This window comes from Dysgonomonas sp. GY617 (genome assembly GCF_015233815.1).
Taxonomy (GTDB): domain Bacteria; phylum Bacteroidota; class Bacteroidia; order Bacteroidales; family Dysgonomonadaceae; genus Dysgonomonas_A.
In genome coordinates, this window is the sequence record NZ_JADCLR010000007.1 from 57,672 (window position 1) to 288,357 (window position 230,686).

The 230,686-nt window shown below is 35.0% G+C and carries 184 protein-coding genes, 2 tRNA genes, 2 pseudogenes and 1 riboswitch (1 of these 189 running past the window's edge); of the genes and pseudogenes, 66 read left to right on the plus strand and 122 right to left on the minus strand.

Annotation, left to right across the window (positions count from 1 at the left end; translation table 11 throughout):
* Positions 1 to 450: the 3' portion of a 30S ribosomal protein S16 gene (locus tag IR022_RS07380; protein WP_050708962.1), read on the plus strand. Its footprint begins 99 nt before the window's first position; the window shows 450 of its 549 coding nt (coding positions 100-549); its start codon lies off the left edge, out of view; the stop codon is at positions 448 to 450.
* Positions 451 to 539: 89 nt separating this feature from the next.
* Here the strand turns inward: IR022_RS07380 and IR022_RS07385 are convergent, their stop codons facing one another.
* Complete coding sequence (locus IR022_RS07385; protein ID WP_194203231.1) at positions 540 to 1,607, minus strand: NADH:flavin oxidoreductase/NADH oxidase; 1,068 nt, start codon at positions 1,605 to 1,607, stop codon at positions 540 to 542.
* 209 nt (positions 1,608 to 1,816) lie between these two features.
* Between IR022_RS07385 and IR022_RS07390 the strand changes: the two genes are divergently transcribed.
* The 3 genes from IR022_RS07390 to IR022_RS07400 all read left to right on the plus strand — a co-directional run bounded on the left by IR022_RS07390 (position 1,817) and on the right by IR022_RS07400 (position 4,441).
* Positions 1,817 to 2,404 (plus strand): thymidine kinase, encoded by a 588-nt coding sequence (locus IR022_RS07390; RefSeq protein ID WP_050709000.1) that lies wholly within the window; start codon positions 1,817 to 1,819, stop codon positions 2,402 to 2,404.
* A 70-nt stretch (positions 2,405 to 2,474) separates the two neighbouring features.
* The gene (gene mgtE, locus IR022_RS07395; protein ID WP_194203232.1) at positions 2,475 to 3,863 is read left to right on the plus strand and encodes a magnesium transporter; all 1,389 of its coding nucleotides are present in this window, start codon (positions 2,475 to 2,477) and stop codon (positions 3,861 to 3,863) included.
* Positions 3,864 to 3,904: 41 nt separating this feature from the next.
* Positions 3,905 to 4,441 (plus strand): DUF3806 domain-containing protein, encoded by a 537-nt coding sequence (locus tag IR022_RS07400; protein ID WP_194203233.1) that lies wholly within the window; start codon positions 3,905 to 3,907, stop codon positions 4,439 to 4,441.
* 80 nt (positions 4,442 to 4,521) lie between these two features.
* Here the strand turns inward: IR022_RS07400 and IR022_RS07405 are convergent, their stop codons facing one another.
* The 4 genes from IR022_RS07405 to IR022_RS07420 all read right to left on the minus strand — a co-directional run bounded on the left by IR022_RS07405 (position 4,522) and on the right by IR022_RS07420 (position 9,363).
* The gene (locus IR022_RS07405) at positions 4,522 to 5,715 is read right to left on the minus strand and encodes a pyridoxal phosphate-dependent aminotransferase (protein ID WP_194203234.1); all 1,194 of its coding nucleotides are present in this window, start codon (positions 5,713 to 5,715) and stop codon (positions 4,522 to 4,524) included.
* A gap of 126 nt (positions 5,716 to 5,841) precedes the next feature.
* Positions 5,842 to 7,059 carry a bifunctional 3,4-dihydroxy-2-butanone-4-phosphate synthase/GTP cyclohydrolase II gene (locus IR022_RS07410; RefSeq protein ID WP_194203235.1) on the minus strand — a complete coding sequence of 406 codons (1,218 nt, stop codon included), beginning with the start codon at positions 7,057 to 7,059 and terminating at the stop codon, positions 5,842 to 5,844.
* A 6-nt stretch (positions 7,060 to 7,065) separates the two neighbouring features.
* The gene (locus IR022_RS07415; RefSeq protein ID WP_194203236.1) at positions 7,066 to 8,892 is read right to left on the minus strand and encodes an LptF/LptG family permease; all 1,827 of its coding nucleotides are present in this window, start codon (positions 8,890 to 8,892) and stop codon (positions 7,066 to 7,068) included.
* A gap of 111 nt (positions 8,893 to 9,003) precedes the next feature.
* Positions 9,004 to 9,363 carry an RNA recognition motif domain-containing protein gene (locus IR022_RS07420; RefSeq protein ID WP_194203237.1) on the minus strand — a complete coding sequence of 120 codons (360 nt, stop codon included), beginning with the start codon at positions 9,361 to 9,363 and terminating at the stop codon, positions 9,004 to 9,006.
* Positions 9,364 to 9,664: 301 nt separating this feature from the next.
* Between IR022_RS07420 and ybaK the strand changes: the two genes are divergently transcribed.
* Positions 9,665 to 10,150, plus strand: coding sequence for a Cys-tRNA(Pro) deacylase (ybaK, locus tag IR022_RS07425; RefSeq protein WP_194203238.1), 486 nt, complete (start codon positions 9,665 to 9,667; stop codon positions 10,148 to 10,150).
* A 2-nt stretch (positions 10,151 to 10,152) separates the two neighbouring features.
* On the opposite strand, the gene IR022_RS07430 is transcribed toward ybaK, so the two are convergent.
* The 5 genes from IR022_RS07430 to IR022_RS07450 form a co-directional block, all read right to left on the minus strand.
* Positions 10,153 to 11,418, minus strand: coding sequence for a cation:proton antiporter (locus tag IR022_RS07430; protein WP_194203239.1), 1,266 nt, complete (start codon positions 11,416 to 11,418; stop codon positions 10,153 to 10,155).
* 149 nt (positions 11,419 to 11,567) lie between these two features.
* A complete protein-coding gene (locus IR022_RS07435) occupies positions 11,568 to 12,428 on the minus strand; it encodes an RNA polymerase sigma factor RpoD/SigA (protein WP_050708991.1) in 861 nt (286 codons plus the stop codon).
* A 197-nt stretch (positions 12,429 to 12,625) separates the two neighbouring features.
* Positions 12,626 to 14,155, minus strand: a complete 1,530-nt coding sequence (locus IR022_RS07440) for a Do family serine endopeptidase (RefSeq protein WP_194203240.1) — start codon at positions 14,153 to 14,155, stop codon at positions 12,626 to 12,628.
* 573 nt (positions 14,156 to 14,728) lie between these two features.
* Entirely contained in the window at positions 14,729 to 15,604 is an 876-nt protein-coding gene (locus tag IR022_RS07445) for an urea transporter (protein ID WP_194203241.1), read from the minus strand.
* A gap of 172 nt (positions 15,605 to 15,776) precedes the next feature.
* Positions 15,777 to 17,411 carry a dipeptidase gene (locus IR022_RS07450; RefSeq protein WP_194203370.1) on the minus strand — a complete coding sequence of 545 codons (1,635 nt, stop codon included), beginning with the start codon at positions 17,409 to 17,411 and terminating at the stop codon, positions 15,777 to 15,779.
* Between the two features lie 487 nt (positions 17,412 to 17,898).
* On the opposite strand from IR022_RS07450, the gene IR022_RS07455 reads away from it, so the two are divergent.
* The gene (locus IR022_RS07455; protein WP_194203242.1) at positions 17,899 to 18,705 is read left to right on the plus strand and encodes a hypothetical protein; all 807 of its coding nucleotides are present in this window, start codon (positions 17,899 to 17,901) and stop codon (positions 18,703 to 18,705) included.
* A 43-nt stretch (positions 18,706 to 18,748) separates the two neighbouring features.
* On the opposite strand, the gene IR022_RS07460 is transcribed toward IR022_RS07455, so the two are convergent.
* Together IR022_RS07460 and IR022_RS07465 are read right to left on the minus strand one after the other, a co-directional pair.
* Positions 18,749 to 20,968 carry a tetratricopeptide repeat protein gene (locus tag IR022_RS07460; protein WP_194203243.1) on the minus strand — a complete coding sequence of 740 codons (2,220 nt, stop codon included), beginning with the start codon at positions 20,966 to 20,968 and terminating at the stop codon, positions 18,749 to 18,751.
* 42 nt (positions 20,969 to 21,010) lie between these two features.
* The gene (locus tag IR022_RS07465) at positions 21,011 to 23,287 is read right to left on the minus strand and encodes a cation:proton antiporter (protein ID WP_194203244.1); all 2,277 of its coding nucleotides are present in this window, start codon (positions 23,285 to 23,287) and stop codon (positions 21,011 to 21,013) included.
* Positions 23,288 to 23,529: 242 nt separating this feature from the next.
* On the opposite strand from IR022_RS07465, the gene IR022_RS07470 reads away from it, so the two are divergent.
* The 15 genes from IR022_RS07470 to pyrF all read left to right on the plus strand — a co-directional run bounded on the left by IR022_RS07470 (position 23,530) and on the right by pyrF (position 36,573).
* A complete protein-coding gene (locus IR022_RS07470; RefSeq protein WP_194203245.1) occupies positions 23,530 to 24,084 on the plus strand; it encodes a helix-turn-helix domain-containing protein in 555 nt (184 codons plus the stop codon).
* 132 nt (positions 24,085 to 24,216) lie between these two features.
* A complete protein-coding gene (locus IR022_RS07475) occupies positions 24,217 to 25,866 on the plus strand; it encodes an AMP-binding protein (protein WP_050708983.1) in 1,650 nt (549 codons plus the stop codon).
* 195 nt (positions 25,867 to 26,061) lie between these two features.
* On the plus strand, positions 26,062 to 27,159 hold the full coding sequence (proB, locus tag IR022_RS07480) for a glutamate 5-kinase (protein WP_050708982.1): 1,098 nt from the start codon (positions 26,062 to 26,064) through the stop codon (positions 27,157 to 27,159).
* Positions 27,160 to 27,164: 5 nt separating this feature from the next.
* The gene (locus tag IR022_RS07485; protein ID WP_194203246.1) at positions 27,165 to 28,418 is read left to right on the plus strand and encodes a glutamate-5-semialdehyde dehydrogenase; all 1,254 of its coding nucleotides are present in this window, start codon (positions 27,165 to 27,167) and stop codon (positions 28,416 to 28,418) included.
* A 90-nt stretch (positions 28,419 to 28,508) separates the two neighbouring features.
* Complete coding sequence (locus IR022_RS07490; protein ID WP_050708980.1) at positions 28,509 to 28,694, plus strand: hypothetical protein; 186 nt, start codon at positions 28,509 to 28,511, stop codon at positions 28,692 to 28,694.
* A complete protein-coding gene (locus tag IR022_RS07495) occupies positions 28,684 to 29,661 on the plus strand; it encodes an acyltransferase (RefSeq protein WP_194203247.1) in 978 nt (325 codons plus the stop codon). The genes IR022_RS07490 and IR022_RS07495 overlap by 11 nt, the downstream gene beginning before the upstream one ends.
* Positions 29,662 to 29,669: 8 nt before the next feature.
* The gene (gene epsC, locus IR022_RS07500) at positions 29,670 to 30,488 is read left to right on the plus strand and encodes a serine O-acetyltransferase EpsC (RefSeq protein WP_194203248.1); all 819 of its coding nucleotides are present in this window, start codon (positions 29,670 to 29,672) and stop codon (positions 30,486 to 30,488) included.
* Positions 30,489 to 30,724: 236 nt separating this feature from the next.
* Complete coding sequence (gene efp, locus IR022_RS07505; protein WP_050708977.1) at positions 30,725 to 31,288, plus strand: elongation factor P; 564 nt, start codon at positions 30,725 to 30,727, stop codon at positions 31,286 to 31,288.
* Positions 31,289 to 31,362: 74 nt separating this feature from the next.
* The gene (radC, locus tag IR022_RS07510; protein ID WP_194203249.1) at positions 31,363 to 32,064 is read left to right on the plus strand and encodes a RadC family protein; all 702 of its coding nucleotides are present in this window, start codon (positions 31,363 to 31,365) and stop codon (positions 32,062 to 32,064) included.
* Positions 32,065 to 32,180: 116 nt separating this feature from the next.
* Positions 32,181 to 32,498 (plus strand): metal-sulfur cluster assembly factor, encoded by a 318-nt coding sequence (locus tag IR022_RS07515; protein WP_050708975.1) that lies wholly within the window; start codon positions 32,181 to 32,183, stop codon positions 32,496 to 32,498.
* A gap of 4 nt (positions 32,499 to 32,502) precedes the next feature.
* Positions 32,503 to 33,324 carry a UDP-2,3-diacylglucosamine diphosphatase gene (locus IR022_RS07520; protein ID WP_194203250.1) on the plus strand — a complete coding sequence of 274 codons (822 nt, stop codon included), beginning with the start codon at positions 32,503 to 32,505 and terminating at the stop codon, positions 33,322 to 33,324.
* Positions 33,325 to 33,505: 181 nt separating this feature from the next.
* On the plus strand, positions 33,506 to 33,850 hold the full coding sequence (locus IR022_RS07525) for a CidA/LrgA family protein (protein WP_050709002.1): 345 nt from the start codon (positions 33,506 to 33,508) through the stop codon (positions 33,848 to 33,850).
* A complete protein-coding gene (locus IR022_RS07530; protein ID WP_194203251.1) occupies positions 33,847 to 34,539 on the plus strand; it encodes an LrgB family protein in 693 nt (230 codons plus the stop codon). Before IR022_RS07525 ends, IR022_RS07530 begins: the two co-directional genes overlap by 4 nt.
* Before the next feature lie 107 nt (positions 34,540 to 34,646).
* Complete coding sequence (gene prfA / locus IR022_RS07535) at positions 34,647 to 35,732, plus strand: peptide chain release factor 1 (protein WP_194203252.1); 1,086 nt, start codon at positions 34,647 to 34,649, stop codon at positions 35,730 to 35,732.
* Between the two features lie 16 nt (positions 35,733 to 35,748).
* A complete protein-coding gene (gene pyrF / locus IR022_RS07540) occupies positions 35,749 to 36,573 on the plus strand; it encodes an orotidine-5'-phosphate decarboxylase (RefSeq protein ID WP_194203253.1) in 825 nt (274 codons plus the stop codon).
* A gap of 94 nt (positions 36,574 to 36,667) precedes the next feature.
* Here pyrF and IR022_RS07545 read toward each other — a convergent pair whose 3' ends face one another.
* The 6 genes from IR022_RS07545 to IR022_RS07570 all read right to left on the minus strand — a co-directional run bounded on the left by IR022_RS07545 (position 36,668) and on the right by IR022_RS07570 (position 46,487).
* Positions 36,668 to 37,003, minus strand: a complete 336-nt coding sequence (locus IR022_RS07545; RefSeq protein ID WP_194203254.1) for a DUF2149 domain-containing protein — start codon at positions 37,001 to 37,003, stop codon at positions 36,668 to 36,670.
* A 5-nt stretch (positions 37,004 to 37,008) separates the two neighbouring features.
* A complete protein-coding gene (locus IR022_RS07550; protein WP_050708970.1) occupies positions 37,009 to 37,602 on the minus strand; it encodes a MotA/TolQ/ExbB proton channel family protein in 594 nt (197 codons plus the stop codon).
* Positions 37,603 to 37,654: 52 nt separating this feature from the next.
* Positions 37,655 to 38,356 (minus strand): hypothetical protein, encoded by a 702-nt coding sequence (locus tag IR022_RS07555; RefSeq protein WP_194203255.1) that lies wholly within the window; start codon positions 38,354 to 38,356, stop codon positions 37,655 to 37,657.
* 64 nt (positions 38,357 to 38,420) lie between these two features.
* Complete coding sequence (locus tag IR022_RS07560) at positions 38,421 to 42,716, minus strand: cobaltochelatase subunit CobN (RefSeq protein ID WP_194203256.1); 4,296 nt, start codon at positions 42,714 to 42,716, stop codon at positions 38,421 to 38,423.
* 94 nt (positions 42,717 to 42,810) lie between these two features.
* The gene (locus IR022_RS07565; RefSeq protein WP_194203257.1) at positions 42,811 to 44,154 is read right to left on the minus strand and encodes an HmuY family protein; all 1,344 of its coding nucleotides are present in this window, start codon (positions 44,152 to 44,154) and stop codon (positions 42,811 to 42,813) included.
* 50 nt (positions 44,155 to 44,204) lie between these two features.
* Positions 44,205 to 46,487, minus strand: coding sequence for a TonB-dependent receptor (locus IR022_RS07570; protein ID WP_194203258.1), 2,283 nt, complete (start codon positions 46,485 to 46,487; stop codon positions 44,205 to 44,207).
* A gap of 400 nt (positions 46,488 to 46,887) precedes the next feature.
* On the opposite strand from IR022_RS07570, the gene IR022_RS07575 reads away from it, so the two are divergent.
* From IR022_RS07575 to IR022_RS07610, 8 genes are all read left to right on the plus strand, one after another.
* Positions 46,888 to 47,955 carry a hypothetical protein gene (locus IR022_RS07575; protein WP_194203259.1) on the plus strand — a complete coding sequence of 356 codons (1,068 nt, stop codon included), beginning with the start codon at positions 46,888 to 46,890 and terminating at the stop codon, positions 47,953 to 47,955.
* Positions 47,956 to 48,196: 241 nt separating this feature from the next.
* On the plus strand, positions 48,197 to 48,358 hold the full coding sequence (locus IR022_RS07580) for a hypothetical protein (protein ID WP_185099947.1): 162 nt from the start codon (positions 48,197 to 48,199) through the stop codon (positions 48,356 to 48,358).
* A 498-nt stretch (positions 48,359 to 48,856) separates the two neighbouring features.
* Positions 48,857 to 49,606, plus strand: coding sequence for a hypothetical protein (locus tag IR022_RS07585; RefSeq protein ID WP_194203260.1), 750 nt, complete (start codon positions 48,857 to 48,859; stop codon positions 49,604 to 49,606).
* Positions 49,607 to 49,694: 88 nt separating this feature from the next.
* Positions 49,695 to 50,228 (plus strand): hypothetical protein, encoded by a 534-nt coding sequence (locus IR022_RS07590; protein ID WP_194203261.1) that lies wholly within the window; start codon positions 49,695 to 49,697, stop codon positions 50,226 to 50,228.
* 240 nt (positions 50,229 to 50,468) lie between these two features.
* Positions 50,469 to 50,981 (plus strand): hypothetical protein, encoded by a 513-nt coding sequence (locus tag IR022_RS07595; RefSeq protein ID WP_194203262.1) that lies wholly within the window; start codon positions 50,469 to 50,471, stop codon positions 50,979 to 50,981.
* Between the two features lie 239 nt (positions 50,982 to 51,220).
* Positions 51,221 to 51,736: a hypothetical protein gene (locus tag IR022_RS07600; protein WP_050708618.1), complete on the plus strand. Its 516-nt coding sequence runs from the start codon at positions 51,221 to 51,223 to the stop codon at positions 51,734 to 51,736.
* 5 nt (positions 51,737 to 51,741) lie between these two features.
* Positions 51,742 to 53,178, plus strand: a complete 1,437-nt coding sequence (locus IR022_RS07605; protein ID WP_194203263.1) for an ankyrin repeat domain-containing protein — start codon at positions 51,742 to 51,744, stop codon at positions 53,176 to 53,178.
* Positions 53,179 to 53,203: 25 nt separating this feature from the next.
* On the plus strand, positions 53,204 to 54,178 hold the full coding sequence (locus IR022_RS07610) for an ankyrin repeat domain-containing protein (RefSeq protein WP_194203264.1): 975 nt from the start codon (positions 53,204 to 53,206) through the stop codon (positions 54,176 to 54,178).
* 82 nt (positions 54,179 to 54,260) lie between these two features.
* Here IR022_RS07610 and IR022_RS07615 read toward each other — a convergent pair whose 3' ends face one another.
* The 6 genes from IR022_RS07615 to IR022_RS07640 form a co-directional block, all read right to left on the minus strand.
* The gene (locus tag IR022_RS07615; protein ID WP_194203265.1) at positions 54,261 to 55,424 is read right to left on the minus strand and encodes a cytochrome d ubiquinol oxidase subunit II; all 1,164 of its coding nucleotides are present in this window, start codon (positions 55,422 to 55,424) and stop codon (positions 54,261 to 54,263) included.
* A gap of 35 nt (positions 55,425 to 55,459) precedes the next feature.
* Positions 55,460 to 57,007, minus strand: coding sequence for a cytochrome ubiquinol oxidase subunit I (locus IR022_RS07620; protein ID WP_194203266.1), 1,548 nt, complete (start codon positions 57,005 to 57,007; stop codon positions 55,460 to 55,462).
* Positions 57,008 to 57,254: 247 nt separating this feature from the next.
* Positions 57,255 to 57,557 (minus strand): DUF3467 domain-containing protein, encoded by a 303-nt coding sequence (locus tag IR022_RS07625; protein ID WP_050708613.1) that lies wholly within the window; start codon positions 57,555 to 57,557, stop codon positions 57,255 to 57,257.
* 121 nt (positions 57,558 to 57,678) lie between these two features.
* A complete protein-coding gene (locus IR022_RS07630; RefSeq protein WP_194203267.1) occupies positions 57,679 to 58,119 on the minus strand; it encodes a YbaN family protein in 441 nt (146 codons plus the stop codon).
* 248 nt (positions 58,120 to 58,367) lie between these two features.
* Positions 58,368 to 59,774, minus strand: coding sequence for a peptide MFS transporter (locus tag IR022_RS07635; RefSeq protein WP_194203268.1), 1,407 nt, complete (start codon positions 59,772 to 59,774; stop codon positions 58,368 to 58,370).
* Between the two features lie 35 nt (positions 59,775 to 59,809).
* On the minus strand, positions 59,810 to 61,357 hold the full coding sequence (locus tag IR022_RS07640; protein WP_194203269.1) for a peptide MFS transporter: 1,548 nt from the start codon (positions 61,355 to 61,357) through the stop codon (positions 59,810 to 59,812).
* A gap of 363 nt (positions 61,358 to 61,720) precedes the next feature.
* Here IR022_RS07640 and IR022_RS07645 point away from each other — a divergent pair, with 363 nt between their 5' ends.
* The 4 genes from IR022_RS07645 to yidC all read left to right on the plus strand — a co-directional run bounded on the left by IR022_RS07645 (position 61,721) and on the right by yidC (position 68,892).
* The gene (locus tag IR022_RS07645; protein WP_050709299.1) at positions 61,721 to 64,258 is read left to right on the plus strand and encodes an ATP-dependent Clp protease ATP-binding subunit; all 2,538 of its coding nucleotides are present in this window, start codon (positions 61,721 to 61,723) and stop codon (positions 64,256 to 64,258) included.
* 229 nt (positions 64,259 to 64,487) lie between these two features.
* Positions 64,488 to 65,042, plus strand: coding sequence for a hypothetical protein (locus IR022_RS07650; protein WP_194203270.1), 555 nt, complete (start codon positions 64,488 to 64,490; stop codon positions 65,040 to 65,042).
* 140 nt (positions 65,043 to 65,182) lie between these two features.
* The gene (locus IR022_RS07655; RefSeq protein WP_194203271.1) at positions 65,183 to 66,793 is read left to right on the plus strand and encodes a CTP synthase; all 1,611 of its coding nucleotides are present in this window, start codon (positions 65,183 to 65,185) and stop codon (positions 66,791 to 66,793) included.
* 137 nt (positions 66,794 to 66,930) lie between these two features.
* Positions 66,931 to 68,892 (plus strand): membrane protein insertase YidC, encoded by a 1,962-nt coding sequence (yidC, locus tag IR022_RS07660; protein ID WP_194203272.1) that lies wholly within the window; start codon positions 66,931 to 66,933, stop codon positions 68,890 to 68,892.
* Positions 68,893 to 69,064: 172 nt separating this feature from the next.
* Here yidC and IR022_RS07665 read toward each other — a convergent pair whose 3' ends face one another.
* From IR022_RS07665 to mdh, 7 genes are all read right to left on the minus strand, one after another.
* Entirely contained in the window at positions 69,065 to 69,487 is a 423-nt protein-coding gene (locus IR022_RS07665) for an RNA-binding S4 domain-containing protein (RefSeq protein ID WP_194203273.1), read from the minus strand.
* Positions 69,488 to 69,557: 70 nt separating this feature from the next.
* Positions 69,558 to 70,121: an aminoacyl-tRNA hydrolase gene (gene pth / locus IR022_RS07670; protein ID WP_194203274.1), complete on the minus strand. Its 564-nt coding sequence runs from the start codon at positions 70,119 to 70,121 to the stop codon at positions 69,558 to 69,560.
* Positions 70,122 to 70,137: 16 nt separating this feature from the next.
* A complete protein-coding gene (locus tag IR022_RS07675; RefSeq protein ID WP_050709377.1) occupies positions 70,138 to 70,719 on the minus strand; it encodes a 50S ribosomal protein L25/general stress protein Ctc in 582 nt (193 codons plus the stop codon).
* A gap of 216 nt (positions 70,720 to 70,935) precedes the next feature.
* The gene (locus tag IR022_RS07680; RefSeq protein WP_050709378.1) at positions 70,936 to 71,706 is read right to left on the minus strand and encodes a 3'-5' exonuclease; all 771 of its coding nucleotides are present in this window, start codon (positions 71,704 to 71,706) and stop codon (positions 70,936 to 70,938) included.
* Positions 71,707 to 71,925: 219 nt separating this feature from the next.
* On the minus strand, positions 71,926 to 73,050 hold the full coding sequence (dnaN, locus tag IR022_RS07685) for a DNA polymerase III subunit beta (protein WP_050709379.1): 1,125 nt from the start codon (positions 73,048 to 73,050) through the stop codon (positions 71,926 to 71,928).
* Between the two features lie 266 nt (positions 73,051 to 73,316).
* Positions 73,317 to 75,674, minus strand: coding sequence for a family 20 glycosylhydrolase (locus tag IR022_RS07690; protein WP_050709380.1), 2,358 nt, complete (start codon positions 75,672 to 75,674; stop codon positions 73,317 to 73,319).
* A gap of 245 nt (positions 75,675 to 75,919) precedes the next feature.
* Positions 75,920 to 76,861, minus strand: coding sequence for a malate dehydrogenase (gene mdh / locus IR022_RS07695; RefSeq protein ID WP_194203275.1), 942 nt, complete (start codon positions 76,859 to 76,861; stop codon positions 75,920 to 75,922).
* 433 nt (positions 76,862 to 77,294) lie between these two features.
* Here mdh and IR022_RS07700 point away from each other — a divergent pair, with 433 nt between their 5' ends.
* The 3 genes from IR022_RS07700 to IR022_RS07710 are packed head-to-tail and all read left to right on the plus strand — an operon-like array spanning position 77,295 to position 80,168.
* On the plus strand, positions 77,295 to 78,194 hold the full coding sequence (locus tag IR022_RS07700; protein ID WP_050709382.1) for a hypothetical protein: 900 nt from the start codon (positions 77,295 to 77,297) through the stop codon (positions 78,192 to 78,194).
* A 39-nt stretch (positions 78,195 to 78,233) separates the two neighbouring features.
* Entirely contained in the window at positions 78,234 to 79,400 is a 1,167-nt protein-coding gene (locus tag IR022_RS07705) for an AAA family ATPase (protein WP_194203276.1), read from the plus strand.
* A 9-nt stretch (positions 79,401 to 79,409) separates the two neighbouring features.
* On the plus strand, positions 79,410 to 80,168 hold the full coding sequence (locus tag IR022_RS07710; protein WP_194203277.1) for a DUF4276 family protein: 759 nt from the start codon (positions 79,410 to 79,412) through the stop codon (positions 80,166 to 80,168).
* Positions 80,169 to 80,203: 35 nt separating this feature from the next.
* On the opposite strand, the gene rpmA is transcribed toward IR022_RS07710, so the two are convergent.
* Positions 80,204 to 80,473 carry a 50S ribosomal protein L27 gene (gene rpmA, locus IR022_RS07715; RefSeq protein WP_050709385.1) on the minus strand — a complete coding sequence of 90 codons (270 nt, stop codon included), beginning with the start codon at positions 80,471 to 80,473 and terminating at the stop codon, positions 80,204 to 80,206.
* 20 nt (positions 80,474 to 80,493) lie between these two features.
* Positions 80,494 to 80,805 carry a 50S ribosomal protein L21 gene (gene rplU, locus IR022_RS07720; RefSeq protein WP_050709386.1) on the minus strand — a complete coding sequence of 104 codons (312 nt, stop codon included), beginning with the start codon at positions 80,803 to 80,805 and terminating at the stop codon, positions 80,494 to 80,496.
* Positions 80,806 to 81,397: 592 nt separating this feature from the next.
* Here rplU and IR022_RS07725 point away from each other — a divergent pair.
* The 6 genes from IR022_RS07725 (at position 81,398) to IR022_RS07750 (ending at position 87,760) form a co-directional block, all read left to right on the plus strand.
* Complete coding sequence (locus IR022_RS07725) at positions 81,398 to 82,324, plus strand: fimbrillin family protein (RefSeq protein ID WP_050709387.1); 927 nt, start codon at positions 81,398 to 81,400, stop codon at positions 82,322 to 82,324.
* 84 nt (positions 82,325 to 82,408) lie between these two features.
* A complete protein-coding gene (locus IR022_RS07730; RefSeq protein WP_050709388.1) occupies positions 82,409 to 83,341 on the plus strand; it encodes a fimbrillin family protein in 933 nt (310 codons plus the stop codon).
* 42 nt (positions 83,342 to 83,383) lie between these two features.
* Complete coding sequence (locus tag IR022_RS07735; RefSeq protein ID WP_194203278.1) at positions 83,384 to 85,327, plus strand: fimbrillin family protein; 1,944 nt, start codon at positions 83,384 to 83,386, stop codon at positions 85,325 to 85,327.
* A gap of 212 nt (positions 85,328 to 85,539) precedes the next feature.
* Positions 85,540 to 86,133, plus strand: coding sequence for a TetR/AcrR family transcriptional regulator (locus IR022_RS07740; protein ID WP_050709390.1), 594 nt, complete (start codon positions 85,540 to 85,542; stop codon positions 86,131 to 86,133).
* A gap of 41 nt (positions 86,134 to 86,174) precedes the next feature.
* Positions 86,175 to 86,921 carry a 3-oxoacyl-[acyl-carrier-protein] reductase gene (fabG, locus tag IR022_RS07745; protein ID WP_050709391.1) on the plus strand — a complete coding sequence of 249 codons (747 nt, stop codon included), beginning with the start codon at positions 86,175 to 86,177 and terminating at the stop codon, positions 86,919 to 86,921.
* 158 nt (positions 86,922 to 87,079) lie between these two features.
* Complete coding sequence (locus IR022_RS07750) at positions 87,080 to 87,760, plus strand: RluA family pseudouridine synthase (protein ID WP_194203279.1); 681 nt, start codon at positions 87,080 to 87,082, stop codon at positions 87,758 to 87,760.
* Here the strand turns inward: IR022_RS07750 and radA are convergent.
* The 23 genes from radA to IR022_RS07865 all read right to left on the minus strand — a co-directional run bounded on the left by radA (position 87,749) and on the right by IR022_RS07865 (position 110,978).
* On the minus strand, positions 87,749 to 89,113 hold the full coding sequence (radA, locus tag IR022_RS07755) for a DNA repair protein RadA (protein ID WP_050709393.1): 1,365 nt from the start codon (positions 89,111 to 89,113) through the stop codon (positions 87,749 to 87,751). The genes IR022_RS07750 and radA overlap by 12 nt on opposite strands.
* Before the next feature lie 85 nt (positions 89,114 to 89,198).
* Positions 89,199 to 90,914, minus strand: coding sequence for a T9SS type A sorting domain-containing protein (locus tag IR022_RS07760; protein WP_194203280.1), 1,716 nt, complete (start codon positions 90,912 to 90,914; stop codon positions 89,199 to 89,201).
* 28 nt (positions 90,915 to 90,942) lie between these two features.
* Positions 90,943 to 91,482 (minus strand): shikimate kinase, encoded by a 540-nt coding sequence (locus IR022_RS07765; RefSeq protein ID WP_194203281.1) that lies wholly within the window; start codon positions 91,480 to 91,482, stop codon positions 90,943 to 90,945.
* A 201-nt stretch (positions 91,483 to 91,683) separates the two neighbouring features.
* Complete coding sequence (locus tag IR022_RS07770; RefSeq protein WP_194203282.1) at positions 91,684 to 92,502, minus strand: glycosyltransferase family 2 protein; 819 nt, start codon at positions 92,500 to 92,502, stop codon at positions 91,684 to 91,686.
* Positions 92,499 to 93,380 (minus strand): glycosyltransferase family 2 protein, encoded by an 882-nt coding sequence (locus IR022_RS07775; RefSeq protein WP_194203283.1) that lies wholly within the window; start codon positions 93,378 to 93,380, stop codon positions 92,499 to 92,501. The genes IR022_RS07770 and IR022_RS07775 overlap by 4 nt, the downstream gene beginning before the upstream one ends.
* 3 nt (positions 93,381 to 93,383) lie before the next feature.
* A complete protein-coding gene (locus IR022_RS07780; RefSeq protein WP_194203284.1) occupies positions 93,384 to 94,184 on the minus strand; it encodes a glycosyltransferase family 2 protein in 801 nt (266 codons plus the stop codon).
* Entirely contained in the window at positions 94,181 to 95,335 is a 1,155-nt protein-coding gene (locus tag IR022_RS07785; RefSeq protein WP_194203285.1) for a glycosyltransferase family 4 protein, read from the minus strand. Before IR022_RS07785 ends, IR022_RS07780 begins: the two co-directional genes overlap by 4 nt.
* Positions 95,336 to 95,430: 95 nt before the next feature.
* Positions 95,431 to 96,273 (minus strand): class I SAM-dependent methyltransferase, encoded by an 843-nt coding sequence (locus IR022_RS07790; RefSeq protein WP_194203286.1) that lies wholly within the window; start codon positions 96,271 to 96,273, stop codon positions 95,431 to 95,433.
* Positions 96,266 to 97,537 (minus strand): glycosyltransferase, encoded by a 1,272-nt coding sequence (locus IR022_RS07795; RefSeq protein WP_194203287.1) that lies wholly within the window; start codon positions 97,535 to 97,537, stop codon positions 96,266 to 96,268. The genes IR022_RS07790 and IR022_RS07795 overlap by 8 nt, the downstream gene beginning before the upstream one ends.
* Before the next feature lie 2 nt (positions 97,538 to 97,539).
* Entirely contained in the window at positions 97,540 to 98,454 is a 915-nt protein-coding gene (locus IR022_RS07800; protein ID WP_050709402.1) for an alpha-1,2-fucosyltransferase, read from the minus strand.
* The gene (locus IR022_RS07805) at positions 98,451 to 99,281 is read right to left on the minus strand and encodes a glycosyltransferase family 2 protein (RefSeq protein ID WP_194203288.1); all 831 of its coding nucleotides are present in this window, start codon (positions 99,279 to 99,281) and stop codon (positions 98,451 to 98,453) included. The genes IR022_RS07800 and IR022_RS07805 overlap by 4 nt, the downstream gene beginning before the upstream one ends.
* A 5-nt stretch (positions 99,282 to 99,286) precedes the next feature.
* Positions 99,287 to 100,267: a glycosyltransferase family 2 protein gene (locus tag IR022_RS07810; RefSeq protein WP_194203289.1), complete on the minus strand. Its 981-nt coding sequence runs from the start codon at positions 100,265 to 100,267 to the stop codon at positions 99,287 to 99,289.
* Positions 100,268 to 100,273: 6 nt separating this feature from the next.
* Positions 100,274 to 101,338 (minus strand): glycosyltransferase family 2 protein, encoded by a 1,065-nt coding sequence (locus IR022_RS07815; RefSeq protein WP_194203290.1) that lies wholly within the window; start codon positions 101,336 to 101,338, stop codon positions 100,274 to 100,276.
* A 29-nt stretch (positions 101,339 to 101,367) separates the two neighbouring features.
* The gene (locus tag IR022_RS07820; RefSeq protein WP_194203291.1) at positions 101,368 to 101,991 is read right to left on the minus strand and encodes a NeuD/PglB/VioB family sugar acetyltransferase; all 624 of its coding nucleotides are present in this window, start codon (positions 101,989 to 101,991) and stop codon (positions 101,368 to 101,370) included.
* Entirely contained in the window at positions 101,988 to 102,989 is a 1,002-nt protein-coding gene (locus IR022_RS07825; RefSeq protein ID WP_194203292.1) for a 3-oxoacyl-ACP synthase III family protein, read from the minus strand. Before IR022_RS07825 ends, IR022_RS07820 begins: the two co-directional genes overlap by 4 nt.
* Positions 102,986 to 103,738 (minus strand): SDR family NAD(P)-dependent oxidoreductase, encoded by a 753-nt coding sequence (locus IR022_RS07830; protein ID WP_199330286.1) that lies wholly within the window; start codon positions 103,736 to 103,738, stop codon positions 102,986 to 102,988. Before IR022_RS07830 ends, IR022_RS07825 begins: the two co-directional genes overlap by 4 nt.
* Positions 103,739 to 103,743: 5 nt before the next feature.
* The gene (locus IR022_RS07835) at positions 103,744 to 104,796 is read right to left on the minus strand and encodes a ketoacyl-ACP synthase III (protein ID WP_194203293.1); all 1,053 of its coding nucleotides are present in this window, start codon (positions 104,794 to 104,796) and stop codon (positions 103,744 to 103,746) included.
* A 6-nt stretch (positions 104,797 to 104,802) separates the two neighbouring features.
* Positions 104,803 to 105,033, minus strand: a complete 231-nt coding sequence (locus tag IR022_RS07840; protein WP_194203294.1) for an acyl carrier protein — start codon at positions 105,031 to 105,033, stop codon at positions 104,803 to 104,805.
* Positions 105,034 to 105,039: 6 nt separating this feature from the next.
* Complete coding sequence (locus tag IR022_RS07845; RefSeq protein ID WP_194203295.1) at positions 105,040 to 106,146, minus strand: DegT/DnrJ/EryC1/StrS family aminotransferase; 1,107 nt, start codon at positions 106,144 to 106,146, stop codon at positions 105,040 to 105,042.
* Positions 106,147 to 106,178: 32 nt separating this feature from the next.
* Positions 106,179 to 107,045 (minus strand): alpha-1,2-fucosyltransferase, encoded by an 867-nt coding sequence (locus IR022_RS07850; RefSeq protein ID WP_194203296.1) that lies wholly within the window; start codon positions 107,043 to 107,045, stop codon positions 106,179 to 106,181.
* A complete protein-coding gene (locus tag IR022_RS07855) occupies positions 107,030 to 108,286 on the minus strand; it encodes an ABC transporter ATP-binding protein (RefSeq protein ID WP_050709410.1) in 1,257 nt (418 codons plus the stop codon). Before IR022_RS07855 ends, IR022_RS07850 begins: the two co-directional genes overlap by 16 nt.
* A 24-nt stretch (positions 108,287 to 108,310) precedes the next feature.
* On the minus strand, positions 108,311 to 109,174 hold the full coding sequence (locus IR022_RS07860; protein ID WP_050709411.1) for an ABC transporter permease: 864 nt from the start codon (positions 109,172 to 109,174) through the stop codon (positions 108,311 to 108,313).
* Positions 109,175 to 109,319: 145 nt separating this feature from the next.
* Positions 109,320 to 110,978 (minus strand): AMP-binding protein, encoded by a 1,659-nt coding sequence (locus IR022_RS07865; RefSeq protein WP_194203297.1) that lies wholly within the window; start codon positions 110,976 to 110,978, stop codon positions 109,320 to 109,322.
* 174 nt (positions 110,979 to 111,152) lie between these two features.
* Between IR022_RS07865 and mtaB the strand changes: the two genes are divergently transcribed.
* From mtaB to IR022_RS07880, 3 genes are read left to right on the plus strand one after another with little or no spacing between them, the layout of a single operon-like run.
* Positions 111,153 to 112,463 (plus strand): tRNA (N(6)-L-threonylcarbamoyladenosine(37)-C(2))-methylthiotransferase MtaB, encoded by a 1,311-nt coding sequence (mtaB, locus tag IR022_RS07870; RefSeq protein WP_194203298.1) that lies wholly within the window; start codon positions 111,153 to 111,155, stop codon positions 112,461 to 112,463.
* A gap of 9 nt (positions 112,464 to 112,472) precedes the next feature.
* Positions 112,473 to 113,366, plus strand: coding sequence for a lysophospholipid acyltransferase family protein (locus IR022_RS07875; RefSeq protein WP_194203299.1), 894 nt, complete (start codon positions 112,473 to 112,475; stop codon positions 113,364 to 113,366).
* Entirely contained in the window at positions 113,363 to 114,397 is a 1,035-nt protein-coding gene (locus IR022_RS07880; protein WP_194203300.1) for a glycosyltransferase family 2 protein, read from the plus strand. Before IR022_RS07875 ends, IR022_RS07880 begins: the two co-directional genes overlap by 4 nt.
* 843 nt (positions 114,398 to 115,240) lie before the next feature.
* Here IR022_RS07880 and miaA read toward each other — a convergent pair.
* The 3 genes from miaA to IR022_RS07895 all read right to left on the minus strand — a co-directional run bounded on the left by miaA (position 115,241) and on the right by IR022_RS07895 (position 117,577).
* A complete protein-coding gene (gene miaA, locus IR022_RS07885) occupies positions 115,241 to 116,146 on the minus strand; it encodes a tRNA (adenosine(37)-N6)-dimethylallyltransferase MiaA (protein WP_194203301.1) in 906 nt (301 codons plus the stop codon).
* The gene (locus tag IR022_RS07890) at positions 116,146 to 116,700 is read right to left on the minus strand and encodes an IS1096 element passenger TnpR family protein (protein WP_110310672.1); all 555 of its coding nucleotides are present in this window, start codon (positions 116,698 to 116,700) and stop codon (positions 116,146 to 116,148) included. Before IR022_RS07890 ends, miaA begins: the two co-directional genes overlap by 1 nt.
* 160 nt (positions 116,701 to 116,860) lie before the next feature.
* On the minus strand, positions 116,861 to 117,577 hold the full coding sequence (locus tag IR022_RS07895; RefSeq protein WP_194203302.1) for a 2-phosphosulfolactate phosphatase: 717 nt from the start codon (positions 117,575 to 117,577) through the stop codon (positions 116,861 to 116,863).
* Positions 117,578 to 117,865: 288 nt separating this feature from the next.
* Between IR022_RS07895 and IR022_RS07900 the strand changes: the two genes are divergently transcribed.
* Positions 117,866 to 118,459: a DUF3109 family protein gene (locus tag IR022_RS07900; RefSeq protein ID WP_194203303.1), complete on the plus strand. Its 594-nt coding sequence runs from the start codon at positions 117,866 to 117,868 to the stop codon at positions 118,457 to 118,459.
* 25 nt (positions 118,460 to 118,484) lie between these two features.
* On the opposite strand, the gene IR022_RS07905 is transcribed toward IR022_RS07900, so the two are convergent.
* The gene (locus IR022_RS07905; RefSeq protein ID WP_157258280.1) at positions 118,485 to 118,856 is read right to left on the minus strand and encodes a 2-amino-4-hydroxy-6-hydroxymethyldihydropteridine diphosphokinase; all 372 of its coding nucleotides are present in this window, start codon (positions 118,854 to 118,856) and stop codon (positions 118,485 to 118,487) included.
* Between the two features lie 184 nt (positions 118,857 to 119,040).
* Here IR022_RS07905 and IR022_RS07910 point away from each other — a divergent pair, with 184 nt between their 5' ends.
* From IR022_RS07910 to IR022_RS07925, 4 genes are all read left to right on the plus strand, one after another.
* Positions 119,041 to 120,429, plus strand: a complete 1,389-nt coding sequence (locus tag IR022_RS07910; protein ID WP_194203304.1) for an NfeD family protein — start codon at positions 119,041 to 119,043, stop codon at positions 120,427 to 120,429.
* 73 nt (positions 120,430 to 120,502) lie between these two features.
* Positions 120,503 to 121,249, plus strand: coding sequence for a 3-deoxy-manno-octulosonate cytidylyltransferase (kdsB, locus tag IR022_RS07915; protein WP_194203305.1), 747 nt, complete (start codon positions 120,503 to 120,505; stop codon positions 121,247 to 121,249).
* 143 nt (positions 121,250 to 121,392) lie between these two features.
* Positions 121,393 to 122,022 (plus strand): TetR/AcrR family transcriptional regulator, encoded by a 630-nt coding sequence (locus tag IR022_RS07920; RefSeq protein ID WP_050710547.1) that lies wholly within the window; start codon positions 121,393 to 121,395, stop codon positions 122,020 to 122,022.
* 13 nt (positions 122,023 to 122,035) lie between these two features.
* On the plus strand, positions 122,036 to 126,283 hold the full coding sequence (locus IR022_RS07925; RefSeq protein WP_194203306.1) for an acyl-CoA dehydratase activase-related protein: 4,248 nt from the start codon (positions 122,036 to 122,038) through the stop codon (positions 126,281 to 126,283).
* Between the two features lie 99 nt (positions 126,284 to 126,382).
* Here IR022_RS07925 and IR022_RS07930 read toward each other — a convergent pair whose 3' ends face one another.
* A complete protein-coding gene (locus IR022_RS07930) occupies positions 126,383 to 128,752 on the minus strand; it encodes a family 20 glycosylhydrolase (RefSeq protein WP_194203307.1) in 2,370 nt (789 codons plus the stop codon).
* 188 nt (positions 128,753 to 128,940) lie between these two features.
* Between IR022_RS07930 and IR022_RS07935 the strand changes: the two genes are divergently transcribed.
* Positions 128,941 to 130,452: a catalase gene (locus tag IR022_RS07935; RefSeq protein ID WP_194203308.1), complete on the plus strand. Its 1,512-nt coding sequence runs from the start codon at positions 128,941 to 128,943 to the stop codon at positions 130,450 to 130,452.
* Positions 130,453 to 130,530: 78 nt separating this feature from the next.
* Here the strand turns inward: IR022_RS07935 and IR022_RS07940 are convergent, their stop codons facing one another.
* From IR022_RS07940 to IR022_RS07960, 5 genes are all read right to left on the minus strand, one after another.
* Positions 130,531 to 131,610, minus strand: a complete 1,080-nt coding sequence (locus IR022_RS07940) for an RnfABCDGE type electron transport complex subunit D (protein WP_194203309.1) — start codon at positions 131,608 to 131,610, stop codon at positions 130,531 to 130,533.
* Positions 131,600 to 132,892 carry an electron transport complex subunit RsxC gene (gene rsxC / locus IR022_RS07945; protein ID WP_194203310.1) on the minus strand — a complete coding sequence of 431 codons (1,293 nt, stop codon included), beginning with the start codon at positions 132,890 to 132,892 and terminating at the stop codon, positions 131,600 to 131,602. Before rsxC ends, IR022_RS07940 begins: the two co-directional genes overlap by 11 nt.
* A gap of 60 nt (positions 132,893 to 132,952) precedes the next feature.
* Positions 132,953 to 133,882 (minus strand): FAD:protein FMN transferase, encoded by a 930-nt coding sequence (locus IR022_RS07950; RefSeq protein ID WP_194203311.1) that lies wholly within the window; start codon positions 133,880 to 133,882, stop codon positions 132,953 to 132,955.
* Entirely contained in the window at positions 133,875 to 134,291 is a 417-nt protein-coding gene (locus tag IR022_RS07955) for a hypothetical protein (RefSeq protein WP_194203312.1), read from the minus strand. The genes IR022_RS07950 and IR022_RS07955 overlap by 8 nt, the downstream gene beginning before the upstream one ends.
* Before the next feature lie 137 nt (positions 134,292 to 134,428).
* Positions 134,429 to 135,148 (minus strand): YebC/PmpR family DNA-binding transcriptional regulator, encoded by a 720-nt coding sequence (locus tag IR022_RS07960; RefSeq protein ID WP_050710541.1) that lies wholly within the window; start codon positions 135,146 to 135,148, stop codon positions 134,429 to 134,431.
* Between the two features lie 282 nt (positions 135,149 to 135,430).
* Between IR022_RS07960 and IR022_RS07965 the strand changes: the two genes are divergently transcribed.
* Positions 135,431 to 137,791, plus strand: coding sequence for a TonB-dependent receptor (locus tag IR022_RS07965; protein ID WP_194203313.1), 2,361 nt, complete (start codon positions 135,431 to 135,433; stop codon positions 137,789 to 137,791).
* A gap of 59 nt (positions 137,792 to 137,850) precedes the next feature.
* Positions 137,851 to 139,005, plus strand: coding sequence for a PepSY-associated TM helix domain-containing protein (locus IR022_RS07970; RefSeq protein WP_194203314.1), 1,155 nt, complete (start codon positions 137,851 to 137,853; stop codon positions 139,003 to 139,005).
* A gap of 73 nt (positions 139,006 to 139,078) precedes the next feature.
* On the opposite strand, the gene pheT is transcribed toward IR022_RS07970, so the two are convergent.
* The gene (pheT, locus tag IR022_RS07975; protein ID WP_194203315.1) at positions 139,079 to 141,538 is read right to left on the minus strand and encodes a phenylalanine--tRNA ligase subunit beta; all 2,460 of its coding nucleotides are present in this window, start codon (positions 141,536 to 141,538) and stop codon (positions 139,079 to 139,081) included.
* A gap of 494 nt (positions 141,539 to 142,032) precedes the next feature.
* On the opposite strand from pheT, the gene IR022_RS07980 reads away from it, so the two are divergent.
* Entirely contained in the window at positions 142,033 to 142,539 is a 507-nt protein-coding gene (locus tag IR022_RS07980) for a TlpA family protein disulfide reductase (protein WP_050710537.1), read from the plus strand.
* 39 nt (positions 142,540 to 142,578) lie between these two features.
* Here the strand turns inward: IR022_RS07980 and IR022_RS07985 are convergent, their stop codons facing one another.
* Positions 142,579 to 144,216 (minus strand): beta-N-acetylhexosaminidase, encoded by a 1,638-nt coding sequence (locus IR022_RS07985; RefSeq protein WP_194203316.1) that lies wholly within the window; start codon positions 144,214 to 144,216, stop codon positions 142,579 to 142,581.
* Between the two features lie 222 nt (positions 144,217 to 144,438).
* Between IR022_RS07985 and IR022_RS07990 the strand changes: the two genes are divergently transcribed.
* Entirely contained in the window at positions 144,439 to 145,350 is a 912-nt protein-coding gene (locus IR022_RS07990) for a GNAT family N-acetyltransferase (RefSeq protein WP_194203317.1), read from the plus strand.
* 69 nt (positions 145,351 to 145,419) lie between these two features.
* Here IR022_RS07990 and IR022_RS07995 read toward each other — a convergent pair whose 3' ends face one another.
* The 8 genes from IR022_RS07995 to IR022_RS08030 form a co-directional block, all read right to left on the minus strand.
* Positions 145,420 to 146,220, minus strand: a complete 801-nt coding sequence (locus IR022_RS07995; protein ID WP_050710534.1) for a hypothetical protein — start codon at positions 146,218 to 146,220, stop codon at positions 145,420 to 145,422.
* Positions 146,221 to 146,293: 73 nt separating this feature from the next.
* Entirely contained in the window at positions 146,294 to 147,892 is a 1,599-nt protein-coding gene (locus IR022_RS08000; protein WP_194203318.1) for an MFS transporter, read from the minus strand.
* A 93-nt stretch (positions 147,893 to 147,985) separates the two neighbouring features.
* Positions 147,986 to 149,086 carry an HlyD family secretion protein gene (locus IR022_RS08005; RefSeq protein ID WP_194203319.1) on the minus strand — a complete coding sequence of 367 codons (1,101 nt, stop codon included), beginning with the start codon at positions 149,084 to 149,086 and terminating at the stop codon, positions 147,986 to 147,988.
* Positions 149,087 to 149,138: 52 nt separating this feature from the next.
* Positions 149,139 to 150,461: a TolC family protein gene (locus IR022_RS08010; RefSeq protein WP_194203320.1), complete on the minus strand. Its 1,323-nt coding sequence runs from the start codon at positions 150,459 to 150,461 to the stop codon at positions 149,139 to 149,141.
* Positions 150,454 to 150,876, minus strand: a complete 423-nt coding sequence (locus tag IR022_RS08015) for a MarR family winged helix-turn-helix transcriptional regulator (RefSeq protein ID WP_194203321.1) — start codon at positions 150,874 to 150,876, stop codon at positions 150,454 to 150,456. The genes IR022_RS08010 and IR022_RS08015 overlap by 8 nt, the downstream gene beginning before the upstream one ends.
* Before the next feature lie 174 nt (positions 150,877 to 151,050).
* Entirely contained in the window at positions 151,051 to 151,347 is a 297-nt protein-coding gene (gene glpE, locus IR022_RS08020; RefSeq protein WP_194203322.1) for a thiosulfate sulfurtransferase GlpE, read from the minus strand.
* A gap of 70 nt (positions 151,348 to 151,417) precedes the next feature.
* Positions 151,418 to 152,278: a GNAT family N-acetyltransferase gene (locus IR022_RS08025; protein WP_194203323.1), complete on the minus strand. Its 861-nt coding sequence runs from the start codon at positions 152,276 to 152,278 to the stop codon at positions 151,418 to 151,420.
* 109 nt (positions 152,279 to 152,387) lie between these two features.
* Positions 152,388 to 152,669 (minus strand): lipoprotein, encoded by a 282-nt coding sequence (locus IR022_RS08030; RefSeq protein WP_194203324.1) that lies wholly within the window; start codon positions 152,667 to 152,669, stop codon positions 152,388 to 152,390.
* Positions 152,670 to 152,836: 167 nt separating this feature from the next.
* Between IR022_RS08030 and IR022_RS08035 the strand changes: the two genes are divergently transcribed.
* Together IR022_RS08035 and IR022_RS08040 are read left to right on the plus strand one after the other, a co-directional pair.
* On the plus strand, positions 152,837 to 153,547 hold the full coding sequence (locus IR022_RS08035; protein ID WP_194203325.1) for a hypothetical protein: 711 nt from the start codon (positions 152,837 to 152,839) through the stop codon (positions 153,545 to 153,547).
* Between the two features lie 116 nt (positions 153,548 to 153,663).
* Positions 153,664 to 153,927 carry a DUF4884 domain-containing protein gene (locus IR022_RS08040; RefSeq protein WP_194203326.1) on the plus strand — a complete coding sequence of 88 codons (264 nt, stop codon included), beginning with the start codon at positions 153,664 to 153,666 and terminating at the stop codon, positions 153,925 to 153,927.
* Between the two features lie 123 nt (positions 153,928 to 154,050).
* Here the strand turns inward: IR022_RS08040 and IR022_RS08045 are convergent, their stop codons facing one another.
* The 4 genes from IR022_RS08045 to IR022_RS08060 form a co-directional block, all read right to left on the minus strand.
* Positions 154,051 to 155,736 carry a hypothetical protein gene (locus IR022_RS08045; protein WP_194203327.1) on the minus strand — a complete coding sequence of 562 codons (1,686 nt, stop codon included), beginning with the start codon at positions 155,734 to 155,736 and terminating at the stop codon, positions 154,051 to 154,053.
* A gap of 252 nt (positions 155,737 to 155,988) precedes the next feature.
* Positions 155,989 to 156,061 (minus strand) — tRNA-Met (locus IR022_RS08050).
* Positions 156,062 to 156,177: 116 nt separating this feature from the next.
* Positions 156,178 to 157,614 (minus strand): DUF3078 domain-containing protein, encoded by a 1,437-nt coding sequence (locus IR022_RS08055; RefSeq protein WP_194203328.1) that lies wholly within the window; start codon positions 157,612 to 157,614, stop codon positions 156,178 to 156,180.
* A gap of 273 nt (positions 157,615 to 157,887) precedes the next feature.
* Positions 157,888 to 159,057, minus strand: coding sequence for a lactonase family protein (locus IR022_RS08060; RefSeq protein WP_199330287.1), 1,170 nt, complete (start codon positions 159,055 to 159,057; stop codon positions 157,888 to 157,890).
* Positions 159,058 to 159,291: 234 nt separating this feature from the next.
* Between IR022_RS08060 and IR022_RS08065 the strand changes: the two genes are divergently transcribed.
* Positions 159,292 to 159,552, plus strand: coding sequence for a type B 50S ribosomal protein L31 (locus IR022_RS08065; protein ID WP_050708627.1), 261 nt, complete (start codon positions 159,292 to 159,294; stop codon positions 159,550 to 159,552).
* Positions 159,553 to 159,851: 299 nt separating this feature from the next.
* Here the strand turns inward: IR022_RS08065 and IR022_RS08070 are convergent, their stop codons facing one another.
* The 12 genes from IR022_RS08070 to IR022_RS08125 form a co-directional block, all read right to left on the minus strand.
* Positions 159,852 to 160,856, minus strand: a complete 1,005-nt coding sequence (locus IR022_RS08070) for an ABC transporter ATP-binding protein (protein WP_194203329.1) — start codon at positions 160,854 to 160,856, stop codon at positions 159,852 to 159,854.
* A gap of 126 nt (positions 160,857 to 160,982) precedes the next feature.
* Positions 160,983 to 162,020, minus strand: coding sequence for an iron ABC transporter permease (locus IR022_RS08075; RefSeq protein ID WP_194203330.1), 1,038 nt, complete (start codon positions 162,018 to 162,020; stop codon positions 160,983 to 160,985).
* Positions 162,021 to 162,188: 168 nt separating this feature from the next.
* Positions 162,189 to 163,319 (minus strand): ABC transporter substrate-binding protein, encoded by a 1,131-nt coding sequence (locus tag IR022_RS08080; protein ID WP_194203331.1) that lies wholly within the window; start codon positions 163,317 to 163,319, stop codon positions 162,189 to 162,191.
* Between the two features lie 66 nt (positions 163,320 to 163,385).
* Positions 163,386 to 164,477: a YncE family protein gene (locus tag IR022_RS08085; protein WP_194203332.1), complete on the minus strand. Its 1,092-nt coding sequence runs from the start codon at positions 164,475 to 164,477 to the stop codon at positions 163,386 to 163,388.
* 41 nt (positions 164,478 to 164,518) lie between these two features.
* Complete coding sequence (locus tag IR022_RS08090) at positions 164,519 to 166,495, minus strand: TonB-dependent receptor plug domain-containing protein (protein ID WP_194203333.1); 1,977 nt, start codon at positions 166,493 to 166,495, stop codon at positions 164,519 to 164,521.
* Positions 166,496 to 166,631: 136 nt separating this feature from the next.
* Positions 166,632 to 166,789, minus strand: a riboswitch (cobalamin riboswitch).
* Between the two features lie 34 nt (positions 166,790 to 166,823).
* The gene (locus tag IR022_RS08095) at positions 166,824 to 168,128 is read right to left on the minus strand and encodes an MBOAT family O-acyltransferase (RefSeq protein WP_410492805.1); all 1,305 of its coding nucleotides are present in this window, start codon (positions 168,126 to 168,128) and stop codon (positions 166,824 to 166,826) included.
* A 197-nt stretch (positions 168,129 to 168,325) separates the two neighbouring features.
* Positions 168,326 to 169,744, minus strand: a complete 1,419-nt coding sequence (locus IR022_RS08100) for a LysM peptidoglycan-binding domain-containing protein (protein ID WP_194203335.1) — start codon at positions 169,742 to 169,744, stop codon at positions 168,326 to 168,328.
* Between the two features lie 34 nt (positions 169,745 to 169,778).
* Positions 169,779 to 171,188, minus strand: coding sequence for a GDSL-type esterase/lipase family protein (locus IR022_RS08105; RefSeq protein ID WP_194203336.1), 1,410 nt, complete (start codon positions 171,186 to 171,188; stop codon positions 169,779 to 169,781).
* A 259-nt stretch (positions 171,189 to 171,447) separates the two neighbouring features.
* Positions 171,448 to 172,857, minus strand: a complete 1,410-nt coding sequence (locus tag IR022_RS08110; protein WP_194203337.1) for an OmpP1/FadL family transporter — start codon at positions 172,855 to 172,857, stop codon at positions 171,448 to 171,450.
* A 112-nt stretch (positions 172,858 to 172,969) separates the two neighbouring features.
* Positions 172,970 to 174,907 (minus strand): NAD(+) synthase, encoded by a 1,938-nt coding sequence (locus IR022_RS08115; protein WP_194203373.1) that lies wholly within the window; start codon positions 174,905 to 174,907, stop codon positions 172,970 to 172,972.
* Between the two features lie 248 nt (positions 174,908 to 175,155).
* Positions 175,156 to 175,791 (minus strand): peroxiredoxin, encoded by a 636-nt coding sequence (locus tag IR022_RS08120; protein WP_050708635.1) that lies wholly within the window; start codon positions 175,789 to 175,791, stop codon positions 175,156 to 175,158.
* Between the two features lie 127 nt (positions 175,792 to 175,918).
* Entirely contained in the window at positions 175,919 to 176,668 is a 750-nt protein-coding gene (locus IR022_RS08125) for an endonuclease/exonuclease/phosphatase family protein (protein WP_194203338.1), read from the minus strand.
* Positions 176,669 to 176,924: 256 nt separating this feature from the next.
* Here IR022_RS08125 and IR022_RS08130 point away from each other — a divergent pair, with 256 nt between their 5' ends.
* A complete protein-coding gene (locus IR022_RS08130) occupies positions 176,925 to 177,320 on the plus strand; it encodes an iron chaperone (protein WP_194203339.1) in 396 nt (131 codons plus the stop codon).
* A 32-nt stretch (positions 177,321 to 177,352) separates the two neighbouring features.
* Here the strand turns inward: IR022_RS08130 and IR022_RS08135 are convergent, their stop codons facing one another.
* From IR022_RS08135 to recN, 8 genes are all read right to left on the minus strand, one after another.
* Positions 177,353 to 177,991, minus strand: a complete 639-nt coding sequence (locus IR022_RS08135; protein ID WP_050708638.1) for a trimeric intracellular cation channel family protein — start codon at positions 177,989 to 177,991, stop codon at positions 177,353 to 177,355.
* Between the two features lie 97 nt (positions 177,992 to 178,088).
* Complete coding sequence (mnmA, locus tag IR022_RS08140) at positions 178,089 to 179,168, minus strand: tRNA 2-thiouridine(34) synthase MnmA (protein ID WP_050708639.1); 1,080 nt, start codon at positions 179,166 to 179,168, stop codon at positions 178,089 to 178,091.
* 129 nt (positions 179,169 to 179,297) lie between these two features.
* Positions 179,298 to 179,801, minus strand: a complete 504-nt coding sequence (locus IR022_RS08145) for a hypothetical protein (protein WP_194203340.1) — start codon at positions 179,799 to 179,801, stop codon at positions 179,298 to 179,300.
* Positions 179,802 to 180,023: 222 nt separating this feature from the next.
* The gene (locus IR022_RS08150; protein WP_050708641.1) at positions 180,024 to 180,401 is read right to left on the minus strand and encodes a YccF domain-containing protein; all 378 of its coding nucleotides are present in this window, start codon (positions 180,399 to 180,401) and stop codon (positions 180,024 to 180,026) included.
* A gap of 87 nt (positions 180,402 to 180,488) precedes the next feature.
* Complete coding sequence (locus IR022_RS08155; RefSeq protein WP_194203341.1) at positions 180,489 to 180,866, minus strand: RidA family protein; 378 nt, start codon at positions 180,864 to 180,866, stop codon at positions 180,489 to 180,491.
* 28 nt (positions 180,867 to 180,894) lie between these two features.
* Complete coding sequence (rlmB, locus tag IR022_RS08160; protein WP_050708643.1) at positions 180,895 to 181,638, minus strand: 23S rRNA (guanosine(2251)-2'-O)-methyltransferase RlmB; 744 nt, start codon at positions 181,636 to 181,638, stop codon at positions 180,895 to 180,897.
* Positions 181,639 to 181,729: 91 nt separating this feature from the next.
* Complete coding sequence (locus tag IR022_RS08165; protein WP_050708644.1) at positions 181,730 to 182,440, minus strand: SMI1/KNR4 family protein; 711 nt, start codon at positions 182,438 to 182,440, stop codon at positions 181,730 to 181,732.
* Positions 182,437 to 184,098, minus strand: a complete 1,662-nt coding sequence (gene recN / locus IR022_RS08170; protein WP_194203342.1) for a DNA repair protein RecN — start codon at positions 184,096 to 184,098, stop codon at positions 182,437 to 182,439. The genes IR022_RS08165 and recN overlap by 4 nt, the downstream gene beginning before the upstream one ends.
* A gap of 289 nt (positions 184,099 to 184,387) precedes the next feature.
* Between recN and IR022_RS08175 the strand changes: the two genes are divergently transcribed.
* Positions 184,388 to 185,005, plus strand: a complete 618-nt coding sequence (locus IR022_RS08175; protein WP_194203343.1) for a hypothetical protein — start codon at positions 184,388 to 184,390, stop codon at positions 185,003 to 185,005.
* A 61-nt stretch (positions 185,006 to 185,066) separates the two neighbouring features.
* Here the strand turns inward: IR022_RS08175 and IR022_RS08180 are convergent, their stop codons facing one another.
* Complete coding sequence (locus IR022_RS08180) at positions 185,067 to 186,194, minus strand: acyltransferase family protein (RefSeq protein WP_050708647.1); 1,128 nt, start codon at positions 186,192 to 186,194, stop codon at positions 185,067 to 185,069.
* A 207-nt stretch (positions 186,195 to 186,401) separates the two neighbouring features.
* On the opposite strand from IR022_RS08180, the gene IR022_RS08185 reads away from it, so the two are divergent.
* Complete coding sequence (locus IR022_RS08185; RefSeq protein ID WP_194203344.1) at positions 186,402 to 187,256, plus strand: AraC family transcriptional regulator; 855 nt, start codon at positions 186,402 to 186,404, stop codon at positions 187,254 to 187,256.
* An 86-nt stretch (positions 187,257 to 187,342) separates the two neighbouring features.
* Here the strand turns inward: IR022_RS08185 and IR022_RS08190 are convergent, their stop codons facing one another.
* The 5 genes from IR022_RS08190 to aspS all read right to left on the minus strand — a co-directional run bounded on the left by IR022_RS08190 (position 187,343) and on the right by aspS (position 195,570).
* Positions 187,343 to 188,737: an efflux transporter outer membrane subunit gene (locus tag IR022_RS08190; protein WP_050708649.1), complete on the minus strand. Its 1,395-nt coding sequence runs from the start codon at positions 188,735 to 188,737 to the stop codon at positions 187,343 to 187,345.
* 13 nt (positions 188,738 to 188,750) lie between these two features.
* Complete coding sequence (locus IR022_RS08195; RefSeq protein WP_194203345.1) at positions 188,751 to 191,918, minus strand: efflux RND transporter permease subunit; 3,168 nt, start codon at positions 191,916 to 191,918, stop codon at positions 188,751 to 188,753.
* Between the two features lie 115 nt (positions 191,919 to 192,033).
* The gene (locus tag IR022_RS08200; RefSeq protein ID WP_050708651.1) at positions 192,034 to 193,137 is read right to left on the minus strand and encodes an efflux RND transporter periplasmic adaptor subunit; all 1,104 of its coding nucleotides are present in this window, start codon (positions 193,135 to 193,137) and stop codon (positions 192,034 to 192,036) included.
* A 12-nt stretch (positions 193,138 to 193,149) separates the two neighbouring features.
* Positions 193,150 to 193,605, minus strand: a complete 456-nt coding sequence (locus IR022_RS08205; protein WP_194203346.1) for a MarR family winged helix-turn-helix transcriptional regulator — start codon at positions 193,603 to 193,605, stop codon at positions 193,150 to 193,152.
* A 210-nt stretch (positions 193,606 to 193,815) separates the two neighbouring features.
* Positions 193,816 to 195,570, minus strand: a complete 1,755-nt coding sequence (aspS, locus tag IR022_RS08210; protein ID WP_050708653.1) for an aspartate--tRNA ligase — start codon at positions 195,568 to 195,570, stop codon at positions 193,816 to 193,818.
* Positions 195,571 to 195,722: 152 nt separating this feature from the next.
* Here aspS and IR022_RS08215 point away from each other — a divergent pair.
* The 4 genes from IR022_RS08215 to IR022_RS08230 all read left to right on the plus strand — a co-directional run bounded on the left by IR022_RS08215 (position 195,723) and on the right by IR022_RS08230 (position 198,391).
* Positions 195,723 to 195,797 (plus strand) — tRNA-Pro (locus IR022_RS08215).
* Between the two features lie 306 nt (positions 195,798 to 196,103).
* Complete coding sequence (locus IR022_RS08220; RefSeq protein ID WP_194203347.1) at positions 196,104 to 196,757, plus strand: carbonic anhydrase; 654 nt, start codon at positions 196,104 to 196,106, stop codon at positions 196,755 to 196,757.
* Between the two features lie 187 nt (positions 196,758 to 196,944).
* Positions 196,945 to 197,265 carry a hypothetical protein gene (locus IR022_RS08225; RefSeq protein ID WP_194203348.1) on the plus strand — a complete coding sequence of 107 codons (321 nt, stop codon included), beginning with the start codon at positions 196,945 to 196,947 and terminating at the stop codon, positions 197,263 to 197,265.
* 94 nt (positions 197,266 to 197,359) lie between these two features.
* Positions 197,360 to 198,391 (plus strand): TQO small subunit DoxD, encoded by a 1,032-nt coding sequence (locus IR022_RS08230; RefSeq protein WP_050710614.1) that lies wholly within the window; start codon positions 197,360 to 197,362, stop codon positions 198,389 to 198,391.
* Between the two features lie 67 nt (positions 198,392 to 198,458).
* On the opposite strand, the gene IR022_RS08235 is transcribed toward IR022_RS08230, so the two are convergent.
* The 11 genes and pseudogenes from IR022_RS08235 to IR022_RS08280 form a co-directional block, all read right to left on the minus strand.
* Positions 198,459 to 199,364: a sugar phosphate nucleotidyltransferase gene (locus IR022_RS08235; RefSeq protein WP_194203349.1), complete on the minus strand. Its 906-nt coding sequence runs from the start codon at positions 199,362 to 199,364 to the stop codon at positions 198,459 to 198,461.
* 11 nt (positions 199,365 to 199,375) lie between these two features.
* Positions 199,376 to 201,874: a sugar-binding domain-containing protein gene (locus IR022_RS08240; protein ID WP_194203350.1), complete on the minus strand. Its 2,499-nt coding sequence runs from the start codon at positions 201,872 to 201,874 to the stop codon at positions 199,376 to 199,378.
* Between the two features lie 122 nt (positions 201,875 to 201,996).
* Positions 201,997 to 203,142 (minus strand): aldose epimerase family protein, encoded by a 1,146-nt coding sequence (locus IR022_RS08245; protein WP_194203351.1) that lies wholly within the window; start codon positions 203,140 to 203,142, stop codon positions 201,997 to 201,999.
* Positions 203,139 to 204,452 (minus strand): BNR repeat-containing protein, encoded by a 1,314-nt coding sequence (locus tag IR022_RS08250; protein WP_194203352.1) that lies wholly within the window; start codon positions 204,450 to 204,452, stop codon positions 203,139 to 203,141. Before IR022_RS08250 ends, IR022_RS08245 begins: the two co-directional genes overlap by 4 nt.
* A gap of 43 nt (positions 204,453 to 204,495) precedes the next feature.
* Positions 204,496 to 205,608 (minus strand): glycoside hydrolase family 43 protein, encoded by a 1,113-nt coding sequence (locus IR022_RS19955; protein ID WP_410492807.1) that lies wholly within the window; start codon positions 205,606 to 205,608, stop codon positions 204,496 to 204,498.
* Positions 205,609 to 206,016: 408 nt separating this feature from the next.
* Positions 206,017 to 207,033 (minus strand): annotated as a pseudogene (locus IR022_RS19960) (right-handed parallel beta-helix repeat-containing protein); the annotation flags it as partial.
* A 127-nt stretch (positions 207,034 to 207,160) separates the two neighbouring features.
* Positions 207,161 to 208,783, minus strand: coding sequence for a RagB/SusD family nutrient uptake outer membrane protein (locus tag IR022_RS08260; RefSeq protein WP_194203354.1), 1,623 nt, complete (start codon positions 208,781 to 208,783; stop codon positions 207,161 to 207,163).
* Between the two features lie 131 nt (positions 208,784 to 208,914).
* A pseudogene (locus IR022_RS19965) lies at positions 208,915 to 211,860 on the minus strand (SusC/RagA family TonB-linked outer membrane protein).
* Positions 211,861 to 212,124: 264 nt separating this feature from the next.
* Complete coding sequence (locus IR022_RS08270; protein WP_194203355.1) at positions 212,125 to 213,345, minus strand: DUF2264 domain-containing protein; 1,221 nt, start codon at positions 213,343 to 213,345, stop codon at positions 212,125 to 212,127.
* Between the two features lie 47 nt (positions 213,346 to 213,392).
* Entirely contained in the window at positions 213,393 to 214,550 is a 1,158-nt protein-coding gene (locus IR022_RS08275; protein WP_194203356.1) for a glycoside hydrolase family 88 protein, read from the minus strand.
* Between the two features lie 294 nt (positions 214,551 to 214,844).
* Positions 214,845 to 217,949 carry a glycoside hydrolase family 2 TIM barrel-domain containing protein gene (locus IR022_RS08280; RefSeq protein WP_194203357.1) on the minus strand — a complete coding sequence of 1,035 codons (3,105 nt, stop codon included), beginning with the start codon at positions 217,947 to 217,949 and terminating at the stop codon, positions 214,845 to 214,847.
* Between the two features lie 270 nt (positions 217,950 to 218,219).
* Between IR022_RS08280 and IR022_RS08285 the strand changes: the two genes are divergently transcribed.
* Entirely contained in the window at positions 218,220 to 222,293 is a 4,074-nt protein-coding gene (locus IR022_RS08285) for a hybrid sensor histidine kinase/response regulator transcription factor (RefSeq protein ID WP_194203358.1), read from the plus strand.
* Between the two features lie 67 nt (positions 222,294 to 222,360).
* On the opposite strand, the gene IR022_RS08290 is transcribed toward IR022_RS08285, so the two are convergent.
* The 5 genes from IR022_RS08290 to IR022_RS08310 all read right to left on the minus strand — a co-directional run bounded on the left by IR022_RS08290 (position 222,361) and on the right by IR022_RS08310 (position 230,525).
* Positions 222,361 to 224,280 (minus strand): family 43 glycosylhydrolase, encoded by a 1,920-nt coding sequence (locus IR022_RS08290; protein WP_194203359.1) that lies wholly within the window; start codon positions 224,278 to 224,280, stop codon positions 222,361 to 222,363.
* 179 nt (positions 224,281 to 224,459) lie between these two features.
* Positions 224,460 to 226,427 (minus strand): alpha-L-arabinofuranosidase C-terminal domain-containing protein, encoded by a 1,968-nt coding sequence (locus IR022_RS08295; RefSeq protein WP_194203360.1) that lies wholly within the window; start codon positions 226,425 to 226,427, stop codon positions 224,460 to 224,462.
* Positions 226,428 to 226,496: 69 nt separating this feature from the next.
* A complete protein-coding gene (locus tag IR022_RS08300) occupies positions 226,497 to 227,879 on the minus strand; it encodes a glycoside hydrolase family 27 protein (protein ID WP_242053133.1) in 1,383 nt (460 codons plus the stop codon).
* A 62-nt stretch (positions 227,880 to 227,941) separates the two neighbouring features.
* Positions 227,942 to 229,486, minus strand: coding sequence for an alpha-N-arabinofuranosidase (locus IR022_RS08305; protein ID WP_194203361.1), 1,545 nt, complete (start codon positions 229,484 to 229,486; stop codon positions 227,942 to 227,944).
* Between the two features lie 64 nt (positions 229,487 to 229,550).
* On the minus strand, positions 229,551 to 230,525 hold the full coding sequence (locus tag IR022_RS08310; protein ID WP_194203362.1) for a glycoside hydrolase family 43 protein: 975 nt from the start codon (positions 230,523 to 230,525) through the stop codon (positions 229,551 to 229,553).
* Positions 230,526 to 230,686 lie beyond the last annotated feature (161 nt).

Consider the following 230,686-nt stretch of genomic DNA (forward strand, 5'->3'; position numbering starts at 1 on the left):
ATTGAAAAAGTTGGTTCATACAACCCAAACACTAATCCTGCTACAGTTACGTTAAACTTTGACAGAGCTTTGTATTGGCTACAAGTTGGTGCACAACCAACTGATACAGTACGTAATCTCCTATCTGAAGAAGGTGTTCTTATGAAGAAACACTTACTAGGTGGAGTAACTAAAGGTGCATTCTCTGTTGCTGATGCTGAAACTAAATTTGAAGCATGGAAAGCAAACAAAGATAAAGCTACTGAATCTGTAAAAAACAAACATGCAGAAAAAGCAAATGCTGAAATTAAAGCGCGTTTCGAAGCAGAACAAGCTGTAAACAAAGCTAAAGCTGAAGCTGTAGCTCAAAAAAGAGCTGAAGCTGCTGCTGCAAAAGCTGAGAAAGAAGCTCCTGCTGCTGTTGAAGTAGAGGAAGCTCCTGAAGCTCCTGCTGCTGAAAGTGCTGAGTAATTCGACATTTTGATACAGCATACAAAAAAGGTAATCCAATTTGGATTACCTTTTTTATTTTATAATAACTCTGAGATATATTACAACTCTTATTTATATCCTCTAAGATATTGCACTGGATAGTTAGCAACAGTATCGCCCAACTCCTTAGCTGCATTAAGAACAAACTGAGGATTACGTAACAATTCGCGACCTAAGAATATCAAGTCACATTTGCTCGCATTCAATAAATTTTCAGCTTGCTTCGCATCAGTAATAAGTCCTACAGCTCCCGTAATAATTCCAGTCTCTCGTTTTATTCGTTTTGAAAAAGGTACTTGATAGGAAGGACCTACCGGAATTTTAGCATGAGCGATATTACCTCCTGTTGATACATCTACCACATCTACACCTTTCTCTTTTAGCAATTTCGATAATTCCACAGAATCTTCAATACTCCATCCTCCTTCAACCCAATCGGTAGCAGAGATACGTACCCACAAAGAATGCTTTTCCCCCAATAAAGAAATTAAAGCATCAACAACTTCTAGAAGGAATCTTGTTCTGTTTTCAAAACTCCCTCCGTATTCATCTGTTCTATGATTACTCAATGGAGATAGAAACTGATGAATCAAATATCCATGAGCAGCATGAATCTCTAAAATCCTATAACCAGCCTTTAAAGACCTTAAGGCTGCATTTTTAAAATCCTCGATTACAGCCTCTATACCTTCCTTAGATAAAGCTATCGGAGGATTCTCATTCGCTTCAAAAGGAATACCTGAAGCAGAAACCGTAGCCCAGCTATTAGGCCCCTCAATCAATTGTTTTCCTCCATGCTGAGGTAAAGCACAACTAGCCTTTCTACCGGCATGAGCAAGTTGAATACCAGCAACAGCTCCGCTTTTTTCAACGAAATTTACAATTTGAGTCAATTTTTCAATATGCTCATCTTTCCAAATACCTAAATCGCCATGACTAATACGTCCTTCGGGAGATATAGCCGTAGCTTCTTGTATTATAGTTCCACACCCACCTACAGCACGACTTCCATAATGGATAAAATGCCAATCATTAGCAAAACCATCTTCTGCCGAATATTGACACATTGGTGACATTACTACTCTATTTTTTAAAGTAATACCTTTCAAATGGAATGAGGTTAATAGTTTAGACATGTTTTATTTATTTTTTCTTTCAGATAATAACCGTAACATTTATACAATTTATAAAATTAAGAAATAATCCAGACATTCTTGAAGTATTTTATAATATTTCATTTTCATATCTTTTTTATAAAATCTATCTTTGCACGGCTTAAAATATAGAGCCATCTTTGTAGGTGGAACTAATATCAATATCTAACCCTCTTATACTTTCTTTTTATATGATTTATACTGAAAATACAATACACGAAGCAACTAATAGAGGTAGTATAGAGGTTATATGCGGATCGATGTTCTCGGGTAAAACAGAAGAACTTTTACGCAGACTAAAAAGAGCAAAAATAGCTAAACAACAGATAGAAATATTTAAGCCTGCAATTGATACCCGTTATTCTGAAGTTGAGATCACATCACACGATAAAAACTCGATTCCGTCGACTGTAGTCGAACATTCGAGTAATATCCTTTTACTGGCATCCAACATAGAAGTTGTAGCCATTGATGAAGCTCAATTTTTCGATATGGGTTTAGTTGATGTATGTCAGCAATTAGCAGATCAAGGTATCAGAGTCATTATAGCCGGATTGGATATGGATTTTAAAAGGAATCCTTTTGGTCCAATGCCTAATTTATGTGCTATTGCCGATGATGTAGAAAAGGTACATGCCATATGCGTAGAATGTGGTAAATTAGCAAATTATTCGTTTCGACTTGTATCAACAAACGACAAGCAGGTGATGCTTGGAGAGTTAGAGGAATATAAGCCACTCTGCCGACAATGCTATACGCGGTTGAATGAGAAAAGATAGAGAGTGTTTATGAAAACTTTTTTTGAGAAAAAAGAGTTTTCCAGTATTTACTGATTAAAACTTCCTCAGTATGAGAAAAGATCTCAAACACATTGTTCATCACACCCAATTACTAATCAAATCGGGAGACAAGAAAAAGTTAAGAATATATCTTGACAGTCTTAATATCTCCATTATAGAAGATTTGATTGATGAACTTCCTGATTATGCTCCACTCATTATAGATACAATGAGTGCAAACAGAGCTATTAATGTTTTTAGAATTTTGGACGTTCCAACACAAGAACGAGTCATAAAGAAACTACCAAAACTTAAGGTCTCGGAGATTATGAGAGGTCTGCCTCCAGATGACCAAACGGCATTTCTAGGAGAACTAAAAGACGAAGAACTATCTCTGCAATTACTATCTTTACTTTCACCGGAAGATAAAAAGGAAGTATCGACTCTATTAGCCTATCCAGAAGATAGTGTTGGTCGATTAATGACTCCCGACTATCTTGCTATTAATAAGAATTTCACTGTACAAGAGACATTAGATACAATCAGGCTCAGAGGTAAAAATTCGGAGACTATTGACGTTATATATGTATTAGACGATCATGGCGTTTTACTTGATGACCTTCGTATTCGCGATTTACTTCTTGTTGATCCGCATACACCCATAGCTGACTTGATGGATGACAGACTTATATCTCTGAATGCAGAAGATCCACAAGAAGAAGCCATCAAAGTGTTCAAAATGAATAATAGAGTTGCTTTACCTGTTATAGCTCCAGATAAAACTTTATTGGGTATCGTTACTATTGATGATGTGCTATGGCTTGCTGATGAAGAATATTCAGAAGACATGCAACGATTTGGAGCGAGTGGAACTCTTGATGAACCCTATTTGGATGTTCCCCTCTATAAATTGGTTTGGAAACGTGCAGGTTGGCTTATAGTTTTATTTATAGGTGAATTATTGACTGCCTCAGTAATGCAATATTACGAAGATCAATTGGCAAAAGTAATAGTGCTGGCGATGTTTCTCCCTCTAATGATTTCCAGTGGTGGTAATAGTGGTTCACAGGCATCAACACTTATTATACAGGCAATGGCAGTTGGAGACGTACGCCTATCACATTGGTGGCGTGTATTCAGACGCGAAATTATCTCAGGTTTAAGTCTTGGTATTATACTTGGCATTATTGGCTTCATACGTATTTATGTATGGCATTTCATATTCCCTCACTTATATGGTGATCATTGGATTATGGTAGCTAGTACAGTATCTTTATCTCTAGTAGGAATCGTTCTATGGGGATCGCTAATAGGCTCGATGCTTCCATTTATTTTGCGAAGATTAGGAGCCGATCCTGCTACATCCTCAGCCCCTTTTGTGGCAACAATTGTCGATGTTACAGGACTTATTATATATCTAACCATTGCCAGTATAATTTTCGGTTCAGTACTTAATTAAGATCACAAAATAGTTTTCTTAATAAGTAATTAAAATAAGATATGAGTAAAAAACAAGATAAGTCCGATGACGAAAACTTCGAACATAAATCGTTTGAAATCGAAGGACGCACAGTAGAATATAAAACAAAAATAGTTGATAAAGTTGAGCAAGATTTACTCAATCTTAGTGATACTGACAAAGAATTCATAGCATATAGTTTGGTTGATGCAGAGATTCTGCTTACACAACTTAGTGCCGATAAAAATTTGTCTAATTATTCCGCTCAAGATTTAGATGAGCTTATTTATTTATGGTTACACAGACGCACCAGCTTTAAATTGGTAACTGAAGAGGAGTTTGTTAATGCAATAGGGTCTGCATTTGGTAATTGCATGAATAGCGTGTATGGAACCAAATGGACTATTATCAGCGATGAGTATGGTAGTGATTTTGCCTGCGTTTCAGAAAGTCCTGTTTTTCAAACATTCCCTTTCAGCTCTATCTGGAAAGCTATAGAACAAAACAGAGAAGGCTCATTACAAGCTATAATGGATTTAATCCGCAAACATTTAGATGACGGTTCTTTTGGTAACTAGTTAAGCTACTAATCAAAACTTAAATAAAAAAGGCTTTGTATCTGGTAATACAAGGCCTTTTTCTATAATTGGACTCTTTCTTATTTTAATTTAGCTAAAGTTTCTTTTACTCGTTTCAAAGCCTCTACAAGCAATTCATCTGCGGTTGCATATGAAAAACGAATACAGTTAGGAGCACCAAAAGCCTGTCCTGCAACACAAGCAACATGACCTTCTTCTAATAAAAACATTGCTAAGTCGCCTGAGTTTTCGATCTTTCTACCATTAAATGATTTTCCGAAATAGAAAGAGCAATCAGGAAATACATAAAAAGCTCCATCAGGTTTCTCTATTTTAAAACCTTCAATTTCGGATGTTAGCTTATAAACTAAATCGCGACGACGCTCAAATGCAACACGCATAGTCTCTACACAAGACTGATCGCCTGTATAAGCAGCTTCTGCGGCCTTTTGGGTGATAGAAGATGGACCCGAGGTAACTTGCCCTTGTAATTTATTACAAGCGTCTGCAATCCATTTAGGAGCAGCAATCCATCCCAAACGCCATCCGGTCATAGCATAGCCTTTAGAAACACCATTAATAATTACAACCCTATCTCTTACATTCTCAAATTGAGCAATACTTTCATGCTTACCTACATAATTAATATGCTCATATATTTCGTCAGCAAGAATGATAATATTCGGATGCTTTGCCAATACATTAGCTAACCCTTCTAGTTCTGCCTTAGAATATATGCTACCTGTAGGATTAGATGGTGAGCATAAGATTATAGCACGCGTTTTAGGAGTTATAGCATTTTCGAGCTGAGTAGCTGTTATCTTGAAATTTTGCTCTATACCCGCAGAAACAATTACACTTGTTCCTTCGGCTAATTTTACCATTTCTATATAGCTAACCCAATATGGAGCAGGAATTATAACTTCATCTCCAGCATTTACAACACTTAACAAGGCATTATAAACCGATTGTTTTGCACCATTTGAACAAACAATCTGCTCTGGTTGAAAAGTCAGGTTATTCTCTTTCTCTAATTTAGCACAAATAGCTTTACGTAAAGAAGGAAATCCGGTAACAGGACTATAGAATGAATAATTACCATCTATCGCTTTTTTCGCTGCTTCTTTTATGTGATCCGGAGTATAAAAATCGGGCTCACCAACACTTAGATTAATAACATCAAAACCTTGAGCCTTCAATTCTGAGCTCTTTTGTGACATTGCCAATGTTTCGGATGCCGAAAGATTAGCGATACGATCTGCTACCTGTCCCATTTTAATTATTCTTCTTTATTTGTATTTTTCTAGTTTATATATCAAGTAATCCTAAATAATGTAGATTGCTATATTTTTCAGATTCTCTCTTAATTACTCTTTTCGAAGTAATAAGAGTTTATAACCTCAATCTAAATTATGTAAAATATGTCCCATTTTATCCTTCTTTGTCTTCATATAAGCTTCGTTATACTCATTAGGAGTAATTTCGATAGGCACATTTCCAACAACCTCTAATCCAAAAGACTCAAGACCTACTCGTTTTACAGGATTGTTAGTTAGTAAACGCATTTTTTTCACGTTCAAGTCACGAAGTATTGCAGCTCCTACACCATAATCGCGTTCGTCAGCTTGATAACCTAAATGTAAATTTGCATCTACAGTATCCAGACCTTCTTCTTGAAGTTTGTAGGCTTCAATCTTAGCCATCAGACCAATACCCCTACCCTCTTGATTCAGATAAACGATTACTCCTTTACCTTCTTTTTGAATCATTTCCATTGATTTATGTAGTTGTTCGCCACATTCGCAACGTTTAGAGCCAAAAATATCTCCTGTCATACATGAAGAGTGAACTCTTACCAAAATAGGCTCATCGGTATCCCACGTACCTTTTATCAAAGCAATGTGCTCCAAGCCATTCGATTTTTGTTTAAAAGGAATTAGATGAAAGTCTCCATGTTCTGTAGGCATATTCACTTCAGCACCTCTTTCAATCAATGATTCACGGCACAATCTATACTTAACCAAATCTGCCACTGAAATTATTTTAAGACCAAAGTCTTTTGAGAATTTCATCAATTCAGGAAGGCGAGCCATTGCTCCATCTTCATTCTTTATTTCTATTAAAACACCTGCAGGATATAGTCCTGCCAGTTTAGCTAAATCTACAGCAGCTTCGGTGTGACCAATACGGCTCAAAACACCTTTGTCTCTTGCACGTAAAGGAAATACGTGTCCAGGGCGTCCTAGATCTTCCGCTTTTGTTTCTGCTTTCGCAAGAGCTAAGATAGTCTGAGATCTATCGAATGAAGAAATACCTGTAGTACAACCATGTCCTAATAAATCTACTGATACAGTAAAAGGTGTGGCATGTACCGAAGTATTACTTGTAACCATCATTGGTAAATCCAACTCATCGCATCTCTCACCAGTCAAAGGAACACAAAGAAGCCCCTTAGCATGAGTCTCCATAAAGTTCACCTTTTCAGGAGTAATTGCTTCTGCTGCAATAATTAGGTCACCTTCATTTTCACGGTCTTCGTCGTCAACCACAACTACGAAGTTCCCTTTTTTTATTTCTTCTATCGCTTCCTCGATAGTATCTAACTTTATCTCCAACATAATATCTTAAATATTTATTGTTATTTTTTGTTCTTGTTTTGATAGCAACAGCTTCTTCATTTTATTTCGTTGAGAAAAATACAAAACAAAATAAAATGGTATTCCTATCGTAAAATTTAAAATGATACCTGACATTTCAATCTTCTCCTTTAATCGAGAATAGAACTCTTGTCGAGTAAAAAATATCTCAATAAGTAAAAATAAATATAATATCCCACTTATCCATTGTAGAATTGAAAAGGTTGAACTAATAAAACCTTTTGTAACCATATGTACCGCCGATACTACTACAAAAACAGCAAAGGCCTTCAAGGCATCCTTTGCCCGCTTATTAAAGTTAGAGTAAAGTTCTTCAACAGTCATAAGACTGCGATCTCCAAAGACCTTCACATAATAGTTTCTATAAGCATCAGCATTAAACAATGCAGAGTCATTAATAGCTTTGTAGGTTATAAATACACCTAGAGGAAATAAAATGAAAGAGCTCAGCCAGACACCTTGCCACACAGCCCAAACACCATCCCTTGCCATTTTATAGCCCAGATTATCTATTATATAATAGATTATAAATAAGATAACGGATACCACAACTGGCATTCCTAACCCTCCTTTCCTTATAATTGCACCTAATGGAGCCCCAATAAAAAAGAAGACCAAGCAGGCAAAAGATAACGTAAATTTACGCTGTAATTCTACATTATGTTGTCGTATCTTTTTTTGAGTATCGATCTTCGAAATCGAGCGAAACATAAAATCATTCTTATTAGCTTCAGCTCTAGACATCGCATCAGTATATACGCTTGTCTTTTCGGAAGGAGAAAGAGAATTCATTACCGAATCAAGACTATATGCAAATGATGTATTATTTGCTTCTTTTAATTTAGTCGTATCCGTTTGATAGTTATTGCGGTACGATAAATAAGTATAATTAAGCATGACCTTTCGGTCATTAATATTCAAACTATCTACTATTATTGAAAGAGAATCTATTGAAGCTCTCAACTGCGAAGCATTCTTTGCAATCTGGGTTCCATCCATAGATGACTCGTCCATTCTATTGAAATTTGCATCGAAAGGAATAATAACCTGCCTTTCTTTAAAATTCTCGCGGCTGTATGGCACAAATTTATCATTTCGAGCAGCCGAAGTATTATCTAAACCTGACTGTTTGAAATTAGAAAATTGCTGTCCATAAAACAGATTCAATTGCAAATAGTCTTTATTAGAAGACATTTTCATTTTAGCTGAATCGCAAACGATTACAGCCATATTATCGAACCCTTTGGATACATCATAGATCATTACATCACGTAATGTACCTGTTTCTTTATCTTTAGTTTTTACAAAAATATTGTAATTCTCTATTCCTGAGTAAAAAGAGCCTTCGGGAATATCTAGTTCGGGAGATTTCTGTCTTACCGAAATCATTAATGACCGAAGCTTCACATTAATCTTTGGAATGACATTATTCTGAAAAAAGAAAGCACCTACACAAATCAATACCATAAGTATTATTAGTGGGCGCATAGCTTTAAGTAAAGATATACCTGCAGCTTTAATAGCTAATAGCTCGTAACGCTCTCCCAGATTACCAAAAGTCATCAAAGAAGCTAGCAATATAGCTAAAGGCAATGCCATTGGCACTAACGATAGTGCAGCATATGTAAACAATTCGGCAAGCACATGAGTTTCGAGTCCTTTACCGACCATATCCTCAACATACTTCCAAAGAAATTGCATTAATATAATAAACAAAGAAATGGCAAATGTCATGAAAAACACTGGCACAAATGTCTGTAATATATATACGTATAGTCGTTTTACACCCAACATCAAACTTGATCTTATTTATAAGACAAAGTTAGTAAAAAAAGCTGCTAAAAAACAGAAAAGAGATAGTATAAACTATCTCTTTTCTTATGGCTCTATATAATATTCTAAATATTAATATCTTTCACGATTGAAACCGCCACCTGAGTTACCACCTCTTCTGTTGCCACCGCCGCCGCCGAATCCGCCGCCAGAATTGCTTCTACGAGGACCACCTGCGCCGCCACCTTCAGTTCTTGGGCGTGCTACTGATACAGAAATAGTTCTGCCATCATATTCAGCACCGTTCAACTCATCAATAGCTTTTTGACCTGAAGCTTCGTCATTCATTTCTACGAATCCGTAACCTTTTGAACGACCAGTTTCTCTGTCCATAATAACTTTAGCAGAAGCAATCTCTCCGTATTCTCCAAATAAATCGTTTAGGTCAGCATCTGTAATACTATAGCTTAAACCTGCAATAAAAATGTTCATAAAAAATGTAATTAAAAAAAATAAATAATTGTGTTTAGCAAAGAACCAAATTCAGAGAGAAATGAATATACTAACCAAGATACTTGAGAAAGAAATTAAACCCATCTGTCTAAAAATTACTTATGCACTCACAAATGTAGTAATAAATTTGACATCTTATGTATTTACGTGGCAAATAAGTAGCTCCACTCTTAGTTTTAACTAAACCCTACAATTTTAGAAATTAATTAACATTATTTTAATACCTGACTATATTACACAACAATTACTTTTGTAATAAAGTGCAACTAATTATTTAGAGATGAAAATCAATAAGACAAATGCAGCCAGATTACTGGACAAAATAAAAATAGATTACGAGCTTATTCCTTATGAGGTGGACGAATCTGACCTTAGTGCCGTTCACGTAGCCGAACAATTAAACGAACCCATAGAGCAGCTATTTAAAACATTGGTTCTTAAAGGTGACAAATCGGGGTATTTTGTATGCATAATTCCCGGAGCAGAAGAGCTAGACCTTAAACTGGCTGCCAAAGCCTCAGGAAACAAGAGTTGCCACATGATATTAATGAAAGACCTATTAAATACAACCGGATATATTAGAGGAGCATGCTCCCCTATTGGAATGAAAAAGAAATTTCCTACATATATACACTCCACCTGCAAAGATTTCGACTACATCTACATTAGTGCCGGACAGAGGGGTTTACAGATAAAAATAGCTCCGACAGACCTTTTGACGGCTATCGAAGCTACAGTTTGCACACTATGTATTCAAGAAGAATAACTCTATGAAATTTTAATCTTCTTTGCCAACTTACCAATAGTTAACCCTTGTACTATAATAGAGAACACAACCACAAAATAGGTTGCAGCTATAAGCACTTGTTTAAAAGGTCCTTCGGCTATAGACAGAGCCAAAGCAATGGAAACACCTCCACGAAGTCCTCCCCAAACGAGAATTTTTATAGTACCACTCGAGAATTTTTCTTTAAATGGAATTATTAGTGTAGGGATTTTTATTGAGATATATCGAGCAAATAAAACTACGACAATGCAAATACAACCTATCAACCAATAATTTTGAAGATTAGGAATAAGAAGTAGTTCAAATCCTATAAAAAGAAACAATATAGCATTGAACACCTCATCCAATAGTTCCCAAAAGTGTCCAACATGATTACTGGTATTACTTTCTTCATTTTCTTTTCGCTTCCTTTTAGATTCACCAATAATAAGACCTGCAGCAACCATTGCCAAAGGTCCTGAAATATGCATTGCATGAACAATCAATGAACCACCCATTACCACCGATAAAGTTATTAATACCGAGACTTTATAATCATTGGCAGTCCTCATAGCCTTAGCAGCAATATAACCCAGCAGAAGCCCTACTAGAAATCCTCCGCATGCTTCTTTTACAAACAACCAAGCTATGTTAGTTACAGACAAATCTATCGACTCTCCTTGCGCAAGTTTTAGTATCACAGCAAAAACTACTACCGCAACACCATCATTAAAGAGTGACTCTCCTGCAACTTTAGTTTCTACAGACTTCGAAACATTCGCTTGTTTCAGAATGCTCAATACAGCAATAGGATCGGTAGGCGAAATCAGCGAACCAAAAAGTAAACAGTATATAAAAGGAATCTCTAAATGCAAATCTACCATGGGCAGCAATCTGTTTAGCAGGAAATACAGTGCAAATCCAATTACAAATGTTGATATAATAACACTTAATGTAGAAAATATAATAACAGGCACCCGTTGCTCTTTAAGGTCATTTATATTAATATGAATAGCTCCTGCAAAGAGCAGAAAATTAAGCATACCATTCATCAATATTTCCGAGAAATTAAGACTTCCTATCAACGTCGAAAAATCCTGTAAAGGTCCAGTAGTTACCAAATTTCCGATAAACACCAAAAGTATGGAAACAATCATGGCGATAACCATAATTCCAATAGTTGAAGGTAATTTCAGAAACCGTATGTTCACGTAAGAAAAAACCGTAGCGATAACGATAAGAATAGAAAATGAATAGTATAATTCCATTTATGATATTTTTAAGAAGTAAAAACAGAAGTTTGTCACACAAATATAAGAAAAAAGAGTTTTTAATAAGTTGTGTTTATATTTTTGAGCAAAAAAAAGGGATTGCTATTTTAGCAATCCCTTTATATATTTTGAGTTTTAGGTTTTTCTCAACCTAAATAACCCTTAAGTAATTTACTTCTCGAATTTTGGCGTAATCGTTTGATTGCCTTTTCTTTGATTTGTCTAACACGCTCACGCGTTAACTGGAATTTATCTCCAATTTCTTCTAATGTCATCTCTTGACACCCTATACCAAAAAACATTTTGATAATATCACTTTCCCTTTCGGTCAAAGTAGATAGGGCTCTTTCGATTTCCTGTTGAAGAGATTCGTTCATCAATGCACGGTCTGCAATAGGAGCATCATCATTCACTAATACATCAAGTAAGCTATTATCTTCGCCTTCCACAAACGGAGCATCCATCGAAATATGACGGCCTGACACCTTTAGAGAATCGGAAATTTTATCAACTGGAATATCCAATTGTTCTGCCAATTCCTCTGGTGAGGGCTTACGCTCATTTTCTTGCTCAAATTTTGAGAAAGCTTTGCTGATCTTGTTTAGTGAACCTACCTGATTTAAAGGAAGACGTACTATACGCGACTGCTCAGCTAATGCTTGCAAAATAGATTGACGAATCCACCAAACTGCATAACTGATAAATTTAAATCCTCTAGTCTCATCAAATTTCTCAGCTGCTTTAATCAAACCTAAGTTACCTTCGTTAATAAGGTCAGGTAGGCTTAATCCTTGGTTTTGGTATTGTTTTGCCACAGATACCACAAAACGAAGATTAGCTCGTGTAAGTTTTTCTAACGCTGCTCTATCTCCTCGCTTAATGGCCTGAGCCAACTCCACCTCTTCTTCTACAGTGATAAGATCCTCACGACCAATCTCTTGAAGATACTTATCCAAAGATGCACTCTCTCGATTTGTTATCGATTTTGTAATCTTTAACTGTCTCATTTATTCGCTTTAAATATTAATTTTTTTCAAACAAGTGTGCAAAGGTATAAATTAAATATCAATTTTAGGTCACCTAATTATAATAAAAATCACTTCTATGTAATATATCTTTGTTCCTTTAATATAATAACGTTTAACTCCTCATTTTGATCGAAGAGCTAAACGTTATACTTTGTTAATTCGATTTAGAGTTACTATTACTCATTCAAATCAATCGCATAATACTTGGTTCTTCCATTTGCATAGAATCCTGAGATAAATAATCCTTTATCTTGACTTTGAGCTACTGCTTCTATGATTTGCTCTGCTTCTTCGGCAGATGATACTGATCTATTATTAATTTTCATAATAATGAAACCTTTAGTAATTCCACCTTTTTTAAACTTACCATTATCATCCACGCCAGCAACTTCCACACCATAGCTTACACCATATTGTCTCTTTTGCTCTTCTGAGAGATTCTTAAATGCAGCCCCTACAGATGCCAAGCCATCGGTTTTCTTCACAACTGAAGTACTACCTGAACTATTCTTTAAAGTTACCGCAATAGTAGATTGTTTTCCATTTCTGTCAATAGTCAATTCTACTTTATCGCCAGGACGATATCTATTTACTAAGTCTTGAAGTTCTCCTACATTACGAACTTTAGTTTTGTTTATAGCAACAATAGCATCGCCTTCTAATACACCTGCTTCTTTTGCCGGACTACGATCTGCAAAACCTCCTACATAAACACCCTCCTTAACTTTCAGGTTTTTAGCTTTCTCTGGGCTTATATCTTCAACTGCCGCTACATCGCTAATCATAACACCCAGAACAGCGCGTTGAACGGTTCCAAACTCTTTAATATCAGCCACTACTTTTCCTGCAATTGAGATAGGAACAGCAAATCCATACCCTGCAAAGTTTCCGGTTTGAGAATATATTGCTGTATTAATACCAATCAATTGTCCATTAGTATTCACCAATGCACCACCACTGTTACCTGGGTTTATAGCTGCATCAGTTTGGATAAAAGACTGAATAGTCATATCTCCTCCGGGCTTTCCTGCACCTATACCTCCACGTCCTTTGGCACTTACGATTCCTGCAGTTACGGTAGAAGTTAGATTAAAAGGATTACCAACAGCTAATACCCATTCTCCAACCTTCAAGTCATCCGAACTACCAAATGGTATATAAGGAAATTCAGCTCCTTCAATCTTCAACAAAGCAATATCTGTTGTAGGATCGGCTCCAACAAGCTTAGCCGGAAATTTTCTGTTATCATTCATTGTAACCTCTATCTCTGTAGCTTTATCGATCACATGGTTATTTGTAATTACATAACCATCTTTAGAAATAATAACTCCCGATCCGTAACCTACACTTGGCTGAGGATTCATGTATTCGGAACCACCTCGGTCACCAAATCCAAAGAAATACTCAAAAGGATCTACCATTTGTCTTTGGCGACGTCCTGCTACTTCTGTTGACTTCACAGTAGACTTGATATGCACCACTGCATGAATAGAACTCTCAGCTGCTTTAGTAAAATCAGGATAGCCTTCTGCTGTTAAAGAAGCCAGATGCACATTCTTCTGGTCAAAACCTTGTCCATAATTAAATACATCAGCACCACTATAATCAGATCGGCTATTTAAGTAACTATATGTGCCATAAGAAGCACCAATACTAATCAATGCAGCTACCATATAAGTAGAGGCACTTTTCCAAAATTTACTCATATCTAATTCGTTTTTATTTTAAATTAATCATTCAATTTCTTTCTTCAAATGTATAAACAAAAAACATTCACATTTGTACGACTATCTCCATTTTTTAACACTTTTAACCAGTAAAATTTACGCTTAACAGCGTTTAACAAGCTATGAATCAAAGCTAACATTTATTTCAGCTATTGACTGCCAACTTGTCAGCCAAATATGACACAAAAAGAACATTTTCAATAAAGATAGTACTTTTAACAGAACAAGTAATAAAGTTATATCAAAAGTAGATATCTGCGATTTTAGCCATATCCTACATACGTGTCCACACAATAACTCAATTATTAAACAAGACATACCGCGACTCTCTATAATGCCCATAAAACAATCATTTTTGAATGATAACCCACCATAGATTTCGTCACTCAATTTACGGTGAACAGAAGAAACTACTTCCTTTTATAAAATAGGTTGAATACTATTCAATCACATCAGTTAAAAGCAAATAGACTTATCAATTGTAGAAAATAAATTGCCCATATGTAAATACAACATATGGGCAATCTTTATTATAATTGGAAATAACAGGAGTTATTTATCCTTTGGTAGCAAGTTTATATTAGAAGTATATTTCTTGATTACTAATACTATCCACATAGAAAGTACGAACGGAAATGTCAATGTAGTCCAGCCATGGTCTATCATCCATATGTCGATAAGGGTAGACAAAACAACGGCAATAAACACATAAATACCATCACGGGGCTTAAGACCACTACAGGCAATACCGCATAATACTGCATTGAAACTGAAAATACCGGCAGTAATCTGATCCACAGGTTCATGAAAGTGATGTGATATAGCCACACTGATGATAGAAGCCACAAATCCGTATAATGCACCTATAGGTGAATTAATAAATACAGCAATTATAAAGATGAGACCAGCAATAACACTTCCCTGAAATATAACTTGTCCGAAGGCATGACCTTCAATCCAAAAGTCTTCCAGTGCAGTAATATCCACAAAATGCTCTGACACTGTAGGTAGAGCCAAGTGAGGAATACTTAGAATAAATAGAAGAACCCAAGTAACCAAAATGAATGGAAATGTAAAAGCCGGAAACTTCTTGCGAAGAGCAATCTCCATCAATACTGTACTCATAGCAGATCCTATAATAATTGCCAATGCAACCCAGATATTAAACTGAAAATAGAAAACTAGTGCAACGCCAACTAAAGTTGCATTGAAACCATAAAGACCATCTTCAATATTGGTTTTGTCGAATTTAAGAATCTTCGCTGTCAAAACTCCTACTATATTGCTGAGCAGCGCAGCTACTCCCATCCATATCGAATCATAACAAATAGCAATAAGAAAAAGTATTCCTGTCCAATAGTTGGCTTGTAGCATAATTTGTCCAAAACCACGAAAGACAGATTTAGAAAAAGTTAGAACATTGTCCATCTTATTAATAATAAATTATAACGGCAAATACTTAAGTCCATTTTTGACATCAGAACAAAAAAAAGAGAATTCACAATTACTTATTCCCTTATACACTTTTATCTATTTCAATTAAAGGTGTTGTTAAAAATTTAACAACACCTTTTTTTAACTTCGAGTCATATAATACTAGTTACTCTGTAACTTTATATCTATCTCCAGTTTGTTTAACCACTTCGTCGTAGAATTTTTGAGGATACCCTACACGTTGCGGTGCCGATGGGTTACCATGTTCATTACGGATAAATTCTCCATCTTTTTCTTTGCGAACAATTCCGTCCATATATTTAATGGTTAAAAATTCTCCCAATTTTTTCCACTTATCAAAAGCGTACTGAGCTTGCTCATTACTATATTCAGTTAAGTAAGCTACAGCCTTAGCCGGAGAATCCGCATATAATTGTGATGCCTTATTTTCAATCTCTGATTGTTGAGACAAAAATTTAGACTCTAGCTCCTGTTGTACTTTTAGTAAATCTGGATGCATATAGTTATATTTACCATAAACCATGTTAGATACCCAATTATTAATCCAGAAAGCAGAAGTCCAAGAGAAGTTGTATAAATCGCCATTCCCAACTCTGAACGATTCGGGTATTTGTGTTACAGAAGCATACATCGGAGTAAATACAGTATGTGCAGGATCATCCACACCAAACCAAAGCACTCCACCTATCGGATTAGGTAACCACGAACGCATTTGAGATACGAAAACAAAACCAGCTTGTTGTGTTGCAATAGGACGCTCGTTACAGTATTTCACCGAATCGACCTCCCACTCTAGCGGAGCCCAACGATAAGGAGCCTCAAAAGGTCCTGCACCAATATCAAAACGCCAATCTAATGGAGTACCTTCGTAATGATCTCTCATCATATCTTTCAAATCGGTCAGACTTACTTTTCTATCAGGTTTAATATACAATGGCATTGGCTCATATGTTTGCCCTAAAGCATAAGTAACAAATCCTGCCATATCTTTATTAAAACGATTAAAGAAACTCCAAACACGAGCCTCACAATAACGCTGTCCACCAAAGTCTAGAGGATTATATGCCTTTGCAAAACTAAAGTCTGCATCTTTTCCTGAAAAATATCCTTTTTCGCGAGCAAAAGAAATCACATCTTTCGAATAAAGACAATCCTTAGAACCCTTCAATGGAAATTGTTGTATACGTGCTTGGTTTGCATGTGCCGAAATACAATCGTCTGGAATACGTACAGCAACCCAAACTGCGCCTTTATTACCTTTTCCTTTTCCAATCATTTCCATCACCCACACTTCGTTAGGATCAGCAATAGAAAAAGACTCGCCGCCACTTGCATAGCCATATTCAGCAACAAGATCAGTCATCACTGTTATAGCCTCACGAGCTGTTTTAGCGCGTTGTAAGGTAATATATATAAGACTGCCATAATCCACAATACCATCAGGATCAACCAAACCATCACGTCCTCCAAATGTAGATTCAGAAATAGTCAGCTGATGCTCGTTCATATTTCCTACAACATTATAAGTCTCGGCTACTTGCTTTATTTCACCTAAAAATTTACCCGAATCCCAGTCGTATACTTTCAGCATTTCTCCCGGTGCATATTTTTTTGCTGGCCAATGATATAATTCTCCATATAGAGAATAAGAATCAGCAGAATAAGTTATCATAGTAGAACCGTCAGTTGATGCTGCTTTTCCTACCAACAAACTTGTACACGCAAAGCTTGTCGAAAAAGTAGTAATAACCGAAAAAAGTAACAATAAAGCCTTTTTCATCATTTTTTTCTTTGTAATATTTTATTAAATTTGTTTCTATGTTGTAAATATACTTATAAAAAAATAAAAGCAAAGTAGGCTTTATGGGTCTTTTCAACACAATTTAATATAATCAAAACATTTTAATGATAATAGAATATAAAACATGTTTTACAATATAAATTTTTACTTGGAACTTATACAATAAACATGTTTCTTTGTATCGATAACCTAAAACAATCTTTTTACCTTAAACACTAATACCTAAATTAACTCATAAAAGGAGATTTTGTGAAAAATCTCCTTTTATTATTTTAAAGATCTTCAAATTCTCATTATTTTTTCTCAAATACATCAGACTGAAGTCCCAGACCTTATTATTTATCGAGTTAGCATAACTACCAAAGGCTCATAAAACTATAAAATATAGCAATAGATATTTTACAGCAAATTATTATTTATATTTGCAAACAAATTTCTTTTAATCAAATTAAGAAAACCCCTATTTATGAGAAGCTTATATCTTTTAAGTACTCTTATTATCCTTGGTATCTTACATCCAACTCAGAACGCTGCCGCAACTGGCATAAACGACAAAGTCTTAAAAGGAAATGCAGTATACTCAATATACGAATTATCTCCTAAGACAACTGCTATTGTTATTAATTATGCAGAAACTGACTCTGCTACGGTTTTCGATAAAATATTTGACAGAATAGAGGAACAAGACTCTATTAAGGCAAATTGGTTTTACTCTCAATTCGATGAAGCAATACCCATTAGAGGAGTACAGATAGTCGATAGTCTAGGAGTATATAGTCTGCTATATAATGAAAAAGTAGAGAAAGAGATGAAACCACATGTAGAGAAAGACTTTTACGTGTATGGCACAAAAGGCTTTGATGTTCTGAAACCTCAAAAAGTTATTTTTGGATTGGATGAATGCAAAACCAATATATTTGCTTTCACACTAAACGGTTTCGATTCAAGCAAAAACGGAAAGCCGATTTTTGCCAGCGATAAAAAGATAGAATTAGTTTACGGACGAAACTACAAAGAGGCAGAAGCTAAAATAAATGACTATTACAGCAATATTGAAGCAGACTACGCTGACAATATACCGACTAAAGTATATGCTAATATAGGGAATCTGTATTTTACTTATACAGATGATTTTAAGTGGAGAGATACATTTAGTTTTGACAATACCGAATGCTTCTTTCCTTCACGTGCAATATTCAGATTAGAAAAAGATGGAACAGTTGTTCCTGTATGGACAGATGGATTAGATTTATTTGGAATACCTTGTAATTAAAACTCCATATCTTATATTAAACCAAAATTAAGGTATAAACTCTTTAGTCGAGTTTGTACCTTAATTCGTCTAATAGGAACGGAAAGAACGATGTGTCTACTCCCGCTGCTATAAGTTCTTTAGCATCCTCTTCGAATAAGGCTACAAATTGATTGAAGTCAGATGATTTTCTTACGGCCTTTAAATAAAAATCTAATGCTGTTTTCTTGTGATTTAAACACAACTCCACATGCCCTGCATTTAAAAAATCGTGAACATTAGGTTTATCAGCCAATATCTGTTGGTAATATTGTTGTGCCAACTCAAACTTTCTTAAAAGAAATGCAGTCCAAGCAATAGGACGCCACGATTTAGAGCTTTTACTATCTAAGACCTCTATTTTGAAATAGCAATTCAATGCCTTATCATACTCTCCTAAATCCAAATAGCAATGACCTATATTTAGCTCCAGATTCAAATTATTAGGATTCAGCTGAGCTGCACGCTGATAGTATTCCAACGCACGTTGTGGATCCTTCAACGACTTATAAACCTGTGCAATTCTCTTTATAATCCAAGAATTATCAGGAGACAATAATTCGGCTTGTAAAAAAGCATCCAATGCCCCTTTCAGATCATCTAGCATTTGTTTACAGTAACCCAACTTTTGCCAAAGATCAGATTCAAAAGCACCGTTATCTATCAATTTTTGATAAATACCTAATGCCTCAGAAAAGAAATTCTTATCAAAACAATAGTTTGCAATTTGCAGCATACTGTTATGATCTGAAATCAATGGGCTGATAGATTTTTTATCATAAAAGTTTAACCTCAATTTGAATATATCAAAGAAGTTATTTTTATATGGATATAGCTTGAAGAAGCGATATAAATCTTGAATATATTGATTAGATATTATTTCCTCACCCACTTTAGAGTTTAGAGATTCGGCTTCCTTTTGCATTTCTTTTAACTGATCCGACTCTTCACCAAAACGACCCGCCATCATTTGTCTTTGACTCGATGGTATTTGCATCAAACTAAAAGCAAACGAATACTTATCTGAATTACACATATGTGATGAATTCAGAACAGCGGTTTGCAATAACGCATTTAAGCCTTCTTTGTCCGAAAACAGAGGTTGAAGTTCCGAATATTGAGCATCAAAAGGTAAAAACCAATTGCTAAGTTCGCCAAAGAATGGAAAATTCTTTAAACTCGAAAATGTAGAGTGAAAAACGTCTGCCCCCTCCATTTGTAAGCTCGAATACTCTTGTAATTTATTAGCCAATCCCGAATTTTCGAGTTCTTTTTGCCAATCCGGATTTTTATCTGCAAAATCAGTTTCACCCATCAAATCCTGCATATTCAATTTTTTGCCAGCAAGCGAATTGAATTTCATCATCTCAGGTATAATTTCCTCTGTCAACTTACGGCTAATTTCTTCTGTCTCGCGTGAGCGAATCAATTGTTTTACCACAGCTAGCACCGATCTTCGAAAAGTTTCATCTTCGGCTAAAGCATCTAACTTGAATTGGCACTCAGGATATAATTGCCAACGTACATCATACATCTGCAAAACAATGATAAGGCCAACTATAGCACGCAACCTAATAGAATTTTCTTCAGATTGACAAGCATTCATCAACACACAAAGTTTACGTCCATCAAAACGATGAAATAAATTCAGTGTCAAAGCTGATATAAATAATAATTTCTCACGAACTGGAACTTCCTCTTGATTGAGGAAAGATATATACTCAGCCTCATCTTGCTCGCTTGCTCGTGCCGAAATAAACATATAATTAAATAGCTCAGATCCGGTGCGCTCTCTTTTAACCGATAACTCTCGCAACTTTGCCTGCTTAATATCTCCAGCTTCCAGAAGATCAGCCAAAGCCCAAGATTCAGTTACATCTTTCAGTTGCTTTTTTATTTCACTCAAAGTTAAGGGTGTGCGAACTGTATTAATTCTCAATCGTTCGTAAAAAATATTAGACGAATCTATCGTCAATAATTCATCTGAGGCATCATCAGTAAGCTCATATAAAGTCCTTAGAATAGTATTGTAAATAGTATCCTTTTGAGGATCAACTGTATCCTCAAAAGGATAATGCAACATGTATTTGTAATTGGTTTCTAACTCACTTAGTTTCTCCGAGGCATGCCAATCTTGAGTATTTACTACCAACTTTGTCAATAGTTCAAAAGCATCTTTCAACTGCCTTTTTGACAGTTTCTCAAATACCTCTTTCTTATATGTAAGTGCATTTTTATAATCCATAATTTCGATTCAGCATTATTAGTGATAAACTAGGCACTTATATCAATCGTTTAATATTAAAGTAGATGGAACATCTTTTTCCCATGAGGGATATCTCTCTCTTAGGTTTTTCCAACTCTTTAAGCTCACCATCAATAAATCGTGCTTCTTAAAAATATCAACATCTATCGGAATGTTATTGTTCCACAATTGAAACAAGTAAGGATTAACCGCCTTAATACCTCTAACACTCTTTACAAATTCAATAGAATTATCCATCAAACCAATTGCATCCCAAAGGGTTATACGAACATATGAATTCTGAGTAAGGCGTTCCATAAAATCTCCAACGAAGATGTCGTCTTCATCAAGAATGGGAACTATAACATTTTTGATCTCTGTTAAACCTCTATCAATAAATATGCCAACCGACAAATTACTATTTTTCAAGACAGAATGTGTTCCATCACCCAACGATAAGACATCGCGATTCGTCACCCTCTTATTTTTCTTTAAGAACGAAAATAAATGAGCAGGAAAACGTAATAATTTAGTAGAGAGACCTAAAAACTGACCTAATAGATTTCCTTGATATATAGAATAATGTGCACCAATCAACAAAAGATCATAATCGCCATCATTAGATAGTTTTACTATTTTGGCAAAAGGTTCGGAGGCTACTTCAAACATTGTATTAACTGGCTGACCCAATTCTCGAGCCTTTTCTAGAATAGGCTCAAAAGTGTCACGCTCTTCGTCCTCTATACTATACTGATACAGATTATTACCAGGGGTAAAGTGTACCATATTGATCTCTGAATAGTTTTGACTCTTCTTCACAAAAGAATTAGCTATCAGTAGCAGCTTTTCCCCTAGCTCAATATTTTTAAATGGAGCTAATATTTTATATACTTTGCGTTCTGTGATATTTGCCGGAACTCTATTTTTAAAGATTCTGTCAATAAGATCAAGCAGGGGGCTTGTCATAAAAGTTGTAACTAGAGCCATTACAACCATCATTGCAAATACTTCGGGCGTAAGAATCCCCAGATCATAACCTATATTAAGTACCACAAGCTCCATTAACCCTCTGGTGTTCATCAATGCCCCTATGGTCATGCTCGATTTCCAATCAAAACCTATGAACCTCGATACTAAAGCTCCTCCCACAAGTTTACCTGTTGTTGCAATTAAAATAATTATTCCGCAGATCATCCAAAGATAGCCGTCATTCAACAAGCCTATCCGTGTATTCAAACCCGTATATACAAAGAATAAAGGAAGGAGTATCACCAATGAAATATCCTCAATCTTATCTATAAATAGTTTTCTAAAATTGATGTTAGGAGGCATTATAACTCCTGCTAAGAAAGCACCAAACAAGGGGTGAATACCAATTATACTGGTTAGATAAGAAGATAGAAATAATACTAAAAAGAAGATACCTATAATTGACTTACTTATAATATTTTTTGATGTTTGCAGATCGGCAACTCTCTGTAAGAAAGGACGTACCAATTTGAACATCAAAATAACATATACCACTGCAAAAAAGATCACATATAAAGAACTTACAAAAGTACCCGCCTTTGCGATAGCTATAACTGCCGCTAAAAGACACCAAGCCGTAATATCATCAACCGCAGCACAAGTTATCACCATAGCACCCAGAGGAGTCTTATTTAACCCTCTCTCATGCACAATCCTTGCCAATACGGGGAAAGCCGTTATACTCATTGCTATTCCCATAAATAAGGCAAAGGACACAAAATGCCCATTGGGGTGAGAAAAGTAAGGATAAATAAAATACGAGAATATAATACCTAATGTAAATAAAATAGCAATACAGGTATGACTTATCAGTACGGCATCATTAGCTCTATTTTTCAACACCTTTAGATCTAATTCCATCCCTACAATAAACATAAAGAGAATCAAACCTATTTCACTAAGAAGCTTTATACTACCTATAGATGACTCAGGAAAGATAAGCTCCGACATTTCAGGAAAGAATGCTCCTAAAAGAGATGGACCTAGTACAATACCTGCTATAATCTCGCCAATAACAGTTGGTTGTCCAATCTTTTGACAAACCCAACCAAACAGACGTACAAAACAGAGAATAACAATTATTTGTAGAATTAATAAAGCCGTAGAACCCGTTGCTTCTTGAATAACGGATGTAGAAAAATTGGTCCATGCCGAATGTTGACTAACAATCTCATTCCCATCCAATGAGGGTTGTAATTGATTCTGACCTAAAGACAATACAAAATAGATTATAACAGATAATACACCTATAACTGATATATAAAATATAAGGTTTTTATGTTTACTCATACGATTAGCACATAATTCATTTGGATGCAAATATATAAATTTTGCGCTAGACGACTGCCCTAATTAGGACAGATAATAGTCTTCACTTTTTTACAGGTGTAGAAAACTTTTCACTAACTTTGGGAGCATTAAGCTATAAAGCTTTCAAATTATTTCAATAAAATAATGGCTTTTTAGATTTTAAAGAATAACGTTTATATTTTAGATTACTTACATAATCACCATTAAACATATATATTCTGATGAATGACGAATTAAAACAAATTGGGCTGCGACTTAAAGGTTTACGTGATGCGTTAGAGCTTACAAAAGCTGAGTTTGCAGCATCATGTGACATTCCGCTCGAAGACTATATCGAGTACGAAGCAGGGAAAAAAGATTTTTCTATCAGCCTACTCAAAAAAATTGCCACACAGTACAATGTAGACATTACAACTCTCATGTTTGATGAAGAACCTCGTATGAATAGCTATGCTATTACACGAAAAGAAAAAGGGTTAGCAATCAAACGTGTTGAAGAATATCAATATCAGGCTTTAGCAACAGGGTTCGCAAACAGAAAGGCTGATATTTTTATAGTTACAGTAGAACCAAAAGCTGATGATACACCAATCCACCTGAGTAAACACTCCGGACAAGAATTTAACCTTGTATTTAAAGGTAGACTCTTACTCCAGATCAATGGAAAAGATCTTATTCTAGAAAAAGGCGACAGCCTCTACTTCGACCCCAGCTTACCTCATGGGATGAAAGCTTTAGATGGTAAGCCTGTCAAATTTTTAGCAGTAATAGTTTAAGGTATTACACTTTTTTATTGCTTTGGTAAATAAAAACTGTAATTGTAGTTTTTTTTACTAAAGTAAGACAACAATTAAGTATTTTCAAATTACTTTCAACAAATAGGTCTAAGACCCTAATTTAAAGAAACTATGCTAGAGAAATTTTTAAAACAAATAGAATTTACATCTACCGAGGATTTCAAAAATAATTTTCACGTAAATATTCCCGACAACTTTAACTTTGCCTATGACATTGTAGATGAATGGGCAAAAACAAAACCTTCTAAGATTGCACTTTGCTGGTCTAATGAAGAAGGAGAACATATAGACTTTACATTTCAAGATATAAAAGAACAGAGCGACAAGGCTGCATCATTCTTCCAATCACTAGGTATTGGCAAAGGAGATAAAGTGATGTTAATACTAAAACGACGTTACGAGTTTTGGTTTGCTATTGTCGGACTACATAAAATAGGAGCTGTAGCAATTCCTGCTACACATTTGTTAACTCCAAAAGATATTATTTACAGAAACAATGCAGCTGATATAAAAGCTATTGTAACAACAGATGACGATCTTATCCGCAAACATGTAGATGAAGCATTATCACAATCTCCTACCATAAAACATCTTATTACATGGGGAGATAATACACCCGATGGTTGGAAAAATTTCTATAAAGGATTAGATAATGCAAAACCATTCGCTCGTCCTGAACATGTAAATAACAACGAAGATATTTCGATACTTTATTTTACTTCAGGAACTACAGGTGAACCAAAGATGGTAATCCACAATTTCACCTATCCATTGGGACATATCGTTACAGCAAAATATTGGCATAACCTCACGGAAGACAGTGTACACTTAACTGTATCTGATACAGGTTGGGCAAAAGCAGTATGGGGAAAGCTATACGGACAATGGATTGTTGGGGCAACAGTAGTAGCTTACGATCACGAAAAATTCACATCAGCTAAAATGCTTGAATTGATCGAAAAATATAAAATCACATCATTTTGTGCACCTCCCACAGTTTATCGATTTATGATTCGTGACGATATCAGCAAATACGATTTATCGTCTCTTAAGTATTGCACAACAGCCGGAGAAGCCCTCAATGCATCGGTATTTGAGGCATTCTATAAGGCTACTGGAATCAAAATGATGGAGGCATTCGGACAAACAGAAACTACTCCTACCATTATAACCTTCCCTTGGTTAGAACCTAAACCCGGAGCAATGGGTGTTTCTAATCCTGCTTACGATATTGATCTTATCACTGCTGAAGGACGTTCTGCTGAAGAAGGAGAATCTGGCGAGGTAGTCATAAAAACAAATAATGGGATAAAACCTCTTGGGTTATTTATGGGATACTATAGAGACGAAGCTCTTACCAATCAGGTATATTATGATAATGTATACCACACAGGTGATGTAGCCTGGAGAGACGAAGATGGTTATTTTTGGTTTATAGGTCGCCTCGATGATGTTATTAAAAGCTCTGGTTACAGAATCGGACCATTCGAAGTAGAAAGTGCTCTAATGACCCATCCTGCCGTTGTAGAATGTGCTATAACAGGTGTACCTGACGAAATACGAGGTCAGATAATAAAAGCAACTATTGTTTTAGCATCCGATTACAAAGCTAAAGCTGGAGAAGCTCTTATAAAAGAAATACAAGACCATGTAAAAAAAGTTACTGCCCCCTATAAATATCCGCGAATTATAGAATTTGTGGAAGAACTCCCCAAGACAATTAGTGGTAAAATAAAACGGGCGGAAATACGAAAAAGATAAAGATGAAAGAAAAATAAGAAAACTCTTTATAGATACCTGCCTATATTACAATAGGCAGGTATTTTTTTGATTCGAGATTTTATTAACTTTGTGAGGTCACAAACTTATTTATCTCTTGGAATAGTTTAATAAACCACCAAGTATATATCACCTGATAAGATCTTGATAAATAAGATTGTAGTTATTTTATATAAAATGAAAAAGGAAAATTCAAAAAAGAACCGAATAGTTATAAAAATAGGTAGTAATGTACTTACCAGAAAGGATGGCACATTAGATGTTACCCGAATGTCTGCATTAGTTGATCAGATTGCCGCATTACGTAAATCGGGGATTGAAATTATTCTTGTTTCTTCAGGTGCCGTGGCATCAGGTAAATCAACAATTAGTCCAAAGTCTAAATTAGACGTAGTTTCTGCCCGACAATTATACTCGGCAATAGGTCAGGTAAAGCTTATCAATCAATACTTTACACTTTTTGATAACTATAATATTGTTTGTGGTCAGATATTAGCAACCAAAGAAGATTTTGCAACTCGTCGACATTACCTCAATCAACGTAATTGCATGACTGTTATGCTTCAAAATGGAGTAACACCCATTGTTAATGAAAATGATACCATTTCGGTCAACGAATTAATGTTCACAGACAACGACGAATTATCAGGTTTAGTTGCAACGATGATGAATTGTCAAACATTAATTATATTAAGCAATATTGATGGTATATATAATGGCAACCCTGTTGACCCTAAAGCGAGCGTAATTGCTGAAATAGATCCTAAGAAAGATCAGATAGAAGAGTTTATACAAACCTCTAAATCGACATCGGGACGTGGAGGAATGCAAACTAAATACAATATTGCCCGAAAGATAGCTGAAGAAGGCATAGAAGTAATAATAGCTAACGGAAAGAAAGATGATATATTATTGAATCTCATTTCTGATCCTAAAACTATATGTACACGATTCAAACCTTCTAAAAAGGCAGTTTCTAATGTTAAGAAATGGATTGCACATTCAGAAAGCTTTGCCAAAGGCGAAGTACATATCAACGACGGTGCAAAAGAAGCTCTCATCAGTGAAAAAGCTGTTAGCCTACTACCTGTTGGTATAGTAAAAATAGAGGGAGACTTTGAAGTGGACGATATAGTAAAAATTATTGATAATAAGAAAAAGCAAATCGGAGTTGGTCGTATTGCTTTTGATAGTAAAACCGTAGAAAAACTTATAGGCAAGAGTAATGAAAAACCAATTATACATTACGACTACTTATATATTGATAAATCATAAACAAAATGGACGACACGAAACAGCTGTTTGAAGCAGCCAAAACAGCAGGACGAAATTTACTTCTTTTAAAGGATGAACAAATCAATTCTTTACTGGAAGCTATTGCAAAGGAAACTGAAGCAAAAATACATTATATTCTTTCAGAGAACCTAAAGGATCTGCAAAGAATGGATAAAGATAATCCTAAATACGATAGATTAAAACTCACCGAAGAACGTATTATGGGAATTGTTTCTGATATTCGAAATATAATTAACCTCCCCTCTCCTATTGGTAGAATTCTTGATAAGAAAACACTTGATAATGGTTTACACTTAACTAAAAAAGCAGTTCCATTCGGAGTGATAGGAGTTATATTTGAAGCTCGCCCAAATGTTTGCTTTGACGTATTCTCTCTATGTTTCAAATCCGGAAATGTATGTCTATTAAAAGGAGGTTCCGATGCCACCTTTTCAAATCGAGCCATAGTCGAAATAATAAGAGGCGTTCTCGATGATTACGATGCAAATCCCAATATATGCACACTCTTACCTAATGATAGAGAAGTTATTGACGAGCTCTTAAGTGCAAGAGAATATGTAGACCTTATTATACCAAGAGGAGGTAGTTCTCTTATTAACTATGTGAGAGATAATGCACGTATCCCCTTTATAGAAACTGGTGCAGGAGTATGCCATACCTATTTCCACACAACAGGAAATAAAGACATTGCTCAACAAATAGTACATAATGCAAAAATAAGACGAGTAAGCGTATGTAACACTCTTGATTGCCTTGTTATCGATAGAGATAGGTTGAATGATCTACCATACATCTGTGAAAATCTAAAGAATGATCATGTTGTAATTTATGCCGACAAATTAGCATATGAAAGTTTACATGATCATTACCCATCCAAATTATTAAAAGAGGCATCCACTGATAGTTTTGGAACTGAATTTCTAGACTATAAGATGGCTGTTAAAACAGTAAATAATATCCATGATGCTATTGATCACATTTCAAAATATGGATCAAAACACAGCGAAGCCATTATAACCGAAGATGAGTCGGCAACCATTCTATTCGAGTCTCTCATCGATGCAGCATGTGTATACGTAAATGCTTCCACAGCATTTACTGACGGTTCTCAATTCGGACTTGGAGCAGAAATAGGAATCAGCACACAAAAGATGCACGCTCGAGGCCCTATGGCTCTACAAGAACTTTGTAGCTATAAATGGATTATTGAAGGTAGCGGACAAACAAGAAAACCCTAAGGTCTCAGACCTTTCATTCCGTTGGTAAACATAATACGTATAGATTGTTATCGTATAAATCACCGCATTAAATATTTAACGTGATTTTAAATGAAAAAGAAGAAAAATCAAGAGAGAGGAAAAATAACTATTCAGGATTACATAAAGGCTGTAAAAAAAGCAGATCGAGAAACTCAATTAGAAACCAATGTAGGTTTTACAGCTATAACCAAAGTACATAAAAGTAAAAAGTTGTACAATCGAAAAAGAGATAAAAAGGATTATTTTGGAGAATAGTACTATAAATAAGAGGAATATCACTCTTGATTACTTCAAAATAGGATTAAGTATCTTAATTATCATGATACATTGCCCTTTTGTTAGCATCTATGCTCCTCAAAACGGCAGTATACTTGACAATATTGGATACATCGTTGGCTGGGAAATATCATATGGCTTAACTAAAATAGGAGTACCTCTTTTTTTTATAATAAATGGGTACTATCTTAATATAACCAGCCGAGAAAAAACAGGTAAATATCTGACTAAATTAGTAATATTATATATTGTTTGGACATTGTTATATATCCCTTGGTATTACCCCTATTTTAAAAATGATATTAAATCTCTAATAATAACAGTTACTAACGGATTTTTTCACTTGTGGTATTTAGTTTCTCTCATTGGAGCCGTAATAATGCTTTATTTCCTAAATAGAATAAAAGTAAATAAGAAAGGACTCATAATATTAGCCATTATCTTATTTTTTATCGGTTACCTTATACAAAAGAGAGACCCTTATTCTGCATTTGAAATTATGAAATACAGAAATTTTCTATTTTGGGCATTTCCTTTTGTTACTATCGGGCATTTAATCAAATATGTAACCTATCCAAAAATTAAGAAGTTCATACCTTATATTCTTATCTTAGGAAGTATTGCTTTAATGATAGAAGCATACATATATATGGAGCAGCAGGTGACGAATAACTTATACATAGTTCCGTTATTCTTATGTCCTGCGGTTTTCATTTATATACTTAAAAATGGAAAAATGGGACCTTATCCTAAGCATAATACAGTTGCGGATATGTCAATTGCAATTTTTTTCATACACCCCATGCTAATACTAGCCAGTCTTGATCTTAAAATAAATGCATATATAGATTCGCCAGTTATGTTCTTCTTATTTATTACAATTACAACATTACCTTTAGCCTACATTATAGTTAGACTCAATAGAGTTCTTAAAATATTTTTATAAACAAGAAAATGACAGATTTAAATAAAATATCAGAATTATTGAATTCTAAATCCAATACTCTTCCAATAAATAAGATTGATTTAGAAGCTGCTCTACATACTATTTTTCATCAATTGCTATTCCCTATTTGTGACGAGAATTGCACATCAACTTCTGATAATCTCAATTTTGTATATTCTGTATTATTAGAAAACATCTCGAACTTAATCAATAAAAAAGAAGCCGAAAAAGTACTAGATTTATTTGTTGCAGAATTACCTGACCTGAGAAGTAAATTATATAATGAAGCGAAGTGCTATTTACAAAATGATCCGGCAGCTCGTAGTATAGAAGAAATTATCATAGCATATCCCGGTTTCTTTGCCCTTACAGTCCATCGTATTTCACACATTCTATATAAAATGAATGTACCTATTATCCCTAGATTATTCTCAGAATACGCCCACGCATCAGTAGGAATAGATATACATCCGGGAGCACAAATAGGTGATATGTTCTTTATAGATCATGGAACAGGAATCGTTATCGGAGAAACAACCATTATAGGTAACAATGTAAAAATATATCAAGGAGTAACCCTAGGAGCGTTATTTGTCACCAAAGAATTAAAAGACAAAAAAAGACATCCAACTATTGAAGATAATGTAGTTATATACGCCGGTGCTACAATTTTAGGAGGTACAACAGTTGTAGGTCACGATTCTACAATTGGAGGAAACGTATGGCTTACAAGAAGTGTTGTTCCTTACTCCCTTGTCTTTCATAACTCTGAGGTAAGAATAAGAACTACTCAGGATTTTGAAGATTCATTCAATTATACAATTTGAAGTACAATGAAGTGAATACGTTTTTAAGCAAAAAAACTATTATAAACTTTATATAATTTTCCTATCTTTGCGGTCTTATGGAGAGTTAGGATTGTAAACCTTTTTATTATTTTAGAAAGTCTAATAATCAGATATAGTAATAATTATAAGCTATAGCAATACATCTAAAATATTACTTTACGATCTATTCCATAAGATAGAATCGAGTAATTTATACAATAAACAAAATATATTTTATGGCAACTACTGCAGATATTAGAAATGGCATGTGTATTGATATTGATGGTCAATATTACGTAATTATAGAATTTCTTCATGTAAAACCGGGTAAAGGAGCAGCCTTTGTAAGAACAAAGATGAGAAGTGTTACTACTGGGCGTATTCTTGAAAGAACATTTAATGCAGGTATTAAACTTGATGAAGTTCGTATCGAAAGACGTGACTATCAATACCTATACAAAGATGACATGGGTTACAATTTCATGAATAATGAAACTTTCGAACAAGTATCTCTTCCTGCAAATCAAATAGAAGGTGTTGCTTTCCTTAAAGAAGGTGATGTTATTGAAGTGCAAGTACATGCGGAAACTGAAACTATTTTGACAGCAGAATTGCCTCAAAATGTAATTCTTCAAATCACATACACTGAACCTGGATTGAAAGGCGATACAGCAACAAATACTTTAAAACCTGCAACAGTAGAAACAGGAGCAGAAGTACGTGTTCCTCTTTTTATCAATGAAGGTGAAAAAATCAAGATAAATACTCGTGACGGTTCATACGTTGAAAGAGTAAAATAATAAAAGATCTATCTTTTAGAATAAATCGTGTTTAGGGTAGTTTCCTAGACACGATTTTTTATCTTTATAAAATTATGGATCAATCGAAAGTAAAACTAACAATTACTGAGTGGGCAGAGGAAGATCGCCCTCGCGAAAAGTTACTACTAAAAGGTATTTCAGCATTGTCCGATGCCGAGTTACTCGCTATTTTAATTGGATCTGGCAATAAAAATGAAACTGCTGTAGAACTTTCGCAACGAATATTATTCTTTGTGAAGAACAATCTGAATTCATTAGGAAAGCTTAGCATCAATGATTTGATCCTGAATTTCAATGGAATAGGCGAAGCCAAAGCTATAACTATAATTGCAGCATTAGAGCTTGGTAAAAGACGAAAACTTTCGGACTCTGAAAAGCAACAACGCATACTCTTGAGCAAAGATGTTTACAATATATTTCAACCTATTCTAGGAGATCTTAGGCATGAAGAAAGTTGGGTACTATTGATGAATAGCTCCAATAAGGTTCTTAAGAAAATATTAGCTAGTAAAGGAGGAATAACAGGGACAGTTATAGACATTCGACTTATTATTAAGGAAGCAATTGAGAACTTAGCAACCAATATTGTATTGGTACACAATCATCCTTCGGGAAGTACTAAACCTAGCGAAGAAGATAATATTGTTACAAAGAAATTAAAAGATGCTTGTAACTTACTAGATATCTACCTCATGGATCATGTAATCATTTGTGACGATGACTATTATAGCTATCGGGATAACATGCTTTTATAGTATAAATAGTCGATTTACTATATGCTCATTGAATTTCTTTATCAGTAATAATACAAACCAAACTATTTATTCCTTAATTTTGTCAGCTAAAATTACTCACAACAAAAATTTCAAACATGGAAAATAATATATTAAAATTGGAAGAAGATATCGTACGCATGCTTAAAACGGTATATGATCCTGAAATTCCTGTAAACATTTATGATCTTGGTCTTATCTATAAAGTAGATGTTGATGAAGAACAAAATGTTACAATAACAATGACATTGACTGCACCAAACTGTCCTGCTGCAGATTTTATATTGGAAGATGTACGCCTTAAGCTAGAATCTATACCTGCTGCAAAGAATGTAATTGTAAATCTTACTTTTGAACCAGAATGGAATAAAGATATGCTAAGCGAAGAAGCTAAATTAGAGTTGGGATTTCTATAAGAATATGGCTGAAAAGAATAAAATATATTTCCTTTCGGATGTACATCTAGGCTCAGCTTCTCATAATAAAGTTATAGACAATAGTAGTACTCTGAGCCTTCCTAATAGAGTAAAGAAGCAATCAAATGATAATTGCCCGAATCACGATATAGAGAGAAAACTTTGCCGATGGTTTGATATGGTAAAGAAAGATGCTAAAACGATCTATCTTTTAGGCGACATATTCGATTTTTGGTTTGAATATAAATACGTTGTACCCAGAGGATTTACCAGAGTCTTAGGAAAAATAGGTGAATTGACTGATGCAGGTATCGAAGTGCACTTCTTTATAGGTAATCACGACGTTTGGGTTACCGATTATTTGCAGAAAGAATGTGGGATGATAGTACATCTCGAACCATTGGTACAAGATATATACAACAAAAAATTCTTTCTAGCTCATGGAGATGGATTAGGTGACGATTCTAAATCGTTTAAGCTTATACGTTGGGCATTTCATAATAAACTATGTCAGAAAGCCTTTGCCTGCTTACACCCTCGTTGGGCAATGGCAATAGCTCACACATGGTCTAACCATAGTAGAGCTACAGGTGGAGAAATTCCTTATCTCGGAGAAGATAAAGAGCATCTTGTTCTATTTGCAAAAAGGCAATTAAAAGAGACTCCAAATATTAATTTTTTCATATTTGGACATCGACACATTATGCTTGATTTAATGTTATCACCAACAGCACGAATCTCTATTTTAGGAGATTGGATCAGTTTCTTTTCTTATGCTGTTTTCGATGGCGAAAATTTTTCATTAGAAGTGTTTGAAGATATATAACTAATAACGAAATATCCTCTTTAGAGCCTGCGATCATTAAATGATTGCAGGCTCTTTTTATAAAATACTTTCTGATATACATAAGGATACTTTATCTTGAAATTTATACTAATAAAAAGGTTGGTCTGACTAATTTATTCTACCTTTGCAGTGTTAATATTTAGGTATAAGTAATATGAAAATGGTTAAAGGAATTTTCATCATTCTCTTATTTTATTTTATAGGAGAATGTGTGAGTTACCTTATTAAAGGATTCATTCCCGGAAGTATAATAGGAATGATGTTATTATTTTTGGCTCTCTATCTCAAGGTTATAAATCCTGACAGTGTCGATTCTACAGCAAATGCCATTACTAAGAATATGGCCATTTTCTTCATCCCTTCCGGAGCCGGATTGATGACCTCTTTTGGGGTATTAAGTAAGTTTTGGGCATCTATTATTATAACTTGCTCCATTAGTACTATTTTAGTTATCGCCGTAGTTGGTATTGTACAACAGCAAATGGAAAAAGGAAGATCAAAATGAAATTATTAATAGAAAGTCCTGAGTTTATTCTTGTTCTTATCTTTGGTAGCTATTTATTTGGTCAATGGGTTTTCAAAAAAACGAGAGTAGCAATTCTTCACCCACTAATTATATCAATAGCAATCATTATTCTATTTTTGAATGTCACAAAAATGGATTACGATACATTTCAGCGAGGAGGCCAATTCGTTAGTTTCTTACTAGGACCGTCAGTTGTTGCTTTAGGATACATCCTTTATCAGCAAATGTCGTATCTGAAAGGAAACGTAGTATCAATACTCACATCCATCTTTGTTGGTAGTGTAACCGGAATTGTTAGCGTTATCCTTCTTGCTAAAATAACAGGAGCGGATGATGCTCTGATTATGACCCTCGAACCCAAATCAGTAACAACAGCCATAGCTATGAATATTTCAGCACAATCAGGAGGTATCCCTTCTCTTACAGCTGTAATCGTTTTATTTTGTGGTATATTCGGAGGTATAATAGGACCGTTTGTTCTTCGAATTCTAGGAATAAAGAGTAGCATTGCCAAAGGATTAGCAATGGGAGCATCAGCACATAGTGTCGGTACCGTTAAAGCCATGGAAATGGGAGTTATAGAAGGTGCTATAAGTGGACTAGCTATCGGGCTAATGGGAGTAATGACTGCTCTGCTGATACCTTTCATTCATCAAATTATCTCATAAAGCATTAATAAACATTATATAACTAATCGAATTTCAGAGAAGTATAAAAAGCCTCCCGAAATAAAGTGCTTTTTCTTATCTTTGCACCTGCAAATTAAAAACTGAACATGAGTCAACATTCATTACTAGATAAATTAGATGCTTTAGTTATACGTTTCGAGGAAATCGGTAAATTAATTACCGACCCAAATGTTATATCCGATATGAAACGTTATGTAAAGTTGAATAAAGAATATCGTGACCTTGAAAAAATTGCTAATGCGAGAAAAGAATACGTACAAGTACTAACCAGCATTTCAGAAGCTAGAAATATACTTGATAAAGAATCAGATAGTGAACTTAGAGAAATGGCTAAGGAAGAGCTAGAACTAAGCAATACCAGACTACCTATATTAGAAGAAGAAATCAAAATATTATTAGTTCCGGCTGACCCACAAGACAATAAAGATGCAATAGTTGAAATTCGTGGAGGTACAGGAGGAGACGAAGCTGCTATTTTTGCAGGAGACCTATACAGAATGTATCAAAAATACTGCGAAAATAAAGGATGGAAAACCGAAGTTACTAGCTGTACTGAGGGTACTTCAGGTGGTTTTAAAGAAATAATATTTACAGTTTCGGGCGATGGTGTATATGGTATTCTCAAGTATGAATCAGGTGTACATCGTGTACAACGTGTTCCTGCAACAGAAACACAAGGTCGTGTACATACCTCAGCCTCAACAGTTGCAGTATTACCCGAAGCTGAAGAATTTGATGTCGAAATAAAAGAATCAGACATACGTGTAGATACTTTTTGTGCCTCAGGAAATGGAGGGCAATCAGTAAATACAACCTATTCGGCAGTACGAATGGTACACATTCCAACAGGAGTAACAGTACAATGTCAGGATGAAAAATCTCAACTAAAAAACAGAGCTAAAGCATTAGTTGAGTTACGTTCTCGTATCTATAATATGGAATACCAAAAATATATGGATGAGGTAGCTTCCAAAAGAAAAACAATGGTTTCTACTGGTGACCGTTCTGCTAAAATCAGAACCTACAACTATCCACAAGGTCGTGTTACAGATCATAGAATAAACTTAACACTATATAATCTTTCTGCAATTATGGATGGTGATATCCAACAGATCATAGATCAACTTATAATTGCTGAGAATGCGGAGCGATTAAAAGAAAGCGAATTATAAAAACAGACAAATACTCATGACAAAACAAGAACTTTTCGAAAATATAAAGAGAAAGCAATCTTTTCTTTGTGTAGGACTTGACACTGACTTAAAAAAGATACCCGATCACTTACTTGAAGAAGAAGATCCAATATATGCTTTTAATAAAGCAATCGTAGATGCAACTGCTCGTTATTGCGTAGCATACAAACCCAATACAGCTTTTTATGAAAGTCTTGGCACAAAAGGACTTTGGGCATTAGAAAAAACAATTGAATATATCCGCACTAAATATCCCGATCAATTTATTATTCTGGATGCTAAACGTGGAGACATTGGTAATACATCTGAGATGTATGCTAAATCGGCTTTCGAACATCTCAAAGCGACTGCTATAACTGTTGCTCCTTATATGGGTGAAGATAGTGTAAGCCCTTTTTTAAACTATCCTAAAAAATGGGTAATACTTCTTGCTCTAACATCTAATAAAGGATCACAAGATTTTCAATTAGTAGAAGATGCTAATGGAGAAAAGCTTTTTGAAAAGGTTTTAAAAAAATCTCAGGAATGGGGTACCGACGAGCAATTAATGTACGTAGTAGGTGCAACTCAAGGTTCGATGTTTGCTGATATACGTAAATATGCTCCTAATCACTTTTTACTTGTTCCGGGAATAGGTGCACAAGGCGGTTCTTTAGAAGAAGTGGTAAGGTATGGGATGAATAAAGAGTGCGGTTTATTAGTAAACTCATCTCGTGCCATTATTTATGCTGACAGTAGCGAGAGCTTTGCTAGTACAGCATCTATAGAAGCAAAGAAAGTGCAAACAGAAATGGCTAAATACCTACAAGCTATTATATAATAAAAGCCTTTATACTTTTATTTCTATATATCAAAAAAGGAGAACAATATTGTTCTCCTTTTTTGATTCTATCTGAATCTTATCATAATGCTGATTATTCAGGCACATAAATGATCTCTCCATTCTCCAATTCATAGGCAATACCTACCTTTTTACCTTTAGAGCCCGAACTTTGTTCTTCTGAAGGTGTGTATTTATTAATCTTATTACCCTCTTTGGTAATAATTTCCATATTATCTTTTCCCGGATTTTTTACAATCGTATAATCTTCCTGAGTAAAAACTTCAGTCATATTCATGTGCATCACCATAGCTACCATAAGAGCTACGGCAAATACCATTGCCACATCGAAAAGGTTTACGATCACACTCAACGGATCGGTGTCCTCTTCTTTCGAAAACTTACTGGTTCTTCTTTGACGTTTTCTCATAATCATTAAGCCTTTTCGGTTAGTATTCTCGATACATAATCCAAATTGTTCACATCTTTGGCATACCATCGTTGCTTAAACTGCAAAGTTACCAAACCTACAGCACTTACTACAAGACCTACCACGGTAGTAGCAAATACCACCTGCATATTATAAGCCATACCTGCAATATCGCCTGTTGACAATCCTACCAATGCTGGACTCATGGCAATTAGTGTACCGATCAATCCAAGTACAGGCCCCATCTTTGCCAAGAGTTTCGAAAGTGAAGTATCTTTTTCGGCTTCGTTCTCGAAACTCGAAATCAAATAATCCGAATACGCTTCACTGGGAGGTGTTGTAAGTAAATCACGCAAATATTTTATATATAACGAATTGTCTTTCTCGGGTAATGCAGCTTTTAAGTCTTCGATATTTGAAGAAGATAAATTCTTGATCTTATCGTCCATCTCTTTGTCAACCTTCCGTTTAGTCATAAACTGATTGTAGAAACTGCCAATCAGTAATAATGAACGGGCAAAAAGGCATAACAAAAGAATAATATCGGGAATTAACAAACTGTTGGCTACCCAAAAGAGGACTTTAGAAATTGCTTCCATTTAAAGTATTTTTATTTTGTTGATTTATATGATTAAAGTCGCTGACCTTGTTTTATTGTTTTTGTTTATTCTCTTTTTTCTGCCTGATAATCCACTTTATTTTATTCCAGAAAAATCCCAGAACAAAAGCTATCGCAAACAATCCTATTGATGAGAATAAGGCTATAAAGTTGATCGGTTCTTCGGATGCTGCATAGGTTACATTACCATTGACAGTAGTCAATAAACCAAGTATGCAAACAAATAGACTTACCAGAAAATGTACCTCAAGACGTAATTCTTTCTCGGGCACAAGATATCGGATTCCATAACTGAATAAAGGGAATGCAACCACTACAATAGCAGCCAGAACATAGGCTATGGTAGCAAAATCAGTTCCCGTCATACTAAATATGGTTTGAGTAAGCAAATAGAACAAAACTGGGAAAATGAGCAAACTGGGATACCAATATAAAGGGCGAACCCATCGCTTTATTGTTTTACCGAATATTTCCCGAAGTGCTACAAAGCAAAAAGCAAAGCAGATGGCCGACTCTATGGTTACCAATACTGCCGCATCCTGCAAAGCTTTTGTATTTTGAAGATAGTCGTTGATCTGTGTTTTTGATTGTTGAATGGCATACTGATACGTTCCAATAATAAATACAGCACACACCAATCCAAACAAAGCAGCCTGCCAAGGCTTCCAGAAGCTCAGTTTCAGTATGCAGTTTATAACAATAAACAGCATCAATATCTGAATGATTAGTTCCATATTATAGATTTAGAAAGAGTGGAAGCCTTATCCACAATAGTAAGGCTCCCTACCCTTCTGTTATTTATTTACTACTTTTTCTTTTCTTTTTCAGAACGATCAGAAGTATAACAAATACAACAAGTACCACACCTACGATTATAATACCGTTAAGTGAATTCTTCTCGCCTTTCTCAACTTGTCCTGCTACCTGATCTTTCTTAAGAACCATACCGTTTTTAGCAGCATCCGACGAAGCATTGGCAGTTTTCATATTCTGCAATTGCTGATTGTAAACCTTAGCATCGTCAGCCGAAACTTTTTTCGATATAAAGTCCTGTAGCTTACCATTACTACCAGAGAAGCCTGAACCTGTAGAACCAAATTCTTTTACCAAATCGGTATGCAGTTTAGCTACATCATTCAATTGCTGATCGGTAGCTTTCCACATTCCTTTACGGGCAGTTTCCATCATTACAGCAGTAATTTCCTGTAAAGCGGCAGGATTTTCTTTCTTGAAAAATTCCTGTGTACCCAGATTCATTTTGTCTTTTACATATACGTCATAAATCTGATCCCACATTTCGTTGTCAATTACGTTGGGTTTCATCACATTCCATCCGTAAGTATTAGTTACCACTTCAGTTATTTGGGATGCACTCGACGAACCGCCTTTCATTACCTCTTTTACGTATTCGGGATTGAAAATGGTCGAACGAGCCTCAACTCCGATAGCTTCTTTCAAGTCCTGCATCTTCACATTGTTGCGATTACGGTAATCGGCAAAATAAGCATCAGGATCTTTTCCGGTCACATCACGAACGGCAAGATTCATACCTCCCATAAATTCGTACACGTGATCTAAGCTCAATGCTCCCCAAGTATTATTCTGACGAGGCTGTACAATGACATCTGTATTGTGGAGTACGGCACGAAGCAAGCCGGCTTTGAATTCGCCCCACTCTTTTTCACCACCATACACAGCACCCATATTATTGATATAAGTATCGGCAATTTCTTTTTCAGTTTCCCATTTATCGCCACTCGTTACCATACCTTGAATACCTGTTCCGTACATTCCGTTGATACCACCGAATACACGTTGTGTAGACATGGCACGTGCATCTTTGGGAGAAATACCTTGTTCTACCAACTGACGTTCTATTTCAACCGTGCTTTTGCTAACCAAGTTATCATACCTATCGTTTTTAGCAGATGCCGCCATTTCTACGGCACGTGTAATTAACGACAAACGAGACGCTGCCAAATCACGGAACTGACCCGAAGTTTGCACCACGACATCAATACGTGGACGTCCTAAAGTTTCGGTAGGAATCAATTGCAAATCGGAAACACGTCCAAAGGCATCACGCACAGGTTCAACCCCCAACATATAAAGAGCTTGTGCAATGGTAGCGCCTTCGCTTTCTATAAATTCACTACTCCAAAAAGTATAACTTACCTTACGTGGATATTCGCCATGCTCCTTTTTATACTGATCAAGCGTTGCATTTACAAGCCCTACTCCTTTATCCCAAGCCACTTCCGTAGGAGTAGCCTCAGCATTTATAGCATACAAGTTTCTACCTGTTGGCACGGCATTAGGATTGGCAACGGCATCACCTCCCGAAGAAGGGGCAATATATCCGCCTGCAAAAGCATTAAGAATCGCTTTCATCTCCAATTCGGGGCTTTGTTCCAAGCCTGTTTTATAGGCAGTAATATTATTTATAGTACGTTCAATCTCAGAAATTGCACGGGCACGGTCTTTTTGCTCCTTCGTATATTCGGGAGCTTTGGGTTTATCTTTTCCACCCATAGATGCCGTAGCAGGTTTACTTTGTTTAGTAGTATCGGCATTTTGAGGATGCGATGGTTTATCAGCACCCATATTAGCAGGCTTAACTCCATCTTTCGGCATCGAACCGGGATGCCCTCCGCTCGGTTTTGCATCTGTTGGTTTGCCTCCCATAGCTGCAGGTTTTTGAGTCGAAGAAGAGGATGAAGAACCTCCTCCCATCATTCCACGTTTAGGAGGATTCAAGATGGTTTTAGCTTCCGTCAAATCATTTTCGGTAAGCCCTGCCACACTGCAAATAAGTGCATTGTTTACAGCCTTTCCTCCTAATATTTGTCTTACCAAAGTTTTAGCAGGCTCTAAATAATGTTGAGTAAAGAAGGCTTTGTTTTTCAATTGCACTTCGGTTACCTTACCTCTCTGTCTGTCAAGGGCTGCCAAACTATAAGCAATAGGATCGGCACTCATAGCCATTACCGAAGAAAGAATTTTTTCAGGACTATAAGGCACACCCGTAGTATATAGATGACCGTTCATTTTCTCATTCGAGATTTCTTCGGCAAAATTCTCTATCTTCTCAATATCCTCGGTTGAATAGGGTTTAGTCAATACACTATCTAAACGAAGATCACGGTGCAAGCCCATCTCTACAGCAATCTTTTTCACAGTCAACGAAGCCTGAGGCTGTCTCGCTTCATCCGTTTTATAGTAGTCACGTATCTTTTCTTGTAAAGTTTTGAATTGCGAACGGGTGTTACTTTCCATAAAAGCAGGAGTCAGATAAGAGATAGTTGTAGCATACGAACGGCGTTTCGCCATCATACTTTCGCCCACATTACCAATGGTATAGTAATAGAAATGAGGAATAGTTCCCACCAAGCGATCAGGCCAGTCGTTACTACTCAAAGCTACCTGTTTTTGAGGTGTAAACTCTAAACTGCCATGTGTACCGAAGTGCAGCATAGCATCAGCCTTAAACTCATACTGAGACCACAAATATGCTCCGATATAAGTGTGAGGGGGAGGCGATTTTGCTCCGTGAACAATAGCAAATACATCACTACCCAAACCAGCCATTGGCTGTGGTAGTAAAGCAATGTTTCCCAATTGAATATGGGCAACCGCCAGATACGATTTGTTATCCTTTTGTACACTCATATATGCTCCGGGAGCCTCTCCGTATGTATTTACAACTTCGGCATACAGTTCTTTAGATAGTGATTGATTGATCCACGATTCATATTGAGATTTTTCGATCAAAGCAGGTTTACCATTGGTTAGATAATTATCGAAAGCTCCTTCTGCATAAGGACTCAATACCTCACCTTGTGTCATCAACAGTTTCTCAAATTCTTTTTCGGTTGCAGGCAAGTTATCTACTTTATACCCTTCGGCTTTCAACCGTTTCAATACATTGTAAAGCGATGGTACAGTTTCCAATCCCTGAGCTGTAAGGGTCTCCTGCCCTGCCCCTTTGAAGAAGTAAATTGATATTTTCTTATCGGCATTACTCTTATGCTTCAACGATATAAAATTGCTTACAATCTGTGTAAAACTTTTCAATCTGTCGGGAATAGCTTTAAATACATATACTCCATCTTTGTCTATTTCCTGTGCATTAATCACATACGGATAGATAGCTCCATCCAGTTCGGGCATTACTACACTTTGCGACATGAAACCTCCGAACATTCCCATCGGATCATTCATCCACTCCTCTTTAGTTTGTAAAATGCTTAATGGTGAGAAAATAGGAATATTTTTTTCTTTCAACCATTCCACGGCAGCATCAGCTTGCCCCATAGCCAATCGACCATGTGCAAAGTAGATAACTGCATCGGGATTTATTTCTTTCAGAAAATCTAATCGTTTCATTCCCGATGATACAGGATAAATGTTTGTTCCTGCATTCTGAAACGAAACAATCATACTATCAATATTATCCCTGTTACCGCTAAAGGGGTCATTCAGACCTCCTACAACAGCTACTTTGGGAGCACCTTCTTTAAAAATATTCAGCTTTTTAAGATAAGCTTCATATTCGGCAACAGTATTAAACGACATATTCTCATCCAAATGATACAGAACATCATCGGCTGTTTCGACCAACGAATCGGGAGGTGTGACAAAAAACTTCTTCTTATCTATATCCTGACGAATATATCTCGCCATACTTTGATAGTTCTTTTTGTTACCATTACCTATATAAGACGATACTTTTTCTTTCTGAATGCTATCGAGGTTACAGATTGCATTCTCGGGATTAGTAGCTGCATAAATATATACGGGAACACCTTTATCAGCAGCGGCTTGTATTTGGGCACGCTGTTCGGCAGTAGCCTTCATTCCCATACCAAAGCCAAGTACAAAGTCATAATCTCCCAACTTATCTAATTCTTCGAGAGATACATCTTCGTACTTAATAGATTTATCGGTATTCGATTTTATAAAACTGGTGGACTGAAATTGCTGAAAATTGACTAAGGCGATCTTTGTCGTCGAAGCCAATTTAGCCCAAGCCATGCATCCTGCTGCAATAACTAATATCGCGGCAAGTATAATAATGATTTTCGTTTTATTCATATGAGCTTTTAACAGATACAGATTGACAAACTGAAATCATATCAGTTTGCCAATCGATGTAGTTCTTTTTTATTACTATTTATGGTTATGTGCTTTATTTTACCAAAGCATACTCTACAACAGGATAGCCTCTCTCGCCGCCATCGCCACCACTCATCGATACAAACCGTACTTTGTAAACGTTATTGGCTGCATCTTTTACAACATAAAAGCGGTCGGTTTTTACTGCAGGCAAAGCATTAGGGCCTCCACCCGATCTCCATTTGCTACCTATTACATCAATAGCGCTCGAAAATTCAGTAGATGCTACATTGCTTACTCCATATTTATCATAAGCTACTGTTGATACCAACACTTCGGCAGCCTGAACGCCACCTTTACCATTGATGTATACAAAATCAGAGAAAATATAAGGCAGTGTACCTGTTTTATACGTAGCACGTGTCCATTCTATATCCCATTTTACTTTTTCGGGTTGTACCGATACTACTTTATCAGTAGTAATTGAAGCATATACAAAGTTATAAGCCGCATTTTTAGCAACGTCTAACGATTTCACTGTTGTTTCGTTACTCTTTGCATACTGAATTGTATAAGTATCGGCATCTTTCTTTGAAACTTTTACTTTATACAATGGTGTTTGTGACTCGCCAAGACTAACGATATATACTTTTCCTTCTTTGATAACCGATTTAGACAAATCGCCCAAAACATCATCAACAATATCAAAGTTGCCTTCACCACCACCAATTAGTAATTTTGCTACATAAGCAGCTGAATCTGCAGCTGAAATTTTTGCATCTAACGATTGGTTTGTTGCTTCAATTGCAGTACTTGCCGTTGTATTATTAAGGATAACACCAAAATCGTTACCTGTAGCAAAACCAAAGTTCCACGATTTACGAGCAGCCGAAATTTGTTCGTTTCCGCTAAAGTCAACAAATACAGAGTTTACGGCACTAGCTCCGCCTTCTCCACCTTCAAGCTTCAAACTTGATCCTGTAGAAATAATTGCTCCGAAAGTCAATTTCAATGATTTTTTACTTCCCAAAGAAATACCAGCACTGGCAGTAGTGATTTCGAAGTCAATAGTTTCATCTCCATCAAATAAAGTAGCTACTTTCTTCACTTCCACTGTTGCAGAAGTCTCTCCCGCAGGAATAGTTACAGCCAACGTATTATTCTCGGCTATTGGGGTTGTAGTATAGCCACTACCATAGCTAACACCTTTTGGAGTTACTGTAAGAGATATAGTAACAGCAGTATTTGCTTTTCTATCTATATTTATGGTAAAAGATTTAGATGTCTCTGTTTCACTGATACCTAATTCGGATGCAGAAAAATTAACAGAATTGTCAGGAAGAGGTGCATCATCATCGCTACAAGAAGTAGCAAATAATCCCACCAAGAAGAAACTAAAATAAAGTATTTTTTTCATTTCGCTTATTTATTGATTATTGTTATTAAAATTAAGATCTAAGACCTTTTTTATTGTTGAAAATTATAAGTTAATCCTACAAAATATGAACGTCCGCAAGCCAATTGGCTCGAACCTGTTCCTCCACTATGTGCACCGCCCGAACTTGTATTACGTATAGTAGTTATGTCAAACAAGTTTCTCACTCCACCAGAAGCCATCAAGCCCTTCACTATTTTACGAGTCACTGTAATATCTGCCCAGTTATAACTGTCAAGTCCAAGCAGACTCATTTTTTTATCACTATCAACCTTGTATTCTTTACGCTGTCCTGTGAATTTATAGAATACATTAAATGTTGCGACTTTAGCCCAATCGTAAGTCAGATTAAGTGCTACTTCGGGGGAGTATCTAAATTTATCCATCTCTTCGTCTTGGTACACTTCACTTTCATAGAAGCTATTATAGCGACCTAAATACGAGACATTTAATGAAGCTCTGAGTGATTTCCAATACAAGTTGTTTTCTAGTGTCAAACCTAGCGTTCTAAACTTATCTATATTGTAATATGTATTAGCACCTACTTCAGTCAAAGATTCCACTAAGGAAATACGATCTCTGAAATCATTATAGAAACCGGTCAAGGTAGTTGTCAGCCTTATATTTCTATCGTGTAAGGAACGCCACGCCACAGAGGCCATATAACTGTTAGAATATTCGGCTTTAAGATCTGGATTACCATCAATATGATGATTCGAATCGTGGAATGTATAGTACAACTCTTGCAAAGTTGGGGATCTAAACCCACGTGCATAAGACAGACGCAAGTCTATATCACCTGTCACTCTAGCTTTTAAATTTAGAGCAGGAACCGCCCAAGGTGCATCATAGGCTGAGTTGAAAGAAGAACGAACTCCAGGTCTAATACTTAACCAGTTAACCGGAGTATATTCCGCAGAAAGAAAAAGAGCCGTATTGTTAATACGATGAGATCCGTCAATTCGGTCTCCCGTACCCTCATCCGATTGAAACTCAACACCAGGCTGTAAGACCAATTGATTAGAAACTTTCCAAACACCCATTACACGCCCAAACCATGCATTGAAATTAGTTTCATCCTGTGCTCCTGCTTCCAAAGACAATTCTTTTTTTCCAGTATTAAGATCAATCATTGTAGTACGAGTACGTCGGGTATAATCCTGAAAAGAAGCCGCTGCTGAAAGACTAAAACTATTGCTTGCTTTCCATTCTCCTTGCAATTGGTGTGTATATCTGTTTACAATAAACTCTTTGTCTGAAGTCTTATTGGTTACAGGATTTATATCAGCCTCTGTCAATAAGTTCTCATTCAGGTAATCAAGTCTGTAAGCAATATTATAGTTTTGCTTTGCATATCCTAACTGCCCACCTACCAAATATTGTTCTTTGGGTTGCCATTGTTTTTTACGTCCAGTAGAATCGCCTTGCCATCCACCAAAATCATTTCGGGTAAAGCTTCCACCTGCATATAAACCATTATCTAAAGTATATTGGGCATTCACACTCTGATTGTGGTTACCTTCGCCAGTCAAAAAATTATACTCACGCCCTACACTTTCTTCTTGTACTCTAGCTCCTACGGCTAAACGTTTATTGTCTTCAAGCTTTCCGTTTTTCGTTATCACATTTATAACACCAGCCAAAGCATCTGTTCCGTAAATAACGGACATCGGTCCTTCTATAATTTCGATACGATCAACCGTATTTATATCTATCTGACTAAGACTTTGTTTTGCCGCAAGTCTGTCTATGACGGGAATACCATCTATAAGTACTTTTACATTATTTCCACTCATTCCCATTAGCTCGAAATCAGTTTCACCTAAAGCCATATCGTTCGACAAACGAATACCTATTTCAGTATTTAAAATGCCTTGTATGTTGGTAGCTGCTCGCTGCTCTATTTGCTGACTATTGATAACTCGAACTTTGTAAATTGAATTTCGGAGAGATTGTGGTGTAAATTGTCCCGTTACAACAACTTCGTTCAACTGATTTTTATTTTCAATAATAGATATATCAGGAAAATAATTTGGTGTACCTGCTTTAACCGTTATCGGAAATTCTTTTCGGTGAGCAAATATCGAATATACTACCATTGTGTAATCTCCTTCGGGAGCTTCGATCTTAAACTTCCCTTCAGCGTTAGTAATATCTCCATAGCTTGTATTTTTGAGAACTACCGAGATAAATTCCGAAGGGTAACCATCTGTTGTTTTTACTATTCCTGTTATGCTCTCTTTTGCTATTTTTTGGGCAAAAGAATCTACTGTGAGTACCAATAAGGCAATCACAAGGCATACATGCTTTAACATATATTTTAATTATTTATAATTGTAAATACTCAAGACACACCCAATAATCGATTAGATATAAGGCACATAAAAGAAACAAAAGACAACCCAACGATTAATCTAAGTTTCTAAAAAGATTATACTATGTCAACAAGTGCTAATTCTTCACTGACAAAAGTAGGTTCTCTAAAAAAGTTACACAATACCTAGAAGTAGTGAGATTTTTGGATTTCGTTAATAACTTATAGCTATTTTATCGACTTTTTATTAAAGAGGAGACAATCAATCTTATGAATTAAAAAATATAAGTAAATCGTTAAACTTATTCAAAGTTGAATATGTTTAATTAGAATAACTCGAAAACGGCAAATCATACTTAACCAATATAAAAACAGTTTACAAATAATTTAATCAAAACTTTATGAATAATATTTTAAAAGAGATTAAAGACCTACGAGGTAAAATTTGCGTAAGTATAATTTTAAATACACACAACACGCATCCCGATAACGAAAAAGATGCTATTTTATTAAGTAATCTACAGAAAGAAGCTAACGAACGACTTTCTAAGGAGACTGACAAAAAATTAGCAAATAAAATTATCGAGCAATTAGATGAATTAGTAAAAAAAATAGACCATCGGTACAATACAGAAAGCTTAGTATTATTTGTAAATGAAGATATTGCAAAATATACTCGTTTGTCTATCGCTGTTAATGATCGAGTTATTATCGATGAATCTTTTGCTACAAGAGATTTAATTAGATCACAACATACGCAACAGGCCTATTATACTTTAGTATTAGGACAAGACCGTGCAAGATTAATTGAAGCAGCAAACGGAAGAGTTATAGAAGAATTAGGAAGACCATTCCCAATCTTCAATTATAGCTTATTTACGACAAATGCCATAGCAGGGTCTAACGCAACCAGAGTTGGTAATTATCAAAAAGAATTTTTCAGCAGAGTAGACAAAGCTGTATGGGCAATATGGAGAGAGAATCCATTACCCATAGTTATTTCTGCAGACGAAAAGTCAGCAGCTTATTTTAAAACAGTTTCGGAACATAACGACATCATTATAGGAACTCACAACGATAGTTTTGGTAAATCAGCTCAACATATCGTAGATGCAAATTGGTATATTGTAGAAGAATATGCACATAAAAATAATGAGAAACGATTATTGGAACTCAAAGAAGCTCTAAACACTGGCAAATTTTTAGTAGATATAAACGACATATGGAATGCAATAGAACAGGGTAAAGGAAAAACTTTATTCGTTCAAAATGGTTATTATCAACCTGCAGAAATCATAGATGATAAAATTAGTTTAGTAGATATAGAAAAAGCTTCGAAACCGGGTGTAATTGATAATATTATTGACGAAATGGTAGAAATAAATGCCGCTTTTGGAGGAGATACAGTATTTATTTCAGATGGTGGACTAGAAAAATTTAAAGGACTAGCACTTACCACCAGATATTAATATTTGTAGTACAACTTGTACATAATTAAGAGAATACGCAGGATTCAGGTTTAAGCTTGAGTCCTGTTTTTATTATAGATCAAATTTATTCCTTGAAAAATATTATATCATTTAGAATATTACATTTTGGTTCTGCAAGCCATATTTCAGAATCCTAACCATTTAAAATTCATTTTGATAGAACATAAATGCTACATCATATGTTAAGTAATTATATACGAACAATTAAATCTATCAAATCATGAAACAAAATGAAATAATTAAATCTCCTGAAGATTTTAAAGGTTACGAAGAAGCTCGTAAGAATAAAGGTAATCAAGCTCCAGAACCAGTTAGCAACAAAGAAGTCAAAGCTGCCGTTAATAGAATAAATCCTGATGGTAATACTCAGGAAAGAGGATAATTAAAAAGTACTTTCGACTCATGGATTTAGTTATCAAATACATTTATGTATGTATAAAAATAATTCATAAAACTTTATCCTAGAGTCAGTTGTTTATAATATGTGTTTTTCATAGTATTAGATTTAAGGTTAATGAAGATTGGTTGTCGGGATGACAACCAATTCTTTTTTTATATAGCTAACGCTTTGTTAGATGAAAGAAACCAACAATAAGCGAATTGAAAATAACTCATTTTTTATTATATTCGCATACGAAATAGTATTTTAGAGAAAGTTTGGTAACACAATGTTATCAAACTTTCTTTCTTAATCCTGAAATTACAATTCCACACACTATGCTGACTAAACTGAAAATACTAGAGCAAATAAATTATACAAATAAAGAACTCGATTATAAGTGGACAGAAAAATGATGATTCGTTTTATACCTCGCATTTTTTTCACAGAGGGTTTCTAAGGTACACCTTACAAATACGAATTAAAATAACATACAATGCTATGCTAACTATACCTAAGATATTAGATAACGCCGAGTTTTTAACAGAAAAAGTTACATTCAAATGGGATGAAACGCGGATAGACTATTTTACTTACAAAGTCAAAGACAATAAACTAGTTGACACCTTATGGTTATTAAATCACAAAGCAACTCTCGGACTTACCGCTGCCTGCTCCGAATGGATATTTCGGAGGCTGAGCAAGATAAAAAATGTTGATGCAGCTCTTAATGCAATAGAACCACTATGGTTGGGTTTAATAGATAAACAATACATTAAAAATTGGAAGTATACAGGTTCTCGGGGAGACACTACCTATTTTAATATCATATGGATTATCTTTACATGTCATTTTTTTATCCGTGATAATTATATAAAAGGAGATCATCAAATACAATTTCGTGTGATGAATATTATAAAACTTGCGCGACACGTAACTTCCGATAAGCATATGTTTGACAACTGGCTTAATGATTGCATAAACCGCTCTATTAAGTTATTTCCTACTCTATACGATAGAGGGCGAACTCTAGGAGGAATAACAATTGGATATGACTCTTCGACTGAACCGGCTATTCCAAGGGAGTTTTATTTTGAACCTGGATTCGATTATGAAACAGCCGATATAGATGGCTTACTGGAAAAATATATAAATGAAGTAGATCATTCTAATAAAGTGTTTTTCTGGTCAGCAACCGAATTAATAGAACAAGGCTTTCAAGGCATACCCTATAAATATGAACTGAAATAAAAATACAACTATACAATTAGAAAAACCATTATTCTTTAAAGAACATAACTTTGGAGACCAAAAGCCCGCTTATAGATGGAACAGTAATATGGAAATAAAATTCAGCGAAATAAGAAATGAGAAATTGTATAAGCAACTAATCAAAATGAACTGTAAATCCGCTATGGCTTTAGGTATAGCTGCCAGCGAATGGATTTTATGGCGACTATGCGATTGGCGTGAAAATGAATTAAACCAGGATTCAACTATCCAGAAAGAATATATTCAGGCATTATGGTGCAGTTTGATAAGTAAAGAATATCTATCGAAAGAAAGGGTCACTTCCCATTTAGGTGAAATAGGCTCTAAAATAGGCGAATCTATAGCCTTAATGGATTACTCTTTTATGAGCTTAAAACTAAATTATATTGGACATAATCCAAGGATATATGGGACTACTCTTAATCTAGTGGAATTGGCACGTTATGTCTCGGATGATACCGATTTCTTCGACAATTGGTTCAATTCAATATTACAGCAATCTATTAACTTATTTCCTGTTCCTCAAGACGATTTGGATGAAAAGGGTGTTTTTCGATTTAATAACGATAAAGGTTTCTATCCTTATCTCATTATAAAATAACATTTTACCCCTCTGTAATTCTATTTAGAACCCGGTTTTGATTATCACACAGCCGATTTAAAACAATTACAAAAGAAACTATTAGGCTCTGTCGATTACAAGGAAAATCCTTTTTTAGATACATCTGGTTTTTATTCAGTAGATGCAGAGAATCATAAACTGGAAAAGGCATTAGATAATGTTGATCACAAAGCCGCATTTGGCATTGCAGCAGCTCTTAGCGAATGGATATACTGGCGCATGCATAAATACATTGATAAGCCAGGAATACTTTTGGCATTGGAAGCCCAATGGGCAGGTGTAATCAATAAACATTATTTTTATAGTTGGAGTTATGAAGGTGATTATATTTCAGAGCCTATTTATGGACCTACATATTCTATGTGGCAATGTATTCAATATATTACTTACAATTATGAAGAAAATGATTTCTGTACCAATGACGATATATCCCGATTAGCTGTAATTGCACGTCATATATGTCCCGATAAAAAATTATTCGATAATTGGCTCAGTGAAATTATGAAAAAAGCCACTGGATTATTTCCGTACAAGAAAGTATCTGAAAATCCTGCTATACCCAGACAGTTTTTCTTTGAATCGGATTATGACTATGAAACAGCAGATAATCTAAATATAATCAACGATTTTCTATCCAACTTAGATTACAAAGATAATGATTTATTACATCCACCTAAAAAAATGATCTCAAAAGGTTTTCAAGGTACACCTTACAAATACGAACCCCAATAATATAAATAACCATAATATGATGTTCTATTATTAATAGAAACGAAATCGTATAAAAGCCACTTATCCCCTTTTTATGAAAAATTAATAAAATCTACAAATCCATTAAAGGCTTAGAAAAAATCTATTCCCTATATTTGAGTAAAATAAAGTAGCAAGTCCTAACTTATTGTCATAAGATAAGAATTTATTCAGATGATAATGGATCTAAAAGACTTTAGCTACTGCCAAAGACACACTACATGTTATTAGGGAAAGATAGTTTTAATCATAAAACTATAATAGTAAATCAGGACTTTATAGTGCGTTTAATTGCACTCGGAAAATATACCGAAGCTTATCAATTATTAATAACAATAACACAGACAAAAAAAGAGGTATGCAGCCTTTTTAATCTTGCTCTATGTTATTATTACGGGGAAATCTATCAACAAACAATATATACTTTAGATGAAGTATTGAGCTTGTTAACGATAACTCCCAGAAATCAAGCATTATTACCTGTTGATAAGGATTGTAAAACTATACTATCAAAGCAAAATCAATCAGAATGCTATCAATCAGGTATTACTGATGAGTACTTCTCTTATTTTCCTGAAATTGTAAAAGACTCTATACTTCGTATAAAGGTAGATTGCTATCTCCATCTTCAACAATGGGATAGAGTATTCGAAGTAGGGAATGCAATTAGAAATAAAGGATATAAGAATGTAAATAATGCTATATTATTAGCAGAATCAAAATCACATAAAAACTAACGAGAATGTTTAAAGAAATAATTGATGCCTACAGACAAAATTTATTTGCAAGAGAAGGCGAAAAAAGAGATGTATTAATTCTATACAAAAATTTGCCTGCACTGGATGTTACAGATGAAGATGGCAAAAGTTTATATCATATAGCTGCAACCTTTGCCGATTACGAAGCTATCGAATTTTTGAGTGAAGGAGGCTTAAAAGTACGTGCCGATGAAAAAGAAAATACACCACTGCACGATCTGTCAAAAAGCCCCCTTACTAACGACATAAAGAATTTCGAAAAAAGAGAGGACGATATTCGCAAGACAGTCAAAAGGCTTATAGACCTTAAAGTTAATCCAAAGAAAAAAAATGAAGCTGGAGAGATTGCATATTATATAGCAGGAACTAAACTAATGTATCCCTTTATTGAAGCATTAGCGGATAAATCGGTAAAAATGGATGCAACAGCCGAAGAAGGTAAAAACCTTTTACATCTTATATGTAGCCAACTATATCACAAAAAGAAAAATGCAGGAGTTCCCGAAGCCGCATATAAAACCATAGAAGCATTATTAAAATCAGGAGTTGATCCTGAGGACAAAGATATTTTTGATACTACCCCACTTACTTATGCTCAACGAAGCGATGTAAAAGAGATAGCAGCACTTTTATCTGGTAATGAAGGTGACTTACAAACAGGGGGAATGACTATCAAAGAAGCCGTTCTCAAAAAGGACATAGAAGCAATAGAATGTCTACTAAAATTGGGGACAGATATTAACGAAGTTTCAGAAGACTATAGAACTCCATTGATGTCAGCATGTGAATATCCATCATTAGATATCGTAAAGCTATTGACTAAAGGTGGGGCTGACGTAAATTATGTATCCGGAGAGAACGGACACACTGCAGTGTATTATTTACTTAATTCTGCTATCCGAAATCTGAATGTTGGTGTAGTGGGAGGACAAGATGTGAAAACAATAACAAAAATACTCCAAGTTCTCATAGATAATGATCTGGATACAAATGCAACTATTGATAATAATGGGAATACTGCTTTAAATTTTGTTTGCTCACTTGGTTATATGGACGGTATAAACAATAAATTGGCTGAGTCATTGATAGATGCAGGTAGTAATATTAATCTGCCAACTCTAACAGGAAAAACTCCACTTATGACTTTTGCAGAGAAAGGTGATGAACCTAAACATAATATTGCCGAACTACTATTAGATAATGAAGCGGATACAACTCTTGTAGATAAGAACAGTTATACTGCTTTAATGTATGCCGTTGGAAATTCGAATAAAATGTCAGCAAAAAAAATAGCAGAATTAATACTGGATGCTGACAAAAGCACAATTGAGAACACCAATAACAATGGCGAAACAGCTCTGGATATAGCTGTAAAAGCAGAGAATGAAGCGGTAGTAAAACTTCTACTAAACAATATGTAAGTATATATTAAATACAACACACTATATGGACACCATGTTTTTAAATGCATGTAAAAATGCACAGAAAGGAATTATTCAAGCATTCTTAAAAAAAGGAACTATAAACCTCGATAAGAGAGACCCTATAGGTAATACACCTTTATATTATGTCTGTTTAAAAGGAGCCAAAGACATAGCAAAAATGCTTATTGACGAAGGAGCTGATGTATCTTTAGCAAACAATATAAGCGAAACTCCGTTGCACTGTGTTGCTAAGAATGGTAATAAGGACATAATTAAAATGCTAGTTGAACAAGGAGCAGATATAAATGCAACCAATAAAGACGGGCAAACACCACTCATTTATGCCGTAAAAAATAGTAAGACGGAGACTGGCTTATATCTAATTTCTTTAAACGCCGATGTAAATCTCAAAGACAACGAAGGTTTTAGCGCTTTAGACTATGCAACAGCAAATGGACTAAGAGATATAATCGAAGCTCTATCAGGAGGAAATGTAGCACAGAAAGACGCAAATGGAAATACACCTTTGCATCAAGCAGTTTACAACAATCAAAGTGAGGCACTATTAGCGTTACTCAGAGCTGATAATTCTAATGTAAATGAGCTAAATGATACAGGAGTAAGTTCACTTGTTCTGGCTACAAATAATTCGAACATTAATATTGTTGAACTACTTATAAAAAATGGAGCAGATGCAAACCTAAATTTATTAAATGGTAATGCAGCATTACACTATGCAGCTGAAATAGGAAATAAATTTATTGGAAAAATACTCCTTGATGCTAAAGCTGATATTAATGCTAAAAACTCTTATAGTGAAACACCATTGATTATTGCAGCAAAATGTGGCAATAATGATTTTACTGCTTTATTGATAGAGAATAATGTAGATGTAAATGCAGTTGATAATGATGCTAAAAGCGCTATGGCATATGCTAGCGAACGCGGATTTACTGAAATTGTAGAACAATTATTAATGGCAGGAGCTGAAAATTAAATTTACAACAACTTCATAGTAAAACTAAAAAAGGAGAACATTAAATGTTCTCCTTTTTTAGTTATCAATAAATGATGATTACTTAATAAACGTGACCGTCTTCTTTTAAATCTTCACCTTTAAATTTCTTTTTCTCAAGAGAACCCCATGCATATATAATATAAGCTAATACAAAAGGAACTAATATAGAAGCGTATGACATAGCTACCAAAGTAAATTCACTTGATGATGAATTCTGAATGGTAAGAGAACTTTGTAAATCGGCAGTTGATGGATAATAAGCAGTATTGTTATATCCAGCAAGTAGCAATAGAGTACATACAGTAACTACAGTACCCAAACCACTAAACCATATACCACTAGTATATGTGCTAGAAATTAATGAACGGATAATACCAAACAGCACCAATACTACACCCAGCAAAAAGAATATAGCTATAACAGGCATTTCTATTAGATTAAAGAAATACTTGTAATCTACTAAACTTACAATTTGAGTAGCAGGGTCTACTGCAAAACCTTTCGATAAGAATGTCCAGATAACAAAAGCTAAAAAGAACACAACAAAAGGAAGAGCATTGTATAATAAGAATTTGCGAGAACGAGCCACCAAATCCTGATCTGCCAGTCTATTAATAAAGAATAAACAAGCTAAAGTTCTTGCCAAGAAGAATACAGCAAGTCCTAAAGTCCAGTTTCTAAAATTAAGTAGAGCCTCAAGACCATGAAAAGGATTTTGCCATTGACTGATTACCAATCCCGTAGCAGTTTCGCCTCCCATAATTGTTATATTACCTTTATTCACAAGGAAGTCCGAACCTGTAAAGAATGTAGCAATTGCCACACCTAACAAGAAAGTTCCAAACAAACCATTAATAAAAAGGAATGACTGATAAGTAGTTCTTCCCCAAGTATTCCCCGGTTTCGATTGATACTCGTAAGACACTGCTTGAATTACAAAACAAAGCAATATCAACATCCAAACCCAATATGCTCCACCAAAGCTTGTTGAATAGAACAGAGGGAATGATGCGAAAAATGCACCTCCAAATGTTACCAATGTTGTAAAAGTATATTCCCATTTACGCCCTAACGCATTAACTAATAGGAAACGGTGTTGATCTGTCTTAGATAAGGAGAAAAACATCGATTGTCCACCTTGAACAAATAATAAGAATGCTAAAAGTCCCGCCAGTAAGCTTATGATAAACCACCAGTAATGTTGTAAAAATGAATAATCAATCATAGTGTTATATTTTATAAATTAAATAGAATCTCAGCTTAATCAGCTTTCGGTCCCTTTTTAATTTGATTCAACATGATACGAATTTCAGCAATCAATAGTGCTGTAAACAACACTGCGAATACTATAAAGGTAGTAATTACCGAGTTTACACTCAATGCCGATATGGCAGCTTGCACTGGCAATACATCTTGTATAGTCCAAGGTTGACGACCAACTTCAGCCACTATCCATCCTGCCTGAGTACATATATACGCTAATGGCACTGATAATATTGACAGCCATAATAACCATTTGGTATTTTCAAGTTTCTTTTTATAACTAAAAAACCAAAGTACAGCAAAAAATGCAACAAAGAATCCTCCAATATATACCATGATGTGGAATGCCCAAAACACCATCGGAATATTAGGTACTAATTGCTCTGGAGTATCTAAATAACCATAACCAAAATATGGATAATTTTCTTTCAATTTAGCTTTATACTCTTCTGCAGCTGTTTCGTTATTTTCTTTCTTAGCTGTTCTGTAATCAGCTAATGCTTGTATGGCTTGTTTTCCTCGCTCTTGTTTTTCTTCAAAAGATAACGCCACCTCACCAGTAGTAGTTGTGTAACCTCCTTCAATAATATCTTTTATACCTGGTACAAAAGCATCCATATCTCTATATCCTAATAGAGCCAAAGCGTTAGGTATTTCTACTTTAAAGATATAAGGATCTACATCATCCTTGTATGATTTCTTTTCAGGATTAAGTAATCCAACAGCAATAAGTCCTGCTCCGTTCTGACCTTCATAAAGACCTTCCATTGCAGCCAATTTCATAGGTTGTTTTTGAGCCACCTGATGAGCAGATCCGTCACCAGTCATAGCAGTCAATAAAACAGCTACTAAACCAAAGATTGAAGCAACCTTCATACTTTGTCTCGAAAACTCAGGCTCTCTATTCTTAAGCATGTACCAAGCTGCAACACCTGCAACAAATGCAGCACCCAAAATCCATGACGAAACTACAGTATGAAAGAATTTATTAATAGCTACAGGCGATAATGCCACAGCCCAAAAATCAGTCATTTCATTTCTTACAGTATCAGGATTAAACTCCATTCCTATGGGGTATTGCATCCATGCATTAGCCACCAGAATCCAAAGAGCAGATAAAGTTGCACCTAATACAACCAACCAAGTAGAAGCCAAGTGCATTTTCTTGCTAACCCTTGTCCAACCAAAAAACATAATAGAAATAAATGTAGCTTCCATAAAGAAAGCCAACATACCTTCTATTGCTAGGGGGGCACCAAAAATATCACCAACAAACCAACTGTAATTAGACCAGTTTGTTCCAAATTGAAATTCCATAATCAGACCTGTTGCAACACCAATTGCAAAGTTTACTCCGAAAATATTCATCCAAAATTTTGCTGTTTTCTTCCATTGCTCATTACCTGTACGTACATAGGCTGTTTCCATAATAGCCATTATTACACCAAGTCCTAATGTCAATGGAACAAACAACCAATGATACATAGCAGTCAGAGCAAACTGACCTCTAGACCAATCAACTAATGATGCGTTTAATAATTCCATAAGATAGACATATTTAGTTATTCATATTTTATTACTCTTTTATTCCCCTTAGAATCAATTATCCATGCATATAATCAGCTGTTAAATATCTATTACAAAACATACTAACTTTACATGAAAAATTGAGGCTCTGGCAATATAAGCTATAAGCAAATTTATTAACCAGAGCTACAGAACTTTTTATCTCTTTGATACATCAATAATCATACGAAGCGATATATAATCAGATCTAAGGACTCTCTTATAATTAAGCATCACCTCCGACGGGAGTAAAATCTCCTACCGGATTTTCAATGTCAATTGCTCCATGAAGCCTTTCGTATTGATTGATATTATCATTCAATGCTAACATAAGTCTTTTTGCATGTTCTGGTGCTAAGATTACTCTAGACTTAACTTTTGCTTTTGGAACACCGGGAACTATTCTAATAAAATCAAGAACAAATTCAGATGAAGAATGTGTTATTATAGCCAAGTTAGCATATGTACCTTGTGCTACATCTTCGGTCAATTCAATTTGTATTTGATTTTCTTGATTCATTTCTTTCATTTTTTGTTGTAGTGAATTTTTGTATTATGTTATAGTCTTGTTAACATACCTTACACAAAGAAAATTAAAACTAACATAACGGCAAAATTTTTAGAGGCATTTTACCATATATGATTATAAGTTATTTATATGATACATCAACAGAATCTATATCTTCTGAAGTTTCTATAACTTGTTGTATCTCTTGCAATTCTATCTTTGGTTTTCTTTTTCGTAAAGCAATCAGTTGAGCAACTGTACCTACAACACCCAATCCAAGCATTACATATCGCATTTTACTATCTGCATCGAACACTAAAAAAGCTGTTACACAGACCATACACCACATAAAACAAATAGAGAGAAGCCTTACTTTCCAACTCAAACCTGTTTCCATCCGTTTGAGATACTTACCTGTAAGTTTATTTTCCTCCAAACGTTTATATAATTGTGGGGAACTTTTGGCATACAAAGCTCCTGTTAACAATATGAATGGGGTTGTAGGCAAGCCGGGAGTAAACAACCCTAGTAAGCCTAGAATTAAGCTTATAGTACCTAGAGTAATAAATGTATACTTTTTCATTGCTGATTAACTATATTTTTATTGACCTTATAATTTAGAATCATAACTACCTTTACCTCTTGTATTTATTGAAGTAATCTAATAAACTGGAACTTAAGAAGCTATAGATTATTTATAATTTCCACATTAACTACAAAAATATCAATTCTTCTCTGCAATAGGCATCAGAACATGTTAAATCTTTTATGAACAAAAAAAACCTCTTCAGATATACTTCTAAAGAGGTTTTTATAAAAAACATTATTATATTATCTTACTCCATGCATCATTCGCAGAAGTATTTTATTCAGACATATCAATCCTGCACCACAAACAATAGCACCTATTGCTAATACCTGATAAACAGAGCCTGCACCCAAAGAGCTGGTTATGGACGAAATCCATCCTCCCATCAAGTTTCCGAAGAATGAAGATAGCAACCATACACCCATTAAAAGAGATGCTAGTTTTGGAGGTGCTAATTTTGTCACAGTCGATAAACCAACTGGAGATAAACACAACTCACCAATCGTATGCAATAAATATGTAAAGACAATCCACCACATGCTAGCTTTTACAGCAGTATCAGCAATATCGCCTCCTCGTTGATGCGTAGCTCCTACCATAAATAAGAAACCTATACCTAGAAGCATAAGCCCCGAACCCATTTTCACGGGAGTAGTTATCTTCTGACCGCTTTTCGAAGGCCAAAACATCGCAAACACAGGAGTTAACAATACTATAAATAAAGGATTTATAGATTGAAACCACTCGGTTGGTATCATAAAACCACCTACATTCCTATCCAAGAATTTTTCGGTATACAATGTAAATGAAGAACCTGCCTGCTCAAAGCCTGCAAAGAAAAATATAGCAAAAAAGAAATAAATAAATATGGCAATAGTTCTTTGCTTATCTTGAGGAGTAAGAGGAGCTGCTTTATGCTCAACAACCTGCTCCAACTCATTTATCGCTTCTTTTTCTAGCACATCACCCACAGGTTTTAAACCCAGATCTCCCAAATACCTTTTAGATAATGTATTGAACAAAAGTTGCCCTATAAGCATACCAATAGCAGCAGCTAAGAATCCGTAGCTATAACCATGGCTTATAATCTTACCTGTTGCCAAGTCTTTTACAGCAAACCAATCATTAGCCAGCAGACCAACTACAAGTGGTGCAAAAAAGGCACCGATATTAATACCCATATAGAAAATAGAAAATGCAGAGTCACGCTTTGCATCACCAGGTTTATACAAACCTCCTACTAATGTCGATATATTGGGTTTAAAGAAACCATTACCTATAATTAATAAAAGTAATCCCGAGAAAAGTCCAAATTTACTGTGGAGCAAAAATAGAACTAACTGACCAAGAAACATAGTAAAACCACCGATAGTAATAGCCTTTCTTTGTCCTAGATATTTATCGGCAAGCCACCCTCCTATCAAAGGCGTAAAATAGACTAATCCTGTAAATCCTCCATAAATCAGTCCGGCAAAAGATTCATCGAATCCGATACCTCCCTCTATGGCGGTTTTTGTAAGATACAGCATTAATATACCACGCATTCCATAATAAGAAAAACGCTCCCATAGTTCTGTAAAAAACAAGAGGTATAATCCTACAGGATGCCCAAATACGGTAGCATTAGAAGGTAACTTAGTTTCAGTCATAACTTAAAAATTCTCTTAATTTATAATATGTTCTTTTATTTCACTTCTTGCATTAACTTCCTGATAATCGGAGAAACAATCAAAACAATAATACCTACAATTACAGCATAAATTGCTAATTGTTGATATCCTCCGGTGTAAGAAAGTAGTTTTTCCATTAGCGAAGCATGTTCATTAGGATTAGATATTCCTGCACCTATAATACCTGCCAAATATTGTCCATAAGCACTAGCTAAGAACCATAAACCCATCATCATTCCTGATAGATGTTTAGGCGATAAGCTCGTTATCATAGATAAACCAATTGGAGACAAACACAATTCGGCTAATGTCATAACAAAATATGCACTTGCAAATATATTCAGAGATGTTTGCCCGCTTTCATCAGCAAACAGACGTGTGCCATATAATATAAAGAATGACCCTCCTAAAAGTAAAAAGCTTATTCCAAATTTAACTACTGTATTTGGCTCAATCTTTTTCTTATTCAGCCAGACCCACAATAAACCTAATAAAGGACTAAATAAAATAACGAAGAGTGCATTTGCACCATTATTTACAATATTGGGATCAATATGGAAAAAAGCTAGAGAAGTACGCAAATTTTCGTTTGCAAAAAGAGCTAAAGAACCTCCTGCTTGTTCGAAAAATGCAAAAAACACAATAGATAAAAGAATTAATATCAATGCTGCTATAAGCTTCTTTCGAGCTTCCTTTGTTGTTGTTTTAAACAGTTGATAGAAGAAATAAAATAAAGCTGCAGGACCTATTATATACATAAAAAGATCTGTATACTGAGTATCCTGAATCATTATATAAATCAACGGAATAGTTAGCAATGCTATAATATAAACATATAACTCTCTTAGTTTTCTTTTCCCAGGAGCTAAATCCAGTAATGGACTATCTCCAATAGGACCAAGATGCTTTTTAGTTAGCGTAAATGTGATCAATCCCAGAACCATTACAGCTCCCGCCGCCAAAAAGGCATAACTCCATGAATATCCTTTTCCTAACCAAACACAAATTGCTCCTCCAAAAAACGCACCTACATTTATACCAGAGTAGAACATACTGAATCCGGCTTCTTTCCTAACATCGCCGTCTTTATATAAGTAACCAACCATCGAAGATATATTCGGTTTAAAGAACCCTGTACCTACCACAGAAAGTGTAATACCTATATAAAAAAGATCGTGAGGTGCTATTGCTATTAATAGATTACCTACGATCATCATTATTGCTCCAAATGTCAACGATTTCTTAAAACCCAATATCTTATCGGCAAAAATACCTCCTAAAAAAGTAAAAGCATATACAAATGCCTGTATTGCTCCGTATTTAAGATTGGCTTCCTTAGCATGAAGTGCCAATTGATCGACCATGAAAATGGTAAGAATACCACGCATTCCATAGAAGCAGAAACGCTCCCACATCTCCACAGTAAATAAATACCACAGTTGTTTAGGATACTTACCCTCAAAATTTTGAATTTGCTCTAAGGTTAATGCTGCCGATTTTCCATCGGGATTAGAGTTGTTTGATAGCTCAGACCGACCGAGCTCTGGTTCAGATGATTTCATTATCTAATAATAAATGCTTATTTATATGACAAAAGTAAAAAAAATAATTGTATTCAGTCTCATTTTGACGGGTATTATACTATTTAACGATTTATAGTCAGGAAGCTAATACTTTGTATTTATGATTCATTCTTTTAATTTATTATAAACATATAGTATTCAAAAGAATTATATCTTTACCTTAGATTTAGAGCCATATATGAAGAATTACTTAAAAAAATCAAAATAAAAGCAGTTATCGGACAAATAAACTTTATGGCATCATTTTTGTTTGATAATAAAGGAAGTCAATACTACAAGCACTAGTTGAATACTAGTATAAAGTGTAGATAGTAGAAAACATCGAATAAAGGTAAAAAGATTATGGAAAATAATTTCTCACAAAGAGTTCGCAAGATCATGAACTATAGCCGTGAAGAAGCCGGACGTCTCCAAAACTCACATCTGGGACCTGAACATTTGATGCTTGGTATTCTTAGAAATGGGGAAGGATTGGCCATACAGGCATTAAGTGACTCAGGAATAGATTTGGATGATCTAAAAATAGATATCGACAGACATATATTAGAACAACAAGATATGTCTGCAAGTAATAACAGTGAAATTGTATTAACCAAAGGGACTGAAAAGGTACTTAAACTTAGTATACTAGAAGCTCGATTGACCAAGAGTAAAGAGACCGATTCGGAACATTTACTTCTTGCCATATTAAAAGACAGTGACAACATTGCTGCCAGAGTTTTAGAAAATCAGAACTTTAATTACGCAGGAGCATTTATGTATATAAAGAATTTAGACGGAAACTTAGATAATGATTTGTCTCCTAAAATGGGAGCAGATTTTACTGATGATGATGAAGACGAATCGGCAGAAGGAGCATCATATCAAAACGTAAATACACAACAACCACGTCAGTCTTCTGATACACCTGTATTAGATAACTTTGGTTCTGATATGACTAAAGCAGCTCTCGAAAACAAACTTGACCCTATTGTAGGTAGAGATAAAGAGATCGAAAGACTGGCTCAAATATTAAGTCGTCGTAAAAAAAACAATCCTATATTAATAGGAGAACCCGGTGTTGGTAAATCGGCAATAGTAGAAGGGTTAGCTTTGCGTATCACTCAGAAAAAAGTATCACGTGTATTATTCGACAAGCGAGTAATATCATTAGATATGGCTTCGGTGGTAGCAGGCACTAAATATAGAGGACAGTTCGAAGAGCGTATCAAAGCTATTTTGAACGAGCTTTCTAAAAATCCGAATATCATTCTGTTTATAGATGAAATTCATACTATTGTAGGAGCAGGAGGAGCTACAGGTTCGCTTGATGCTGCCAACATGTTGAAACCCGCTTTAGCTAGAGGTGAAATACAATGTATTGGTGCTACAACTTTGGATGAATACAGAAAGAACATCGAAAAAGATGGTGCTTTGGAAAGACGTTTCCAAAAAGTAATGGTAGAACCTACCACTGCCGAAGAAACTCTCCAAATCTTAAGAAACATCAAGGAAAAATACGAAGAACATCACAATGTAAAATATACAGATGAAGCTTTAGAAGCGTGCGTCAAATTGACAGACCGTTATATAACCGATCGTAACTTTCCTGATAAAGCGATTGACGCTTTAGATGAAGCAGGTTCGAGAATGCATTTAGCCAATATAAATGTACCTCCCGTTATTGAGGAAATCGAAAACGAACTGAAAGATGTGGTAGATCAAAAAACAAACGCAGTAAAAGCTCAAAAATATGAACTTGCTGCAAGTTTTAGAGACAAACAACGTCAATTGCTTCTTCAATTAGAACAAGAAGAGTCTAATTGGGAAAAGCAGCTGAAAGAACAACCACAAATTGTAGATGATGAGAAAGTAGCGGAAGTTGTTTCTATGATATCGGGAATACCTGTACAACGAATAGCCGAAGCTGAAGGTTTGAAGCTATTGGGAATGAAGGGAACACTTAAGTCTGTAGTTGTTGGGCAAGACAATGCTATTGATAAGATAGTAAAAGCCATACAACGTAACCGTGTAGGACTAAAAGACCCCAATAAACCAATTGGTACATTTATGTTCCTTGGACCAACAGGCGTAGGTAAAACTCACTTAGCTAAAAAAATAGCAGAACAACTATTCGATTCTGCCGATGCTTTGATACGTATAGATATGAGCGAATACATGGAGAAATTCAACGTATCTCGTTTAGTCGGAGCGCCTCCCGGATACGTAGGTTATGAAGAAGGTGGATTGATGACCGAAAAAGTTCGTCGCAAACCTTACTCTGTTATTCTTCTGGATGAAATCGAAAAAGCTCACCCTGATGTATTTAACCTATTGTTGCAAGTTCTTGACGAAGGTCACTTAACGGACAGTTTAGGCCACAAGGTAGACTTTAAGAATACTATTCTGATAATGACATCGAATGTGGGAACACGTCAACTAAAAGACTTTGGAAAAGGAGTTGGATTTAGTGCAGGAGCAGTTCAAGGTGATATAAATAACGAATACTCACGAGGCATTCTTCAAAAAGCTTTGAATAAATCGTTCTCACCTGAGTTTATCAATCGTATTGATGATATTGTGATATTCGACCAACTTAATAAAGAATCAATCAACAAGATTATCGATATTGATATGTCAGACTTCTATAAACGAATCTCTGCATTAGGATATACTCTTGAAGTAACAACTGAAGCTAAAGACTTTATTGCTGAAAAGGGATATGATGCACAATTTGGAGCTAGACCTCTTAAACGTGCCATCCAAACATACCTTGAAGACGAAATAGCCGAACTAATATTGTCAGGCGCACTTCAACAAGGAGATGTTATTGAGGCAATATTAGACAAAGAAGCCGAAAAGCTAAAAGTTGAACCGAAAAAGAAAGAAGTAACCGTATAATAATAAAGTTACAAAACATAACAAAAAAGGAGTTTCTGATATACAGAAGCTCCTTTTTTCATCAATCTCATACCCGTTTCAGCAAAAGTAAGACATCGATACCTGTTAAAACTTATTTACCATAAACAATACATCGTATCCGCTTGTTAATAATATCTACAAGAGTATCAAAGTACTTTTACTAGAATTTTCTATTTACCTTAATTTATTAAAATCTCCTCTAAGAATTATGTTGAAAATAGTATGGTTATCTTTCTTTTTCCTTTATAGAATAATTGCTTCTGGACAAGACTATTGCGAACAATCATTACCAGAAATTCTATCCTCAACCAAAAACAATATATGCATAGCTGTAGAAGGGTACTACGTGGATAATTCATCATTCATGGTGATCAATTCCTCAGATCCTCTTATTCGTATAAACACTCGATATCCTGTTTATGAATATAAATATCAGGAAAACCCTTATAGTAAAAATAGTACACACATGGCTGAGGTACCTATTTTTATAGAAGGAGACATGCAAGGAAAGGATCAACAAAGGATATTATTTCTGAATAAAAAACAGACAAACAAAAATCAATTGATTTTGAATGAAGGATTCATATTAGGAATAAAAATTGTAGAAGATAAGGTCGAGTATTTCCAATCTACGGAAAACAGGACATTCTATACATCCTTATACGCTTTACGAGATTATCTTTTCAATAGAGGCTCCATGCCACAAATAGATGAAGATACAGCATATTATAACCCTAAAAGAAAAAATTATATATCTCTGTAAATTTTATAAAAAACTCCCTTTTGAATAATATCAAAAGGGAGTTTTTTATAAAATAAGGTTCTGATAAATCATCGGTACTATCGATATTTTTTGTACTTTTGCGTTTTCGTATTAGGAACATTTTAAAACAATATACAGACGTGGCTGATACAAAGTATATTTTCGTAACGGGAGGAGTGATCTCCTCTTTAGGAAAAGGTATAATAGCATCTTCATTAGGTAAACTATTGCAGGCTAGAGGTTATAAGGTTACAATTCAAAAATTGGACCCCTATATTAATATTGATCCGGGGACACTGAATCCATACGAACATGGAGAGTGTTATGTGACTGTAGATGGGCATGAAGCCGATTTAGATCTAGGTCATTATGAACGTTTTTTGAATGAACCCACTCATAAAGACAATAATATAACTACGGGACGCATTTATCAAAATGTGATAAATAAAGAACGTAAAGGAGATTACTTAGGTAAAACGGTTCAGATTGTACCTCATATTACAGACGAAATACGTAGAAACATCAAGCTTCTCGGAGCTAAGTATGACTATGATTTTGTAATTACTGAAATAGGCGGAACAGTTGGAGACATAGAATCTCTACCATTCATAGAAAGTGTAAGACAATTAAGATGGGAATTAGGCAGTAAGCACTGTTGTTGCGTGCACCTTACTTACGTTCCTTATATAGCGGCCGCTGGTGAAGTTAAAACAAAACCAACCCAACATTCCGTTAAGAGCTTACAATCGTCGGGTGTACAACCTGACATGCTAGTATTACGTACAGAGCGTTCTCTAAGCAAAGACATCCTTAAGAAAGTTGCCTTGTTCTGCAATGTAGAGCCTGATGCAGTAATGCAATCTATTGACGTACCAACTATATACGAGGTTCCGATTAAAATGCAGGAACAAGGAATGGATGAAATCGTTCTTCGTAAGATGGGAATAGCAGTAGGTCCAAAACCAGAACTGAAACCATGGAGAGATTTTCTTGATAAAAAGAAAAATGCGAAGGAAACAATCAGAATTGGTATTGTAGGTAAATATGTAGAATTACATGATGCTTACAAATCGATCAATGAATCACTGTTACAAGCAGCCATATATAACGATCACAAACTCGATCTTCAATTTATACACTCTGACAAAATTACCGATGATAATGTGGCAGACAAACTAGCTGCGCTAGATGGCATCATTATTGCTCCTGGATTTGGGCAGAGAGGTATAGAAGGCAAATTTGTTGCTTTAAAATATGCTCGCGAAAACGATATGCCAACATTTGGTATATGTTTGGGTATGCAATGTATGGTAATTGAATATGCTCGTAATGTCTTAGGACTAGAGGATGCAAATTCAACAGAAATGAACACTCATACTCCTTATAAGGTAATTGACTTGATGGAAGAGCAAAAGAACATTACCAATATGGGTGGATCGATGAGATTAGGAGCATACAAATGCACCCTGAAGAAAGGTTCACTAGTGCACGAAGCATATGGCAAAACCCTTATACAAGAACGTCATCGTCATCGCTTCGAATTCAATAGTGAATATCGTAAGCAATTTGAAAATGCAGGCATGAAATGCACAGGAATAAATCCTGAGACTGACCTAGTTGAGGTTGTAGAAATACCTGGTCTAAAATGGTTCATTGGAGTACAATTCCATCCAGAATACAACAGTACGGTATTATCGCCCAATGCTTTATTTATGAGCTTTGTAAAAGCTGTAATTAAAAATAGAAAATAAGATCATTGATCTATTTTCCACTTGATAATATATTAGTAAAAGTTACTTATAGCTTAATAATATAACAGTAATGACTTACTGTGTTTAATAACAATTATTCTGCATAATAATTATATAAATCTACAGATTAATTAAGAATGGATAAAAATACAGGTATTGGCTTAGTTCTGATAGTTGCTATCGTCATGGGATTTACGTTCCTTACAAGGCCGAGTCAAGAAGAAATTGAAAGAGAAAACCGAAAAAAAGATTCGATCTCTAATGTTCAGAGAAGTCAGGTAGCTGAAGATATTGCCACAGCAGACGCACAACAACCTGCTAAAGAAAAACAATCTCCCGTAACAGATTTTTTTACCGCCGGTAATTCGGTAAAGCAAGATTCCTTAGTAAGTAACTCTGCGGATTCTTTAAACTCGCTACAACCTCAGATCACATCTGATCAGCCTAAAGAACAAATAATCTCTTTAGAAAATGAGATAATTAAGATAGATTTCACCACTAAGGGTGGACAAATGCTTAGTGCTCAACTAAAAGATTTCAAGAAATATAACGGAGATTCGCTTTACCTTTTTAATGCAGATGCAAATCTGTCTCTACAATTGGTAAATAAACAAGGAGTTGCGTTAAATACCGACAAAGCATTATTCACACCTATTAAAAGTTCTTCTGATGCTAATCAGACACTTGTAATGCGTATGAATTATACTGACACAGAGTATATTGATTTCATATATTCGCTTGCTGCTGACAGCTATATGATGAAATTTGACATTGCTGTTGTAGGTATGCAAAATATTCTAAGTGTAGATTGTCTTGAAAAGTTTAAACTTAATTGGACTCAAAAGTTGCACAGACAAGAGAAAAGCGAAAAGAACGAACAAAGATACACTCGTGTACACTATAAAGGAACTGATGGCAGCTTTGAAGAATTGAGCGAAAGCAGCAATGACAATAAAGAAATTCCAACAGGAGCCAGATGGGTTGCCTTTAAGAATCAATTTTTCGCAACTACTTTAATTGCTGACAACGAATTTACATCTCCCTCTTTACACTCTAAAGTACTTCAGTCGCCAGATTACCTGAAAGATGTAGAAGCAACTCTATACTTTAAGCCAGTAGTAGACAACACAGGTACACTTAGAGGTGGATTCAGATACTTCCTTGGACCATTAGATTATTACATGCTGAAAGGCTACGATGATGGTCAAAAAGATGCTTTACAACAATTAGATTTAGATAAATTAATCCCACTTGGATGGACTTTATTCCGTATTATTAATCAGTACTTTATAATTCCATTATTCAACCTGCTAGCTTCTACAGGAATGCAAATGGGATTAGTAATACTATTATTGACACTAATCGTTAAATTGATTATATCTCCATTGACATATAAATCGTTTATGTCTTCTGCCAAGATGAGAGTTCTAAAACCTCAGGTAGACGAATTAAACGAAAAATATCCAGGTCAAGAGAAAGCGATGGAGAGACAAAAAGCAGTAATGGCACTATATAGTCAGGCGGGAGTTAACCCGATGAGTGGTTGTATACCTATGCTTCTACAAATGCCTATATTATTGGCTCTCTTCTCATTCTTCCCATCATTAATAGAACTGCGTCAACAAAGTTTCCTATGGGCTGATGATCTTTCTACATATGATGCAATAATCGAATGGAATACAAACATCCCTTATATCTCATCTTGGCTAGGTAACCATATTAGTTTATTCTGTATTCTGATGACTGTTACTAATATTGTTTATACAAAATTCAATATGGATGCTACAAATACCGGACAACAACAAATGCCGGGTATGAAGTGGATGATGATGTTAATGCCTATTGTATTCTTCTTTGTATTGAATAACTATCCTTCAGGACTTACTTATTATTACTTCTTGTCAACATTGATGACAATATTAATAACATTAGCTTGTCGTTACTTCATCGATGAAGAAAAAGTATTAGCTAAACTAGAAGAGAATAAGAAGAAGCCTAAGAAAAAAGGATTTATGTCTCGTCTACAAGAGCAAGCTGAACAAGCTCAACGTGTACAACAGCAACAAGGTAAAGGACAAAACAAAAAGAAGAAAAAGTAATTCTTACTTTATATATACAAGAAAGCGAAGCTATAAATATAGCTTCGCTTTTTTTATCAGAATATCCTATTTAATAATAACTGGCTTTAAAATAAGACTCTTCATAAAAAAAGCGAGAATTATATGTATTATAATTCTCGCTTTTCGTATTTAGTATATTCTAATTCCTATTTTATTCATCCGAATCAAGATCCCATTCATCAAAGAATGAATCGTCAATGAAATCATCTAAATCACGACGGTCTTTTTTAGTTGGACGACCAGCACCTCTATCTCTATCTATGAATCCACTAACTTTGCTTAGCTCTAAAATTTCATATTCAGACTGAGGAGTAGCATCTTCCATAAATTGAGGTACAAGTTTTGCACCCATACGTTTTTCGCTTAAATCTAAAACTTTAAAAGAATAGGTTATAGGAGGTTTCTTTATTTGTACAACATCACCTACCCTAATCATTCTTGAAGGCTTTATATTGGTTCCCTGAATCATTATACGCCCTTTTTTACAGGCTTCAACAGCTAGGGTTCGTGTCTTAAAAAGACGAACAGCCCATAACCACTTATCAATTCTAACTTCAGTTTTTTCTTCTTTCATAACTCTAGCTATAAATGTAGTTCAGCGATACAAATAGAATACTTACTAATAATAAAACAGACCGATGATCTTATTTATTATTAAATTGATTCATCGTATTTTGTAATCCTGCCAAACAAAAACTTTTAATAATATCTTCACACATTTCGAAACGCTCGGGCAATACCTTTTCTTCTTCATCATCAAACTGACCTAGGACATAATCTACCTGTCCACCTTTAGGAAAATCATTCCCAATCCCAAAACGTAAACGTGCATAGTTTTGTGTACCAAGTATTGATTGAATGCTTTTTAAGCCATTATGACCTGCATCACTCCCCTTCCCTTTCAAACGAAGAGAACCGAAAGGTAAAGCTAAATCATCAACAATTACCAATAGATTTTCTACAGGTATTTTTTCGGCTTGCATCCAATAACGGATAGCATTACCGCTCAAATTCATATAAGTAGAAGGTTTCAGCAGTATAAGAGTTTTACCTTTGACTTTCAATTCCGAAGTTTCTCCGTATCGTCTATCCGTAAAAACAATATTGGACGCTTTAGCTAAAGCGTCCAATACTCTGAATCCTATATTGTGGCGGGTATAGTGGTATTCGCTACCAATATTACCCAAACCGGCAATCAAGTATTTCATTAAATAGATTATTTTATTATTTGCCTTTAGCAGCAAGACCTCTTGCAGCACGAGTCAATTGAACGCGACATACAACCGCATTCTTTGCATTTAATAATTCTAATCCGTCGAAGTTTAATTCTCCAACTTGTACTGATTTTCCTAAAGCTAAGTGCTCAATGTTTATGTGCAATTTCTCAGGAACTTGAGTGTAAAGAGCTTTTACTTTCAATTTACGGCTATCAAGTGACAACTTACCCCCAGCTTTCACACCTTCAGCCAAACCATCTAATACAACAGGAACGTCGATTACGATTGGTTGGTTTTCGAATACGTGAAGAAAGTCTAAGTGAAGAATTGCATCTGTCACTGGATGTACTTGGATGTCTTTAAGAATTGCTTTGTACGCTTTTCCGTCAAGAGAAAGGTCTACCAAGAAAATCTCAGGAGTGTAAATCAATTTACGTACATCGCTAACTTGTACACTAAAGTGAATTGCTTCAGTTGAATTCTCTCCACCATAGATTACTGCTGGTATAGCATCTTGTTTACGAAAAGCTTTAGTAGCTTTTTTTCCTAGATCAGTTCTTAGTGATCCTTTTAGTTCAAATGTTTTCATTTTTTAATTTTAAATTGTGTTACTCAAATTAAGGATTGCTTCCTTATCCCCATCACACGGGCTTTACAGAAAAGCGACTGCAAAGATAATTGATTATTTATTAAGAACAAATACAATAACCGCCTTATTTACAAATAAGAAGTATCATAAATGTACTTTGCTTTATTTTTCTTATAAACTACTATCATTTTTCAACGAATGGATAAAGCCTAAACCTTACCTGTTCATTTCACGTAGCTTTATTTTAGTTAGCACCTGCTTTGTATTCAACGGAAAATCAGCATCCATCATCCATGCATAAAAACTTGGTTCAGCTCTTAAAATTTCTGAAACAGGCTTTCCTTTATGCTTTCCGAAATTGAATACTTCTATTCCATTTTCATTTCTAATTATACGCCCAGCAAGATCAACATTATCATTAAAGAATGAATACTCTTCCGCCAATTTAGCAATATCATTAGGCAAATCGGGATAACGATCTAGCTGTGCTTTGAAAACTTCATAGGTAGCCAAAGTGTCAGCTTCTGCCGAATGGGCATCTTCTAAACTCTTATCACAGTAAAACTTATAAGCAGCCTCTAATGTACGTTGTTCTTTTTTATGGAAAATAATCTGCACATCAATAAACTTTCTCTTCGAAAAATCAATATCCACCCCTACCCTAAGAAATTCTTCCGAAAGTAATGGAATATCAAAGCGACTCGAATTAAAACCAGCCAAGTCACAGCCTTCGATCTGATCTGCCAAAGACTTAGCAATCTGACGAAAGGTAGGTGCATCTTTTACATCCTCATCTGTAATACCATGTATATCTGATGATTCTTTTGGAATTGGCATCTCCGGATTAATACGCTTTGTTTTTAGCTCTTCTTTACCATTTGGAAAAACTTTGAGATAAGAAATTTCGACAATTCTATCACGAGTTGTATTTGTACCTGTAGTTTCCAGATCAAAAAACACAATCGGATTTTTTAGATTTAGTTCCATAAAGTAAACTGTATTATTGAAGCAAAAACTTTACCACTCCTATAATCTTTAAAGAGTGATAAAGCTTATTATTTGCTTATTATATTATCAATATTAATCGAATAAAGGTCGTAACCCTTTTTATTGCTTTAGTTAGTAAATAACTATGAAATTGCAGCAATAGAAAAATTAATGATACTAAAATTCCGTTTATCATGAGAAAAACAGATCTAAACGAATTTAGTCGTTTAGCATCATCGGCATCAAAAGCATAAGAAGATCTTCGGTATCTCCTTTTTCAACAGGGAAAATAAGTCCTGCACGTGAAGGATCAGATAATTCAACGGAAACTTCGGTTGCTGGGATATTATTTAGTATCTCAATCAAGAAATTCGATTTAAATCCGATATTCATTGCAGTACCTTCGTATTGACAAGGAATAGTTTCTTCAGCAGCTGTTGAGAAATCAATATCTTGCGCCGAAACCAACAATTTATTATCAGACAATTGAAGTTTCACCAAACTACTTGCTGGATTAGAGAATACAGATACACGTTTCAGAGCATTCAAAAATGCCAATCTATCCAAAATAACTTTGTTCGGATTATTTTGAGGTATTACCGAATTGTAATTCGGATAGCGTCCTTCTATAAAACGACAAGTCATTGTATAACTCGACATGGTTATGTATGCATTGTTTTCATCAAACTTGATAGAAACAACTTCTGACTCCTTAGGTAAAATACTTTTCAGTAAGTTAGCAGGTTTCTTTGGCAAAATAAAAGATGCTCTTTCAGATCCTTGTACTGACAATGTTTTGCTACGAACGAGTTTATGACCATCAGAAGCTACAAATGTCAAATCCTCGGTAGTTATATCAAAGTAGATACCATTCATCACCGGACGAAGCTCATCGTCAGCACTTGCAAACAACGTTCTGTTGATAGCTGTACATAAAATCTGAGGGTCAATCGACAAGCTGATAGCTGTATCTTTTAATTCTTTTGGTTGTGGATATTCTTCCCCACTTTGTCCAATAAAATTATACTTTCCGTTGTGGAAATATATAAATATTTCAAGATTGTCATCATTTATCTCGAAAGTAAGTGGCTGATCGGGAAGCTCTTTCAATGGATCTAATAAATTACGAGCATTGATTGCTAATTTGCCCGCACCCTCAACCTCATTTACTTCTAATGAAGTTACAAGACGAGTTTCTGTATCTGCAGCTGTAAGCGTCAACGTGGAATCATTAAGCTCCAATAAGAAACAATCTAAAATAGGCAATGTATTTTTTGAATTGATCACCTTGCTAATTGACTGAAGATGACTCAGCAAAGCAGTACTAGATACAACAAATCTCATATAATGTTGGTTTTATTAAGTTACGTTTTATTACAAACAAAAGTAACGATATTTTTTATAAGAACAAAAAGTATGATTACAGACCCTTTTATTGTTTTTGAAAAACAATAAAACTAGCCATAAATACATTCCAAAATAATAAATATTTTAGAACTCTGTTTATTCCATACCGTTAAGACATTCTATTTTCGCCCCACAAGATACAAAAAGAGACCTATTTTTCAATAGATCTCTTCTCTTTATTTTATTTTTAGTGATGTAAATATTTATTTAAACGATTTCTCATTTAATACACTAAATTCTTTATCCTTATCAGCTCTCATAGATACAGAAATAACATCCCATTGAGTAGGCCAACCTCCGAAGATAGCTCCAAATCTTACAATCTTAATAGCATGAAGACCTTTTGCTAATGCGATAGATTTATCAGCACGCGAAAATCTACGAGCTGTATCTTTCCCATTATCGTTAGTTATCAATTGTTTTCCGTCAATCCACAACTCCGAATCTGTGCTGAAGTAATACACTCCATCCTCCGGAATATCCACATATCCTGTTAAAATAGTACTATAAAAATCATTAGGATATACTTCTACATAATCATTAACTCGATGTTTCGTTTTTTGTGGAGATGCAACATATTCAACCTCATCTGGAGTTTTGCCCTCTAAATCTGACATCTTACGTGCCACTCCTTTAAAATGTTCTGCTTTCAAGCCTGCTTTTTCGCCAGCAGCTTTTTGAACAGCAGGAGCAGGAGATTGTTTCTCAATAGTTATTGTTCTGGTTTCGCCCATTTTTTCCGATACTAATACTGTACGGATTTTCAAAGTTGTATTTTCTTTGAAAGTCAATGGTTTTTCATAAACAGCAGATGCCAAAGTAGGCTCTGTCCCATCCGTAGTATATACAAATTTTACAGGCATTGAGGTCTTAAATTCAAGAGTTGTAGAATCTAAAAACACAACAAAATTAGCAGAAGGCGTTGTTTGTTCAGGATTAGGAATAAAGTAATTAATACCATGGAAATCTAAACGTACCAACTGATTATTCATTCTACGTTCAAAATCTTTATAGTCTTTTTTATCCTTAGCTGACCAATTAACTTCTGCCACTGCAATAATACGTGGGAAAGTCATATTCTCCATACGATCAGTATCGTACATATATTCTGCCCAAACATTACCTTGAGCACCTAAGATATGATGTTTTTTATCGTCTGCGATTTTCTCTGGGATAGGCTCATAATCATAAGTCTTTTCTAAAGTAAGCAATCCGCCAATAGTAACAGGTAATATTTTAGAATCGCCTTGATATTTATCTAAATACAACCATCCACCAGGAGTCATAATCACATCATGTCCCATGTTAGCAGCAGCAATACCACCTTCTTCGCCTCTCCAGCTCATTACAGCAGCCGTTGGAGCCAATCCTCCTTCAAGAATTTCATCCCAACCTATCATTTTCTTATTATGCTTTAATAAGACTTTCTCCATGCGTTGTACGAAATAACTTTGCAGTCTTTCTTCAGCACTATGCTCTTTATCAGATTTCAAACCAAGTTCTTTAATACGAGCCTGACATTTTGGACATTTTTCCCATCTGATTTTAGGACACTCATCGCCTCCTATGTGGAAATAATCACTTTCGAATAATGGGATTACTTCTTCAATAACATCTGTAAGGAACTGAAATACTGAATCATTTCCTGCACAATACACATCATTTGCAACTCCCCAAATATTACGCACTTCGAAAGGACCTCCTGTACAAGACAACTCAGGATAAGCCGCCAATGCCGCAACACCATGCCCAGGAAGTTCTATTTCTGGAATTACCTCAATAAAACGTTCTTTTGCATAAGCCACTATTTCTTTAACTTGATCTTGAGTATAAAAATAAGGTCCATAAGTACTACCATCACCTTCTACACGTTTTGATCCTATTTCAGTTAATTTAGGATATTTCTTTATTTCGATACGCCATGCTTGATCTTCTGTCAAATGCCAGTGAAAAGTATTTATCTTGAACATTGCCAATACATCTAACTGTTTTTTCAGGAAGTCTACATCAGCAAAGTGACGACATACATCAAGATGCTGTCCACGATAAGGAAAACGAGGTTCATCTTTAATACTCACATTAGGCACTTTCCATGCTATGTATTTTATCAATGTCGGACTTTCAATTTCAGCAGGCAACAATTGCATTACTGTTTGCATAGCATAAAATACTCCTTGTGGAGTTTTAGCTTTTATATCTATACCTTTTTCTGTCACTTCTAACAAATAACCTTCGTCATTTACAGCTATATCTTTATCAAGATTAAGGCTGATGAAGTTAGAACTCGGAACTCCAGTTTTGATATCTAAATCATAACCTGTTGAATTCTTAATTTTAGCAGCAAAGTAAGACGCAACTTTATCTAAGGAAGGATCATTTACTGCAAATACCGCAGATTTTGTAAGCTCGAAGTTTCCTTCATTTTGTTTTAACTCCAGTGGTATTGGAGTAACGTTTATGCCCTCATTATAAGGCTTCTGAATAGGTGTTTCAGTACTACCACAAGATGACACTAACATGGCTAATGCCACAGTGCATACTGGTATAAGTTTTTTCAACATAGATAATATTTTTAGTTATTTAATCAAGGTTAACTACACGTATATGTTATTTAACAATCGATCAGAATGCTAAGATAATCAAAAATGGCATATAGCATTACCTACAAAAAGTCCTTTATGTTATATAACATAGGCAGAGGCTTTCTTAATCATTAAAACATGTATAATCTTCATAAAAAAAGAGGGAAATCTACTAAAAGACCTCCCCCCTTATTGTATAAATTAGATTATAACTTTCTATCGGCTTAGATAGCGTTAATTTCTTTCAATACATTATTAGTTTTGCGAACTGCTGCAGCAGATGCTTCGAATTTTTCTTTTTCTTCTGCTGTAAGTTTAAGGTCGATAATTTTCTCCCAACCGTTTTTACCTAATACAACAGGCACACCAATACAAATATCGTTTTGTCCATATTCACCTTCTAGGCTAACACAACATGGAACAACTTTCTTTTGATCGTGAATAATAGATTCTACAACTGCTGCTCCTGCTGCTCCTGGTGCATACCAAGCCGAAGTACCCAACAAACCTGTTAGAGTAGCTCCACCAACCATAGTATCAGCAACAACTTTATCTAAAGCTTCTTTTGATAAAAGATCTGATACTGGAATACCTTTATAAGTAGCTAAGCGAGCCACAGGAATCATTGTAGTATCACCATGTCCACCAATAACCATACCTTCTACTTCAGTAGGGTTAACACCCAAAGCTTCACTCAAATAATATTTGAAACGTGAACTATCTAAAGCTCCTCCCATACCTACAATACGGTGTTTTGGAAGACCAGTAACTTTAGAAGCTAAATAAGTCATTGTATCCATTGGATTGGAAATAATAACCAAAATAGCATTAGGTGAATATTTTAGAATATTTTCAGCAACACTCTTCACAATACCTGCATTTACACCGATCAACTCTTCGCGAGTCATACCTGGTTTGCGAGGAATACCTGATGTGATAACCACGACATCCGAATTAGCTGTTGCAGCATAATCATTAGTAACACCTTTGATTCTTGAACTGAACTCAAGCAATTGAGCTGTTTGGTTCATATCCATTGCTTTTCCTTCGGCCACACCTTCTTTTACATCAAGCATTATTACTTCGTCAGCAATTTTTTTAAATGCGAGTACATTTGCACAAGTGGCTCCGACATTACCGGCTCCCACAACTGTTACTTTAGACATGATAATTTTGTTTTATAGTTATAAATTAGATTACATGTAAATTATTCGAAATACTTTACCATTAAGTTTAAGTGATAAACAGCATCTATTTCGAATAGATAAACAAAAGTAATTTGTTATTTGCAATAAAGGAACTATTTCAGGGCTAAATTTCGATTCAATTATTAAAAAATATTGACAAGAAGTTTTCCCCTAGAAAACGTTTTTCTAACCACCAATCATTCCTTATATGCTTTTGTAACTTCCCTTGCAAACCAATTACTATTTCGATGTTTCCTTCGAATAATAATTTACTAATTGACAGCCATGCACTTCGCTAAAGGAAAGGCTAATTCGTGAAAAAATTTGTTCCAGCTAGGCTCTCTCACACATTTTATTAATATATTTGTATATAAAGTCTAACATATTAAAAGAAGTAAGAAAGTAAAGTTATATGGAACAGAATACAAAACCTTCGACAAGAAATACAAAGATATTAATTGCCATCATAGTGGGTTTAATTGTAGGAATGGGAGTTGCAGCATATTTTATATTCAAACAAAATACTCAGCTTGAAGAAATGCAACAAGTCAATGAAATCTCTAAACAAAAACTTGAAGATGAATACGAGAGCATTGACACTCAATATGAAGGATTCAAGATTTCTATAAAAAACGATTCTCTTTTCCAACAACTAAGCAATGAGCAAGCCAAGGTTCAACGATTGAGGGAAGAGCTTCGCACAGTAAAAGCTACTGATAAAGCTGAAATAGGTAGGTTGAATAACGAACTTAGCAGCTTAAGAAAAATTCTTAAGTCATATATTGTACAAATAGACTCTTTAAACAGAGCTAACGAGAGACTAGTACAACAGAATAAAGAAATAACGAACAAGTATCAAGAAACGAGCAAAACTCTAAATAAGGTTTCACAAGAAAGAGCTAACCTTACCGAAAAAGTAACACGGGCGGCCAAGCTTGACGCAACAGGCATAAGCGTAGCAGCAACCAACTCAAAAGGTAAAGTACAAAAGAAGATAAAGAGTGTAGAGCAACTAGTTGTCTCATTCACTATCACTAAGAACATTACAGCTGAACCAGGCGAAAGAACTATATATGTTCGAATAATGAAACCCGATGACGATATTCTTGTAAAAAACAGAGCCAATACCTTTCCTTTTGAAAACAGAGAAATTCAGTACTCTATCAAAAGAGTTATCGAATATGGAGGCGAAGAAGTACCCGTTACTTTATATTGGAAAGTAGAAGAGTATTTAATGCCTGGAACTTATCGAGTAGATTTGTTTGCTGATGGTAGCCTGATAGGTTCACGATCGTTTTCTCTTGAAAAATAAAGAGTAATTCTATCTTTCACAACTAATTAATCTAAAAGTATGATATTAGAATTTTTCAAATATATTAGAGAAGAAGGCAAACCTAATCAATGGGGCATTGAGGGGAAAGACGGCGATTTGGTGAGATTCGACAATATCAACCTTTTCGTTGGAAAAAATGCTGTAGGAAAAAGCAGGACACTATCCGCCCTATGCGAAATAGCGACCTTATTATCTCTAAAAAAACCGGTTTCTGATTTTAAATTTAAAGATTCCAAATATCATCTTATACTAAAAGAAGATAACATTACTTACGAATATACTATATCAATAGAAAATCGACTAATTACTGAAGAAATTCTACGAGTAAAGGGTGTCGAAAAATACAACCGAACAAAAAATATAATCTATTCACAAACTTCTCACAAGTTTGAGACATTAGATATTTCTGCCACAGAACCAATTACTTCCATTCAAGATAAAGATGATGAGTATCCTTATATACCTGAAATATTCGAATGGAGTAATGCTTTGAAGAATTATGCATTTACAAATCAGTATGAGAAGAACCATCTCATTAAAGATAAAGAGGACCTGGAAAGCTCTAAGATAATAGACGACTTTTCTCCAGATAATGTCATCAAACTTTTCTTCAAAGGCAAAAATCGCTTTGGGCAGTCTTTTATAGATACTATTATTTCGGATCTGCACGATATAGGTTATGATGTTACCAACATCGATCTACTAAAGAACAAACTAGGAATAGGTATATCCGTACAAGAGGAAGAACTATCCGAACCGACCCTTCAACTCGACATGTCTCAAGGGATGTTCAGAGCATTATCTTTTCTTATACAAATGGAGTTTGCTTTACTAAGCAAAATATCGGTATGCCTTCTTATTGATGATTTAGGAGAAGGCTTGGATTATGCCCGATCGAAGTCCCTTATTGATATTTTGATCTATAAAGTCAACAATTCAGATATACAGATATTTATAACTTCGAATGACCGCTATATAATGAATAAGATACCTTTAAGGTATTGGTCCGTAATAGAGCGAAAACAGAATATTTCGGTTTTTCACAACTATCATAATGCGAGAGAAATATTTGATGATTTTAAATACACAGGATTAAATAACTTTGATTTTTTAGCCACAGATTTTTATCTTCAAGGATTCAAAGACGAACAAGAGGAAGAGGAAGAGAAAGAAGAGGAAGAATAAAGCCGATATATGAAAAAGATTGCATTTTTTGTTGAAGGACAAACCGAGCAGGTCTTTATCAATAGGCTTGTAAAGGAGATTATTGGCTATGGAAACCTTACAGTTCTGCTAAAAAAAATATCGGGAGGAACGAATGCCCCGAAACGTGAATTTGTAAGAAATTACAGCATCTCCCTAAAATCAGAATACACTGCACTCATCTATGATTGTGGATCGGACAACCGTGTAAAATCAGAAATACTAGACAATATAAATAGCTTACGAGAGGCAGGTTACACATGCATAGTCGGCTTAAGAGATTTATATCCATTATCTATAGAAGAATTACCCCGCCTCGAACAAGGATTAAAATTTCTACCCTACCCTCTTAAGAAAAAAGATTGTCCTTTTGATATTGTGGTTGCAGTAAGAGAGGTCGAAACTTGGTTTCTAGCAGAAAGCAGCCATTTTTTGAAAGTAGATAGAAAACTTACAGGACGATTTATCGAAAAACATCTAGGATTCAATCCAGATACGGTAAACCCCATTTCTAGAGAACACCCATCGGAAGACATAAACAAGATATATAAATTGATAGGAAGATCCTACACCAAGAAATATTGGCAAGTAGAGAAATTGGTCAATCGACTCGATTTTAATAAAATAATAAAAGATATAAGATTCAGAACTCCTTCCTTAAATGAATTGATCCAGACCATAGAACAGTTTAAAAATGGAGAGTTACAAGAATCAGTCATTCTAAGAAAAGAAAAAAGCAGCTTGAAATAAATCAAACTGCTTTTCTTATTTTAAAGAATCTGCTATTAAGCTTCTGCTTCTGTTTTAGGAACTACAGATACAAATGATCTTTCGTTCTTTTTTCTACGGAATGCAACTACTCCATCAACAAGAGCAAATAATGTATGATCTTTACCGATACCTACATTTTCACCTGGATGATGTGTTGTTCCTCTTTGACGAACGATGATGTTTCCAGCTTTTACTACTTCACCACCAAATGCTTTAACGCCTAATCGTTTACTTTCCGATTCACGGCCATTCTTCGAACTACCTACACCTTTCTTGTGTGCCATTTTCTTCTAATTTTAACTGATTAAGCAATAATATCTTTTACTGTAACTTGTGTAAATTGTTGACGGTGACCGTTCAACTTACGATATCCTTTTCTTCTTTTCTTGTGGAAAATAAGAACTTTATCGCCTTTTACTTGATCTCCAACTGTAAGGATAACTTTCGCTCCGCTTACAAAAGGTGCGCCTACTGTTACAGCACCATCTTTATCAACTAATAACACTTTCTCAATTTCAAGATCAGCACCACTATCTGCTGTTACTCTGTGAACAAACAATTTCTGATCTTTCTCAACTTTGAATTGTTGTCCTTGAATTTCTACAATTGCGTACATCTGCAATATATTTTACAAGTTATGAGCCTGAGGCGAACTATTCTTTAATAGTTTCTTATCTGCCTATTAGCAATCGGGTGCCAAAATTACAAATATTCCATTTAATATCCAACTAAAAAACAAACAACATTACAGAAAAATGTAATACTTAAAGATTTCAAATGTACAAACAATCGAAAAAATACAATAACCGCACATACCACCCCTCGAAAAAAAGGAGAAAAACAAGAGAAAAATAATGAAATTTTTAACATCTAATCGCCCCTAATTGAGTTAAGATAATGTAAATAAATATACAATATTGAGTCAGAACAACACTTTAAAAGCACATTTTGAATAAAATAAGATATTAAAAAACACAAGTATACACGAATAAGAATAAAATACTATATATCAACCACATAACGCAAATGTTTTATAAAATAAATCTATAAAATACATATATATATATCAGACTTCTATATAATAAAATAGACTCAATATAGGCATTTATCATTGTGTTAAAAATGCACATTAGCTCTTTTTCCCTAATTCCTGAGAGTATATCTTTGCATTAGAGTTACACCAATCTATTAATTATAATTTATATCAAATGAACAAAAGATTTTTACAATTTCTATTAATCGCAATCACAACTGGAATCATTTTTTCGAGCTGTTCAAAAGATGAAGAATTAACAGGAACTGAATCTAATGAGCAAACTCAAATCCGTCTAACAAGTGCTATAAATCAATTAGCTACTCGTTCGACAGCCCAAAACACTCAAATTGAATCTGGTCAAGAAGTAGGTTTAGTAGTTGCTAACAACCCCTTCACCGCTGTATTATATGATAATATTAAACTTACAGCTGATGGTAGTGGAGGTTTCACTTATCCTTCTTCAATGTATTATCCTACTGATGGAGGAAAAGTTGACTTAATGGCTTATCACCCTTACAATGAATCTGTAACAGGTATTGGTTCTGCTTATACATTTGGTATTCAAGCTGATCAAACGTTAAAAGCTAATTACTTAAACTCAGACGTTCTTTTCGGATCTGTTGAACATGTTTCAAGAACAACTAGCGCAGTGCCTATTGAATTTAATCACTTATTCTCGAAACTTACATTTACTGTTAAAAAAGGAAATGGTGCAAGTTTAGAAGGATTAAGCTCTATTGAGGTGCTAGGATTAAGCAACGAAGCATTAGTCGACTTTGAAAAAAGAAGCGTTACAGCTGATGGTACCGCAACAACTATTAATGCATATAATGTACCAACTGGAACCGCAAGCGACCTCCAATTAACAGGTGCAGCTGCAATTGTAGTACCACAAACTGTGAAAGCAGGACAAACTCTACTAAGAGTTACAATTGGCGATGTTGTATATCTATACGCTCCAACAGCAGCACTAGAACTAGCAATGGGAACCGCTTATAACTACACCATTACAGTAAATATGGCTGGAATTACAGTTACATCTAGTATTGTAGATTGGCAAAATGGTGGCAACATAGACGGAGAAGGAGAAATAGCTTAAAATATACTGAATAAGAAAATAATAAAAAGGATATGGCAAATCTAGAACCATATCCTTTTTATCAACAATTGTATTTATCAGATTATGACAAAAAAACTCTACATATTATTAATAACAAGCATTTGCTTAATCTTTACATCATGCCTTAGTGATAGTGAATGCGGGAACAATGATACACTCAGAGTAAGTATTGTTGCAGACATTGCAAGCTCTAAATTGAAAACACGATCTTCAAAATCTGGATTTTCTGAAAATGACAATATTGGATTATATATGGTTGATTACGTAAATGGTATTCCGATGCCTGTTGGAACTATATCCAACTTCATGAATACTGAATATGTTTATGACGGAACTTATTGGAACAGTAAAGATACTGAAGAATTATATCTTACAACCGATCAAACCAAAGCTGATATATATGCATACTACCCATTTGATTATGAAATGAGCAGAACACCTGGAAAAGCAGATCTCAGATCCTACCCTTTCAGTGTGGAAAGCGACCAAAGCTTATCTTCTCAAAAGAGTGATTTCTTATGGGCTAAGTATAGTGAATTATCTAGTGCAAACACAATAGCAAAACTTACATTTAAACATATACTCTCTAAAATTGTCCTCAACGTAACGTATGGTAATTTAGGGAATGGTAACGAATCTGTTACAATTCATAACCTAACTCAGAATGCCCTGATCAATATGCGAACTGCAGATGTGTCTGAAGTAAAGCTCAACTCCAATAATGAGATTAAACCATATCTTCAAGATATTGCAAATGCAGGATTTGATAAAACATTTAGTGCAATCATTATTCCCCAATCTGTAGAAACTGGCACATCATTGTTTGCAATAACTTTAAATGACCAGATGTTTGCTTTCACCCTCGATAGTCCTATTAGTTTTGAGTCAGGTCTCTCTTATACTTTCAATTTAGTTATTGGAGAGGCAAATACAAGAAGCATTCAAAACACTAACATAGAACGAAAAATTTCATTAGTAGATAAGAGTTCTTTCTAATTTGATGAAAGAAAATTTGTTACACGATATATAATAACTTATATGAAAAGTTTACTAACTAAAACAATGTCACTACTTACTATTATGTTTGGTATTTTCACAATACTAAATATGACCTCGTGTGACAATATAAGTGACACCATAGATCTCGAAGAAGCTACCGAAAACACCATAACTTTATCACCCTACATAAATGAAGGGCTTACAACCAGAATGGCTGGATCTTCATTTCAGGAGAATGATGAGATTGGAGTATATGCTGTGGCCCATTTAAGCGACAATCAAATAACAGGAGATATACAAGATAGTTATGCTCCTAATATCAAACATATATATAATGGCACTACTTGGGCATTGCCTCAAGGAGCACATTTCCCTTGGGCTGGCGGTCAAACAAAAGTAGAGCTATATGCCTATTACCCATATAACCAAGCTGCGACAACCTCCAATGCGAAAAGTTATCCATTCTCGATAAAATTAGACCAAAGTACCTCGGAGTCTTATATGATAAGCGATTTCTTATGGGCGAAGTCTGAAGCTACTAGTCCTACAAAAAGTAAAATTCCTTTGTCTTTTACTCACCAAATGAGTAAGGTTATTATCAATATCAAATCAGAAAGAGATTTTACAGAAGAAGAGGTTCAAAACTTTAGTGCTAACTTTCTTAATTTGCACCTAGATGCAAAGGTTGACTTATCGTCAGGTACAGTATCAACAGCATCGGGCTCTCAAGCTAAGAATCTGATCCCACGCAAACGAAATAATCCGATAACCGGCTATGGCATCACATTTGAGGCTATAGTTCTTCCGCAAACAATTGCAGCTTCAGCAGAATTATTTGTGATAAGATCGGCTGAAGGCGCAACCCCATATACCTACAAATCAGCTAACGAGCTAATATTTAGTTCTCAAAAACAATACACATTTAATATAACAATTTCAAGAACAGGTATTTCGATAACTACTGATGATATACAAGATTGGACAACAACACCCGATATTGAAGGAAACATCAACAAGCCCGTAAAAAAAGCAATAGATATATCTAACATTAATTGGAATATTACCAGAGTATACAAGGTGATGGATAAAGGGATTCAAATTGCTGAAGTAAGCAAAGAGTACTTACTTAGCGGAACAGCAATAGATATACAAGCAATTGTTGTATATCCAATGGATGCAAACTCTAACGCCGATCTGACTAGAGGGTTTGTTGCACAAATAATGCAAACAACATTAAACGGAAATAACGAATACGATCCTAATACTGCAATAACAACCCATGGAGGCAGTGTTAGCTGGCACAAACCAACCAATCTGATGGCTTACACTGCAGGCAAGAGTAATATCATCAACAAAGTACAAATTGATAAAAGTGACGTTTCTGCAGCTGGTGCAGATGCCATATACTCGTTGACTTTAGAACCTGATATGGTCACTGATATTGACAAAAACAGCTATGGTGTTGTAAAAATAGGCACTCAATATTGGATGCGTGAAAATCTGAAAGTAGAACATTATAGAGATGGATCTGCTGCCGAAACCTATTATTTCAACAACAGCATTGCCAATAAAGATTTACTTGGAGGACTTTATACTTGGAATACTGTAAGCAACACCAGCAACTTGGCTCCTAAAGGATGGCATATCCCAACTCATGATGAATTTAAAGCCCTGTCAATTTATACATCAGGAACTGTTACAGCACCTTATTATAATGCAGGTAAGAAGCTGAAAGCAGTAAGAATGTGGAGCACCACAGTCAATAATAGCAACATTACTGGGTTTGAAGCCTTACCAGGAGGTAGAAGACTTGATAATGGTAGTTTCAACGAAATAAACCTTTATGGTCAATGGTGGAGTACTACTGAATATAATACAGCTTATGGAAAAAGAGTTTATATAGATTATGGTAACACTGGAGTCTGGGTAGAAGCGAACCTTCTTAAGACATATGCCGAATCGGTTAGATGTATTAGAAATTAATTCATCTCTACTCAGCAAAACAGAAGAGGTACTTATTTAATAGGTATCTCTTTTGTTTTGTTTTGCGTTATATAGAAAAGCCCCTGTTTTAGCAGAGGAAAGAACTAATAGGCTTCAAAAAATTTATAATTAAAAAAGAAAGAACTAATCAAGTCTGAATATTTTGTGTTATTTTTGCACAAAACATAAAGGACTGTGCAGTTTTATAGAATATGGCAATAACCAAAACAAGAAATATGTTGATTGATGTCGCCCGGCAATTATTTGCTAAGCTGGGTGTCGAAAATACAACTATGAATGACATTGCTGTTGCTTCGCACAAAGGTCGTCGCACTTTATATACTTATTTCAATAATAAAAATGAGGTATATAAGGCTGTCGTTGAGTCTGAACTCGATAAGATGATTAAAGCACTACAAGCTGTAGTCGAAAAAGATCTTCCCGCAGACGAAAAATTAATGCTGTTTTTTTATACCCGTCTCGATGCTGTAAAGAATGTTGTAGCACGTAACGGAAATCTTAGAGCCGATTTCTTCAGAGATATCTGGCGCGTGCAGAATGTACGCAAAACATTCGATAGAAAAGAAACCGAAATTCTCAAAGAGATACTACAAAAAGGAGTGGACGAAGGAACTCTCTCAATGCCCGATGTTGACTTCACGGCTGAGATAGTGCACAATGCACTTAGAGGATTAGAGGTTCCCTACATAAGAGGACTCATCAATCCCAAAGATTCAGATAATAAGAGACGCTACCTCAACATATCTCATCTTATTTTTCAAGGAATAAAAAAGAACAAGAACTAAATCAACAAAATAAATATTCACGAGTAATTTAATATTTGATTATGAAACTTTTAGAAGGAAAAACAGCGATCATAACTGGTGCAGCCAGAGGTATCGGAAAAGCAATAGCAATAAAATATGCACAAGAAGGTGCAAACATAGCATTCACCGATCTAGCTGTTGATGATAATGCGAAACAAACAGAAAAAGAAATAGCTGCTTTAGGCGTTAAAGTTAAAGCATATGCATCAAATGCTGCGGATTTTGACGATACACACAAAGTAGTAGATGCAATCGTTGCAGATTTCGGAAAAGTTGACATCTTAGTTAACAATGCCGGTATCACTCGCGATGGTCTTATGATGCGTATGACTGAACAACAATGGGATTTGGTTATTAATGTAAACCTAAAATCTGCATTTAACTTCATCCATGCTATTACACCTGTAATGATGAAACAAAAATCAGGAAGTATCATCAACATGAGTTCTGTTGTTGGTCTTTCAGGAAATGCTGGTCAAACTAATTACTCTGCATCAAAAGCAGGTATGATTGGTCTTGCTAAATCTATTGCAAAAGAAATAGGTTCAAGAGGAATACGTGCAAACTGTATTTGCCCAGGATTTATTATTACTGAAATGACAGGTGCATTATCTGACGATGTTAAAAAACAATGGGCAGAACAAATTCCACTTCGTCGCGGAGGTACTCCTGAAGATGTTGCTAATGTAGCAGTATTTTTAGGTTCTGATCTATCATCTTATGTTAGCGGACAAGCAATTCCTGTTTGTGGCGGTATGAATATGTAAGATCACAAACCAATTTTATTGCTTTAGCTTATAAGATTAGCTTATATCAGTTTTATTAAATATGGCAATAATATTCGAGAGATACATTTCACTCACATAATATAAAAGACGCAAAGATTTTAATTAACTTTGCGTCTTTATTTTTTGTCCCCAACATTATGACTGTACTATACGAAGATAATCATATCATTATTGTAAATAAAACTGTTTCGGAAATCGTACAAGGCGATAAAACAGGAGATAAGCCTCTTTCGGAAATAGTGAAAGAATGGCTTAAGGAAAAATATAACAAACCCGGGAATGTATTCTGTGGAGTAACGCATCGTTTGGATAGACCTGTTAGCGGAATCGTTGTATTTGCAAAAACAAGTAAAGCTCTTCCTCGTCTAAATAAAATGTTTCAGGATAAAGAAATAAAGAAAACTTATTGGGCTATTGTAAAAAACACTCCGAAAGAACCACAAGGGACATTAATCAATTATCTGGTTCGGAACGAGAAGCAAAATAAATCGTATGCTTACGATACAGAAAAGCCTAATTCTAAAAAAGCAATTCTACATTATAAGCTAATCTCTCAATCAGATAAATATAATCTACTTGAAGTTGATTTAGAAACAGGACGTCATCATCAAATACGTTGTCAATTAGCAAAAATGGGATGCACAATAAAAGGAGATTTAAAGTACGGAGCTGACCGATCAAATCCCGATGGAGGCATAAGTCTACACGCTCGTAACATAAGCTTTATCCACCCTGTATCTCTAGAGTTGATAGAAGTAACGGCACCCGTTCCCGAAGATAATCTATGGAAAGCTTTTGAAGCCCAATTATCCAAATAATTGACGAAATGCTTCTTCAACTTTTCTTACAGGAATAATTTCGATATTTACTTTCGCAGTAAATCCTTTCAAATTATTGTGAGGTATAAGAATCTTAGAGAAACCCAATTTTTCGGCCTCTAATATACGCTGTTCAATTCTATTGACTGGACGAATTTCACCCGACAAGCCAACTTCTCCCGACATGCAAACATGTCTTTCAACTGCAATATCAAGGCTCGAAGATAAAACTGCACTTATCACAGCCATATCTATCGCAGGATCGTTCACTTTCAATCCTCCTGCAATATTTAGGAATACATCTTTTTGTATCAATTTAAAACCTGCTCGTTTTTCAAGAACTGCAAGTAACATATTCATCCGTCGGCTATCAAAGCCCGTAGCAGACCTCTGAGGCGTTCCATAAGCAGCAGTACTTACCAATGCTTGAGTCTCAATCAAAAATGGACGTACACCTTCAATAGCAGCAGCAATAGACACACCACTCAAGCCTTCATGATTTTGAGTCAACAACAATTCCGATGGATTACTAACTTCTCTTAATCCATTCTGGCGCATTTCGTATATGCCTAATTCAGCAGTACTACCAAATCGGTTTTTAATACCTCTCAAGATACGATACATATAATGTTGATCGCCCTCGAATTGTAATACTGTATCAACAATATGCTCTAAGACTTTAGGACCAGCAATACTACCTTCTTTATTTATATGACCGATAAGTATTACAGGGGTACTTGTTTCTTTCGCAAACTTCAAAATAGCAGCGGAACATTCTCTTACTTGAGCTACACTTCCCGGAGAAGACTCAATTCCCTCCGTAAATATAGTTTGAATAGAATCTATTACAACCAATTCTGGTTTTGTGTTTTGTATATGAACAAAAATTTGTTGCAGATTCGTTTCACATACTATATAGCAATTCTGGCTCTTTTCGTTTATGCGGTCAGCTCTCAATTTAAGTTGACGTACACTCTCCTCCCCCGACACATATAATGTTTTCAGAGAATTTAGATTCAATACCGTTTGCAAAATTAAAGTTGACTTCCCTATGCCAGGTTCTCCTCCTAAGAGAATCAACGAACCAGGTACTAAACCACCTCCTAAAACACGATTAAGTTCACCATCGTTAAGATCTAAACGAGGCTCTTCACCCGTTTTTACATCTTGTAATAGCATAGGCTTAGCCTTTGGCGAATCGAATAAAGTATCAGTGCGCCTACTATTGCTTTCTTTAGCTATAAGCTCTTCTACATAGGTATTCCATTCTCCACAGATAGGGCATTTCCCTAACCACTTGGCTGAATCGTTACCACAATTACTACAAACATATACTGATTTGGTCTTAGCCATTATTTATAGATCGAATTAAGTAAAATGATAAGGAGACCTATTTTAAAGATCTCCTTTATTAAAACAAAAATAAGACAATTAATGCTTATTTCTTTATAAACTTACTAGACAATTTTTTAGATTCGGTTTGAACAAAAATTGAGTAAACTCCTTTTGACCATGAACTAACAGAAATTGTAGTTGTGGATGCATTATATCCTGATTTCGCATAGACTTGACGTCCATTCATATCATATACCCTAATAGTGCGAATGATTGAATTTGCATTAACGTTCACTTCATTATCTGCCAAAGTTGGGAAAATAACAAGTTCTTGAGTGCTATTCTCAATAACCGGTTCTTCTATTCCTAAAGGATTATTTGGATCATATCCTCTAAGGTATGGAGTGCCTTCGTTAATAGGATCTAAATATTTCTTCATTTGCATACTCACATCTGTCATATGATCAAAATGATATCCAAATTTACCGAAAAACTCTTGTGAATTACGAGTTAAACAATAATCAGTAGTCCTCACCCCACCCGTTAAAGTTCCAACAATCAAACCATTACTATTAAAGATAGAAGACCCTGAAGATCCTCCTTGCGTAGCACTACGCCCATCATAATAAACTCCCCAAAAACCATTTGTTATACCATTAAATCCGGGACCACCGTTATAGGTTTGTGTTGTAACAGGGTTTTTCAAACCTTCACGTGGCAAATAAGTTACTATTTTTTTCACATCTCCATTAGGATGGTGTATAACAACACCAGACGATGAAGCCACATCTCTCGTATCCCAGCCGTTAAAGAAAACTTTATATTCCAGAGGAATATTAGTTTTCAGTTTCAGCAAAGTACCATCAGACCCCTGTACAGCAACTCCCTCAGCTGTTACTCCTTGAAGAGGTATGTTAACAAGAAGATCGGTACCTACAAGAGTTTTGGTTGTTACCGGAAATGTATCTTCGTTTTCACAGCCAGGAAATTCATAGTGAAAATAAACAACAATAGTCTCATATTCCACTACACCATTGGCCCAAAAACAATGTGAAGCAGTTAGAAGATATGGAGTACCATCTCTTTTAGTATTATTAACCAGACTACCCGAACATATAGACCAGGCACCGCCACGTTTAACCTGATAAAATACTACACCTCGCTTTTGATCTTTCCAATTATCCCCATCCGGACAATTCACATTAATCATACAACTTTGAGATGAATTTATTTTAGGAGTAGGAGGTGACGATGCTCTTAATGCTCTATTATAGTTATCACCATATACATAGCCAATATCTTCAATTACAAGACGAGGAGCTTCATCTGAAATAGTTGAAGCAACATACTCTAATGTTATTTTATCTCCGGCTATAATTTCCGATGCAAATTTACCTCCCTGTGGATGCGTATTCTGTGTATATGCACCAAGTACTCGAGAATGATCTTCGTTATAGATATATAATTTTGCCCCTTTAGGAATATAAAAATCTTTATAACTTAATATCAATCCCTTAGCTCCTTCGGCATAGATTACTTGTTGCCATATCTTTACTGAATCGGAGAGCGAAGTCCAGTTACCAATACTATCAATATTAACGCTTAAAGGTATGACTTTAGCTATTCGAAGAGGAGCATCTCGACTCTCTTCAACTATTTCATCTTCCCACATTAGGCGATTTATATCAAGATTGACCGGAACATTAATGATAGAAGAAGAGATTGATCGTGTAGTATTCTGATATTTAAAACTTGGAGGAGTTCCACCTTCACTAATCTGACTAAAAGCAGATATGCTAGATACAAAAGATACTAACATTATTAGGAAATACTTATTAATCATCCTTTTAAAGTATTTGTGTATTACTTATTCTGTCAATCAAGAGAAGAACATATTTATCTACATCCTCCCTATTAACAAGTTCTTTTGCTTCGAAGATAATTTTAGCCCGACTGTAATAAGATTCTCTTCGATTTAAGTTCTCTTTAATAAACAACAAAAGCTCTTCTTTGTTTTTATCCTTTATCAAAGGTCTTTTTTCTTTACATAGGTCTAACCTTTCAGATAATAATTCGGGGCTTGCTTTGAGATAGACAGTAGTCCCTGCATTATTCATTATCTCCATGTTGTTATAAAAACAAGGAGCACCGCCCCCTGTCGAGATAACAACATTCTCGAAATCGGCAACCTCCTTTAATATTTTATTTTCTATTTCTCTAAAACCGTCTTCACCAAATTGCTCGAACAATTGGCTGATTGTTTTACTATATCTGGTCTGGATAAAATGGTCTAAATCTACAAATTCCAAGTCTAGAGACTTTGCTAACTCTCTGCCTGCTGTAGTTTTACCGACGCCCATATATCCTATTAAGAAAATACGTGTCATAAAATGCTTTTTACAAAAATAAGCAAATAATTATAGGATAGACTATCTCTAAACAAATATTAAGGTATCAAACCTTATTATGATCTAGATAAACGGTAGACACGAAGCCAATTAAATAGAGGATTGATAGAAATAAATAGTTGAAATTATTTAGAAAATAGAAGATATTTTCAGTTAGATTAGAAAAGTATTAAATAAATCTTATAGTTTTGTTAACTTCAAAGTAGTGCAAATCTTTAAGAAGACCTTAAATAAAAAATGTATCCATTTTTTTGAGTGTACAAAGTCTACTACGAAGCCATTTCTCGATAAATAATATAATCTATCAATCTCTTGATAAACCTGATCAGACAATTCTTCTTTAGCAACTTTTTGCTTCTCTTTTAAAATAGCTTTGCCTCCTATCGTACTACTCAGTCCATCAGTATTATAAATTGCAATATCAACATCAACATATTGCACCTTTTCGTGATTGATGCCTATGGCTATCAGAAAATGCTTCCAGTCAGACATTATACGAAGTGTTTCGTCATAATATCCATATTCTTCAAACATTTCCCTTTTCACGAAGAAAGCCTGATGACATAAAAACCCTGAATAGATATCGTACAAAGAAAATAACCAATCGCGATGCTTATAACTATCATCTTTTCGGAGCTTTCCTTTCTCGTCCCAGATTATATTACCACAAACAAAATTGTCCTCTAGATCGTGCCTGAAAACATCCTTCAAAACATCATCTGAGACAAAAACATCTCCCGAATTAAGAAAGTAACAATATTCTCCCTGAGCTGTATAAATACCCTTATTCATAGCATTATAAATGCCCGAATCGGGCTCACTCACCCAATAATGAATATTATCTTTGTGTTGTTCTATTACTTCGACACTACCATCAGTCGAATTACCATCAATTACAATAAACTCATAATCGGTAAAGGATTGAGACAAGACACTTTTTATGGTCTTTTCCAAGCCTACTTTATTGTTCCAATTTATGGTGATAATTGATACTTTCATTGATTGCCGAGTTTAAAGCATTGTTCGTGACGATCGAAAAATATAACCTCTGGATATCCAAAATTATCGAGCTTAAATTTATCAAGAATCAACTTAGCATTAAAGATTCTAAATCTTGACAGGAATAAGAATTGTTTTCTCCTCTTATTGTATCGCTTTAAAATAGATTTTTCCTCTTCAGTATATACTCTGGCAGCTAGCACAGATTTAATCTCGGCATCATAAGCATCTTTTTGTTTCATAGAAAGCTGTTCGCCATCCCTCATTCTAAAACCACTTAATATAGCAGTGGCCACATATAGTTTCTCATAAGTAAAGAACCTGAACCACAATTCAAAATCTCCTGCGTACTTTAGATTAGATTCTATTCTTGCACCAGCTTTTTCCCATAGAGAGCGACGCCAAAACACTGATTCCTGCTGTATCCATTGATATTGACCGATATATACATCATATTTAGACCATTGTCTTAATGTATGCGGACATTCAACAATACGTCCTAAGGCATCATATACAGAAGGAAACCCCAGTAACCAGTTAACTTGGCTATACTTACCAAATATTTCTGCTACCGTAAAAAAAGACTTGGATTGATACATATCATCAGAATTGATCCATGCCATAATTTCACCTGTCGATTTTTCGAACCCCTTACCTATAGCATCATACATCCCCTTATCAGGCACACTTTCCCAATAAGCCAATCGATCTACATACTTCTTGATTATTTCAACAGAACCATCAGTACTACCTCCATCTATTATTATGTATTCAAGATTAGGGTATCCTTGATTTAATACCGAAAGTATTGTTTCCTCAAGATACTTCTCCTGATTATAATTAGGTGTAACAATTGATATTTTAGGGTAGTTTTTCATGTACTATTTCGTATTGAATATTTTATATAAGGCTCTGAAGCAAAAATAGATCAATTTATTTGACTTTATAAACACTGGAATATAAGCTTCTTGCTCTAACGATCGTAGCCTTTCATAGTCCGTCAAGAGATTATGAGGCATCAATTCTTTTATAACCCGTTTGCGCTCTTCTAAATGACGTTCACCGTGCGCTTTATTGGTACTGATACCTTCCATTTCGAAAATAACGACATCCAAATCAAGAAAAACGGTTCTTTCTCCACCTAATATGGTTAGGAAGAAGAATTTCCAATCCGACACTATTTTAAGAGTTTCATCATAATTTCCATATTTATCAAACATATCACGTCTGATAAATGTAGCCTGATGCAACATCGTATTTACAAACATATCATATAGAGTAACTTCGCGGTTACCCAGATTCTCCCATTTTATTTGATGAGTACCATAATCGCATATTTGAATTCCTCTAAGTAGAGGTTCTCTATACTCTTTAAAAAACGTTTTTTTTAAGACATCTTCCGAAGCATAGCTATCACCCGAATTAAGAAAGTGAAGATATTCGCCTTTAGCGATTTCAATCCCCTTATTCATGGCGTTATATACACCTCCATCAGGTTCACTTACCCAATATGTTATTTTATCGGAAAAAGACTCTATTATTTTTTTACTCTCATCTGTAGAACCTCCATCTATAACAATATATTCGTAGTTGGTATAAGTTTGACTGACTACACTTTCAATAGTACGAAGTAATCCTTTCGCATTATTGTATGATATGGTTATTATGGATACTTTCTTCATCTAAGTATTTCTTTATAAATTTCGATGGTCTGCAAAGCACTCTTTTCCCAAGAGAAATTTTGTAAACGTTGCGTACCTTTATTTATCATCTCTTGCCTTAATTCCTTATTATTCAATAAGCTTAATACAGCAAATCTCAACTGTTCAGGCGATTTAGAATCAAAATACATACCTGCATCTCCCGCAACTTCAGGAAAACAGCTTCCATTACTTAAAACGACAGGGCATTGAGCTTGAAATGCTTCCAGAATCGGAATTCCAAAACCTTCGTAATAAGAAGGATATATAAACATTTCAGCAGATCTATATAATCCAAACATTTGCGTATCATTCACAAATATAATTTTCAGCTGATCTTGTATGCCTAATGCTTCAAAGTAATTATTTTCTTCTGTGGTAAAACGATCTCCTGTACAGACAATACATAATTCTTTATTTTCCAACAGAATTGGCTGTATAGCTGCAATAAAGAATTTGAAATTTTTATAGCCTAAACGCCTATCTCCTACATACAGCAAATATTTATTAGGTAAATTCTCCGGCTTACCTCCTCCATCCACTAAGGACGAAGCATGATAAGTCACTGATACCTTGTCAACAGAAGTTCCGAATACATTTACAATATCTCTCTTCGTATTTTCTGAGACAGCAATTATATGAGCAGCATTATCAACTAGCTTTTTCTTTCGTTTAATAAATCCCGGACTATTTATAAATTCGGGATATAGCTCAATAATCATGTCATGCACAGTTAGAACATAAGGCTTACCATTGAGATGATCAAGATAATAATCATCAAAGAAAGTAGGATGAAAAATATCAAAGTCTCCTTTTTCTAGTTTTTCAATTGTTCTAGTTTGATTGACTTTATAAAAATCAGGATATTTTTCAGGAAACAAATCTTTTAAAAAAGAATAAAGTCTTTTTTTACCTTTGAAATTTAGTTTAGGAAGAAAAGAATAATAAGAAATTAACTGATCTCTCCACTCGAAAGGGATATTCATATCCCTCAGATACTCGTTGAAAGTATATTGTATAGACACATCAGCTTCAACATCAGCAGGCAAGTGCCTGATAATCTCGGCAAAATAGCGAGCCACACCACCTATGCGTTGATGCTCAAATATCTGATGATCGTACAATACCTTCATAAAAAACAAGTTATTTCAACTATATATTGCTATGTTTATAGCTTTAACTAGCTTTATTTGTATAGCTGTCAAAGTAATAAAAAGGTCTGAGACCTTTAATCTTCCGGATGAACAATCTGACGTATATACTGCACATCCTGAGGAATCTTACTACCTAAATTTATAGCAGCAGGAGCATTGCTTTTACTTCTACCCAGTATACCAATCAAACGATCAGCTACTTTATCCCAGAAAGTTCTGGTATAATCCAACGGATTCTTCTTCAACGTCTTTTTAGTCAAGATATGAAGATCTTTTCCATTAGAATAAAAGTTACATGAAAATTTAGCCGCAATAACTTCAAAAGCCTGTTTAGTATAAAAACTAATATGTTGGCCTCCTTCAGGAGCAAAATACCACCAATCGTTAGTATTTGTTATTTCTTTATCTGGAACTAACTCTGTCGAAAAGATAATAGAATCAGAATAACCGAATAGTTTCTCTATTTCTTCAAGAGGATTAGCTAAGTGTTCAAAAATTTCGAAAGCAGTGACAGCCTCAAATTTGGTTGATGTCTCTAATTCCTCCAATGTAAAATGCTTAGCAAACAGATTGTCGCAATATTTATCATCCCAATAGAAATCAAAACCTTTATCACGCATCAAACGGACATACATTCCGTATCCACCTGCGTAATCAAGAAATTTACCTTTATAATCAAATGATGATTTTATTACATTCTCCACTGCTGACGAATATACCAGATTACGATATATCAAGCCAATATCCATAGAAGTAATAGCATCGCTATAAGCTTCGTCTAGCCAATACGCAGTATCGGACTGAATGAAACCACAGCAACTACATCTATGATAATCGACATCGTATTTATGCAACACTCTTGCCGAAAACAATTTTATGCTTTCGCCTCCACAAATAAGACATTTATTGTTATTCATTGGCTAAAATTTCTTTGTATAATTCTATATATCGATTGGCAATATCCTCTATTTTGAAGTTATCCAATACTTTTTTTCGAGCATTATAACTTAGACCGTTATCTTCGTTATGGCTAAGACAATATACAATACCAACGGTTAAATCGGATGTATCATAAGCCTTTGCCAAGTAACCATTATCTTGATGGTCAATCATATCAGGGTTGCCTCCTATATTAAATGCCACAACAGGAGTTCCACAGGATAAACTTTCAAGAATCGTATTCGGAAAATTCTCATGCGTAGATGGTACTATTGTAACATCGGCAGCATTATATGCCAAAGCCAAGTCAGCTTCCTCACTTACATATCCTAAAAACTTTGGAGGAAAGTTAAACTGATAATCATCCTGTTTTTCAGCCCCAAATATAAGGAGCTCTATTTCATCTTCGGAATACATTCCCGACAATAGCCTTAGACTCTCCATCAATAGCTCTCCTCCTTTACGCGGATCAGCTATAACCGATATTCCTCCAAAAAGAATGGTCTTCTTACTTGTGTCTAAAGATAGATTCTTTTTTGCTTCTTCCTTATTCATAGGGGCAAATACAGAAGTATCAATACCATTAGGAATAACTGTTACCGGATACTTGTTTAGCAACAAACTACCCATAGCGGCATCAGCAAGCCACTTACTTGGGCTGACAATATGAAAATTGAGTGAAGAATATCTCTTTTTCTTCATCTCAAACACTTTGTAACTCAAGTCTTTTTCTTTAGTAGACCCCAATTGAGGGCAAGCATTACAGTGTGTCTTATATTTGTCGCAATCTTCGAAATAGGAACATAATCCTGTAAACGAAAAGCAATCGTGTATTGTCCAGATTATGGGCTTCTCTACATTCGAGAATTCTGTAAAATCAACATAACTCTCCCCCACCCAATGCATATGAACTAAATCGAAATCGAGTTTATCCAAGGAGTTTTTTAATAGGGAAATCGCAATATCTGATAGCACTTTAGTTTGCATATTGGGATAACTACCCCAAATAATACGCCTTCTTTTTTCTTGTAGTTTAAGTTTGTATTTATTCAGTAAACTAGTGATACGATTCTGAGGATCATGATAATTCTCAGCTAAATGCACTGTTTTAGATGAAGTTCTTTTGCTATTAACCAAAAGAATATTTTCAATACCCTTTTTATTAATCTCTTCATGGAGACGAAATGCAACACGTGCAGCTCCTCCAAAAGAATCTTTAGTGCTTAGCGTTACAACCTTCATACTTATCTCTTCAAAAATTTCTTCACTTTTTCTTTCAGCGATTTGGGCATCAAACCTTGTATCTTTTCTTTACAAATCAAGAAAGTAGCCAAAATTTGCAGATCCCAAGACAATTTATTTTCTATTTGAATCCAGCTTTCAGGGATCATATCTTTTGTATCGTAGTTATCATATGACCTCCCAAACCAAGGATTAGGGCAAACAACCACATTATCCGAATTTGGATTTAACCAGGCTCCCCACCAACTAAAAGAACTATTACTTATAATATTATCAGAACAAAGCGTCTGAATATAAAGATCTATAATTGGTTCTTCGTCATCCACAAAGAAAAAATTATCTCCTTTGAAATGTCTCTTGCACCAATCTATATCATCGCTAATTATCAAATATTTCCGATCACGCCCTAAATAATCTATTGCCTTATTAAAGTAAGACATAGAACAAACAGCATACCGATGCGGTAACTTGCAGTAATCGCCTCGCCTCACATTTATAGAAGTTATACCCTCTTTAATCAGATCGCCAAACTTCGAATAAATATATTCTTTGATATCAATAGGAATTGAGAATAGATCTTTTACCAATTCCTTATCAAAGTATTTCTCAGATTGAAATGCTCCATAAAGCAGCATATCTCGCCCTTCGAAAGGTATTTCTTTATAAACATAGTCAATATCATAATAATAGAAACAATCCGAAGAAGGACGTCCAAGCTGAATTGGAACATTTCTAAGTATATTACTTCTGAACTGTTCTATATATTCTTTCACATAGCAATTATCAGGTGGTGCAAGCTTATAGCCATCGTGGCACACAGCTTTATAATCAACCCCATATTTCTTAGCAAGAGACGCTGCTGTTGCTACCTGAAAGAGATGATTACCTAACCTACCGTTTAATTCTATATATATCATTTTTTGAATATCTTACTTATATATCGGAATGGAGCTAAAACATATCCACCAATCCTATATTGTAATGAATTTTCTATTAATTTAAATTCCTTCAGCTCTCTAAATTGAGCAATCGGATTTATATATTGTAAATATAATTCTTGGTGATTTTTGAAAATTTGCAGCCTTAAATAATCCTCTTTTTCTTTCGTAATCAAAGTACGCATTGATACGTCTTTTGTTCTATAAAAGAAATGAATCTTATCTAATTTTACAACCTTATCATCTTTATTCAGTAGGCTAATCCAGAAATCATAATCCTCCCAACCATATATCATATTCACATTATACCCTACTGTTTTATTGTAATCCTCACGCTTATAAATTGCCGAGCAATAAATACAATTACGCACAAATAACAGGTTCTCATATGTATAGGGAAGAAGTTCCCACTCTTGATTATCTCCTCCGAATAATTGGGCTCTACAAAAAACGAGTTTTATAGCTGAATCTTTTTCTAAAACCTCAATGGCTTCTCTTGTATAATCCTTTGATATTTTATCATCAGAATCAAGAGGTAATATGTATTTTCCGAGTGAATGTTTTATACCATAATTTCGAGCATCGGATAATCCTCCATTTTCTTTTTTTAAATATTTGAATCGATCATCTTTTCCACACCATTCTAACGCAACCTCTTCCGTATTATCGGGAGATCCATCGTTTACAATAATACATTCCCAATTGGCATATGCCTGCTCCAAAACCGTTTGTAAAGTTTCGGGCAAATATTGAGCCTGATTATAACAGGGAACTATTATAGATATAGCGGGAGAGAGATCAGACATATAAACTATTTTTTAAGCAGCTTCTTTATATTTATTTTCAACATGGTCGAAATAAATTTAAAAGAAACGCCCGCAGTTAATACTTTAATAAAGTCTCCGAATGGAATATATTTATCAGGTATAATATTCCTATAAATAAGAATATTCATATACCGATCAAACCCCTTTGAATAAAAATATTGGTTCTTATTATTGATCTTGCTTAGTTTATCTAACAATATCACTTTTGTTGCTAAATCAACATCCTTATATTTATGTACAGATGCCAATTCATCCTGAGTCATTTCATTTCCAAAGAAATGAGATAGGTAAGCCAATCGTACAGGTTCTTTAGTCCTTTCTTGTAAATCATAATTTACGGAGCAAACCTGTTCTGGATGTGTTCTGTAATGATAAAAAACGTCATCAATATTCGCAAACCTAACACCCTTTATTACGGCTTCTAACCAAAACCTATAGTCCTCTATGTGTTTATATTCTTCTTCGTAGATAAGTTTCTTTGCAATAACAGTATCTCTACGCATCATAATAGTAGCATGAGCCACTGTAGAGTTATCAATTAAGCCGATCACAATATCATCATGTACCAAAGGATGATGTATCTCATATGGAGTATCTAGATACACTAAAGCTGTTCCCAGAATATCAATATTTGGATGAGCTTCCAAAAATCGAACCTGTGTTTCGAATCGTATATCAGTAGTTATATCATCAGCATCCATTCGGGCAATATATTTACCTTGTGCTAATTCTAAGCCTCTATTTAATGAATAAATAAGTCCTCTGTTCTTATCATTCGAAACCAATCTGATTCGAGAATCATTATAGCTTTCAATAACAGCAACTGTATTATCAGTTGAGCCATCATTGATTATTAGAAGCTGAAGATTAGTATAAGTTTGAGACAAAATACTATCTATCGCTTCTGCTATATAGAGTCCTGCATTGTAAGCAGGCATCAGAACTGTAACCAAAGGATTATTCATTGTAATTTACTTTCCCTTTTTTAAACTAAGTATAGGCTTCAATATCGCTTTAGCGAACTTATTTGTGGCCCCATAATACAATAATCTATCTCTAAACGACAAACAATGGTTTTCAGAAAGAAAGCGATATGCCTCTTTTGCAATATCTGGAAAATTATAATGAAACGAAAAACTCAAATCATTTTTTCTGAAATCAATTAATAATCCCATTATTATATCCATCTTATCATATTGCTTAGCAAACTTAATACGGATATTATGAATAAAGTTATCAAAATTTCGTTTCTTTACCACATCCCACGAATTGGAAGCACTTTCAGGTAAAGACCTGTAAACTCCTGTAAAATCTTCTAAATGATGAATCTTCGATTTAGTGGATACATATAACCAAAGAGGATAATCCATAGCCACAAAATTAGGTAATATAACCTCTTCCTCAATAGCAGACATAATCAATTCACGTCTCACTAAAACCGTTAGTGTTGATATTTTATTCCAAAACAACAACTCGTCAAGGATATAGCCTGATTTTACATCCTTTCTCATTTCGACATACTTATCTGCAGCCTGCCAATATTGCATGAGATTTGTATGCACTAATCCATAATCTGGATTTTTTCCTAAAAATTCTACTTGTTTTTGTAACTTATATGGGTCTGTCCAATAATCATCGCCTTCACAAATAGCAATATATTTGCCTCGGGCTTCCTGCAAAGTCCAGATCCAATTACAATATCCTATTGCAACCTTATTTTCATCATATATAAGTGACTCACTGCGATCTCTCAGATACAATCTGATTCTATCTGGATTTTCTTCTGCATATTTTTTACATATTTCAATTGTTCCATCTGTAGATCCATCTTCCCCAACTATAATTTCAACAGAGAAAGTTGTTTTCTGCATCAAAATACCATCTAACGTCTGAGCTATATAACCCACATGTTGGTAAGTAGCTACACAAACAGAAACCAAAGGAGTTATTTTATTTATAAGTTTCTCACTCCCTAAATATTCTTTCTGCTCTAGTAATCTTTCCTCTGATATACCTTTTAGCTGATTATTATCCATTAATCTAGTAAAATCTACAATTTTAATATTTAAACCTCTCGGGCGGGATTACCAAATACAGTTGTACCTGGCTTTACATTACGAATAACAATACTACCTGCTCCCACAACAGCCCCTTCTCCTACCTTTTTATGAGGTAATATTGTAGAACGCGTATGCAATGTAGCATTATCTGCAACCTGAGAATATCCACCCATGAATGTATATCCTTCTATAGTACAATTTTCCCCTACAATCACATCGTGTCCTAATGTAGTATATGAAAAGATAAAAGAGAAATCTCCAATTTCAACATTTGAAGAAATTGTACAATATTGACCAATGGAAGCACCTTTACCTATTTTTGCATCTGGATGTATTATTGCTGTAGGATGTACTAAAGAAAGAAATTCGCCTCCTTTATCTTTGATTATCTTTATATATTTCTCGCGCGCCTTATTATCACCTAATGCACAATAAAAAACATCACCATCTTCTATGTTATAATTCTCTACAGACGAAATTATGGGGGCATATCCTTCGAAACCATCAAGAGCATCAGATTTATCATCTAAGAAACCTTTGACTTGGATATATCCTGAATGAAAGATCATTATATCATTAAAGACCTCTCTCCCATACCCTCTAGCTCCAACGATCAGCAATTTTTTCATTTTCGACATTTAAGTACAGTTCCACCCCATGAGTAGCCCACTCCAAAGCCAGCGAGCACAATATTTCCAAAGAGCTTTTCTTCTTTATTAGCTTCACAAAGAGCGATTGGAATAGTTGATGACACTGTATTTCCTACATTCTCCATATAAATATAAAACTGCTCTGGGGCTATCTTAAGTTTTTTTCTGAGATGTTCAAGCATATATTTATTAGCCTGATGAAACACATATAAATCTATATCTTCGTTCTTCATCCCATTAACGGTTAATACATTATTTACTAATTCAGGAACTCTTTGTAGAGTAAAGGAAAATATTTCACTTCCTTCCATAAATAAATAATCCGAAGAATGGGGATCTTGATGCTCATCAATAAGTAAGTCTTCCGCTTTCTCTTTATTTTTTGCAGCACCTGTTTTTACTATTAAATTTTCGGCACCACTACCATCTGTACCTAAGTCAAAATTCAGTATCTCTGCAAAACCGTCGGTTGATATTAAACTCGCACTAGCCGCATCACCAAATATCGATCTGTTTCGTTTATCTTGAGGATGCAGGTATTTGCTATAGGTTTCGGATGTTACAAATAATATATTTCGAGCAACACCGCTCAAAATAAGGCCTTTGGCTAGAGCTAACCCATATACATATCCTGAACAACCCAAGTTAAAATCCAAAGCTCCACATTCTGTAGCCAAGCCTAATCTATCCTGTAAAATACAAGCCGAAGTAGGTAAAAAATAATCGGGGCTCTGGGTACAATATAAAATAAAATCAATACTGCTTTTCTCTATATTATTTTCTACAAATAACTTTTGAGCAGCACTCTCCGCCATGTCCAAAGCTGTTTGATTGGGAGAGGAAACAAATCTTTTAGAAATTCCCACCTTAGAAGAAATTTTTTCAACGTTCCACTCGGGAAATATATTACTCAAATCTTCATTGGTTAGTACTTCCTCCGGAAGAAAATACGATATGCCTTTTATATATGCTTTCATAAGAGAGTAAATCCTCCATCCATAATAAGTTCTGTACCTGTAATCCATTTAGAGGCATCTGATAGGAAAAATATTGATGCATTAGCAACATCAACAGGCTTACCATATCCTAATGGATACTTTGCTTTATCTACTTCAAAATCATGCTGAGATATTGAACCTAATCTATCTTCGATACCACTTTCAACCATTGCAGGAAGAATGCAATTTACTCGAATTTTTTGTGCTGATAATTCTAATGCCATTACTCTGGAGATAGAGTTTATAGCACCTTTTGTGGCTGCATATAAACCATTTCCATAATACGAGTGTTTCGAAGCTATCGATGATATAAAAACAATAGAGGCTCCTTTATTTATCTTTTTTGACGACACTAATTCTTTAGTGAATAAAATAGGAGAAAAGAAATTAGTTTTCATTATTTCCTCCATCTTCTCACTACTGGCAAACTTAAAAGGTAATGTTCCCATAATACCGGCAGCATGAAGAATACCGTCAATTTGGCTGATTTTATCTAAGATAAGAACCCTATCGTCACGACTATTAAGATCTGCAGAAACAAAAATATGGTTATCTCCGTCTAATCTATTATACGTTTCCTCTAACCGTTCTTTATTCCTTCCTGTAATAATTAGTGAGGCTCCCATCTTAGAGCATTGAATAGCCACTTCCTGTCCTATTCCAGACGAGGCTCCGGTTACCAATATCGTTTTACCTTCTAATAAAAACGGATTATTTATTTTATCCATACCTTTTATATTTCAACTAAATCAGAGCAAACAATTTTATCTGTCGGAAAATAAACTGTTGCCCATGATAACCCTACTCCAAAACCACATCCGAGATGAGTTAATTGCTTTTCTCTCAATTGCTCCTTTAATTCTGTAACCATAGTCAAAACTATACTTGCGGAACTTGTGTTCCCAAAATTTCTCAAAGAATAGGGCACCTTTTCTTCTGCCAATTTCAGTTTTTTACGAATTTTCTCGTTCATAAACATATTAGCTTGGTGAAATAAGAAATAGTTTATAGAGTCCAGATCTAATTCGTACTTCTCCTCTATTTTTTTTATTGATTGGGGTGGTTTAGTTATGCCAAAAGAAAAGACATTCATTCCGTCTAGTACCAGATCTGTTCTATTCCGAATAATATCTGACTCAACTTCAATATCAATAAGAGATTCTGCTGTAAATCTATTACGATTTCCTCCATCTGGAATAATTATAGCATCGTATCCACTACCATTTGTTGCCAGATGGAACTTAAAACCCTCTGCCCCTTCAACATATTCTAAAGCTGTTACTGTAGATGCATTTCCAAATAAAGGATAGGCACTCTTATCATTAAATCCGGTTTGGTTACTAACTGTATCACCGGCAACTAATAACATTTTTTTTAGTTTGCCTGAATTCCCTAATGAAGCAAGCGCACTTAAACCATATACCCATCCGGAACATCCTAACGAAATATCAAGAGCATAACACTCTTCATCTAAACCCAATCGATCTTGAAAGATACAGGATGTTGCAGGAATTAAATATTCAGGATTTTGAGTTACTAATATAACCGCCTCAACATCTGACTTTTTCCATTGAAGATCTTCCAATATCTTTTCAGCCGCAGCTAAAGATAAATCTAAAAAAGTATGAGTGTTATCAACATGACGACGCTCTATACCGGTAGATTTTATAAACTTATCTGCTTCATCTCCTTTAAATAAAGGATAGTCTTTATTCTCCTCTGTTCTTTTAGGAACAGCAGCAGACATCCCTCTTATTAAAATATTGTTTATCTCCAGAAAAGCCATTATATTTTATATTCTAGATTTTACAATCTTATATAAGTCTTCAATAGTTACAGCACCTTTTATATCATCGCCTTTCAACTTAGCCTCATATTCTTCATCCACCATAGCTATTATTGAAAGAGCGATCAGTGACGACCATTCTTCTAAGTTTTTAAATGCTGTATCTGATTTAAATTCACTTGCATCAGTATCATCAAACTGTGCTGCAAAATTTTCTATAAATTGATCTAGTTCCATACTATTTTACTTTTTAATTAAATTACAAATTGTTTCAATTTCGTTATTCGACAAATCGGGATAAATAGGTAAACAAAGCACCTCATCTGCCACTTTATTTGCTATAGGAAGATTGTCTTTAGATGCAGAAGCCAAGCCTCTATATGTAGGAAATTCACTTATTAATGGATAAAAATATCTTCTTCCATAAATGCTAGATTCTTTCAACTTCTCATACAAAGTATCCCTCGAAAGACCATATTCTTTTGTATTAATCAGTATAGGGTAATAAGGATGAGCATGATCCACATCTTTATCTATAGACATCAAAGTTATTCCTTTTGTTCCAGATAATAACTTATCATACAAGTCTGCTATTTCCTTTCTTCTCGAGATATATGAATCTACATGTTTGAGTTGCAATAAACCATACGCCGCTTGAACTTCATTCATTTTGGCATTTATACCAGGTTCTATTACGGTTACTTCGTCTTTGAATCCAAAATTTTTGAGTAAATCAATCCTTTGTTTCGTTTTTTCATCCTGACAAATAATCGCTCCCCCTTCAATTGTATTGAAAACTTTGGTTGCATGAAAACTCATAATGGAAAGATCTCCCCAATTGAGAATCGAATTCCCATCCTTCTTTACACCAAATGCATGCGCCGCATCATATATAACCCTCAAGCCATATGTATCTGCAATATCTTGTATCCTTTGTACATAACACGGATTACCATATACATGCACCGGCATTATAGCCGTAGTCTTAGGTGTTATTGCAGCCTCTATTTTATTAGGATCAATATTCAGATATTGAGACTCTATATCTACAAAAACAGGTTTTATATTATTCCACCACAAGGAGTGTGTGGTTGCTACAAAACTATAAGGAGTAGTAATAACCTCACCTGTAATCCTTAATGCTTGCAAAGCTGTAATAAGAGCCAAAGTTCCATTTGAAAATACAGATAGATATTTAACTCCTAAATATTTAGCTAATTCTTCTTCAAATTGTTGATGGAAAGGACCGTTATTAGTCAACCACTTATTATCCCATATATTTTGTAAATAAGGGATGAATTCCTCAAGTGGCGGAAGTGCCGGCTGAGTTACAAAAATATTTTTACTCATAATTATATCCTAGTCTTAAGTAGCTTCTAATACTATAATACTATCCATTCTTGTGGATAAAATTTACCTTCTGATGCTATATCTTTATTTTCTATGTAATAAGTATTATCCTCTTGATACCATTTTTGAGGTGCGATAATCATCTTATCGAGATTAGCATTCAAATATGCTGCCCACCAGCTAAAAGTGCTATTAGCAATTATATTATGCTGGCACTGACTCATCAAGTAAAGATCCATATAGCTATCAGAGCCATGATTAATATCTATAATCCTAACGTTTTCATTCTGAAATGACTTCTTTACAAAATCAATATCATCCGAAAATATATAAAAGACAGGGTTATCAGTACATTCTCTAACTTTCGAAATCGCCTCTAAATAATATGCTTGATCTAAAATACAAAAAAGGTTACTGGAGCTGTAATCCCCTCGTCTTATATGTACTGAAACCGAATTTGTATTTACAATTTCTTGTAAAACTAATTTATTTTCCGCATTTACTGTCTTTGGATGCATTTCCTCTCGAAGCTGATCTTTAATATCATCAAAATAGGAAAAGAAAGACCAATTACCAGAAAGCCATATATTACGATTTCTCAGATTCAACACCCCTTGATTATAAGAAAAAGGACTCTTTTCTGTTATATAGCAAGGTTTCCATAACTTGCTTAAAATACGAGGCTTCAGACTTCTTGTTCTTTTATACTTAATATTAAAGTATTCGAGATCAAATATCCGTTTAGTTGTGTTCTTGAAATCCTGATTAAACCAATCTAAACATAGATATAACTCAGCATTATTAAGCCTTGCCATGTTTTTGGCTGTCGCATATTGAAATAATTGATTTCCCAAACCTCCATAAAGTGAGACTTGAACCATTTTCAAATAATTTCCCATTTTAATAGTGGACGAATTCCCCCTCCAAACTTTTCAAAGTATGTACCTTCGCGACCTTTCTCATGCATTTCGAAAAATAAAGCATTATCTACTCGAGTCAAAACTTGAGATGAGTTTTTAACCAGAAGAAGAATTAGGCTATATAAATTAGTATTCAACAGATTAGCCGGAATATTACATTTAAAAAGCTTCTCTCCTCTTTCGCAGCTAACAACAGCTGTTGTAGTTACAAATACTGTAGCCCCAACTTCATCACAAAATGATAGACTAAGATTAAAATTATCAATTCTTTCCTTAAAATCTATTTTAAAACAACATTCAAAAGCTTCATCAATATATAACACCCCATGCTCATTATTTGTTGAAATATAAATTTCTTCAAGAACTAGATTGTCTTCTGATGTTTTAATATGTTGATTTACATTGTTTGTTATACGAAGGCTATCGCGAGTACCCGCTATATATCTATTTATTGTACTATCAATAGATCCTGAATAAGTCGATATTCCATTCTCAAGAAGTAAACCTTTCGTACATAAGCTTTTAACAGCTGTCATATTATGGCTTACAAAAAGCACAGTACGTCCGCCTCCTTGCGAAACATCTTTCATTTTACCTATTGCTTTCTTCTGGAATTCGGCATCCCCAACAGCTAAAACTTCATCAACAACCAATATTTCAGGCTCTAGATGCGCAGCCACAGCAAACCCTAGGCGAACTGTCATCCCTGAAGAATATCGCTTTACAGGTGTATCAATATATTTCTCTATTCCAGAGAAGTCTACTATTTCATCAAACTTACTAACGATTTCTCTTCTTGTCATTCCAAGAATAGCTCCGTTCATATAAATATTCTCTCTCCCAGTCAATTCACTATGAAATCCGGTACCAACTTCGAGTAAAGAAGCAATACGTCCTTTAGCTTTAATTGAACCTGTAGTTGGTGAAGTAACTCTCGAAAGTATCTTAAGAAGAGTCGATTTTCCGGCTCCATTCTTACCTATAATACCTAAGACTTCCCCTTGCTCAACACTGAATGAAATATCTTTTAATGCCCAAACATAATCACTAGTGGCTTTTATACTACGGTCATTAACTTCACCAACTTTTAAGTAGGGATCTTCTTTACCGCGCATCAAATGCCACCACCTGTTTAAGTCATGAGTTAAAGTTCCTGTACCGATTGTACCCAAACGATATTGTTTTGAGATATTCTCAAATTCGATTGATATATTTGACATATTAGAATGTTCTACGTTATTTTATTATACAATATCTACGAATCGACGTTCAACCTTATTAAAGGTAACAATCCCGATCAAGACAACTACAACAGTAAATATACTGCTATATAACAATCCTCCCCATGAAAGATTTCCTGTACCTAGCATTCCAAACCTAAAAGCCTCAAATATTGATGACAGAGGATTTAATTGAATAACCCATTTCAATGCTCCATATTTTGCAGGAATAGCAGACAATGGATAAATCACGGGAGTAATATACATCATTAGTCCGATAGCAAATGAAAACAATATATTCAAGTCACGGTATTTGATCGTTACTGATGAAATAATGATACCAATACCAAAACCAATACCTGCCATCATAGTTATCAGAAGAGGAAACAAGAGTACATAACTGTTTACTCCAATAGGAGAACCTTGAAATAAAAAATAGATATAAATGGAGAAAAATAACAACAATTGAATAAACATCTTCAGAACTGCAGAAACTAGTCCTGCAATAGGCACAACCAAACGGGGAAAATATACTTTGCTAAAAACTCCTGCATTTCCCATAAAGGTTCCAGAGCTACGACTCAAGCAATCAGTAAAATAGTTCCAACATAGAACACCTGCCATATAAAACAACATAGGTGGTAAACCATCTGTCGATATCTGAGCAATTCCACCAAATACTAAAGTAAATATAAGAGTAGAAAAAATAGGCTGAATAAAAAACCAAAGAGGCCCTAGTATTGTCTGTTTGTAAGTTGAAATAAAATCGCGTTTAACATACAGATATAATAAATCCTTGTATCTCCATACTTCTTTTAAGTGTAGATGAATTCCTTTTTCCTTAGGCTTAATAACGATATCCCAATCATCGTCTTTTGCTGTATTCATACAATAGTTAAGTAATTAAATGAATTAATATCAGACAGCAAAGATAACACTTTTATGGAAATTGAATCTATCATATTCCAATATATAGAAGCATTATGTTAATTTACAAGGATTCATTTATGTTAATTAACTACATTCAGTAGCATTATGTCTCATACAAATACCTCTTTATGCTTTTTTTAGGAGTCTTTTCGAACTCTGTAGGATAAATATGGATTGTAGAAATAGTTTCATAATTAGATACCGATTTATTCAGAACCTGTCTATTCTCCTCCATTACTATATCTAATGTACTAGAAGATAAACCTGTTGAATTCATCGCTTCATAATCGGGGTATACCAAAGCCACCAGCTTATTATTACGACTTACAACCAGTGATTCTGTAACGTAGGGCAAATTATTTAATTTGGCCTCTATCTCTTCAGGAAAGATATTCTGTCCACTAGCGCCTAATATCATTGTTTTACTTCTTCCTCTAAGGTAAATTCTATTATTTTCGTCGATAGTACCCAGATCTCCAGTCTTAAGCCATCCGTCAGTCGTAAAAGCAGCATTAGTAGCCTCTTCATTTTTATAATACCCCTTCATTACATTCTCTCCCCGAACTTGTATTTCTCCAAGAGTATTATAAGGATCAGGAGAATCTACACGTACTTCCATTATAGACAAAACTTTGCCACACGAAGTTGGAACAAAATCATAATGGTGATCATACGAGATCAAAGGACCACATTCCGTCATGCCATACCCTACTGTAAATGGAAATTTTATTTTATAAAGAAAACTTTCGACTTCTTTATTGAAGGCTGCTCCACCAATGATAACTTCTCTAAAAGAACCTCCAAGAGCATCTATCAATCCTTTTCTTATTTTTGCATATATCTGATCTTTAACAATAGGTATCTTCAGTGCCATCTTAATGCTTGATTTCTCTAGCTTAGGCAAAATAGCTTTCTTATATAGTTTTTCGATAACCAACGGAACGGTAACTATAAGATTGGGCTTTATCTCAGAAAATGCAGCAGCTAAAATCTTAGGAGAGGGTGCTTTTCCTAATAAGGTTACGTGAACACCTTCTGACAGTGCATATAAAAAATCAAACGCACAGCCATATGCATGTGCTAGAGGCAAGAAAGAAACAACCCTATCCCCTCTGAATAATAAATCTAATGTTTTAGCATAAGTTACATTTCCTGCCAGATTATTAGCTAACAGCATAACACCCTTACTAAACCCCGTAGTTCCCGATGTGTAATTAATTAGTACAACCTCTGAATTATCAACATCAGCATATAATATATCTTCTTTCGAAAACCCTTTTGGATATTTAACCTCCATATCATTATCGAGATTTCTAATAGCTGACTTTATATGCTTTTTACTGTTATCATATATACATGAGAAATCAGACAAGCTAAATATCCCCGTCAAATGAGACATTTGTCCTTCTTCCAGGCTTTCCCAAATAGAATCACTAACAAAAAGAAGTTCCGATTCAGAATGATTTACAATATGGTGAATATTATCAGGATGGAAGTCCTGTAATATCGGAACAACAACTGCTCCATATGTAATGGTAGCCATATAAACCATACACCATTGTTGTGTATTCTTACCAATCAGCGCAACCTTTGTACCTTTTTTTATTTCTAGTTTATCAAACAAAATATGCAAACGAGCAATTTCTTTTGCCAAATCTTTATAAAATAAGACATCTGTGTCTCCATAATCGGACAGTGCGGGTAAATCCCAGTTATATTTAAAACTATCCTCATATAATTTGATAAAATTTTCTTTAATCATAAAAATTGCTCATTTTTTCGTTATTTGTGCAAAAATAGATACAGAAATGGTATTTGCAAACTTTTTTAACTTCAATATTGATCCATTTTATGTATTTTTGCAAGTTATTTATAATGTATAATTATATTCTACTGAGTATCAATACATACTTGGTCACATTTGTTTAATAAATCAATGATAGATAATACTATATTCGAAAATAAGCTTGCCGCTTATCTTACTTTAGGCTGCAAGTTGAACTTTGCCGAAACTTCGGCAATAGGTAAACAATTATCAGAAGTAGGTGTACGCAAAGCCCGCGAAGGGGAAATTGCCAACATCTGTGTAATAAATACTTGTTCGGTTACTGAGTTTGCAGATAAAAAATGCAGACAAGCCGTAAGAAAGCTAATTAAAGAAAATCCCGGAGCCTATGTTATAGTAACCGGTTGCTATGCACAACTTAAACCCGATGATATAGCCTCCATAGAAGGTGTAGACATTGTGCTTGGTGCTGAACAAAAGCTAGATGTAATAGCTTATCTTGACGAACTTAAGAAAAAAGAAAAAGGAACCGTTTTTACCAGTAAAACTAATCATATAAAGACATTCGTCCCTTCATGCTCGAAGGATGACAGAACCAGATATTTCCTTAAAGTACAGGATGGTTGCGACTATTTCTGTTCTTTCTGTACCATCCCTTTTGCACGAGGAAGAAGCCGAAATGGAAGCGTTGCCGATTTAGTTAAGCAAGCCGAAGAAGTTGCAGCAAACGGAGGTAAAGAAATTGTATTGACAGGTGTAAACATTGGTGATTTTGGAAAAACCACAGGCGAAACATTCTTCGATCTAGTAAAAGCTCTGGATAATGTAGAAGGAATTGCACGTTACCGCATCTCGTCTATAGAGCCAAATCTGCTGACAGATGATATTATTGAATTTGTTGCGCGATCTAAACGTTTTGCTCCGCATTTTCATATTCCATTACAATCAGGTTCTGATACTGTATTGAAGCTGATGAAAAGAAAATATGATACAGCTTTATTCAGACATAAAGTAGAAAAAATAAAAACTGTTCTTCCTCATGCCTTTATTGGTGTAGACGTAATCGTCGGCACTAGAGGTGAAACAGATGAATATTTTGAAGAATGCAGACAATTTATTGAAAGTCTTGACATTTCTCAACTCCATGTATTTACATACTCTGAACGTCCAAATACACAAGCTCTAAAAATAGATTATGCAGTGGGCGTTAGAACTAAGCATGCCAGAAGCAAAGCATTACTTGACATCTCGGATAGAAAACTCAGAGATTTTTACCTTTCTCAACAAGGCTTATTAAGAAAAGCTCTGTTTGAACATTCTATTCATGACAATAAGATGTATGGTTTTACTGAAAACTATGTAAAAATAGAACGCGAATACGACGAGCGACTTGTAAACGTAGTAGGTGAAGTACATTTAGGAGGATTAAACATGGAAGGAACAGCAGTAGTTCTTCAATAAGACAAGAGGATGAATTATATAATATACAAAATAATATACGCTTTACTATACATACATGCTCTATTACCATTAAAAGTGCTGTATATACTATCCGATATATTATATATTCCTGTATATTATATTGTAAGATACAGGCGCAAAGTTGTAAGAACCAATTTAAAGAATTCTTTTCCTGAAAAGAATAAAAAAGAATTACTCGAAATAGAACACCAGTTCTATCATCATTTTTGTGATTACTTTGTTGAAACCATCAAACTACTTCACATTACAGACGAAGAAATAAAGGAGCGCATCAACTTTAAGAATATTGAATTGGTTGACGATCTTATGAAGGATGGAAATTCGGCTATCATGTATTTAGGTCATTATGGCAATTGGGAGTGGGTACCATCAATCACTCTTCATGTTAATAAAGACACCTTGCTAGGTCAGATATATCGCCCTCTCAAGAATAGAGCTTTCGATAATATATTCCTAAAAATAAGAAGTAGATTTGGTAGTGTCAGCATTTCCAAAAACAATACATTGAGATCTATTATTCAATACAAGCAATCGGGTCAAAAGGTTCTTATCGGATTTATGTCCGATCAGACCCCAGCTTGGAATAATATACATTATTGGACTACATTCATGAATCAGGACACTCCTGTATTCACAGGTGTAGAGCGAATATCTAAACAAACAGGTTTCTCAATAACTTATCTCGATATAAAAAAAGTTGCAAGAGGTAAATACGATTGCGAAGTGAAGCTAATCTCAGCAAACCCTAAGGAAGAGCCTGAATTTACAATCACTGAAAGATATATTAGAGAGATGGAAAAAACCATCTTACATAATCCCGCTTATTGGCTATGGACACACAAACGTTGGAAACATAAGAAAGAAGATTTCGAAAAGAGATGAAAAAAGTATCTGTTGTTATACTTAATTGGAATGGAAAACATCTTCTTGAACAATTTCTTCCATCTGTAGTAAAATATACAGACAGCAATATTGCTGACATTATTGTTGCAGATAATGCCTCCTCAGACGACTCTATCTCCTTTATTCAAGAAAACTACCCTACTCTATCTATTATTCGATTATCTGAAAACTTTGGATATGCTGAAGGATATAATCAAGCACTAAAACAAATAGAGACCGAATACTCTATCCTTCTCAATTCGGATGTAGAAGCAACTGCCAATTGGTTAGCACCAATGATCAACTTTCTGGATGCACATCCTAATATCGTTGCAGTTCAACCTAAAATACTTGCCCAACAAAATAAAAACTATTTTGAATATGCAGGAGCCTCAGGAGGCTTTATTGACAAATATGGATACCCTTTTTGTCGCGGACGCATATTTGACTCATTAGAGGAAGATGAAAATCAATACGACCAGCCTATTGATATATTTTGGGCTTCGGGAGCATGTTTAGTTATTCGCACAAAAGAATATCTAAAAGCAGGTGGACTAGATGCATCTTTTTTTGCTCACATGGAAGAAATAGACCTTTGCTGGAGACTTAATGCCCGGGGACTTAAAGTAGTATGTATTCCACAATCGGTAGTTTATCATGTAGGTGGAGCAACCTTAGCTGGTGAGAACCCCAAAAAGACCTTTCTTAATTTTAGGAATAACTTAGTTATGCTCTACAAAAATCTAGATGATAAAGCCTTTAGAAAAATTTATAAAGTGCGATTCTTTTTAGATTATTTAGCTGCATTACAAATGATACTAAAAGGTAAAACTAGTAGTGCAAAAGCAACACATCAGGCACATATTGAATTCAAAAAAATAAAAAAGAATTATAATAGCCTCAGAGATGAAAATCTAAACAAACAAACCTCTGAGAATATAAAAACAATTTACCCTAATAGTTTACTTTGGCAATTTTATGTAAAAGGACATAAAACATTCAAACTTCTTTCTTGGAATATTCAAAAATAACTGCCTCTCAACTCCTTCTGTATAATATATTTATGTAACTCTCTTAATCTTTATTTAATACTCGCTTCTCAGACAGAGAAAACCTGCCTATAAGAGCATTAAAACACTCATTATTAACTGTATTCTCACAGAAAAACCGAAATAGATATTTATACTTGAGAAAACTAATAGCAAGTTTTGGCTCAAAATAAACAGCACAACATTTTCCATTCTTTTTCTAACATAATTCTCTTCTAAAATTACACACTTCAAAGACTATCTATATCTAACAAAAAAGAATAGACTTCAATTATCAGTTTACATACAACATCAATATATACAACTATAACTAGAGAATAAATTTAACATCTTCAACCGCTACTATAATAGTTTAAAAACCTATATATCTTCACTATAACAAAACTATCGATATACACTAATGGAATAATCGCCTTATCAAGTACACCAATAGGATTTAAATACGCAAAAAGAATAAAAGAAAACTGAAATATAGAAATATACATTTTTTATCAATAAAAAATAAGATACTAAAATAAGATGATTCAAGTAAGTAATCACAACTACTATAAAATAAAATGAAAGATTATCCCAATTAAGTTCTTCTTTTACATAGGTAATAAAGGCTTAAATAAAGGAACACTATAAAAAAGCTCTTTGACTAAAATTCAAATTATATTCAGAAAATACAACAAATAGTAATATAGAATAGTATAAATACTCGAAACTACTTAACATTTTAGACCAACCAACCAATATCATAATCACTTAATAGATAGACAATAAAAAACTCCACCAATATACATTGATAGAGTTTCTATTTATATAAGATATTAAATATCTATATCACATAACTTTTTCTATAATCTTTTGAAGTGCTATATTTTGAGAAGTATCGGACAAATTTATCCAAGTAATATCAGTGTCTCTTTTAAACCATGTCATCTGTTTGCGAGAATATATACGTGAATTTTGTTTTATCTTCTCTACTGCAAAATCTAAAGTCCATTCACCATCTAAATACTTAAATAATTCTTTATAACCCACCGTATTTAGTGAGTTATTCATTCGTAGAGGATAAAACTTTTCAGCTTCTGCTAATAAGCCATCTTTCATCATTTCATCCACACGTATATTTATTCTTTGATAAAGCTCTTCCCTATCCCTCATCAATCCAATTTTGATGATTTCAAAAGGACGCTGCTTCACTGTATTAGTCCGAAAAGAAGAATAAGGTTTACCCGACATTAGGCAGACCTCTAAAGCATGAATCACTCTTTTATAATTTTTCAGATCTACTTGATCGTAAAAAACAGGATCTAATATCTTTAATTGTGAACGAATAGGCTCTAACCCCTCTTTTTCAAAACGATCATAAAGCTCTTTGCGGAGAGCATCGTCAATGGTAGGAACTTCGTCAATCCCTTTACATAATGCATCGATGTACATCATTGATCCTCCCGTCACAATAAGCACATCTAAAGTTTCGTGTAACTGCGATATTATTTTTAATGCTTCGCTTTCAAACTCACTTGCACTATAATAATCTTCAACACTAAGAGTGCCGACCATATAATGAGGAACTCGAGATAATTGATTCTCGGTAGGAGCGGCAGTACCTATCGAAAGACCTTTATATAATTGACGTGAGTCTGCTGATATTATCGGACAATTCCAATATTCAGCAAGACTCACGCTTAATTCCGTTTTACCAACTCCGGTTGGACCTAGCAGTACAAGAAGTTTCTTCATCAAAAATTTTCACCATCTGACGGAGGCAGAGCATCGTCTAAACCATCAAAACCTTCTGCATCTAATTCATCCAAATCATATCCTTCATCTCCGTAAAAATTCTCACCAGTATCTATAACCGTACTTTTTACTTCGAAATCATTGAAATCTACAAATTGAGCCGGTGCATCACCTATCGATTTTGTACAAATGGCTTCATCCAAGTCTTTTCCTGTAATAATCTCTCTTAGTTCAATAAAGAAAGATCGTTCAGTCATATAGTCAAAAACATACATAAGTTTTTGCTTTTCGTCTTCAAGGAAATCATTCAATACAGAATCTTCCATTATATAGGAGTCTTCTTCCGAACTTGTATCCATTTCGGTCAAAGTTATTTCACGCTCTTTTTCCCAGTTATCACTACAAATAAAGAACGAAGACATTTCACCCTCTTTGTAATCTACTGATGAAAGAATAGCATTGTGTAAATCCAGAAAAGTTGCATCAGCATCTATCTGAATTTCTCTTTTGAAATCCTCCACTTCATCTGACAACATTAAAAACCTAAATACCATGAGTCTAGCTAATTATTTTCTTTATTAATTAATATGTTCAACTATCTATTTCCTGAATGTTTAATTATAATTACCATAACTTATGATATTTATCTAAGAAACAAATAGGGTTTGCGTTCTTATTTATTTTTCAAAGTTATACAAAAGAATTATATCTAAATTACTGTATCGTTATCTTTTTCGTATTTTTATTGTAAATAGGTAGAACGTGTGTTGTATCTGATTGCAGACAAAAATCGGCAACATCCAAAAGCCCATGTGCTTCCAACCGTTTCATATGCTCGCCTCTCTTTATATATGCGAGAATATCAGGCTTTGCCTCTTTCCACATAGATAAAGCTACACCCGCAGCATCAAAGCCTGCATTATATCCTCCTTTGTCAACTAATATCTCAGCCAAAGCACCGCCAAACAAGCTATCTTCCAGATTAAATTTATCTTTCCATCCCGCACATAGTACCAAAACATCTTTCTTTTGAGAAAGACAGAAATCAGCTATTGTCGAAATATTAGAAAAAGACCCAATTATCAGACAAGAGCAATCTTCCGCCATATCTATGGCATGAGTACCATTAGTTGTAGAAATAACAACATCTTTTCCCTCTACTTTTTCGCGAGTATATTCAGATGGAGTATTACCAAAATCACCAAATTCGAATTTCACTACATTTCTTTCTCCTCCTACTAAATACCCTTTGTCTTTGTACGCCTTAGCCTCTTCTACCGTTGCTACGGGCATAATACTCGCAGCTCCATTGTTAAGAGCCATACACATGGTAGTAGTAGCACGGAAAATATCTACTACAACTACAATAGTATCATTATTTTCTACATAATAAGGATATAAAATCGGGGAAAAACAAACGTCTATTTTCATCTTTAACTATTCTTTTATGCTCTAAAATCGTCCCACTTCTTTAGTAAACATTAATCAACAATAAATTATCTGCATAAATATTGTATAAATGAGCATGTGACTTATATAAACAAAGCTACAAAAAAATAATAGGCTATAAAAGCTATAGACAGTACTTATTCCGATTTAGTAAACTTATATAAAATCACTATCTTTACACGCTCAACTAAAAAATCAAGCCTATTTATTGCTTTTACAAAAAACTGACTCATATAAAGCAACGGGCATTTACTTTATACAAAGAATAGAATGATACAAATAGATGATGCCATAGTAGCATTAGATGTTATAGAAGAAAATTTTATCTGCGATCTTTCAGCCTGCCAAGGAGAATGCTGTGTAGAAGGTGAATCGGGAGCCCCTCTCGAGAATGAAGAGGTCGAAATTATCGAAAAGCTATTACCCGCAATATGGGACGATCTATCACCCAAAGCTCAAGAAGTTATCAATGCACAAGGTGTTGCATACAAAGATAGAGATGGCGACATGGTTACTTCCATCGTGAATGGAAAAGACTGTGTATTTACATACTATGATGAGAAAGGAATATGTAAATGTGCTATCGAAAAAGCACACAAAGAAGGCAAGACCGATTTTTACAAACCTATTTCTTGTCACTTATACCCTATAAGATTAGAAAAATTCAGAGAGTTTACAGCAGTAAATTATCACAGATGGCGTATATGCAAAGCAGCAGTGTTATTAGGCAATAAAGAAGGATTACGAATCTATCAGTTTCTGAAAGAACCTCTTATCCGTAAGTTCGGCAATGCTTGGTATAACGAATTATGTATTGCGGCAGATGAATATAAAGAAATGAAAAAGAATGGGTTGACTAAATAAAGTCAACCTTTTTTATTCTGAGGATTTATTTAATAAAATTCTCGAATAGACTATTTATATAGGGACGTTCAAAATCTTCGACTTTAATAATATTCCCATTCACAACAAGCAGATCAACATCTATCTTAATAATACCTCTCGATTTTTCTTCTGCGTGTCGCCCGATTTCTGATTCTATCATCTTTAATCTTTCAGTAATTGCTAAGTCATCATCATCTGAGTTAATCAATGCCAATTGATTAAAGAAATCACTCTGATAATTATCACCAAAAGGCTCGGTGTTAATCATTTCTGAAAACATTACATCGGGATAATACTTACTAAGCAGGTAACGGCAACGAGACATATTTTCTGTCCTGTTTTCGTTCGAGCCCATGCTTATAATAAATGTATTCATAATCGGATACAAATATACATTCATTTTATTAAAAAGTTACAGATTGATTATTTTGAATTATCTTTGTTTAAGGTCATATACCCTAAAGAAACAAGGCCTATGATCTTTTTATTTAGCAAATAAATAGAATATAGAAAATTACTTACACTTATAAGACATAGCATAAACAGTTGAAATTACTTATATGAAAAAAACACTTACTCTTCTTTTTTTAATTCTTGTGGGATGTATTCAGCTTATAGCCGATAACAATACGCCTCTTATATACAAAATCAATATAAAACAAGAGATAGGGCCAGTTACATGGCAATATCTTCAAAACGGATTACACCTTGCCGAAAAAGAAAAAGCGGATTATATACTTATTGAAATGAATACCTATGGAGGAAATGTAGTAGAAGCCGACTCGATGCGAACAGCTATTCTCAACAGTAAAATCCCTGTATATGTATTTATTAACAACAATGCTGCATCGGCCGGAGCTTTAATTGCTATTGCTTGTGACAAAATTTTCATGCGAAACAGTGCCAATATAGGAGCAGCAACAGTAGTTGATGCTCTAGGAGAAAAAGCCCCCGATAAGTATCAATCCTATATGCGGTCACTGATCAGATCTACTGCCGAAAGTCATGGCAAAGACACTCTTATATCTCAGAGTAACGACACCATACTTAAATGGAAGCGAGATCCCAGAATAGCGGAAGCAATGGTAGATGAACGAGTAGTAATACCAATACTAACCGATACAACCAAGGTTTTGACTTTAACAGCTAATGAAGCCGTTAGTGTGGGATATTGTGATGGAATTGCTGAAAACATTTCCGAAGTTATAGTAAAACATATGAATATTGAGGATTATGAAATTCATACCTACAATCCTACAATTTTCGATTACATAAAAAACATTCTCACCAACGGAATAGTCCAAAGTATCCTCATTATGATTATTGTAGGAGGAATATACATAGAGCTGAAAACACCAGGGATAGGTCTTCCTATTGCAATGGCTATAACTGCTGCCTTGTTGTATTTTACACCTTTATATATGGATGGCTATGCTCAAAACTGGGAAATCATCGTATTTGTTATTGGTCTTATTTTAATAGCCTTCGAGATATTCGTCATACCCGGATTTGGCGTTGCAGGTATCAGTGGTATCGTACTTACCATTGCCGGATTATTCCTCAGTTTAGTAGGTAATGTTGATTTTGACTTTACAGGAGTATCATCCGATCAAACACTCAAATCATTAGTAACTGTTATTGTGGGAGTCTTTATGTCGTTTATTCTCATTATTACTCTCATTAGTAGGATTGGGAAGGAAGGAAGCTTATTCAGGAATATTGCACTCACTAGCGATCAGGAAGGATTTATCTCTGTACCCGAAGAACAAAAACTAATGATTGGAAAAATCGGGCATGCCGCCACCGTATTAAGACCATCGGGAAAAGTAATTATAGATGGAGAATATTACGATGCAGTTGCCAATCAAGGTTTTATAGAAAGTGGTAAAAACATTAAGGTCATTAAATACGAAAGCTCTCAATTGTATGTTGTCGAAATAAAGGTCTAAGACGTATTTTTCTTTAGATAAATATAGTAATAAAAGACAGTATAAAGATTAGATAGTGATATAACAAAGAAATATGAAATTTATAGCAATTATACCAGCCAGATACGGATCGTCTCGTTTTCCCGGAAAACCTTTAGCAAATATGGCAGGAAAACCCATGATACAACGAGTTTACGAACAAGTAAAGAAAGCTCTGGATGAAGTTTGGGTAGCTACTGACGATGAACGAATAATAAAAGCAGTAGAAACTTTTGGAGGAAAAGCGGTATTAACTTCACCCGATCATAAAAGCGGTACAGACAGATGTAATGAAGCTTATACTAAAATAGGACTTGGATTTGATGTTATAATCAATATACAAGGTGACGAACCTTTTATTCAACCTCAGCAGATAGAGACGCTAAAGGCTTGTTTCGATACGAAAGAAACTGAATTGGCAACTTTAGTAAAACCATTCAAAAAAGAAGATGGCTTTGAGGTATTATTTAATCCGAACTCTCCTAAAGTTATATTGAATAAGAATAGTGAAGCTATCTACTTTAGTCGTTCTATTATTCCATATATAAGAGATGTACATCATCAAGAATGGCTCAATAAGCATACTTTTTATAAGCATATAGGTATGTATGCATATAGAGCAGATATTTTAAGAGAGATAACTCTTTTATCACAATCTACACTAGAACTTGCCGAATCTTTAGAGCAACTACGATGGATAGAAAATGGTTATAAAATAAAAGTAGGACTTACTGATATAGAAACTATTGGTATAGATACTCCCGAAGATATGGAAAAAGCTATCAAGCTACTAAACTTCTAGAACTAAGTGATATTAGTACAATTGTAGCTTTAGACCTGAATTTTTATTTTTAGCAACTAAACACTTGTTTAGTTGCTATTTTTTTTATTAATTTGCATAATTAAACAAGTGTTTAAAACAGAACACTATTTATTACTCCCGATATGATCAGCGACAAAGACCCTCACGAAGTAAAAAAACGCATACTGAAAGAGGCTAAAACTCTCTTTATCAAAAATGGATATAATGGAACCAGTATCAGAGATATTGCCAAAGTATCAGAAACAAATGTTGCGATGGTTAATTATTATTTTCAATCGAAATATAATTTGTTTGAAATAATATTTGAAGAGGCTATAGATATACTCACTCAAAAAATTTTCCTCACACTAGGCTCAGATGTCCCATTTTTTGAACTCATAGAAACATGGATAAATACCTATTACGAGATTCTTTTTGAATATCCACAAATACCTATGTTTATTTTAAATGAGGTAAGTCGGAATCCTGAAAAATTAACGACCAGAATAAAAAGTAAGAATCCATTACAGGCATTTGAAACAATAGCGAAACGCATCGAAGATGAATCTGCAAAAGGAACTATAAAAGAAACTCCATCTGCCGATTTTCTACTGAATGTACTTTCTCTATCTCTATTTCCTTTTATGTTTGGCGAATTAGCTATGGCACTGATGGATGTATCGAGAGAAAAGTACAGCGAACTAATCGCCAATCATAAAAAATATGTTGTAGAGTTTACTATTAATGCTTTACAACCCAATACCACGTCTTAAATATTTGCTAAACATGCACACAAAACTTCAATATAAGATGGGTGTTGACGTTGGGTCAACAACTATCAAGATCGTAATTATAGACGCCGATTTTCAAATTATTTATAAAACTTATAGAAGACATCAGGCTAACATTCAGCAATCGTTTGCTGAAGAATTAAATAAGGTAACAACACAATTTCCTGATAGCGAATTCTGTATAAACATTACAGGATCAGCAGGCATGGGTATTGGCGAACGTATTGGCGTCACTTTTGTACAAGAAGTAGTAGCAGCAGTAGAGGTGGTAAATAAAATATATCCAGATACACACACTCTCATCGATTTAGGCGGAGAAGATGCCAAAATGGTATTCTTTAAAGAAGGTAAACACCCTGATATACGCATGAATGGCAGTTGTGCCGGTGGTACAGGTGCTTTCATCGATCAGATGGCAAATCTAATGAATATTTCGACAGAAGAACTAGGTAACCAAGCTCTTAAATTTGATAAAATTTACCCGATAGCTTCTCGTTGTGGCGTATTCGCTAAGACAGATGTTCAAAACCTGATAAGTAGAAATATACCAGTATCTGATATATCGGGTTCTATCCTTCACGCAGTTGCCCTTCAAAGTGTAACAACTCTTGCCAGAGGCTGCGATATTACACCTAAAATACTATGTATTGGCGGTCCTCTTACTTTTATTCCTGCTTTACGAAACTCATTCAGAGAAGTTTTAAAGATAGAAGATAATGATTTTATACTACCCGAAAACGGAGAATACTTTCCGGCTTGGGGTGCTGCATTATATCAGGAAAAGAATGTAACTCATCACAATCTGAATGATTTAATTGCTAAATCTGAAGACAACACAACAGCTCAGAAAGATTATTTACCTGCTTTGTTTAAAGATGAAGAGGAATATCTGGAATGGAAGAAAAACAGAAAGATAAAGCCTCTCAAATTCCAAGAACTGGGTAGTAAAAAAGAAATAGAATGCTTTCTTGGTATAGACTCGGGCTCTACTACAACCAAAATTGTAGTAATGGATGCCAATGCCAATATAATATATCGTTTCTATGGTAGTAATGAGGGAAACCCTCTAAAGAAAGTCATTGAAGGACTCTCTAAATTCTACAAAAAAGCAGAAGAAAGAGGCGTATTATACAAGTTTTTATCCTCAACAGCTACAGGCTATGGAGAAGACCTGATAAAATCGGCTTTAGGGCTCGATTACGGAATTGTAGAAACGATGGCTCACCTCTCTGGAGCACAATATGTAGATCCTAAAGTTTCTTTTATTCTCGATATTGGAGGTCAGGATATTAAATCGATATTCACCGAAAATGGAGTAATCTCCAATATTGAACTCAATGAAGCCTGTTCTGCCGGATGCGGCTCGTTTTTGCAGAACTTTGCATCAACAATGAACATGACTTTAGGCGAATTCTCACACGCTGCATGTATAGCACAATATCCATCTGATTTAGGTTCTCGTTGTACTGTTTTTATGAATTCGAAAGTAAAACAGTCGCTTCGTGAAAATGCAGGAATGGATGATATTGCAGCCGGTCTTGCTTATTCTGTTGTAAAGAACTGCTTATATAAGGTTCTTAAAATATCGAATCTAAAGCAATTGGGCGATCATATTGTTGTTCAAGGAGGTACATTTCGTAATGATGCAGTATATCGCACATTGGAATTGCTTTCGGGCAAATCTATCAGCTCCACAGATCACCCCGAATTAATGGGAGCCCTAGGTGCTGCCCTTTATTCTCAAAGGTTATGGAAGAAAAAACAGACCTCAATTCCTAACACCAAAGCAATATCTTTACCGAATATAGAGGCCATTGACACTAGGGAACTTCAATGTAAAGGCTGTAACAATAACTGCTCAGTATTACGATTCAAGTTCGAGAACGGCAATCTATGCTATGCAGGTAATAAGTGCGAAAAGATATTTTACAGCAAAAGCTCTATACAAAAAGGAGGCTATAACGGTTTTGATGAAAAGAATGAGATATTATTCAGCCGAGGGGTAAATGCCGACAATATCCAACAAGGAAAAACAATCGGGATACCTCGTGTTTTGAATATGTTCGATAATTATCCTTTCTGGCATACACTTCTATCAGAATGCGGATTCAATGTAAGATTATCACCTGAATCTACATTTCCCCTCTATCAAAAAGGTGTGGGTGGTGTAATGTCCGATAATATATGCTTTCCTGCCAAACTGGTACATGGACATGTATTGTCTCTCATTGAACAGAAAGTCGATCGCATCTTCTACCCTATTATACCAAAGGAAGAAAAAGAATTTGGCAGTTCGTCCAACTCTTTTAACTGTCCTGTTGTCAGTGGCTATCCCGAAGTTATCAGAAGTTCAGTAGAACCCGATGAGAAATACGGTATTGCATTCGATAAACCTGTCATAACTTTCAGTAGCGATAAGGCTTTAGAAAAAGGCTGTTATGACTATTTATTATCATTAGGTGTTTCAAAATCTGTTCTCAGCAAAGCGTTTGAGAAAGCGATGAAGGTAAAAACGGATATAAAAATACAGCTAAGAGAAAGCCAAAAAGATTTGCTCAACGAGGCTATTGAAAATAACGAGACTGCTTTTGTTGTTGCAGGCAGACCTTATCATGCCGATCCGCTTATCCATCAAAAAGTCGGACAAATATTGTCAGATCTTGGTGTTACAGTATTTACTGATGATGTTTTCCGTAAAGAAGAAAGCTCAGGATTCGGACGTTTGAACATTGTATCTCAATGGTCATACCCAAATCGTGTAGTGCAAGCAGCTATGGAGGTTGCAAAATTACCTCAGAATATACAATTGATTCAGTTGAATTCTTTCGGATGTGGCCCTGACTCCTTTTTCATGGATGAGACACAAGATATATTAAAAGCAGCAGGTAAGAACCTTACTGTTCTGCGTATTGACGAGATAGCCAGTCCGGGATCTATCCGATTACGTTTACGTTCATTAGTTGAGTCTTTAAAAACAATCAATACTTTAGAACAAAGAACTCCTCAACCTGCATACGAAGGTTATCGAACACCTTATACTAAAGAGGACCGAAAGAAAACAATACTTATCCCTTGGTTTACTGATTTTCTATCTCCTTTTGCTCCTGCTTTAGGTGAGTTGGTTGGATATAAAATACAGAACCTCCCTAAATCAAATAAAGTATCGGCCGATTTAGGTTTGATGTATGGTAATAACGAAGTTTGTTACCCTTCAACTCTTATATTGGGAGATATTATAAATACTCTACAATCGGGTGATTACGATGTGCAAGATGTTGTTCTAGCAATTACTCAAACAGGTGGACAATGTCGTGCAACCAATTATCTGGCTCAAATAAAGAGCGGATTACAAAATGCTGGATTCAGAGACATTCCGGTTATAGCCCTTTCGTCTGGAGACTCATATCAAAATGAGGAAAGTGAATTCAATATCGACTGGAAAAAACTAGCTAAAATAGCTGTTGATCTTGTTCTTTATTCGGATGCTCTACAGCAGATGCATAGCGCTATAACAGTACGTGAAAAGACAAAAGGTGCATCGCAACAGGTATTTGATTTCTATATAGAAAGAGGTATAGACGGAGTAAGAGCAAATTCGCCCAAAACACTACGCCGATTATTAAAAGAGGCTGTTGCCGATTTCAATAATGTTCCTATTTTCAAGAAACAATATACTAAAGTGGGTCTTATAGGTGAAATTTTCCTTAAATACAATAATTATGCTCAGGCAAATATAACTGAATGGCTGAGATCGAAAGAAGTAGAGGTTTCGTGCCCTCCACTCTTAGATTTCTTGATACAGTTCTTTGTAAACAATAAGGAAGATGTAAGAAACGGTCTGAAAGAAGAAACAATTTTCGAAAAAGCGATGCAACCTCTTATCTGGACTTGGATCAATAGCAAGATTAAGAAGTTCGAAAAGATAATGACCAATTTCAAATTCTACGAAGTATCCGAGTCTATTTTTGCTAAAGCTGAAGCGGCCTCCGAAGTATTAAGCCTCTCTAATCAATATGGTGAAGGATGGCTTATTGCAGGGGAAATAGCTCACTACGCACGCAAGGGAGTTAATAAAGTCGTCTGTATTCAACCGTTCGGATGTATAGCTAATCACATTGTAGCTAAAGGAATTGAGAAGCGATTGAAAACTCTATATCCTGATATGAACATCCTATATCTTGATATCGATGGAGGTATTGCTGAAGTAAATCTACAAAATCGTCTACATTTTATGATCTCATAAATTAAAGTCTTATACTTTAATTACCGCTTTGACAAGTATAGTATTAAATACATTTAAATACTTAAATAAAAAGGAGAGTGATTCAAACTCTCCTTTTTATTATTCTACAACTATCTCATCAATCATTATATACGCCTTAGCCCCTGCTTTTTCATGCCATGATGGTAATTCTTTAATAGCCTCTAGAGTTACTCTGATATAGTTAGTTTTTATAGTATCAAAACTTGCTTCTACATCAAACACCTGAGGTTTAATATGCTCATTAAGAATAGGCAACGTTTTATGATGCACTTGGCTAAAAGTTTTTCCATCATCTGAAACTTCAATAGTTATTGATCTGGCAAATAAAAGCCCACCACGACTATTTATGAATTGATTTAATTTCACCGAGGAAATTGAAACTTGCTCACCTAATTTTATCGTCGCTATCATATCCGTTCCTAAAAAACCAAGCCACGAGCCTGTACGATAAGTATTCTTATATCCTTTTTCTCCATCTACCAATGTTATCGGAGAATTGAAAGTATATTTATTATCCGGCTGATTTTTTAATTCAATAGGCTTCACTGTAGCTTTGTTAAAAGAAAATTCCTTTGAATACATTTCACTTTGCTTACCCTCTCTGACCACAACAGCTTTTAAGCCTGTCGACTTAGCAATAACAATAGGTTGTGAATATTTAAGGCTCTTTTCTGTCGGTTCAGTTCCATCCAAAGTATAGTAAATGGGAGCATTATCAAATGTTGACAATATTATCTTTATCTCACTCTTTACCGTATCATAATCATATTTAGCTTGTACCCCATAAGCCTGCTTATTGTTTGCATAACCTAGTTTATCCAACAATAGAGATTGACGATACATTCTTTCAACAAAGTCATTATAATTCTTTTCTTGAGGATATGACCATAACGTTTCAGCCAATGCAGCCATACGAGGTAATAACATATATTCTACACTTTTGCTCGTAGGTATATATTCTACCCAAACATTTACTTGCCCTCCTAAAATATGCTTTCGTTTGTCTTTTGGTAATTCAGTTGGAATAGGATCAAAACTATATACCTTTTCCAAATTGGTTAACCAACCAAAAGTATAAGGTTCACTATCAACATTTGACGATTGATAATAATCCAGATAAACATGTGATTCGGGAGTCATTATAACATCATGCCCTTTATTAGCTGCGTAAGTTCCACCTTCGGTTCCTCTCCACGACATAATTGTAGCATTAGGCGCAATACCTCCTTCTAATATTTCATCCCAACCGATTATAGATTTACCTTTCTTATTTATTATTTCCTCCACCCGATGGATAAAATAACTTTGCAGCTGTTCTCCTGCTGAATGCTCTTTTGTCTCTCTAATTCCTAAAGTTTTTATCCTTGCTTGACATTTAGGACAAGCCATCCACCTATTTTTAAGACACTCATCACCTCCAATATGAATATATTTAGCAGGAAATAAGTCTGCTACTTCAGTAAATACATCATCAAGAAATGTAAATACGCTATCATTTCCTGCACAAAGAACATCCTCAAATATCCCCCAACCTCGCCCTACTTGGTAAGGTCCTCCGGTACATCCTAATTCGGGATAAGATGTAAGAACAGCTAATGTATGTCCGGGAATATCTATTTCGGGGATAACTGTTATATAGCGTTGACGTGCATATTCTATAACTTCTTTTATTTCGTCTTGAGTATAAAAACCACCATAAGGTGTATTATCATATTCTTCAGAATGGCGATCGATAGCCGTTTCTGATCTTTGCGAACCTATTTTAGTAAGATTGGGATATTTCTTTATTTCGATTCTCCACCCTTGATCATCAGTCAGATGCCAATGAAAGACATTCATATTGAACAATGCCAACACATCTATATACTTCTTAATAAAATCAGCAGAATAAAAATGACGTGAAACATCTAATAATGCTCCTCGATGCGAAAACTGAGGATAATCTTCAATTTCGACAGCAGACAAAGACACCTTGTTCGTTTTATCTGCGGGTAGTGATTTACGCAAGGTCTGAATACCATAAAATACACCTGATGCACTAGCTCCATGTATTATTATATTATTTGCTGTTACAGATAATTTATAATAATCAGGGTTTAGATTAAGTGTACTATCTACTTCAAATTTTATAATATCCTTAGATTCATCTTTATTAGTCAGTTGAAGTTCAACACCTACTGATTCTTTTATATATGCAGATAGAAAAGAAGCCAATTGATGTGATTCATTATCATGTTCTACATAATATACTTTAGTCGATTTATTTAAAATAAAAGGTTCACTTTCAGCGTGAAGAACTATTTTTCGAGGTAAAGGAACTATGCTATAATTTGCTTCTTTGATCGTATTATCATCTTTACATGCAGATAATAAAAACAATAGAGAAAAAATTGTGATTATGGATAGTCTTAAGGTTACATTTTTTTTTAGCGTATGGAAATGTGTCATGGTTAAATTGGTTATAACTGAGAATTAAAGACAATAAATATACAAATAAATTACATAGTGAAAAAATTCTAAATTTTATAAACTTTTCGCCACCTTCTGTGTTATCAAAAGATACACAAACGAGTTCTGATAAAACCATATACTGGAAAAATATATCAATCTCATATAATACTAAACTAATTACAACTATGAAAGAAGAAGAAAAAAAGAAAACCTTAACTACTAATCAAGGTGCCCCTGTTGACAATGATCAGGCTTCGATTACAACTCAAAATCCTACAATGACTTTACTTTCGGACACCCACTTGATCGAAAAACTAGCACATTTCGATAGAGAACGTATTCCCGAAAGAGTTGTACATGCTAAAGGCTCTGGAGCTTTTGGTTATTTTGAAGTTACAAATGATGTTACAAAATATACTTGTGCCGATTTTCTTTCTCAGATCGGAAAAAAGACAGATATATTAATCAGATTTTCAACAGTAGGTGGTGAAAAAGGATCTGCTGATACAGCACGAGATCCTCGTGGATTTGCTCTGAAATTTTATACTGATCAAGGAAACTACGATATGGTAGGTAATAATACTCCCGTATTTTTCATTAGAGATGGTATTAAATTTCCGGATTTTATTCATACTCAAAAAAGAAATCCAATATCAAATCTACCCGACCCTGATGCATTCTGGGATTTTCTTTCTCTCACACCAGAGAGCATTCATCAGATAACTATTCTTTTCTCGGATAGAGGTACTCCCGATGGTTTTCGTCACATGCATGGTTTCTCAAGTCATACTTTTATGTGGTATAATGCCAAAGGCGAACATGTTTGGATAAAATGGCATTTCAAAACAGCACAAGGTGTGAAAAATCTTACTAATGAACAAGCAACCGAATTAGCAGGAACAGATCCCAACTATGCAACCCGCGATCTTTATGAAAGTATAGAGAAAGGCGATTATCCTGCATGGAATGCCTATGTTCAGATAATGACACCCGAAGAAGCTGACAATTATAAATTTGACCCCTTTGATATTACCAAAGTATGGTATCAAGGCGAATATCCATTGATTCCCGTAGGTCGGTTTGTATTAAACCGAAATCCTGATAATCATTTCAATGAAATTGAACAAGCCGCTTTCTCTCCCGGTAATTTCGTTCCCGGTATAGCTGCTTCACCCGATAAGATGCTGCAAGTACGTCTTTTTAGTTATCCCGATACACATAGACATAGATTAGGCGCAAACTTCGACCAATTGCCTGTAAATGCACCAAAATGTCCGATGCATAATTATCAACGAGATAGCTATATGAATACTCGTAACGATGCACCTTCACCCAATTACTATCCTAATTCGTTCGAAGGTCCTGCACCCGATGCAAAGTTTACACCTCCTGCATTGGATGTACAAGGACTAGCTGCACGACATGAATATCCTTTAGGTGATATCGATTTTGTACAGACTGGAGAATTATATGGTCGTGTACTAAGTGAGTATGACAAAACCAACCTAATTAATAATATTGTAGGACATATAAAAAATGCACAACAACGCATTCAATTACGCCAAACGGCATTGTTCTACAAAGCTCACCCCGAATACGGAACACGTATTGCACAAGGCTTAGGGTTAAGTGTTGACAGAGTAAGACAGTTAGCTGAAATGAGTCAAGAAGATAGAGTAAGAGCTACTGCACAGTAATTACAATTTGTAGTATATAATAAAAGCCCCATAGTAAAAAACTATCGGGCTTTTATTATTTCTTTCTTCAATTTCATTTTATCGTTTTGAAAAACAAAATCTACTTATTATATATAGTATATAAGCAAAAATCAGATACCTCACCAAATCATAATGATGAAGATATACTAAAGCAAAAGTTGCGACAACAATTGCGATAGTTAGTAAAACAACACTACCTACTCTAGGCAATATAGCCACCTTTTCTCCCCATACATTAGTTTTAAATATCCAATTAATAGGAATCACAAAACCATTAACCAGTAAGATAGAATACGACATATATTCGTATTTTACATCATTTAATAAACATAGCATGGCTACCAGACCAATCATAGCACCATAATATAACTTACCCATCTTAGTAGATGCACTTGATGGCATATCAGTAGCCATAAATAAGGTTCCTAATAATATTCCTCCTAAAGAAAACTTTATGTCTTTAAATGCAAATATTTGTAGTAAGATGAAAAAAGTAACCAACAATCCGAATGGTATATGCCACGAAATACGTCTACGCAAAAGAAGATATAATCCACCCAAGACTAATAGTATAACCGAATATTCGCCTATTGCACCCGATGGTTTAAAGAATATAGAATTGAGGTATTCAGTAAAACCTCCGTTTCCTAAGAAATTGAAGATATTTAGATCCTGAAAATTGACATAATCTTTATTATACCAAATAGTTCGAGAGGTCATTACAAGAGGAAAGAATACGGTCATAAACTCACGTCCAACCAAAGCTGGATTAAACATATTCCGTCCTAATCCTCCCCATAATATTTTACCGAAAATTACAGCCATAGCCGAACCAAAAGCGACCACATACCATGGTGTAAAGGGAGCTAAGGTAAAAGCCAACAAAATAGCCGTTACTATTGCCGAACCATCAAGCAGTGTATCCCATTTTTTAAGAAATATTCCTGCAAATATAAATTCGCCAATCATAGCACTTATTACAGCAACGAACATGACGAATAGAGGAGCTTCTCCATAAGCGAAGTACGAAATAGCTGCGCAGGGAACAAGTGCCAGTAAAACATCCGACATTACTTCCCAAACACTATCTTTAGCTCTTACAAAGGGGGTATATATAGTTTTACTATCAGTTTGCATGAGTCAACAACGCTTTAAGTTTAATTTTTCCTTCTTTAATACTTTCCATCAATGGAACATCTGTCGGACAAATATATTCGCAAGCAGCACATTCTATACAAGAATTTAAACTGTATTTTTCGAGTGCCACAATCTTTCCAGTTCTATACTTTTCTGCAAAAACAAGAGGCATTAATTTCATAGGACATACATCAACACAATATCCACACGAAATACAATTATTTCTCTTGATCTCCTTCTTTTTGAAAAATAGAACTCCCGATGCACCTTTCACTATTGGTGCAGAAGTATTAGTGATATTCTTCCCCATCATAGGGCCACCTAGTACCAATTGTTTATCATCCAAAGTATTTGTTAAACTCTGATGCTCTAAAATGTGACTTATCGGCGTACCTATCTTAACCAAATAGTTTCCTGATTTTTTAGATTGTTCTCCCGAAATCGTAATTATACGCTCTGTTAAAGGCTTTTGCTCTACAAGAGCATTATACACTGCATGAATTGTACCTACATTACTAACCATCAGACCTTCATCTTTGGGTAAAACTCCACGAGGTAGTTCTTTTCCTGTAATAGATTTTATAAGCTGTAATTCTCCACCTTGAGGGTACTGATTGGGTAATATGGCAACTCTTATATTTTTATATTCGGGTTGAGATAGAAACGGACGAAAAACATCCAGTAATTCCTTATTTTGTTTTTCAATTGACAAAACTATTTCATGCGCTTGCAGTACTTTATTAATCAATAAGATGCCACGAAAAAGCTCTTCTGTTTTATCCCTCATCAAAGCATAATCTACTGTAAGATAAGGTTCACACTCAGTTCCGTTTACTATAAAAGTATTGATTTTTTTACCCAATAGATTGTATTTTACAAAGGTAGGAAACTGAGCACCTCCTTCTCCTACTATACCTGCACCTTTTATTATTGTTAATATTTCCTCTGCAGTTAAGTTATCAGCCTCTAATATTGGTCTTTCGATCTCTTTATTTTGAAAATCATTTTGAAGAACAATAGTTTCAACTAAAGTTCCGTCAGCCAAAGGATGCAATTCTATTGCCTTGATAGTTCCCGAAACGGGAGCATGAATATTAGCTGATAGATTACGTGTTTCTTCCGCAATGATCTGATATTTAAAAATATACTCGCCCACCTCTACAATAGGCATTGCCGCTTGTCCTATATGTTGTAATAAAGGCAAATACAAGACAGGAGCATCAGGAATATCCGATATACTCATCTGCTTGGTTTTGCTCTTCATCGAAAAAATATGCATCATAATTTTATGCTTTGTTAAGGTTTCTTCTTTATAGGTCTTAAGACCTTTTATTGTTGCACTCTATTGTATAATATACTTTTCGAAACCATCCGAAAAACGAATGCTATTATTTTTATCCATTAAAAAGCCCTCAACATCAAACTGACTTGATAATAGCTTCATTTTCTCCGTGAAACCATCTAATGTCTGATTGTATAAACCTGTTGATATAATATCGCCCACAAAACAATTGGTTGATATAATGCCAATTTGCTTATTCTCGGAAGGATAACCCGTTATTGGATTAATGATATGCCCATATCTTTTACCACCGATCTCTACAAAAGTCTTTGTTTGTGCCGAAGTCGAAAAACAAGCATTAGAAACCTTCAGCTTAAATAAGCTATCATCTGTTTTCAATGAGTTCTCTACATTTACAACCCAGTAAGGATGTACCGAGTTATTTAGTGTTTTGATCGTACTACCTCCTGCGTTAATAATGGCATCGGTAATGCCTTCTTTTCTCATTTTCTGAACCAGTTTATCCACTGCATAAGACTTCATAAACGAGCCTGTAATTATCTCCTGTCCTTCTGCAATCCGAACCTTAGAGCCTTCTATTTCTATTTTCTTATAGTTGACTAACTTCTTGGTAGCCTTAATTTCTTCTTTCAATGGTAAACGAGGGGCTTCATCTTTATAAAAACCCCATAAGCGAACCAAAGGCATTACGGTGATATCATAGCCACCATCAAACAAGTCCGAAAAGTATATAAGCTGTCTCAATAAACTTATAGTCTCCTCATCTACTTCTACAAAATGCCCGGCATTCTTATTTATTAAATCAAAAAAAGAACCTTCGCTATATGAATTATAATGTTTGTCAACATCTTCTAATATAGCAAATAGTTCATCAAACAGGCTTTCATCACAGAAAACCGGTATTTTTATCTTAATATGTGCATGGAATAACCATCGCACCTGAGCTTTATATAAAAGTCCGTCATTCACTTGCAGCAGCAGATTCTTCTTGTACTGGTTCTATCTTTGTTTGAGCAGCAGCCTCTTTTACTTTTGGCGTTTCTTTCTTTTCAGCAACCTTAGCAGATTGCTCTTTTACGCTATTATCTTTAGGTTTAGGCTCAGAAGCCTTGGATATCTCTTTCTTTGAGACTTCCGAAACCTTTATTTCCTCCTCTTTAGGTGAAGAGCTATCATTATTAGGAGTTATAACCTCTGTCTCTTTTGTATCTACTTCCTCTGTGATTACAGGATTCTTATTTGCAATCTCTTTTTCTTCTGAATCAGGGGCTTTTAAGCCATCATTATCCTTAAATATAGTATCTATTGCAGCCTTGTTTCCAAAGACTATCAAAACAATACCAAACAGAAAAAGAATAATCTTCTTTACAGTTGTCATTTTATCTAGACATTAAGTTATTTTACTTACAAAAATACTCAATACGTAGTCGTATTGAGTATTAATTAACTATTTATAATAAAAAAAGAATCTTATTTAATAACAAATAAGATTCTTCAACTTATAGATATAGTCAATTATTCTTCAGGCATCATATTATGAAATACATTCTGAACATCTTCATCATCTTCAAACTTATCCAAAAGCTTATTTATTTGGGCTCTTTGCTCTTCAGTAACCTCTTTTAGCTCATGTGGAATTCTTTCAAACTCAGCACTATGAATTTCAAATCCGTTTTCCTCCAAATATTTTTGAATATCCGAGTAAGATTTAAATTCACCATATAAAAGTATATCTTCTTCGTCTTGCTCTATTTCATCTACACCATAGTCGATAAGTTCAAGTTCAAGATCTTCTAGAGAAACACCCTCTTTAGGTGATATTTTAAATACACATTTATGGTCGAATAGAAACTCTAAACTACCTGTTGTTCCTAATGATCCATTATTTTTATTGAAATAACTACGCACATTAGCAACTGTACGAGTGGGATTGTCTGTTGCCGTTTCTACTACAATTGCAATACCAAAGGGACCATATCCCTCGTAAGTAACTTCTTTATAGTCCGATTCGTCCTTAGAGATAGCTTTCTTAATTGCACGTTCAACGTTTTCTTTTGGCATATTCTCTTTCTTCGATTGCTGTATCAATACACGCAAACGAGGATTTGTATCAGCCTCAGGTCCTCCCTCTCTAACTGCAATAGTTATTTGTTTTCCTAATTTAGTAAATACACGAGCCATATTGCCCCAACGTTTCATCTTCGTTGCTTTTCGGTATTCAAATGCTCTTCCCATATCTATTATTATATTTCATTAATTTCTTTTCTGGCTACAAAAGTATAAAAAATAGCATACAGAAGAAACTATTAAGAGTAAGACCTTTTGATAACTACAAAAAAATATTTCCTCGAAGATCTTTTTATCCAAAACTAAATGCAAAAGCATTTCTATTAAGCTCATCGCCTCACTAATTATAATGATTTCGAGCTACTAATTTCACCATTATAGGTGATTGTATTGCTAGGACTATTTATATTACTTCACACGATTTTTATATAAAAAATAAACTCTAAAAAAATGAAATTTTATCTAATCTTAATGTGCTTATTTTTAAGTATATCCATTGCAACAGCAAAAGATATACAAGGTTTAATAAAAAACAGTGACGGCGAAGCTCTCGAATATGCAACCATCAGGCTAGATGGAACTAATTGGGGAACGACAACTAAATCAGACGGTACATTTTACTTCAAAAACATACCTGCCGGACAATATACACTAGTTGCTACACTTATCAATTATAATACCAAAACAGTAGAAATAGATGTCCTATCGAACTCTACAACTGATGTTGGAGAAATTACGATGGAACAAACAAGTCAAGCCCTTCACGAAGTTGTGGTTTCGACCTCCATGGATAGATATGTATCAAGACAGCCATCAAATTCAATCCGATTGGATCAACCCTTAGTGAAAATTCCTCAAAACATACAGATTGTAAACTCATCTATGATCGCTGATCAACAGATACTCAGCATGAGCGACGGAATTGTTCGCAATGTAAGTGGAGCTACACGTCAGGAACATTGGGGCGATTTATACACCCGTGTTAATATGAGAGGTGGACGTGCTGCCGCTTTTAGAGAAGGGATGAATATTACATCAGATTGGGGACCATTAACGGAAGATATGAGTTTTGTTGAATCTATTGAGTTCGTAAAAGGTCCTGCCGGATTTATGATGTCGAACGGCGACCCCAGTGGGATTTACAATGTAGTTATGAAGAAGCCAACTGGACAAACGAAACATCAGGCATCACTTACATTAGGTAGTTATGATCTTTATAGAGCAAGTATAGACCTTGATGGAAAACTAGATCAATCGGGAAAACTATTGTATCGCCTAAATTTAATGGGACAACTTAAAAACTCGTTCCGTAATAACGAATTCAATAATAGATACAGTATTGCTCCTGTTATTTCTTATATTATTGATAACAACACAAAACTTACTGCAGAATATACATTACAGCATGTAGAGATGTCAAATATAAGCTCATATTATAGCTTCTCGACACAAGGTTACGGAACATTACCTCGAAATTTCACGATGTTATCAGGAGGAATGGAGCCTACTAAAATAAATGACCATAGTATAATTTTGAACCTTCAACACAATTTCGATCCCAACTGGAAGCTAACAGCACAAGCAGCTTATTTCAATTACAATCAAGTAGGTAGCTCCATGTGGCCAGATTCTATTAATAGTGAAGGATATATGAGACGTAGAGCAAGTGTATGGGATGCTATTTCTCAGATGAAATTTGGACAAGCTTATGTGAATGGCAAAGCCAAGACGGGAAGTGTTGTACATCGTATATTAGGAGGTTTAGATATGGGAAATAAGGAATATTGGGCAGATTGGATGCAATCTTTTGTTCTTGACACTATCGGCTCATTCAATATTTACAATCCTAATAATGGAGCGCCAGCTTTAGGTTATCCTGTATTCGACCGAAGTAAAAGTGTGAAAGAACGTGCAGGAGGTCCTCAAGTTACACAAACATATACAGGACTTTATTTGCAAGACGAGCTTTCTTTTTTTGACGAAAGTTTACGCTTAACATTAGCAGGTCGATATACTTATGTAAAAAGTAATTCTTATGGAACTTCGGTTGAAGAACGCAAATTCACTCCACGCTTAGGTCTTAGTTATTCCATAAACGAAAACACCTCATTATATGCTCTATATGACCAAACATTCTTACCTCAAAGTGGTTTGCGTCGCGATGGAAAAGGCATTAGATCAATCACAGGTAATAATATGGAGATTGGAGCCAAAAAACTTTGGTTTGGAGGAAAATGGAATAGTACATTATCACTATATCGCATCATTAAAAATAATCTTTTAGCTGCCGATCCTAATAATGCTTCAGGAGAAATATATGTTCTGGAAATAGGACAAAGTAGAGATCAAGGTATTGAGTTTGATCTACAAGGAGAAATACTTAAAGGTTTAAATATTGTTGCAAACTATGCCTTTACTGAATCTGAAGTGACCAAAAGCTCTTCCGAATATCCTAAGGGAACTCAACTACCGGGAGTAGCTAAACATACAATTAATGCCAATCTGAAATATAAATTCACGGAAGGTGTTTTGAGTGGCTTTAATATTCAGGCAGGATGTACATCTCTTATCGATAGATCTTCATGGTGGTCTGATAATACAGTAAAGGCAGAAGAACTACCTAACTATTTTCGTTTAGACGCCGGAGCGGGTTGGTCAAATGGAATATTAGCTATTAATTTAATGGTTAATAATGTACTTGACAGTTATTTATATTCGGGTAGTTTCAATAAAATAAATCACACGCCAGCCTATTATTGGCAAACTGAAGCTCCTGTAAACTATCGACTAAATATTACTTATAATTTCTAAGGTTATAGACCTATTTATTACTTTTGTAAACGTTTAAAAAACAACAGAATTTATCTTTAATGAAGAAACTATCATTCAAGCGAATAAGTTATCTATTGCATCTCTGGTTAGGAATGATTTCGGGTATTGTTGTATTCATTGTAGCAATTACGGGATGTATATATATTTTTCAGACAGAACTGCGTGATATATTTCAGCCCTACCAATACGTAGAAGTAGAAAACAAGCCATTTCTTTCTCCTTTGGAGCTTAAAGAAAAGTCAAAGCAATACATATACGCGTCTCCAGCTGATACCAGTAACACCATTTATGGTATTACTTATGGCAGACAAAACAAAGCAGCCACAGTAGCCTACGATCATCACGAAGATGGATATACCCTTTTGGTGCTAAACCCTTATTCAGGTGATTACATTAATAAGCAAGTCTTGAAAAATGATTTTTTCAGATTTATACTGTCAGGACATCGCAATCTATGGCTACCTTATTCTATTGGACATCAAATTGTGGGATGGGCTGTTTTGATCTTCGTTATTGTACTCATTACAGGTATCATTTTATGGATTCCTAAAAGATGGAATAAAAAATCCTTAAAACCTCGACTTACAATTAAAAAGAATGCAGGATTCTTTAGACTCAATTATGATCTCCACAATGTATTAGGTATCTATGCTGCACTTATTGCTTTGGTGATTGCATTAACTGGTCTTACTTGGAGTTTCGAATGGTATGCCAACTCATATTACAAAGTAATTTCGGGAGGTAAAGAGCCTAAAGAATGGCAGGTAGCACAATCTGATACTACAGCCATATCTAGCCTCGAAAATACGGCAGATATACTGTGGTCAAGAGTAAAAGCTGAATACCCTATTGGAATAGAGGGTTCATTTATTTTCGACTTTCCTGATAAGAAAGCTGATGCATATCGTATTTGCTTTAACTCCGTTAACAACGATACATATTATAAAAGGCATTTTCGCTTCTTTGATCAGTATACGCTTAAAGAATTAGAAGGTGGTGGTATGTATGGCATAAAATACGAAGATTCGTCTGCGGGTGATAAGTTCTATAGAATGACCTACGATATACACGTGGGAGCCATAGGTGGCTTTGCGGGTAAATTGCTGGTTTTCTTAGCTAGTTTGATTACAGCTAGTCTTCCTATCACAGGTTTTATACTTTGGTGGAAAAAAAGAAGTAAACAGAAGAAGTAATAAATTCATTAATACTAAAAAAGGATTCTGAATAACAGAATCCTTTTTTAGTATATAAAATAGATGTATAATACTATCTCAATTGAGCATTTAATTCCTGCTCTAGCGATTTTTGAATCTTTTGCATAATAGCATCAATCTGCTTATCAGTCAATGTTTTTTCATCATCTTGAATAACAAAGTTCACCGCATATGATTTTTTACCTTCAGGCAGGTTCTTACCCTCATATACATCGAATAAACTTACGTCCTTCAATAGTTTCTTTTCCGATTTATAAGCTATTTTTTCTATCTGTTCGAATAAAATATTTTTATCTAACAACAACGCTAAATCTCTTCTTACTTGAGGATATTTAGATATCTCTGTAAATGTAACTTTATGCTTTTTAGTTTCTTTCATCAAAGCATCCCAGTTCAATTCAGCAAAATACACCTCTGTATTTATATCCGCTTGCTTCAATATTTTTTTAGCCACAATACCTGCAGTACCTATAATTCTGCTACGAGTTTTAATAGTTAAAGCTACACTATAAATGTCATTCGAGAACTGCTCGTATTCGTATTGACCTTGAGACATTCCCAAACGAGACAATATATTCTCAACATATGCTTTCAATTGATACACTGATGATTTTTCGGTTGTAGTAGCCCAACTATTGCTGTTTGTATCACCACATAACCAAAGTCCCAGATGAAATTCTTCTGAATATTCTCTCAATGGTTTATCAGCCTCTTTTTTGTCTGCATCAAAATAATAACAATTACCAAATTCGTAGAATTTAAGATCGTTACTTCTTCTATTTCTATTGTATGCAATACTTTCTAAACCTCCGAAAAGTAAGGTTTGACGCATCACATTCAAGTCAGTGCTCAATGGATTCAGTAAACGAACACATTTCGAATCTGGATACGTTTCCAAGCCTGTATAATAAGCCTCTTTAGTCAAAGAGTTATTCATTATCTCATAAAAACCATCACCCGTAAGCTGCTCCGAAATCAGATTTTGTAAATCATAGCCTTTATCGGTAGGTGTTTGATAAGATAGATTAGATTTTAGAGACTCTCCTATTTCTATATTATTATATCCGTAAATACGAAGAATATCTTCAATAACATCTACGTCGCGCAGTACATCAACACGATAAGTAGGTATGCTTAATGTTAATTTATCATCAGATTCTCCTTTAATCTCTATCTCGAGACTAGCTAGAATAGATTTTACAGTTCCTTTATCCAGATCTTTACCAATTAGTGAATTTACTTTGGCATAAGAAAGTTCAACTATCGGATTCTCTATTCGAGTAGGATAAATGTCTTGAATTTCTCCCACAAAATTACCTCCTGCAACTTCCTTGATCAGCAAAGCTGCACGTTTCAAAACATATAATGTATCATTAGGATCAACACCACGTTCGAAACGAAATGATGAGTCGGTACTCAATCCATGACGGCGTGCTGTTTTACGTACCCATGTAGGATTAAAATAAGCACATTCTAAGAATACATCCGTAGTACTTTCTGTCACTCCCGATTTTAAACCGCCAAAGACTCCACCAATACACATACCCTCTTTGTCGTTACAGATCATCAGATCCTTATCACTTAACGTATGATCTTGCTCATCCAAAGTTACAAACTCAGTACCCTCAGCTAGCGTCTTCACATAAACAGTACCTCCTGAAATTTCTTTCATATCGAAAGCATGCAAAGGATGCCCCATCTCGTGAAGTACATAATTGGTAATATCTACAATATTATTTATAGGGCGTAAACCAATTATATTAAGGCGATCTTTCAACCAATCAGGACTTTCTTTAACTGTAACTCCTTTTATTGTAATACCCGCATAACGAGGACAAGCTTCCTCATTCTCAACTATTACATTTATTCCTTTTTCTGTTGCATCAACAGTAAAAGCATCTACCGAAGGTCGATTTAAATCGGTTGCTTTTCCATTTTGTTTCAAATAAGCAGCAAAATCACGAGCTACCCCAAAGTGAGAAGCAGCATCTACCCTATTAGGAGTAATATCAACCTCTAACAAAAAATCACTTTTGATATTATAATAATCTTTGGCAAGTGTACCAACTTTTGCATCGGCAGGTAGAACAATAATACCATCATGGCTTGTTCCAAGACCGATTTCATCTTCGGCACAAATCATACCAAAAGATTCTTCGCCTCTTATTTTTGATTTCTTAATTGTAAAAGACTCTTCTCCCGAATAAAGCTTAGTGCCAACCAAAGCTACTATAACCTTTTGTCCGGCAGCAACATTAGCTGCTCCACATACTATTTGCAAAGGCTCTTCTTGACCTACATTTACGCTAGTAACATGTAAATGATCTGAATTGGGGTGATCTACACAAGTAAGCACCTCACCCACAACTAAACCTTCGAGTCCCCCTTTTACAGTTTGGATCTCTTCTACCCCTTCGGCTTCAAGCCCTATTGAAGTAAGAGCAGCAGCCACCTCATCGGGCGACAAATCGAAATTAATGTAGTCTTTTAACCAATTGTATGAAATATTCATATTCCAAATTGTTTCTTAGCTAACTTATTAGCTGTTTATATTTTATATAATACTATTTCTTTTAAAGCCAGAGTAAACATCCCATGAGTATATTCTCAGAATATAGCTTTCTACAACAGTTTTATCTATAAATAAAAGTGGTAAAAAAACATGAGACTTTTAGTTCGCCAAAATTACAAAATTTTCTTTGTCTACCCTAAAAAAAGAGGCTATCCATGCACTTTGCTGTAAAAAAAACCGAATATCGGTTACTTTATTATTAGATAAAATCTATATTGGCTGAAAACCTTTTGCACAAAACATTGTTATAAATCCGATATCTAGAATAAAGATAGCCCATTTTGATTTTGGAGTAAAGTGCCGTATCTTTGTGCCACTTTATTAAAAAGTATACTGATTCTAAGCGTAGAATCGGCCATTCCGAGAATCGGAAAGGCCTTATTCCGAGGGTGATCCTATGAATAAGGTCGTAGTTCTAACCAAAATATTATTTTATGAAGTATTTGAAGTATTTCTTGCTTGTAGCGATAGTGCTAATAACATCATCTTACACGCCAAGGACTTCGAGGATTTCGGAAGGTATTTACCCGGGAGACCTTATGCCTGAGCTGAAAATCAATAATGATTCAGGCACGAAGCTCGATTTAGAGCATCTGAAAGGAGTTAAAGTATTGGTAAGTTTTTGGGCTGCATACGATGCAGAATCCCACATGAAAAATGTTCTTTTATGGAATACCTTACAAAAAGAGAAGCACCCATTAGTTATGGTGTCTGTCTCATTTGACAAAAGTAAAGCGGTATTCGAAAAAACATTAAGTATTGACGGAATAAACGACAGGTATCAGTTTTTAGATACAAAGGGGTCGAATTCTGAAATTTATCAAAAGTATCAACTGGAGAAAGGATTTCAAAATTACCTGATTGACGAAAATGGCGTCATCATGGCAATTAATCTGACTCCTAAAGATTTGAACAGAATATTAGAAAAAAAGACATTGTAAATAAAAGAGCTATTCATTATTGAATAGCTCTTTTTTATTTTATCCGTCTTTTAAAACATCTTGCTTATCGGGTCCCCAAGGTTCAGGTGTAGAATTTTTATCAAAGAGATTAAAATATTTGATATTGAATTTATCTAAATACTTGAGAAATATTTTTACACGACTCTCAAAACCAACGTAATTTCTATTGCTCACACTATTATCATACCAAGCATTTTCAGCAAGAGCCAATAAGCGAGGATATGTCATAAAATCGAGCCTTGCTTTATCCTTAATACGCTCTGTCCATACATTGGCTTGCATTCCCAATATTTGCTTAGGATGGCTAGCAATTAATTTAGATATACTTCCTGAGAAATCGTATACAGTTTCCAATTCATTAAAATCACCAGCCCAACGTCGTCCTATTTGATGACTATCATCTTGTACAAAGTCAAAATAGCAAGGTATGCGAGGAGTTAGAATAATATCAAACCCATTATCCAAAGCTTGAGTTAACAACTCTGGTTTATCATGCCTCCACCACATTATTATAGCTTTATCTGGTGATACACCGGTATTTATAATCTCGTCCCACCCAATCATCTTACGACCTTTCGCATTTACAATATCACAAGCTCTACGCACAAAATAATGCTCCAGACCTATTTCGTCCTTCAGATTATTATCTTTGATAAATTTCTGCATCAAAGGATCAGTAAACCATGATTGATTTCCAAAGTGAACCTCATCTGCTCCAATATGAATGTATGGTGCAGGAAATAGCTGTACTATTTCATCAAAAACATTACTGATAAATTCATAGGTAGCCTCTTTTGCCGGATGAAAGGTAAAATCTTTCCAACGACCTTCACCACCTCCCGATACTTCGGGATACGAACGCCCTACTGCCGTAGCATGCCCTGGCATATCTATTTCGGGCACTACCATAATATGACGTTGAGCGGCATATTCAACTATCTCTTTTATCTCATCTTGTGTATAAAATGCGCTTGGGGCATCAATATCACTCCAACTACCTATTGAGCCTTCTTGAGTTAACAGAGGATATCTTTTTATTTCGATTCTCCATCCTTGTTCATCTGTTAAATGCCAATGAAAGACATTTAGCTTCAAACGAGCCATTATGTCCAGATATTGTTTTACAGCCTCTTTTCCCATGAAGTGGCGCGATTCGTCAAGCATGTACCCTCGCCATCCATATACGGGAGCATCTTCAATTGATACAACGGGGACAATCTGCTTACCATTCTCTATTTTTATCAATTGTGTTAAACTCTGAAGTGCATAGAACAAACCAACCTCAGTGGATGCTTTACAGAGTACCCTATCAGCCTGAACGTCGAGTGCATATGCTTCTTTTCCTAATTTAGAATCAAGTTGAAGCACTATAGAGTTTGCCACAGCTTTTCCATTTACATTTAGCTTAGGAGATGTATTAATAGAAAATTCATTTTCTAAAGTCCTTTGAAATGTTCCTGCGATGACTTTTAGATCATTACTAGCATAGAGTAAGCTTGTTTTCGGATTAAAAGTAAAAAAGCCTTCTCCCAAAGATACTTTTTGAGGTTTAGGAATTACATTTACATCTGAGTTTGCATAGGTATTTACCGATAATGCAAAAAACGAGAAAATGAGAATGATAACAGTAGATAATCGTGTTTTTCGAGTATTCATAGTAATAAATGCTATTATAAGGTTTCTATATTCAAATTTAAGATTTAATTATATTCTTTCCAACCCAAGTAGATCAATTATAAATAATACATTTGCAAATTAACATTTTAAGGTCTTAGTCTTATTTATTACTTCGGTATGCACAACAGAAATAACTTGTAATAATAAGGAAGTAGTGCCATCAAAGATTTCAGTTAATCATTTTCAGTAAAAAAAAGAAATATGCAAAAGGTAGTGATAAACAATAAAGAATATAATTACATCACTAATTATAAAGATAACGAAGTCTTGAGAAACAGCCTTTACGTTCAAACCCAGAAGATTTGGAAATTTGACTTCGAAAAATGGTATAAAAGTGGTCATTGGGAGGATAATTGCCTATTGTATTCTTTATTTGACGACAACAAAATAGTTTCCCATATTACAGTAAGTGTAATAGACTTTATTGTTCTTGGCAAGAAAAAACGATTCGTACAATTGGGTACAGTATGTACTGATGAAGAATATAGAAAACAGGGACTAAACAGATTCCTCTTAGAAAAAGTAATAGAGGAATGGAAAGAGAAGTCCGATCTAATTTATCTCTATGCCAATGATAGTGTTTTAGATTATTATCCTCTCTTTGGTTTTACTCCTGTTAATGAGTATCAAGCCATTAAGAAACTAGAGTATAAAGAAACTTCTCACATTGTCCGAAAGATGAACATAGACAATGCTAATGATTATAAACTACTATACGACAAGGCAAAGAATGCTGTTCCATTATTCAAAGTTTCTATGGTTGATAACGCAGGGCAAATAATGCTCTACTGCAACTACTTTGACAAATTCAGCTTCAAAGACAATCTATTTTACATTGAATCGATAGATGCAGTCATTATTGCTGAGTATAACGAGAGTGACCTTATTCTATATGATATTCTATCAACAAAAGATCAGGATATAGATACTGTTATCAGTGCAATGATTACCGATCAAATACAAAATGTAATTATGCACTTCATGCCTATTGATAGTGAAAAATATGAAATAAAGCTCTTAAAGGAAGAAGACACTACCCTATTTATGATGGGTAATAGTAAAGAGCTGTTTGAGAAGAATAAACTTATCTTTCCGATCTTGTCTCACACTTAACAATAAAAAAGAAGAGAATTATCCTTAAATGGAATAATTCTCTTCTACTATTTTATAGAGATTTCTATTTTAGAAACCCCATGCAAAACCAAATAAGAAATTTACTTGCGCAAACCAGAAGTGCTGAGAAGCTTTATCGCGACTTGACGATGTTGTACGAATACTAGGCATATTAATATACCCTTGTTTACCTTCGCATCTTAGGAAGAATAAATCCCAAAGCAATACATCGGCAGCAATTTTACCACTCAAACCAAATCCAGCCACATGAAAATCGTCATGTCTCTCTTCATCAAACAATTTTACATTACTCTTAGGTAATAGAAAACCTGCTCCCACGCCTCCTATTCCATTTATTTTAAGAATACCATGTTTATAGAAGTTATGATAATATTCAAATTCTGAATTTATATAGTTCAATCCATCTGTATGTTCGAAAGTTAGAAAATCATCCGTCAATCTCACAGTTCCCTCAGGCGTTACGTGATCTTCAAAGCCAGGTCTTACCTTTCCTGAAATATTAACAGTCTGATTCTGATCCATTACATACTTCATGTGATCCACCCCTATATTTACAGCCATATTATCCTTAAAGAAATATCCGATCTTGAAATTTGTTTGAGGTATCGTTACACGATTAGGCTGTAAATAATTATGATAGTTTATTGCACTCAATTTGTCATGAGCAACAACACGATGCAAAGTAAAATCGTAATCGTCTCCGGTAAAATGTATTGTTGAGTTTGTGTAATGTGCCCTGTTCCATCCCCAAAAGGCATAAAATTTACCTTTTTTATAAGCTGGTTCAGTTTGTGCCATAGCTCCAATACTTGTAAGTAAAACAAGCGTTAATAATAAAAACTTTTTCATTTTCTTAATTTATATTAATTCCGAACTGTAAAGATACCTTATTTAATTTACACGAAAAACATTTTCCTTATAATTAATGCATATCTCGTCCTACTGCCACTAACGTAACCGGTTTATATTTAAAGAAATACAGCAATATAATAACCAATAGTATAATACCCATTATTAACATATATCCGAGTATTTCTTTTATACTGATAGTAAGTGCTTGTATCTGTACTTTCGAATAAAGGGCATTTGTAGCCATACGCTGAGCATCTTCTATACTCAACCCCTTAAGTAAAGAGCTTGCATAGGTTTGTGAATACAAACTATTTGCTAATGGATTAAGTTGGTCTACGCTTTCAGACAGATGTACTGTGTTTTCTTGTTGCAATCGGTACAACCAGTTAGTAAGAATACTGGAACCTATTGCAGGTGCAAGCACGGAACGGCATCCTATTAGAAAGAATGCATTATATATAAGTTGTTCTGGTTGTAGGCCCTGAATAGCATAAACTGCTAACGCCACAAACAAGATAAGCATGCCAAGACCTTTCAAAAACATAGGAATATAGAGATCTTCGTATAAGCCCATTGGCTCAACATTAAAATAAAGTAAACCTATAGCCAATGTAAAACATGAAAAGCCGATAAATATAAGCCAAGCCATTCTTATAGCTTTCTTAAAGAAATAATAGCATATAAATCCACCTAAAATGATTCCGGGAATCATGAATAGATACAACTCATTAGATCTTGTAGTATCTAATCGTAGTACAGAGTTCACATAAGAGGCTGTAAGAATAGTAAAGGATGCAAAAAACATCATTATAAACGAAAAAAGGTACACAACAACCGAATTTCGATTTTTCATTACACTCAGATCAACAAAAGGTCTACCATCCGTTATTAACTGTCGCCGTATAAACATCCATCCAACAATAGGTATTAAGACCGCTGCCATCACTATATTATTTGAAGCAAACCAATCATTTGTTTTCCCATAAGTAACTACATACAGTATACACATAAAAAGCAGTGAACATTGGAAGAAGCTATACCAATCTATTTCTTTATATGGAATACGAATCAATTTACGTCCGAATGCCATAAATATTACCACCAATGCCATAGCAAATAAAAGCAAGGCTATCAAGAAATAGTACATATGCTGCCATTGATAGCGATAGGCAAATTCTGCGGTAAGCACAAGAGACAACTGCCCCAGTGTTAAAGTGATCGGATAGAATTTAGAATAAAACTCATTACGGGTATTACTCGGACTAAAAATCGGCATTATTATCGCAATAATTTCCAGTAGAGTAAATGCTTTAAAGTAACCTATAAAAAAGCTGCAAATAGTTATCACCTCCATAGAGGTGGTTATTGCACAAATCCAACTCAATATAAACTGACAAAAGAGAACTACAAGAATAATAGTTTTAGAAGTTGCAACGGGTTTTATGAGAGGAATAATAGGATATGCTATGGCCATACCAGCCGAAGCTGCATAATATGCCATATTTATATCTTCGGACAACACACCTAAAGCTCCAGAAATATCAATACTACTACCAGTATAAGCCCCATTGATAAGCATTACGGGAATCAACACAAGTAAAGCCACCACACAAACTAACCATTGTGGCACCCAACTTCTAAAATGTTGACTATTGTTATTAACCGCCATTACTTCTCTTTCTTTCTTAAAATCTTATATCTGCCTATTATTTGGTCATGTATAAATGAAACAAGTAAGTATCATTCAAAGAATATCTAACCCCTATTTTGATTTTATAGCCTCTGTTTCAACCATCATCCCCGCTCTTAGTTTTTCCATATCCTCATCCGAAATATCCACAAAATCAATTCTTACAGGAATACGTTGTTGTATTTTCACGAAGTTTCCTGCCGAATTATCTGTGGGCAATAGAGAGTACTTAGAACCTGTAGCTAAAGAAATAGAAGTTACCTTTCCTTTAAATACCTTATCGGCGATGGCATCTACTTTAATGTTTATTTCCTGACCGATGTAAATATTCTCAATTTGCTTCTCTTTATAATTTGCAATAACCCATTTACCTTCGTCTCTTACAATATTCGTCACCGTTTGACCTGCTTGTACCAATTGACCTTCTTCTAACGTACGACGTCCTAAATATCCTGAATACGGTGCAGTAATTACGGTATAAGACAAATTCAACTTAGCTAGAGCTAAATCGGCTTCTTTTCTAAGAATATTAGCATCTGTGTTGTTTCTTTTTTTTTGAGTTTCGGTCGACATAGATCGTAACGATTCTTGTTGCATCATCAAAGAGTTGTAATGAGCCTTCATGGCTTCATATTCTGTCTTTGCCTGATCGTATTGTTGATGTGAAACAGCATCTGCTTCCAGTAAGTTAGTATATCTCTTATAGTCCTGCTCAGACTTCCACAAGCGGGCTTTGGCTTCTTCAATATTAGCTTGCGATACAGCAACGTTACTTGTGGTAGTGCTAATACTTGATGTCAACACTTCTGCAGATGCTTCTGCATCTTTTAGTGCAGCTTCTGCATCCATAAGTTTCAGACGGTATTCTCGGTCATCAATAATCAAAAGTGTATCGCCCTCATGTACCATTTGATGATCAGTAAAATATATTTTACTGATATATCCTGTCACACGTGTATTAATAGGCGAAATATATTGCTCTATGGTTGCATCGTTTGTAATTTCATATCTATAATAATTAATGAAAAAATTACACGCCCATACAATACCTGCAATAGCTAAAAGGATAGTTATTCCATTTAAGACAAAGTTTCGACGTCTTTTGTTTCTTAGTTTCAGATATATTCGTCGGAGCTCCTTTTTCGCTTCAATTTCCGATTGGTCTATGTCCATAAATATTAATTACTGCTTTTTATTATAAGTTAGCCTATTTGTATCTTCAATCTTATAGTCTGCCACACACATTTAGTAACTGGTAGTATGTGTATACAGCATTCGTACGAGCTGCCGTTAGTTGCAATTCGGCATCAAGTTGTATTGCATTTGCATCCAAAAGATCCGTTAATATAGATAGCTGATTAAAATATTTTTTATTTACAATTCGGTAATTCTCATTTGCTTGCTCTACCGATGTTTCAAGTGCTTTTATACGCATCAAAGCTTCTTTATGTTTCAAGTAAGCAGATTTTACGATACCTCTTATATTTTGCTTCTGCTGCTCTTCTTCCAATTGCTGCAAGCTTATCTGGGTCTTTGCTGCCGAAAGAGAATGTTTCCTATCAAACAAAGAGGATATCTTATAGGATAAATTTAAAGTTACCCCCCATGAGTCAATAAACAAATCCTGAACGGGCGAAGTATTTGGTAATGGTCTTTGAAAAGTATTCCCGAATTGCAATGATAAGCTCGGGCGAAAATCAGCTTTCGTAATATCAAGATTGTTTTTTGCCAAAGCAATATTTGTTTTAGCAATACGCATTTCAGGATAATCATGATAAGCTGTCTGAATATAATTATCGATGCCTTCGTCAATATTCATCTTTAAATTCAAAAAAGCCGAGTCAGGCTCATAAAGCAAATCCTCATCCATACCCAATGCTATTGCCAATTGCTGACAAACAAGTGTGATACCATTAGTCGTTTCCTGATACGATAAATCAAAGTTGGTTAGCTCTATTTCACTTCGTAAAACATCGTTCGAAGTAATCATTCCCTCTTCACGCATCTTACGAATATCTTGTAGCCTACGCTTAGCTTCATCGATATTTATAGAATATATTGCTCTTTGTCTGTAAAGATTATAAAGATCGAGATATTTACCTACTAACCATATTTTCAGATTAGCCTTGTCTTGTGTTAATGACAACTGAGCTAGTTCCTGCTCCAACTCCGACCTCTTTATATTGTTACTTATACGACCACCTTCGTACAAAGGTTGCACGGCACTCAATTGGTAGTTTTGTCTCCAATCGGGGGCTGATGTATGTTTTACAAACGATAAGTCTTTATCGAAGATAGTAGATGTGCCCACATAGCCAAATTGGCCAGTAACTGCAACATCAGGCAAGCGTTTGTTTTTTGCTAATGAATTTTTATCATTAGCAATCTCAACCTTTAAGTATGTAGATTGAATTACGATACTATGCTCTACTCCTTTTTCGAATAGCTCTTCTACTGAAAGTTTATACTGAGCTTTCGCTTCTGAAGATATAAGAATTATAAGAAGGAGAAGCGATAATGAAATTATTTTATTTGATATTTTAATCATTGCTTATTATCCCACTTAATTCTTTCATATAATCGACACAAAAATGCAGTTTATTTTTGTCTGTCGTTTCTTCTACTTTATGGTATACAGTTTCAACTATAATTTTAATCTGTTGGTGTAAAGCTTGTCCCTCTTCTGTAAGAACTATTAACTTACTCCTTTTATCTTGATGACTTTCGGTACGAGCTATCAAGTTTCTCTTTTCCATATTATTTAATAAATACGAAAGACTCGATTTGTCTTTATGAGTTTGATTAGCCAAGTCCTGTTGATTCACGGCATCTTTTCGGTACAAACACCTCATTACCTGAATCATTTCAAAAGTTAAATCAATACCCTGTTCTTTAATCCTTTTTTGTATAGCTTGTCTGTAGGAAGCCTGCACCATTAGTAGTGCATATACAAATTCTTGCATTTTAACAATCTTTTCTATTTGACGTACAAATATACAACAAAATAAAACATTAGTTGAATATTCAACTAATAAATTCCATAGAAATAATACTTCATAATACAGAAAGAACCTGCATAATAAATAATATATGCAGGTTCTTTAATTTTTTAATCGAGAATATAAGTAAGAACTTAGTTATTCATTCTTCCATTCTTCATATCCTCCATCTATACTATAAACAGTATCAAAGCCCTGCGCCGTTAAATATTGGGCTAAAGATTGACTGCTATTACCATGGTAACACATAACCAAAACTGGAATCTGCTTCTCTGTACCAACTATGAAGTCTGATAGATTTTCTTGAGTCAGATGTAATGCGCTCTCATCATGCCCCTCATTATAACTCTGAGAGTCTCTCATATCAATCAATATGGCTTTTTTATTTACTGCTAGTACCTCTTTTGCTACTTCCTTACTTATTCTCTGAAACATATCTAAATTCTTTTCTTTATTTTAAATTATAAACACTTATATATAACCCCTATTTCGATTTATTGTTCTATTAATCTAAACTAAACGTCATTTCATACAAGCCTAAAAAATAGGAAAAACCAATATCTGGCAATATTTTAATTAGGCTAATGCTTTCATCCAGAGTTACAAGCTTTATTACATCACTTTCGGTTTTATCTTTCAACTCACTTACAATAAGTTGTTCTAGTTTTTTATTCTCCCAACCCTTCAAAACTCTCAATTGAGGAATATCGCCTCGTTTTTTGTGAATAAAACCAAACCCTATTACTTCTCCATCAATAGATACTGAGCAATACTCATAATTATCAATATTATTGAGAATGGATATTCTTTGATTTTGCCATGATGGCATAAATGGATGAAAGTTTGCCTCATCAATATCCACATAGTTCGTCTTATCATATCCTACAGTATAGTCATTCGCCAAAACACCCAAAACATCCTCTTTATTTATTTTAAAAGACTTGAAACGACGTTGAACTCCAAATCCATTTTTACGATAAAGATCTATCGCAGGCGTATTATTTTCTAACACTTCTAATAGAAAGATATCAACATTATCCTTCTTCAATAAGTCGACCAATTTGATAAAAAGATCATTCGCAATAGCTTTACGCCTAAAGCTCGGTATTACACCAGTTCCTCCATTGTAGCAATATTTCTTACCATCTATTTCTCGATAACCACATAATATAAATCCGACTAACTTTCCATCACTAAAACATCCGACCGAATAACCAAAGTCAATATCCCTAGTTATAATCATCTCTTCAAATTGGTCGATAGGCATTTCCATAGGAATCTCATAGTCCGAAAAAGATTCCATAAATGCTTCATATACTTGTTTTAAAGATATATTTTCAAGTGAACAAATTTCCAAATTTCCCATTAACTCAACATTTTTTATTGAACAATATAGATTAACAATTACAAAAGATTACAAAAAAGCAGAATCAGCTTTCACTGATTCTGCTTTTTTGTAATAATTTCTCAAAATATTACTTCTTATCTTCAGTCTCTTTATACCATTTATTTAGGTGATTATCAACAAAAACAAAGAAGAAATGATTTTTATACATATCCTTATATTCCAATGTCTCTTGTTGTTTACCCTGCACCTCATTTATACCAGATGTCGTATATTTATCACCCATAAGCGATACAACTTCTTGCTTTGTCATACCTAACTCTATTTGCTTTAGAGCCGAATTATAAACTTTCATAGAACCACAAGCTGAAAGAACTGTAGCAATAAATGCTATAAAAAGTATCTTTTTCATACGATAATCGTTTTTATTTATCAAATAAACGCTTTACTAGACCGATAAGTTCGAAATATTCGGACTTCTAAAACAAAAATACTCTATAAAAACAAAAGAATCAATATTTGGCGACTATAAATTACCCGACTTTCTAACTATATTTAAACAACCAAGAATAAATATCTATGAAACGACTATTAACTGCCTTATTGATACTTTCAATACATCTTACCTTAAATGCTCAAATCTACAATACAGCAATGAGGATAGAGTACGATGTCTACTATATAAAAAGTAATGACACAATTAAAAGTACGTTATATCTTGAATGTACAGGAAATAAATGGAGTTTTCAAAATAAATATATAGATGATAGTTGGACAATTCGTTGGATTCAACAAGACTCAAAAACAGGGGAAGATTATATTACAGAAACTGGAATAAAAGAAACATCCGACAAGCTATTTCTGCACCCTCCTCGCTCCAAAGAATACGCAATTCTGGAGTTTTGCCCATTTCCTTTAATTCACTACCCTCTAGAAATAGGCAATAACTGGGAATGGGAACTGGAAAATATCCCAGAAATCTATTACAGAGCCCTCAATAATCCAACTAAACAGAAAATCTATGTAAGAAACAAATACAAGATCACTAAAAAGATTTCATGGTTTTACAAAAAAGCAAATAAATATATAGAGTGTTTTAAAGTGGAATCTATCGGTGAAACTTCTATAGGAACGACAAAACTAACTTTTTATTTCTCGCCTCAATATGGTTTCATTTACCTAAACTTTGAAACACTTAATAAGGATAGATTTATATTAAAGTTCAAAGAACAAACCGTAAGTTTTAAATTTCAGAATAAATCAAATAGATTAATTAATCCCTTTAATTAAGATTATCCTACTATTCCACACTCACGATATTTTACTTTTTTATTTTCAGGGGAGCAAAAAGAGTCATTATACATTTTGTATATTTGAGTTTATTAATCTATCTAAAACTATAAAGGATGAAAACTCTTATAATTTTATCATTCGCCACACTCCTACTTAACCTTTCATCTTGCGGAACAGGTGAACCGCTTGTTCGAACCAAAGCACAAAACAACAGCACTTATAAGGTAGATTATCTATTTGAACATGATGGATGCAAAGTTTATCGTTTTGAAGATGATGGTAAATATGTATATTTCACCAATTGCATTGGGGATGTAAGTGTTTTAAAAAGCGACTCAACCCGCACACAGATACAAACTGTAGGAAGACATAACTGAAAGTATTCGTTCTAAAAATATAATCTCTTTAATGTAATAATAACAAAGATATAATATAAAAAGAAGAGAGAGAATATAATTCCCTCTCTTCAAGTGAAACTATCACTTTATTTTTATATCTAGTCAAAAGTTACATACATATTCTGGAACATATGTTCGACTAGACACTATCTCTTGTCCTGTCGCTTTCACTTTCATCGTTACAGTAACATTCACTGCATAATTACCTGGATATATAGAAGGCTTACCATTAATTGTACAATTGCTTAATATTAGAGGAAGTTTACTCAACATCACTCGACTAACACCATTACAATTAGAAAAACCTTGACTTGTATAATCGGTGTAATTAGAAGCATAGGATGAAGCTGGAACGACATAATCCCCCCAACTACCTAATCCTAATGCATATGCTGCTCCCGGACGAAGAATCGTTTTATTTTCACCTTTCTCATCATGATATAATTCAGGATGAATAGCTCCTGCATAATAAGTCTTGGAACCATATTGAACTTCTCTGTAATTTTGGCCCGTGTATTTACGAGTAGAATATTGCTCAAAAATCTCATTCCACTTAGGACCAACATATTCCACTATTTTTGTATCAACCTTACATTCAACCTCACTTGATATTAATGGATTTACAACTAAATCTATTGATGGATAGAAAGCAACTTGATAATACTCAAAAGCTTTTAAAGTACCAGAACGAGGTTGCCCTACAAAATGCTCTGCTGAAGCTGTCAACTTTGGAGCAGTCCTTAAATTCCAAGCTCCCATAATTGAAGCATCTATGTTTGTTAGAGGTTTAACAATTCCAACTAGATCTCCTGTAATTGTTCCAGTTGTTGTTATTTGTCCAGAGGTAGTTAACTCGACAGTCTGTATCACCGGTTGGGATACAGTCTTGCTACCCAAAAACGAACCAAATAGAGCATTAAGTCCAGAGCTGATTAATGAGGTCACACCGCCACTTGCCAATGATGCAACAACATTAGGAATCCCCTTAAAAATCCCCTCTTTAGGTATATCTTTTGATTTAGTAGCCACTTTTTTCAGCCAACTTTCGGCTGCATCTCCACCTGCTTTTGCGATAGATGCTCCTTCTTTAGCATATTTTCCTTCAGTTGTAGAAGAATGATCAGTTACAATTGTCCCCTTAGTAGTTTCAGTATAATTACCAGTTAATTCAACCTTACTTATATTAAGACTCTTTGAATACACATTTAACTTGCCTTTTAATGGTGTATAGGTTACAGGCAATTCAAAACAGTTCCACCCTTGTTGTAAACCATTAGTTCCACCAGCTTCCAGCGCTGCCACCCCAATAAATTGTTGTCTAACATCAGACATTGGAGTGGTAAAATATGGACCTTGATTAAAGTATCCACATTTATTTTCATCAAGTAACTGCCAAATAACATTATTATTCAGAACTTTACTTACTGAATAATAGAAAATTTTTAAAACTCCGGTATATTTATTGTAAAATATTAAATAATCTGTCCCTTCTTCTTTACTTGCTGTACTCAAAAAGTTCCATCCATCTTGCTTCTTTATATCAGTTCTCTTATCAAGAGGTATAGCCGTTGGTGCACTAGGCACCCATGGCAAATCAACAGGAGTGGGTAATTGAGTTATTTTGATTTGAGTTTGAGTTTCCCAATTATTTTCAAAACCAGAGGGATGCAGAGACCTTAAGGCTGGCTCATCTGATACTTGAGAAGTAATAATTTCTTCATTTTCACAGGAAGTAAAAAAAAGGCTGACAGAGAGCCAGACTAAAGCTAATAAATGTCTTTTTTTCATAATTTGTTTAGATAAAATTTGTTTGTTGTTTATGTTTAAGGAAGGTTCAAGGTTTAAGAGATCTAACAGTAAAATATTTGTGTCGTTTTCATTTATAAAAAATTCTTATAAGGTTAATCATAGCCTTATGTACATTCTGAAAAAGTTTGATTAGAACAAATATATATATTTTTCCGATTCAACCTCCAATTCACAGAAAAAAGATTACAACAAAAGAGAAAGCATCTAATTTCTTAGATGCTTTCTCTTTTGTTGCGGGGACCGGACTCGAACCGATGACCTTTGGGTTATGAGCCCAACGAGCTACCAACTGCTCCACCCCGCGATATTTCGAGTACAAAGATACGTCTTTTTCAATACAGTCCAAACATTTCGCTCATTATTTTTATATTATTTTGTCATATTTTTCTTATTCAACTAAGCATCAAACGAATGCATTCCTTACCATTTGTAATTTAATCCAAAGCTTACAAGTTGGTTAACCTGAAAGTACCCCAATTGTCCACCTTTCGGTACATTGTCATCGAACCTTGTATTCAAAGAAACAGTAGTAGAGAGCAAACGAGTAAACAACATCGTAAATACATTTTCGAACTCAACTTCCACTCTTTCGTAGTTTGTGAAGTATTTAAAGCGTGATGTCCATGTTAGATATCGACTAATCCTAAAATCTAAATTAGAACTAACCAGAGAACCAAATTCAGCTAGCGTTTTCTCTCCCTCCTCTAATCCAAATCGTTTTTCATCTACGAATTTATCCCTTACATAAATATAATTGAGAGACAATGGAGATAAATTGAAAGTTAGATTCAACGTCTTCCTCTTATCACTCTCAAATTTTTTATCAAGTTTATATCCCATACCAATACTTATATTCGCCATAAAAGGAGCTAAAAAAGAAGAAGTCTTATCCTTCGAATTTAACGGATAACTTTGAAAGAACGGTGTCTTTGTCTCTAATCGAGCAGAGTATGACCAATTATTGTACGCTTTATAGCCTAATATATTCTCTAAACGAAATAAATCCTCACTTATATTTACATCATGAAGTTCATCAGAGGGAGTAGCCTGTAAGTTCAATCTCCACTCCAAAATATTATTAAATGTAATCTTATCTTTAGCATAGTTTACAGTTATCCTATGATCATTGCGAATAAAGAAACTACTATTTCCTCCCCTACTCCAGTTATGTGTAATATAGTTTTGAGCTACTTGAAGCGCATGATTTCCAGTTTTAACCCAATAGATAAAACCCGGATCAATCTTTTCCATTTCTATAGGAGTAACCTTTATAGCCTCATCTGTAGCTATAAGGTCGTGAAGAAAATTTCGTTTTGTTGCATCTTCCTCTTTTAGTTTCGGTATACTTTTCAGTACAGACGCATTATATCGAACATCTCCAATATTACTCATATCCATATAGAAATTCCGACGTCTGGCTTGCACCTCTTCTGCCCTCTTTATTAAAGGTGCAAATGTATTCTCTTCTGGTATTAGACGAAACTGCGGACGCTCCATCGATTTTTTTTTGGGTATAAAGTCCAAGCGTGGAGGTAAGATCTTACCATCAAATACAACAGGAAGAAAAAGTCGGTCATATATTACTGTGTCCCGAAAGCTAACATCATAGGGAAAAGGATCCCAATCTACAGGCGGAACAATAATTAAGCCATTAGTACCTCTGGTATATACAAGAGCCGAATCATTCTGTAGGATAGATTTTTGAGCTATATTTAGCGCAAATCTATCATCCTCCGAAAGCTTATATGCAGGGATAACTTTTTCATTATAACTTAAATTTAAAGCTTCGGCGCGAGAAGCCAAAGTACAAAGTGACATCATAAATGATGCTAAAATATAAAATAAAGAATTTTTCATCTTGATTAGATTGCTTTCCTCTTAACTATTTAGCCAATAAACGAGACATAATACTCAAATATTGCAAATATAATAATAAAAGCTTCTCACAGCTTCATTTTTCAGACTTGTAAATAATATTTAAGATCGTAAAATTATTTATTTTTAGCAAAAATTCATTAGTAAGACCTGTAAGCTAGCAGAGTAAAAGAATTACGATATTGAATCTAAAAAAATAAGAGGAAGAGCATTCAACTCTTCCTCTATCAATTTTAAGAATTCATTCTCAACAATTTATTCTATAGAGGCAAACTTTACACAAACTGGCATATCCAGCTTTATATCGTGCCCTGTATCTTCTAATAATCCCGTATTCTCATCAATCTTAAAGACCTGAATAACATCATTGTCACGACAAGCTACTAATAATAATTTACCATTAGGAGTAATTGCAAAATTACGCGGATGAACTCCGGTTGTACGATATCCGACCTTTGTTAATTTACCATCTGCTTCATTTATTGAAAAGATTGCTAAGCCATCATTTTTCAATCTATTAGAAGCATATAAGAACTTGCCATTAGGAGTTATACCAATATCACCACTACCTTTAGCATTAACTGTATCTGCTTTTATGGTTTGTATTTCCTTTAGATTACCATCATTATAATCGAAAGCAATTACATCCCCCGACAATTCTGTTATCACATATGCAAACTTATTGTTTGGATGAAACTTAAGATGACGAGGTCCTGATCCTCCTTTAACTGTAAATGCAGCAGGATTACCTACTGATAAGAAATTATCTCCTGATTCATTTACATTAAATTTATGGATCTTATCGGTTCCTAGATCATTTGCAAATAAGAATTTTCCATCAGGAGTAAACTGCACACAGTGAATATGCGACTGTTTCTGACGCTCAGTATCTGCTCCTTTTCCTGCAAAACTAATAACCTGAGATGCTGTTTCTAAACCACCTTTTTCGTTTACAGAAAAATATGTAAGACTACCCCCCGAATAATTAGCTGTTACAACATGTTTCCCTTCCGAATCTATATTTATGTAACAAGGAGCACCTCCACCAGTTAATTGCTTATTGATAAAGGTAAGCTTACCATCTTGCTTATCAAAAGAAAAAGCATTAGCAGCAGATGTTTCAACACCATCATCTTCGGTTACCGAATAGACAAACTTCTCAGATGGATCTAAGACTAAATACGAGGGGTTATCAACCTTTACTTCACTTATATATTTAGACGTTCCTGTTACAGTATCTAATTTATAGACATAAATACCTTTACTTTCGCCTGAAGTATATGTACCAACTAACATATACATTTCCGTATCACTTTTTTCAACTTGATCCATAGACTGATTTTCAGTATTATTGTTTGCATTTTTATTTCCGCATCCCATTATTAGAAACACAGACGAAAATACTGCTACAACTTTCTTTAGCATAGTTTTATATATTTGTTTATACAATTAAATTCGAGCACCTTTCTTAAAGAACATACAAAGGCTATAACCTTAATTTTGAACTCTAAAAATAGAATAAACAAATTTAATGAATAAAAATATGTGACCAACTCCTTTTTAATAAGAAAATTCGATCAGTAATATTTTTTTATTCTTTAAAAAAGTCTATCTTTGCAGACCGAAAAGAGAACAATTAAAAAAATAATAATATAAGCAATGAAAAAAGGAATTCATCCAGAAAACTACCGTCCAGTTGTTTTCAAAGATATGTCAAACGATGAAATCATAATTTCTCGTTCAACAATCAATGCAAAAGAAACCATTGAAGTAGACGGAGTTACTTATCCTCTAATCAAATTAGAGATCACTAGTTCTTCTCACCCTTTCTACACAGGAAAACAAAAACTTGTGGATACTGCAGGACGTGTTGATAAGTTCATGAATCGTTACGCAAAACGCACACAAGTTAAAAAGTAATTTTACTTGTAGATAATGATACATTAAAGCATTCCGAATTTTCGGAGTGCTTTTTTATTTTCATCAAAAACTAGTACGTATCAATAATAGAGAAACAAATAGTATAGTATTTCATTTCAACTTGCAGGAAACGAGTAACAATAGAATGTATTACACGAACTTTTTTTTCTAACAATCTTATATAGTCATATCTGAGATCTTTCCTCCATAAACAAACAAGAGAAATCACCGCACATACTTTCTATTTGTAGAGAATCTACTAAATTAAAAGAGTATTTTAAATATTATATAAAATAGGATTAGCCTTTTAGCCAAGAATCGAGCTCCTCGAAGGATGAGAGAGCTTCTGTTTGATTATTCCGAACTACTGATATCTGAGTAGGTGATAACAATTTTAATGAAAGTTCGCTTGTAGGATTATCTGTCAGACAATACCCCTTTCTTGATAAAAAATTCTTTGTCCAATAATACAGTTCCCCTTGGGCGTCTAAATACATTGATTGATTGATAGTTTGATCAGAAATAAATCGTCCCGTTTGTTGATCAAAAATAATGGTACTATTTCCAATATAATCATTTATGGCATTAGATAATACTATATCTTCCGTCACCCCACATTTCAAACCCTTATCCCTTGCCAACAGCCACAAACGGTCTGCCAGAGTAAGAGCCAGCTCTATATCATGAGTTGATAATAAAATAGTCTTGTTTTGTTTTATTGCTATCAGATGCAACAAGTTCATAATCTCAATTCGGTTAACTATATCAAGAAAGGCAGTAGGCTCGTCTAATATAATAATAGGACACTCTTGCGCTAAAGCTTTTGCTATCATAACCTTTTGACGCTCCCCATCTGATAATTCAGCAACGTATGAATCCTTTTTATGTAGAATACAAACATCATTCATTGCTTTTTCTACAATCTGATGATCCTCTTTAGTTAATCGTCCGAAGAAGCCTGTATAAGGGTACCTACCTAGTGCAACAAGTTCTGAAACAGTTAATCCCCCAACAACAGTTTTATCCGTCAATACAAGCCCTAACAATGTAGATAACTGCTGTTCTGAATACTTTGAGATAGCTTTATTCTGTAAATTAACTTCACCTCTCAATGAGGGTTGAAGCCCCGTAAGCGTACGCAATAATGTTGACTTACCAGCTCCATTAGAACCCAATAAACAGGTTAACTCTCCTGCATAAAGATTGAATGACATATCTTCATACAATACAGACGTATTCCTGTTACGAGATTTAGGATACCCGATACTAAGATTTTGAGCTGATATAATAGGTTCTTTATTCACAGATATATTTACTTCAAATTATATTTTTTGCTTACTAGCTAGTAGCTATTTAAATAAATGAAAGTATCTAATTATAACAGACTATCACTGTTGGGCTTACTAAAGCAACAAAAAAAGTCTGAAACCTTAATTGAAATACTGAATTTTCTTTTGATTTACAATAACATATATAATTACAGGAGCTCCAAAAATAGGAGTAATTGCGTTCAATGGAATTAATCCTGCTGAACCTGGAATTACACTAATCAGATTACATAGCAAAGCCATAAATGTCCCTATAAGAATAGTCATGGGTAATAACGATTTATGATTGGATGTTCCCAGCATAAGCCGAGCGATATGAGGTACAGCCAGCCCTATAAAAGAGATAGGACCACAATAAGCAGTAGTTACAGCAGTCAATATACCAGCACATAGTAATAAGAGAAAGCGTACTTTCTTTATATTAACCCCCAAATTAGCAGCATATCTATCACCTAGCAACAAAGCATTTAGCGGCTTCACCAATACTACAGCTAATATTAATCCGATTGATACCGTTATACAATAAAAGGGAAGTTGTTCCATAGATACTCCTGAGAAATCCCCCATCCCCCAGATCATATATGAGAATACCTGCTCACTCGTACTCCAGTATTTTAGTAAAGAAATAACCGAAGATGTTAGGTAGCCAACCATGATACCAATGATTAACAACATTATATTATTCTTTACGATGGAAGCAAAACCAATAATAATAAGCAGGATAAGAGCTGCACCCACAAATGCACCTGCAACAACAGTCATCGATATAGAAAGATCAAAGCCTACATTATTACCTATTATACCTCCAAACAGAAGTATAACAATAGCAACACCAAGCCCTGCACCTGCACTGATACCCAGAATACCTGCATCGGCTAGAGGGTTACGAAATGCAGTTTGTAGCAATAAACCTGCAACAGCTATTCCTCCTCCCGTAAATAAAGCCGTTATAGCCTGAGGCAGCCGCACTTCGAGAATAATATGTTCCCAAGATTTTTTTACAGCTTCACCACCTGTCAAAATATCTACAATTGCCTGAAATGGAATCTTTACAGATCCTACAAACAGATTTGCAAAGAATAAAATGACAATTGCAACTATAAGTAGCAGTATATAACTTACGAGATGGTTATTTTTCAATTTCAACAGTTCTATTTATATCCAAAGGTAAATCAAAACCTTTTGCTTAAACAAATATAGTAATACTCTTTTAAAGTAAAGTCTCAGACCTATCTATTGTCTACCTTAGGAAAACACCCAATCGTTATGATTTCTCAAAGAAGACATCTAACACTTACTCTTACAAATTCACTCTTTCATCTTACTATAATAGCGAGGAGTGTAGTCCGGAAAAAGATCCGGATGGAAAATATACGCAAAGTCTTGCAAAATATAATCAGGATGTATTGGAAGATCCTCATAATAAGATTTTTCTGCCGCATTACACCCGTAAATATTACGATTTTTAAATGCTGAGAAGTACGAATATGGCTTGTATTCTTTTTCTAACGAAGTATACGTTAAATCAGTCGGATGATTATACTTTATCAGCCAAAATTGAGCATCTCCTGCTTTATCCAAAATCTCCTCGAAAGCTAAAGGCGTTGAAGCAACTTTATCGTTATCCGACCACACATAGTTAGCCCCTGCATCACTTAGCATTCTCGATATGAAACTACCTCCTCCTGATATATACCATACATTACCATACATTAAATCAATAAATACAGACGGCTTTTCTTTAACCGATACCATCTTTTCTTTAATTGTATTGTAATTATTCACCGTTATATTGAACAGAGAGTCAGCTTGCGATTCGTTATCAAAAAATAAAGAGTAGAATCTAATCCATTCAGCACGCCCCAATGGCAAAGGCTCCATATAATCGGGGGTTTCTATTACAGGTATACCTGCTTTATCAATACTCCCATAGGTACGCCCTTGTATTGGTGTAGCGAAAATAGCTTCGGGATCAACATCTACTATTTTCTCGATTATTGGATTTGCAGCCTGACCTAAATCGGCGATAGTTCCATTTTTTACACCTTCTTGAATATAGTCAATATCAATATAACTTGGCTCACAAACACCTTTTACGGTAGCTAGAACACCTAATTCGTTAAGTGTTGCACAATGAATTGTTGAATAAGCAACTATGCTTTTCAATGGAGTTCTTATAAGTGTACCTTTAGGTAAGTTAGCAGGCAAGCTTTTGGTTTTATCTACCAAAATATATCGTTGCAAAATTTTTGTAGAATCCCAAGGATCTACAACTGTTACCTCTTTATAATCAGCATATTTTTTCACAGTAAAACCTTTGGCATATTGTACTATATAAACTGTATCTATAACATTCCCCTCAACCTCAGCCGATTGTTTATTTCCTGAACAAGAAGTGATAAGAAATACCAGAAGTAAAAACAAATAATTTTTTCTCATTACCTTTAAAGTAAATTAAGGTCGTTATATATTCTATAACGACCTTTTGTATTTAACACAATACTCTTATTTAATAAAAAAGGCACCAGCAGGATTAAGACCACCTGTGTTGAAATGGCTAACTAATTTACCTGTGGTCGAAATTATGTACATTTCAGCATTAGTTCTATAATCAGAAGTTCCGATATAGATTTCTTTTGTTGCAGGATCAAAATCCAAAGTAGATGGACTCGCTGAGAATTTAACATCACTGTTTACAAAGCTTCCATCCACATATTTTTGATCATAAATATGATATACTTTATAATCTACTGTTGGAGCTCCGTATTGGGCATAAATAGTATATAATCTATCTCCAGTTGGGTTGATTTTCATCAACGTTGCGTTTCCTAACGAATCAACTGAATAATTAGGATTAATACGTTGAAGAGTATTAGGTACATCACCATAATTACCCATAGAGATAACATATACATTTCCTCTTCTGTCAATCTCAAGTGTAGTAGGGTTTAAAACAACCTCAATATCTTTAACCTTCGAAAAAGTAGCGATATCGATAACTGATACAGTTTTATCATAATTAGGATAGTTCATTCCTCCCGAATTTGCTACATAAATTTTATTATTGGCAATCTTTAGATTTTCCGGATTATTACCAACTTTAACCTGAGTTGCATCTACCAATAATGTTTTACGTTCAATACGAGCAACATAACCATCGAAATAAGTAACATATACATACTTGTTATCAGAAGCAAAATTTCTTGGTTTTTGAGCCTTACCATCTCTTTCTGAAACAATCTTTTTCACTAATTTACCTTGTATATTGGTCACATAAATAAGCCCCGAACCATACATTGCAATATAAATAGAATCTCCAGAAACAATAAGATCTTGTGCAGTATCGCCCAATTCAAGACCATTGTTTAATGACTGGAATACTGTTGGATTACATTTTTTTGTCTCTTTATCATAAAATGCTAGAGACGCATTATTAGAGCCTTGATTACCGCTATTCAAAATAAATGCACCCTGAGTAGAAGATAAAGGTGGAGTCCACACATCATAATCAACTTCATCATCACTAGAACAAGAAGCAAGAAACAATGTAGACAATGTTAGAAGCATGCTTCTAAACAAAAGATTTTTATAATTCATAATTATATATTTAGTTTAAAATGAGTACTCTCTAATAATTTTTATAATGTAAATGCCGCCAATATTCTAAAAGACCTACCCGGCATAGGATATCCCTGTATTATTTCATAATTTTTATTTGATAGATTCAATGCTTCAGCCTGTAACCTTAGCTTGGTCTGTTTTAATAAAAAAGTCTTATTTACTGATACCGAATGATCGCTATAAGCATCTATTCGCGTTGATTTTGTATGATCCAGTTTAGAATAGACTTTACCACTGGCAACAAAACTATAAGTAATATTTACCCAAGGATTTTCGAAACTTATCGACCCCGACCCACTATGCTCGGGTGTATAAGGAATTTGCTTTTTAGTATCATCATTTTCACTCGATTGATAACTATATGCACCAATAGCTATTAACTTTAATGAAGATGACAAGTCAATCTCCGATGTTGTAGAAACATCAACCCCATATATAGTTACATTATCGAGATTCGTCATTTTCAGAACCTGAGGAGCTGCCGCAAATATTACAATCTTATCTCTTACTTTATTTAAATAGGCATCAACCGAAATATTAAGCAAACTATACTTTTCGCTCACAGATCGATAGAATGTACTACCTATATTATATTGTTTTGAAATCTCAGGACGTAATGCTGTATTTCCCATACGGAAATAATACATTTCATTAAATGTTGGGGCACGGTATATATCCTTATAAGAAGCTCTGAATCTCAAACCTATGTCAAAAGGATTATACAATAGACTGAATGCCGGCGACAATCGCGTTTTATCTTTAGGGCGGTCTCCCTGCTTCACGTTCTCGCCAATGTATGTTCCTAATATACCGGCAGTAGCAGTCAATCGGTTGGTCTTAACCTGTGCATTCAAAGCCGTTAATGAAGTTCCTCGCGATGGATATTGTTGTTTTACAAAATTGGAGGTTAGTTTATTATAAGCATAGTCTTGCGCCAATGATACAGAAAAAATATCAGTAGGCTGATACAATGCCGATGCAGAACCATAGTATTCAACCTGAGTATATTTATCAATAATAAATCCGTTATCATATATAGCATCAACATCCAAATATTTACTATACAATCTGGAATACTTTCCTAATCCTTGTAGCGAAAATTTCGAGTTGATTTTTTTCTCGTAATTTACTTGTGTAAAGAAATCTTTATTCCACAGTCTTTCATTGGCTTCTATATTACCAGATATCACAGCTCCGGGAATTCCTCTTTCCGAATCAAGATAGAATGCTTTCAGTTGAAGCGTCCCACCACTTTTCAGATCACCGTATACATTTAATTCGCCTTGCCAGATATCAACATCTGAGTTATTCCGATTACGACGTTCTGTTTTTTCTCCAGTGTTAAACTTAAAAGGATAATTTCCATCAGCTCTTTGCCAACTTCCATTAAATGTAGTAGCCCATGCGGACGATATTTTGTAAGATTGAACGATTGCCGGACTAAACATACCCCATGATCCTCCATGAAGAAGAACCTGCCCTTTATACTTTTTATCCCCAAATTGAGGTTTTGCCGTTTTAATATTCAGAGTTCCCGCAGAAGCAAAAGCCTTTGCCGATTGAAATATATCGTCAGCCTGTCCAATATTGAGTGATATAAAAGATATATTTTCAAAAGAGAAACGCCCTATATCAGTTGCCCCTGATTGAGAATTGCTAAAAGCTATTCCGTCATATAATACAGCAGTATGCTGATCACCTAAACCCCTTACTGAAACAGTTTTCAAACCACCTATTCCACCATAATCCTTCACCATTACTCCCGCAAATCGTCTTACAGCATCAGAGATTGATTGCACACCAATACGCTCTAAATCGGCAAAAGTCATAACTTGAAGAGGCGAGGCAGCACGCGAAACCGAAGGTAATACCTGTGCAGTTACAGTTACCTCATTGATATGCTGAATTTTTATGGAATCTTTATTCTGAGCATCTACTTCGAAGAAGCAGAACTGAGAAATAAGAAATATAAGGAGAAAACAAGAATACTTCATATACTGAAAGCCTATAAATCAATAATAGATTTAGCTTTCGGACAAAATATTGTGAAGAAATTACATTGGAAATATTCTAAAGAAGAATGAATCGACAGTTTTTGATCTTCAGCTCTATTTCTCGAAAGCTGTTTAGTATCACTTTTTGTCGTCTTGCAGGTTTTCTGACTTACATTCTATTCATTTACAAATAGAATGCTTACAGTAGCGAGTCTGTCCAGGTCTTTCACCTGATTACCCTTTTTGCATCCTTCTTAAATATTTATTACAGGAGCAAAACAACGGTGCAAAGATATGTTATAAAACCTAATTCATCCAAACAAAATTGTTAAAATTGGAAGTAGATGAATGGTTGCGTTCCACTAGACGCAGTTGCATATACCAACCAGAATACGCCACCTACAATAATAGCACGTCCAATATACGGTAACTTAAGGAAGCCCATTTCAACCATATCACTCACACGCTTAGGTGTGAAATGTAAAATGAAACCTATAAATATAAGTATAAATACATTTCGGTATCCTTGGATTACCATGAGCCATGCCTCGGGATTATATTCGAGTCGGCTAATATTACTTATAACCGCTGTGGCAACTTCAAAATCGTTGGCTTTAAAGAATATCCAACAAAATGCTACAAAATGGAAAGTGATAATTCCGCAAATCAGATTAACAAATATATTCTTTTCGGGAAGTTTTACAAACTGCCTGAATAAACGCTCAACAGCAAGTGCTCCGCCATGTAATGCACCCCATGCAATATATTTCCATGCCGCACCATGCCAAAGACCTCCAATAAGCATCGTTAAAAATAGATTGAAATATGTGCGGAATCGTCCTTTTCTGTTTCCTCCTAATGGAATATACAAATAATCTCTCAACCAAGACGACAAAGAAATATGCCATCTACGCCAGAACTCAGTCACCGAAACCGATTTATAAGGTGTACGAAAGTTCTCAGGAAGTTTAAATCCCATTAATAATGCTATACCGATAGCCATATCAGAGTAACCCGAAAAATCACAATAGATCTGTAAAGCATAACCATAAGTAGCCATTAATGTTTCGAATGGTGTATAACTTAAAGGACTATCAAAAATACGGTCTACAAAATTCAGAGATATATAATCGGATATAACAGACTTTTTAATCAAACCCGTAATAATCAAAAATAAAGCTAGACCTGCTTCTTTCTTCGACAAATTTATCTCACGATACATCTGCGGAAGAAATTCCTTAGCTCTCACAATAGGTCCAGCAACCAATTGAGGAAAGAAAGAGAGATAAAAAGCAAAATCCAGAACATTCTTAGCCGGCTTAAGTTCCCTCCGATACAAATCAACAGAGTAGCTTATTGCCTGAAATGTAAAGAATGATATACCAACAGGTAGAATGATATGTTGAAGTTGAAAATTCTCGTGAAATAGGCTGTTTAAATTCCCAATAAAGAAATTCATGTATTTGAAATACGCCAACACTAACAGATTGAGAACTATTGTAACTGTAAGCACTGTTTTTCGGACTGACTTCTTTGTAGATAAGTCCATTACTTCAGACAGTATATAATTAATGAGAGCCGACAGTATCAATAATATGAAATACTCGCCTCCTGCCTTATAGTAGAAAAACATCGAAAAGAGTAAAACATATACTGTCCGAAAATGTGCGTATTTCCGAGTCAATATATATACTAAATAAAAAGCCAAAAAGAATCCAAGAAACAAACTCGAGCTAAATAAAAGCGGGTTGCTTGGGTCATACTCAAACCAAGATCGTATTTGATCTGTAGTTATAGAGAAATAAGATTCTAAGTTAGTTAACACAGTTTTCAATTAGTTCTACTTTTTACATAGTTATCATAAGCAGTCAAAAAGTCAGTAGTGAAAAGCACTCCCTGCTTTTCATATCCTTCTCTTGTATAGTGCACTTTATCTTTAGCCATCAATGGAGCAAAATCTTTATTAAGAGGAGCTTGTACGCCGCCCAACTTATTCAACAAATCCCATACTACACAGCCTTTCAATCCTTTCATAGCCTCTCCATATCCTTCTACAAAAGTATTAGGAGTTCTTCTTTTAAACAATGAAGGCGGAGGCGTCATTAATAAGATTATAGACTTTGGATTATTTTTCTTTATCTTATCTATAAACTCTTGCATTTGTGAAACATAATAGGGCGTTGTCCATTTATTAAAAGCCTCATTTGTTCCTAAAGAAATGACTATTAAATCTGCTCCTAAAGAAGGTAGTTGCTCAAAAAACAATGGATATTTATTGTAATCTGAAACCTTTGTTCCATTTACTCCTATGGTATGATATATAACACCTGGTCTCTCGTTTTCTACCACTATCCCACTTAAATTATATTCGGACTGCTTATTACATGGTAAAATAGTCACCTGATTAGATGACATAGGCAGAATAAATTCCGATTCGTAAGGTTTTTCTTTAGAAAGAATAATCTTTGGTTCATTCTCGCTTTTCTCCTCCTCTTTTACAACTTTGGGGATCATAGCCACTTTAGGCTCAGGCTCTGCCAACTCCTGCTTATTGGGTATTTTTAAGTCCATTCCCACACGAATCGTATTTGAGCCCAAATTGTTTATTTCCTTTAATTTCTCCACCGAAATACCATAGTTTTGAGATATTCTATACAAAGTCTCTTTACTTTCTACTTTATGTAGAGTATAGTTTACTTTTGACCCCTCAGCCTTTTTGCTTTCTATTTGGGGCTTAACAACAACCTCTTCCGATACAGTTTTATAGTCACTATTGGGCAAAACGATTTTAAAACAAGATGTTTTAGTTGGATACAATAGCTTTATCTTATTGAATGTATATAAAGGGTTAGCATCTATATTTATTTCAAAATCAGAACTATTCGCATAGAGTCCTATTCCACTTAAACCTACTGAAACATCTGTCACCGGATATATATTACGACGACTCTCCCATAAAGTATTGGAAGTATATTTTATATAACTTGTACCATTTGTTTTAGCCAAACTATAAGGAAAGGAAAATCCATATCCCCCATTGCCAAACTTAGTTTGTAAAATTTGACGAATTACGTTTGTAAACATATCAGCCTGCACATGCGAATCGCCAATATGTACAATATTCACTTTACCCTTTTGATTCTTCTCCAATTGATATAACTTATCAAATAAAGGTTCCAACAACTTCACATTCTTGAAATCTGAAGATACAACGTCCTTACTATCTTTCGAATATATAGCGGAAGACATTAAACACAGAAAAAATAAGAATGTTATTGTTTTTTTATAAATCATCAGTATGTTTAGTTCGGGCTGCAATTTGCCCTGATTCTCTTAATCTTTTATATTGAATATACCCTTTATCCAGTTCATTATAAATAAGTCCACCTATTTTTTTTGCTCCCTTTTGATTGAAGTGAGTATAATCTTTATTAGCCAAAGAAGGACTTTCTTGTACCCATTTTATCATAGAGCCATATCCACCCATCAATGTATATAGATTTATAAAGCCCGAATGAGTACTCTCGGCATACAATCTCTGATGTTTTACCAAAGGTTCTACCGCCTTATCGGTTTTCATTTCCATATCTGTTTTCACAGCTCTGTCTCCTGTCGATATTATTAAAATACTTGCATTCGGAAAGCATTGCTGCAAGTGATTAACCACACCTGCCATTTTAGATTCGTACCAACTATAATCGGTAGTACCATATCCTAAAACATTTGTACCGTATTGTAGAACTATCAGATCATAATTTAGAACCTTATCCAATGCGTTCATCAAATCTCTATTAAATAGAGACAGTGGTAACCCTGAATTTCCTCGTAAAGAAAAATTATCTACATGAACGCCTATCCCATCGTCAAAATTAACTCCATAAAAAGGTATAGAATCAGTCTTTTCGAAAGTAGCTTTCAGCGTTTTAGAAGTAGACGAGAGTTTAAGAGTATTCAATAATCTGTCGGCAACCAATTCGTGACGTATAGACGAATCCTTACCCAAAGCAACATTAACAGAAGCATTATGATTGGAAGAGCTTCCATAAAACAAAGTTGGATTATAAAGTAAAGTTGAGTTTGCCACATCATTGGCAGCATATCTGACCCATGTTTGAGAACCTCTAGGTGCAAAAGAGACTTGCCCATCTACCCCAAATGCTCTCTTCGGCTTCTTTACATTTAAGAACGATTGAGTCTCCCAATTATTTGAATATTGATGTGTAACTGAGTATCTGGCTGAAGCCGAAAGAGAGGTTACCCCTACAAAGCCAACACCTTTACCTCCATAAGCATTTTGATATGAGCTACGTATATCCTGCACAATCAAGTCACCATCATTCATTGAGTCTCCGAAGTAAGCTATACGAACTTTACCTTTACCCGAGTTTTCTAGTTCATATAATTTCTCATAGAAGTTTATGAGATTACCAATGCCTTCGCTATTTTCCGAAGCATCTATATCAATTCTATTAATTAACGTATCATTCGCCAGAGAGTCAACATCTGCTATTAATATCGAATCATTAGACATAGCATCTAAAGCCAAACTATCAATAACTATTCCCGGTGTTGTACCTGTACTTTCAGGGAATAATCTGGCAGGAAGAACTTGCTTCAACCCCCAAAATACCCCTATAGCAATAACTATAGTCAAAAACGACTTGAAAAAATAATTTTTAGCTTTATCCTCCATACCCTAATTTAGGTCGAAAATCCGTTTATTGCTTAGTAAACCACATAATCAGTGGTTATTATAATCAGGCATTTTATAAAAAATTAGCCCAAAATTTCTAGTCTATTAACCAGAAACCGAGAACCTAATACGTCAATATTACGGTGTGTTTAAAAATGCGCTGCAAAGCTAGTTACTTTATTGAAACTTCAGATACTATATATAACAAAAAAACTGCCTTGCGGCAGTTTTTTATCACGTAATTTGTCAAATATATTTATTAGAATGAGAAGTCAACTCCCGCTCCAAAAACTTTATTAGTTCTTGAGAATACATCCTTAGATGTACCTCCTCCTGGTACTTTTGTATAATCTGAATAAGTTGTCCAGAAATAACCTACATTTATTCTCACTGATGGAGAAACATTCACAGCACCTCCTAGACCTAAAGAGTATGAATCGCAAGAGAAGCTTAAGTCTCTTTGGAAAACATCACCCACACCATAGCGTGTGATTTGTCCACCGGCACTAACAAGAAACATTCTATCAATTTGATATTCTACACCTGCTAAATATTCATTAGTTGCACCTGCGTCTTTTTGCTTATCTCCATCCATTTTGGCATCAGAGTCAAAGAATCTATGATAACCAACACTAGCCATTAGTTTTTCGGTAACTTTATAAGAAGCTCCGATAGTCAACAAGGCAGGAATATCGTGAGCTGTATTTACTCCATCTCCAAACATACCTGTATCGTCTCTTTTTGTATTATTTTCTACATCAAGTGAAGTCTTAAATTCGTACTTAACACCAATGTTTAATCTATCTTGGTAATTAAAATTGAAACCGATAATAGGAGCTACTCCCCAACCGCTTTGCGAACTTTCTAACATAGCACCTTCGCTGCTAGAAGCTTTAGCCATTAAAAGTATTTGTTGTTGTTTAGCTGGGTCAGCAGCTGCACCCGCAGCTATTTGCTCCAAAAGTGGAGCAGCATACACCATATTCTGAGAATAATCGGAACCCACTTGAGTTAGGTTTAATTTTAATCCTCTCAAATATCCCTCATACGAATTTCTTACAACATTCAATCTGAAACCTGCGTAAGCAGAAAACATTTCGTTGATCTCGTAAGTTCCACCCAATTGACCCCCAATAATCATATTAGAACCCTTCATGTGTTGGTTTACCTCATATCTGTTGGCAGTATATCCTGTAAGAGCTTGAGTCTGATTTACTAATGCAGCACTAGTTCCTGCAAGAGCTTCGAAAGAAGGTAGCCCATTATTAAAAGTAGCTTTACCTCCACCACCTGATATAGCGACAGACCCAGATAAAACCCATTTACCTTTTTTATAAGCACCTTGTAAGCTTGGAATAAATGGTACTGAAGCCTTACCTTCAAAGGTTTTTGTATCTAATCCACCATTCATCAAGAATATAGGAGAAGTAGAAGTTATAGTTCGTGTTTGAAATGCACTCTGATTTGTAAAAGAAAAATGGAATCCATCAGTAAGTTTTACTAAACCTGCCGGATTCGTGTAAACAGCATCAATCTCGGTAGAAGCATCACGCGCCGGATTTCTAAGAAAATGCACACTTTGATTGGTATTAGTAAGTAAACCTCCTGCAAACAATGCAGAAGAAGACATACAAAGGGCAGCAATGGCTACCAATTTTGATTTATTCATGAATTCTTTAAAATTGAAATTGGGCAGCAAATGTATTAATATTAATTTTAGTTTCAAAAGAAACTATAACAATTTAACCACCTGATAATCAATATTATTATTGCATACACAACTATTGCAGTGCGTCCAATTGTTTCAACCAGATAACACCTGAAGCATCACTTGCCATACGCCAATCGCCACGAGGTGAAAGATTTATAGAACCGACTTTTGGTCCATCGGGAATACATGAACGCTTAAATTGCTGTGAAAAGAATCTGCGGTAAAACACTTTAAGCCATTTAAGAATCTCTTCTTTCTCATAATCCTCCTTAAATGCCTTCTGTGCTAAAAAGTATATTTTGCGTGGTTCATAGCCAAATCGAAGCATATTATATAAGAAAAAATCATGCAATACATAAGGTCCTACTGTATCTTCTGTTATTTGTGATATTTTACCGTCCTTTCCTGCCGGTAACAATTCAGGACTAACAGGCGTATCCAAAATATCTAAAAGTATGTGTTGAGAACCAGAATCTAATTGTGTATCCGAAATCCATCGTACAAGAGTTTTCACCAACGTTTTAGGAATACCCGTATTAACGGCATACATCGACATATGGTCTCCATTGTAAGTACACCACCCCAATGCCAATTCCGAAAGATCTCCCGTACCTATTACCAAGCCATTTACCTTATTGGCATAATCCATTAATATTTGTGTACGCTCGCGAGCTTGCGAATTTTCATAAGTTATATCGTGAACATTTTCATCATGATCTATATCTTTAAAATGCTGAATCACTGCATCCTTTATTGGTATTTCTTTAATCGTCACACCTAACGATTTCATTAAGTCTAGGGCATTATTATAGGTACGATCAGTAGTACCAAAACCGGGCATTGTAATGCCATATATGTTTTTACGCGAAATATTCAGTTTATCAAAAGCCTTCACCATAACCAATAAAGCCAATGTTGAGTCGAGTCCACCTGACACCCCTACTACCATAGTTTGGCAATTGGTATGTAGCAAACGCTTAGCCAGCCCACCGACTTGTATAGCAAAAATCTCAGAACATCGGTCATCAAGATTCAATGGTGATGGCACAAATGGAGTTTTATTAATCAATCTTGTCAGTGAAAATTCAGAATCAATTTTAGAAGTACCGACCTTAACGATTCGATATTTTACCTCATCCAGATTTTTATATTCTGATATTGAGAATGATTTATTTTTTAAACGGTCATTTCTTAAACGGTCAACATCTATTTCTGTTACACAAAATTCGCTATCAAATGAGAATCGTTGTGTCTCCGCCAAAATTGAGCCATTTTCGGCAATCATACTACTACCAGCAAACACAATATCCGTTGTAGACTCTCCGTTTCCAGCAGCCGCATACACATATCCTACAATACAACGGGCTGATTGTTGACTTATAAGTGATTTACGATAAGAGTGCTTACCGATTGTTTCATTACTAGCCGAGAGATTAAATATTATTTCAGCTCCATATAAGGTATGTACACTTGATGGAGGAAGAGGTGTCCAAAGATCTTCACATATTTCAATTGCAAAACTAAAATCCGAGGTACGAAATATCAGATCAGTGCCTACTGGAATATTTTGCCCACACAATTCAATATTACTTTGAGTTAGTTCACGGGGAGAAGAAAACCAACGCTTATCGTAAAACTCATTATAATTAGGCAGAAAAGTTTTAGGTACAACACCTAAAATACTCCCCCCATTGATAACAACTCCTACATTATATAATCTATTGCAAATTTGAAGAGGCATTCCTACAATGATAATTATAGAAGACTGTTCACTTACTAAACGAATTTTTTCCAGAGAATTTATAGCCTCATCTAGAAGTAAACTTTGATTTAATAAATCCTGAGCAGTATAAGAGGTTATACACATTTCGGGAAATACAATAGCAGAAATGCCTTGCTTTTCAGCATCAGCCACAACCTTTAATATTTCCTCTGTATTAAAATCACAATCTGCAACCTTCAATCGAGGTGAAGCTGCGGCCACTCTTACAAACCCATAATTATTCATCATTGCCAATTAAGTTTAAGACAAAATTACGAAACAAAATTCAAATCTTTGTTATTCAACAAATAACTTATAGAAAAGTTACAAAGGAGAGATAAGTAGCGTTTTTCTTGTTTTTGCAACCACTCTTTATATCATAGATCAAAGTAATCTTATTCATTATCAATATAAATCAAAAAACAATATCTTCAAAAACAACAAAGCCACAACAATTAGATTGCTGTGGCTTTGTTATTTATATCAGTTATTTCTTAGTGGCTATGCGATAAATAGTCAGAAATACCTTCTTGAGTAGCTTTCAAACCTTCTTTTCCTTTTTTCCAGTTTGCAGGACATACTTCACCAAACTCTTCTGTAAATTGTAAAGCATCCACCAAACGAAGAGTTTCTTCAACGCTACGTCCCAGAGGCATATCATTTACAACTTGATGACGTACAATACCTTCTTTATCAATTAAGAAAAGACCACGATAAGCTTGAGGAACTCCTACGAAAACCTCTTCTCCAAAATCGTTATAATCTGTATCACCGGCTAAAACATCATAGTTTTTAGAAACCATTAATGTTTGGTCAGAAATAATCGGATATTTAACGCCCTGAATACCACCTTGATTTTGTGGAGTTTGCAGCCATTTCCAATGAGAAAATGCAGAGTCTGTTGATGCACCTACTACAGCTACATTGCGAGATTCAAATTCTGCGATTTGATCTTGGAATGCAATCAATTCAGTGGGACATACAAAAGTGAAATCTGCCGGATAAAAGAAGAATACCACATACTTCTTTCCAATAAATTGTTCTAACGAAAAATTTTCAACAATTTCATTACCATTTACTACTGCACTAACATTAAATACAGGGGCTTTTTTACCTACTAATACTGCCATGATTTTAATTAATTTAGTTATTTTTTCTTATAAACAAAGTAACAAATTTCACACCAACAAATCAAATAGATAATCACTATACAGCTATAGATAGAAACAATCAGAAATCGTTATGTAGAAACACTTTTCATGGAAGTTTAACATCAACTAACACAGGTCTATGATCTGACGCTTCAGGCTCATCCACAACAAAACTATTTCTAAACAATCGACTTTTATAAGTTCTTTTATCTAATGCGATATAATCAATGCATTCTGAAGGTTTATCTGCCGGAAATGTATTATCTGAAGAACTCAAGACTTTAAAACTTTTCTTTAACTGTCCAATTACCTCAGAATAGGGATGGGCATTAAAATCGCCGGCAACAAATACAGGTTTCTTTAGTTTTGCAAGCTCTTGCTTAATCATTTCAATAGACTTTATCTGATCTTCTTCGGTTAGAGAAAGGTGAACTCCTAAAAACACGAACTTATCAAATTCTGCAATAAGCAACACTCTTTGCTCTTCTCTACCCGGTAGTGCCATGTAGCTCGTGTGTATAGGCTTTTCTTTAGACAATAACCCTGTTCCATATTTTCCTCCATCATAATCTATAGCAGGAGCATAATAGTAGTACATGCCCGTTAATTCACTAAGCTCTCCTAACACAAAACGTTTATTACTTCGGTTAGTTACACTATCAACCTCCTGAACAGCTACAATATCGGGATGGTACTTATTTATTACATTTGCTGTACGTTTATAATCGGATTTCATGTCCATTCCTATTCCATTACGGATATTATAAGTCATAATGCGGAGATCGTTTTGAGAACTAATACTCAAAGAAGTAAAAAGTAAGACACTAGTCAAAAATGTAATTAATCGTGCTTTCATATTTTTATAAATTAAGGCATAAGTAAACCCAGTTATATAACTGTTGTAGACAAATACAAATATACCAATTGAAAATGAAATATTGTCTTATTTAAGATTCAGTAAAAGGAAGAATTATAACAGAAAGGTATTTACACAGAATTTGAAGGTTCGAACAAAATCTATCGGAAATAGGTTATAAAATATAGGTACACAAATGTATAAGAGTACATTTTATTCAAAGAAGAACTTATAATTTTAATCTGCCTAAATAATTATGAAATCAGAAATAGACACTCCAAAACCCACTACTGTTGATGAATATATTGCAGCTGCATCTCCACTTGTAAAGGAATATTTGGTACAACTAAGAAGTATCATCAAACAAACAGTTCCACAAGCTGAAGAATGCATCAGTTATGAGATGCCAGCCTATAAGTTAAATGGTATTCTAATTTATTTCGATGGCTTTGCAAAACATGTAAGTTTGTTTCCCGGTGCAGAGGCTATTGAAGCTTTTAAAGATGAGTTAGTTGACTATAAAACCTCTAAAGGAACTATTCGATTTTCTCTTGACAAACCTCTTCCTATAACATTAATAAAGAAAATTATAAAATATCGAGAGAAAGAGAATCTAGTAAAACTAAATAGAAAGACAAAAAAAGCTTCTTAACTACAATTATTTAGGAAATCAAAACCGAGCAACTAGTCCTCTCCCTTGAGAATAGGTAGCCTCCAATGATATTTAGTTGCCAAAATTCGTATTACAAATACACATACAGCAGTTGATATTTGAACAATAGGCATTCCCACTCCTAAATAGTTTAGCAAACAGAATAAGAGCCCTCCTATTATACAAGCAACAGCATAGAGTTCTTGAGTGAAAATTATAGGGATTTCATTGATCAGAATATCACGAATAATCCCCCCCACAACACCGGTTATAGTACCCATTATCACAATTACCCAAGAAGCATACCCCAAGGCTAGTGCTTTCTCTGCACCTACTACAACAAAGAGTCCTAAACCAATACTATCGAACCAGAAGAATGTATTGTTGAGACGAACTAAGATTTTGCGATACACAATCACACAAAACAAGGCAAAAACAGTACACCACAGATATACACTCGAAAGCATCCAGAAAGGAGTAAGTCCCAAAAGAAGATCCCTCAATGTTCCCCCTCCTATGGCTGTGACTAGCCCTACAACTAATGCTCCGAACCAATCGAACCTCTTAGCAGATGCTAACCGAATACCACTAATAGCAAAAGCAAAGGTTCCCAGAAATTCAATTATATCAACAAATTGGATATTATTCCAAAAGTCAGGTAGCTGATTCATATTACAAACATCAAATAATGCAAAGTATTATATATTTTAGAAGAACAGCCAATTGTTGCTGTTGCATTTGTTAGAGCAAATAAATAAGTTTATAACCTTAATCAGCCTGTTCGTCTGCAATTACACCACTTCCCAAACACAATTTTGATTCTTTGTCATAAACAACACCAAACTGTCCGGAAGCAATACCTTGTATTCTTTCATCTGATTGAATACGATATATATCACCTATTTTCTCGATAGTTCCCGTTGTGAATTCAGGAGTATGACGCACTTTAAAAGTAATATCTTTTTTACCCTCAAAATCGCCCCAAACATCTTCTGTGATAAACGAAAAACCTCCTAGGTTTACCGTTTTGCCATATTGAGTTTCGGGGTCGTAACCATTCGATACATATATAATATTTCGCTTAACATCTTTCTTTATTACAAACCAAGGTCCACCACCCAGTCCTAAACCTTTACGTTGACCAATGGTATGAAACCAATATCCATTATGTTTACCTAAAACTTTTCCCGTTTCAAGTTCCACAATCTTCCCGGGACGTTCACCCAAATATCTACCTATGAAATCATTATAATTGACCTTACCTAAAAAGCAAATACCTTGGCTATCCTTTCTCATGGCAGAAGGTAAACCTTCTTGAGCTGCAATAGCACGAACTTCGCTTTTCAATAGATTACCTATCGGAAACATCAATTTAGAAGCTTGCATATAATCTATCTGTCCTAAGAAATATGTTTGATCTTTAACATGGTCTTTTGCAGTAGATAACCATGTTTTCCCATTCAATTCGGTAGTAGTTGCATAATGACCTGTAGCTATCTTATCGAACTCATGTCCCCACTTTTGTTCGAAACAGCCAAATTTAATCATCTTATTACACATAATATCAGGATTGGGAGTTAAGCCTCTTTTTACAGCTTCGATTGTGTAACTCACAACATTTTCCCAATACTCTTCATGGAGAGATACTATCTCCATTTTACAACCATATTTTTTAGCAATATAAGTTGTTATTTCTATATCTTCTTCGGCAGGGCAATCAATATAACCATCTTTATCTTCCATACCAATACGTATGTAAAAAATGGTTGGGTCATAACCTTGTTCTTTCAATTGGTGAACAACTACCGAACTATCAACGCCTCCCGATACAAGAGCTGCTATTTTCATTTTCTAAAGCGACCTCCTTTGGTCATTTATTAAGGTCTCAGACCTATTTATTAATCTATATCGCACTAAATCTCCATCTCCCGACTAAGGTATTAGTGTTCTACAAAAGTTTCACATTACTAAATACGATTACCAGATTTGAGTTTTAGCAAACATTTTTAATACTCCTAAACCAATCCCAACACCGGCTCTTGCAAAAAACTGATTTCGTCCATTACTTACATCAAAGTCGTATCCGGCTTTCACAAAGAAGAACTTATAATCAACATAAACATTAGGAGTCAGTACAATTCCATTTTTTTGTCCTCGTCTGAAATCAAATAGATAACCACCATCAACACCAACTAGTATAGTAAATGGATTATTGTTGAACAGGTCTTCACTCAAAAAGGATTTGATCTGAATGGGTTTTAAATTTAAACCACTCATCTCAGCACCACCCGAAGTTGTTATTTCCAGTCCACTAGAAACAAAAGTATTCAATTTGTTCTTCTCATGAAGAGTAGGAAAAGCCATACTGGCAAAAAACTGTCCATTAGCTCCATTCGAATATTGCCCACCAAACCCTATCAACTGGCCATAGCAAAGTACAGGTAAAAGGAGTAACAATAATAATATCTTTGATTTCTTCATCCTAGTTATGTTAAGTGAAAAATTAGTACTATAATCTAATAATACATTCCCTATAAACAACTTTCTCCAATGCTGGTTTACAGTAGTTATTTATTATCTTACAAAAATAATGCTTTCTTTTAATATCAAAGCCTTTTTCCAATATACATTATCTATATGAAAAACAAAAGCCTCTATACAAAAGTTAGTATAAAGACCTCTATTCGTTATATAATCATTCAATTAGGCATCTACAACCCTCTTTCCAAAGGGAAACAATGCTAATTTGATAAATTTAAAATGCTGCAATCCAAAAGGTATACCAATGATAGTTATACAAAGCAGAGCTCCAAAAAACACATGAGTCAGAGCAATCCAAAAACCACCTATAATAATCCAGATAACATTCATTATTGTATTGAGACATCCAGATGACTCTTCAACAGTAACTACCTTACTGCCAAAAGGCCATACTGCCAGCACCCCCAATTTGATAGATTGTAACCCAAAAGGAATGCCAATGATGGTTACCATCATAGCGATACTTGCAATAAAGTATTCGAGAGCAATTGCCCATCCACCAAACACAAGCCAGATAAGATTACCTATAAAGTTTCTCATTTTTTGTAATATTTTTTACTACATGTCACATCAATAGCCTAGTTATTGTAATTTTACTTACAAAAGCAATAGAAAATGGCTGTGACCTTATCGAACAGCAATTACTTCAATTTCTACCAAAGCCGCCTTAGGCAGATCTCTTACAGCAAAAGCTGAACGAGCCGGAAAAGTGCCCTCGAATTGAGTTGCATAGACTTCATTCATTGCTGCAAAATTAGCTATATCAGAAAGCAAGACTGTTGTCTTTACTATATTGCTAGTTGTAAGACCTGCTTCTGCCAAGATAGCTTTAATATTTTTGAATACCTGCTCAGTTTGTTCTTTAATGCCTCCATCTACAAAATCGCCAGTAGCTGGGTCAATAGGAATCTGTCCCGATGCATAAAGTGTTCCGTTTACTTCTATTGCTTGACTATATGGACCTATTGCTGCAGGAGCATTATTAGTTGATATTATCTTTTTCATTTTCTACTTTGTATAAATATTGTCAATATTATGCGTTCAATCCTTTTTGTCTGATAGATTCGTAAATCAATACTCCGGCAGCTACCGAAACATTCAGCGAACCAATAGTTCCGAACTGTGGAATTTTCACTAAATCATCACAAATACGAAGATTGTCATTAGACACACCTACATCTTCTGCACCCATTACAATAGCCACAGGACCGGTATAATCAACCTCAGTATATAATTGAGCTGCGCGTTCTGTTGCAGCTACTACTTTTACTCCACTATTTTTAAGAAACTGAATAGCTTCTGTCAAGCTGTTTTCTTTACATACCGGAATCTTCATCAATGCTCCTGCCGAAGTTTTTACAGCATCTGCATTTACTGTAACGCTTCCACGAGCAGGTATTACAATAGCATCAACTCCTGCAACCTCGCAAGTACGAGCAATTGCCCCGAAGTTACGAACATCAGTCAGCCCATCTAAAACCAAGATGAAAGGGCTTTTTCCTTGTTCATATAAAAAAGGAATAATATCTTCAATCTTTTCATAAGTAACCGCCGATAAAAAAGCAATTACACCTTGGTGATTTTTACGTGTATATCTGTCGATACGTTCCACCGGAACTCTTTGAACAGGTATATCGTGTGATTGTAAAGCAGCCGTAAGCTCTCTAAAAAGATCGCCTTGAAGTTCTCTCTTTACAATTATTTTATCTATTTCTTTTCCTGCTTCTATAGCTTCTATAACGGCACGTATGCCAAAAATCATTTCTTTTTCTTTCATTAAACGTGTTTTATATCGTAGGGACGTATTACATACGCCCATTTATTTTATTTCTCTATTTACTAATGGATGTATATAACACCCCTACCTTTTAGTCTAGTTTTTGAAAACCAAACTTATTTTTGAAATCAGACAAATCATAGTCTTTTCTTGTGCTCAGGTATATCAAATCATCTACATCTGTATCCAAATCTTGAACAGAATAATAGAGCAATAATCCATATTTACACCAATGAATAACTAGTCCATTACCATCGACTACCTTTTCCCATTTCTCAGCTAGCTCTTTTTCGAATTTGCCCCATATTTCAGCACTCTCCAGATCGCTCTTGTAACCAATATAGCTTAAAGAGTATCCTCCCGCTGTTTTTGCTTGTATGTCGGTATCAGCACTAGCTGCCTGATAAAACATAATCAACACCAAGAATTCAGGTAAAGGTAAAGCTTCAGCATACCAGATTACTTCGCCTTCGGGGTCTCCTATATTTGGCGAATGATATACAGGAACTACGTCTTTTCCTAGATCTTCTAAATCGATCCCCCAAGAAAGGACAGCCTGATTTTCTTCCAAAAAGACTAATTTGTTGCTCTTTATATATATTTGTTTAGGCTTTGCGAAAAACTCGAAGGCATCGGTAAACAAACTTATACGACCAACATTTAAATAAAAATCTTTTAAAGTTTGCGGAAATTTCACATTAAGTTTTTTCTCTGCTACTTCTAAAGATTGAATATCTACTCCCTCCGACGCTTCTAATTTACGTCCGAGTATTTTTTCTGCGGTTTCTTTTATTTTATTCATTTCTTTCCTAACATCACTTTAGCATTCTCTATTGCAGCATCCGTTATATGTGACCCGCTCAACATCTGTGCCAATTCTTTAATACGCTCATCCTCTGTAAGCTTTCGCAAGTTGGTAGTAGTACTATCCCCTTCGTGCGATTTATATACAAAATAATGAGCTTTTCCTTTTGCAGCAATCTGCGGTAAATGTGTAATAGCCAAAACTTGCATCTGACCACCAAACTCCTGCATAATATGCCCCATTTTATCAGCCACCTCACCAGAAACACCTGTATCTACTTCATCAAAAACAATTGTAGGAAGAGCTGTTGCCCCTGCAATCATCGATTTCAAACAAAGCATTACTCGCGAAATTTCACCTCCTGAAGCAACTTCTGCTACCGGTTGTAAGGGTACGTTTTTATTTGCTGAGAACATAAACTGCAAATCATCTATACCCGAAGCATCCGGATAGTTTCGTGCAGTTATCTCACACTCAAATCGAACATTAGGTATTCCTAAATAGGCTACCTTTTCGATGAGTTGTTTCTCTATATTTTTAGTTGCTGACTTACGTTTCTTACTTAGCTTTTCAGCTAGGACTAACATTTTCTCTTGTTTCTGAATCAACTCCTTTTGAAGCTCTTCTATCTGCTGATCATACGAATCGATACTCGTAAGCTTCTGTGCTAAATCGTTATATATAGCAATCAATTCAGCAACCGACGATACTCTATGCTTCTGTTGTAAAGTATAAATCTGATCTAAACGCTCTTCGAGAAACGATGCACGCTCGGGACTAAATTCCACATCACCTGCATAACGCTCACTTTCAGTGCTCAAATCTTTCAGATCAATATATGCTGTCTCCAAACGTTGTACAATAGATTCGGCATGCACATAAATCCCTGATAAGCTTCGGGCAGCGGTTAATCCCTCTTTTAGAGAAGAAACAACCCCTTTATCATCATCCGAAAGCAAAGTATATACTTTATACAAAGCTAATTTTATGTCTTCGGCATGATTCAGTGTCTCCTGCTCTTGTTCCAGTTCTTCAAGTTCACCCTCTATTAGATTAGCTTCCGCCAGAGCCTCAAATTGAAAACGAAGATAATCTTCATCCTCTTTGCTTCTTGCTGCTAAATCTTTTAGATTAGATAGTGCTGTATCAGCATTCTTATAAAATTTAAATGCTTCACGATACTCTTTCAATAAACTACCCGTACCCGCAAGTAAATCTACAATCTGCATTTGGAAGCGACTATCCCCTAGCATCAAATTTTGGTGCTGAGAATGTATATCTATCAATTGACTACCTAAATCTTTTAAGTCATTCAACGATACGGGTGTATCATTGATAAATGCTCTTGATTTACCTGTTGACAATATTTCCCTACGCAATATATAGGTATCGGGGTCATAGTCAATACCAGCTTCTTCACAAAAACTCTTGAGGTCGTATGCCGAGACATCAAAAGTACCCTCTATTATACATTTAGTTTCACCTTGCTTAATCGTTTTAAGATCAGCCCGCTGTCCTAAAATAAGCCCTAAAGCTCCTAGTATAATTGATTTACCGGCACCAGTCTCACCTGTGATGACAGAAAATCCTGATTCGAAGTCTATTTCGAGACTGTCGATCAAAGCATAATTTTTTATATATAATGACTTAAGCATATATCTTGACTAAAAAATAAGGGTTATACCCATTAAGACCTTAGGCCCATCCAATATTTTTTGTAAGCATAATATCTACAACCTCCTATAAATCTAAGCTATAGCATTAATATTTACACTTACTTACAAAAAACAAAGGTAATGAAATTTCATCATCTAGAAACACCTTTGTATCTTCGCATTTTAGATAATAATGCATTAAATATTAATTACAACATCTTAATAGTTGTAGCTATACTTAGTTCTTACACTCATCAAAGAAACAAAAAGGTCTTAGACCTTAAAGCATATGGATTACAAAATAAAAGTAAAAGCGCTTAGAGAAATAATGCCTATACCAATGGCAGAAGCAATAAAGCTCCTAAAAGAAAACAATGGTGATATTAAAGTCTGTGCCGATATATTTAAATCGAAGTCGATCGAACACATATGTAAAGAAACAGGTTGTAGTAAAGAGATGGCAGTACAATTCTATGAAAAAGAGAAATTTGACTTGAACAGAACTATCTCATTTATCAAAGAAGAATTATTTGATCAGAACTATAAACCTATAAATAATATAACGTTGGATAATCTCAACAAGACACGATTGTGGATTGCCATAGTGCAGGAAAAGGACTTTGCAACATCGCTCGATTATAATAAACTATCATCGGTTATACAAACATTAGCGGCAATACCTTCTTTACAGAGTATGGCTTTGACACTAAAACAGGCCAAGAAAATTAAAGATTCCATCTTCAAAGGATATAGCGATGATCTTAGTATCGATGAGTTTGTACGTCGTAATGTTCAATTAGATGATAATCCCGATTTTCAGAAAGCATACCAAAGAATAAGTTTAAGCACAACTATTGTTATCGATGAGATTAACCGACACCGCCGAAATTTACAAACTAGCCTTTAATAAACACGATAAGTTTATTAAAGGCTAGCCCGTTTAGAATATATAGTAATAACTTCCTAAATTATAGAAATTTCTTTCGAAGCCATTCTCTAACTGGCAGATCATAAAACTTCATTGTTATATATGCCACTATAATAGAAGTAACAGCCGCCAACAGTCCATAAGGCCATGCTTCTTCCAATGTATAGCCATTATTGGCAACCCAAGCCATATATACATATACAATAGGATAGTGTGTTATATAAACCGGATAAGATATATCTCCTAGAAATTTACAGAATTTTGAAGCCTTTTTACCTTTTACTTTACCTCCTGCTCCCAGCCAAATGATAAAAGGAAACAATATCATTATACAGAAACACTCATACAAGCCATTCATCCATAAGCTATCAGCATCTCCCACACGAGGCATAGCTAATAGTACAACCAATAATAAACCTGCTGATAAAAAAGCATTTTTAGTATAACGCAACTTACTTATCCTGGCTAGTAATAAACCCGCTAAAAAAGGAAAAGCCAAACGTGTAAAACCAATTCTTAATTGGGTAAGATCATCAATAGTCCAACCACCAATAATATCGCCGTTAGGATTAGTTACAGCATACTGAAGTGTGAATCCCGCAGCAATTACGACAAGAATACCTAATGTTATTTTTGAAACACGACGCAAAACAAGTGCATAAGCAATATTAGCTATATACTCAAAAAATAGAGACCATGCAGGACCATTTAAAGGATGCATCTCATTCCATCCCCTTATATCTAACCCTTTACCTACAGGTATTAAGGTAAACCCGATTACCATAACTAATAGCATCTTCCAAACAGGAACTTCATTTATTCCGCTCCAACCTAAATCAGGAGAATACTGAAAGTAGAATAATAGCCCCCCGATTAAAGAACCCACAATAATCATTGGTTGCAGACGAACAATACGGCGTTTAAAAAAGTCTTTAAGTGTCATTTTACCCCAACGGTCATCATAGGCATATGCAAGTACAAAACCTGAAAGCAAGAAGAAAAAATCGACTGCTAAATAACCATGATTAATAATTTGCTTCGAATGATCACCACCTGAGTGAGTCTCAAAAACATGAAAAAAGACAACTAATACAGCGGCAATACCCCGCAAACCATCGAGAATTTCGTAATGTGGTTTTGAACTTTTAAGATCTGCTTTTCCTTCCATTATTTTATATTATATTAAATCTATCAAACTTTATTGGCTAACTAAGCTGGATAATGATACAAATTTATAGTTTTTAATAGTATCGACCCTTATTTTCCCCTCAAGCATCAGGAAACACAAAAATAAAATAAATAGAATGATTTCAATTGTCTTATATTTAATTATAGTTGTCTTATATTTGAATGATAAAGAAAAATATGATATAAAATGTTCGAAAAATCAAAATATACTTACGTTCCCGAATTACAGAAGCATTCTTTCTTCTTTGACCATGTAAAAATATACTGGAATGAACAAATAACATTTCATAAACAAAAAACATGGGAACTCTCCTATGTTATTACAGGAAGTGGGACTAGAATTATTGGCGATACAATAGAGCCTTTTTCGAGAAATGAAATTATACTAATTCCACCTGATATACCCCACTGCTGGTCGTTTAATGAATTTGATGCAGATGAAACTGGAAGAATAGAGAACATAACACTTACTTTTTCCGACCTGTTTCTCGAAAAATGTATAGCTGCTTTTCCTGAAATGGATAAGTATATAAAAAGAATGCAACATAATACAGAAGCAATTTCTTTTAAAGGGAATACATTAATACAATTGCAGAATCTCATGCTTTCTATGATAAAGCAAACAGAAATTGAAAGGATATCTTCGCTAATTAAACTTTTAGTCCTGATTTCTTCACCTGAGGATAGTAATGCCGTAGGAAAACCTATAATTGAGGATAAAAAAACGATTAGGATGCAAAAAATTCAATTATACATTATGAATAACTATCAGAACAATATAAACTTAGACGAAATGGCTAAACTTATAGAGTTAGATAAATCATCATTTTGTATCTTCTTCAAGAAGATGACAGGCAAAACCTTCTTCTCCTATTTAACAGAATATAGAATTGAATCTTCATGCCAGATGCTTATCCAGACAAATTTATCAATTGCTGAAATCTGCTTTATATCTGGATTTAAAGATATTCCGTATTACAATCGTGTATTCAAGAGAATAAAGAATAAAACTCCAACTGAATATAGAAAAACAGCATCTTAACAATGTCCCCATCCTCCTAGTTTAAAAGAAAAAAGCATATACTCAAATTGAGCATATGCTTTTTTTATCAAATATTGAAAGGGTAATTATTTAACACCACCTCCTAGTGCTCTATACAAGTCAACTGTAGCTTGTAACTGCTCTAGTTTATCACTAACTTGTCCTAATTGAGCTTGTAATAAGTTTTGTTCTGCGATCAATACCTCAGTATAATCAGACTCGCCTGCTTTTAAAAGCTCTTGAGTAAAATAAACTGCTGTACCCAAAGACTCTACTTGCTTAGCTCGTGGAGCATTCTTAGTTAAAGATGCCTCATAAGTATACATAATGTCTGAGACTTCTTTTCCTGCAGTCAAAACAGCTTTTTGGAATGAAAGTAAGCTCTCTTCTTGTTGAGCTTTACGAATTCTCAATTGACCGATCAATTGCTTTTGAGCAAAGATAGGTTGAGTAAGACTCGCCAAGATATTTGCTATAATATTCTCTGGTTTGAAGTTTTCTACAAAACCAATCAAAGAACCACTATTTAAAGTCAACGATGGGTAAAAACTAGCCTGAGCTGCATTAGTCAATTCAAATGCACTTCTAAAAGCAAGTTCTGCTTGTTGCACATCCGGACGTTTTGCTAACATCTGAACTGGGACACCAAAAGATAGTTCTTCGGGTACATCCTGATTCTCGATTGAAGCACGCATCACCGAACCCGGTTTACGAGCCAACAATAAACAAAGACTATTTTCTAATGTTCTAATTTGAATTTCCAAACTAGGGATACTTACTGCAGTACCATACATTAAACCTTTACTTTGCTCTACAGCAGCACCATTCAACATACCCGCATCTTTCAATGCCTGCATTGTTTCGCTACTTTGTCTCAATAATTCAACAGTCTCTTTAGTAACTCTCAATTGCTCATCCAATGCCATCAAAGAATAGTATGATGTAGCAATATTAGATATAAGAGATGTTTGTATTAAATCGCGATATGCATGAGTTGATAGCATTTGAGCAAACGAAGCACGAGCTTGTCTATTCAACTTACCCCAAAGGTCAGCTTCCCATGTTACAGCTATACCTAAACCATATTGAGTAGAGCTATATCCCAAAACATCTTTAACACCAGCATCATTAATACTAGTTCTTGATTGATTAAATTGACCAACCAATGCTACATTAGGAAAGTAAGCAGCACGTGCCATACTCAAACTAGCCTCAGCTTGTTGAATACGAGTCATTGCTATTTGCATATCAAAATTTTGCTCTAAGCCTTCCTCAATCAAAGCCTGAAGAATAGGATCTTTGAAGTACTCTCTCCACGAAAGGTCCGCAATAGATGTAGTATCAGTCGGATTTTCATCTCTGAATAACTCCTCTGAATCAACCTCAGGAGTTTTATATTTATTGACAACCTGACAGGAACTGAATCCTATTGAGGCGGTTAGCCCCAATAGAATAATTCCTTTGATATATTTCTTGTTCATATTTAATTTCTATTTACTTGCTTGCTATTGTCTTATCCTCAGAATTCAACACTCCAGATTTACTAAATTTTTCCTGTATATTCTGGAAAATGATATATAGGGACGGAATCACCAATACTCCAATCATAGTACCAATAAACATACCTCCAATGGCACTAATACCAATAGATCTGTTACCAATAGCACCTGCACCTGATGCAAACATCAAAGGCATAAGACCGAAGATAAAGGCGAAAGATGTCATCAAGATAGGACGCAAACGTGCTACTGCACCATTGATAGCTGCATCAACAATACTCATTCCTTGTTGACGACGCTGTATAGCATATTCTACAATCAAAATTGCATTCTTAGCCAATAGACCAATCAACATGACTAAGGATATCTGGACGTAAATGTTATTTACAATACCACTACCTCCTATCATGGCTACAAAGATAAAGATGAATACACCTGCAAGACCAACTGGTAATGATATAATTACCGCCAATGGAAGGATATAACTTTCATATAGAGCAGCTAACAGAAGATAAACGAAGATCAAACAAAGACCAAAGATCATTACCGTTTGGCTTCCACTACCAACCTCTTCACGAGTCATGCCTGAATACTCATATCCAAAACCTTGAGGAAGTGCTGTTTTACTAACCTCGTCAACCAATTGAATAACGTCTCCCGAACTATATCCTTTGTAAAAGTTAGGAATGATAGTTACATCCATTGATGAGAACATATTGAAACGAGTCAAAGCCTGTGGCCCTGTAACATCTGTAATATTCAAGAACTCTGTTATAGGTGCCATTTCTCCACTTGAAGTACGGATAAATATCTTACCTAAATCTTCAATGCTAGATCTGTATTCGGGCGAAGCTTGTACCACTACCCTAAATTGTTTACCATATAAGTTAAAGTTCGACACATACATACTACCGATATAAGCCTGCATGGTTGTCATTACATCAGAAAGACCTAAACCTGCATCTTTTATCTTTGCCATATTCGCCTCAATTTGTTTTTGAGGGAAATTTGGGTTAAAGGTTGTCATCGCCATCATTACTTTATCGCTAGCTTTCACCTCATCCAAAAACTTGTTAGTTATATCATAGAATTTATGAATATCTCCACCTGTTTTATCCTGAAGTTTCATTTCAACCCCTGTACTCAAACCAAACCCTTGTAGTGTTGGCATACCAAAAAACATAAATGTTGCATCTTGTATATGAGCTGTATTTTGCGTCAAAATACTAGCTACTTCGTTTGTATTTATTTTACGATCTCCCCATGGCACCATTTTTACAATCATTGATGCATAAGAGCTACCCAATCCACTCATAAAACTTACACCCGAGATACTGGTTACAATGTCTACACCCTCTATATCTTTTGCTATTTTAGTTACTTCTGTAACCAAAGAGTCTGTTCTTTCAAGAGACGCTCCCGGAGGTAAAGTAATCATACCCATAACGCCTCCACCATCTTCTTGAGGAACGAATCCTGTAGGAATCATACTCATCAAATAGAACAGAATACCTGAACTTACAGCAATAATAGCTACTGTAATCCAACGGTGACCTTTTCGTCCTAAGAAGTGAAGACTTGTTTTATATTTTTGAGTTGCAGCATTAAACGCAATATTAAAACTGTAATAAAAACGCTTGATTAAGCTTTTTTTCTCAACATGCCCTTCTTCGTGAGGCTTCAAGAACAGAGCACATAAAGCGGGACTCAATGTTAATGCATTAACAGCTGAAATAACAATCGCAATTGCCAGAGTTAATCCAAATTGTTTATAGAATATACCGCTTGTTCCTCCAATAAAACTTACAGGAATAAATACCGCAGCCATTACTAATGTAATAGAAACAATTGCAGGAGCAATTTCTTTCATCGCAGCCATTGTTGCCACCTTAGGATCTTTAACTCCTGAGTCTAACTGAGCATGCACCGCCTCGACGACGACTATCGCATCATCGACGACAATACCGATCGCCAGAACCAAAGCAAATAAAGTCAACAAGTTGATTGAGAATCCGAACATCTGCAAAAAGAAGAATGTACCTATAATTGCAACTGGAACCGCAATAGCAGGAATCAGTGTAGAACGAAAATCCTGAAGGAACACGAATACCACAATAAACACAAGAATGAAAGCCTCAATCAGAGTGTGAATTACTTTTTCGATAGATGCCGATAAAAATTCATTAGCATTCATCAAATAACTCACTTTCATACCTGGAGGAAATGAAACTGAAGCCTCGTCTAAAGTCTGCTGAATATTATTAATTACTTCCTGAGCATTCGACCCTGCAGTCTGGCTAATAGAAATAACAACTGATTCTGCACCATTTGTTAAAGAATGTACTGTATAATTCAACGATCCTAATTCAACATCAGCAACGTCTCTAACTCTTAAAACCTGTCCATTTTGAGAACGAACAATTATATCTCCAAATTGCTCAGCAGATTTTAATCGTCCAGTATACTTTAATGTATATTGAAATGACTGATTACTGTTTTGTCCCAACTCACCTGGAGCAGCCTCAATATTCTGATCTGTTAACGCAGCAATAACTTCCGTTGGCGAAATTTGATAAGTAGTCATCAAATCAGGCTTAAGCCAGATACGCATCGAGTAGTCTTTCGCTCCATATACCATAGCATCTCCTACCCCATATACACGTTTGATCTGAGGTAAGATATTGATATTTGCATAGTTCTGTATAAACTGCCCGTCATAGTCTGAATTATCACTAGATAAAGCTAAGAACAAAATAGTACTACTTTGTTGCTTTCTTACAGTAACCCCTACTTTAACAACTTCTGCGGGCAACAATGGAGTTGCACGGGCAACCATGTTTTGAACGTTTACCGCCGCAATATCAGGATTGATACCTTGTTTGAAGTATACAGTAATAGTTGCTTGACCATTATTTGAAGCAGAAGATGTCATATATGTCATACCTTCTACACCATTCACTTGCTCTTCAATAGGAACTACAACGCTATTCATCACCACGTCAGCGTTGGCTCCATCGTACATCGTACTAATTTGGACGGTAGGAGGGGCAATATCTGGATATTGCTCCACTGGCAGAGTCACCAGTCCTATAATACCCAATACCACTATAATAACCGAGATTACAGTAGATAATACAGGTCTCTCTATAAAAGTTTTTAACATTGTATTTTATAGTTTATATTTTTATGTATCGTATTTCGCTATTGCCGTCCACTCTTATTTAACTGCAAGAAATGAGGCAATAACAGGTCTATGACCTTAATATGGAAAACTAAAATTATTGAACTTTAATTTTCTTTCCGTTGGTTAATGTTGCAACTCCATCTGCTACAATTCTATCTCCAGCAGAAAGTCCAGCTGTTACAGCATATTCTTGACCTCCGGGTGTTTGTAATACAGTAATAGGTGTTTGAACCACTGAATCTCCTTGAACCTTATATACTAACACTTTGTCTTGTTGTGCAAACGTTGCTTTTTGAGGAACAAGCAGAACATTTTCCAAATGTCTTGGTATACTTATTTTACCACTAGTACCACTTCTCAATAATCCATGAGGGTTAGGGAAATCAGCTCTAAAGTTAACTGATCCGGTAGTAGTATTTACTAATCCCGAAATAGTTGATATCTTTCCTTTCTCAGGATATACAGTTCCATCTGCTAAAATAAGAGATAATTCAGGCATATTTTTGATTTTCTCTGCTTGAGTTTTTCCTGGAGCCTTTTGTAAAAAGTCCATTAAATCCTTTTCATTCAAAGAAAAATAAACATATACATTATTTGTATTTGCCACTGTAGTCAATACATAAGATTTATCTACAAGACTACCTTGACGATAAGGAATTGAACCTACGATTCCATCAACAGGACTAGTTACACTCGTCCAACCCATTGTTGCTTTAGCATTAGACAATGTAGCTTGAGCTTGTGCGAAAGCTGCTTTCGATGATTCATAAGCGTTTTCAGTAGTTTCTAACTGAACATTACTTACAATACCTTTTTGAGCAAGAGGACGTATGCGTTCAACGTTCAACTGAGCTGTATTTAAAGCCGCTTGTGCACTATTTACTGCTGCTTGAGCAGATAATAAAGCTTGCTCTGATTGTGGCGAGTTTATCTTGAATAATGCCTGTCCTTTTCTAACAAGAGCTCCCTCATCAACGTAGATTGCATCGATAAAACCGTCAATACGTGGTCTTATCTCAATATCTTCCTGTCCTTTTATTGTTGCAGGATATACAGTTTCCAAAACTGTATTCTGTTCACTCAGCACAGTGGTAGGATATACCGGTGCTTCCTGCTTTGGCGCTTCCTGCTTGCTGTTTCCACATGAAACAAGTAACAAGGCCACTAATACCCCAACATTTAACCTATTCAAAAACATACCTAATATTATTTAATTGTTTAACTTGTTTAATACTTCCAATAAAGATCGTAACTGTGCTTTTAAGGCATCACCATCCATATGTTCCAAAAGAGCATCTGTAGAAAGACGTACTTTGGTTATCGCTTTTAGAAAAAGGTCTGTACCATCATCTGTTATTTCTACCACACGTGCTCTTGTATCTATTTTACTAGCTTTTCTGTCGATCAATTTTTTCTTGTGCAGATTTCGAAGAATTGTGGATGTTGTCATTGGATCAACATTTGTTACATTCGAAATTGCGATTTGTGTCACTTCCTGCTCTGTTTGTCCCAAATGATATACAGCTGACAATACCTCCATCTGCGAACCAGTAAGCCCAAACTCATCTAATAGTTTATGCTTACCTCGTTGCCATGTTTTCATTATCTGCCAAATAAGAAAACCTAAATCATTGTATGGATCACCTATTTTACAATCTTTATTCATCTTTACCCATTATCCATTATATTTTGTGGGTGCAAATATAGTAAGTGTACTTATAATAAGCGCACCTACTATCAATAAAAATTGAACAAATTAACTTTTTTTACTTATATAATATAAAATCAAAGGTGCATAATACTGTGCCTAATGTACAAAAAAAGGATAGTGCTCCAAAAGCAGCTATCCTTTTTTTTATAGAATTTAACGTTAGCTTCAGTCTTTCAGATTTACAACTAGCTGTAATTCTTTCAATTGCTCATCATCTATTACAGATGGAGCATCAATCATAACATCACGTCCTGAGTTATTTTTTGGAAATGCAATACAATCACGTATAGAATCAAGCCCTGCAAATAGAGACACTAATCGGTCTAAACCAAAAGCCAACCCTGCATGGGGAGGTGCTCCATATTTAAAAGCATCCATAAGAAAACCAAATTGAGCTTGAGCTTTTTCTTTAGTGAATCCTAAAACTTCAAACATCTTCTCTTGTAATTCACTATTGTGAATTCTCACAGAACCTCCTCCAACTTCAACACCATTGATAACCATATCATAAGCACTGGCTCTAACAGTTGCCGGATCTGAATCCAATAATGGAATATCCTCTTTATGAGGACTCGTAAATGGATGATGTTTTGCAAAGAATCTATTCAACTCTTCATCTTTTTCCAATAAAGGAAAATCAATTACCCACAAACAGTTGAATTTGTTCTTATCACAAAGCCCTAAACGCTCTCCCACCTCTAGGCGAAGTTCGCTTAACTGTTTCTGAGCTTTTTCAGTTTCTCCACAGATAATAAGGATCAAGTCTCCCGCCTCTGCGTTACACCGTTTCGCCCATGTAGCAAGTTCTTCTTGCCCATAAAATTTATCAACAGATGATTTAAATGTTCCATCCGCTTCACATTTTACATATACAAGACCTTTAGCTCCAATTTGTGGACGTTTTACGAAGTTTGTCAATTCATCTAACTGCTTACGTGTATATTCGGCGCATCCTTTAGCGCAAATAGCTCCTACGTATTCGGTACTATCAAACACAACGAAATCTTTACCTGTTGTCAAATCTTTCAATTCAACAAATTTCATCTCAAAGCGAGTATCAGGTTTGTCCGATCCATAATATTTCATAGCATCAGCGTATGTTATACGAGGAAAATCTGGTACATCAATACCTTTTACAACTTTAAATAAATGCTTAGTCAATCCCTCAAACATTTGAAGCACATCTTCCTGCTCTACAAACGACATTTCGCAATCTATTTGAGTAAACTCAGGCTGACGATCTGCACGCAAATCTTCGTCTCTAAAACATTTCACTATTTGGAAATAACGATCGAAGCCCGATACCATCAATAATTGTTTAAACAATTGAGGCGATTGAGGTAAAGCATAAAACTCTCCTGGATTCATTCTCGAAGGAACGACAAAATCTCTCGCACCTTCAGGAGTAGACCCAATCAGAACAGGAGTTTCAACCTCCATAAAATTTAACTTATCCAAATAAGCGCGAGTTTCGAATGCTATTTTATGACGAAGCTCTAAATTCTTGCGAACAGAATTACGTCTCAAATCTAAATAACGATATTTCATTCTGATATCATCTCCCCCGTCTGTCTCATCCTCTATCGTAAAGGGTGGGGTTTCTGATGAATTCAATACTGTAACTTTGCTTGGAGCTATTTCAATATCTCCTGTTGGAATATTCTTATTCTTACTTGAGCGTTCCTGAACGGTTCCTACAACTTGTAGAACCCACTCACGTCCAAACTTATTAGCTTCTTCATAAAGATCTTCGTTTACATCTTTGTAAAAAGCTAATTGAGTAATACCATAACGGTCGCGAAGATCAACAAATGTGATACCACCTCCCAATTTACGCACTTTTTGCACCCATCCTGACAGGATAACTTCCTTATTTTCATCTGCTAGCCTAAGCTCTCCGCATGTATGATTTCTATACATAGTAAAATAATTGACTAATATGGATTCTGTTTCTTGAGTTACAAAAATAGCTATTTTATTGGGCTGATCTCATTTTTTCAAAAAAAAATCTCTAAATATTTTGTTATTAAAAAATATGTCATACCTTTGCATCGCATTTGGGAAATCAAATACGGGATGTAGCGCAGTCCGGTTAGCGCACCTGCTTTGGGAGCAGGGGGTCGTGGGTTCGAATCCCGCTATCCCGACACAATAGAAGAGAGTTAGATTAAAATCTAACTCTCTTCTATTTTTTTAATGTATACCTAATTCGTATGCAACTATTAGAATTAGGTGAACTGATAATAAGAACAAATATGGATACCTGTACTCTAAAAGTGACATTTTATATTACTCCTTCTTTCTTACACTGCAATTACCTCTCATAAAATATGATTAACAATACCTCATTTACTTAGTACCTATTCAGAAAAAGGAAGAACTAGAAATAAAAAAAAGTGATTATTAATTGAACAAATATTATCTTTATCGGATAAATTAAAAACACATTGATTATGCCTGACCAAGCAAAGTATGACAAAATATTTGAATCTAACAGAAAATGGATAGAGAAGAATAAAGTAGAAAATCCTGGATTATTCGAATTATTAGCAGCAGATCAACATCCCGATTTTCTATACATTGGTTGTTCAGACAGTAGAGTACACCCTAATCAGGTTATGGGGTTAAAACCGGGAGAAGTTTTCATCCATCGTAATATTGCAAACATGGTTATAGCCACTGATTTGAATGCTCTTTCAGTCATCAACTATGGAGTAGAATACCTCGACGTTAAATACATTATTGTTTGTGGTCACTATGGTTGTGGTGGTATACAAGCTGCTATGAAAAATTTAGACTATGGAATACTTAATCCTTGGCTGCGAAGCATACGCGATGTTTATCACCTACATAAAAAAGAACTAGATGCGATTGGTGACACAGAAGCCAGACATCGACGCCTTGTTGAACTTAACACGTATGAGCAATGTCGCAACGTTATAAAAATGGGAGAAGTGCAAAAATCTTATTATCAAAAAGGCTATCCTAAAGTTGCTGGCTGGGTATTCGATATTAAAGATGCACGACTTCACGACTTAAACTTTGATTTAGAAGGAGAGCTTGATAAAATTAAAGATATTTACGACATTACTGGCAAAGCGCAATAGCTCAAATAATATTTACCAATAATTAAATTACTCCTTCACTAATTGAACAGATTAATACTTAAAAAAAGTAATAATCTATAGACTTACACAACAAAATCTGCTTCTTTGTGTTTAATATGTTTATACGTTCACTATAATTATTTTTAAGCTAGTTTTACATATGTATTGTTCGAAACGAATTTATTTAATGCTACTGCCTCTGGCTATTTTGCTTTGTTTCACTTGTCCCATCAAACAAGAGATAAAGCAATCATTAAATATACCGATCAATACACAAATCAATATTGAGAAAAAGAATGATCTCAAATCGTGCATAACTACTGTTACTCAAAGCGATTTATCTCAAAAAATTAAGAAGAAAACTGAAGGTAAGAGTTTACTCTTTTTCACAGAAAATAAATTTAAAGAACTACGAGATACAACCTCCAGAATATCTCAAAACTTTGATAGACAAAAAGATCCAGATTCGGTTTCATTGTTTATTCTTCATCGGCGACTAATTATTTAAATTACAATTAAGTTCAATTTTATCAATATAGATTAACATTTTTAGTTAATCTGCAATAATGCTGTTTATATAAAACTTAATAATTTAAATAATTATGACACAAAATAATAATAAAGGGATGCTACAAGCATACTCTTTAGCAGGTAGCTTTGCTTTAGCCTTACGATTAGTAGTTGGATGGACATACTTTTCTGCTTTCTGGAGAAGATTAATCCTTGAAAATAAATTAAATCCAGAAGAAGCTGGATATATAGGAGAGAAATTCAATCACTTTCTACCAAACGCTTTAGGAATAAAGCCAATGATTGAATATTTAGTTTCCAATCCCGAATCCCTTTGGTGGGCTATGGCTGCCTTTACAATAATAGAAGGAATAGTTGGCTTACTTATAATGTTAGGCATATTCACCCGATTAATGAGTGTAGGTGTACTTGCATTAGCTACCGGAATATTACTTGGATCGGGTTGGTTAGGTACAACTTGTTTAGATGAATGGCAGATAGGCATACTTGGCATGGCTACAGGATTCACACTACTTCTTACTGGTGGAGGAAAATATTCTCTAGATAATTATCTTCTCAAAAAACATAAAATCAGTAACACCAAATGGTTTCCATGGGTAGCTTCCGGAATATTACCTATTCGCGAGAAGCTATTGAATAAAGTAATTATTGGAGGATCTGCTATTATTTTATTTATGACTCTCTTTACGAACCAATACTTTCACAATGGTGTTTGGGGACCATTACATAACAAATCGGTAAAGCCTATCGTTGAAATATCGGATGCAAGCCTCAATAATGAAGGATTGACGTTTACGGTATTCAGGACAGAAGGGGCTGATGTTTATGGTTCATTCTTGATAGGCATCACACTAAAGGATGTGAACGGAAATATTATATTAAATCAAGAAGGTAAAGAATTATCTCAATTCCCTACAACAGATATAGAGAACAGATATGTGGCAAAGGTAAAACCCGGCAAACACAGCTTAATTATACCTCTAGGTAGTAAAGCTGAATTGACAATAAAGGACGAGAATATTCAGAACCTAAGTAAGGGTGAATACAATCTAATATTGACTGATATAAGTGGAATAACCTGGACTAAGACTATTATCTTTTAAGAAAAAAAGCAGAGGTAGAAAATAATTTTCTACCTCTGCTTTTTTATATCTGTAATCTACCAGTTCATTAAGAAAATAATTTTTCTGGATATACCTTATTTTTAACAAGGTCTTTGATCTTCAAAATAGCTTCCGGACGATCTTTTGCATATGTAATTCCAAACCATTTTGATGGTGTATTAAATAACTTCACTTCAATCAATTTCTGTTCGATAAGGGTATTTATTAAAGTCGGAATAAGAAATTCAGCCTTAACCTTATCTTTATTCTCTTTCAAGAATTCTACAAAATACTTTTCCGAAAGATCGAAATAGTCTGGAGTAAATCCCCACATATTCATCGAAACAGGAGTTGTATCGGTTAAATTCTTCCAAGTGCCGTCCTCATCTTTAAATTGAGGAGTACCCTCAGTACGTTTTACCTCAGTACGCTCTACTATTTTCAGAAGAAGATTATCTTTATCTACTTCGCAAACACCTCTGGCCACTGAACCACTATCAGATAATGTATTACCTAGCATATAGCCCATCATGCAATAATGACCGGTTTTGCCTTCCATATTCCTAAGTTGTCCCGCTAAAAGCTGGAAACTTTCTCTACCATAAAAGTCATCAGAATTTATTATTCCAAATGGTTCATTTATGACAGTCTTACCCATTAGCAGAGCATGGTTTGTACCCCATGGTTTTTCTCTCTCCGGGTTTGGTGAAAACCCTTTAGGAAGATCATTTAACTCCTGAAACACTACTTCTACAGGTACTGATTTTTCGTATTTAGAAAGAATCTTTTTTCTGAATTCTTCTTCAAAAGCTTTTCTTATAACAAATACAATTTTACCAAAACCCGACTGTAACGCATCGTATATGGAATAATCCATTATTGTTTCGCCATTGGGACCCAAACCATCTAATTGTTTTAGTCCGCCATATCGGCTACCCATTCCGGCTGCCAGTACAAATAATGTAGGTTTCATAGTTCTTTTCTCTATTTGATGTTAATAATAATCTCTGCTGAGTTTAGCCAAGGAGAGGTAAACCTCACTTTAGCAGTACCCTGCTGTCCCGTTGCCTGAATGTAAGCCAATATACGCCCATGATAAACACGATGTACATTATCTGTGTAATCGCTCATGTCTTCATTATTGCTGGCTTCTAATCCTAGCAGACGAGCAGGACCATCGATAATACAGGTCACTTCTTCATCCGATAGTAAAACAGGTATGCCATTTTCATCAACAACCTGTATAACCACCTTAGACAAACCTCTATCCTTACTGATAATGGTTTCTCCCGCTTGAATAGTCAACGCATACGATCGTTTTGATGACTCAATAGCAAAGGTACTAATTTCTTTTTCATCTTTATCCATACCTACTACCTCAAGTTTACCTTCGGTATATGGTATATCCCAATAAATGATACCTGTATTGTCATCATACCTTTTAACATCTCCTATTGTCTTATTGTTCAATAATAATTTAGCCTGTGCCGCATTTGTATAGCATACAACTCTTATGGATTGTCCTTTTTCGTAATTCCAGATAGGCCATGCATCCATCGAAGGAGTCTTTTCCTGATAATTTCCGCCTTCATTTTCAGCATCGAATTGCGACCATACATCTTTCATCTGACTTCTAGTGCCTTTGCCCGGAGTTGGATATGTACCTAAGTATGCCATCGGCTTATCGCTCCATAAAGATTGTCGGAAGTATCCTCTTGGTTTAATAAATCCGCCAAAATCAAGTAACCCCGAATAGAATCCTCTAGAAGGCCATTTATTAGATTCACCCAAATAATCTATACCTGTCCATAAAAACTGCCCAAAAATATGGTCGTTATCTCTTACTGCTTTCCATGCAGACAATTCGTGCCGATTTTCGCTTCCAAATATTATTCGAGTAGGGTATTTCTTGTGATCTGTTTCATAACGACCTTCTGTATAATTGTATCCTGCAATATCTAAAGCTCCGGGATACTCTGTTTCATTCGACATAGCAACTCCTGCTAATCCCGCGGTAACCGGACGCGATCTATCATGCTCTCTAACAACTGCTGCTAAACGTTTGGCAATAATCCCCAAACGCATAGCATCGGGTGCATCTTTCTTATAACCTCCAAATATCGGTTGGGTAAATCCTTCAACATTAGATCCGTTCAGCACAGGGTGCGAGTAAGGATCGTTCGGATAATCAACTTCGTTTCCAATACTCCAAGCAAATATAGAGGTATGGTTACGATCGCGACGTACTATATCTGCTAAGTCTCTTTCGCCCCATTCTTCAAAAAAGTCGAATGTTCCTTGAAAACCGGGTGTTCCTTGATTCCATCCCGTTAGCCATTTGCGTTTAGGAAATTCCCATTCGTCGTATGCTTCATTCATTACCAGCATGCCTAGTTCATCACACAGTTGATATAAATCGGGTGCTTGCGGATTATGACTTGTTCTGATAGCATTACATCCAATGCTCTTAAGAGTTTCTAACCTTCGTTTCCAAACTTCACGAGGAACGGCTGCACCGAGTACTCCTGCATCATGGTGAATACATACACCTTTTACCTTCATCCACTCTCCATTGAGAGCAAAGCCTTTATTCGGGTCAAAAGTATATGTGCGAAAACCTGTATTAGTAGAGGTCTGATCTATTATTTTTCCGTCCTTTAAAACTGTTGTTTTTAATTGATATAAATATGGATTCTCTAAATCCCACAATTGGGTATTGCTGACTTTCAGCTCCTGAGATATTTTAGCTTTCGTTGAAGAGGAAACCGCTAGTTTTTGTGCCCCTTTAGCTACAACTGTTCCATCTGCTAATAAAAGCTCGTTTTGAATAACTAACTCAGCATTTGCATCTGAACCATTTTGCACTTCTACTTCTACACTTAATATCGATTGTTTTTTATTAGATATTTTGGGATAAGTGTATACTCCCCACTGGGCTATGTGGATGGGGTTGGCGTATATTAACCATACATTTCGATAGATACCTGAACCTGTATACCATCTGGAATCTGCCGATTGACTATGGTCTACTCGAACTGCTATTATGTTGTCTTTTCCATATTCTATATAAGGAGTTGCATCATACATAAATGAAATATATCCGTTAGGGCGTTTTCCTAAAGAGTGACCATTTACAAATACTTCGCTTCTATTATATACACCCTCAAAGTAAAGATATACCTTCTCTCCTTTTTTATCGGATGGAATGTTTAAAGCTTTGCGATACCATCCGATACCTCCCGGAAGATACCCTGTAGCACTTGCCAACGTTGGACTCAACTGTCCTTTTATACTCCAGTCATGAGGGAGATCTACCTGTTGCCATTTGGCATCTTTGAAGTCTACAACTTCGGCTTTTTGAGGATCATCTAATGTAAACCTCCAATTATCATTAATCTTTGCCGGCTCTCCGAATGAGACTTGACTAAAAGAATTAATTGACAAGGAAGTCAATAAAAATAGTAGCAAGATTTTTCTTTTCATAATTCTATATGTTTTGTTCTGTGATTTTGAGGTATCAACCCTTTTTAATATTTTGACAAGTATAAAACAATAGCCTGTTATCATTCCAGCAGACAGCCATCATTAGATACTGTTTATTTAAATTATTTAGTTGAAAATTTATAGATCGTATTCTGAATATACACTTGTCCTGGGTCTAAACGTGTAGAAGGAAAGTGAGGTTGGTTGGGACTATCCGGAAATTTCTGCGTTTCGAGTGCTATTGATTCTCTGTAATTATGCGGTTTATTGTATTTACCAATATCAGTACCCTTTGCAAAATTGCTAGTATAAATCTGGATTCCTGATTGATCTGTCCATATTTGCATTTGTCTGCCTGAGGTGGGTTCGTATAAAGTGACTGCCCATTCTACATCAGATTCTGTTTTTCGATTCAATACCCAATTATGATCATAACCTGCTCCATTTTTCAATTGCTCATTGATCCCATTTATTCTTTTTCCGATTACCGAAGAAGTCCTAAAATCGAAAGGTGTATTTTCTACTGCTAAATACTCTCCCGTAGGAATAGAAAATTCATTGATGGGAGTTATAGAATCTGCATTGATGGTTAATTCATGATCTAAGATTGTACCATTCCCCTCCCCTTTTAGATTAAAATACGAATGATTAGAAAGATTCACATGAGTAGACTTATCTGTTGTTGCTGTATATTTAATCTTAAATTCATTTTCGGGAGTAAGAGTATATACCATCTTTACATTCAGATTGCCGGGAAAACCATTATCTCCATCAGGAGAGAAGTATGATAAATGAATTTCGTTGTTACTGACACTATCAACATTCCAGACTACTACATCAAAACCAAAAGTTCCTCCATGCAAGCAGTTTGTTCCACTATTTTGAGGAAGTTGATATTTTACTCCATCTATTTCAAATGCTCCATTTGCAATACGATTGGCGTAGCGACCCAATACTGAGCCTAAAAATCTACTGTTAGAGTTCTTTATATATTCCTCTATATTATTATATCCGAGTACAATATCTTCGTACTTATTATTTCTATCAGGAGTCCAAAGTGAGACTATTCTACCTCCGAGATTGGTTACTTGCATTATAATGCCATTACCCGAATCAAGAGCATAAATACCTACCTTTTTATTATTGACTGTTGTAGAAAAATCTTTGTCTGCAAGTAGTCTAATATCTGCATTTTGGATCGTCTTATTCTTACACCCTATTAGACAAAAGACTGAAAAACCAATATATAAAAGTTTGTGTGTTTTCATTTTAATAATTGTTTCTGTGTTTTGGAATCAATTTCTAGAACTTGCACTTTCTGAGGTTCAATATCCGCTTTTCCTTCTCCATCCACCTGATCTACTTTTTGAACAAATATGTGCAGGAGTCCTCTATCTCTCCACAATTCCGTATCAAAACTGGGCTCCCACGAACCAACTGAGAAATCAGTCAGATCACGAATTTTCCAATCACTAACATTAATGTCTTTACCAACTGCTATAGACACTTTTTCTCCCCGCTCTTCGTCTCTAAATAATAAAAATAGATTTGTGTCTTTGCCTTTCGAATCAACTATCAACTGAGGTCGGGCAATAGGTATACGTTTTGTTCCTCCTCCTTTCAATGAGAAAGGTGTATTCCGAAAATTAAGGTTCAGAACTTTCCACTCTATTCCATTATTATAAACGATGTGATATTGAGGGATATCCGAGTCAGGTTCTCGCCAATAGGAGGCAATATATGGACGACCTTGACTATCTGTTGTCATTGCTGTCTGATTGATCAGTTCGCTATTTTGAGGAATTAAGGCTATATATTCTGATGTTTCGGCAATAATGGGTAGTGTATATTTTTTATTTTGTGAATTGAGCCATGTTATACCTCCATCTAACGATTTAGCATAACAGAGATCGTGATTTGTTTCTACATCAGGCGTCTCACGCCATACCCACGAAATATGTATAATTCCTTTATCATCTACACACGATTGTGCATAGCCATTACGTTTACCTTCTCCATCAATCAAATTTCGTTGTATTTGACTCCATTTTCTAGATTTCACATCGTATCTATTAAGGACTAAATTTCCCTTTCCCGATTGACCATCACGATATATAAAAATCAAGTCGCCATTTGGCATTTTATAAAATTCGGGATAGGTAACATTTTCTTCCAATTCACCTGTCATAGATTCCTTTTCACCAAGTTCCAGAGACAGAGGTTCTACACTTTTAGCATAGCGTAAAGGATGTCCATGATGATCCCACGAAACATGCAAATAGCCATCTCCATCAACCATGATACTGATTACATTATGAGCATCCTTAACATGCCCTGTATATTCCGTTTTATGTATATTCCATTCTCCTGCAGGTAATTTTCTCTTTCCTAAGGTGAGAAATCCCTCATTATCATAATAGGCTATAAACTGGGTGTCTTTGTATGTTACCAAAGAATTCTTTCGAAATACAGTAACATTCACCGAATTGTTTGCCCATCCATCGCCAACGGCTATCAATTGTTGGGAGTAAATAAACTGGGACAACAACAAAGAGATAAGTATAATAAGGTTTCTCATAATGATTGAAGTAAATAAAAGTATTAAAAAAGGTCTTAGACCTTCATTTCTTAAAGATATCTAAAGTCCAGCTATCTAACCACTTTAATACTGGCATATTATTTTCAAATTGAATAGGAAGCCATACATATCTACCATCAATGGGATCCTTTGGAGTCCATCGATCAGCCATAAAAATAAAAGCATCCTTCTTTCCTTCAACAGGCAAAATATATGTACTTTGTGAGTGGAATGTTAACTCGGAATCTTTCCCAATGCATGGATTCGGATATAATTTCCAATGTCCCCAAATGTTGTCTGCAACAAGTAAACGAGCGGCATTAGGAGCCCATCCTGTACATCCCGAAGTAATCATAAAATAGTGTCCGTCTTTCTTGAAAATTGCAGGAGCTTCATTATGACCTGCGGGTTCCACTCGTGTATATTTTCCGGTGTGGCTTAAATAGTCATCTGATAATTCGGCAATCTGTAATGTTAGGTTTTCTTCTGATGAGTATATATGATATGCTTTACCATCGTCATCTACATAGACTGTCATATCACGTGACATTTGCCCTCCTTGAAAATCGCGACGAACAAATAACCCATCTTTTACAGCAGCAGTCCATTCTTTAGTCCACCATTTAGGGAAATTATCAGGTGTTACTTTCTGATTTTTCTGTTTCTCCGACATATCTATGGGATAATATCCGGCATTAGGACGATATGATTTTACGAATAGAAAAGGACCTGTCGGCTTATCGCTTGTTGCAATTCCGACATGAGCACTTTCATATCCTTTACCCTTTAGTTCTAAATGGAAAAACATGACAAACTGTTTCGTTTTTTCATTATAAACAACTTTAGGACGTTCTATAATACAACCTTTAGCAATAGGGCTTTTTTCATCATTCTCAACAACAGAAAGTGCTACACCTTCGTTTGTCCAATTGTACAGATCGTCTGACGAATAACACATTACTCCCACCAAAGCATTATTACTATCCTTACCTTTATGTTCTCCAAACCAATAGTATTTACTATTGTGATAAAGTATTCCTCCCCCATGTGCATTGATATGTACCCCATCTGTATCTGTCCATATTTTACCGGGTTCGAAAACTTTGTGTTTTTTTATGTCTGAACTCTTATTCAATGACTTTAATTCAAAAATCATCTGATTTATATCTTTTGCTTGAAGCACCCTTTGCACTTCTTCCACTTTTGTAGAAGAACGTTGTGTATCTTTTGGCTTATTCTCTATATCACCGATATAAGTATTCCCTTGAAACAAGGTTTGCGTATCTCCTCCAAATTTAAATATCGTTTGAGCATCGTCTTCTACATAAAATATATTGTTGTAAAATTGGGTATTATGTGCCCATTTTTTACCCCAATCATCCATTTTCAAAATAGATTTATCAATTTCAGGACTTCCTTTTTTCTTCACAACAATAAGGTTGCCATAAAATTGAGTATTGGTTACAGGTCCTGTTATATGGATAACAGGCGAAAACCATCCCACTTGTTTAGTTGGATAAGCACGCAACCCATCGTTTACGCTTACATTGTATCTCACGATTGTATTATCTGTGCCAATGTTCCAGTTTTTACCTAACGAGTCGCCATCATTACATACAAGCAGAAAACCTCCTGCATTGTTGTGGCTATAATTATATTGTATGATTGTATTTCTACAATTATAGTCCGAGTCGAAACCTTGCCCATCCCATTTTGCATTGTGTCCGCTTACTTCATTGTATTGGATAATTGTATTATCGCAACTCCAAGGCCATATACCTGCGGCTGCCTCATCCGCAGATAAAATATCTGGACAATCTTTCATCACATTATATTCAATAACAGCACCATCGCATCCGATAGGGACTATACCATCACCGGGAACGCCTTCCAATAAATTACCTTTTATAAGTACTCCCAAACTAGGATACCAATTGTCGCGACCAGAGTATCCACCTGAATATATGCCATTACGTCCGCAATCTTTTACATGACAATCAAGAATTTTCAAATCAATGAACCGGGTCTTTATACTGTCTCCTTTGTTGTCCCAATATATGCCTCCTCCCGAACCGTCTTTCTTTACTAGGCTTCCATTCACATTCTTTACTGTTAGATTCTGAATCGTAATCTGATGCCTGTCTCCACTATTCTCAGCTAAAATTAAAACCCCTACCCTACGATTCTTTCTTTCGCCTCCTATATTTGTTATTTCCAAGTCTTGAACAACGCAATAAGCCGAATTTTCGAGAAGCAAAGTATATTGTTTTTCTCCCTCCCCATTTAGTTGAGGTTTATTGCCTTTGCCATAAGCTCCTACTACAATTAAGTTTTGATTTGTTCCTTCAAGCCTCAACTCCAATTGTCCCGAAAAAACAGAATTCCTTTTGAACAAAATAGTATCACCAGGCATAAATTTGCTAGAATTTACTTTACCTAAACTCTTCCAAGCCAAAGCCAAGCTCTTTCCCGAATTACGATCGTTTCCCAATTGAGAATCTATATAATAAGTCGTGGAAAATATAACTGGTACTTGAAGGCTAAATAAAATGTACAGAAGTATTGGTTTTAACTTTATCATCTTGATTATTATCTATGTGAGTTATACATGATATTATGGTCATCTATCTTTTAGTATGGGATTCCTCTTTCCAATGCAAGAGAAATCCCTGTACTATTTCTAATTATTATTAATTACATTACAAGCATTAATCATATCCCGGATTTTGCTCTAATACTGCATCTTTATTCAATTGAATTTCAGTCAAAGGTATTGGCAGCAAAAGATGTGTCTTGGTTAAACCTATTATGGGCTGATATTTGGTTGTATTTAATTTAGCACGCTCAACCAAGGTTCCGGTACGCATCAATGTCATACGTCTGTTTTCTTCTCCGATCAATTCTCTGGCTCGTTCGTCAAGGATAAAATCTAATGTTATATCTGATGCTGAGACTTTACCTTTAGTCGGATAATCGGGAAATGCTCTTTGCCTAAGAACGTTTATTGTATTAGCTGCCTCACCTGTTTTACCTTGCTTAAACTGCGCCTCTGCAAGCAATAAGTAAGTTTCTCCCAAACGCATCAAAATCCAATCTTTAACAGTAGAATATCCAAAAGTATCATTCGGATCAAAAGCACCCCACTTGGTTGTATGTGGGCATAAATTGTAGATCGTGTCTGTTCCTACATAAGGTACTTGTTTACCATAGTTGACATGAGCAGGGTCGTTAATAAAGATTTTTCGTCTAATACTATATTCAGAATTACGTATATCGCCATCTTTATAAAGTCTGTAATTAGTCCAATCGCTTAAACGTAATCTGGCTAAGCCTCTACCTCCCAACGAATCGCACAAAATCATTCCGCTAATATTGTAATATGCAGAAGTCCAGACACGTCTTTGCTGAGGACTTCCTGAATATCCTCCGGGAACAGTATTTGTGTTTTCGAGTTCGAATGTCCATATTGTCTCAGTATTTCCTTGCGATCTACGTTCATTTCCATATAAAAACATATCGCTATAATAATCTCCGGCAAGGTCTGTTTTTGCACCATACCGTTTATCTATTAACCTAAATCTACCACTCGAAATTATAGATTGAAGCTGAGGTTCTGCCAATTCGGGTTTCCCGGCTCGTATATATGCTTCGCCAAGTAATTGCATAGCCATAAATTTATTCGCTCTACCATATTGCTTTCCTCCCGAATTTGTTGGTACAGATTCAATATCGGGAAGATATTGTGCGCTAAACGTTAAATCAGAAATAATAAGATTATTAATATCATCTAATGAAGCTCTTACATAATCCGTTTTGGGACCTGATGTTGGTTCTGTCACTAATGGGACTCCACCAAAAAGTGTTGCAAGCATATTATAGGCATAACCTCTAAAAAATTTAGCTTCTGCACTTGCCCGTTTTTTTCCATTTTCACTAAGCCCTTTTACGGTAGAAGATGCACTCTCCATATCGCTAATAATACTATTGGCATTATTGATTAGAACGTAACATCTTTCCCATATAAAAGAGGATGCTCTGTCTGACGATGTCAGCTTTGTATAATCATAATAAGGAATTTCTACACCTTGTTGCTGAGCCGCACTGGCAACATCGGTACCTACCTGCCATACACACAGCCAACCTTGTTGATCGCTCCAAGTCCAGATTGTACCATAAGAATAATGTAAACCTTTGAGTGAGGCTTCAACCCCTAATGAATCCTTTAAAGTTTCGGGGGTATATGATGAATATGGTTTTTCCTCTAAGTAACTATCGCTACACGAATAGGTGAGTAATAGTATGGATATGATTAATATTATACCTTTTTTCATGATTGTTGTTTTTTAGATTACTTAAGTGTGATATTTAAACCAAAGACAATAGTACGCACTACCGGATAGTTATCTTCCCAGCTTCTATATTCGTTCAAATTACTATCCCAGCTTTGAGAACCTCTGGTAATTTATCTAGATTCAGGATCCCATCCAATCCAATTGGTAAATGTGTGAAGATTGCGTCCACTGGCATAAACAGTTAGTCCTCCAATACCTATTTTATCTAATTTTCCGGGGTCAAATGCATAACTCAGCGTAATATCTTTAATACGTATATAGTCTGCATCCGAAGCGTATCCATAGCCTCTTGTGTTGTAGTATGAAAGAGCTGGTCTTGTATTATTTCTATTTTCAGATGTCCAATATCCAACCTCACGAGGTGTATTTCTTTTTCCCGTTTCATCCACGTAATTTAAATCAGGATTATTTTTAGTCATGCCTTGGGCTGTTTGAAGAAAAATGCTCAGATTCCAGTTCTTATAACGGAATGTATTAGTAAGACCTGCTGTCCATTTGGGGCTGGTTTGTCCTAATATAACTCTATCCTCAGCAGTAATCTGTCCGTCTCCATTTACATCTTCAAATTTTAAATCACCCGCTTTTGCTGTTGGATCTTGAGTCTTATGAAGACCTGCACTAATTTCATCTTCTTGCCATATTCCCTGCATTTTATAATCATAAACTACATTTATCGGATGACCAATAAACCATCTATTACCCAAATCGTCTTTTTTATCACCATATAAGTCTACAATCTTATTTTTATTGGCTGCAAAAACGAGTGTACTTTCCCATCCGAAGTTTTTAGTTTCAATATTACGTGTAGTTAATGTAAGCTCAATCCCTTTATTGGCTGTTTCGCCTAGATTATCATAAACTTGTGAATAACCCGTTACCAAAGGAATAGAACGTAATAATAAAAGGTCAGTAGTTTTACTGCTATACATATCAATAGTTCCCGATATACGGCTTCTTAGAAAAGCAAAGTCAATACCAATATTTGCACTGGTTGTTTTCTCCCATTCCAGATCGGAGTTGCCAAGGTTACTCAAAAGCATACCGGTTTCACCAACACCATTGGAAGGTATTTTATTATTTGAGGATGTTGATATTGTTCTGTAAACTGGTATTGCCTCATTACCCGATTTTCCATAAGAAAGTCTGAGTTTTAAGTTATCAATTGCATCAACCGATTTCATGAAATCTTCATTGTTTATATTCCACCCTAGAGCTACCGAAGGGAATGTTCCGTATTTAGAAGTATTACGTCCAAAAACTGAAGAGCCATCGCGACGAGCTGTTAGTGTAAATAAATACTTACTATCATAAGAATAATTGATACGTCCCATGGAAGAATTTGCAGAATATTTGTCGGCATAGGATGCACTTGTTTGTGTTGCTCCGGCTCCAAGATTATTAAACGATAATAAATCATTCACAAAACCAGTAGCTCCGGCAGTCGATTCGTTAAATTTGCGCTGTTGTGCACTATATAAGCCTGTAAAATCGAAGTGATGTTTATTCCAATCGCGAGTATACATTACAATATTTTCTATCGTATAACTATTTGTCTCTGTATTTCTGATGCTACCGTTACCCAGCATATTATTTGCTTCGCGTCCCGTATAGCTAGATGTACGTGTAGGCAAATAAGTATATCCGACATTTAATTTATATCTCAATCCTTGTAGAAAGCCAGAGAATCTCACCTCTGCATACCCGTTCATATTTACATTAAACGATCGGCGTTCTCTATCCGTTGTCAACCCTAATAATGGATTAGAGAATAATTGCTCCGGCTCCATCGGATATATTTTATAACTACCATCGGAATTGTAAATTTGTCCGAAAGGACTCATAGCTGAGGCATTCAGCAGATTTACTCTTCCTCCGTCTCTATTGTGACTGGTTAGGAAAAGAGAAGTACCTATTGTTAAATATTTAGTTACGTCAGCATCCAAATTAGATCGAAGACTAACTCACTTGTAATTATATCCTTGTAATACTCCTTTCTGATCCATATAGCCTCCCGACAAGAAGTATTTCATATCTGATGTTCCTCCTGATATACTTACATTATGATCTTGTATAATACCTGTCTGTGAGACAAGATCTATCCAATCGGTAGTTATACCTGCTTCGTAATTTGCCAACTCTCCATAATTAGGTACAGGGCTAGTTTGCTCACGCCCCATCTGCTTCATCCAATCCGCAAATTTTTGCAAATATTCTTCCCCATTCCGAGGTTCTAAAATATGAGCCATACTTTCAACACCCACATGGCCATTATATCGTATAACTGGTTTACCCGTAGTTCCGCGTTTTGTTGTAATCAGAATAACCCCGTTAGCACCATTAGTTCCATAAATAGCAACAGCCGAAGCATCTTTCAATATCTCCATAGAGGCAATATCAGCAGGGTTAATATCATTTAGAGTACCTCCCGATTTAGTCATCGGAATACCATCAACAACAATATAAGGACCCGAGTTTGCATTAATAGAATTCTGTCCTCTAACCAAAGCCGAAGGGGCATCACCCGGAACTGATGACTGTTGTGTTATAATTACTCCGGCAGCGGCTCCCTGAACAGCTTGTAAGACATTTGTCACCGGTATTTTAGCCAATCGGTCTTTAGATACTGATGTTACAGAACCCGTTACATCCGATTTTTTTTGCACACCATATCCCACTACTACAACATCTTCGAGAAGTTGACTGTCTTCTTTCAGCTGAATGTTTAGAGGTGTTCGATTTGCAATAGGAATCTCTTGTTTTTCGAAACCTATATATGTAATAACCAGAGTAGAGCCAATAGGTGCAGCAATCGAAAACTTGCCATCAATATCGGTAAGTATTCCGGTTGTTGTTCCTTTTACAATGACCGAAACACCAACAAGAGGTTCTTTGTTGGTAGCATCCGATATTTGCCCCGAAATAGAATTTTGCTGCCCTTGTGCGTTTAAGGGTATAGATAAGAGAATAGCCAAGAGCATCAGACATAAGAAAAAGACCCTTGAAGCACTAGATACGAGAGTCTTGTCCTTGCTTTTTGAAGAGGTTAGTTTTTTCATGATATTAAAAGTAAAGGATGAATATTAAGTAACTGCTAAAATTGACATTTAGGTTAAAAATGGATATTGACGCGATATACTAGTTGCCCGATAAGTGAAAAATGACACCTAGATATATGAAAGGAAAAAGCTAATTAGCAAAGTGTTTTCATTAAGTTATTTAAGGTTTCTTTTCCTCAAAACTATACATTTGATATTGTAACAACAGGTGAAATTCAGATCAAAGGAGTTGAATAATAATTCAACTCCTTCTTTTTATATTTATTAAAATCCGATTGCATGATCTCTCGGAAAATCTTCTCCCGACCATGCTTTCTGTGCTGTCCATTCTTTGGCCGGAGTTGTCCAAAACGAGTGGTTAGCGGGTAAGCCTAACGGAAGAAAAGTAAGAGACGTAAGATATAAGCTTCCATTATTGGTGTACCAATCAGCAAGATTAGGTTGATGACCAGCAAAGCCCAATTGAAGAAATCCTTTCTCATTGAAGTTACCCTTTACTTCAAACATTCTTTTCATTACACTTGTCAAAGCATTCCTAACCTGACCTTCGCTTAATTCTTCAGGCAATTGTTGGTTCAATGACAATAGAGCCAAAGGTTGAAACACTCCCATACGGTAAGTCATCGATCTTCCAAATACGGGAAATGTAGCTTCAGGTGATATAAATCTTTCCAGAATAATTCCGTATCGTTGCATACGTTTACGGGCTATGTCTAAAGTCTCAGGTTTTACCATTCTATTTTTGGCTACAAGTACCTCCAATACTTCTACATACATGGGTTGTATAACGTAACTGTTGTAATAATCAAATGCAAAATGCTCCCCATCGGCATACCATCCATCACCCACATACCATTCTTCTATTTTGCGAATAGCACTATGAATACGATACGCATCATATTGCTCGTCGATTGACATGAGGAATGTTTCTATCATTGCCGAAAACAGTAACCAATTGGTATAGGGAGGATCTACCCAACGCAGTTTCTTAAACTCCTCAACGTAGCGTTTTTTTGTCACTTCATCTAAAGGTTCCCATAGTTGTTTAGGTGCTCTCAAAAAACTATTGGCAACATAGGCTGCATCTACAAGTGCCTGCCCTTCTTTATCCCATTGTAAATAATCGGGACTATTAGGATCTACTGCATAAGCATAACTTTTTAAAGCCCATTCCGTTAATTGTTTTCTTTGTTTACCTTCGGGTGTATTATCTTCCGGCAGATTCAGCCAAGGAGCCAAACCAGCCATCAAGCGTCCGAAAGCTTCCATATAGGTAACTCTGGTACGACGACCATCCCAAGTGGGACTCACTTCTACCTGCATATTCTTTACAAGTTCGCCACGACTCATATTGCTCAATACCGGCTCTGAAATTTTATAAAGTAAATTCGTCCAATAAGTACGATCGGAGTCTTTTTCTGCTGCTTTTACTTGATAAGAGCAGTAATTACACACTAAGAGTATTAAAATAAAAGTTCTTTTCATGGCAATAAGGTTTTGAGGATTCTTGTTAGATATTTAGGTATTATATTTTATTTCTTATCTACATACTTCACCATCTCAGAGGCTGCCAGAAGAAATGCTCCGACACCAAAATCGGCAGTAGAATTTACATCAACCACTTGCCCCGCTATGGCTTTCTCTCCAATAGGTTGTACATAGCCTACTCTACCATCGGGTTGAAGTGCCGTTTCAGCCAAATATTTCCAACTATTGTTTACAACAGGGGCATAAGTGGCTTCGTCTAAGATTCCATTATTTATCCCCCATAGGAAACCGTAGGTAAAGAAAGCCGTCCCACTGGTTTCGGGACCTGGTGCATGTTGAGGATCTAGCATAGATCGTGTCCACGATCCATCCGTTTGTTGGCTGGCAGCAATAGCTTCTGCCATTTCTTTGTAAATCTTTATGTATTCAGCTCTATGCGTATTTGTTTCGGGTAGATCCTCTAACACTTTAGGCAGAGCAGCAAAAACCCATCCATTACCTCTCGCCCAAAAATCTTTCAAACCATTATCAGTTTTATGCTTTGGGTAAATGTATTTAGCATCCCTATAAAATAATTTGCTTTCTGAATCATACATCAAATCCTGAGCGAACGAAAAATATTCATATAATTTATCTAAGTACAATTCATTGTTTGTAACCTTATAAAGTTTTGTCATTACGGGCATTGCCATATACAAGCCATCTGCCCACCACCAATAATCGTTATTGGGAGTCGACATCTGATATTCCATTACTTGTTTGGCTCTGGCTATTTTCTTTTCATCAGGATTCAAATTATACAAATCAATATATACTTGAAAGCAGGTCTGAAAATCGCCAAAGAGAACATACTCGTCGCTTTCACCGTAACTGTATTTCCATTTGGTGCTATCATCCGATTGAGCACCCATCCATAAATTATGTTCAGCCCATGCCTCAGAATAAGCCTTATAATCGTCTATATTGGTAACCTCATAAGCTGCTATATTACCGGTATGATAAGCTGCACGATGCCAAAACGAATTTTCGTGATTGGGGTGAGTTGCCTGCCAATTTCCATTTACTTTTTTAATGATCTCAATAACCTCTGCTTTTGATGGAAATTCTGATTCTGGCTGTTTATTAGTTTTACCCGCACACCCTATATAAGAGAGACTAATGAGAGGGATTAGGAATAAAAGAATTGTCTTGATTTTTTTCATACTATCTATTTGTTAAGGTCATAGACCTTTTTTATTACTAATTTTAGAAAAGCCATAACCGAACAAATATTTCAATATCCGATTACTCTTTTAGTGATAGCAAAGATGTAAAAGACATCAAGAACAGATAGTGCATGAATAATTCAAAAGAGGAGTATTATTAGATCACAGGCATAAATCCTCGTTATTTTATAAACAAGAAGCCCCGCTAAATAATAGCGGGGCTTTTTAGTAAAAAAATTGCTGATAAATATAAGTTTAAGGTCTCAGACCTTTTTTTTATAATAGATCCACTTATTTCAAAAAGCTAATCGTATAGCTATATTGGTATTCTTTATCTCTGAATCGATATTCATCCAAAGGTTTTGCTCCCCATGAATTCAAACCCGCAACTCCTCGCTGGAATAGATCAACACAAAGAACAACTTCTTCACGAGGTAAAATGTCTGAAGCATGCTGTTGCTTTTTAGTCATTCCCGGATCAAGATCTTCAGGACGATTATTGGTTGCACTCACCGATAAAGGTTGTGCACCCTTAACGAGGATACCTTTGCCCGATTTGTCTTTCAAAGTCAACCAACGAACATCTGTTTTATTGCCTCCTTCTTGTGGACGGATATAAGGGTAATACTGATCTTCTACAGCACCATTCCAAATTCCAATAAATGTATCTGCATTTCTGTCCACATAATTCTCCCAAGGACCACGTCCATACCAAGTAAAGTCATTAAACTCTTTAGGAAGGCTCATAAGCATACCAAAACGCATCATTTCGGGAAGCTCATCCGATAATGCTTTGTAACGTGCATTTGTAGTTAAACTTCCATCTGTATTTACTGTATATACAATGTCAACTGTAGCTTCAATACCTCTAAGTTTCGCTTGATAATTAAAGGATATAGCTCCTCCATTTTCCTGATAATTTTTATATGTATAGATAACATTATCTCCGGCAGCATCCCATACACGTAGTGCATATTGTTCCCATGATCCGAAATCGTTATCAAGAGGAGCACGCCAGAAGTTTAAGCGAGGAAGTTCACGAAATACTCTTTTTCCGTCATTTTGTACTGCTAGAAGAGTTTTCCCGTCTTTAGTAGAAAATTCATAACTAACCGATCCTGATTTTACTGTAATCTTATCTTCACCCTTATCAATATTCAATGTTCCCGAATAGTTCGCAGCTGTAAAATAGTTATTAGAGTTGAAAGCAAATTCTTCTTTAGCAACTTCAAATCCAGCAGGAGTAAATGGTGTTTTCTCTTTATTATAAGCAAATACTTGCAAATAATATTCAGCACCTGCTTCAGGACTAATCGCTGGAATATTCAGTTTCACATCTTTTTGTGTATCAGCAGGCACTATTGCTTCAAAAGTACCTTCTTTATATAGTTCTCCATTTTTAAGAAGCACCCATTTGTAGGTGTAGTTTTTATTCGTAAGATCTGTAAATTTGAAATCATTAATTACAGTGATAATACCATTGTTCAGATCTTTTGCTTTGAATAGAATATTCTGATATACTTTCTTTACAATATGTGTATGAGGCAGATAATTCTGATCAGGACTAATAACTCCATCTATACAGAAGTTGCCGTCATTCATTTTATTATATCCCTTAAGATCGCCACCATAAGCCCAATAAGGACGCCCTTGTTCATCTTGAGTTTTGAATCCATGATTGTACCATTCCCAAATAAAACCTCCCTGCATGTTTTTACTTGTGCGCATCAAATCCCAATATTCTTGAAAGTTACCCATACTATTACCCATAGCGTGAGCATATTCACACATAATATAAGGGCGACCCAAATCTTTAGCAGCATCTCTTTTCATTGATTCCCAAGATGGATACATAGGACAAAGAATGTCAGTATTAGGGTCTTTTTGATGAGCTTGCTCATACTGAACAGGGCGACTTTGGTCTCTTTCTTTTGCCCATTTATACATATCGAAGAAAGCTTTGCCATTACTAGCTTCATTTCCTAATGACCAGAATATAACTGATGGATGATTTTTGTCTCTTTCAACTGCACGAATAATTCTATCCATGTGTGCTCCTTTCCATTCCGGAAAGTTAGATACATTATCAGGACCATAACCCAAACCGTGAGATTCTAAATTGGCTTCATCCACTAAATATATACCATATTCATCGCACAATTGATACCAAAGTGGTGGCTGTGGATAGTGAGATGTACGGACAGCATTAATATTAAGTTCTTTCATCAACTGAATATTACGCATCATAACTTCACGAGTTACAACTTGCCCCGTCTGAGTATTAAATTCGTGCAAGTTTACTCCTTTGAAATAAACCTTTTTACCATTCACGAATACTTGTCCGTCTGTGATTTCAATTTTACGGAATCCTATTTTATTAGAAGTAGACTCTATGACTTTGCCTTTATTATCTTTTAGTGTTATCAGCAAAGTATATAAATTGGGAGTTTCGGCAGTCCATTTAAGAGGAGACGATACTGTGCCTTTTATAATAGTTTCAAATATATTATCGGCTGGAATATTTACTTTCTGAGTGTTGTTGAATACCTTTTTACCATTCTTGTCAAGAATAGCAACTTCAACTGTTTGATCAGCTGCCGAATTAGTATAGTTCTTTAACACCAAGTCTAAACTAAACAATCCGTTCTTATATGATTTATCTAAGTCGGGGTGAGCAAAAAAGTCTAGAATACGGGTTTGATCCGTAGAATATAGATATACACTTCTGTTGATACCACCTAAACGCCACATGTCCTGATCTTCCAGATACGAACCATCACTATATTTGTGCACCTCACATGCCAATGTGTTTTTTCCTTTGCGAATATATTTAGTGATATCAAACTCAGCAGGGCTTTTTGCATTTTCAGTATAACCCACTTTCTCGCCATTTACCCATACATACATAGAGTTTGTACCCCCTTCGAAATGGATAAATACTCTACGTCCATCCCAATTTTCAGGGATATTAAACTCTCTTCGGTATGCACCAGTCGGAGAATCTTCTCTGTCTATATGAGGAGGCTTTGCTTTAAAACCAAAACCTACATTTACATACATGGGTATGCCATATCCATTAAATTCCCAGTTAGCAGGCACTTTCATATCTGCCCATTTAGAGACATCATAATTTTCCTTATAGAAATTAGCAGGTACTTCGCTTATTTTAGGTACCCAATAGAATTTCCATACACCATCTAGCAATTGATAGTAAGGCGAAGTTTGATATTCGTTTTTCAGAGCCGAAGTTTCATCCGCAAACGGGAGGGATGTAGCTCTTGTGTTTTCCTTATTTATGGCGAATACCTCCGGGTTTTCCCAGTCGGGTATAGTATTCTGGGCAAATATATTGCCACAGACCACCGCAAATAACAGCAGATAAATGTTTTTTTTCATAGTTTAATAATTTGTTAGTATATAAAATGTCGATTATGTTCTAGTAACTAAAGTTTGTATTACATATCTTTTTTATTTCGAACACACTCCAATAACAAAAATACTACCTAAGTTGAGAATTAAGGTCGAAAAATCATTCACTTAAAGTAGGACAAATCATTCAAATTAGACTTTCAGCCTACAAAGGTCTCTTTTTTTTGATACTCTATGAATCTTTTAATAAATTTATTTATAATATTGTATTAATCCTTATCTAAAATACCCTTAAAAATGCTTGCCATAAATAGATATTCTTATATCTCTATACTCCTATGCTTTCTGTTTGTAACAAATTTGGCTATATGTTCAAACCCCATATCAATCAATCCTATCCCCGTTATAGCACAATTCCCTTCAAATTCGGTACAACGGATTTTTCAGGATAGGGATGGATACATGTGGTTTGGTACTTTAGATGGTTTATGCCGATATGACGCATACCGACTACTGACATTCAGATCTAACTTAAACAACCCTACTCTACTCACCAACAATGAAATTACATGTATTTCTGAAGATAAAAAAAACAATCTCTGGATAGGTACAAGAGAAGGTCTGAATATATTGAATAGAGAAACTTTTAAGATTACACATTTTGACGATCCCAATGTAAGAAAACAGCACATAAAATCGATACTAACGGCTACTGATAATACGATATGGCTTGGTCTAGGAAATGGTATTTACAGATACAATTCAGACTTTAAACTGCTGAAAGCTTACCCTACAGGAACACCAATGGGTTCTTTACCCAATAATGGAATAAATTCGATAAGTGAAGATTCAGAAGGTAACATATGGGTACTCTTATGGAGAGGCGGGCTACACAAGTACAATAAAGCAGACGATACATTTATTCACTATCCATCTATTGGCTCTATTAATAACCCATTCAGAATATTTCAGGATAGTCATAAACAATACTGGATTTGTACTTGGGGTGACGGTATTTTCAAGTTCGATCCCACCAAAGCCGGACAAAGTATGTATAGCTATCAAGAGATATATAATAAAGAACGTCAACAACCCGAAGATACTTTTTTCAGTATCGTTCAAGACGATTCAAAAGGCTATATCTGGGCAATGTCCTTTTCGGGTTTATATGCTCTCGAATATGCTAATGATGGATCGGTTAAACAAGCTGATATATCTTATCTATTTAAAGAAACTAATAATATATTCAGTGAGATAATAAAAGACCGAAGCGGTAACCTTTGGATAGGAGCATTTAGCGAAGGAGCACTTACTATAAACTTTAATAAACCTGAGATTCAGAATTATCCGTTAAAAGCCATTACCAACAAAGTTAGAGTAGTCCCCAACATAACATGTATTTATGAAGATAAAGACGGTGTGATGTGGTTAAACCAGAATCGTTTGGGACTTAATCTTTATTATCCTCAACAAGGAGACGTAAAACTATCCAGTGATTTTCCTCCTTTACGAGATATTCAAGGACTTCGGAATACTGCTTGCATAAAAGGATTCAGCTTTACCGATAATGTTTGGATAGGCTTAGAAAACGAGCCTACTATATATATACTAAACAGAAAAGGAGAATCAATATCCATAGTTGATCAGATAGACCTTACTTCGTATCAATCAAATCCAGGTACTCCCCGCATTTTTTTTGAGGACAGTGCAAAGAATATCTGGATTGTTACAACAAGTGGTATTTTTATCAAATCGTATAATGAGACAGATATCAGGCATATAAATAGTTCATTAGGAAGCATTACTGCTATAACAGAAGATAAGGACGGCTCTATCTGGATAAGCAGCGAAAATAGTGGTATTTATGAAATTACCTCTAACAATAGCGATAATTATAACAAATATGATATAAAGAGCTACACTAATAAAAAAAACAATCTGATTAGCAATAATATTCAGTCCATATCTGCTGATAGATATAATAGAATATGGATTGGGACAAAGGAAGGTAATATCATTGTATATGATAAAACTCAGGGCAAATTTCAAGACTATACCGAATCTTGTGGAATGTTTGGCGAAGCAATCCTAGATGTGGTAACAGACAACTTCAACCGCACTTGGATTTCAACGAATAAACGTATAATAGAATACAACCCCGAAAATGGGGCTTCGAGAGATTATACCGCTTCGGATGGATTACTCGTTAATTCTTTTTTAAAGGGGTCTTACTTTAAGAGTAGCTCCAACAAGATATACTTTGGAGGTAATAGAGGTATCAATTCTTTTACCTCATCAGAAAAACTCTCGGGTAACCCAAAACCATCTAAAGTTTTAATTACCGATGTTAAGATTCAGAATCAATCTATTCTTCAAGGATTTTCTGGTTCTCGTTTTAATGCAGCCTCTCAAACTTTAACTATACATCCTGACGATAGAAATATAGAAATTGATTTTTCGTCCCTCAACTATACATTTCCCGGAAAAATACAATATGCCTATAAGCTTGAAGGTGTTGATGACAATTGGGTATATACAGGAAACAATCGTCAATTTGCCACCTACAACCAATTGGCTAAAGGCTCTTATACATTTTTGGTAAAAGCTACGGATGAAAACAGATTGTGGAGCAGCGAAGTCACCCAATTTAAAATACAAAAGCTCCCTGCGTTTTACGAAACATGGTGGGCATATCTTATTTATAGTCTACTTGTTTTTATTGGTCTATATTGGGCATTATGCATTGTGCAGAATCGTTTACAACTTCGTAATGAATTAAAAATAGCTCAGATAGACAAAGAAAAATCTGAAGAACTAACGCAAACCAAACTACGCTATTTCACCAATATTTCACACGATTTTCTCACTCCTCTAACTATTATATCATGTCTGATTGATGATATAGAAACCTCATCGAAAAAGCAACTCCCTCAATACGGAATTATGAGATCGAATGTAAACCGTTTGAAACGGCTGCTTCAACAAGTACTCGATTTCAGAAAGGTAGAAAGTGGAAATATGAAACTTAAGATAACCAATGGAGAGATAGTCGCATTCGTTAGGGATGTTTGTTACACACATTTCTCTCCACTTATTCAGAAAAAGAAAATCGATTTTACATTTACTGCTGACCCAAATCAGATACAGGCTTATTTTGATGCAGATAAAATAGATAAGGTGGTATTTAATTTACTCTCGAATGCATTTAAATATACTCCCGAAGCTGGAAGCATAAAAATACATCTTCAATCTTATGAAAAAGATAATCATATTTATTTAACTATCAAGATAAGTGATACAGGCGTGGGCATAGCACCCGAAGATTTAAGCAGCGTTTTCACACGGTTTTATTACAATAGCAAAACCGATGCCAGCGAAACCAACGGAATAGGACTTTCGCTCACAAAGGATTTAATAGAACTGCATCATGGAACTATTACTGCTGAAAGTAAGTTGAATGTAGGAACATGCTTTATCATTACCATTCCAATAGATAAGGATAGCTTCATCGATTCAGAATTAGTTAAATCTACTCAAATACTGATTAATGAAGAAAATATTACCGATGCTTCGATTGATGAGGAAGAGTGGATAGAATCAAATACTAAGAATGAAAAAGTTAATGTAAATATTCTACTTGTAGAGGATAACGAGGAGCTACTTCACACCATGCAGAAAATACTATCGAGTCGTTATAATGTCCTCAGCTCATCTAATGGAATAGAGGCTATGGAGATTCTAAAAACGGCAAATATAGACATTATTATAAGTGATGTAATGATGCCCGAAATGGATGGTCTGGAGCTTTGTAGAACACTGAAAAACAATATTGAGACAAGTCATATTTCAATCATTCTGCTTACCGCAAAAAACAGTGTCGATGATCGGATAGAGTGTTATAATGCAGGAGCCGACGGGTATATATCGAAACCGTTTGATCTGAAAGTACTAGAGGCACGTATAAACAACTTTATAACTAATAAGAAAGACAAGCAACAAGAATTTAAATCGAATGTAGAGATCAATATTTCAACTCTCGAGTACCCATCTATTGATGAGCAATTTCTAAATAATGCGATTGTAATTATCGAAAAGTATCTTGCTGAAACAGAATTCGATATTAATACATTTGCAGAGCATCTAAATATGTCGAAGTCATCTTTGTATCGAAAAATAAAGACCATGACCGGATTATCTCCCATTGAGTTCATCCGAAATATTCGCTTGAAACATGCCTGCCAAATGCTAAAAGATAAATCGATCTCTATATCAGAAGTCGCTTATTCAGTAGGCTTCTCCGATCCCAAATATTTTACATCTTGCTTCAAAACCGAATTTAATATTACACCCAGTGAATATCAAAAAGGATAAAATGAAAGGGCTATTCTCTCAGCAGAATAACCCTTTCTAAATAAAATCTATAATCCGAAAAACACACCTATAAAGTTGGAACTACAGGTTTAATACTTCCATCTTCGTTAAATTCTATTTTATCAATACATACTTCTCTATGATAGCCTGCCGCATCTCCCATCTTAATTCCGTCAGGACGGCTAAACCTATGATAAACAATGCGCCACTCATCCTTATCGGGCATTTGTAATACTGAGTTATGCCCCGTTCCGTATATCCCTAGTTCAGGTTCTTTTGCCAAAATCAAGTTATTCTCAGGTATAGTTATAGTACCTGTGGGCGATTGAGAAGTACCATAACGTACTCTATAATTCTCACTTCGGGTATCATCTTCAGACCAAAGGAAATAATACGTTCCTTTTCTATAAAAGACATAAATACCTTCTCTAAAAGTATTATCCGGCGTAATTATTTTCTGAGTTTCGGGTCTGAGAGATACCATATCCTCATTAAGCTCTGCAACTGCCAAATACCCGTTTCCCCAATACAAGTAATCTTTTTTACTCACCGAATCATAAAACACATCAGGGTCTATCTCCTGCCCTCGGGTTATACCTTCGGGTTTCTGAGCAATTAATGGTTTCCCCGAATCAACAAAAGGGCCTGTCGGATTATCTGCAATGGCAACCCCTATCTTTTGAGCGGCTGTAAAATAATAGTAGTATTTATAATCGTTTCCAATCTTTTTTTCAATAATGCAAGGAGCCCAAGCATTACGATTTGCCCATGATACGTCTCTCTTTAAATCAAGAATTACCCCTTCATCCTTCCAGTCAATCAAATTATCAGATGAGAATGTCTTAAAGTAACTACCTCCCCAATTAGCAAAACCATCACTGGTGGGGTATATATAATATTTCTTGGTTTTATAAGAATAGAGAATATCAGGATCAGCATAATACCCATCCAAAACCGGATTGTTGGCAGTAGGCATCACAAACCTATCGGGCTTGCCCCATTTATTAACCAATGCTCTCACTTCTTTCCGAGTAATAGGTATTATAGAACCGTGACGAGGGTGAAAATCCATAGAAATTTCATGGTCAATAACCGTAAAATTTTCTAAATCGGTACTTTCTGTAAATTGGTATTTTCCTTTCATATATACATCGTACATCAATATATATGTGTCTGAATTTATAAGTTTAAAAACACTCGATCCTTCCACGGCATCCGTAGTTTGTTGTTTGTATCCTTCTTTCTCGTTCCAGTTACCCGAAGTTAATGATTGAGTTGTAGCTAGTTTTAAACCATTGCCATCACCTTCTGTTTTATAGAATAAATAAAATAGACCATCTTTATATATGATGTCTCCATCGATACACGACTTTCTCGATTTAGGCAGAAAAAGTGGTTTCGGCTCTCCCTCCAAATCGGTAAAATCGGTGTTAGCATAAGCATAATAAATTATATCTGGTCCGTTTCCATGTTTCATTGACCAATACACCATATACTTATCAGCCTCATGATCATAAATTGTTTGAGGAGCCCATACTCTTTTCAGATCATCATTATTAGGATATCGCTCTTGAATATTGATAATACTCGATGTCCAGTTCACAAGATCGGTGGATTTCAATAAAATCATTGCCCTATTAGAATCCCATCCTTTAGAAGATGTCATGTCTGTAACCACCATATAGAATGTTTTACCATCTTCGCATCGGAGTATATGAGGATCACGTACACCTCTTGTAGAACTGATACTTTTAGAATCTATTATCGGATTATTTCCATTCAAAGCATAATAGTTATATCCATCATTACTTAAAGCAAAATGAATGGATTCTTCTTCTACCTTATTTCCTGTAAAATAGGCAAAAAGATAAGCAACATAATCTTTCTCGGTCTTAGAGGGCCGATTACTTTGAGCCTTCGCCGTATAAAAATGGGTTGACAGAAAGAGAAGGGATACACCCAAATATAATCTCCAGTTTTGTTTCATAGTATTCACTTTTAAATTAAGATATTAAATCAGCCTGTTCCTTTAATTAGTCTAAATATCATACAGCTTTGATTACATATATTATTCCTACAATTCATAAATGATAAAGGAAATATAAAATCAAGAGGCATAGGGCGAATTTTAATTCTAAGAGGAGGAGGATTTTACAAATCGACAATTTATTGTTGTATTTTATATACACTAAAAGACTCTGGTTTAACTGAAGCAACAAGTATGTTACCCTCTATTTTTGCAGTAGCTTTCTGCGGAATTATATTCATTGGAGATTCCAGTGTATTAACTATATTCAAATTATTAGCTTTCAATTCGAAGCTCTCACCTAATGACAAGCTACTATTTTTCTTTAAGCCTGTTAAAGTGATATTGATCTCTTTCGAACTTTTGCCCGTATTAGCTATTTTTACAATGTAGCAGTTCTCGTCTTTATCATACACGGCGGACGCATATAAGTCATCTTCTCCTGAGATTGAAGTATTATTTCGAGTTACAGACATTACATGAGTTCCCTTGTTTTTCGCATAAAGTTGCTGCACATAATAATTAGGCGTTTTTACGGATGTTAGATTATCAAACCAAATCATATCAGGTTTCCATTGCCATGCATCTACATGAGCAAGCAAAGGAGCATAAGTACACATATGTACAATATCTGCATTGCGTTCCAATCCCGTCATAAAAGCCGCTTCATAAAGTGCTGACTCAAAATTATTGTCTCTGTTAGGCACATGGCAAGCATATTCGCCGGCGAATACAGCAGGACCTTTTCTATCATAATTATCGTATCGCTTAGCACTGTTCAGAAACCATTTAGGATCTTTGTAATAGTGCTCGTCTACTAAATCAACTTTTAGCCTTTTCATTTCTGGCCATAGGTAGTCAAATTTATCTCCATCTGCCGAAGGACCCGAGCTTCCTATAATTTTAATATCAGGATATTTTGCTCTGATTTCTTTTACAAATGGCTCTAGACGTACTATATACTCCTCTCCCCACTGTTCGTTCCCTATACCTATATATTTAAGGTTGAAAGGTGCAGGATGCCCCATATCCGCACGCACTTTTCCCCATGTAGAGGTTGGCAATCCATTAGCAAATTCTATTAAATCTAAAGCATCTTGAATGTATGATCCTAAATCTTTTACGGGCACATGGCATTCTTCTTTTTCATTCTGATATTGGCATGACAGTCCACAACTCAGTACAGGTAAAGGTTCTGCACCCATATCTTCCGATAAGAGAAAATATTCATAAAAACCTAAGCCATAGCTCTGATAATAATCGGGAAAGAAACGATGAGGAAATGTGTAATGCCATCTGTTTTCATTTACAGGTCTGTTTTCGACTGCTCCGACCGTTTTTTTCCAATCATAGCGGGTGTCAAGATCAGTACCTTCTACAATACATCCACCCGGAAAGCGGAATACTCCCGGTTTAATATCCGCTAATGCTTGTGCTAAATCTGCTCTTAATCCGTTTTCACGCCCTTTCCAAGTATTGACAGGGAAAAGAGAAACATGTTCCAAAGCCACTGAACCCTTGGAGTCTAAAAATATGCGTAACCGACCTTTAGGTTCTGTTGCTTTGGGTGTTAGATTAACTTCATATTTTCTCCAATCACTTGAATTTATTTCTAAGTACTGAGTTACAAGAATATCATTTTTTGCATCAAGCAAATCTATCCGAATTTTTTGAGGTTCGTTTGAGTTCTCGGTTTTCGCCCATACAGAAAAACGATATGCTTCATTTTGCTTGAATCCCATACCTCTGAATCCTTCATTTTCTATACCAGTTCGTTTGTGTGGATGTTCCGGATTAGAAAGTACTATATATGTAGGATTCTGATCGAATAAAGGATTATCTTTTCTGACTTCTACTTTTCCAAACGTATTCCACCCCATTAGATTTTGAGGAAAATCAAAAGAGCGATTTTTTACTAATTCGGCATATAAGCCTCCATCAGCTGCAAAGTTTATGTCTTCAAAGAAGAGTCCATACATGGTTGATTTAATAGGCGCTCCCACCTTTTTAGTATCCAAAGAAAATTCGTATGCCTGCTGCTGAGAATATGCCGATAGGGAAAGACTCAGTAAACACGATATACTTAAAACTTTACATATGTTTTTCATTTCTCTAATAAATATTATGCATTGATTAATTTTTCAAATAAATTCAACCATCTATTTCTATACATGATCTTATTTACTGTTTATTTTATATAATCCACAACTGTGTGGAGATAGTCTACGTGAAAACGAATCTGTAAACACTCCTAATTTTTCACCACTCCACATATCTTCAATAGATGAGTTATTCTTTATCCCTACATCAGCAAATGAAACGCCTACAGTATCCGATTTACTATCTTGAATATTGAATAATGCCAAATAAATATCGCCCGTTTTAGGATTACGTGATGTTATCGCTAGTTTCCCTTTCGTTTGATATATCTGACGTACATCTGTACTTTCGCGATGCATTTTCAAAACCTCCTCGTTGGTTAATAAAGACAATGTAAAAGCATCGTTACTTGGCATATCTCCACCAAACATTAAAGGAGATCGTAGGATAGTAAAAAATGTCATTAACGAGTATTGTTCATCCTTTGTTAAGCGTGTCATACGATCTTCACCACGCTCGCCACGTACAGAAATTCGACCTAAAGGAATCATATCGCAATCGGGCCATGTTCCAGGTGATATATACGAATACCAACCTTGAGCCACTTGCATCAAATGAGTTAAATGTCCCCATGTATCCCATACATCATCAACCATACGCCACATATTAGCATGCTCTTTTACATGATAACCCTTATTTAGAGGTGTTTCACCTGGTGATGTACTCAAAACCATTGGCCGTTTGGTTTGATCAATTGCTTTTCGGATCAGCTCTATTTCTGCTTGATGGTAAGGACGCGAAAGATCATCAATCTTTATAAAATCAACTCCCCACGAAGCATATAAATCCATTATTGAATTGTAATATTCCTGTGCACCCGGTTTATTCGCTACAATAGTGTAGTTATCTCGCAACCACTCGCATTGCAATTCGGTAGAGTATATTTGATCGGCAGTAATACCATTTGTTCCTTCTATTGGCAATTTTCGGGCTACCGCTTCTTTAGGTACGCCACGCATAATATGTATTCCAAACTTTAGCCCTTGTGAATGAATATAATCCGCCAGTTTTTTAAACCCTGCTCCATTAGCAGCCGAAGGAAATCTATTTACAGCAGGAAGATAACGTCCATATTCATCCAATACATAAATAGGATCGGTTTGATTATAACCTCCTGCTTTATCGTTTTCTACAAACCACCGAATATCAACTACAATATATTCCCAGCCATACTTCTTGAGATTCTTCGCCATATAATCAGAATTAGCTTTCACTTCATGCTCTTCAACAGTAGGACCATAACAATCCCAACTATTCCATCCCATTGGAGGAGTAAGTGCCCATTCTTTAAAATTATCTTTTTCGCTATTTTCAGACGACAATGAATATTTTGTCGATGCAAATACGTTACTGCCTAGTATGGCTAACATTATTAATAAGGTTTTGATTATTTGTTTCATAAATGTATCATTAAGGTATCTTGTTTTGTGAAGTCAAACTTCAATTTTAGCTGAATAATATCTCAATTTAGTTCAACTGTCATTAATGATTTTGAAGGCATTTTCAAGGTTAATACTCCGTTTTTATAAGTAGCTCCTTTATAATCTTCAATATGAACTATATTTGGATTGTCGAATGTATTATGACTGTCGGTATTAGTAGCTGTTATTATATTTACACTAGTCAGTTTGCCCCCTATCAATCCTCTAATATTACAATCAATATCTATGGAATTAACCGGATCAATGTTTACAAACGAGACATGTACTTTTCCATTTTTATCTTTAGATGCAGATACCGATATAGCATCTAATTTTTTATTAAGTCTGCTATACGTCCCACATTTTACAACAGTAGGCAACATAGTTGCATCTTGATGTACTTTGTACATATCGAATACATGATAAGTAGGTGTCAATAACATTTTCTCACCCTCTGTAAGAAATAATGCTTGAAGTACATTTACCAATTGTGCAATATTTGCCATTTTTACCCTATCAGCATGTTTGTGGAAAGTATTTAAAACCAGACCTGCAAGAATAGCATCTCTCAGTGTATTTTGCTGAAAAAGAAATCCCGGATTAGTATTCTTCTCTACATTGTACCATGCTCCCCATTCATCAACAATCAAGCCTATTTTCTTTGCTGGATCATACAGATCCATTATTGCAGAGTGCCGTATTATAAGATTATCCATTAGCGAACCATGTTCTAATAAAGAAAAATAATCATCTTCAGAAAAGCCTGTAGCATCACCTTTGTCTTCCCATCTGCGAGTAAAAGCATAATTATGTAGAGAAACACCTTTCATCATTCTGTGAGGTATGTTCTTCATCATAGTAGACATCCAATGATAATCATCAACATTGGGCCCTCCTGCTATTTTATATAATTGGTTATCACCATAATCTCTGGTATAGGTAGCATAGCGTCTATAATTTTCCGCATATCCCTCCGCCGTCATGTTCCCACCACAACCCCAGTTTTCGTTCCCCACACCCCAGAACTGTACTTTCCAAGGTTTTTCGCGACCATTTTTTTTCCGAAGGTTTGCCATCGGACTTTCACCATCGAAAGTGATATATTCAACCCATTTCGACATTTCTTCTACCGTTCCGCTTCCCATGTTTCCACAGATATAAGGCTCTGTACCCAATGCTTCGCAAAGATTAAGAAACTCATGAGTACCGAAGCTATTATCTTCTACTACTCCACCCCAATGAGTATTAACCATCTTGGGTCTGTTTTCTCTGGCTCCAATACCATCCATCCAATGATACTCGTCAGCAAAGCATCCTCCGGGCCATCTTAGGTTAGGTATTTTGATGTGCTTCAAGGCATCTATAATATCTTTGCGAACTCCGTTTATATTGGGTATTGACGAGTTTTCGCCCACCCAAAGACCATCATATATACAACGACCCAAATGTTCGGAAAAATGCCCATAAATATGTTTGTCTATATTATATTGTCCTAAATCGGCATTCACTATAACTTCTGCTTTCTGCTGCGAAAAAGTAGTTACTGAAATAAGGAAAAATGAATAAATGAATAGTGCTTTTTTCATAGTAATGTAAATATTTAATGCCACATTTCTTAAATACAAGCTGAGATTTAAAAATGGTGTTCCGTTAATTTTTAGCAACTCCTTCCGAAGTCATTTGTATTCTCTTTATAGTTCCATCAGCATTATAGTATAATCTGTCGATGCATACCGAACGGCGGAAACTTCCACCCTGAGTAGGGATAGCTCCATTGTGGTAAATGAAGTACCATTTGCCTTTAAATTCGATAATGGATTGGTGGTTAGTATTTGAATTTCCCGCAATCTCATTTAAAATTCCTTTGTATTCCCAAGGACCTTCTATACTACAACTCATAGAATAGCCTATCTTTTCGGGAAAGAATTGTGCATATGATAAATAATACCAATCCTTATATTTATGAACCCATGGAGCTTCAGTAAAATTAGGAAGATGAACGGGCACAATAGGTCCGTCCAATTCTATCATATTTTCTTTTAATTTGGCATAATAACATTGTGTATTGCCCCAAAACAAATACGCTTGTCCATTATCATCAATCCAAACCGTAGGATCTATATCTTCCCACGATATTTGGGTATATTCTGTGGTCATATCATTGGTTATGATTGCCGACCCTCTTGCATCAACAAATGGTCCTAAAGGATTGTCAGCAACAGCTACTCCAATAGATTTACCATGTATCGACTCATGTTGGACGGTTACGTACCAATAGAATTTGCCATTGCGTTCAATAACCTGCGAAGCCCAAGCTTCACCTTTTGCCCATTTAAAATCGGTAGGTTTAAGAGGTACGGGATGTTCTGTCCAATTTTCCATGTCTTGGGATGAAAACACAAGCCATTCATTCATTACATATCTATTTTCGGGAGGAGGACATTCATCATGCCCTGCATATATATAAACCTTATCCTTATAAACCAAGGCGGCTGGATCAGCTGTATATTTGTGTTTAAATATAGGATTGCTATCTGCTCTGAATGTTGTGTCTTGAATTACTCCCAACAGATTATGAGCTATTAATAATAGTAAAACTGATAATGACGATTTTAAGGTTCTCATGTTGTTGTATTTTTATTAGTATTCTATTACAAGAGATATAGTTATATAGAAAATAGGCTACTTCCGTTGAAGCATTACTACACTAAGCTTTAGTACTTACAAAAAAAACAATTTATAAGGATAGAGAGGTCGAGATTTAGACTTTAAAGGTAGACATTTCT

Coding starts and splice junctions, on each gene's coding strand:
- IR022_RS07385 (WP_194203231.1), bottom strand. CDS start 1,607: ATGTCTAAACTATTAACCTCATTCCATTTGAAAGGTATTACTTTAAAA.
- IR022_RS07390 (WP_050709000.1), top strand. CDS start 1,817: ATGATTTATACTGAAAATACAATACACGAAGCAACTAATAGAGGTAGT.
- mgtE (WP_194203232.1), top strand. CDS start 2,475: ATGAGAAAAGATCTCAAACACATTGTTCATCACACCCAATTACTAATC.
- IR022_RS07400 (WP_194203233.1), top strand. CDS start 3,905: ATGAGTAAAAAACAAGATAAGTCCGATGACGAAAACTTCGAACATAAA.
- IR022_RS07405 (WP_194203234.1), bottom strand. CDS start 5,715: ATGGGACAGGTAGCAGATCGTATCGCTAATCTTTCGGCATCCGAAACA.
- IR022_RS07410 (WP_194203235.1), bottom strand. CDS start 7,059: ATGTTGGAGATAAAGTTAGATACTATCGAGGAAGCGATAGAAGAAATA.
- IR022_RS07415 (WP_194203236.1), bottom strand. CDS start 8,892: ATGTTGGGTGTAAAACGACTATACGTATATATATTACAGACATTTGTG.
- IR022_RS07420 (WP_194203237.1), bottom strand. CDS start 9,363: ATGAACATTTTTATTGCAGGTTTAAGCTATAGTATTACAGATGCTGAC.
- ybaK (WP_194203238.1), top strand. CDS start 9,665: ATGAAAATCAATAAGACAAATGCAGCCAGATTACTGGACAAAATAAAA.
- IR022_RS07430 (WP_194203239.1), bottom strand. CDS start 11,418: ATGGAATTATACTATTCATTTTCTATTCTTATCGTTATCGCTACGGTT.
- IR022_RS07435 (WP_050708991.1), bottom strand. CDS start 12,428: ATGAGACAGTTAAAGATTACAAAATCGATAACAAATCGAGAGAGTGCA.
- IR022_RS07440 (WP_194203240.1), bottom strand. CDS start 14,155: ATGAGTAAATTTTGGAAAAGTGCCTCTACTTATATGGTAGCTGCATTG.
- IR022_RS07445 (WP_194203241.1), bottom strand. CDS start 15,604: ATGGACAATGTTCTAACTTTTTCTAAATCTGTCTTTCGTGGTTTTGGA.
- IR022_RS07450 (WP_194203370.1), bottom strand. CDS start 17,411: ATGAAAAAGGCTTTATTGTTACTTTTTTCGGTTATTACTACTTTTTCG.
- IR022_RS07455 (WP_194203242.1), top strand. CDS start 17,899: ATGAGAAGCTTATATCTTTTAAGTACTCTTATTATCCTTGGTATCTTA.
- IR022_RS07460 (WP_194203243.1), bottom strand. CDS start 20,968: ATGGATTATAAAAATGCACTTACATATAAGAAAGAGGTATTTGAGAAA.
- IR022_RS07465 (WP_194203244.1), bottom strand. CDS start 23,287: ATGAGTAAACATAAAAACCTTATATTTTATATATCAGTTATAGGTGTA.
- IR022_RS07470 (WP_194203245.1), top strand. CDS start 23,530: ATGAATGACGAATTAAAACAAATTGGGCTGCGACTTAAAGGTTTACGT.
- IR022_RS07475 (WP_050708983.1), top strand. CDS start 24,217: ATGCTAGAGAAATTTTTAAAACAAATAGAATTTACATCTACCGAGGAT.
- proB (WP_050708982.1), top strand. CDS start 26,062: ATGAAAAAGGAAAATTCAAAAAAGAACCGAATAGTTATAAAAATAGGT.
- IR022_RS07485 (WP_194203246.1), top strand. CDS start 27,165: ATGGACGACACGAAACAGCTGTTTGAAGCAGCCAAAACAGCAGGACGA.
- IR022_RS07490 (WP_050708980.1), top strand. CDS start 28,509: ATGAAAAAGAAGAAAAATCAAGAGAGAGGAAAAATAACTATTCAGGAT.
- epsC (WP_194203248.1), top strand. CDS start 29,670: ATGACAGATTTAAATAAAATATCAGAATTATTGAATTCTAAATCCAAT.
- efp (WP_050708977.1), top strand. CDS start 30,725: ATGGCAACTACTGCAGATATTAGAAATGGCATGTGTATTGATATTGAT.
- radC (WP_194203249.1), top strand. CDS start 31,363: ATGGATCAATCGAAAGTAAAACTAACAATTACTGAGTGGGCAGAGGAA.
- IR022_RS07515 (WP_050708975.1), top strand. CDS start 32,181: ATGGAAAATAATATATTAAAATTGGAAGAAGATATCGTACGCATGCTT.
- IR022_RS07520 (WP_194203250.1), top strand. CDS start 32,503: ATGGCTGAAAAGAATAAAATATATTTCCTTTCGGATGTACATCTAGGC.
- IR022_RS07525 (WP_050709002.1), top strand. CDS start 33,506: ATGGTTAAAGGAATTTTCATCATTCTCTTATTTTATTTTATAGGAGAA.
- IR022_RS07530 (WP_194203251.1), top strand. CDS start 33,847: ATGAAATTATTAATAGAAAGTCCTGAGTTTATTCTTGTTCTTATCTTT.
- prfA (WP_194203252.1), top strand. CDS start 34,647: ATGAGTCAACATTCATTACTAGATAAATTAGATGCTTTAGTTATACGT.
- pyrF (WP_194203253.1), top strand. CDS start 35,749: ATGACAAAACAAGAACTTTTCGAAAATATAAAGAGAAAGCAATCTTTT.
- IR022_RS07545 (WP_194203254.1), bottom strand. CDS start 37,003: ATGAGAAAACGTCAAAGAAGAACCAGTAAGTTTTCGAAAGAAGAGGAC.
- IR022_RS07550 (WP_050708970.1), bottom strand. CDS start 37,602: ATGGAAGCAATTTCTAAAGTCCTCTTTTGGGTAGCCAACAGTTTGTTA.
- IR022_RS07555 (WP_194203255.1), bottom strand. CDS start 38,356: ATGGAACTAATCATTCAGATATTGATGCTGTTTATTGTTATAAACTGC.
- IR022_RS07560 (WP_194203256.1), bottom strand. CDS start 42,716: ATGAATAAAACGAAAATCATTATTATACTTGCCGCGATATTAGTTATT.
- IR022_RS07565 (WP_194203257.1), bottom strand. CDS start 44,154: ATGAAAAAAATACTTTATTTTAGTTTCTTCTTGGTGGGATTATTTGCT.
- IR022_RS07570 (WP_194203258.1), bottom strand. CDS start 46,487: ATGTTAAAGCATGTATGCCTTGTGATTGCCTTATTGGTACTCACAGTA.
- IR022_RS07575 (WP_194203259.1), top strand. CDS start 46,888: ATGAATAATATTTTAAAAGAGATTAAAGACCTACGAGGTAAAATTTGC.
- IR022_RS07580 (WP_185099947.1), top strand. CDS start 48,197: ATGAAACAAAATGAAATAATTAAATCTCCTGAAGATTTTAAAGGTTAC.
- IR022_RS07585 (WP_194203260.1), top strand. CDS start 48,857: ATGCTAACTATACCTAAGATATTAGATAACGCCGAGTTTTTAACAGAA.
- IR022_RS07590 (WP_194203261.1), top strand. CDS start 49,695: ATGGAAATAAAATTCAGCGAAATAAGAAATGAGAAATTGTATAAGCAA.
- IR022_RS07595 (WP_194203262.1), top strand. CDS start 50,469: ATGCATAAATACATTGATAAGCCAGGAATACTTTTGGCATTGGAAGCC.
- IR022_RS07600 (WP_050708618.1), top strand. CDS start 51,221: ATGTTATTAGGGAAAGATAGTTTTAATCATAAAACTATAATAGTAAAT.
- IR022_RS07605 (WP_194203263.1), top strand. CDS start 51,742: ATGTTTAAAGAAATAATTGATGCCTACAGACAAAATTTATTTGCAAGA.
- IR022_RS07610 (WP_194203264.1), top strand. CDS start 53,204: ATGGACACCATGTTTTTAAATGCATGTAAAAATGCACAGAAAGGAATT.
- IR022_RS07615 (WP_194203265.1), bottom strand. CDS start 55,424: ATGATTGATTATTCATTTTTACAACATTACTGGTGGTTTATCATAAGC.
- IR022_RS07620 (WP_194203266.1), bottom strand. CDS start 57,007: ATGGAATTATTAAACGCATCATTAGTTGATTGGTCTAGAGGTCAGTTT.
- IR022_RS07625 (WP_050708613.1), bottom strand. CDS start 57,557: ATGAAAGAAATGAATCAAGAAAATCAAATACAAATTGAATTGACCGAA.
- IR022_RS07630 (WP_194203267.1), bottom strand. CDS start 58,119: ATGAAAAAGTATACATTTATTACTCTAGGTACTATAAGCTTAATTCTA.
- IR022_RS07635 (WP_194203268.1), bottom strand. CDS start 59,774: ATGACTGAAACTAAGTTACCTTCTAATGCTACCGTATTTGGGCATCCT.
- IR022_RS07640 (WP_194203269.1), bottom strand. CDS start 61,357: ATGAAATCATCTGAACCAGAGCTCGGTCGGTCTGAGCTATCAAACAAC.
- IR022_RS07645 (WP_050709299.1), top strand. CDS start 61,721: ATGGAAAATAATTTCTCACAAAGAGTTCGCAAGATCATGAACTATAGC.
- IR022_RS07650 (WP_194203270.1), top strand. CDS start 64,488: ATGTTGAAAATAGTATGGTTATCTTTCTTTTTCCTTTATAGAATAATT.
- yidC (WP_194203272.1), top strand. CDS start 66,931: ATGGATAAAAATACAGGTATTGGCTTAGTTCTGATAGTTGCTATCGTC.
- IR022_RS07665 (WP_194203273.1), bottom strand. CDS start 69,487: ATGAAAGAAGAAAAAACTGAAGTTAGAATTGATAAGTGGTTATGGGCT.
- pth (WP_194203274.1), bottom strand. CDS start 70,121: ATGAAATACTTGATTGCCGGTTTGGGTAATATTGGTAGCGAATACCAC.
- IR022_RS07675 (WP_050709377.1), bottom strand. CDS start 70,719: ATGAAAACATTTGAACTAAAAGGATCACTAAGAACTGATCTAGGAAAA.
- IR022_RS07680 (WP_050709378.1), bottom strand. CDS start 71,706: ATGGAACTAAATCTAAAAAATCCGATTGTGTTTTTTGATCTGGAAACT.
- dnaN (WP_050709379.1), bottom strand. CDS start 73,050: ATGAGATTTGTTGTATCTAGTACTGCTTTGCTGAGTCATCTTCAGTCA.
- IR022_RS07690 (WP_050709380.1), bottom strand. CDS start 75,674: ATGTTGAAAAAACTTATACCAGTATGCACTGTGGCATTAGCCATGTTA.
- mdh (WP_194203275.1), bottom strand. CDS start 76,861: ATGTCTAAAGTAACAGTTGTGGGAGCCGGTAATGTCGGAGCCACTTGT.
- IR022_RS07700 (WP_050709382.1), top strand. CDS start 77,295: ATGGAACAGAATACAAAACCTTCGACAAGAAATACAAAGATATTAATT.
- IR022_RS07705 (WP_194203276.1), top strand. CDS start 78,234: ATGATATTAGAATTTTTCAAATATATTAGAGAAGAAGGCAAACCTAAT.
- IR022_RS07710 (WP_194203277.1), top strand. CDS start 79,410: ATGAAAAAGATTGCATTTTTTGTTGAAGGACAAACCGAGCAGGTCTTT.
- rpmA (WP_050709385.1), bottom strand. CDS start 80,473: ATGGCACACAAGAAAGGTGTAGGTAGTTCGAAGAATGGCCGTGAATCG.
- rplU (WP_050709386.1), bottom strand. CDS start 80,805: ATGTACGCAATTGTAGAAATTCAAGGACAACAATTCAAAGTTGAGAAA.
- IR022_RS07725 (WP_050709387.1), top strand. CDS start 81,398: ATGAACAAAAGATTTTTACAATTTCTATTAATCGCAATCACAACTGGA.
- IR022_RS07730 (WP_050709388.1), top strand. CDS start 82,409: ATGACAAAAAAACTCTACATATTATTAATAACAAGCATTTGCTTAATC.
- IR022_RS07735 (WP_194203278.1), top strand. CDS start 83,384: ATGAAAAGTTTACTAACTAAAACAATGTCACTACTTACTATTATGTTT.
- IR022_RS07740 (WP_050709390.1), top strand. CDS start 85,540: ATGGCAATAACCAAAACAAGAAATATGTTGATTGATGTCGCCCGGCAA.
- fabG (WP_050709391.1), top strand. CDS start 86,175: ATGAAACTTTTAGAAGGAAAAACAGCGATCATAACTGGTGCAGCCAGA.
- IR022_RS07750 (WP_194203279.1), top strand. CDS start 87,080: ATGACTGTACTATACGAAGATAATCATATCATTATTGTAAATAAAACT.
- radA (WP_050709393.1), bottom strand. CDS start 89,113: ATGGCTAAGACCAAATCAGTATATGTTTGTAGTAATTGTGGTAACGAT.
- IR022_RS07760 (WP_194203280.1), bottom strand. CDS start 90,914: ATGTTAGTATCTTTTGTATCTAGCATATCTGCTTTTAGTCAGATTAGT.
- IR022_RS07765 (WP_194203281.1), bottom strand. CDS start 91,482: ATGACACGTATTTTCTTAATAGGATATATGGGCGTCGGTAAAACTACA.
- IR022_RS07770 (WP_194203282.1), bottom strand. CDS start 92,502: ATGAAAGTATCAATTATCACCATAAATTGGAACAATAAAGTAGGCTTG.
- IR022_RS07775 (WP_194203283.1), bottom strand. CDS start 93,380: ATGAAAAACTACCCTAAAATATCAATTGTTACACCTAATTATAATCAG.
- IR022_RS07780 (WP_194203284.1), bottom strand. CDS start 94,184: ATGAAGAAAGTATCCATAATAACCATATCATACAATAATGCGAAAGGA.
- IR022_RS07785 (WP_194203285.1), bottom strand. CDS start 95,335: ATGAAGGTATTGTACGATCATCAGATATTTGAGCATCAACGCATAGGT.
- IR022_RS07790 (WP_194203286.1), bottom strand. CDS start 96,273: ATGAATAACAATAAATGTCTTATTTGTGGAGGCGAAAGCATAAAATTG.
- IR022_RS07795 (WP_194203287.1), bottom strand. CDS start 97,537: ATGAAGGTTGTAACGCTAAGCACTAAAGATTCTTTTGGAGGAGCTGCA.
- IR022_RS07800 (WP_050709402.1), bottom strand. CDS start 98,454: ATGATATATATAGAATTAAACGGTAGGTTAGGTAATCATCTCTTTCAG.
- IR022_RS07805 (WP_194203288.1), bottom strand. CDS start 99,281: ATGTCTGATCTCTCTCCCGCTATATCTATAATAGTTCCCTGTTATAAT.
- IR022_RS07810 (WP_194203289.1), bottom strand. CDS start 100,267: ATGAATAATCCTTTGGTTACAGTTCTGATGCCTGCTTACAATGCAGGA.
- IR022_RS07815 (WP_194203290.1), bottom strand. CDS start 101,338: ATGGATAATAATCAGCTAAAAGGTATATCAGAGGAAAGATTACTAGAG.
- IR022_RS07820 (WP_194203291.1), bottom strand. CDS start 101,991: ATGAAAAAATTGCTGATCGTTGGAGCTAGAGGGTATGGGAGAGAGGTC.
- IR022_RS07825 (WP_194203292.1), bottom strand. CDS start 102,989: ATGAAAGCATATATAAAAGGCATATCGTATTTTCTTCCGGAGGAAGTA.
- IR022_RS07830 (WP_199330286.1), bottom strand. CDS start 103,738: ATGGATAAAATAAATAATCCGTTTTTATTAGAAGGTAAAACGATATTG.
- IR022_RS07835 (WP_194203293.1), bottom strand. CDS start 104,796: ATGGCTTTTCTGGAGATAAACAATATTTTAATAAGAGGGATGTCTGCT.
- IR022_RS07840 (WP_194203294.1), bottom strand. CDS start 105,033: ATGGAACTAGATCAATTTATAGAAAATTTTGCAGCACAGTTTGATGAT.
- IR022_RS07845 (WP_194203295.1), bottom strand. CDS start 106,146: ATGAGTAAAAATATTTTTGTAACTCAGCCGGCACTTCCGCCACTTGAG.
- IR022_RS07850 (WP_194203296.1), bottom strand. CDS start 107,045: ATGGGAAATTATTTGAAAATGGTTCAAGTCTCACTTTATGGAGGTTTG.
- IR022_RS07855 (WP_050709410.1), bottom strand. CDS start 108,286: ATGTCAAATATATCAATCGAATTTGAGAATATCTCAAAACAATATCGT.
- IR022_RS07860 (WP_050709411.1), bottom strand. CDS start 109,174: ATGAATACAGCAAAAGACGATGATTGGGATATCGTTATTAAGCCTAAG.
- IR022_RS07865 (WP_194203297.1), bottom strand. CDS start 110,978: ATGATTAAAGAAAATTTTATCAAATTATATGAGGATAGTTTTAAATAT.
- mtaB (WP_194203298.1), top strand. CDS start 111,153: ATGATAGATAATACTATATTCGAAAATAAGCTTGCCGCTTATCTTACT.
- IR022_RS07875 (WP_194203299.1), top strand. CDS start 112,473: ATGAATTATATAATATACAAAATAATATACGCTTTACTATACATACAT.
- IR022_RS07880 (WP_194203300.1), top strand. CDS start 113,363: ATGAAAAAAGTATCTGTTGTTATACTTAATTGGAATGGAAAACATCTT.
- miaA (WP_194203301.1), bottom strand. CDS start 116,146: ATGAAGAAACTTCTTGTACTGCTAGGTCCAACCGGAGTTGGTAAAACG.
- IR022_RS07890 (WP_110310672.1), bottom strand. CDS start 116,700: ATGGTATTTAGGTTTTTAATGTTGTCAGATGAAGTGGAGGATTTCAAA.
- IR022_RS07895 (WP_194203302.1), bottom strand. CDS start 117,577: ATGAAAATAGACGTTTGTTTTTCCCCGATTTTATATCCTTATTATGTA.
- IR022_RS07900 (WP_194203303.1), top strand. CDS start 117,866: ATGATACAAATAGATGATGCCATAGTAGCATTAGATGTTATAGAAGAA.
- IR022_RS07905 (WP_157258280.1), bottom strand. CDS start 118,856: ATGAATACATTTATTATAAGCATGGGCTCGAACGAAAACAGGACAGAA.
- IR022_RS07910 (WP_194203304.1), top strand. CDS start 119,041: ATGAAAAAAACACTTACTCTTCTTTTTTTAATTCTTGTGGGATGTATT.
- kdsB (WP_194203305.1), top strand. CDS start 120,503: ATGAAATTTATAGCAATTATACCAGCCAGATACGGATCGTCTCGTTTT.
- IR022_RS07920 (WP_050710547.1), top strand. CDS start 121,393: ATGATCAGCGACAAAGACCCTCACGAAGTAAAAAAACGCATACTGAAA.
- IR022_RS07925 (WP_194203306.1), top strand. CDS start 122,036: ATGCACACAAAACTTCAATATAAGATGGGTGTTGACGTTGGGTCAACA.
- IR022_RS07930 (WP_194203307.1), bottom strand. CDS start 128,752: ATGACACATTTCCATACGCTAAAAAAAAATGTAACCTTAAGACTATCC.
- IR022_RS07935 (WP_194203308.1), top strand. CDS start 128,941: ATGAAAGAAGAAGAAAAAAAGAAAACCTTAACTACTAATCAAGGTGCC.
- IR022_RS07940 (WP_194203309.1), bottom strand. CDS start 131,610: ATGCAAACTGATAGTAAAACTATATATACCCCCTTTGTAAGAGCTAAA.
- rsxC (WP_194203310.1), bottom strand. CDS start 132,892: ATGATGCATATTTTTTCGATGAAGAGCAAAACCAAGCAGATGAGTATA.
- IR022_RS07955 (WP_194203312.1), bottom strand. CDS start 134,291: ATGACAACTGTAAAGAAGATTATTCTTTTTCTGTTTGGTATTGTTTTG.
- IR022_RS07960 (WP_050710541.1), bottom strand. CDS start 135,148: ATGGGAAGAGCATTTGAATACCGAAAAGCAACGAAGATGAAACGTTGG.
- IR022_RS07965 (WP_194203313.1), top strand. CDS start 135,431: ATGAAATTTTATCTAATCTTAATGTGCTTATTTTTAAGTATATCCATT.
- IR022_RS07970 (WP_194203314.1), top strand. CDS start 137,851: ATGAAGAAACTATCATTCAAGCGAATAAGTTATCTATTGCATCTCTGG.
- pheT (WP_194203315.1), bottom strand. CDS start 141,538: ATGAATATTTCATACAATTGGTTAAAAGACTACATTAATTTCGATTTG.
- IR022_RS07980 (WP_050710537.1), top strand. CDS start 142,033: ATGAAGTATTTGAAGTATTTCTTGCTTGTAGCGATAGTGCTAATAACA.
- IR022_RS07985 (WP_194203316.1), bottom strand. CDS start 144,216: ATGAATACTCGAAAAACACGATTATCTACTGTTATCATTCTCATTTTC.
- IR022_RS07990 (WP_194203317.1), top strand. CDS start 144,439: ATGCAAAAGGTAGTGATAAACAATAAAGAATATAATTACATCACTAAT.
- IR022_RS07995 (WP_050710534.1), bottom strand. CDS start 146,220: ATGAAAAAGTTTTTATTATTAACGCTTGTTTTACTTACAAGTATTGGA.
- IR022_RS08000 (WP_194203318.1), bottom strand. CDS start 147,892: ATGGCGGTTAATAACAATAGTCAACATTTTAGAAGTTGGGTGCCACAA.
- IR022_RS08005 (WP_194203319.1), bottom strand. CDS start 149,086: ATGGACATAGACCAATCGGAAATTGAAGCGAAAAAGGAGCTCCGACGA.
- IR022_RS08010 (WP_194203320.1), bottom strand. CDS start 150,461: ATGATTAAAATATCAAATAAAATAATTTCATTATCGCTTCTCCTTCTT.
- IR022_RS08015 (WP_194203321.1), bottom strand. CDS start 150,876: ATGCAAGAATTTGTATATGCACTACTAATGGTGCAGGCTTCCTACAGA.
- glpE (WP_194203322.1), bottom strand. CDS start 151,347: ATGTTTCAGAGAATAAGTAAGGAAGTAGCAAAAGAGGTACTAGCAGTA.
- IR022_RS08025 (WP_194203323.1), bottom strand. CDS start 152,278: ATGGGAAATTTGGAAATTTGTTCACTTGAAAATATATCTTTAAAACAA.
- IR022_RS08030 (WP_194203324.1), bottom strand. CDS start 152,669: ATGAAAAAGATACTTTTTATAGCATTTATTGCTACAGTTCTTTCAGCT.
- IR022_RS08035 (WP_194203325.1), top strand. CDS start 152,837: ATGAAACGACTATTAACTGCCTTATTGATACTTTCAATACATCTTACC.
- IR022_RS08040 (WP_194203326.1), top strand. CDS start 153,664: ATGAAAACTCTTATAATTTTATCATTCGCCACACTCCTACTTAACCTT.
- IR022_RS08045 (WP_194203327.1), bottom strand. CDS start 155,736: ATGAAAAAAAGACATTTATTAGCTTTAGTCTGGCTCTCTGTCAGCCTT.
- IR022_RS08055 (WP_194203328.1), bottom strand. CDS start 157,614: ATGAAAAATTCTTTATTTTATATTTTAGCATCATTTATGATGTCACTT.
- IR022_RS08060 (WP_199330287.1), bottom strand. CDS start 159,057: ATGCTAAAGAAAGTTGTAGCAGTATTTTCGTCTGTGTTTCTAATAATG.
- IR022_RS08065 (WP_050708627.1), top strand. CDS start 159,292: ATGAAAAAAGGAATTCATCCAGAAAACTACCGTCCAGTTGTTTTCAAA.
- IR022_RS08080 (WP_194203331.1), bottom strand. CDS start 163,319: ATGAGAAAAAATTATTTGTTTTTACTTCTGGTATTTCTTATCACTTCT.
- IR022_RS08085 (WP_194203332.1), bottom strand. CDS start 164,477: ATGAATTATAAAAATCTTTTGTTTAGAAGCATGCTTCTAACATTGTCT.
- IR022_RS08090 (WP_194203333.1), bottom strand. CDS start 166,495: ATGAAGTATTCTTGTTTTCTCCTTATATTTCTTATTTCTCAGTTCTGC.
- IR022_RS08095 (WP_410492805.1), bottom strand. CDS start 168,128: ATGTTTTTCTACTATAAGGCAGGAGGCGAGTATTTCATATTATTGATA.
- IR022_RS08100 (WP_194203335.1), bottom strand. CDS start 169,744: ATGTCTTCCGCTATATATTCGAAAGATAGTAAGGACGTTGTATCTTCA.
- IR022_RS08105 (WP_194203336.1), bottom strand. CDS start 171,188: ATGGAGGATAAAGCTAAAAATTATTTTTTCAAGTCGTTTTTGACTATA.
- IR022_RS08110 (WP_194203337.1), bottom strand. CDS start 172,857: ATGAATAAATCAAAATTGGTAGCCATTGCTGCCCTTTGTATGTCTTCT.
- IR022_RS08115 (WP_194203373.1), bottom strand. CDS start 174,907: ATGAATAATTATGGGTTTGTAAGAGTGGCCGCAGCTTCACCTCGATTG.
- IR022_RS08120 (WP_050708635.1), bottom strand. CDS start 175,791: ATGGCAGTATTAGTAGGTAAAAAAGCCCCTGTATTTAATGTTAGTGCA.
- IR022_RS08125 (WP_194203338.1), bottom strand. CDS start 176,668: ATGAAAGCACGATTAATTACATTTTTGACTAGTGTCTTACTTTTTACT.
- IR022_RS08130 (WP_194203339.1), top strand. CDS start 176,925: ATGAAATCAGAAATAGACACTCCAAAACCCACTACTGTTGATGAATAT.
- IR022_RS08135 (WP_050708638.1), bottom strand. CDS start 177,991: ATGAATCAGCTACCTGACTTTTGGAATAATATCCAATTTGTTGATATA.
- mnmA (WP_050708639.1), bottom strand. CDS start 179,168: ATGAAAATAGCAGCTCTTGTATCGGGAGGCGTTGATAGTTCGGTAGTT.
- IR022_RS08145 (WP_194203340.1), bottom strand. CDS start 179,801: ATGAAGAAATCAAAGATATTATTATTGTTACTCCTTTTACCTGTACTT.
- IR022_RS08150 (WP_050708641.1), bottom strand. CDS start 180,401: ATGAGAAACTTTATAGGTAATCTTATCTGGCTTGTGTTTGGTGGATGG.
- IR022_RS08155 (WP_194203341.1), bottom strand. CDS start 180,866: ATGAAAAAGATAATATCAACTAATAATGCTCCTGCAGCAATAGGTCCA.
- rlmB (WP_050708643.1), bottom strand. CDS start 181,638: ATGAAAGAAAAAGAAATGATTTTTGGCATACGTGCCGTTATAGAAGCT.
- IR022_RS08165 (WP_050708644.1), bottom strand. CDS start 182,440: ATGAATAAAATAAAAGAAACCGCAGAAAAAATACTCGGACGTAAATTA.
- recN (WP_194203342.1), bottom strand. CDS start 184,098: ATGCTTAAGTCATTATATATAAAAAATTATGCTTTGATCGACAGTCTC.
- IR022_RS08175 (WP_194203343.1), top strand. CDS start 184,388: ATGGATTACAAAATAAAAGTAAAAGCGCTTAGAGAAATAATGCCTATA.
- IR022_RS08180 (WP_050708647.1), bottom strand. CDS start 186,194: ATGGAAGGAAAAGCAGATCTTAAAAGTTCAAAACCACATTACGAAATT.
- IR022_RS08185 (WP_194203344.1), top strand. CDS start 186,402: ATGTTCGAAAAATCAAAATATACTTACGTTCCCGAATTACAGAAGCAT.
- IR022_RS08190 (WP_050708649.1), bottom strand. CDS start 188,737: ATGAACAAGAAATATATCAAAGGAATTATTCTATTGGGGCTAACCGCC.
- IR022_RS08195 (WP_194203345.1), bottom strand. CDS start 191,918: ATGTTAAAAACTTTTATAGAGAGACCTGTATTATCTACTGTAATCTCG.
- IR022_RS08200 (WP_050708651.1), bottom strand. CDS start 193,137: ATGTTTTTGAATAGGTTAAATGTTGGGGTATTAGTGGCCTTGTTACTT.
- IR022_RS08205 (WP_194203346.1), bottom strand. CDS start 193,605: ATGAATAAAGATTGTAAAATAGGTGATCCATACAATGATTTAGGTTTT.
- aspS (WP_050708653.1), bottom strand. CDS start 195,570: ATGTATAGAAATCATACATGCGGAGAGCTTAGGCTAGCAGATGAAAAT.
- IR022_RS08220 (WP_194203347.1), top strand. CDS start 196,104: ATGCCTGACCAAGCAAAGTATGACAAAATATTTGAATCTAACAGAAAA.
- IR022_RS08225 (WP_194203348.1), top strand. CDS start 196,945: ATGCTACTGCCTCTGGCTATTTTGCTTTGTTTCACTTGTCCCATCAAA.
- IR022_RS08230 (WP_050710614.1), top strand. CDS start 197,360: ATGACACAAAATAATAATAAAGGGATGCTACAAGCATACTCTTTAGCA.
- IR022_RS08235 (WP_194203349.1), bottom strand. CDS start 199,364: ATGAAACCTACATTATTTGTACTGGCAGCCGGAATGGGTAGCCGATAT.
- IR022_RS08240 (WP_194203350.1), bottom strand. CDS start 201,874: ATGAAAAGAAAAATCTTGCTACTATTTTTATTGACTTCCTTGTCAATT.
- IR022_RS08245 (WP_194203351.1), bottom strand. CDS start 203,142: ATGAAAACACACAAACTTTTATATATTGGTTTTTCAGTCTTTTGTCTA.
- IR022_RS08250 (WP_194203352.1), bottom strand. CDS start 204,452: ATGAGAAACCTTATTATACTTATCTCTTTGTTGTTGTCCCAGTTTATT.
- IR022_RS19955 (WP_410492807.1), bottom strand. CDS start 205,608: ATGATTTTTGAATTAAAGTCATTGAATAAGAGTTCAGACATAAAAAAA.
- IR022_RS08260 (WP_194203354.1), bottom strand. CDS start 208,783: ATGAAAAAAGGTATAATATTAATCATATCCATACTATTACTCACCTAT.
- IR022_RS08270 (WP_194203355.1), bottom strand. CDS start 213,345: ATGAAAAGAACTTTTATTTTAATACTCTTAGTGTGTAATTACTGCTCT.
- IR022_RS08275 (WP_194203356.1), bottom strand. CDS start 214,550: ATGAAAAAAATCAAGACAATTCTTTTATTCCTAATCCCTCTCATTAGT.
- IR022_RS08280 (WP_194203357.1), bottom strand. CDS start 217,949: ATGAAAAAAAACATTTATCTGCTGTTATTTGCGGTGGTCTGTGGCAAT.
- IR022_RS08285 (WP_194203358.1), top strand. CDS start 218,220: ATGCTTGCCATAAATAGATATTCTTATATCTCTATACTCCTATGCTTT.
- IR022_RS08290 (WP_194203359.1), bottom strand. CDS start 224,280: ATGAAACAAAACTGGAGATTATATTTGGGTGTATCCCTTCTCTTTCTG.
- IR022_RS08295 (WP_194203360.1), bottom strand. CDS start 226,427: ATGAAAAACATATGTAAAGTTTTAAGTATATCGTGTTTACTGAGTCTT.
- IR022_RS08300 (WP_242053133.1), bottom strand. CDS start 227,879: ATGAAACAAATAATCAAAACCTTATTAATAATGTTAGCCATACTAGGC.
- IR022_RS08305 (WP_194203361.1), bottom strand. CDS start 229,486: ATGAAAAAAGCACTATTCATTTATTCATTTTTCCTTATTTCAGTAACT.
- IR022_RS08310 (WP_194203362.1), bottom strand. CDS start 230,525: ATGAGAACCTTAAAATCGTCATTATCAGTTTTACTATTATTAATAGCT.